199 protein-coding genes and 2 riboswitches (2 of these 201 running past the window's edge) are annotated in these 230,686 nt (G+C 38.9%); of the genes, 46 read left to right on the top strand and 153 right to left on the bottom strand.

Annotated elements, in window-relative coordinates; genetic code table 11:
- From QSJ81_RS09115 to QSJ81_RS09100, 4 genes are all read right to left on the bottom strand, one after another.
- Window positions 1-105, bottom strand: partial view of a nitroreductase family protein gene (locus tag QSJ81_RS09115; protein ID WP_285717103.1) — the 5' portion only. The gene continues 465 nt to the left of window position 1, outside the view; only the first 105 of its 570 coding nucleotides appear in the window; it begins with the start codon at window positions 103-105; its stop codon lies beyond the left edge, outside the window.
- 73 nt (window positions 106-178) lie between these two features.
- Complete coding sequence (locus tag QSJ81_RS09110) at window positions 179-1,453, bottom strand: Nramp family divalent metal transporter (RefSeq protein WP_285717102.1); 1,275 nt, start codon at window positions 1,451-1,453, stop codon at window positions 179-181.
- 2 nt (window positions 1,454-1,455) lie between these two features.
- Entirely contained in the window at window positions 1,456-2,745 is a 1,290-nt protein-coding gene (locus tag QSJ81_RS09105) for a magnesium transporter (protein WP_285717101.1), read from the bottom strand.
- A 209-nt stretch (window positions 2,746-2,954) separates the two neighbouring features.
- Window positions 2,955-3,126: riboswitch (M-box (ykoK) riboswitch) on the bottom strand.
- Window positions 3,127-3,257: 131 nt separating this feature from the next.
- Window positions 3,258-3,434: riboswitch (M-box (ykoK) riboswitch) on the bottom strand.
- A 290-nt stretch (window positions 3,435-3,724) separates the two neighbouring features.
- The gene (locus QSJ81_RS09100) at window positions 3,725-4,666 is read right to left on the bottom strand and encodes a DMT family transporter (protein WP_285717100.1); all 942 of its coding nucleotides are present in this window, start codon (window positions 4,664-4,666) and stop codon (window positions 3,725-3,727) included.
- A gap of 254 nt (window positions 4,667-4,920) precedes the next feature.
- Here QSJ81_RS09100 and QSJ81_RS09095 point away from each other — a divergent pair, with 254 nt between their 5' ends.
- Window positions 4,921-6,078 carry a glycerophosphodiester phosphodiesterase gene (locus tag QSJ81_RS09095; protein WP_285717099.1) on the top strand — a complete coding sequence of 386 codons (1,158 nt, stop codon included), beginning with the start codon at window positions 4,921-4,923 and terminating at the stop codon, window positions 6,076-6,078.
- A 118-nt stretch (window positions 6,079-6,196) separates the two neighbouring features.
- Here the strand turns inward: QSJ81_RS09095 and QSJ81_RS09090 are convergent, their stop codons facing one another.
- From QSJ81_RS09090 to QSJ81_RS09075, 4 genes are all read right to left on the bottom strand, one after another.
- Window positions 6,197-8,230: a methyl-accepting chemotaxis protein gene (locus tag QSJ81_RS09090; RefSeq protein WP_285717098.1), complete on the bottom strand. Its 2,034-nt coding sequence runs from the start codon at window positions 8,228-8,230 to the stop codon at window positions 6,197-6,199.
- Window positions 8,231-8,626: 396 nt separating this feature from the next.
- Window positions 8,627-9,814: an aminotransferase-like domain-containing protein gene (locus tag QSJ81_RS09085; protein WP_285717097.1), complete on the bottom strand. Its 1,188-nt coding sequence runs from the start codon at window positions 9,812-9,814 to the stop codon at window positions 8,627-8,629.
- An 85-nt stretch (window positions 9,815-9,899) separates the two neighbouring features.
- Window positions 9,900-10,217, bottom strand: coding sequence for an AzlD domain-containing protein (locus QSJ81_RS09080; protein ID WP_285717096.1), 318 nt, complete (start codon window positions 10,215-10,217; stop codon window positions 9,900-9,902).
- A complete protein-coding gene (locus QSJ81_RS09075; RefSeq protein WP_285717095.1) occupies window positions 10,207-10,893 on the bottom strand; it encodes an AzlC family ABC transporter permease in 687 nt (228 codons plus the stop codon). Before QSJ81_RS09075 ends, QSJ81_RS09080 begins: the two co-directional genes overlap by 11 nt.
- Before the next feature lie 120 nt (window positions 10,894-11,013).
- Here QSJ81_RS09075 and pdxR (QSJ81_RS09070) point away from each other — a divergent pair, with 120 nt between their 5' ends.
- Complete coding sequence (pdxR, locus tag QSJ81_RS09070) at window positions 11,014-12,525, top strand: MocR-like pyridoxine biosynthesis transcription factor PdxR (RefSeq protein WP_285717094.1); 1,512 nt, start codon at window positions 11,014-11,016, stop codon at window positions 12,523-12,525.
- 182 nt (window positions 12,526-12,707) lie between these two features.
- Here the strand turns inward: pdxR (QSJ81_RS09070) and QSJ81_RS09065 are convergent, their stop codons facing one another.
- From QSJ81_RS09065 to QSJ81_RS09035, 7 genes are all read right to left on the bottom strand, one after another.
- Entirely contained in the window at window positions 12,708-13,100 is a 393-nt protein-coding gene (locus tag QSJ81_RS09065) for a NusG domain II-containing protein (RefSeq protein ID WP_285717093.1), read from the bottom strand.
- 68 nt (window positions 13,101-13,168) lie between these two features.
- The gene (locus tag QSJ81_RS09060; protein WP_285717092.1) at window positions 13,169-14,047 is read right to left on the bottom strand and encodes a LysR family transcriptional regulator; all 879 of its coding nucleotides are present in this window, start codon (window positions 14,045-14,047) and stop codon (window positions 13,169-13,171) included.
- A 346-nt stretch (window positions 14,048-14,393) separates the two neighbouring features.
- Window positions 14,394-15,842 carry an aldehyde dehydrogenase gene (gene aldA, locus QSJ81_RS09055; RefSeq protein ID WP_285717091.1) on the bottom strand — a complete coding sequence of 483 codons (1,449 nt, stop codon included), beginning with the start codon at window positions 15,840-15,842 and terminating at the stop codon, window positions 14,394-14,396.
- A gap of 423 nt (window positions 15,843-16,265) precedes the next feature.
- Entirely contained in the window at window positions 16,266-18,641 is a 2,376-nt protein-coding gene (gene hypD / locus QSJ81_RS09050; RefSeq protein ID WP_285717090.1) for a trans-4-hydroxy-L-proline dehydratase, read from the bottom strand.
- Between the two features lie 3 nt (window positions 18,642-18,644).
- Complete coding sequence (locus QSJ81_RS09045; protein ID WP_285717089.1) at window positions 18,645-19,547, bottom strand: trans-4-hydroxy-L-proline dehydratase activase; 903 nt, start codon at window positions 19,545-19,547, stop codon at window positions 18,645-18,647.
- 29 nt (window positions 19,548-19,576) lie between these two features.
- On the bottom strand, window positions 19,577-20,137 hold the full coding sequence (locus QSJ81_RS09040; RefSeq protein ID WP_285717088.1) for a helix-turn-helix domain-containing protein: 561 nt from the start codon (window positions 20,135-20,137) through the stop codon (window positions 19,577-19,579).
- Window positions 20,138-20,356: 219 nt separating this feature from the next.
- Window positions 20,357-21,403 (bottom strand): two-component system sensor histidine kinase NtrB, encoded by a 1,047-nt coding sequence (locus tag QSJ81_RS09035; protein ID WP_285717087.1) that lies wholly within the window; start codon window positions 21,401-21,403, stop codon window positions 20,357-20,359.
- A gap of 309 nt (window positions 21,404-21,712) precedes the next feature.
- On the opposite strand from QSJ81_RS09035, the gene QSJ81_RS09030 reads away from it, so the two are divergent.
- Complete coding sequence (locus QSJ81_RS09030) at window positions 21,713-22,546, top strand: DMT family transporter (protein WP_285717086.1); 834 nt, start codon at window positions 21,713-21,715, stop codon at window positions 22,544-22,546.
- Window positions 22,547-22,867: 321 nt separating this feature from the next.
- Window positions 22,868-23,074: a hypothetical protein gene (locus QSJ81_RS09025; protein WP_285717085.1), complete on the top strand. Its 207-nt coding sequence runs from the start codon at window positions 22,868-22,870 to the stop codon at window positions 23,072-23,074.
- Between the two features lie 696 nt (window positions 23,075-23,770).
- On the opposite strand, the gene QSJ81_RS09020 is transcribed toward QSJ81_RS09025, so the two are convergent.
- The 3 genes from QSJ81_RS09020 to QSJ81_RS09010 form a co-directional block, all read right to left on the bottom strand.
- Window positions 23,771-24,142 (bottom strand): hypothetical protein, encoded by a 372-nt coding sequence (locus QSJ81_RS09020; RefSeq protein WP_285717084.1) that lies wholly within the window; start codon window positions 24,140-24,142, stop codon window positions 23,771-23,773.
- A 254-nt stretch (window positions 24,143-24,396) separates the two neighbouring features.
- A complete protein-coding gene (locus QSJ81_RS09015; RefSeq protein ID WP_285717083.1) occupies window positions 24,397-25,005 on the bottom strand; it encodes an HD-GYP domain-containing protein in 609 nt (202 codons plus the stop codon).
- A gap of 18 nt (window positions 25,006-25,023) precedes the next feature.
- Window positions 25,024-25,962, bottom strand: a complete 939-nt coding sequence (locus tag QSJ81_RS09010; protein WP_285717082.1) for a GGDEF domain-containing protein — start codon at window positions 25,960-25,962, stop codon at window positions 25,024-25,026.
- A 198-nt stretch (window positions 25,963-26,160) separates the two neighbouring features.
- Between QSJ81_RS09010 and QSJ81_RS09005 the strand changes: the two genes are divergently transcribed.
- The 7 genes from QSJ81_RS09005 to cobT (QSJ81_RS08975) all read left to right on the top strand — a co-directional run bounded on the left by QSJ81_RS09005 (window position 26,161) and on the right by cobT (QSJ81_RS08975) (window position 32,120).
- Window positions 26,161-26,646, top strand: coding sequence for a glutathione peroxidase (locus QSJ81_RS09005; protein WP_285717081.1), 486 nt, complete (start codon window positions 26,161-26,163; stop codon window positions 26,644-26,646).
- 1 nt (window position 26,647) lies between these two features.
- Complete coding sequence (locus QSJ81_RS09000; RefSeq protein ID WP_285717080.1) at window positions 26,648-27,100, top strand: MarR family winged helix-turn-helix transcriptional regulator; 453 nt, start codon at window positions 26,648-26,650, stop codon at window positions 27,098-27,100.
- Entirely contained in the window at window positions 27,097-27,504 is a 408-nt protein-coding gene (locus QSJ81_RS08995) for a ferritin family protein (RefSeq protein ID WP_285717079.1), read from the top strand. The genes QSJ81_RS09000 and QSJ81_RS08995 overlap by 4 nt, the downstream gene beginning before the upstream one ends.
- A 222-nt stretch (window positions 27,505-27,726) precedes the next feature.
- On the top strand, window positions 27,727-28,731 hold the full coding sequence (gene bioB, locus QSJ81_RS08990) for a biotin synthase BioB (RefSeq protein ID WP_285717078.1): 1,005 nt from the start codon (window positions 27,727-27,729) through the stop codon (window positions 28,729-28,731).
- Window positions 28,732-28,742: 11 nt separating this feature from the next.
- Window positions 28,743-29,735, top strand: coding sequence for a biotin synthase BioB (bioB, locus tag QSJ81_RS08985; protein WP_285717077.1), 993 nt, complete (start codon window positions 28,743-28,745; stop codon window positions 29,733-29,735).
- Between the two features lie 215 nt (window positions 29,736-29,950).
- Entirely contained in the window at window positions 29,951-31,015 is a 1,065-nt protein-coding gene (gene cobT / locus QSJ81_RS08980; protein WP_285717076.1) for a nicotinate-nucleotide--dimethylbenzimidazole phosphoribosyltransferase, read from the top strand.
- Window positions 31,016-31,028: 13 nt separating this feature from the next.
- Window positions 31,029-32,120, top strand: coding sequence for a nicotinate-nucleotide--dimethylbenzimidazole phosphoribosyltransferase (gene cobT, locus QSJ81_RS08975; RefSeq protein ID WP_285717075.1), 1,092 nt, complete (start codon window positions 31,029-31,031; stop codon window positions 32,118-32,120).
- A 56-nt stretch (window positions 32,121-32,176) separates the two neighbouring features.
- On the opposite strand, the gene QSJ81_RS08970 is transcribed toward cobT (QSJ81_RS08975), so the two are convergent.
- The 5 genes from QSJ81_RS08970 to pgm form a co-directional block, all read right to left on the bottom strand.
- Window positions 32,177-32,659, bottom strand: coding sequence for a chemotaxis protein CheW (locus QSJ81_RS08970; RefSeq protein ID WP_285717074.1), 483 nt, complete (start codon window positions 32,657-32,659; stop codon window positions 32,177-32,179).
- Between the two features lie 38 nt (window positions 32,660-32,697).
- Window positions 32,698-33,753 (bottom strand): PocR ligand-binding domain-containing protein, encoded by a 1,056-nt coding sequence (locus QSJ81_RS08965; protein ID WP_285717073.1) that lies wholly within the window; start codon window positions 33,751-33,753, stop codon window positions 32,698-32,700.
- Window positions 33,754-33,944: 191 nt separating this feature from the next.
- Window positions 33,945-34,760, bottom strand: coding sequence for an ethanolamine utilization protein EutJ (eutJ, locus tag QSJ81_RS08960; RefSeq protein ID WP_285717072.1), 816 nt, complete (start codon window positions 34,758-34,760; stop codon window positions 33,945-33,947).
- Window positions 34,761-35,374: 614 nt separating this feature from the next.
- A complete protein-coding gene (locus QSJ81_RS08955; protein WP_285717071.1) occupies window positions 35,375-36,661 on the bottom strand; it encodes a purple acid phosphatase family protein in 1,287 nt (428 codons plus the stop codon).
- Window positions 36,662-36,819: 158 nt separating this feature from the next.
- Window positions 36,820-38,472, bottom strand: a complete 1,653-nt coding sequence (gene pgm / locus QSJ81_RS08950) for a phosphoglucomutase (alpha-D-glucose-1,6-bisphosphate-dependent) (RefSeq protein ID WP_285717070.1) — start codon at window positions 38,470-38,472, stop codon at window positions 36,820-36,822.
- Window positions 38,473-38,821: 349 nt separating this feature from the next.
- On the opposite strand from pgm, the gene QSJ81_RS08945 reads away from it, so the two are divergent.
- The 4 genes from QSJ81_RS08945 to QSJ81_RS08930 are packed head-to-tail and all read left to right on the top strand — an operon-like array spanning window position 38,822 to window position 41,713.
- Window positions 38,822-39,547 (top strand): amino acid ABC transporter ATP-binding protein, encoded by a 726-nt coding sequence (locus QSJ81_RS08945; RefSeq protein WP_285717069.1) that lies wholly within the window; start codon window positions 38,822-38,824, stop codon window positions 39,545-39,547.
- Window positions 39,548-39,579: 32 nt separating this feature from the next.
- A complete protein-coding gene (locus QSJ81_RS08940; RefSeq protein ID WP_285717068.1) occupies window positions 39,580-40,395 on the top strand; it encodes a transporter substrate-binding domain-containing protein in 816 nt (271 codons plus the stop codon).
- Complete coding sequence (locus QSJ81_RS08935; protein WP_285717067.1) at window positions 40,395-41,063, top strand: amino acid ABC transporter permease; 669 nt, start codon at window positions 40,395-40,397, stop codon at window positions 41,061-41,063. Before QSJ81_RS08940 ends, QSJ81_RS08935 begins: the two co-directional genes overlap by 1 nt.
- Window positions 41,063-41,713 carry an amino acid ABC transporter permease gene (locus QSJ81_RS08930; protein ID WP_285717066.1) on the top strand — a complete coding sequence of 217 codons (651 nt, stop codon included), beginning with the start codon at window positions 41,063-41,065 and terminating at the stop codon, window positions 41,711-41,713. The genes QSJ81_RS08935 and QSJ81_RS08930 overlap by 1 nt, the downstream gene beginning before the upstream one ends.
- A gap of 121 nt (window positions 41,714-41,834) precedes the next feature.
- Here the strand turns inward: QSJ81_RS08930 and QSJ81_RS08925 are convergent, their stop codons facing one another.
- From QSJ81_RS08925 to QSJ81_RS08865, 13 genes are all read right to left on the bottom strand, one after another.
- Window positions 41,835-42,548, bottom strand: a complete 714-nt coding sequence (locus QSJ81_RS08925) for a 2-phosphosulfolactate phosphatase (protein WP_285717065.1) — start codon at window positions 42,546-42,548, stop codon at window positions 41,835-41,837.
- A 267-nt stretch (window positions 42,549-42,815) separates the two neighbouring features.
- Window positions 42,816-43,706 (bottom strand): LysR family transcriptional regulator, encoded by an 891-nt coding sequence (locus QSJ81_RS08920; RefSeq protein ID WP_285717064.1) that lies wholly within the window; start codon window positions 43,704-43,706, stop codon window positions 42,816-42,818.
- Between the two features lie 108 nt (window positions 43,707-43,814).
- Window positions 43,815-45,866, bottom strand: a complete 2,052-nt coding sequence (locus tag QSJ81_RS08915) for a SpoIIE family protein phosphatase (RefSeq protein ID WP_285717063.1) — start codon at window positions 45,864-45,866, stop codon at window positions 43,815-43,817.
- Between the two features lie 174 nt (window positions 45,867-46,040).
- A complete protein-coding gene (gene thiW / locus QSJ81_RS08910) occupies window positions 46,041-46,529 on the bottom strand; it encodes an energy coupling factor transporter S component ThiW (RefSeq protein WP_285717062.1) in 489 nt (162 codons plus the stop codon).
- Between the two features lie 27 nt (window positions 46,530-46,556).
- Entirely contained in the window at window positions 46,557-48,281 is a 1,725-nt protein-coding gene (locus tag QSJ81_RS08905) for an ABC transporter ATP-binding protein/permease (protein ID WP_285717061.1), read from the bottom strand.
- A gap of 153 nt (window positions 48,282-48,434) precedes the next feature.
- Window positions 48,435-49,409: a phosphoglycerate dehydrogenase gene (locus tag QSJ81_RS08900; RefSeq protein ID WP_285717060.1), complete on the bottom strand. Its 975-nt coding sequence runs from the start codon at window positions 49,407-49,409 to the stop codon at window positions 48,435-48,437.
- A gap of 112 nt (window positions 49,410-49,521) precedes the next feature.
- Window positions 49,522-50,169, bottom strand: coding sequence for a bifunctional 4-hydroxy-2-oxoglutarate aldolase/2-dehydro-3-deoxy-phosphogluconate aldolase (locus QSJ81_RS08895; RefSeq protein WP_285717059.1), 648 nt, complete (start codon window positions 50,167-50,169; stop codon window positions 49,522-49,524).
- Window positions 50,170-50,194: 25 nt separating this feature from the next.
- Window positions 50,195-51,589, bottom strand: coding sequence for a PTS galactitol transporter subunit IIC (locus QSJ81_RS08890; protein WP_285717058.1), 1,395 nt, complete (start codon window positions 51,587-51,589; stop codon window positions 50,195-50,197).
- A gap of 15 nt (window positions 51,590-51,604) precedes the next feature.
- The gene (locus QSJ81_RS08885; protein ID WP_285717057.1) at window positions 51,605-51,901 is read right to left on the bottom strand and encodes a PTS sugar transporter subunit IIB; all 297 of its coding nucleotides are present in this window, start codon (window positions 51,899-51,901) and stop codon (window positions 51,605-51,607) included.
- A gap of 32 nt (window positions 51,902-51,933) precedes the next feature.
- Complete coding sequence (gene ilvD, locus QSJ81_RS08880) at window positions 51,934-53,571, bottom strand: dihydroxy-acid dehydratase (protein ID WP_285717056.1); 1,638 nt, start codon at window positions 53,569-53,571, stop codon at window positions 51,934-51,936.
- Between the two features lie 2 nt (window positions 53,572-53,573).
- Complete coding sequence (locus tag QSJ81_RS08875; protein ID WP_038667166.1) at window positions 53,574-54,053, bottom strand: PTS sugar transporter subunit IIA; 480 nt, start codon at window positions 54,051-54,053, stop codon at window positions 53,574-53,576.
- 58 nt (window positions 54,054-54,111) lie between these two features.
- Window positions 54,112-56,223, bottom strand: coding sequence for a BglG family transcription antiterminator (locus tag QSJ81_RS08870; protein WP_285717055.1), 2,112 nt, complete (start codon window positions 56,221-56,223; stop codon window positions 54,112-54,114).
- Window positions 56,224-56,535: 312 nt separating this feature from the next.
- Window positions 56,536-57,903 carry an NAD(P)-dependent oxidoreductase gene (locus QSJ81_RS08865; protein ID WP_285717054.1) on the bottom strand — a complete coding sequence of 456 codons (1,368 nt, stop codon included), beginning with the start codon at window positions 57,901-57,903 and terminating at the stop codon, window positions 56,536-56,538.
- 290 nt (window positions 57,904-58,193) lie between these two features.
- On the opposite strand from QSJ81_RS08865, the gene QSJ81_RS08860 reads away from it, so the two are divergent.
- Window positions 58,194-58,892, top strand: coding sequence for a hypothetical protein (locus QSJ81_RS08860; RefSeq protein ID WP_285717053.1), 699 nt, complete (start codon window positions 58,194-58,196; stop codon window positions 58,890-58,892).
- 72 nt (window positions 58,893-58,964) lie between these two features.
- Here the strand turns inward: QSJ81_RS08860 and QSJ81_RS08855 are convergent, their stop codons facing one another.
- From QSJ81_RS08855 to QSJ81_RS08815, 9 genes are all read right to left on the bottom strand, one after another.
- The gene (locus tag QSJ81_RS08855; protein ID WP_285717052.1) at window positions 58,965-62,381 is read right to left on the bottom strand and encodes a PAS domain S-box protein; all 3,417 of its coding nucleotides are present in this window, start codon (window positions 62,379-62,381) and stop codon (window positions 58,965-58,967) included.
- A 43-nt stretch (window positions 62,382-62,424) separates the two neighbouring features.
- Window positions 62,425-62,730 carry an STAS domain-containing protein gene (locus tag QSJ81_RS08850; RefSeq protein ID WP_285717051.1) on the bottom strand — a complete coding sequence of 102 codons (306 nt, stop codon included), beginning with the start codon at window positions 62,728-62,730 and terminating at the stop codon, window positions 62,425-62,427.
- 36 nt (window positions 62,731-62,766) lie between these two features.
- Window positions 62,767-64,677 (bottom strand): putative bifunctional diguanylate cyclase/phosphodiesterase, encoded by a 1,911-nt coding sequence (locus tag QSJ81_RS08845; RefSeq protein ID WP_285717050.1) that lies wholly within the window; start codon window positions 64,675-64,677, stop codon window positions 62,767-62,769.
- A 190-nt stretch (window positions 64,678-64,867) separates the two neighbouring features.
- On the bottom strand, window positions 64,868-65,092 hold the full coding sequence (locus QSJ81_RS08840; protein ID WP_285717049.1) for a DUF2164 domain-containing protein: 225 nt from the start codon (window positions 65,090-65,092) through the stop codon (window positions 64,868-64,870).
- Between the two features lie 69 nt (window positions 65,093-65,161).
- Window positions 65,162-65,926: a serine hydrolase gene (locus QSJ81_RS08835; RefSeq protein WP_285717048.1), complete on the bottom strand. Its 765-nt coding sequence runs from the start codon at window positions 65,924-65,926 to the stop codon at window positions 65,162-65,164.
- Between the two features lie 101 nt (window positions 65,927-66,027).
- Window positions 66,028-66,549, bottom strand: a complete 522-nt coding sequence (locus QSJ81_RS08830) for a dihydrofolate reductase (RefSeq protein WP_285717047.1) — start codon at window positions 66,547-66,549, stop codon at window positions 66,028-66,030.
- 186 nt (window positions 66,550-66,735) lie between these two features.
- Window positions 66,736-67,692 (bottom strand): 2-hydroxyacid dehydrogenase, encoded by a 957-nt coding sequence (locus QSJ81_RS08825; RefSeq protein WP_285717046.1) that lies wholly within the window; start codon window positions 67,690-67,692, stop codon window positions 66,736-66,738.
- Window positions 67,693-67,777: 85 nt separating this feature from the next.
- Window positions 67,778-69,184 (bottom strand): MocR-like pyridoxine biosynthesis transcription factor PdxR, encoded by a 1,407-nt coding sequence (pdxR, locus tag QSJ81_RS08820; RefSeq protein WP_285717045.1) that lies wholly within the window; start codon window positions 69,182-69,184, stop codon window positions 67,778-67,780.
- Window positions 69,185-69,285: 101 nt separating this feature from the next.
- On the bottom strand, window positions 69,286-70,467 hold the full coding sequence (locus QSJ81_RS08815) for an MFS transporter (RefSeq protein ID WP_285717044.1): 1,182 nt from the start codon (window positions 70,465-70,467) through the stop codon (window positions 69,286-69,288).
- A 751-nt stretch (window positions 70,468-71,218) separates the two neighbouring features.
- On the opposite strand from QSJ81_RS08815, the gene QSJ81_RS08810 reads away from it, so the two are divergent.
- Window positions 71,219-71,971 (top strand): exodeoxyribonuclease III, encoded by a 753-nt coding sequence (locus QSJ81_RS08810; RefSeq protein ID WP_285717043.1) that lies wholly within the window; start codon window positions 71,219-71,221, stop codon window positions 71,969-71,971.
- Window positions 71,972-72,296: 325 nt separating this feature from the next.
- Here the strand turns inward: QSJ81_RS08810 and QSJ81_RS08805 are convergent, their stop codons facing one another.
- Window positions 72,297-73,496, bottom strand: a complete 1,200-nt coding sequence (locus QSJ81_RS08805) for an MFS transporter (protein WP_285717042.1) — start codon at window positions 73,494-73,496, stop codon at window positions 72,297-72,299.
- A gap of 675 nt (window positions 73,497-74,171) precedes the next feature.
- Between QSJ81_RS08805 and QSJ81_RS08800 the strand changes: the two genes are divergently transcribed.
- From QSJ81_RS08800 to QSJ81_RS08765, 8 genes are all read left to right on the top strand, one after another.
- Window positions 74,172-76,070, top strand: a complete 1,899-nt coding sequence (locus tag QSJ81_RS08800) for a TonB-dependent receptor plug domain-containing protein (protein ID WP_285717041.1) — start codon at window positions 74,172-74,174, stop codon at window positions 76,068-76,070.
- A gap of 131 nt (window positions 76,071-76,201) precedes the next feature.
- Complete coding sequence (locus tag QSJ81_RS08795; RefSeq protein ID WP_285717040.1) at window positions 76,202-76,849, top strand: MotA/TolQ/ExbB proton channel family protein; 648 nt, start codon at window positions 76,202-76,204, stop codon at window positions 76,847-76,849.
- Window positions 76,836-77,246 (top strand): ExbD/TolR family protein, encoded by a 411-nt coding sequence (locus QSJ81_RS08790; RefSeq protein WP_285717039.1) that lies wholly within the window; start codon window positions 76,836-76,838, stop codon window positions 77,244-77,246. Before QSJ81_RS08795 ends, QSJ81_RS08790 begins: the two co-directional genes overlap by 14 nt.
- 3 nt (window positions 77,247-77,249) lie before the next feature.
- Window positions 77,250-77,945 carry an energy transducer TonB gene (locus tag QSJ81_RS08785; protein ID WP_285717038.1) on the top strand — a complete coding sequence of 232 codons (696 nt, stop codon included), beginning with the start codon at window positions 77,250-77,252 and terminating at the stop codon, window positions 77,943-77,945.
- Between the two features lie 127 nt (window positions 77,946-78,072).
- Window positions 78,073-79,173: a FecCD family ABC transporter permease gene (locus QSJ81_RS08780; protein ID WP_285717037.1), complete on the top strand. Its 1,101-nt coding sequence runs from the start codon at window positions 78,073-78,075 to the stop codon at window positions 79,171-79,173.
- Between the two features lie 7 nt (window positions 79,174-79,180).
- A complete protein-coding gene (locus QSJ81_RS08775; RefSeq protein ID WP_502929643.1) occupies window positions 79,181-79,966 on the top strand; it encodes an ABC transporter ATP-binding protein in 786 nt (261 codons plus the stop codon).
- Between the two features lie 11 nt (window positions 79,967-79,977).
- Window positions 79,978-81,018: an ABC transporter substrate-binding protein gene (locus tag QSJ81_RS08770; protein WP_285717036.1), complete on the top strand. Its 1,041-nt coding sequence runs from the start codon at window positions 79,978-79,980 to the stop codon at window positions 81,016-81,018.
- 93 nt (window positions 81,019-81,111) lie between these two features.
- Window positions 81,112-81,762, top strand: a complete 651-nt coding sequence (locus QSJ81_RS08765; RefSeq protein WP_285717035.1) for a TetR/AcrR family transcriptional regulator — start codon at window positions 81,112-81,114, stop codon at window positions 81,760-81,762.
- A gap of 402 nt (window positions 81,763-82,164) precedes the next feature.
- Here QSJ81_RS08765 and QSJ81_RS08760 read toward each other — a convergent pair whose 3' ends face one another.
- A complete protein-coding gene (locus tag QSJ81_RS08760; protein ID WP_285717034.1) occupies window positions 82,165-83,271 on the bottom strand; it encodes a phosphotriesterase family protein in 1,107 nt (368 codons plus the stop codon).
- A 235-nt stretch (window positions 83,272-83,506) separates the two neighbouring features.
- On the opposite strand from QSJ81_RS08760, the gene QSJ81_RS08755 reads away from it, so the two are divergent.
- Window positions 83,507-84,148 (top strand): DUF421 domain-containing protein, encoded by a 642-nt coding sequence (locus tag QSJ81_RS08755; RefSeq protein WP_285717033.1) that lies wholly within the window; start codon window positions 83,507-83,509, stop codon window positions 84,146-84,148.
- A gap of 46 nt (window positions 84,149-84,194) precedes the next feature.
- On the opposite strand, the gene QSJ81_RS08750 is transcribed toward QSJ81_RS08755, so the two are convergent.
- From QSJ81_RS08750 to QSJ81_RS08740, 3 genes are all read right to left on the bottom strand, one after another.
- Window positions 84,195-84,404 (bottom strand): capping complex subunit for YIEGIA, encoded by a 210-nt coding sequence (locus QSJ81_RS08750; RefSeq protein ID WP_285717032.1) that lies wholly within the window; start codon window positions 84,402-84,404, stop codon window positions 84,195-84,197.
- A gap of 3 nt (window positions 84,405-84,407) precedes the next feature.
- Window positions 84,408-85,331 (bottom strand): YIEGIA domain-containing protein, encoded by a 924-nt coding sequence (locus QSJ81_RS08745; protein WP_285717031.1) that lies wholly within the window; start codon window positions 85,329-85,331, stop codon window positions 84,408-84,410.
- A 341-nt stretch (window positions 85,332-85,672) separates the two neighbouring features.
- Entirely contained in the window at window positions 85,673-85,942 is a 270-nt protein-coding gene (locus QSJ81_RS08740) for a hypothetical protein (RefSeq protein ID WP_285717030.1), read from the bottom strand.
- Between the two features lie 157 nt (window positions 85,943-86,099).
- On the opposite strand from QSJ81_RS08740, the gene QSJ81_RS08735 reads away from it, so the two are divergent.
- Window positions 86,100-86,603 carry a hypothetical protein gene (locus tag QSJ81_RS08735; protein WP_285717029.1) on the top strand — a complete coding sequence of 168 codons (504 nt, stop codon included), beginning with the start codon at window positions 86,100-86,102 and terminating at the stop codon, window positions 86,601-86,603.
- Between the two features lie 175 nt (window positions 86,604-86,778).
- Here the strand turns inward: QSJ81_RS08735 and QSJ81_RS08730 are convergent, their stop codons facing one another.
- The 4 genes from QSJ81_RS08730 to QSJ81_RS08715 all read right to left on the bottom strand — a co-directional run bounded on the left by QSJ81_RS08730 (window position 86,779) and on the right by QSJ81_RS08715 (window position 91,404).
- On the bottom strand, window positions 86,779-88,032 hold the full coding sequence (locus QSJ81_RS08730) for a saccharopine dehydrogenase family protein (RefSeq protein ID WP_285717028.1): 1,254 nt from the start codon (window positions 88,030-88,032) through the stop codon (window positions 86,779-86,781).
- Window positions 88,033-88,061: 29 nt separating this feature from the next.
- A complete protein-coding gene (gene nspC / locus QSJ81_RS08725; RefSeq protein ID WP_285717027.1) occupies window positions 88,062-89,165 on the bottom strand; it encodes a carboxynorspermidine decarboxylase in 1,104 nt (367 codons plus the stop codon).
- Between the two features lie 650 nt (window positions 89,166-89,815).
- Window positions 89,816-90,550 carry a sulfite exporter TauE/SafE family protein gene (locus tag QSJ81_RS08720; protein ID WP_285717026.1) on the bottom strand — a complete coding sequence of 245 codons (735 nt, stop codon included), beginning with the start codon at window positions 90,548-90,550 and terminating at the stop codon, window positions 89,816-89,818.
- A gap of 92 nt (window positions 90,551-90,642) precedes the next feature.
- Entirely contained in the window at window positions 90,643-91,404 is a 762-nt protein-coding gene (locus QSJ81_RS08715) for a transposase (RefSeq protein WP_285717025.1), read from the bottom strand.
- A gap of 138 nt (window positions 91,405-91,542) precedes the next feature.
- Between QSJ81_RS08715 and QSJ81_RS08710 the strand changes: the two genes are divergently transcribed.
- Window positions 91,543-91,920 (top strand): VOC family protein, encoded by a 378-nt coding sequence (locus tag QSJ81_RS08710; RefSeq protein ID WP_285717024.1) that lies wholly within the window; start codon window positions 91,543-91,545, stop codon window positions 91,918-91,920.
- A gap of 83 nt (window positions 91,921-92,003) precedes the next feature.
- On the opposite strand, the gene QSJ81_RS08705 is transcribed toward QSJ81_RS08710, so the two are convergent.
- The 11 genes from QSJ81_RS08705 to QSJ81_RS08655 form a co-directional block, all read right to left on the bottom strand.
- The gene (locus QSJ81_RS08705) at window positions 92,004-93,095 is read right to left on the bottom strand and encodes a mandelate racemase/muconate lactonizing enzyme family protein (RefSeq protein ID WP_285717023.1); all 1,092 of its coding nucleotides are present in this window, start codon (window positions 93,093-93,095) and stop codon (window positions 92,004-92,006) included.
- Between the two features lie 220 nt (window positions 93,096-93,315).
- Entirely contained in the window at window positions 93,316-93,693 is a 378-nt protein-coding gene (locus QSJ81_RS08700) for a response regulator (RefSeq protein WP_285717022.1), read from the bottom strand.
- Between the two features lie 238 nt (window positions 93,694-93,931).
- Window positions 93,932-95,965, bottom strand: a complete 2,034-nt coding sequence (locus QSJ81_RS08695) for a methyl-accepting chemotaxis protein (protein WP_285717021.1) — start codon at window positions 95,963-95,965, stop codon at window positions 93,932-93,934.
- A 256-nt stretch (window positions 95,966-96,221) separates the two neighbouring features.
- The gene (locus QSJ81_RS08690; protein WP_285717020.1) at window positions 96,222-97,331 is read right to left on the bottom strand and encodes an Acg family FMN-binding oxidoreductase; all 1,110 of its coding nucleotides are present in this window, start codon (window positions 97,329-97,331) and stop codon (window positions 96,222-96,224) included.
- A gap of 75 nt (window positions 97,332-97,406) precedes the next feature.
- Complete coding sequence (locus QSJ81_RS08685; protein WP_285717019.1) at window positions 97,407-98,000, bottom strand: hypothetical protein; 594 nt, start codon at window positions 97,998-98,000, stop codon at window positions 97,407-97,409.
- Between the two features lie 75 nt (window positions 98,001-98,075).
- Complete coding sequence (locus QSJ81_RS08680) at window positions 98,076-98,522, bottom strand: MarR family winged helix-turn-helix transcriptional regulator (protein WP_285717018.1); 447 nt, start codon at window positions 98,520-98,522, stop codon at window positions 98,076-98,078.
- Window positions 98,523-98,617: 95 nt separating this feature from the next.
- The gene (locus QSJ81_RS08675; protein ID WP_285717017.1) at window positions 98,618-99,697 is read right to left on the bottom strand and encodes a Gfo/Idh/MocA family protein; all 1,080 of its coding nucleotides are present in this window, start codon (window positions 99,695-99,697) and stop codon (window positions 98,618-98,620) included.
- Window positions 99,698-99,743: 46 nt separating this feature from the next.
- A complete protein-coding gene (locus QSJ81_RS08670; protein ID WP_285717016.1) occupies window positions 99,744-100,358 on the bottom strand; it encodes a TetR/AcrR family transcriptional regulator in 615 nt (204 codons plus the stop codon).
- A gap of 123 nt (window positions 100,359-100,481) precedes the next feature.
- Window positions 100,482-101,615 (bottom strand): NADH:flavin oxidoreductase, encoded by a 1,134-nt coding sequence (locus QSJ81_RS08665; protein WP_285717015.1) that lies wholly within the window; start codon window positions 101,613-101,615, stop codon window positions 100,482-100,484.
- 78 nt (window positions 101,616-101,693) lie between these two features.
- Window positions 101,694-102,854 carry an iron-containing alcohol dehydrogenase gene (locus tag QSJ81_RS08660; protein WP_285717014.1) on the bottom strand — a complete coding sequence of 387 codons (1,161 nt, stop codon included), beginning with the start codon at window positions 102,852-102,854 and terminating at the stop codon, window positions 101,694-101,696.
- A gap of 122 nt (window positions 102,855-102,976) precedes the next feature.
- The gene (locus QSJ81_RS08655; RefSeq protein WP_285717013.1) at window positions 102,977-104,098 is read right to left on the bottom strand and encodes a DUF362 domain-containing protein; all 1,122 of its coding nucleotides are present in this window, start codon (window positions 104,096-104,098) and stop codon (window positions 102,977-102,979) included.
- Between the two features lie 359 nt (window positions 104,099-104,457).
- On the opposite strand from QSJ81_RS08655, the gene QSJ81_RS08650 reads away from it, so the two are divergent.
- The 4 genes from QSJ81_RS08650 (at window position 104,458) to QSJ81_RS08635 (ending at window position 109,877) form a co-directional block, all read left to right on the top strand.
- Complete coding sequence (locus QSJ81_RS08650; RefSeq protein WP_285717012.1) at window positions 104,458-106,125, top strand: ATP-binding protein; 1,668 nt, start codon at window positions 104,458-104,460, stop codon at window positions 106,123-106,125.
- Window positions 106,126-106,376: 251 nt separating this feature from the next.
- On the top strand, window positions 106,377-107,537 hold the full coding sequence (locus tag QSJ81_RS08645) for a Crp/Fnr family transcriptional regulator (RefSeq protein ID WP_285717011.1): 1,161 nt from the start codon (window positions 106,377-106,379) through the stop codon (window positions 107,535-107,537).
- Window positions 107,538-107,944: 407 nt separating this feature from the next.
- Window positions 107,945-108,859 (top strand): lysophospholipid acyltransferase family protein, encoded by a 915-nt coding sequence (locus tag QSJ81_RS08640; protein ID WP_285717010.1) that lies wholly within the window; start codon window positions 107,945-107,947, stop codon window positions 108,857-108,859.
- A 49-nt stretch (window positions 108,860-108,908) separates the two neighbouring features.
- A complete protein-coding gene (locus QSJ81_RS08635; protein WP_285717009.1) occupies window positions 108,909-109,877 on the top strand; it encodes a VirK/YbjX family protein in 969 nt (322 codons plus the stop codon).
- Window positions 109,878-109,973: 96 nt separating this feature from the next.
- Here QSJ81_RS08635 and QSJ81_RS08630 read toward each other — a convergent pair whose 3' ends face one another.
- The 13 genes from QSJ81_RS08630 to QSJ81_RS08570 all read right to left on the bottom strand — a co-directional run bounded on the left by QSJ81_RS08630 (window position 109,974) and on the right by QSJ81_RS08570 (window position 123,410).
- The gene (locus QSJ81_RS08630; RefSeq protein ID WP_285717008.1) at window positions 109,974-110,591 is read right to left on the bottom strand and encodes a hypothetical protein; all 618 of its coding nucleotides are present in this window, start codon (window positions 110,589-110,591) and stop codon (window positions 109,974-109,976) included.
- A 250-nt stretch (window positions 110,592-110,841) separates the two neighbouring features.
- Entirely contained in the window at window positions 110,842-111,993 is a 1,152-nt protein-coding gene (locus QSJ81_RS08625; protein WP_285717007.1) for an alpha/beta hydrolase family protein, read from the bottom strand.
- Between the two features lie 465 nt (window positions 111,994-112,458).
- Entirely contained in the window at window positions 112,459-112,827 is a 369-nt protein-coding gene (locus QSJ81_RS08620; protein ID WP_285717006.1) for a hypothetical protein, read from the bottom strand.
- A gap of 40 nt (window positions 112,828-112,867) precedes the next feature.
- Entirely contained in the window at window positions 112,868-114,010 is a 1,143-nt protein-coding gene (locus QSJ81_RS08615; RefSeq protein ID WP_285717005.1) for an alpha/beta hydrolase family protein, read from the bottom strand.
- A gap of 164 nt (window positions 114,011-114,174) precedes the next feature.
- The gene (locus QSJ81_RS08610) at window positions 114,175-114,471 is read right to left on the bottom strand and encodes a hypothetical protein (RefSeq protein ID WP_285717004.1); all 297 of its coding nucleotides are present in this window, start codon (window positions 114,469-114,471) and stop codon (window positions 114,175-114,177) included.
- Window positions 114,472-114,620: 149 nt separating this feature from the next.
- On the bottom strand, window positions 114,621-116,975 hold the full coding sequence (locus QSJ81_RS08605) for an ABC transporter permease/M1 family aminopeptidase (protein ID WP_285717003.1): 2,355 nt from the start codon (window positions 116,973-116,975) through the stop codon (window positions 114,621-114,623).
- Window positions 116,976-116,982: 7 nt separating this feature from the next.
- Complete coding sequence (locus QSJ81_RS08600) at window positions 116,983-117,732, bottom strand: ABC transporter ATP-binding protein (protein WP_285717002.1); 750 nt, start codon at window positions 117,730-117,732, stop codon at window positions 116,983-116,985.
- A 16-nt stretch (window positions 117,733-117,748) separates the two neighbouring features.
- Window positions 117,749-118,621: an ATP-binding cassette domain-containing protein gene (locus tag QSJ81_RS08595; protein WP_285717001.1), complete on the bottom strand. Its 873-nt coding sequence runs from the start codon at window positions 118,619-118,621 to the stop codon at window positions 117,749-117,751.
- Window positions 118,622-118,636: 15 nt separating this feature from the next.
- Window positions 118,637-119,518, bottom strand: a complete 882-nt coding sequence (locus QSJ81_RS08590) for a hypothetical protein (protein ID WP_285717000.1) — start codon at window positions 119,516-119,518, stop codon at window positions 118,637-118,639.
- On the bottom strand, window positions 119,511-120,074 hold the full coding sequence (locus QSJ81_RS08585) for an RNA polymerase sigma factor (RefSeq protein ID WP_285716999.1): 564 nt from the start codon (window positions 120,072-120,074) through the stop codon (window positions 119,511-119,513). Before QSJ81_RS08585 ends, QSJ81_RS08590 begins: the two co-directional genes overlap by 8 nt.
- Before the next feature lie 507 nt (window positions 120,075-120,581).
- Entirely contained in the window at window positions 120,582-122,111 is a 1,530-nt protein-coding gene (gene mmdA, locus QSJ81_RS08580; RefSeq protein ID WP_285716998.1) for a methylmalonyl-CoA decarboxylase subunit alpha, read from the bottom strand.
- A 312-nt stretch (window positions 122,112-122,423) separates the two neighbouring features.
- Window positions 122,424-123,188, bottom strand: coding sequence for a TSUP family transporter (locus tag QSJ81_RS08575; RefSeq protein WP_285716997.1), 765 nt, complete (start codon window positions 123,186-123,188; stop codon window positions 122,424-122,426).
- 48 nt (window positions 123,189-123,236) lie between these two features.
- A complete protein-coding gene (locus tag QSJ81_RS08570; RefSeq protein WP_285716996.1) occupies window positions 123,237-123,410 on the bottom strand; it encodes a hypothetical protein in 174 nt (57 codons plus the stop codon).
- A 207-nt stretch (window positions 123,411-123,617) separates the two neighbouring features.
- On the opposite strand from QSJ81_RS08570, the gene QSJ81_RS08565 reads away from it, so the two are divergent.
- A complete protein-coding gene (locus QSJ81_RS08565) occupies window positions 123,618-124,520 on the top strand; it encodes a LysR family transcriptional regulator (RefSeq protein ID WP_285716995.1) in 903 nt (300 codons plus the stop codon).
- 133 nt (window positions 124,521-124,653) lie between these two features.
- Here QSJ81_RS08565 and QSJ81_RS08560 read toward each other — a convergent pair whose 3' ends face one another.
- From QSJ81_RS08560 to pdxR (QSJ81_RS08520), 9 genes are all read right to left on the bottom strand, one after another.
- Complete coding sequence (locus QSJ81_RS08560) at window positions 124,654-124,896, bottom strand: hypothetical protein (protein ID WP_285716994.1); 243 nt, start codon at window positions 124,894-124,896, stop codon at window positions 124,654-124,656.
- A gap of 14 nt (window positions 124,897-124,910) precedes the next feature.
- Window positions 124,911-127,028 carry an amino acid permease gene (locus QSJ81_RS08555; RefSeq protein ID WP_285716993.1) on the bottom strand — a complete coding sequence of 706 codons (2,118 nt, stop codon included), beginning with the start codon at window positions 127,026-127,028 and terminating at the stop codon, window positions 124,911-124,913.
- Between the two features lie 227 nt (window positions 127,029-127,255).
- Entirely contained in the window at window positions 127,256-128,377 is a 1,122-nt protein-coding gene (gene ald / locus QSJ81_RS08550) for an alanine dehydrogenase (RefSeq protein ID WP_285716992.1), read from the bottom strand.
- 345 nt (window positions 128,378-128,722) lie between these two features.
- Complete coding sequence (gene dcuC / locus QSJ81_RS08545; protein WP_285716991.1) at window positions 128,723-129,976, bottom strand: C4-dicarboxylate transporter DcuC; 1,254 nt, start codon at window positions 129,974-129,976, stop codon at window positions 128,723-128,725.
- A 410-nt stretch (window positions 129,977-130,386) separates the two neighbouring features.
- On the bottom strand, window positions 130,387-131,013 hold the full coding sequence (locus QSJ81_RS08540) for an HXXEE domain-containing protein (RefSeq protein ID WP_285716990.1): 627 nt from the start codon (window positions 131,011-131,013) through the stop codon (window positions 130,387-130,389).
- A 222-nt stretch (window positions 131,014-131,235) separates the two neighbouring features.
- On the bottom strand, window positions 131,236-131,670 hold the full coding sequence (locus tag QSJ81_RS08535) for a MarR family winged helix-turn-helix transcriptional regulator (protein WP_285716989.1): 435 nt from the start codon (window positions 131,668-131,670) through the stop codon (window positions 131,236-131,238).
- Window positions 131,671-131,803: 133 nt separating this feature from the next.
- The gene (locus QSJ81_RS08530; RefSeq protein WP_285716988.1) at window positions 131,804-132,892 is read right to left on the bottom strand and encodes a response regulator; all 1,089 of its coding nucleotides are present in this window, start codon (window positions 132,890-132,892) and stop codon (window positions 131,804-131,806) included.
- A gap of 150 nt (window positions 132,893-133,042) precedes the next feature.
- The gene (locus QSJ81_RS08525) at window positions 133,043-135,073 is read right to left on the bottom strand and encodes a PAS domain-containing sensor histidine kinase (RefSeq protein WP_285716987.1); all 2,031 of its coding nucleotides are present in this window, start codon (window positions 135,071-135,073) and stop codon (window positions 133,043-133,045) included.
- Window positions 135,074-135,332: 259 nt separating this feature from the next.
- Window positions 135,333-136,733, bottom strand: coding sequence for a MocR-like pyridoxine biosynthesis transcription factor PdxR (gene pdxR, locus QSJ81_RS08520; protein ID WP_285716986.1), 1,401 nt, complete (start codon window positions 136,731-136,733; stop codon window positions 135,333-135,335).
- 308 nt (window positions 136,734-137,041) lie between these two features.
- Between pdxR (QSJ81_RS08520) and QSJ81_RS08515 the strand changes: the two genes are divergently transcribed.
- Window positions 137,042-137,419, top strand: coding sequence for a pyridoxamine 5'-phosphate oxidase family protein (locus QSJ81_RS08515; RefSeq protein WP_285716985.1), 378 nt, complete (start codon window positions 137,042-137,044; stop codon window positions 137,417-137,419).
- Between the two features lie 116 nt (window positions 137,420-137,535).
- Here QSJ81_RS08515 and QSJ81_RS08510 read toward each other — a convergent pair whose 3' ends face one another.
- On the bottom strand, window positions 137,536-137,694 hold the full coding sequence (locus QSJ81_RS08510) for a hypothetical protein (RefSeq protein ID WP_285716984.1): 159 nt from the start codon (window positions 137,692-137,694) through the stop codon (window positions 137,536-137,538).
- A gap of 154 nt (window positions 137,695-137,848) precedes the next feature.
- Between QSJ81_RS08510 and QSJ81_RS08505 the strand changes: the two genes are divergently transcribed.
- A complete protein-coding gene (locus tag QSJ81_RS08505; RefSeq protein WP_285716983.1) occupies window positions 137,849-138,748 on the top strand; it encodes a LysR family transcriptional regulator in 900 nt (299 codons plus the stop codon).
- A gap of 298 nt (window positions 138,749-139,046) precedes the next feature.
- Here QSJ81_RS08505 and gltA read toward each other — a convergent pair whose 3' ends face one another.
- The 9 genes from gltA to QSJ81_RS08460 all read right to left on the bottom strand — a co-directional run bounded on the left by gltA (window position 139,047) and on the right by QSJ81_RS08460 (window position 150,954).
- Window positions 139,047-140,453, bottom strand: a complete 1,407-nt coding sequence (gltA, locus tag QSJ81_RS08500; RefSeq protein WP_285716982.1) for an NADPH-dependent glutamate synthase — start codon at window positions 140,451-140,453, stop codon at window positions 139,047-139,049.
- Window positions 140,438-141,286, bottom strand: a complete 849-nt coding sequence (locus QSJ81_RS08495) for a sulfide/dihydroorotate dehydrogenase-like FAD/NAD-binding protein (protein ID WP_038666966.1) — start codon at window positions 141,284-141,286, stop codon at window positions 140,438-140,440. The genes gltA and QSJ81_RS08495 overlap by 16 nt, the downstream gene beginning before the upstream one ends.
- A gap of 96 nt (window positions 141,287-141,382) precedes the next feature.
- A complete protein-coding gene (locus QSJ81_RS08490) occupies window positions 141,383-142,609 on the bottom strand; it encodes a pyridoxal-phosphate-dependent aminotransferase family protein (RefSeq protein WP_285716981.1) in 1,227 nt (408 codons plus the stop codon).
- 131 nt (window positions 142,610-142,740) lie between these two features.
- Window positions 142,741-143,679, bottom strand: a complete 939-nt coding sequence (gene arcC / locus QSJ81_RS08485) for a carbamate kinase (RefSeq protein WP_285716980.1) — start codon at window positions 143,677-143,679, stop codon at window positions 142,741-142,743.
- Between the two features lie 25 nt (window positions 143,680-143,704).
- Window positions 143,705-144,490 (bottom strand): (S)-ureidoglycine aminohydrolase, encoded by a 786-nt coding sequence (allE, locus tag QSJ81_RS08480; protein WP_285716979.1) that lies wholly within the window; start codon window positions 144,488-144,490, stop codon window positions 143,705-143,707.
- Window positions 144,477-145,757, bottom strand: coding sequence for an MFS transporter (locus QSJ81_RS08475; protein WP_285716978.1), 1,281 nt, complete (start codon window positions 145,755-145,757; stop codon window positions 144,477-144,479). Before QSJ81_RS08475 ends, allE begins: the two co-directional genes overlap by 14 nt.
- A gap of 24 nt (window positions 145,758-145,781) precedes the next feature.
- Window positions 145,782-147,005, bottom strand: coding sequence for an allantoate deiminase (gene allC, locus QSJ81_RS08470; protein WP_285716977.1), 1,224 nt, complete (start codon window positions 147,003-147,005; stop codon window positions 145,782-145,784).
- 72 nt (window positions 147,006-147,077) lie between these two features.
- Window positions 147,078-147,962, bottom strand: a complete 885-nt coding sequence (locus QSJ81_RS08465) for an oxamate carbamoyltransferase subunit AllH family protein (protein ID WP_285716976.1) — start codon at window positions 147,960-147,962, stop codon at window positions 147,078-147,080.
- Window positions 147,955-150,954, bottom strand: a complete 3,000-nt coding sequence (locus QSJ81_RS08460; protein WP_285716975.1) for a bifunctional FdrA/YlbE family protein — start codon at window positions 150,952-150,954, stop codon at window positions 147,955-147,957. The genes QSJ81_RS08465 and QSJ81_RS08460 overlap by 8 nt, the downstream gene beginning before the upstream one ends.
- Before the next feature lie 137 nt (window positions 150,955-151,091).
- On the opposite strand from QSJ81_RS08460, the gene QSJ81_RS08455 reads away from it, so the two are divergent.
- From QSJ81_RS08455 to QSJ81_RS08445, 3 genes are read left to right on the top strand one after another with little or no spacing between them, the layout of a single operon-like run.
- A complete protein-coding gene (locus QSJ81_RS08455; RefSeq protein ID WP_285716974.1) occupies window positions 151,092-152,720 on the top strand; it encodes a PucR family transcriptional regulator in 1,629 nt (542 codons plus the stop codon).
- Window positions 152,713-153,573 (top strand): alpha/beta hydrolase, encoded by an 861-nt coding sequence (locus QSJ81_RS08450; RefSeq protein WP_285716973.1) that lies wholly within the window; start codon window positions 152,713-152,715, stop codon window positions 153,571-153,573. Before QSJ81_RS08455 ends, QSJ81_RS08450 begins: the two co-directional genes overlap by 8 nt.
- The gene (locus QSJ81_RS08445) at window positions 153,570-155,186 is read left to right on the top strand and encodes a PucR family transcriptional regulator (RefSeq protein WP_285716972.1); all 1,617 of its coding nucleotides are present in this window, start codon (window positions 153,570-153,572) and stop codon (window positions 155,184-155,186) included. The genes QSJ81_RS08450 and QSJ81_RS08445 overlap by 4 nt, the downstream gene beginning before the upstream one ends.
- A 55-nt stretch (window positions 155,187-155,241) precedes the next feature.
- Here QSJ81_RS08445 and allD read toward each other — a convergent pair whose 3' ends face one another.
- Window positions 155,242-156,306 carry an ureidoglycolate dehydrogenase gene (gene allD, locus QSJ81_RS08440; protein ID WP_285717205.1) on the bottom strand — a complete coding sequence of 355 codons (1,065 nt, stop codon included), beginning with the start codon at window positions 156,304-156,306 and terminating at the stop codon, window positions 155,242-155,244.
- Between the two features lie 272 nt (window positions 156,307-156,578).
- Between allD and QSJ81_RS08435 the strand changes: the two genes are divergently transcribed.
- Complete coding sequence (locus QSJ81_RS08435; RefSeq protein WP_285716971.1) at window positions 156,579-158,207, top strand: PucR family transcriptional regulator; 1,629 nt, start codon at window positions 156,579-156,581, stop codon at window positions 158,205-158,207.
- 33 nt (window positions 158,208-158,240) lie between these two features.
- Here QSJ81_RS08435 and QSJ81_RS08430 read toward each other — a convergent pair whose 3' ends face one another.
- Both QSJ81_RS08430 and QSJ81_RS08425 read right to left on the bottom strand, forming a co-directional pair.
- The gene (locus QSJ81_RS08430; protein ID WP_285716970.1) at window positions 158,241-159,512 is read right to left on the bottom strand and encodes an MFS transporter; all 1,272 of its coding nucleotides are present in this window, start codon (window positions 159,510-159,512) and stop codon (window positions 158,241-158,243) included.
- A gap of 521 nt (window positions 159,513-160,033) precedes the next feature.
- Window positions 160,034-160,537, bottom strand: coding sequence for a CBO0543 family protein (locus tag QSJ81_RS08425; RefSeq protein ID WP_285716969.1), 504 nt, complete (start codon window positions 160,535-160,537; stop codon window positions 160,034-160,036).
- Window positions 160,538-160,768: 231 nt separating this feature from the next.
- Here QSJ81_RS08425 and nifJ point away from each other — a divergent pair, with 231 nt between their 5' ends.
- Window positions 160,769-164,293, top strand: coding sequence for a pyruvate:ferredoxin (flavodoxin) oxidoreductase (nifJ, locus tag QSJ81_RS08420; protein WP_285716968.1), 3,525 nt, complete (start codon window positions 160,769-160,771; stop codon window positions 164,291-164,293).
- A 147-nt stretch (window positions 164,294-164,440) separates the two neighbouring features.
- Here the strand turns inward: nifJ and QSJ81_RS08415 are convergent, their stop codons facing one another.
- From QSJ81_RS08415 to QSJ81_RS08330, 18 genes are all read right to left on the bottom strand, one after another.
- The gene (locus QSJ81_RS08415) at window positions 164,441-164,614 is read right to left on the bottom strand and encodes a CDIF630_02480 family spore surface protein (RefSeq protein WP_285716967.1); all 174 of its coding nucleotides are present in this window, start codon (window positions 164,612-164,614) and stop codon (window positions 164,441-164,443) included.
- A gap of 266 nt (window positions 164,615-164,880) precedes the next feature.
- Window positions 164,881-165,144 (bottom strand): hypothetical protein, encoded by a 264-nt coding sequence (locus QSJ81_RS08410; RefSeq protein ID WP_285716966.1) that lies wholly within the window; start codon window positions 165,142-165,144, stop codon window positions 164,881-164,883.
- A 334-nt stretch (window positions 165,145-165,478) separates the two neighbouring features.
- Window positions 165,479-165,946: an FMN-binding protein gene (locus QSJ81_RS08405; protein WP_285716965.1), complete on the bottom strand. Its 468-nt coding sequence runs from the start codon at window positions 165,944-165,946 to the stop codon at window positions 165,479-165,481.
- A gap of 18 nt (window positions 165,947-165,964) precedes the next feature.
- Complete coding sequence (locus tag QSJ81_RS08400) at window positions 165,965-166,627, bottom strand: ABC transporter ATP-binding protein (RefSeq protein ID WP_285716964.1); 663 nt, start codon at window positions 166,625-166,627, stop codon at window positions 165,965-165,967.
- Window positions 166,628-166,641: 14 nt separating this feature from the next.
- Entirely contained in the window at window positions 166,642-167,772 is a 1,131-nt protein-coding gene (locus QSJ81_RS08395; RefSeq protein WP_285716963.1) for an ABC transporter permease, read from the bottom strand.
- 7 nt (window positions 167,773-167,779) lie between these two features.
- Window positions 167,780-169,066: an ABC transporter permease gene (locus QSJ81_RS08390; protein WP_285716962.1), complete on the bottom strand. Its 1,287-nt coding sequence runs from the start codon at window positions 169,064-169,066 to the stop codon at window positions 167,780-167,782.
- 13 nt (window positions 169,067-169,079) lie between these two features.
- Window positions 169,080-170,339, bottom strand: a complete 1,260-nt coding sequence (locus QSJ81_RS08385) for a Fe-S-containing protein (protein ID WP_285716961.1) — start codon at window positions 170,337-170,339, stop codon at window positions 169,080-169,082.
- 299 nt (window positions 170,340-170,638) lie between these two features.
- Window positions 170,639-171,196 carry an iron transporter gene (locus QSJ81_RS08380; protein WP_285716960.1) on the bottom strand — a complete coding sequence of 186 codons (558 nt, stop codon included), beginning with the start codon at window positions 171,194-171,196 and terminating at the stop codon, window positions 170,639-170,641.
- Complete coding sequence (locus QSJ81_RS08375) at window positions 171,193-172,383, bottom strand: FTR1 family iron permease (RefSeq protein ID WP_285716959.1); 1,191 nt, start codon at window positions 172,381-172,383, stop codon at window positions 171,193-171,195. Before QSJ81_RS08375 ends, QSJ81_RS08380 begins: the two co-directional genes overlap by 4 nt.
- A 260-nt stretch (window positions 172,384-172,643) precedes the next feature.
- Window positions 172,644-173,279, bottom strand: a complete 636-nt coding sequence (locus QSJ81_RS08370) for a TonB family protein (RefSeq protein WP_285716958.1) — start codon at window positions 173,277-173,279, stop codon at window positions 172,644-172,646.
- A 6-nt stretch (window positions 173,280-173,285) separates the two neighbouring features.
- Window positions 173,286-173,696, bottom strand: a complete 411-nt coding sequence (locus tag QSJ81_RS08365) for an ExbD/TolR family protein (RefSeq protein ID WP_285716957.1) — start codon at window positions 173,694-173,696, stop codon at window positions 173,286-173,288.
- Window positions 173,683-174,324, bottom strand: coding sequence for a MotA/TolQ/ExbB proton channel family protein (locus QSJ81_RS08360; protein ID WP_502929645.1), 642 nt, complete (start codon window positions 174,322-174,324; stop codon window positions 173,683-173,685). The genes QSJ81_RS08365 and QSJ81_RS08360 overlap by 14 nt, the downstream gene beginning before the upstream one ends.
- A gap of 565 nt (window positions 174,325-174,889) precedes the next feature.
- Window positions 174,890-175,720, bottom strand: coding sequence for a carboxylating nicotinate-nucleotide diphosphorylase (gene nadC, locus QSJ81_RS08355; protein WP_285716955.1), 831 nt, complete (start codon window positions 175,718-175,720; stop codon window positions 174,890-174,892).
- On the bottom strand, window positions 175,698-177,308 hold the full coding sequence (gene nadB, locus QSJ81_RS08350) for an L-aspartate oxidase (protein ID WP_285716954.1): 1,611 nt from the start codon (window positions 177,306-177,308) through the stop codon (window positions 175,698-175,700). Before nadB ends, nadC begins: the two co-directional genes overlap by 23 nt.
- The gene (nadA, locus tag QSJ81_RS08345; protein WP_285716953.1) at window positions 177,308-178,213 is read right to left on the bottom strand and encodes a quinolinate synthase NadA; all 906 of its coding nucleotides are present in this window, start codon (window positions 178,211-178,213) and stop codon (window positions 177,308-177,310) included. Before nadA ends, nadB begins: the two co-directional genes overlap by 1 nt.
- A gap of 195 nt (window positions 178,214-178,408) precedes the next feature.
- Window positions 178,409-181,462: an efflux RND transporter permease subunit gene (locus QSJ81_RS08340; RefSeq protein ID WP_285716952.1), complete on the bottom strand. Its 3,054-nt coding sequence runs from the start codon at window positions 181,460-181,462 to the stop codon at window positions 178,409-178,411.
- Complete coding sequence (locus tag QSJ81_RS08335) at window positions 181,459-182,526, bottom strand: efflux RND transporter periplasmic adaptor subunit (protein ID WP_285716951.1); 1,068 nt, start codon at window positions 182,524-182,526, stop codon at window positions 181,459-181,461. The genes QSJ81_RS08340 and QSJ81_RS08335 overlap by 4 nt, the downstream gene beginning before the upstream one ends.
- 113 nt (window positions 182,527-182,639) lie before the next feature.
- Complete coding sequence (locus QSJ81_RS08330; protein WP_285716950.1) at window positions 182,640-183,221, bottom strand: TetR/AcrR family transcriptional regulator; 582 nt, start codon at window positions 183,219-183,221, stop codon at window positions 182,640-182,642.
- A gap of 319 nt (window positions 183,222-183,540) precedes the next feature.
- Here QSJ81_RS08330 and QSJ81_RS08325 point away from each other — a divergent pair, with 319 nt between their 5' ends.
- Together QSJ81_RS08325 and QSJ81_RS08320 are read left to right on the top strand one after the other, a co-directional pair.
- Window positions 183,541-184,383, top strand: a complete 843-nt coding sequence (locus QSJ81_RS08325; protein ID WP_285716949.1) for an aldo/keto reductase — start codon at window positions 183,541-183,543, stop codon at window positions 184,381-184,383.
- A 194-nt stretch (window positions 184,384-184,577) separates the two neighbouring features.
- Window positions 184,578-185,732, top strand: coding sequence for an acyltransferase family protein (locus QSJ81_RS08320; protein ID WP_285716948.1), 1,155 nt, complete (start codon window positions 184,578-184,580; stop codon window positions 185,730-185,732).
- A 4-nt stretch (window positions 185,733-185,736) separates the two neighbouring features.
- Here QSJ81_RS08320 and QSJ81_RS08315 read toward each other — a convergent pair whose 3' ends face one another.
- The 10 genes from QSJ81_RS08315 to QSJ81_RS08270 all read right to left on the bottom strand — a co-directional run bounded on the left by QSJ81_RS08315 (window position 185,737) and on the right by QSJ81_RS08270 (window position 198,943).
- Window positions 185,737-186,732: a potassium channel family protein gene (locus QSJ81_RS08315; protein ID WP_285716947.1), complete on the bottom strand. Its 996-nt coding sequence runs from the start codon at window positions 186,730-186,732 to the stop codon at window positions 185,737-185,739.
- 166 nt (window positions 186,733-186,898) lie between these two features.
- Window positions 186,899-188,098 (bottom strand): ROK family transcriptional regulator, encoded by a 1,200-nt coding sequence (locus QSJ81_RS08310; protein WP_285716946.1) that lies wholly within the window; start codon window positions 188,096-188,098, stop codon window positions 186,899-186,901.
- A gap of 134 nt (window positions 188,099-188,232) precedes the next feature.
- Entirely contained in the window at window positions 188,233-189,396 is a 1,164-nt protein-coding gene (gene mmsB / locus QSJ81_RS08305) for a multiple monosaccharide ABC transporter permease (protein ID WP_285716945.1), read from the bottom strand.
- A gap of 13 nt (window positions 189,397-189,409) precedes the next feature.
- On the bottom strand, window positions 189,410-190,933 hold the full coding sequence (gene mmsA, locus QSJ81_RS08300; protein WP_285716944.1) for a multiple monosaccharide ABC transporter ATP-binding protein: 1,524 nt from the start codon (window positions 190,931-190,933) through the stop codon (window positions 189,410-189,412).
- A 103-nt stretch (window positions 190,934-191,036) separates the two neighbouring features.
- Window positions 191,037-192,113: a multiple monosaccharide ABC transporter substrate-binding protein gene (chvE, locus tag QSJ81_RS08295; RefSeq protein WP_285716943.1), complete on the bottom strand. Its 1,077-nt coding sequence runs from the start codon at window positions 192,111-192,113 to the stop codon at window positions 191,037-191,039.
- 249 nt (window positions 192,114-192,362) lie between these two features.
- The gene (araA, locus tag QSJ81_RS08290) at window positions 192,363-193,865 is read right to left on the bottom strand and encodes an L-arabinose isomerase (protein WP_285716942.1); all 1,503 of its coding nucleotides are present in this window, start codon (window positions 193,863-193,865) and stop codon (window positions 192,363-192,365) included.
- Between the two features lie 133 nt (window positions 193,866-193,998).
- Window positions 193,999-194,691, bottom strand: coding sequence for an L-ribulose-5-phosphate 4-epimerase (gene araD / locus QSJ81_RS08285; protein ID WP_285716941.1), 693 nt, complete (start codon window positions 194,689-194,691; stop codon window positions 193,999-194,001).
- Window positions 194,692-194,729: 38 nt separating this feature from the next.
- Window positions 194,730-196,409 (bottom strand): ribulokinase, encoded by a 1,680-nt coding sequence (locus QSJ81_RS08280; protein ID WP_285716940.1) that lies wholly within the window; start codon window positions 196,407-196,409, stop codon window positions 194,730-194,732.
- Window positions 196,410-196,891: 482 nt separating this feature from the next.
- Entirely contained in the window at window positions 196,892-197,851 is a 960-nt protein-coding gene (gene pfkA, locus QSJ81_RS08275; protein WP_285716939.1) for a 6-phosphofructokinase, read from the bottom strand.
- Window positions 197,852-197,896: 45 nt separating this feature from the next.
- Window positions 197,897-198,943: an aldose epimerase family protein gene (locus QSJ81_RS08270; RefSeq protein ID WP_285716938.1), complete on the bottom strand. Its 1,047-nt coding sequence runs from the start codon at window positions 198,941-198,943 to the stop codon at window positions 197,897-197,899.
- 289 nt (window positions 198,944-199,232) lie between these two features.
- Between QSJ81_RS08270 and QSJ81_RS08265 the strand changes: the two genes are divergently transcribed.
- Together QSJ81_RS08265 and QSJ81_RS08260 are read left to right on the top strand one after the other, a co-directional pair.
- Window positions 199,233-200,981 (top strand): spore germination protein, encoded by a 1,749-nt coding sequence (locus tag QSJ81_RS08265; protein ID WP_285716937.1) that lies wholly within the window; start codon window positions 199,233-199,235, stop codon window positions 200,979-200,981.
- Window positions 200,978-202,168, top strand: coding sequence for a Ger(x)C family spore germination protein (locus QSJ81_RS08260; protein ID WP_285716936.1), 1,191 nt, complete (start codon window positions 200,978-200,980; stop codon window positions 202,166-202,168). The genes QSJ81_RS08265 and QSJ81_RS08260 overlap by 4 nt, the downstream gene beginning before the upstream one ends.
- Before the next feature lie 196 nt (window positions 202,169-202,364).
- Here the strand turns inward: QSJ81_RS08260 and QSJ81_RS08255 are convergent, their stop codons facing one another.
- The 5 genes from QSJ81_RS08255 to dcuS form a co-directional block, all read right to left on the bottom strand.
- Window positions 202,365-203,456, bottom strand: a complete 1,092-nt coding sequence (locus tag QSJ81_RS08255; RefSeq protein ID WP_285716935.1) for a GerAB/ArcD/ProY family transporter — start codon at window positions 203,454-203,456, stop codon at window positions 202,365-202,367.
- Between the two features lie 384 nt (window positions 203,457-203,840).
- On the bottom strand, window positions 203,841-204,146 hold the full coding sequence (locus QSJ81_RS08250; RefSeq protein WP_352230873.1) for a citrate lyase ACP: 306 nt from the start codon (window positions 204,144-204,146) through the stop codon (window positions 203,841-203,843).
- A 26-nt stretch (window positions 204,147-204,172) separates the two neighbouring features.
- Complete coding sequence (locus QSJ81_RS08245) at window positions 204,173-205,495, bottom strand: 2-hydroxycarboxylate transporter family protein (protein WP_285716933.1); 1,323 nt, start codon at window positions 205,493-205,495, stop codon at window positions 204,173-204,175.
- Between the two features lie 148 nt (window positions 205,496-205,643).
- A complete protein-coding gene (locus tag QSJ81_RS08240) occupies window positions 205,644-206,318 on the bottom strand; it encodes a response regulator (RefSeq protein ID WP_285716932.1) in 675 nt (224 codons plus the stop codon).
- Entirely contained in the window at window positions 206,315-207,916 is a 1,602-nt protein-coding gene (gene dcuS, locus QSJ81_RS08235; RefSeq protein ID WP_285716931.1) for a DcuS/MalK family sensor histidine kinase, read from the bottom strand. Before dcuS ends, QSJ81_RS08240 begins: the two co-directional genes overlap by 4 nt.
- A 687-nt stretch (window positions 207,917-208,603) precedes the next feature.
- On the opposite strand from dcuS, the gene QSJ81_RS08230 reads away from it, so the two are divergent.
- Window positions 208,604-208,939, top strand: a complete 336-nt coding sequence (locus QSJ81_RS08230; RefSeq protein ID WP_285716930.1) for a hypothetical protein — start codon at window positions 208,604-208,606, stop codon at window positions 208,937-208,939.
- Between the two features lie 564 nt (window positions 208,940-209,503).
- Here the strand turns inward: QSJ81_RS08230 and QSJ81_RS08225 are convergent.
- The 15 genes from QSJ81_RS08225 to QSJ81_RS08155 form a co-directional block, all read right to left on the bottom strand.
- Window positions 209,504-209,944, bottom strand: coding sequence for a hypothetical protein (locus QSJ81_RS08225; RefSeq protein WP_285716929.1), 441 nt, complete (start codon window positions 209,942-209,944; stop codon window positions 209,504-209,506).
- A gap of 15 nt (window positions 209,945-209,959) precedes the next feature.
- The gene (locus QSJ81_RS08220; protein WP_285716928.1) at window positions 209,960-211,459 is read right to left on the bottom strand and encodes a hypothetical protein; all 1,500 of its coding nucleotides are present in this window, start codon (window positions 211,457-211,459) and stop codon (window positions 209,960-209,962) included.
- A gap of 207 nt (window positions 211,460-211,666) precedes the next feature.
- On the bottom strand, window positions 211,667-212,272 hold the full coding sequence (locus QSJ81_RS08215) for a L,D-transpeptidase family protein (RefSeq protein WP_285716927.1): 606 nt from the start codon (window positions 212,270-212,272) through the stop codon (window positions 211,667-211,669).
- 257 nt (window positions 212,273-212,529) lie between these two features.
- Complete coding sequence (locus tag QSJ81_RS08210) at window positions 212,530-212,973, bottom strand: hypothetical protein (protein WP_285716926.1); 444 nt, start codon at window positions 212,971-212,973, stop codon at window positions 212,530-212,532.
- 588 nt (window positions 212,974-213,561) lie between these two features.
- Window positions 213,562-214,200, bottom strand: a complete 639-nt coding sequence (locus QSJ81_RS08205) for a hypothetical protein (RefSeq protein ID WP_285716925.1) — start codon at window positions 214,198-214,200, stop codon at window positions 213,562-213,564.
- A gap of 606 nt (window positions 214,201-214,806) precedes the next feature.
- Window positions 214,807-215,181, bottom strand: coding sequence for a hypothetical protein (locus QSJ81_RS08200; RefSeq protein ID WP_285716924.1), 375 nt, complete (start codon window positions 215,179-215,181; stop codon window positions 214,807-214,809).
- A gap of 460 nt (window positions 215,182-215,641) precedes the next feature.
- Complete coding sequence (locus tag QSJ81_RS08195) at window positions 215,642-217,090, bottom strand: hypothetical protein (protein ID WP_285716923.1); 1,449 nt, start codon at window positions 217,088-217,090, stop codon at window positions 215,642-215,644.
- Window positions 217,091-217,273: 183 nt separating this feature from the next.
- A complete protein-coding gene (locus tag QSJ81_RS08190) occupies window positions 217,274-217,633 on the bottom strand; it encodes a hypothetical protein (RefSeq protein WP_285716922.1) in 360 nt (119 codons plus the stop codon).
- 238 nt (window positions 217,634-217,871) lie between these two features.
- Window positions 217,872-218,549: a transaldolase family protein gene (locus tag QSJ81_RS08185; RefSeq protein ID WP_285716921.1), complete on the bottom strand. Its 678-nt coding sequence runs from the start codon at window positions 218,547-218,549 to the stop codon at window positions 217,872-217,874.
- Window positions 218,550-218,558: 9 nt separating this feature from the next.
- Window positions 218,559-218,921 (bottom strand): PTS glucitol/sorbitol transporter subunit IIA, encoded by a 363-nt coding sequence (locus QSJ81_RS08180; protein ID WP_285716920.1) that lies wholly within the window; start codon window positions 218,919-218,921, stop codon window positions 218,559-218,561.
- A 45-nt stretch (window positions 218,922-218,966) separates the two neighbouring features.
- Complete coding sequence (srlE, locus tag QSJ81_RS08175) at window positions 218,967-219,965, bottom strand: PTS glucitol/sorbitol transporter subunit IIB (RefSeq protein WP_285716919.1); 999 nt, start codon at window positions 219,963-219,965, stop codon at window positions 218,967-218,969.
- Window positions 219,966-219,980: 15 nt separating this feature from the next.
- Window positions 219,981-220,547 carry a PTS glucitol/sorbitol transporter subunit IIC gene (srlA, locus tag QSJ81_RS08170; protein ID WP_285716918.1) on the bottom strand — a complete coding sequence of 189 codons (567 nt, stop codon included), beginning with the start codon at window positions 220,545-220,547 and terminating at the stop codon, window positions 219,981-219,983.
- 17 nt (window positions 220,548-220,564) lie between these two features.
- A complete protein-coding gene (locus tag QSJ81_RS08165) occupies window positions 220,565-220,927 on the bottom strand; it encodes a transcriptional regulator GutM (protein WP_285716917.1) in 363 nt (120 codons plus the stop codon).
- Between the two features lie 24 nt (window positions 220,928-220,951).
- Window positions 220,952-221,725, bottom strand: coding sequence for a sorbitol-6-phosphate dehydrogenase (gene srlD, locus QSJ81_RS08160; RefSeq protein ID WP_285716916.1), 774 nt, complete (start codon window positions 221,723-221,725; stop codon window positions 220,952-220,954).
- Window positions 221,726-221,938: 213 nt separating this feature from the next.
- Entirely contained in the window at window positions 221,939-222,142 is a 204-nt protein-coding gene (locus QSJ81_RS08155; RefSeq protein ID WP_285716915.1) for a helix-turn-helix transcriptional regulator, read from the bottom strand.
- A 152-nt stretch (window positions 222,143-222,294) separates the two neighbouring features.
- Between QSJ81_RS08155 and QSJ81_RS08150 the strand changes: the two genes are divergently transcribed.
- A complete protein-coding gene (locus QSJ81_RS08150; RefSeq protein ID WP_285716914.1) occupies window positions 222,295-222,639 on the top strand; it encodes a helix-turn-helix domain-containing protein in 345 nt (114 codons plus the stop codon).
- Window positions 222,640-222,867: 228 nt separating this feature from the next.
- Here the strand turns inward: QSJ81_RS08150 and QSJ81_RS08145 are convergent, their stop codons facing one another.
- The 5 genes from QSJ81_RS08145 to QSJ81_RS08125 form a co-directional block, all read right to left on the bottom strand.
- Entirely contained in the window at window positions 222,868-223,527 is a 660-nt protein-coding gene (locus QSJ81_RS08145) for an MtnX-like HAD-IB family phosphatase (RefSeq protein ID WP_285716913.1), read from the bottom strand.
- Between the two features lie 306 nt (window positions 223,528-223,833).
- Window positions 223,834-225,135, bottom strand: a complete 1,302-nt coding sequence (locus tag QSJ81_RS08140) for a restriction endonuclease subunit S (protein WP_285716912.1) — start codon at window positions 225,133-225,135, stop codon at window positions 223,834-223,836.
- Window positions 225,132-226,697 (bottom strand): type I restriction-modification system subunit M, encoded by a 1,566-nt coding sequence (locus QSJ81_RS08135; protein WP_285716911.1) that lies wholly within the window; start codon window positions 226,695-226,697, stop codon window positions 225,132-225,134. The genes QSJ81_RS08140 and QSJ81_RS08135 overlap by 4 nt, the downstream gene beginning before the upstream one ends.
- 1 nt (window position 226,698) lies before the next feature.
- Entirely contained in the window at window positions 226,699-229,512 is a 2,814-nt protein-coding gene (locus tag QSJ81_RS08130) for a type I restriction endonuclease subunit R (protein ID WP_285716910.1), read from the bottom strand.
- A 327-nt stretch (window positions 229,513-229,839) separates the two neighbouring features.
- A protein-coding gene (locus tag QSJ81_RS08125) for an McrC family protein (RefSeq protein WP_285716909.1) crosses the window boundary here: on the bottom strand, window positions 229,840-230,686 show its 3' portion. 452 nt of this gene lie beyond the right edge of the window; 847 of the gene's 1,299 nt are visible here — the last part of the coding sequence; its start codon lies off the right edge, out of view; its stop codon occupies window positions 229,840-229,842.

The raw sequence follows: 230,686 nt of genomic DNA, 5'->3' as shown, positions 1-230,686 counted from the left end.
TAACCTACCATAATTGACAAGTTCAAGCAATCTGTCCTCGGATATGTTATGTTCTTCATAAAAGCGACGATAAGATCGATTGGAAACAACTAAATCATAAAACATTTTACATTCCTCCTACGTTTATATTTGCCATCCATTTGCATAGATAGATTAGCAGCTCCTAATATAATTTCTTTTATAACCCGAAATATCCCATCACTGCATCCATAAGTTCAGGCATCAGTGTAGTAGCTAATAAAAGTAAGGTTAATAGAATCAAGACAAGAGTAAACGCCCAAGAAACCATATTGTACCAAGGAGCATTTACATAGCTGCCCATAATATTTTTATTACTAGCAATAAGAACCATAAAAATAAGAATTGGAGGCAATAATACGCCATTTACCACTTGAGAAGTAATCATCACTTGATAGAGAGACAAATCTGGCCATAATACTAATCCTGCACCAATCACAATTAAAGCGGTATATAAACTAAAAAAAGCAGGAGCTTCTTTATAGGTTTTACTAACGCCACGTTCAAAACCTAAAGCCTCACAAACAGCATAAGCGGTACTCAGTGGTAAAATAAAGGCTGCCAGCATAGAAGCTCCTAATAGACCAAAGGAAAACAACATGCTTGCATACTCACCAGCTAATGGCTTCAATGCCATTGCCGCATCTTTCACTGTTTCAATAGAAATTTGATTGGTATATAAGGTAGCTGCTGTTGCTACGATAATAAAGAAGGCAATCAACCAAGTAAAAAAGGCTCCAAACATAACATCCCAGAAGGTATATTTATAGTCTTCAGCAGTAATTCCTTTATCGACAACAGATGCTTGAACATAAAACTGCCCCCAGGGTGTAATGGTAGTGCCAATTACACCAATGGCCATGATTAAATAATCCGCCTTAGGAGAAAATGTAGGAGTGACGGAAGCAATTAAAACCTCTCCCCATGGAGGATTTACGATAAAGCCCGAAACCACATAACTAAAGAAGGTGGCACACAATACAAGAAAAATCTTTTCTATCTTTCCATAATCCGCTTTAAGGACTAACCACCATACGAGTACCGCCATCGTGGGTACCGCTATATATTTACTAACACCAAAAATTTCAAAACTAGTAGCAATACCAGAAAACTCAGAAGCCGTGGTACCAATATTAGCGATCAAAAGTACGCTCATCGCAAAAAATGTCCACTTAACACCAAATAACTCCCGAATTAAATCGGATAAGCCACGTCCTGTAACGGCCCCTGTCCGCGCTGATATTTCTTGAGCAATCGCTAAACAAATACTGCTGACCAAGACAATAAATAATAGGCCATACCCATACTTTGCTCCCGCAGCAGCATAGGTAGCAATACCGCCTGCATCATTATCGGCAAAGGCTGTAACAATTCCAGGTCCCATTACTGCCATGAATAGTCCTAACCTTTTGCGCATATCTTTTATCATAATCATTTTTATCGCCCCCGTCCTGCCATCTTACTCAATGCAAACCAGGAGTATGTGTCCAGTTTGCCACGCTCTGGCATTAGAATATCAAGAATATCATCTACCGTTACAATTCCTAGCATAACATCATTTTCATCCACAACGGGTACTGCTAGTAAACTATATTTATTAATTACCTCCGCCACACGTTGGTAATTATCTTCATCTTTTACTACAGCAACTTTTGTATGCATTAAAGCTTCTAATGTAGTATGAGGTGCGGCTACAATTAACTCCCGCAAGGAAAGAACTCCTTGAAGATGTTCATCATCATTCATAACATATAGATAATAAATTGTTTCTGCCGTTGGCGACAATTCTCGTAATTGATTAATTGCTTCTTCTGCTGTAATTTGCGCAGAAAAAGAGATAAATTCATTTGTCATCAAGGCTCCAGCAGTACCTTGCTCATATTGCATGAGTTCTCTTACATCTTCGGCATCATCGGTTTCCATTAAGCTAAGTAATCCTTCAGATTTCTCCGTAGGTAGCTCTGCTAGAATATCAGCTGCTTCATCTGGCGGCATCTCTTCTAAAATATCAGAAGCTCGCTGGGCATCCATTTGTTCAATGATTTCCACCTGTGTATCCAGGTTCATTTCTGCTAACGTATCAATGGTCTGCTGCACATCTAAACTATCCATGAAGTTTGCCCGGCGTTTATAATCCATCTCTTCGATTAAATCAGCAATATCAGCAGGATGTAATTCTGTCAGTTGCTGTTTTACACGATTTAGCTGCAGATTGGAATTCCAACTTTCTAAGGGTTTGATATATTCTAAAACTAACCAATTTTGTTTAAACTTCTTGAATAAAAATTCTAACCCTAAACGCCTAAATAGGCCACGCACTCCAATGTCGACGGCTAGTAAGACCATGAGTTGCCGTTCTTCTTGTACCACCCATGATAAGATAATGTCATTTACCCTTACCATTTTTGAACCCTTTAAATCAATAATCTGTTTATCCAATAACCATTTACTGGCATAAATATCATTATCATGTAGAGGAATGGTTTGTTCTGGCGAAAACGTCCCCGCAAGCTTTACCCTATGACCCTCATAAAGTTCAATGAGATCAATGGGGATTAGATTGTGTATTTTTTTTGCATATTTAATACCAATTACCCGTGGATAAACCCCATCCCAACGTACTGCTATATCTTTAATCCGGCCAATATTATTGCCCGTTGCATCATCAATCGGCTGACCAATTAGTTGGCTGAAATAAAATTCGCCTAACATTTTCACTTCATTCATATTCTATTCCTCCTTCTTTTGTCGGAGTCCGTCCGCTTTACATAAGATGGACAGACAATTCTTATATACACTTTGGATTTTTATGCTGCCACTGGGACCGGAATCCATAAAACCACCTCCATTATTATTTCAATAAGCAAACAGGAATATAAAAAGACCTCTTATCGTCTATAAGAAGGTCTTTCATGTCACCATGATGCTATTACTACGACCTTCCCCAATCGTTGAGCTTTGGCACTGCATAACGTAGAGGTCAAAATAACCTCAGCCACCTTAAGTAAAACCTTAATTCGGTAGTACCTGTTCTACCCATTGGCGTCTTTCGACGTTTCCGGGCAATGGCCTATGTTCATACAGGAGCCTCACCTAACGAAGAAGTTCTATATTATATAATTCTAAGTACCTGTTGCCCTATTATTCTATGCAGTACCGTGGTCGTATTCTTTACTAAATAAAAAAATAGATAAAGCCTCCCTTGCCGGAAGGCTTAATAAGCGAACTAAATACATTCACACCTTCCTCACTCGTACGAGTTTTGGCACTGCATAACGTAGAGTACAAACCCAAATCACTCAGCCACCTTAAGTAAAACCTTAATCCGGTAGTACCTGTTCTACCCATTGGCGTCTCTCGACATTTCCGGGCAGTGGCCTATGTTTATGCAGGAGCCTCACCTAACGAAGAATTATTATTATACTATGAGATTACTACCTTTATAGAAATGTGTCAATACCTAATTGACTTTTCGTCAAATCTTTAAATTGGCTATTAAGATGATTATATAACTAGTAGATGTTCAACAAATGTAATTATCGCTATCAAGCTCCCTATATGTCTATATTTATCTATTTATCTATATAATATGCATTCAATTTCTAATCAGCGATAAAAAAAATGCTTGCTGTATATCCGCAAGCATTTTTTACTGTATAAATCTCTGTCAACTTGTTAAAATGTACATCTCTTTATTTTGAGAAACTTATAATAGTTCGTGTTGACTTTTTGAGCAAGAGTATGCAAGATTGCTTTCATTTTGCTTTTTTGATTGTCTAATATTTTGAAGTTGCGATAGGAGCATACCTACTAGCATAATAATACATCCCAGCAGTTCTCTCCTTCCTAGCATTTCATTTAAAATCATCCAGCCACCAATGGTTGCAAACACGGTTTCCATACTGAGGATAATTGCTGCATGGGATGGCTGTGCATTTTTTTGACCAACTACTTGCAAGGTATAAGCAATACCAACAGAACAAATACCACCATAAAGTATTGGCATTAATGCTTGACTGAGAGTATTGATACTTATCGTTTCTATGAAGAAAGCAGTAATTAAACTCATAATAGAACAGGTAACAAATTGAAAAAAGGATAATTTTAATACATCGACTTTTCGCGAAAAATGATCAATTACTAAAATATGAACAGCCCAGAATAAAGCCCCTACAAGTTCAAGAAATTCCCCATAAGAAATAGAAAAGCTATCTTTAACACACAAGAGATATAACCCGGCAACAGCAATAATAGACCCAAGCCAAGTACTCATGCTAACATATTGTTTTAAAAATACCCCTACCAAAGGCACAAGCACAATATATAGACAAGTAATAAAGGCTGCTTTTCCTGCTGTAGTATATACCAAGCCAATTTGTTGCAAAGATGCGCCCATAAAAAGAACTGCACCAGCAAGAAGACCAGCTCCTGCCACATGTTTTATACTTCGGTCTTTACTCCCTTCATCCTGGGGGTTTTTATTGTAAAATAGCATAAGAGGCACTAAGGAAAGACTCCCCAATGCAAATCTAACACCATTAAAAGTAAAAGGACCTACATATTCCATTCCTACTCTCTGGGCTACAAAAGCAAAGCCCCATATCGCTGCAGCTAACAAAAGTAACAAATTTGATTTAAGAACACTCATTAACAATACCTTCTTTACTTAAATTGTTTTTCCTTAAGATACAATTTAACACATTAAATGGAGTCCGTCAAAATTTCCCTATTTTTTAACTAAGTTATAAAATCATGATCTCAGTGGTACACTCAATTTTATAATCATATATGAATTTTAACAAAAACAAAACATGTTAATAACAATCTATGCGATTCTTTCGTTTATACTTAAACCAATATATTCCAATTTGAGGGATAAATAAAATTCAGGAGAGTGTTTTAATGAACTTCACAAACATTTCTTGGACACATTTTCTTGCAGCAGGCGTGACCCTTGCAGTACTAACATTTGCTATCAATCTAATTGACATCCCACAGGTAGAGGCTAAAGCCAATCCTCAAGTTTTTGATTTAGAAGCACATCGCGGTGGACGAGACGCTCGCCCAGAAAACACCCTTGTTTCTTTCGCTTATGCCTTAGAACTCGGTGTAACAACTCTAGAAATGGATATGCAACTAACGAAAGATGATCAAATCGTAATCAGTCATAATCCTATTATGAGCACAAATTTGACAAAAGGTTCTGATGGTAATTATGTAAAAGCAGGTCAATATGATATTCGCAAAATGACGTTAAAAGAAATAAAACAATTTGATGTTGGTACGATGAATCCTAACTCTGGTGATTATTATGAAAGCCATGGTAAAACCCAACTACCTGTGCCTGGAACAAAATTTCCTACCTTGGAAGAAGTTTTTGAATTAGCCAATTCTTATGGCAACGATAAAATTTATTTCAATTTAGAAACAAAATCTTATGCAGATCCTGCTGATCCAAATCATACAAACAATGCTGATCCAGAAAAATTTGTAAAGAAATTTTATGAAATCGTAAAAAAATATCATATGGAAGATCGGGTATTTCTGCAATCGTTTGATTGGCGAACATTAAAAATTATGCATAACATTGATCCTACTATTACCCTCGTTGCCTTAAGCTGCGAACAACCTTCTTGGGGCTTAGTAGATGGATGTTATCTCAAAATCGGTGATAAAAATGCGTCTCCTTGGTTGGCAGGCCTAAATATCAATGATTTTCATGGCGACTATGTAAAAGCAGCAAAAGCAATTGGGGCTGATATCATATCTCCCTACTGGGAAGAGCTCTCACCACAGTTAGTTAGTGAAGCTCACGAATTAGGTATGAAGGTTGTTCCCTGGACTGTAAATAGTCCTAAATCTATGAATATGTTAATTGATATGGACGTAGATGGTATTATTTCAGATAAACCTTGGATTCTCCGTGATCTACTTATCAAAAGGAATATCCCTGTCGCTGAGCCTAGCATTAATCGCAATAGCCCTTACCATACCGGCACTAACATTATCATCAATGTAGAAACCAAGAAATTATCTAAAGGTGGAGATTCTGCAGAGTAATAACATGTAAAATTACATTCTACAACATACATTATAGGAAAGAGCCATAAATACCCCACAGGGCAATTATGGCTCTTTCCTATTATGCTATTACACACATATACTATTTTGTCTTATCTTATACTTTAAATTTAACGACAATTTCTTGTAATTCACTAGCTATAGTCGCTAATACTTGGCTAGCGGAAGCAATCTCTTCCATAGAAGCCAATTGTTCTTCACTCACTGCCGAAACATTGAGAGTCTCGCTAGCATTCGTCTGACTTTCAGAATCAATGATTTGTACTGACTTAACTAATTCTTGACTTCCTACTGCGATTTGATTAATAGAGTCTGATATCCCAGAAATTTGATCTGATAACTGTGCAACTGAACCCGCAATCTCCTCGAAAATATTTCCCGCTATTTCAACTACATGCATACCCGCTTCTACTGCATCACTATTGTTACGAGTAGCAGCAATCGCTTCTTCCATATCAGTTTCATTTCTTTTAATTAATTCGGCGATTTTTTCCGTCGCTTGATTGGATTGTTCTGCTAACTTTCGTACCTCTTCCGCAACCACTGCAAAACCTCTTCCCTGTTCACCAGCTCTTGCAGCTTCAATCGCTGCATTCAGTGCAAGAAGATTGGTTTGCCCTGCAATAGAAGCAATTAGGCTTACTATTTCACTTATTTCCTGCGAACCCTTCGCAAGTTCACCAATGACCCTTTGAACAGACTCTGATCCATGATTAATTTGTTTCATTTGCGCCATCGCCTGCTCGATGGCTTCCTGCCCTCGTTCTGTATTCTTTGTAGAGCCGCTAGCAGTTTCCGAAATCTTTTTACCTGTATTTGCAATTTCCCCAATACTAGCCGATATCCTCTCAGCTCCAGCCGACATACTCGTTACCGATGCAGCTTGTCGTTCTGTCCCTTGGGCAATTTGAGTAATGGAAGAAGCTACTTGATTTCCTGCTTGAGCAGCTTGCTGTGCACTTGCAGTTAACTCTTCGCTAGATGAAGCAATTGTGGTTGCTTGCATTTGCACTTCGACAATCAGAGATCGTATTTTTTCCGACATTTCTATAAAGGCCCGAGCAAGTTGCCCAATTTCATCATTAGAATGAATGACAAGTTGTCTCTGCCCAAGATCACCATCTGCCAATAGCAAGGCTTCATCCCGCATAAGAATAATGGGTTTAACAAATTTTTTACTGATATATGTAATCATAAGAGCTGTTAATAATATGCAAAGTAAAACAACCCAAAACATACTTTTAGCTAAAGCCGATACCTCTTGCGTAACCTCTGCCTCTGGTGCAGAAACTACCATTACCCATAGTTGTCCTCCCGCGAGTTTGATTGGTGTAAAAACCCCAAAATTTTTAACACCATCTAAATCGATATAACGCCCAGAAGTTTTTTTCCCAGTTTTCGCTTCTTCGAATAATTTCTTGTATTGATTATCCACTTCCGTATTCTGCACTTGAAGTTCAGGGTCTAGTTTTTTTGTAGCGATATTCAATTTGCCATTTAATTCTGGTCTTTTTCCATGAGCAATTATCATTCCTGAATCGTCAATCAAAGTGGCAAACCCATTTTCTTTAAATTTAACCTCTTTAATCAAATCATTTACTTGCTGTAAGGAAACATTACCCGTTATTATTTTAACAAGTTTGCCATCTTCTAATACTGGAACGGCAATAATTAAACTCAGCTTTCCATTAGCTCTTGCAAGTAAAGGATCCGATATGTACACTTGTTTGGTATTCAATACTGCTTTATAGTAATCACGGTCACTTACATTCGTTGTAGTTCCATTAAATCTTACCCCAAAACCATCTAAAGCAAGTGCATTGATGTTTTCAAAATTACCTGTCCGTTTATGAAGCTCACTTAAAGCCTTAACAATTTGGGTAGTATCATTACCTCGCATTACTTGATTACTAGCCAAACCTTCTAATTCAAGGACTCTTTCAGCAATGTCCCCTTTAATTTGATTGGAATAATCAGCACCTATAGAAACCGCTGTTTCATCAATACTTCTTACTAAAAATTGATTAGCAAAATAGTAACTTAGGCCAGCCACCGTTCCCAATGAGATTATTATTAAAGGTAGTATCATAAGCAATAATCTCGTACGTATACTGGTAATTCTAAAGTGCATTTCATGTCCCCCTTAGTATTTAGTTAAGCTATGCTCCGGATTTTATTGTGGATGACGTCCTACTCAACACCTTCTTTATCTTTTTCAGATTCATGATCAAAATCCAATTTCCTTGATAGTTATGACCTGTTTTACCAAGCTATGTAACTATATCGTAACAAACAACTAAACAATTAACATTATGCTTTGATTATTATTTAGTTATTTAATTATTTTTTAATGACCATAATTAGTTATTAGAAATCTATTACTTCAACATCAATAATGCAAATAAGGGCAGGAATTACTCATCTGCAGTAATTCTTGCCCTTATTTGCGATACTCCATCTAATTTTATTATCTATTGAATATGTTCTCCATTTTTTAGTAATAGTGTTATCACTTTCTAACAAGCTTTCATCGTAAGCACTTATAAATTGCTTGTGACAATCGCTCTATTCCCGCTATGATTTTTTTCTCTGACATATTTGAATAATTTAAGCGCAGCGTGTTTTCAACACCACCATTAGGGAAAAAGGAATCACCAGGTACAAAGGCAACATTAATTTTTAGACATTCTGTTAATAATTCCATAGCCTTTACATTAGGCGGAAGCTCAACCCAAAGAAACAATCCTCCCTGTGGATGTGTAAATTTTACTCCTTGTGGTAGATTCTTATCCAAAGCTTCTACCATTAGATCCCTCCGTTTCCGATATAAAGCAATTAATTTCTGTATGTGTGCTTCAAAATCGTATACATCTATATATTTTGTTATTTCCATCTGGCTTCTCATCGACGTACACAAATCAGCCCCTTGCTTGATTAGTACGTATTTTTCGATGAATTTAGCATCAGCAGCAATCCAACCAATACGTAAACCTGGACAGAATGTTTTTGAAAAAGTACTAGTAAAGATTACAAACCCTTTTGTATCCATCGATTTTAATGAGGGAAGGATTTGATTTTCAAAACGCAATTCTCCATAAGGATTATCTTCAATAACTGGAATTTCATACTTTGTCACGATTTTCATAAAATCAAGCCTACGTTCCAACGACCAAGTCTTACCTGTAGGGTTTTGAAAATCTGGGATGACATATATTAATTTTATCCGTTTTCTTGTTTTTAGAATGTGTTCAAGTTCTTCGATGATCATCCCATGCTCATCAGTAGGTACTTCAACAAACTGAGGTTCATAGGCATTAAAGGCACTAATAGCAGCCAAATAAGTGGGACTTTCGCATAAGACAATGTCGTTCTTATCTAAGAAAAGCTTTCCCGAAAAATCAAGCGCTTGTTGTGAACCGCATGTAATTAAAATCTGCTTTGCATTTACACTAGTTTGAAACTTTCGATTCATTCTCTGGGCTATTTTATCTCTCAATGGTTGATATCCCTCAGTTATGGAATACTGGAGGGCTTCTCTCCCCATTTCCTCTAATACCATTCTAGATATCTCTTTCATTTCTTCTATAGGAAATAATTCTGGGGCTGGCAAACCGCCTGCAAAGGATATCATTTCTTCCCTTTGTGTCAGCTTTAATATTTCGCGTATTTCAGAGGCTTGCAAAGCCTCTATACGTTTTGCAAAAGAAATGGCCATAATTAAAACTCCTCTTACTTAATTCTCTATTTTTACATAAAAAAATCTTCATTGACGTTTATCTTCATTTGAATAAATAGTAATTCTACATAATGCGCAAAGCCAACATCACAGCTATCCCCGCGCCCATGGTAGCAATGGGAGGCTGACGTTTATAAGCTACAAAAATCGCTACTGTCCCTGCCATAAGATAGTGATTTGCAAAGGTCAGCTCTATGTAACCTCTTGGCGCAAAAATTGCTGGGGCAATTAAAGCTGTCAGCATAGCCGTCGGTACATGCTTCAAGAAGCGTCCAAACCATGCAGGTACACCAGAACTTCCCAAAAGTCCGATACTAATAAAACGAGTTGCAAAAGTGGCTATCGCCATTGCGAGGATATTCATAAAAAATTCAATCCGCATTCTGATCTCCTTCCATAAGCCCACCTACCGTAACTGCAGCTAAACAAGCTATAATAATATACCATTTACCAGGAATTAAAATAACAGCTCCCACGCTGACCAAAATCGCAACAAGACAAACAACAATACTTACTTTATCACGCAACCGTGGAATCAATAATGCTAAAAAAGTAGCTGGCATAGCAAAATCCAACCCCCAAGATAGTGGATCACTGATATGGCTTCCCAAAATAACACCGCCTACTGTGGAGATCACCCATAGTAAATAACATGTTGCATTGCTTCCTAATTGATAGGATCCACTATACCCGCCTTTTTGAGCCCGACTTATTGTCACAGCATACGTTTCATCCGTCATCCCAAATGCAAGAAATGCTTTAAACGGCATTGATAGTCCACTCATATAAGTAGCAAGAGATGCTCCCATTAAAAGATGACGAAGGTTAATTAATAAAGTCGTAAAAGCAATCATCAACAAACTAGCCCCTTCGGCAAACATGGGCAAGCATATAAATTGAGCAGCTCCGGCAAAAACCATAATAGACATTGCAATCGTCTCCCCTGAACTAAGACCAATGGATTTACCCAAAATACCATATGCCAGACCAAAAGGAATCATCCCTAACAACAAAGGCAATGTGTCGCTCACACCCTCACGAAAGTCCTTTTCTCGCATTCTTCCCCCTCCAATACTTTACAGTTTTTTTATTTATAATAGCCTGCAGGAGTTTTATTGTAAATATCCAATATAATATTTTTAGAATACCAATTTGTTTTCTCAAGGAGAATAATATAAATGGATATTACCAAAATATTAAGAGGCATTCGAATTGATCAGTCTGGATCAGCCCCCATGTACCTACAAATCGCCAATCATTTAGCAATAAAAATTCAAAGCTCCACCCTCTCTGCTGGTACCAAGCTGCCTCCAGAACGGGAACTCGCCAAATTACTCAATGTTAGCCGCACTACAATAATCAGCGCTTATAGGTTATTAGAAGAGCGTGGACTTGCACTAACCAAGGTGGGAAGCGGTACCTATGTTGCTGAATTATCTATCGCTACCCAACAGTCGACTAATATCTCCTGGGAACAATTATTTACTCCCCAATATAAGTCACCCCTCTCATCACTATTGCGCAATTTAATTTCTACTCCTACCGCAGATGAAGCTATCTCTCTGGCAGCCGGCATGCCAGATCCAGATTTATATCCTCTATGTATCATTGAAAAAGCTCTTGTATCAAGTAAATATCATCTTGAACTTTCCGATTTCGGTCATATGGCAACTGAAGGATACCTCCCTCTTAGGCACAGCTTAGCGACTTGGCAAGGTCGTCAGGGCATACAGGCCTCCCCTGATCATTTCCTAATTGCATCAGGTTCACAACAAAGTCTCTATCTCATTGTAAAAGCCTTCGTCGAGCCGCGAGACTATGTTATCGTTGAATCGCCTACTTATTTAGGAGCTATTCAGACCTTAGAAGCTTCCAATGCCCGTATTCTCTCCCTTCCTCAATCAGATCAACTTAATTTTGAGATTTTGGAAGACTATCTTATACGCTACCGGCCAAAACTAATGTATACTATCCCTACCTTTCAGAACCCCACTGGCCGGATCATGTCTCTAAAAGATCGCCAAGAACTTATTCGACTAGCAGCACGTTATCGACTCGTTATTGTAGAAGACGATCCTTATAGTCAATTATATTTCGATCAACAACCACCCCCCTCTCTAAAAAGTCTTGATAACTATGGTGGCGTAATTTATATGGGTACTTTCTCCAAAATTCTCTTTCCTGGACTACGCATAGGCTGGGTAACCGCTGCCCCACAGGTGATCAATCGTTTAGCCCAAGAAAAACAATATATGGATCTGCATAGCAATACTCTTTCTCAGCGAATCCTCCATATCTGCCTAGAAGAAGACTATTTACCAGCTCATCTAAACACTGTCCGTAGAGAATATAAAAAACGCCGGGACACTATGACTAGTGCGATCCGACGATACTGTGATAACTATATGGATTTTACCATACCTGAAGGCGGTTTCTATTTCTGGTGCACTCTAAATCCTACCGCGTCATCCTCTGAACTACTACGCCACGCCGCTGCTGTAGGTGTTTCCTTTGTACCTGGCGAAGCTTTCTATACCAATGGAACGAAGAGTAACGAAATGCGCCTTTCCTTTTCTACCCACAACGAATCTCTCTTAAAAGAAGGAATACGGAGACTAGGCCGTATCCTTGGTTCAGGCAATGCGAACACGATCCAATCATCGGATACAGCTGGTCGCCCCATAATTTAAAAATGTCCTTGCTAGCCCAATAAGATATGCCCTACAGCTTCTTCTAACTGTAGGGCATATCTACTTAACTTATAAAATTATATTCATAATTTAAAACTACCACTACAGCACAACAGCTTACAACTTAAATCTCCCAATTGCAATTTGTAGTTCTTCTGCCATACTCGCTAATTACTATCTTTTTATCGGACAATGTCATCAACATCCAGAGTTTCATTGGAAACAAGATGAATTACAATGTGGTAAGGTAAATTTACAACTTGTTGAGGTGGTTTACTAATCCAGCCTGTTTGCACGCCAATTTGTCTGGGAGAGTCATCTTGACGTATGCGAATTTTTCCGTCCTGAACTTGAATAATAGCATATTCAGTTTCTCCGCCAATACGCATTTCTTCCTGATAACCCGGTCTGAGGGTAATTGTTTTAATTAGTTTATTATCAACCCGAATTTCAGCTAAAGTGTTGGCCTGTCGCGGAAAAAGAAGAATACTAAGAGCTATACCCGACAATGATACAACTAAAAGAATTCCAATTAACCATTTATCCCCTATAGTTAGTTTTACTTTTTTCATCATTACATCCCCAAACAATGATTGTTTCCAACTGAGCAGCATATAAACAAGGTTATAACATTAACTTTTGTTCAAGTTACATAATCAATACATAAATGAATAAACTTGTTTAGAACAGGAGAGATATACTTATTTTTGTGATAAACAAGATTAAAGTGCCGTTTAAAATACATACTTTCAATTTCAATAATAGCTAATTCCTTGCGTTCAACTTCCTTTTGGATGGCCATTCTTGACATTACAGAAACCCCAAGACCAGCTTTCACAGCATTCTTAATGGTCTCAGCATTATTATAAACCCCACTTATTTGCCAATGAATCCCCTTGTCTAGCATCACCGACTCAAATAGTTCCCGTGTACCGCTTCCTGTTTCTCTTACAATAAACTCCATTGCTTCCAAATCTGCTGGATTAACCCTTGCTTTCTTAGCAAAGGGATGAAACGTAGAACTTACTAATACAAGTTCATCTGTCATGAAAGGAGTTTGCAGAATTCCTTGAGCTTGCACCCTTCCCTCCACTAGCCCTATATCTAACTGATCTATTTGCAGCATTCCTTCAATTACCGTTGTATTGTTAACTGTAGATATCACTTTTGCTTCAGGATTATCTTTCGCAAATTTCTTTATAACTTCATGTAAAACATAGGTTCCTACAGTAACACTAGCCCCTACCCTTAGCACACTATTTTCATTACTATTACGCATAACCTCTTCTACTTCATTGTTTAAATTTACGATGTGTCGTGCATAGGTTAATAACTTCTGTCCTGCCATGGTAATATATAGCTTACGCCCAAGTCTCTCGAACAATTTCACATTATAATGTTTTTCAAGTTCTGAGATGGCCTGGCTAACGGATGGCTGAGCAATGTAGAGCTTCTCAGCTGCAGCTGTCATATTCCCTTCATCACATACGCGTAAAAACACTAATAAATGACGTAGTGTCATAGTATCCCTCATTATCATAGGTAATTACCTATCAATTTTATTATATTATATCTCTTTTTCAAATACTTATAAAGTAAAATCCCTTACTACTAGATAGCAGTAAGGGATTTTACTTTATAACTTTATCCGATGACTAAACCGCTCTAAGACTCCCATCTCGTTAACAGCCTGTAGTATCCTGCCCTCTGGTTAGGATAACAGTCTGCAAAACTCGAAGTAAGTCGCTCTAAGGATTTTCTGAATCCAAGGCTCACTTATATAAGTGGGAGTTAAGAGCGGCTAAGTCCCTGGATAAGAAGGGCTAAGATTCAGATGGAGTTAAAACTCCATCTGAATCAAGTCTTCTTTATTTTACATTTTGATTATACTGCATGTATACAACATGGGTTTGGAGGTATTCTTCCAGCCCATGTTTTCCATCGGCACCACCAATACCTGATTTACGCCAACCTGCATGGAAACCTTGCATCGCTTCAAAATTTTCTCGATTGACATATGTTTCACCAAATTTAATTTCTTTACAAGCCCTCATGGCAACATCAAGACTCTGGGTATAAATAGAGGAGGTCAGACCAAACTCAGAGTCATTTGCCAATTCAATGGCTTCATCTAGATCTTTAAAAGTCGCAACTGGCAGTACAGGGCCAAAAGTTTCTTTTTGCATAATGTCCGTACTTTGTTTGCAATTCGTAAGTAACGTAGGCTCATAATAAAAACCGACTTCTTTATTCGCCCGCTTGCCGCCTACCACTAAGGTTGCTCCATCTTTAATGGCCTGCTGGACGGATGCCTCGACATTTTCTAACTGCTGTTTGCTCACTAAGGGCCCCATGTCAATATCATCATCCACTAGCGGGTTACCATATTTAACATTTTGCATAGCCACTGTCATCTTAGCAACAAATTGATCGGCTATGGATTCATGAACATAAACTCTTTCTGCACAATTGCAGACTTGACCACTATTTATAATACGTGAATCACATATGGATTTCACAGCCAAATCTAGATCAGCGTCTGCCATTACAATAGCGGGAGCCTTGCCACCTAATTCTAAGGAAACTTTAGTCACATTTTCAGCGGCGGCTTTCATAATAGCAACACCACCTTCTACACTCCCCGTAAAGCTAACCATACCCACTTTGGGATGACCAGCAAGAGCGTTTCCTACGACAGAACCTGCACCAGATACTAAGTTGAAGACCCCCTTTGGCAAAGAGGATTTGGCAACAATTTTAGCAAATTCAAAGGCATTATTTGGTGTTTCCCGACTTGGCTTAATAACAATAGTATTTCCAGTAACTAAAGCAGGTGCCATTTTGCGAGCAATTAAGAAAAATGGAAAATTCCAAGGCAAAACACCGCCAATAACACCGATTGGCATTTTGAAAAGGAATATATTTTCATTTGGACGGTCACTCTCAATAATTTCTCCTTCGTAACGACGAGCAAATTCAGCCATATAATCCATATAATCCGCTGTAAAGTTAGCTTCAACTCTGGCTAAAGGCATTATCTTCCCTTGTTCTTCCGCTATAACCTTTGCTATTTCCTCTGCATTTTCCCGTATGCCTTGGGCAATTTCCTTAAGATAGCCCGCCCGCACAATAGCAGGTAGCTTCGCCCAAGATTTTTGAGCCTGTTCAGCAGCTTCAACAGCAGCGTTAATATCTTCACGCGTTCCTTCAGGTACCTCAGAGATAACTTTTTCAGTGGCTGGATTTATGACGGTTATCATTTTTCCTGACCGAGTAGGAACAAATTCACCATTGATGAACATTTGATAACTTTTCATTGAAATTCCTCCCCTTTACTTATCCTGATTTTCGACAAAACTAACATTCATCTTACTATTTCAATAAATAGCAGATGTCTTTACTATCCATTTCTGTACCTATTTATAAACTCCTTTCTCCATTTTACGCTTAGCAATAAATCACCAATTATTGGATATAATCTGCTATAGTAAGACAACCTGCAGCTACTTTAAATTTTATTCGCAAGAAAAAAACGCTACGCGTCCTTTCAAAAGATAGACGTTTTGAAACGCAAAGACACAAAACCGCTTACGCGGACACGGAGAACACAAAGAGGTAGAATAAAAATGTCTCTGTGTTCTTTGTGCATCTTTGTGGTTCAATCTTGTTAACTAGAAACTTATAAATTCCGATACGACAAAAAAGAAGGCTGGTAATCAATTCTGATTACAGCCTTCTTTTTAATGAAACCCTTGCTCCGTTCGATCAATAATTTCATCTTGCAATTCTTTACTTAAGTTATGGAAATGGTCACTATAGCCTGCTACACGTACAATGAGATCCTTATACTCCTCAGGATGTTTTTGCGCTTCTAGTAATGTTTTTCGATCAATAACATTGAATTGAATATGATGACCATCGAGATTAAAATAGGTTCGAACTAAGGATACCATATTTTCTAACCCTTGATCCCCTGAAACGACAGAAGGCGTAAATTTCTGATTTAGCAAGGTTCCTCCTGTCTTAATATGATCCATCTTCGATGCTGATTTGATAACGGCAGTAGGACCTTTTCGATCTGCTCCTTTTTCGGGGGATATCCCCTCTGATAAAGGTTTGTAAGCCTTTCTACCGTTAGGACTTGCCCCCATCACTGATCCAAAGTATACATGGCAAGTCGTAGGTAGCATATCAATACCATAAACGCCACCTTTACGGTTCTTTCTGCCTGCGACTTCCTGATAAAATGTATTAAATGTCTCGACCATAATTTGATCCGCATACTCATCATCATTGCCATACTTTGGGGTGCGATTCCCTACAAGATTATCGATATAATCATGCCCCACAAAATCATCTTCTAGGGCCTTTAGTAACTCTTCCATGGAAAAACGTTTTTTATCATAGACATTATATTTTATTGCAGATAAGCAATCCGTCAAAGTCCCTATACCAACTCCTTGAATATAGTTAGTATTATAAAGGGCCCCTCCTCCGTTATAATCTTTGCCACTGTCAATGCAACCACTGGTAATGATAGATAAGAAAGGTACTGGCATATGTTTTGCATAAAGAAGTTCAATAATATGATTGCCTGTAATTTTCACATCCATGAAATAATGCAATTGCTTTTTAAATGCCGCAAAGAGTTCTTCGTATGTTTTAAAATCCTGGGCATAACCAATTTGAAGCCCTAACTGTTTATTTGCAATTTTATCAAAACCGTTGTATAGCGTCAACTCTAGTACCTTGGGCAGGTTAAAATATCCTGTTAGAATATAGGCTTCTTTACCAAATGCACCTGTTTCTACACAACCACTAGAGCCCCCCTGCCGGGCATCAATAATACTTTTACCCGCCCTTAGCAATTCTTCAACGATAGCCTCTGTATTATAAAAAGCAGGTTGCCCCCATCCCTTGCGGGAAATTTCGCAGGCCTTTTTGATAAACTGATGAGGTGATTTCTTGCTAATCTGTACATTAGAGCTAGGCTGCAACAGCTTCATTTCATCCATGGTTTCTAAAATTAAATAAGATACATCATTTACACCATCAGAGCCGTCATCTTTTACACCGCCTGTATTTAGATTAGCAAAATCCGTATAAGTGCTGCTTTCTTTTAAGGTAATTCCAACCTTAGGAGGAGCCGGCTGATTATTGAATTTCACCCATAAACATTGTAATAATTCTTTAGCCTTTTCCCTAGTTAAGGAACCCTCCTCCAGCCCTTTTTGATAGAAGGGTTGCAAATGTTGGTCAAGTCGGCCAGGACTTAAAGCATCCCAAGGATTGATTTCGGTGGTAACACCAATATGCACAAACCAATACATTTGAATGGCCTGAGCAAAAGTTTCCGGTTTATGGGCAGGTACAACTTCACAATTTGCGGCAATTGTTAGCAGGGCAGATTTTTTACTTTCATCCTGCTCTACCTTTGCCATTTCCCTAGCATACTCAGCGTACCTTTTTCCATAAATGATAATGGCATCACAGCAGATTTGCATGGCTTCCCATTGACTCTTCTTCTCATAAGCCTGCTGATCTGTTAAGAAATCAAGTGTTTCGATTTGTTGTTGAATCTCAGTTTTAAAATCCAAGAAGCCTTTTCCATACATTTTCCCATCTGCCACCGTATGACCTGGACCACGTTGCTCCATAAATTCCGTAAAAATGCCACTTTCATAACAATTTAACCACTCTGGAGACATCTGCTGTAAGATAACCTTACGCATAGATCGGTTTTCCCAAAAGGGTATAATCCGTTCCCTCTGAATTCTTTTGGCTTCCTCATCCACCTTAAAGAATATTTTATCCCGCTGGTTCATGACCTCTAAATCTTCTATTGTATGGCAACAAAGCTCCGGAAAACTAGGAGCATACTGAGGTTGTTCTCCTTTTTCCCCGACAATGAGCTCTCCGTCATTAATACACAGAGTTTTATTCTCCATAATATGTTTGAATGTAAGAGCCCTTAAAATAGGAGTTTCTACCGTGCCAAAATACTTTTCATATGCCTCGGTTACCAGTAAGGCCCTTTCAATGGACAAGTGAGGCTGAGCCTTGAGACTTTGGCTCCTGAGTTTTTGAATTCTTTCATTCATACCTCTTTCTTCCACGATTTACCCTCCAATCTTCACTTTATAATTTGCTTGCAGAAACATAGACTGAATTTCTATTAATCGATCCTCTGACGGCGGAGAAAAGTTCGCAAGAGGATACTCTAAATTCAATTTTTTATATTTGCTTTTTCCCATATGATGATAGGACAATAAACTAACCCGATCGATTGTAAGATCATGAATAAAATCAAGCACCTGTTGGATATGCTCATCCTTGGTATTAATCCCTTCTATAAGGGGTAATCGTAAATAGATAACGGCACCTTGATGGGATAACAACTTTAAATTATCTAGAATCAAGCCATTATCTATGCCTGTATATTGCTGATGCAAACTAGAATCCATCAACTTTACGTCGTAAAGAAATAAGTCTACATCCTTCAAAATTCGCAGGAAACTTTCTCTCGGTGCGTAACCGCAAGTATCAATAGCGACAGATATACCTTGCTTTTTGCACTCCTGTACGACCTCTTGGACAAAATCGATTTGTATCATACATTCTCCACCGGATAAGGTTACACCACCGTTAGATTGCTGATAAAAAGCTTTATCCTTGATAATTTCCCTCATTAACTCAGGTACGGTATATTCTTTTCCTGCCACTTCTCTCGCATTGTTAACACAGTGATCCATACATACTTCACAAGCATTACATTTATTTTCATCATAAAAAATCCCATCTTTATTTCGTTGTATTGCTCCTCTACTGCAATGAATTTGGCATTGACCACAAAGACTACATCTTTCTTGATTGATCAGTATTTCTTTATGATAACTTTGACTCTCTGGATTATGGCACCATTGGCAATTAAGAGGGCAACCTTTGAAAAATATAGTAGTACGAATTCCCGGTCCATCATGAATCGAAAATTTTTGAATACTAAAAATTAGTGCTGTTTTCATTTACTCACCTCACTTATACAACCTAGCCTTTATCCCTTAAAAGGGTTAGGGGAGCTAACGACTAACAGTCTTACCATCTTATTTGTATAATTAGCCCAATTATGTACAATGGAAGAATTGTAATGGGCAGAATCACCTGGAAATACCTCGATTTGCTCATTGTTGATAAAAAGTGTTAAAACTCCCTCCAAAACATAAATAAACTCTTCTCCTTCATGGGCATATTGACTGATATCCTCATTTGAATTAATCGGTAACAATTCCACGATTCTCGGCAATAATGTTTTATCTGAAGCCCCATCTGTTAAGTGATAATGTATAAACCGGGAATTCACAACTTGAAACACTTCTTTTTCATAGCTTCGGAGCACATACTTTCCACTCTTACTTGGATTTGCAAAAAAATAAGTTAAATCCACATCCAAAACTTGGGCAATTTTATGCAGAGAATCTGTTGCAATATTAGTCAAACCACGTTCCAATTGAGACAAAAATCCTGTGGAGAGATTGGTTAACCCGCTAAGCTCTTTTAATGTTAGCTTTTTTTGTGTTCGTAGCTCTTTTACTTTTTTACCAATGTCTTTATTCATATAGGACCTTCTCTTTCTAATTACTTGTTCTTATGTTTTTTCTTCTTGGTTATACTATATAATAGCAGCATCTAAAATTCAATCATTTTTTCATTATAATGAAAAAATCTTCATTATAATGAAATTTACCTGTATTCCATTAAACAATCACCTTTAAGGAATTGATTAATACACTTTGGTGAATATGAGTACATAAGAAAAGACATGAACCAAAATAGTTCATGCCTTTTTTTTAATGTACTCTTTACAGGGAAATGCTAAGGAAAAGATACTTCCTGCTGCACTAGTCTTAATTTCTAATGTTGCATTATGGCGATTGGCGATTTCATTGCATACAGAAAGCCCGAGCCCCGTCCCTTTCTCCTTCGTAGTATAAAAAGGCGTTCCTAGCTTATCTACTATTTCCTTGGGGATACCTTTTCCTTCATCTTCAACCTGCAATATAATGCAATCTTCTTTTTTATAGGTCCGTACAATAACTGTACCTTTACCATCCATAGCCTCAAAGCCATTTTTAACTAAATTAATAAGTGCTTTATGAATGTCTATTTTGTCTAATAAAAAATTCGGTACCTGCCCTAGATCAAATATAATATAATGTCCCATTTCAGAAGCCATAGCCTCCATTAGAGGGCTTATATCTTGTATAATATCATTTATATTCTGTATGGCAAAACCATTCACTCTATTTTTAGCTAGGGCTAGAAAGTCGGTGATAATTGCATTTGCTCGATCTAATTCCTGAATCATCATGGTGAACTGCTCATCATACCCAGTAAAATCTAATTTTTTTTGCATAAATCGCAAGTACCCTCGCACTGTAGTCATTGGATTGCGAATTTCATGCCCAATACTGGCAGCTAACTGCCCAACGAGATTTAAACAGCTTAGTCTGTCAATATGATCCCTAAGCTCTGCATTCTCTGTTACATCTACTATTGTAATAAGTACTGTAATTTTTTTTTGTATAGTAAGATATCTCACATTAATTAGTGCAGTACCTGTGCGCTTAGGCTGTATCGTAAAGCGACATTGATAGCCTTGTACACTTTGATTATGAATCAAGAGTTTTTTCAATCTTGTGAAATCTTTAATCGAAATCATCTCACCCAGGATATCTATCTTCTGACCCGTAACTACTTTTCGGTCGTACCCTGTCAATGCCATGAAGCTGTCATTTACATTTATTACTTCTTCCGTATCTGCAGCAACAAGAATCATGGCACATGGATTGGAAAGGAATAATTCTTGAAAGGCTTTTCTCATTTTACATACCACCCTCAGGAATAGTAAATAATTTACGGACTAGTTTTTTCAAATTGATGGCTTCATTAATCATAGCTTCGTTATTAGGAGCTTAATTCCTTTTTTTGGGGTAAAGCAAATATCGACATTTTTTACAAAAACTTAATATTACTTATATTTTTCATCTCAATTGGAACACAGTTTGATATCTTTATTATTTTAATATGCAAATGAAGGTTTCAATTGTCTTGAAGACGAATTACCTTAAGAAATAAGACCATCGTGTTTACCCTATATTTCTAAAATAAAAGATTGGATAAGGTATTTCATATGACTCAACACAAAAAAGCTATTTTTTACCTAGCGCTTACAGCACTTTTATGGAGTGCCGGTGGCGTGTTAATAAAGTGGATAAACTGGCACCCTATGTCCATTGCAGGTGGTCGCAGCATCATCGCCGCCCTCGTCATCTGGATTGCTTTTCGTAAGGAAAGCCTCTCTTTTTCAAAGCCTCAATGGGGAGGCGCCGTAGCCTATTGTGCCTGCGTTACTTTATTTGTAATTGCAACTAAACTTACTACTGCGGCCAATGCTATCTTATTACAGTATACCGCTCCTATCTATGTAGCCTTGCTCAGCGGCTGGTTACTTGGTGAAAAAGCAACACGCCGCGATTGGGTAACTATTTTTGTAGTATGTTTCGGAATGATCTTTTTCTTTTTAGATAAGGTCTCGGGTGGCGGCTTACTAGGAAACCTTTGTGCTGTTGCTTCCGGCGTCAGCTTTGCTTTATTTATTCTTTTTATGCGGATGCAAAAGGATGGCTCACCCTACGGCTCTGTGTTAATAGGCAACTTATTCACCTTCGGGATTAGCTTATTCTTCTGGTCAGGTAATTCCCTTGAGAGTACCAATCTAATTAGCATTTCTTTACTTGGGATTTTTCAGCTGGGATTGGCCTACGTCCTCTACTCTTACGCTATACGTCATGTTGAAGCGCTACAAGCAACTTTGATTACTTCTATTGAGCCCATTTTAAATCCAATTTGGGTTTTTTTATTAATCGGTGAACAACCTGGATTTTATTCTATGGCGGGTGGCTTAATTGTAATGACAGCAATTACCATGCGCTACTGGTTTAATTCTAAAATTCAATCTGAATAGTACTTAATCTTAGTAATGAAAGGGCATCTCATTCATGCATATTGGCATTTCTGGTTATTTTTTCAGCAGAAGCAGGAACAATAATAAGATAACAACATACATATCAGACTTGTATTTCAGAAAAAGTGATTTTGGATAATCTTTAATTTATGTATTACATTGATCTACATACTCAAAGGGGCAAAATCAGCAACAAAATATTATGATTTGTTGCCACGAATCATTTTCTTACAAAAGGAATTTCAGCAGAAAGAAAGAATAAATGAATATATTCTTTTTTGAGAACTATTCACCAAATAACGTGAAGAAGGAGGTTAGTCGATGCGTATTGTAGAACAAGCCGTTCGTGTTTCGACGCGTACTAGTATTATGAAAGCAGATCATCCCGCTGATTGTATATTTCAAGTTTTCGTAAAGGGACGTCTCCAAGATAGACAGAGTTACAAGGTTGATGGGGAAAACATTAATTTTGGTTTTGATTGTTTGGTACCAGGGGATTTTGTCCAAGTCTTTTATTTCATTCCCTAAAGAGTACCTCACTTACATAATAAAACAGAAAGTTTACCTTACAGGGTAAGCTTTCTGTTTTTACGGAATCAGAAAGTATAACACTTTCTTGATTCCAAGTAAGAACGACTAAGGCTTCTGCCTGCGTCCGAGGACTTGGCACAAGCCAAGTTTTTTCTTATATTATCTACTAAGCTACTTGCTTTTGAATTTTTTTGATACTAATCATTAATGTGATCATAATGAAAATAATTAGGACCATAATCTGGGGCCACAATTCACTAATCCCCCCCCCTTTTAAGAAGAATACCTTGCAAAATTTGAATAGAAAGTAAGGGACAAAAGATGACTTCTCCTGCTTTAATCTCTAGAGAAACATCTTTCACGGTTAATGTATTGCCATAATTTTTGCTGATATGCTCTAACGTAATCATCTAATAACCGCATCCGCCGGTATGCCTGGTTTTAAGATGCCTTCCGAGCTATTGATTTTCACTTTAGCATAAAACACTAAATTGGCTCGTTCTTGCTTGGTTATAACTTTGTCTAGGTGTAAATTCCGCATTTTGGCTAAATTCTTTTATGGTTCCAGCAACAGTTCATTCAGGATAAGCATCTATCTTGACGTCCATTGGCTGACCAAGCGTAATGAGTCCTTAATTTTTATATAAAAAAATTGGCATAGTTAATACTACGCCAATTTTTTTTCTAGTTGCATTACATTTTTCTATTTTTATAACTTAGGCCTTTATGGATAGCCCAATGTCCCTTCTTGAAAGATTCAACATCAACCCATAATTTTTGCGGTACTGCCTGGTCTGTAATATACCAATCCGCCGCACCTTCCACTAATTTTTGCGGTGTTGCATCCTTACCGAAGTGAGATATATTGAGGAGTGAAACACTAATTCTCACGGTAGAGTTCTTTCCTCCTGACCACCCTTGGGCTTCAAGTTCTTTATTTTTAGTTAGCCAGACAACCCCTCCACCCGATTGATCAAGGCAGCCTTTCTCTAAGATTCCCTCTAAATTGTCTTCTGTTGTAAAATGATATAATCTCATGTTAATCTCTTCCTTTATTTTTTCCATAAAAAAAACCTCCTACGTTAGGATATTTGACGCATGCCGTCTAAGGTGATTTTCACACCTATTTCCTCTCCCGTGGCGGTTAAATTTCAATATGGTATTGTCAATAACTTTATCTAGGCTTTAACAAATCATAAATCATTATACTATATATAATCAATTTCGTCAAATACTCGTTCCCTAAAGAAAGACAAACTTCCTCCCATAGTGAACTTAAAAATAGCATCTTTTTAAGCAGTTATAAACTGATTGGCAAACTAATTACCTGCACTTTTCAACTTATCTTTACAAGCCAAAGCCACTAAAACATCAACTACAGCTGGGTCAAATTGACTTCCCTTACAACGTTTCGCCTCTTCAATTGCTTCTTGAACACTAAAAACTTGCCGATAGGTCCTTAGTGTTGTCATAGCATCAAAAGAATCCGCCACAGCTACAATTCTAGCACCTAAAGAAATCTGCTCTCCGCCTAAACCATCAGGATAACCTTTACCATCAAAACGTTCATGATGATGCCTTACTATATCAGCCACTGAAGCAAAAACTTTAATCTTGCCTACAATGGTTCCCCCGATCACTGGATGTTGCCGAATCGTATCAAATTCAGCTTCTGTTAATCTTCCCGGTTTATTCAAAATAGCATCTGGAATACCAATTTTACCAATATCATGTAAATGAGCACCAATGTGAATCCGTTCCTGTTCAGCTAAGGATAACCCCATAGCTTGTGCAATTAAAAGGGAAAGCTCAGCGACTCTCTCTGAATGGCCACACGTGTAAGAACTTTTAGCCTCTAAGGCCGTTGATAAGGCATCTACCATCTCATGTAAATCATCTGTCGTAACTAAATTATACAAGTTATACATCCTTTCATGGCACTAAAATCATGCAAATTTACTAATCAAGCCTGTATCAGGATTATATACAGAAACACTGTTTCTCCCAATGTGCTTTGAGTAGTAAAGAGCCTGATCTGCAAAATTATATAGTTTTTCTTTATCAAAGCAACAAGGCCGCTGAAAAAGAGTACAAATACCAATAGAGACTGTTACAGAAATTTGCTGATTTCCGTCTAAAATAAAATCATGTCCTGCAATCAAGTTTTTGATTCTACTAGCAATTCCTGCAGCCTCTTGTGAATTGGTTTCTGGCAATAAAAGTGCATATTCTTCTCCGCCGATGCGAGCAGCCAAATCACTATCTCTTGTATTCTCTTGAATAATTTCGGCTAATTTTAGCAATACTTTATCACCTGCTTGGTGTCCATAAGTATCATTAATTTTTTTAAACAGATCTACATCAAATAATAGTAATGAAATAGGATGACAATCACAAAGTAGTGCAGTAAAATGCTTCTCTAGTGTATCAAAGAAACACCGTCGATTTGCAATGGAAGTTAAGGGATCTGTCATTGCCATAACTTGCATTTGGCTACGAGATTCTTGCAGTTCCTTTACGACTCTTCGTAAATCCCTTTCCCTAAATTCAATTTGTCGCGCCATCCAATTCATGTCCCGTTTGAGAATCATTATTGTATCTTCTTCATTCGTTGACTCATTGGGCAAAGAAAGTAACTCACTATAATCTCCTTGTTTTACCCGGCCACACAATTTACCCATATCACGTATATGCTTTCCCACCAACCATTCCACTGTCAATCCCGGCATTCCTAAAACTAATATTAAGGCACTTGCTAAGGATACTGCTTCTATTTCGCTAAAGAACTTATTTCCTTGTAATAGTGAATTAGACGCCATCCAGAACATAACTCCCTGAGGAATCATTAGCAGCACGAAAAAAACCAATCGAAGTTTGCTTACCAAAAATAGTTCCTCCTCCAAAGCACAATCTGAACAGCACTTATTGAAAATCATTATCATTTAAATAATAATGCACTCTCCCTTATCCTGTCAAGATATACCATGTTTTTTTTAGTTTTGTAAGGCATCTTGACAATTCCTCTAAGGTTGTGTAAGATTCAATTGTGTAAAATCAATTTAATTCATAAGGAGCTAATAGCCATGAATATTTATGATTTTTCTGTCCCTACCGCCGATGGTAAACAACAATCCATGGAAGAATATAAGGATAAAATAGTTTTAATTGTAAACACTGCTAGTAAATGTGGTTTCACATCCCAGTATGAAGAACTCCAGGAATTATATGAGACATACCGAGATAAAGGAGTCGTCGTACTTGCTTTCCCCTGCAATCAATTTATGAAACAAGAACCAGGAAGCAACCTAGAGATTCAGCAATTTTGTTCTCTGAATTACGGTGTATCCTTTCCGGTCTTTGGTAAAATTAATGTAAGGGGCAAAGCTGCTCATCCTCTATTTCAGTATTTAGTGGAACAAACTCCATCATTACTCGGTAGCGGAATCAAGTGGAACTTCACTAAGTTTTTGGTTGATAGAAAAGGTCTTATCCGTAAGCGATATGCTCCTATCACCTCACCCAGAAAAATAGTTGGAGATATTGAACTTTTGCTGAAAGAGAGTTACTGACATGTCAAAAGACGAATTATTACACTTAGACAATCAACTATGTTTTGCTGTGTACGCCTGTTCGAAAGAAATCATTCGTTTATACCGTCCACTGCTTGACGCTTTGGGAATTACTTATACCCAGTACCTTGTATTGTTAGTACTATGGGAGACAACGCCTATCACTTTTAAAGAACTAAGCCAACGCCTTTATTTGGATTCAGGCACCCTAACACCTGTGCTTAAAAAAATGGAAAAAAGCAATTTACTGCTTAGGCAGAGGATGTTAGAAGATGAACGACAAATCATTGTTACCTTAACAGACAAAGGGAAAGACTTGAAACAAGCTGCATATTCTATTCCCCAGCAAATGATGTGCAGTTCCCCGTTAAATCCTACAGAGGCTATTGCACTACGAGACACATTACACAATTTATTAAAACAATTGCCAAAAGGCGAAGGAGAAAATATATGAGTTTATTAGGAATTACAAAAGGAACAGAAATCGAAAAACAAATTGCACACTTTGCCGAACTAGAGAGACAAGGAGCCGGCATGTACCAGGCCTTAGCTCGTTTAGCGAATGAACAAGGCTTGGAGGAACTAGCCGAAGATCTAAAAGCACTGGCTGCTGATGAAGCACGCCATGCTGGCTTATACACAGTATTAAATGGTGATATTAAACCGGATATCTTTTCAATACTACGTTTTGCCGCAGAAGCAGAACTTAGTGGCGAAGAAAAAATAAAAGCCTTTGCCCAAAAAGCACGAGATATAGGTCTGGATAATGTAGCCGAAGAAATAGAGACCGCAGCGATTGAGGAAGGACGCCACGGAATGATATTGAAGGAACTCATTAAGAAATACGAAAACAAATAACTGAATCACTAAGTTGACAATCTAATAATAAGATTCCAAAATACTGGCACTCCTTTTAATAGGAACGCCAGTATTTTTTATAGAATTAACAAGTAATTCTTATATTTACAAAATGTCATTTACAGCTTCTAAAAATAATAGTAAAATAAATACGTTAACCGCAAACTTCATTTCAGTTAACGTATTTTTATGAGAAGTATATATCTAATAAGGGGGTTAGGAATGGATTACCGTGAAATCATTACCCTTGGAGAGTACATATTAGAAGGCCAAGAAATTACTTATGAACAAGCCAAACAACTTACTAAAGTGACTGAGGAAGATATCCCCCTGCTTTCCGCTTTTGCTAATAAAATTAGAAACCAGTTTGCTGGAAAGGGTGTGGACATGTGTGGAATTGTTAATGCTCGTTCTGGTATGTGTTCTGAAGACTGTAAGTTTTGTGCACAATCCGCCCATCACCGCACAGATGCCCCCATATACAAATTACTTAGCACAGATAAGCTTCTAGCAGCTGCACAAAAAGCAGAATCACAAGGAGCCAAGCGGATTAGTGTTGTTACTAGCGGCAAAGGCATGAACCATGATTCCGATTTTAACAAGATCGTTGAAGCTCTACAAGTTATCATGTCTAAGACCAACCTAAAAGTCTGTGCTAACCTTGGAACCTTATCTGCCACGCAAGCCTTTCTCTTATCAGAAATAGGAGTTAAACGCTATGCCCATAACTTGGAAACAAGTAAAAATTTTTACCCTTCTGTGTGTACAACTCACCCTTATGAAGAACGATTAGCAACTATTAAAGTTGCTAAAGCTGCTGGCATGGAACTTTGTACTGGGGGAATTATTGGCATGGGCGAAAGTTGGTTAGACCGTATCGATTTTGCTTTTGCGCTACGAGAAGTTGATGTGGCTTCCATTCCTATAAATATTCTAAATCCGATTAAGGGAACGGCTCTCGAAGATATCCTTCCCCCGTCTCCCCTGGATATTATTAAGACTTTTTCTATTTTCCGTTTTATTTTTCCTGATAAGATTATAAGGCCCGCCGGTGGTCGTGAAATAAATTTACGGGATATGCAAGGGCATTTGATGCTTTCTGGTGCAAATGGCCTCATTATTGGAAACTATTTAACTTTTACAGGACGTGATACTGTAGCAGATTTTCAAATGGTACAGGATGCTGGACTAACACCAGCTGATACTCTTCATTATTCATTTATATAGGAGGAATAAACATGACTAATTATGACTTAATTTTTTCTTTAGGTAAAAAAGTATTAGACGGTAGTCAAATTACTTTTGATGAAGCCGTTGCCTTAACAACTATTGAAGAAGCTGATATTCCTATACTTCTCGGTGTCGCTAATAAGGTCCGGGAAAAGTTTACTGGTTCTTATGTGGATACCTGCCAAATTCTCAATGCTCGTTCAGGTAATTGTTCAGAAGACTGTAAGTTTTGTGCCCAATCCGCCCATCATGACGTACAAGTTGAGGCCTATCCTCTTATGAAAGAAGACGACATTATAAAGGCAGCAAAAAAAGCCGAAGCCGACTGTGCTTATCGCTTTTGTGTCATAACCTCTGGCTGTGGCATGGAAGGAGATCGAGATTTCGAACAAATCACTGATGCAATTAAAAGAATTGGTCAGGAAACAAGCCTTCAACGCTGCTGTTCTCTCGGCACTTTACAGGAAGAGCACGTAGCATCTTTAAAAGAAGCTGGTATCACTCGTTATCACCACAACCTAGAAACAAGTGAAAGCTACTTTCATGAAATATGTACCACCCATACTTATCAAGATCGTGTTAACACCATTAAAAGGATTAAGGCAGCAGGTATTGAAGTTTGCTCTGGCGGAATTATTGGTATGGGAGAAACTTGGCGTCAACGTATTGAATTAGCCTTCACTCTTAAGGAGCTAGATGCAGACTCTATTCCTATTAATGTTTTAAATGCAATTAAGGGTACTGCACTTGAAAACCAGGAAAAATTAAATCCGATGGAAATTCTACAGACCTTTGCTATTTTCCGACTTATCCTACCGACAAAGATTATTCGTTATGCTGGTGGCCGAGAACACAATCTTGGCGAATTAGTCCCTCTAGGTTTCTTATCTGGTGTTAATGGGATGTTGATTGGCAACTACCTTACCACACAAGGTCGAGGCGCCTCAAAAGATTTACAAACAGTAACAGATCTGGGGCTAAAATTGTTGAAAAATGGCTAAACTGAATATGTATTCTCCTTTATAAGGATTGACGACTACGGATTTCACTTGATATAATGACACTAATTTGATAAATAAGATTTATATACTATCCTATGTGAAAATCGTATAAGTCTGAATTAGTCTTTTACGCAAAAGCAATCCTGACTTTTTTGGCATTTGCCAGAAAAGTCTTTTTTCTGTATTGACTCTGATAAAATACACTGGAGGTTACTATGAGCTTATTACTGGAAACCTTATCACAAATTACCCCTTTAGATAAAGAGATCATGGAAAAAGTTCAATCACGATTAGATAGCTTAATTAAACCCGAGGGTAGTCTTGGCCGTTTGGAAGAAATAGTAAAGCAATATGCAGGGATACGGAAAGAAGAAGCACCTGAATTACCTCGTACTTGTATGGTTGTAGCTTGCGCCGACCACGGAGTAGCAATCAATCAAATTAGTGCCTACCCTATCGAAACCACTGCGCAAATGACTAAAAACTATGTTGGAGCAAAGGGCGCCAGTGCAAATGCCTTAGCAAACTTTTCTGGAGCTGACATGGTCGTGGTTGACGTAGGGGTTGCCGCAGACTTATCTGATACTGCCGGTCTATGGCACCGCAAAATTGCATTCGGTACAAAAGATTTTACCAAAGGACCAGCTATGACCCGAGAAGAAGCCATCATGGCTATCGAAACAGGGATTGAGATCGCTACCAATCGAGTACGTGCGGGCTATCGATGTTTCAGTCTTGGCGAAATGGGCATCAGTAATACTACCTCTAGTGCAGCAATTGTTACAGCCTTTTCTAATCTCACTCCCGAGCAAGCTACAGGCCGAGGAACTGGAATATCGGATAGCCGGCTTGCTTTTAAAATTAATATTGTTCGCCAAGCACTAGAGGTCAATCAACCCAATCCGCAAGACGGGCTTGACGTCTTGGCAAAAATTGGCGGTTTTGAGACGGGCCTTTTGGCAGGTGTTATACTAGGCGCCGCAGCTAACCGTTGTATGGTTGTCATTGATGGTTTGAATACGACGGCGGCTGCACTTATTGCACACGCTCTACAGCCTATGAGTACAAACTTTCTTGTACCTTCTCATTTATCTGGCGAGCCTGCCCACATTATTGCATTAAAACTCTTAGGATTAGAGGCATGTATTGATATGGGGATACGTTTGGGCGAGGCCATTGGAGCATCCATCGTTGTTGATATCCTCGGTGTTTCTATAAAAATGTTAAATAATATGACCACATTTGAAACTACTACTATTTCAAATAAAGTGGTTGATTAGAGGAGGGCATACTATGATTCAGGAAGTTATTTCGTCTATCAAATCTTTGGATAGTGTAGCTATGGATAAATGCCAAGTGCGTCTTGATAATTTAACAAAACCTCTTGGATGTCTACATGCCCTTGAACATTTAGCACGTCAACTTGCAGGTATTACTCGTAACCCAAGGCCTCGTGATCTTAAAAAAAGTATTCTTGTTCTAGCGGCTGATCACGGTGTAGCAGCCGAAAATATCAGTGTTTATCCTCAAGAAGTTACTGTAAAAATGATCCATCAGATAGCAGGCGGTGGTGCTGCTATTAATACCTTTGCTGAGCATGTTGCTGCTGATTTGCTTCTTATTGATATGGGCATCGCTACTGATTTACCATCACTTCTTGCCCTACGAAATGAGAAGATTGCCTTTGGAACGAGCAATATAAACCAGGGCCCTGCTATGTCAAGAGACCAAGCTATTAAAGCCATTGAAGCTGGAATTAAGATAGCTGCTGAGGAAATAAAAAAAGGTGTAACCGCTATAGGATTAGGCGAAGTGGGTATTGCCAATACTACCTCAGGTACAGCAATCGTTGCCACTTATAGCCAAATTCCTGTGTCCACACTAACAGGCAGAGGTATCGGCATAACAGATACAATGTTCAACAAAAAGATAAAGGTAATAGAAAATGCGATCACTATGAATTGCCCTAACCCAAGTGATCCAATCGATGTGTTAAGTAAATTAGGTGGTTTTGAAATTGCTGGCTTAGTAGGCGTTATACTTGGCGGAGCAGCTGGCGGAGCAGCTCTGATCTTAGATGGTCTTGTTACCAGCGCTGCTGCTCTTATTGCTGTCAAATTAGCTCCTCAAGTAAAAGATTATTTAGTTGGCTCTCATATTTCACCGGAACCTGCACATAAAGTCGCCCTTGATCTAATTAACCTTCCTGCTCACCTGCATCTGAATATGTCCTTAGGAGAGGGAACTGGTGCGGCATTAGGCATGTCCGTACTGAAAGCTTCCCTCCACGTGTTAAATGATATGAAAACATTCGGTGATGCAGAGGTAGCCGTGGCTCAGGATGGTCCAGGTGCACTAAAACAAGATAAAAATATTAAAGAGTAAAGATAAAGCCATGATAGCTTACAGTTCGCTATCATGGCTTTGCTCTTTTAAAATCATTATTTCCCCTTAACATATTGCTGCAAATTTTCCATGGTTAATTCATCTATTTCTACACCCGTCAAGAGTCTATCTACATCTAATATGACAACTAAACGCTCCTCTACTTTACCAATCCCAGTTATGTAATTGCCCGTCCCTTCTTGCATAAAAGATGGCGCAGGTTCGATCTCCTCGGAATTAAACAATACAATGTCAGTAACCTCATCTACCAAACACCCTACCATTAGATCATTGGCATGAACCATGATAATTTTACTATCATCACATATTACCTTATGTTCTAATTTAAGTTTTCTACGCAAATTAAAAACATACCGTACTTTATCTCTCCAACTTATCATACCTTCTATATCACTTAACGTGCCTGGGACAACCTGGATGTTTACTCTGTTTGTTCTAATAATACCATTCACTGCTGCTGCTTCTATGCCGAATTCCGTACCATTAATTTCAAAAACAACCATTTGCACACGTGCCATTTTATCATCTCCCAGTCACTTAATCCGAACCACTCTTCTTACATATCATTTGCTAAGTTATATAAATCTTCTGCCATACTTGTTACTTCTTCAATACTTGCCGTTACCTCTTCTATCGCAGCAGCCTGTTGCTCTACGGTTAGGCTTGTAGCATTCCCCATCGTAACGGTCTTATCTACAGACTGTTGAATAATCGTCGTAAATTCTTTAATTTTTCCTACCGTCTGTTTTGAATCCCCTGACAACTTGCGGATTTCTTGGGCCACTACACCAAAACCCAGTCCAGCCTCTCCCGCCCTAGCAGCTTCAATTGCCGCATTTAACCCTAGCAAGCGAGTTTCATCAGCAATTTCTTTGATAAAATCCATAACCTCATTAATTTTGCCTGATACCACGTTAACATTATTAATTTCACTATTTAAGGTGCTTTGATTATGACTAACATCATTAGCAGAAGCTGCTAGTTCTTCCATTGTTGCCGATATTTGAATAACGCTATCATTAATAGAACCAGCCATATTCTTTAGCTTACTTTGCTGGTACCACATCTTAGACAAAGTATTCGCTACCAAATATAAAACATTTGCAGCTGCTTCAACACTCTTTTTTGGTACTTGCTTAATTTCCCTCAGAGAATCAATATATTCGTCAGGATTAACACCAAATTCCTCCGCTATCTGACGATATTTACCTTCCTCTGGAGTTGAAGTCAATACCTGGCCTCCTAATATAGAACCTATTTGCCTGCCTTCTAACATGATGGGAGCCGCAAAATCCACTAAGCCGGCATGACAATCATAAATAGCCGGTTTACCTGTCCGTGCAGATTCTTCCCCACCTTTGCTATCACAACCCATACAGCCCTTAAGACCTAATTCAGAGCCCCTTGTATGCTTCATGCAAAAAGTTGTAAAATTACTAGGATTCGTAACCGGCTTACCTGTAATATCTACCGTAATGCTTGCTACCCCTACAGATTCTGCAAAGTTATCCTGAAACTTTTGGAGAAAGGCTATATCAATTATGTCTTCTAATTTAACATTTCTCAGATCCTCTATAGATTTTTCCTGTTCACCATTTATCTTCTTTTCCATAGATAACCCCTCCACATTTTTTTAATATTCAATTTATTTAAAAATTCGACATAATAAACCCTTACTCCCTTGGATTTTTCTAACATTTTAGTGGTACTTTCTTGCCGAATTTTATGTAAATAAGTAAAGGGTCCTTACTATTTCAATTTCTAAGCGAAATAGTATAGGACCCTTCTACGCAGGACAATATATTAGCCAAACATGGCAATTCCAAGAGGCGTAACCAATAAAGGATGGGGAGGAACATGGACCTCTCGGCCAAAGGCTTTGCTAAATTCTTCACCAAAACCGCTCAAATAAGCCGTACCACCTACTACATACACTGGATAATTGTTGTATTCTTCATAGCCTACCAGCATCTTTTTTACAATCGTCGCCATTTTCTCGATGACAGGCAACACCACTGGCATAATGCGCCGATGTTGACTTGTGTCTTTTTTAAGTACTTCCGCCTCTTCAAAGCTTATTTTATACGCTCCTGCTATCACTAGAGCGATATGAGTTCCTCCTGTTGCTTCATCAGCGGTAAAAACTAAGTCTCCATTCTTTAATACAGCAATTCCTGTAGTACCTCCTCCAATATCTACTACGATACCATGGGTGATATTCAATGCTTTGGCTGCTGCTACTGGTTCATCAACCTGGCAGACTGGATCTAAGCCGGCTCCAGAAATTACGTGTCCGCAGGCTTGTGCATTCCTGCCTACAGTACCTGGTGGAATAGCAGTGGCTCCTTTATCAAGAGTAATACCCATCCGTTTTTCTACTTCCGCCTTTAATTCTTCGACAATCATGGTAGCTCCCCGAAAATCAACCACCAAACCATCTTTAACGACAGATGCCCAACGTAAACTTCCCGCCACCGGATTTCCTTGGCTATCCGTGACAACCAGCACTACGTCCGCCGTACCAAGATCCACTCCCACTTTATAAGGGCCTGGCAAATCAGCCACCGTCCCAGTTTCAATGAGATGGTGTAACTGATGAATTTTCTCGTATGCTTCCATGCTAAATCCTCCCTGTATAACGCCCCTAGGGACAACTTACTACTATTTATGATACCTTTACTATTATCCGATTCCTCCTGCATATCCTGCCAGAGATAAGCGAATTGCATGCCCTCTTCTTTTACTATATTGCTCAGATTCATAAGAAAAACGTTACGCGTCCTTTTTGAAACACAAAGACACAAAGATCACAAAGAAAACATTGGATACGGAGGGCGTAAAGGATTTGAACCACAGAGAAGCAGAGGACACAGAGAAAATAGATAGAGTTATAAAATCCCCTCAGCGTTCTCTGCGCCTCTGTGGTTCATCATTTTTCTCACCTTTTTAACAAAATCATTTACTTTCTAACATAATAAAAAACGTTAACACGCCTTGCGTATATTAATTAAAAACATTGTAAACACGAAGACATGAAGAATTTGAAGGAAACAAAATAAATATATATCTCCCATCGTGTGTTTTGTGTCTCTTCACGCTCTTCGTGCTTATTGTTTTTTCTACAAAGCGCCACATATTATTAATATCAAAAATGTATACTCTCTTATTCCGCAAAAAATAGAACCGCGATCCCCTGAAAGGTGAATCGTGGTTTATATATAGAATATTCTAGATTACTTAGATCCCGTTGCTTTTTTCTCAATCGTCCAGGCATCAATCTGTACACCGCTTTGTTTATATGCCTTTACTCCTAGTACATCACCTTGTACTTCTACCGTAATATAGTTTGGTTCATCTACTGGATTATAGAAAAATTCATTCCATTCCTTATGGATTGTATCGTTATATGTCTTACTACCACTTCGTCCTGTAGCCACATAAACCGTCCCTTTAGTTATCTTATCTACTAAGTCACCATTTTTCAAAGGATACGTACGGGCATATACATGATCGTGTCCAGTAAAGACCACATCTACCTGATATTTATCAAGTATGGGCACAAAGGCACGCCTAACGTTCTCCCCCTCTTCTCCTGGCTTATTATTGTACAGCGGTCGATGGGAAAAGACGACTTTCCATTTCTTTGTTGTATTTTGCAAATCTTTTTCTAACCAAGTTTTCTGCATGTCTAACATAGAAGGCACAAAACTGGCCTCTTCTCCTGCTTGGCTATCTAGCATAATAAAATGCACATCCCCATAGTCAAAAGAGTAAACTTGCCGTTTCAAATTTTCCGGACCATTCATTGGCACCTTAAACTGAGCAGTAAAGAATATAGGCATAGAAAATTTTCTTTCTGGCGTATAGTTCTCATGATTACCCGTTAAAGGCATAGCAGAAATGGTATCAATAACTCCCTTGGAGCCATCAAACCAAGCATTCCACTGGGCATAATCCTGACCAACATCGACTAGATCGCCCACGTTGGTGAAAAATGCTGCATCTTGATTAGCCTGATAGGCCTGCTGCACCGTTGCACGCCAAGTATTATAATTAATACTTTGGGAATCACCAAAGACCAAAAACTTAAACCCTGAAACCTTTGATGGAGCAGTAAGGAAGGTGCGAGGTTCACTCCACGAACTTCCATCACCTACCTGATACTTATAGCGAGTATTAGACTTAAGACCAGTCAGTGTCGCAGAATGAATACTCATACTTCCCATATTTGTAGACAATTGCTCTACTTCTGCAATTGCTATTTTAGTAGCATTGGGTAGTAGCTTACTATCAGTTACTTCAGCATACTGCACTTGCCCTGCTTCTGTCGTAACTTCTGTTCTCCAGGTAATTGTCTGTGTCGTCCTCGGATCACCTGCCCAGGTGAGAGTAATATGGTCAGCTCCTGAGGCAGTAGCCACAGGCTGATTTTGGAAAAGTACTGATGAAAACCCTGCTAATAATACAGCAACGAAACAAACTAGTAATAAACTCTGGTAAATTTTCTTTTTTTGTAACATATTATTCCCCTTTAGCTATCAGAATCCTTTTAAAGTATACCTTTCAAAAAACCACGGAGGACGTGGGACACAAAGAGTAATTTTTGATACGCTAATTCAACTCCTCTTCTGTGTCCTCTGCGCCTCTGTGGTTCAATTTTTCCACGCCTTACTTTTTTTTACACTCCACTGGTTTTAAAAGCTTTATCGACTATTTCCTTAGCCTCTTTTTGAATTTGTTTAAGATGATCAGCACCGTTAAAGCTCTCTGCATATATTTTGTAGACATCTTCCGTACCAGAAGGTCTAGCGGCGAACCAGCCATTGGCAGTACAAACCTTTAGTCCACCTATATCAGCCTGATTACTAGGTGCTTTGGTAAGCTTGGCAGTAATTTTTTCCCCTGCAAGAGTATCTGCTGTCACCTGTTCGGGGGAAAGTTTAGATAACACTGCTTTTTGTTTCCCATTGGCAATGGCATCGATACGTTCATAGACTGGTGCACCAAACTTATCAGTTAAATCCTGATAGTGTTCGCCAGGATCTCGTCCTGTTTTGGCTGTAATTTCGGCGGCTAATAAACAAAGAATAATCCCATCCTTATCCGTCGTCCAAACCCTTCCATCTTTTCTCAAAAAGGATGCGCCTGCGCTTTCCTCACCACCGAAGCCAAAGGAACCATCTACCAATCCATCAACAAACCACTTAAAACCCACTGGAACTTCAGCAAGTTTCTTTCCTAAGTCCATGGCAATACGATCAATCATGGAAGAGCTAACTAACGTTTTACCGATAGCTGCATCAGCGCGCCACCCTTTACGATCTTGAAATAGATAAGATATGGCTACGGAAAGATAATGATTAGGATTCATTAAGCCAACGCTAGGAGTTACAATGCCATGACGATCAAAATCTGGGTCATTGCCAAAGGCAAGATCATATTTGCCTCGTAGTTCAATAAGCCCTGCCATAGCGTAGGGTGAAGAACAATCCATACGAATTTTACCATCACCATCTACATTCATAAAACTAAAAGTAGGATCAGGATCACCATTGATTAGATCAATCCCAATACCATAAGTTTCTGCTATAGGCATCCAATAACCAAGACCTGCACCACCAAGTGCATCTGCTCCCAATTTTAGACCAGCAGCCCGAATTGCGTCCATATCAATAATATTCTTCAAATCATTCACATAGGGTGTGATGAAATCATACTCATGGATGTTATCAGCTTTCAGTGCTTTTTCATAAGGCATACGTTTAATCTCTTGATTGCCATTTTTTAAAAATTCATTGGCTTTATCAGCAATCCATTTGGTAATGTGTGTATCGGCGGGACCGCCATTCGGTGGATTATATTTAATGCCTCCATTATCCGGCGGATTATGAGATGGGGTAATAACAATCCCATCAGCCAAATTGGCTTTTCTTCCTCTATTGTATTGCAAGATAGCATGAGAAATACCTGGTGTCGGAGTGTAATTCATATCTTTAGCCAGCAAAGTTTCTATACCATTAGCAGCAAGTACTTCTACTGCTGACATGAAGGCAGGCTCAGACAAAGCATGGGTATCAAAACCAATAAATAAAGGCCCCGTTATTCCTTGTTCTGTACGATAGCAGCAAAGGGCTTGGGTAATAGCATAAATGTGATCTTCATTAAAGCTAGATTTTAACGAATTTCCTCTATGGCCAGATGTCCCGAAAGCAACCTTTTGCGAAGGCTCGTTAACATCGGGTTTATTAACATAGTAGGCGCTAACCAGACGTGGAATATTAACCAACATATTTTTAGGAGCCTTTTTACCTGCCAATGGATGAATCGACATAGATATACCTCCAGCTTATAAATTTAGGTATTACTTAAACACCATATTTGTATATAAAAATTCCTTACTGTTACATTCCGCGAACAAGATAAAATACCCTGCCACTCTCCCCTTCTAACTAGGATATTTTTACATTGTACCCGCTCACCCTTCACCTTGTATTTAAATTACACCCACCTCGAAATAGTTTCCATTCACCAAAAACATTTATTACATTTAACTAATGACAACTTTTATTTTTAGTGTTATACTGTAAACACAAATTACATAATATCATTGGCAATGACGCCGTGCAATCATAGTTAAGCTATGGTTGCACGGCTTTGTTTTTTTAAGAAGGGGGAATTTCATGATAAAAGTACAAGGACTCAATAAACACTTTGGCTCATTACATGTATTAAAAGATATTAACCTTACTGTAGGTAGCGGCGAAAAGGTTGTCGTCATCGGCCCCAGCGGATCAGGAAAAAGCACCTTAATTCGGTGCATGAATCTACTAGAAATACCAAGTGCAGGTCAAATATTGATTGATGGCGTTGACATTACGGCTCCTAAAGCACCTGTAACGAAGGTAAGAGAATCAGTAGCTATGGTTTTTCAGCAGTTCAACCTTTATCCACATAAGACTGTCCTGGAAAACTTGACATTGGCGCCAATCTTAATTAAGAAAGTCTCCCGTGACGAGGCCAGTGAATCAGGTTTAGCCTTTTTAGACAGAGTAGGGCTTAAAGAAAAAGCAGATGTTTATCCTGCTCAACTTTCTGGTGGTCAGCAGCAACGGGTAGCCATTGCTAGGGCTCTAAACATGAAGCCTAATATTATGCTTTTTGATGAACCAACCTCGGCACTCGATCCCGAAATGATTCAAGAGGTATTGGATGTTATGATTGATCTTGCTAAGGAAGGTATCACCATGGTAGTCGTAACCCATGAGATGGGTTTTGCTAGACAAGTTGCAGATCAAGTTATTTTTATGGATAGTGGTCAAATCCTAGAAAAAGGATCTCCAGAGCATTTTTTCACCAACCCAGACCATGACCGTACAAAATTATTTTTAAGCCGTATTATTCGATAGTTATATTTAAGATAAAATGGAGGGTATTTATAATGAAAAGGTTTACTGTCTTTTTGGTAAGTTTGATGATGCTTATCACTCTAGTACTAGCTGGCTGCGGCAGCAACGAAGCAAAACCTTCTACTGCGAGCACAGGTGTTTCTCCTGATATTAAAGCCATTAAAGATCGGGGTACGCTAAAAGTCGGCGTAAAAGTCGATGTACCAAAGTTCGGATTTAAAGATCCTAAGACTGGCCAAATCGAAGGTTTCGAAATTGACTTGACGAAAGTCTTAGCAAAAAAAATTCTTGGTGATGAAACTAAGTTTGAAGCCCAAGGTGTAACTGCAAAAACCCGGGGTCCACTCCTTGACAATGGCGAAGTAGACTTAGTCATTGCGACCTTTACCATTACAGAAGAACGTAAACAGAGTTATAATTTCTCCGACCCTTATTTCACTGACGGTGTTGCTTTAATGGTAAAAAAAGACGCAGGAATTACAGATCTAAAAGGCTTAGCTAATAAAACCATTGGTGTAGCCCAAAGTGCCACTAGTAAAAAAGCCATCCAAGAGGCTGCTGACAAAGCAGGAATCAAAGTTAACTTCTTAGAGTTTGGCACCTATCCAGAAATTAAAACCGCTCTTGATTCCGGTCGTATTCAATGCTTTAGTGTAGATGGAGCTATTTTATTTGGCTACCTAGATGATTCTACTGTTATCTTAGCTGACCGCTTCACTCCTCAAGAGTATGGAGTAGCAAGCAAAAAAACCAATGAGGGATTAGCAAAACTAGTGAACGATACCATCAACGACATGAAAAAATCCGGTGAATTGACTACAATGATGAACAAGTGGGGCCTTAAATAGTGCCTGGCCCCTTCGCTGGATTTAAATGGTTGGCACTATTCAGTGATTGGTCTGTTTTTGCTGAAGGCTTTATACAGACCATCCTTCTATCAGCATTAGGCTTGTCGTTGGCTTTAGGCTTAGGTATCTTTTTTGGCATTTTAGGAACATCTCATATAAAAATATTACGAACCATTAATCGGATTTATGTAGAGTTCACCCAAAATACTCCTTTGGTTATTCAAATTTTCTTTTTATATCATGGTTTACCTCATTTAGGAATCATGTTACCTGTGTTCGTTGTTGGCGTATTAGGAGTTGGCGTTTATCATGGAGCTTATATTGCAGAAGTAATTCGAGCAGGTGTAGAATCTGTACCAAGAGGACAGCTGGAAGCTGCCTATTCTCAAGGATTTAGCTATTGGGGAGCAATGATCCACATCATTTTACCTCAAGCTAAACGGATTTCTTATCCGCCGCTAACCAATCAAGCGGTCAATTTAATCAAAAACACGTCTGTACTTGCCATGGTCGCAGGTGGTGAACTCATGTACCACGCTGATTCCTGGTCAAGCAACAATCTTTATTATGGTCCTTCCTATGTGGTAACAGGTTTACTTTATATCTCTTTATGCTTTCCATTAGCAACCTATGCCAAACGTATGGAACGCAAACTGGAGGTGTCCTAATGATTCAAGAATTATTTCAATATGACTTACTTACCTTTCTCGGAGCAGGCTTATTGACGACTCTTTACATTGCAATTAGTTCCATTGTTTTGAGCATGATTTTGGGTACTATTCTTGGGATTGCTCGCCATTCTAATCTAGCTCCCTTTAGTACTGCCGCTTCTATTTATATTGAAACGGTGAGAAACACCCCTTTGCTGCTATTTATTTTAGCAGTCCGGTTCATGACGAACCTACCTCCCATTTATGCAGGCATTGTGGCTATGACTGTTTTTACAACAGCCATGATTGCTGAAATTGTCCGAGGTGGTCTAAATTCTATCGGAAAAGGGCAATGGGAAGCCGCAAAATCACAGGGATTTACCTACAGTCAAACCTTACTATATATTGTTTTGCCCCAGGCCTTTCGAAACACCATACCGCCATTAGTATCCCAGTTTACAACTGTAATCAAAGATACTTCCCTTGTATGGGCCGTAGGTATTGAGGACTTAACAGGCAAAGGTATGATTATTATGGGTAAGTACGGGACAACAGCGCAGGTTTTTGCGATATTCATAGCCATAGCGCTCACCTACTTTGTCTTCAATTATGCCCTTTCCATCCTTGCCCGATATCAGCAACGCAGACTACTGCTTAGAAGTTACTAATAAGAGACTTATGAAAAAAGAACTATTAAAGGTGCGTCCACCTTTAATAGTTCTTTTTTTGAATACAGGACAGTTCCTGTGATCACTGCTGCTATTGATTGTAATGGCTATACCCTACACTTTATTTTTCTAATATAATTTTACCCTGTCTATACTCTGGTACGATATGTTGTGCATCTATCTGAAAACAATATTCTACATCATCCATACGATTTAAATCTTCTAGCCGTTTACCATTTCTACTATGAACAGCAGTCTCAACTAGCTTATCCTTAGCCTGAGCATACATCAGCAAGGCAGCACGAGCAGAATCTGTTAGTAACGCATTTCCTTCTGCAGTTAATAACTGAACCAATAATCCTGCACAAAGTGAATCTTCTAGGGAGAAAAGCCCATCCGTTCCAGCACATACAATTAAAATATCTTTTCCATAAATTTTAGCCTGCTCGGAAACAGCCGTAACATTTAGACAAGAACCAATCAATGTACGATGTGCCCCTTCTGTTGCCTTAATGGCAATCGTTCCATTCGTGGTAGTCATGACAATACTTTGCCCCTCTACCTTATCTTTAGAAAATTCAAAGGGTGAATTTCCAAAATCATATCCTTCAATTTTGATAGACTGCCTCTCCCCAGCAAACAAGGCCGATTCTATTTTAATAGCTGCCAGGCTAGCATCCTCTACAGATAAAACGGGGATCATTTCTTTGCAGCCGTTTGCCATAGAAGTAACAATCGATGTAGTTGCGCGAAATATATCTAATACGATACAAACAGTCTCAGTAAGATTTACCTCACCAATATCTTTCGGTAAAAATGCAATATCAATCTTCATTATTAAGCCATCTCCTATTATATATTATGTATTATTACTGATGGGCACCCAATACATTCCTATCTTATCTAATTCAATCTGTTTATCGATAGTCCCTGCTAACTCACCCTAGGTACATCTCAAGTTTTAAACACATCTCACTAAAGCAATATTATATGATTATTTTAATACTCATAAGAGAATTAGTGAAATACTTATTATGGATCTAGTGTATTTAAATACTAAATGAACCAAGTTAGAAAGTTTGATTTTGCAGCTTCTCTATTTTTATTCGGACTTAGCCAGTTGGTTTTTAACAAAGGACAGAAATTCAATGGCTGCGTAAGAAAGATATCGCTCCTTTCTCCATACTAGGGCCAGGCGCAAATATAATTTTGGCTCTTCAAGAGGGCGATGTATAATAACCTTATTATCAAAGCTTTTACATATTTTGCTGGGCAGCATTGCAATACCAAGGTTTCCTGCTACCATCTGCGTCATCCAATCCCTTTGTGAAGTTTCTAAAACAATCTTAGGCTTAAAACCAGCATGTTTACATTCATCTATTATCATATCATGCAGCTTATAATCGTTACTATATAAAACAAACTCTTCATCAATAAGCATCTTGTAATCAATTATCTTATATTGAGCTAGCCTACTGGTGGGGTGCATAATTACTTCAAGGGGGTCTTGCTCAAACCAAATTTTTTCATAAAGATCATCGTCCTCAGAAGGCGTAAATATTCCAATATCTAATGATCCGTCTTGAATTGCTGCTTCTACTTTCTTAGGACCAACTTCATATAGATGAATAGAAATGTTAGGGTATTCATTTTTAAATGCACTAAGCAAACTTGAAAAACTTGTAATTGCAGTAATTTGAGGTATTCCAATATGTATTTTCCCAGTTTGCATTTTCTTCAAATCCCCTAATTGAGCAGTTATACTTTGAAATGATGATACAATTTGTTGTGCTTGTCTAAGAATAATTTCACCAGCATCCGTTAATCGAACGGACTTTGTGTCACGATAGCATAACATTACGCCAAATTGTGTTTCTAACTCTTTAATCATTCTACTGATGGATGGTTGTGAAATATACATCATTTCAGCAGCCTTACTAAAACTTTTGTAGCGTGCAACTTCGATAAAACACTCAAGATTTTTTATATCCAAAAAGCTTCCCCCTACTCTTACCATTTACTATTCTCTTATACCTCAAAAAAATTCCTGCAAAAACTTTCATTCTTACAGGACTTTTTGATGCAATAATACTTTGGGCGGCTACTCTTCTCGATCTTCTAATTTTCCCACTCGAAGACATAAGGCAGTAACATCGTCATGACGTACACCTTTTATCGCGATCTTACCTATATGATCAACTAAATCAGTAAACTCAGCACCCAGTGGCAGTTCACTTCCTTCATTGAGGCGGTCAGCAATCCCATCACTATAAAAGCAGAAACAATCCCCCTCCTCTATAGACAAAGAATATGTTTCATATTGGGGATTTTCGCTTATACCAAGAAATATGCCAGGCACCTTTACCCGCCCTTGTGCTTCTGCACAATCAGCAAAAAACTCCGTAATTCCCGCAGCCCCATAACGTAATTCACGTTGCCTTAAATCCAGTTCAAAACAGAAGGCGGCCACCATTACTTCATCACCAAAATAACCTGTCACTCGACGATTAATCTCAGACATACGTTCAGAAAGGGAACAAGGTGTATAAATAATTTCTTGAAACATCACACTCATCGCAGCGGTTTGCAGCGCTGTAGCAACACCGTGACCTGTAACATCAATAATATAACCAAATAAAGAATCATTGTCCATCCAGCGATAGCCGCAGGAATCGCCACTGACTAACATACATGGTTCATATAGTATCTGAAGGTTTACTCTTGCATCATTAATGTTTCCCGGTAGCATAGCCCGCTGTTGACTCCCCGCTTTTGCCAGCTCTCCATGAAAAGTTTCACGCATTTCTTGTTCTTCTCGCGTTTTTTCAGCCAAGTCTTTCGTTCGCTCTTTAACCCGTGCTTCTAAATTGCTTACCAAATCAAATATCTGCTGTGCCATTGTATTAAAGGAACGACTTAACTGCCCTAATTCATCCCTACGCTCTGTGTCAGGTACTAAGTTTAAACGTCCTTGAGCAAGCTGGTGAGCAGATTCATTGAGCCTCAAAATAGGGCGCGTAACCCAACCTGCCGTCCAGACAGCCAAAACAAAGACTGCAATCGTCAGAAGAAGTGTTACTATTGTCGTTTGCAGCAAAGCACCTCGAATTCCTCCCATAAAATCTTCATCTGCCAACACTACATAAATATTCCAGTCAATCCCATCTTCTTTAAAGGAACGTGTACTTACTGAGTAGGAATGGTCATCTAATTTAAAATTATAAAAGCCATTTATATTATTGGGTAACGATTTGACAGCCATACTTAATACTGGATCTTTACAATTCTCCGCCCGAATACGTACAAATTGACCGTTTCGTTCTTCAAAAGGCTCTTTCAATACAGAAGCAGCAACAATCATATCCTCGCTGTCAGTAATAAACACTTGTCCCGAAGGACCTACTGATAAATTACGCAGCATATCTCCTAACCAAGATAAAAGATAATCCACGCCAAAAACTCCAGCTAACTGTCCATTCTCATAGAATATAGGATATGTGGCCGTAATTGTTGGTTCGAGAAATACAAAATGGCGATACACTCCGCTAAAAATTGGTTTACCAATATCTTGAGCGATTTGATACCAAGGACGCGTGCGTGCATCAAAATTAGGATATACCTCTTGTCGTACCACACCGTCTCCCTGGGCCGATATTTTATAATACCAAGATTCACCGTCCGTACTTTTGTCATTTCTCACAACTTGTACTTCACCAGAAACTTTGCGACGTGCACCATAAAACTCACCATCAGCCAAGCCTACAAAGGTCATAGCTACATCAGGAAACGCTTGAATATGATTGACAAACTGACGTTCTCGTTCTGTTGTATCAGAAAGCCTAAGAAGTCCTACGCGCCAAGCATCTGCATTCATTTGATTGAGACGTAAAGGTTCACGCATATGCCGACTCAATTGCTCATGAACACGTTCTAATGCATCCTCCCTCACCCCAAGTAATACGGATCCAACAGCTTCTTGTCCACCACGAAATAATAAAAATCCGATTAAACAAGTCACCGTAAGAAACTGGAGCATAAACGGCAAAGAAAATACAAGACGTAGAGAAAACCGTCCTGCCACGTGTCCTAAAAAATACCATATTGAATTCCATATACTTTTATTATTGACTTGTCGACGGCCATTGTGAATCATTATCTCACCTCATATTCTAAGGAGTCCTATTAAGATCACTTCCATCGATAAAAGAAATAACTTCCTGGTCTTTTAAAACGCTTTCATTAAGTATACAGTCCTTTCTTTTCTTTAATCAAAAACTCCTGCAAAGCCAATTCACTTTGCAGGAGTTTTGTTATAAATCGTCGATATTTATCTTATCTTTTCATAAAAAAATGATTTTATCGGTGTATGATATAGAAAATAAGCAATCAAACTGCCACCAGTTGTGCTAACTATGAAGGGGAGGACGAAGAAAAATGCCCCTACTTGAGAGCCAAGTATATATTTTGCTACAGGATAAGCTGCAAGGCTTCCTAGAATCCCAGTACCAATAATCTCACCAACAACGGCTCCTAAAATATGATTCGTTTTCTTATACAAAATACCTGCAAGGGCTGCCCCCAGCATACTACCGGGAAAAGCCAACAAAGAGCCTGTACCAAGAATGTTGCGTAAGAGAGAAATACTAAAGGCGGCACTAACAGAATACCTTGTCCCCATCAACACTGCTAACAGCACATTAATAGCATGCTGTACAGGAAAACACTTTGCAATACCGATTGGTATATACACCAAATGAGCTGAGAAAACACCTATGGCTATAAATAAAGCTGTAAATGCTAATTTTCGTATTTGCATACAATTCCTCCAAAGTTTGGCTTCTTTCTATGAATCTAGCCGCCAGTTACCTATGTTGTCTATCACTAGTTTTTTCGCATGATAGTTTGTCAACGTACTTCGATGACCAACACTAATAATAGCTGCATCTTTGAGATGGGTTTGTAAGAGTTTGTATAATTCTCTTTCTGTAGATTCATCAATCGCGGATGTTGCCTCATCTAAAAACAACCAGTTGGGTTGATGGAGTATCGCTCTGACAAAAGCAATCTTTTGCTGCTCTCCTAAGGAAAGTATATGAGACCAATCCTCAACTTTATCTAATTTATCGGCAAGATCATTCAATTTACAAAGTGTCATGACCTTACGAATATTTTCATCAGTAGTAAATCCTGAATTGTTGTAAGGATATAATAAGGATTGCCGTAAGGTACCAAGAGGTAAATAGGACTTCTGGGATAAAAATAAAAGTTTCTTCTTTGTTGGAATGGTGATATTACCTTCTCCAAATGGCCAAATACCGGCTAATGTTCGCATTAGAGTACTTTTACCACATCCAGATGGTCCCATAATTAAAAGAGAATCACCTTTATTAATCGTCAAGTCTAATTTTTTGAGTAATCGTTCGCCATTAGGTAAATTAATATGTAATTGGGATACCTGAAAAGGTAAATGTTCACCATAGGTTACTCTAATCTTTTCTTTTTCAGAAATGGTATGCGCTTTGCTGATACTATTGCTAAAACCGTTCAAACGATTAATAACTGCTTGCCATTCAGCAAATAAAGAATAGCTGTCCACAAAAAAGGATAATGCATCCTGCACCCGGCCAAAGGCCGAAGAAATCTGCGTTAGCCCTCCCAATTGTATTTGATTACTAAAATAACGCGGAGCTGCGACAACAAGAGGAAAGATAATAGCAATTTGACCATAACCAGAAGTAAACCAAGTTAGTTTCTTTTGCCGCAGCATTAAATCTCTAAAGTTATTAACTACCATGTGAAAACGCTTTAATAAACTATCTTGCTCTTGCCTTTCACCACCATAAAGAGCAATACTTTCACTATTCTCTCTAAGACGCATTAGACTAAAACGAAAGTCAGCCTCATAACGTTGTTGGCTATAAGTAAGGCCTACTAACGGATTCCCAATCTTCGTTGTTAACCATGTGCCCACCGTAGCATAAATAATAGCAACCCAAACCATATATCCAGGGATCGATACATCATTTCCCCCTAAAGATATCGAAAAAGAACCCGATAGGTTCCACAATATTACAATAAAAGATAGTAAAGTAACTGTCGCTTTTAACAATCCTAGTGAAAGCCGTAATGTTAAATTAACAAATGACTTTACATCCTCACTAATTCGCTGGTCAGGATTGTCTGTACTGTTGTCCGTTAATTGTATACGATAATAAGACCTTTTTAGCAGCCATTTTTGCAAGTATTCTTGGGTCAGCCAACGACGCCATTTAATTTCCAGAAGCTGTTGCAGGTAGAGTTCATAAACAGCCAAAACAATATGACAAGTTGCTAGTATAGAAAATGTACCTAGAGCACTAACAAAGCCTGGTTTATCATGATTTTGTAATGTGTTATAAAATGTATTATTCCATTCATTTAACAATACGAATACATAAACATGTCCGAGATTGAGGCTAACAATGATACCGAGCAACAATCTAGCTCGCCATTTTTCCCCTGATATCCAATAGACTTTAGTGATCTGCCACATCCCTTGGATAAAATTCCAATTCACTGTTTTTATCATAAATCGTCCTTTCTCCTAAAATCTATTATGGGAGTTTTTACTTTAATTCTTCTCGATTCTCGAAATCTCTCGAAAGTCCTTCTCATTATACAAAAAAACTGACATCCAGAGTAAGATGCCAGTTTTTTACCGCAAAAACTAATAATCTATTATTCACCTTAGTAATAAATTAACCTCATTGATTCTATTAGGAGGGGTACGAGCTTCTAATACTGCTATTACATTATCTACAGCAGTATTGCCCATGCGAATATTTGATTCATAGCAAGTTCCACCTAAATGGGGAGACAATATAACATTGTCTAAACTAAACATAGGATGTAGTTGGGGAGGCTCAAAATCATATACATCTACACCATACCCACGGATACGACCATCAAGTAATGCTTTATGCAATATTCCGTACTCAACCAGCTGACTGCGTGCTGTATTAATAAGAATAGCTCCTGGTTTAACTAAATCTAGGCGACGATGATCAAGAATATTTCTTGTTTTTTTAGTTAGCGGCAGATGAAGACTGATAAAGTCGGATTGTTGTAACAATTCCTCAAGCCCAACATATTCAATTCCTATTTTCTTTGCTTCCAATCGCTCCACACAGTCGAAACCTAAAATCTTCATATTATATCCTGTTGCACGATAAGCCGTAGCTAAACCTATTTTCCCAACACCGATAATACCAATCGTTTTTTCCCAAAGACCTACTCCCATCGGCTTTAGCCAATTCCCCTCTTTCGTTGCTTTATTTGCGATATATAATCCACGTGATAACATGTGGAGTAATCCGAAAGCCAAATCAGCTACCTCATGGCTATTTACACCTGGAGCATTTGTCACTACTACACCACATTCGTTTGCCGTCTTACTGTCGATAGCATCTACACCCACACCATGTTTAGCAATTACCTTTAATTTCGGACAGGATCGAATAATTGCACTCGTAACTTTATCATTACCTACAATTAAAGCATCTACGTCCTGAGCAATATTTATCATTTCACCTTCCGTCAAAGGTCTACCGTGAGAGTTGGTGATAACTTCACAGCCTATAGCTTTTAAACGATTTAAAGGCTCAGGGTCAGCTTTTGCAAATGTAACTGCTGTAACAACAATCTTCCACTTGTACACGATCATTCCTCCTTTTATTTTTCTAGTTAATAACAAGAAGGACTTGGCATCTGCCAAGTCCCTAGACTTAGGCAAATGCCTAAGTCTTCTTTTCGAATAAAATAAATCTTACTTATAAATCTCTATTTTTTGCAGAATAAACAGCAGTAACAATCTCCTTGGCTTTACGCGTTACCGCGTCCCAATCTCCCCGCGCTGCAGCTGCAAAATCAACGAGTTGACCTCCAGCACCAACAGCCATCGCACCAGCTTTTATAAACTCTACAGCGTTATCTTTGTTCACACCGCCAACCGCCATAGTTGCTATTTGTGGCAATGGGCCACGAAGCTCCCGAAAATAGTTAGCACCTAGAGATGATGCTGGGAAAATTTTTACCATTTCACATCCTAAATCATAGGCTCGTACAATTTCTGATGGCGTCATAACACCAATTACTGCAGGAATTTTGGCTTGGCAGCAAACGGCTAATGTTTCCTCAGCCAGGTGTGGCGTTAGTACAAAAGTAGCACCAGCTTTAATAGCAGCGTGAGCATCTTCTCCTGTCATAACGGTCCCAGCTCCAATAGGTAGTTTTTCACCAATTGCTTCCTTGAGTGCCGCGATGCCCTTGAGAGCACCTTCACTGTTTAAGGTTATTTCAATTGCACCTACACCAGCCTCTTCCAATGCTTGTCCGAGAGGCACGAGTATGCTAGGATCAACACCGCGCAGAATGGCTACAACACCAATTTCAGCAACATGTTCCAATACTGCATGCATGAAATCACCCTCCCTTTTTCAGTTTTTAACCTTGAATATTTTTTATACCAGCATACGTGTTTTCTTCTTCCGTTTCCATTAATTGAACCGCTTTGCGAGCTTGTGATTTTGCTACTAGCAGGAAAAGTCCAAAAACAACAGCCGAAATGATTACACCACTCAAAACGAAGGACAACGTTTGCATAATTGCATAGGTGACAAATAAAGAGCCACCTGAGAATGAGGCAACACCGATAGCCCCTTCAGGAATTTTGCCGCCAACGGATAAAAATATTTTTGTCAAAACAGGTGAGGTTACAGTACCACACAACAATATTTGTACGAGTACAACCGCACCAATCAGTAAGGTACGAAATACGTTGCCATTAACCAGTGCCACAACGAAAGCAATCCGGAAAGGGATTACAGTAATATCAGCAAAGGGAAGCATTTGATTGCCTGGTAAAATAGCAGCCAGTACCAATACAAAAGGTGTCAAGAGTAGTGCCGCTGTTAAAACTGAAGGGTGTCCAATTGATATGGCAGAATCAAGTCCCAAGAAGATCTCTCGACCACCCATATGTTTGTGAAGAAACTCTTGGCTGGCTTCTTGTATCGGCATTAAGCCTTCCATTAAAATAGCAACTACCTTGGGTAAAATGATCATCACTGCAGCTAAGTTCATGGCTAAATTTAAAGAATCTTTCATAGAATATTTGGCCATAAATCCAATGCCCATACCGATAATTACAGCAAGTACTGCCGGCTCTCCAAACACACCAAGGTATTTTTTAACCGAACTAAAATTACCACGAATATCTCTCACAACTGGAATACGGTCTAGTAATTCGTTCATTGGCGCTGCAATAAGACACTCGGATATAGAAGACAATGTGGGCATGGTAATTCCTGGTAGGCCATAGAATTTTTGCAGGAATGGTGCTGCCCAATCCGCGAGTAACCAAGTAATTAAAGACGCTAGCAGCATGCCGATAAAACCAAGATACACATTATCTGTCGCGAAATAAGTGAGTACACCGACGGTTATCAAATGATGGTAGTTCCAAATATCAACCATTAACGTTTTTGTAACACGAAAATACAATAATACAAAATTGAATAGTAGTAATAGTGGAATGCCAATCGCTCCCATAGGAGTGGCCCAAATAGCCGCCGCGACAGCGCCCCAACCTACATCCATAATATCTAATTTAATTCCTGAATTTTTTGATAGTGCCTTCATTGCTGGCCCTAAATTATCACCCATAAAGCCAACAACCATCTTGATACCGATAAGGGCAATAGCAATAAAAATAGCTGCACGAATGGCTTTTCCTGGCTTAGTTCCTAAGGCCAAAGCAAACAAAAAGATGAAACACGGGAGTACAATATTAGGTCCAAAATCGAATATTGCCTTAAAGTAACTTCCAATTAACTCCATTTCACATTCCCCTTTTTAATTTTTTTGTATATGTTGTTTGATTTGTTCTAATGTCTCTGACAAACCCATGCCAGTGAGAAAAGGAAGCCCCTTAATTAGCAGCGGTTTGTTTGCTATTTCTGGAAGCGCTGCCCCCATAGCCATCAAGACAATTACATCCACTTTATCAGCATAAGAAGCTAATTCTCCGATTTTGGCCTGAATTACTTCACAGCGAACATGGGCACCTGCCATATAATCCTGAATTTTCTTGCAAGCCACCGTAGAGGTTGCTACACCATTGCCGCATAATACTAATACTCTCTTTGCCATTACAGAATCCCCCTAACTATATTTTTTACTATTTATAGTCCCCAGATTGCTCCTTTGACGGTTGGACCAACCTGCTTGCTATACCTAAGCAGTAAATTTGAACCTGTTTCCTTCACTGGCGATTGCCAATTCAAGCGCCGACGTTCCAATTCTGCTGAATCAACATTTAAATTAACGGTACCATCTTTAAGACTAATCCTTATTTCATCACCGTCTTCCACCAAAGCAATGGGTCCTCCTTCTGCTGCTTCAGGACACAAATAACCAATACTTAAGCCTGCACTGGCTCCGGAAAAACGACCATCTGTTATTAACGCCGTATTGGGAACTCCTTTTAATACCTCGGTGACTCTATGCAATTCTCGCATACCAGGACCACCTTTAGGTCCCTCATAACGGACAACCACTACTTGACCAGGTTTAATTTTATTTTCATGCAAGGCTCTGTGGCATGCTTCCTCACTTTCAAATACAATGGCTGGTCCGCTAAATATGTGTTGCTCTTCTGGTACGGCAGAAGCTTTGACCAATGCACCACATGGTGCCAGCGAACCATACAGTACTTGAACACCACCAGTTGGGGCAAGAGGTTTATCAAAAGCTTTAATCACATCCCGATCCCCCTCAGAAGCTCCCCGAGCAACATCACCAATGGTTATCCCACCTACGGTTTTTGCTTCCATTTTAAGCAGAGATTGAAGTTCCTTAAGTACAGAAGGCAAACCACCAGCACGATATAAATCGTATACCGTCTGATTACCATTTGGCACAAGCGCGGCCAACAATGGAGTCTTATCACTTACTTCAGCAAAACTATCCCATGATAAAGAGATCCCTGCCTCAGCAGCGATAGCCGGAAGATGAAGAAAGGCATTCAATGAGCCACCTAATGCATTTAGTACCACCAGAGCATTATAAAATGCATCAGTGGTTGCAATATCCCTTGGTCTGATACCTTGTTTAATCATCTCCATTACTGCCATACCAGATTTTTCAGCAGAAAATCGACGAAGGCTGGTTGGTGCGGGGAGTACGCTGCTACCTGGCAACATCAGTCCTATTGCCTCACAGAGAACCGCCATCGTGTTGGCAGTTCCAAAAAAGGGACATACTCCTGGTCCAGAATAATACTGGAGCGATCCTTCGATTAGTTGGCGTTCTGTTATTTCACCTGCTAGAAACCTAGTACGTAATTTTTTTGAATCGGATGGCTTACATTCTGGCACAGAAGTGCCAGCAGTGACGATCACAGATGGAAGGTTGATTCGTAGGGCTGCCTGCATCATTCCTGGAATAATCTTGTCGCAAGAGCCTAATAAGACCATCCCATCAAACACACCATGGCCGAGAACCATTACTTCTACAGAGTCGGCGATAATGTCACGATGTGGCAATGTATATCTCATACCAAGATGCCCTTGGCTGATACCATCACACATACCAATAGTGTTAAATTCAACAGGCTCCCCACCCGCTGCCCGTATACCGTTCTTAACAGCTTCAGCCAACTTCAGTAAAGGCTCATGACCAGGACATACTTCATTCCAGCTATTCGCAACAGCAATTAAAGGCTTTCCGTCCAGTGCATCTAAAGAGATTCCTGCAGACGCAAGATGAACTTTGGCTATGGCCCGTTGATAGGGTTCTAAACGATCAATTGCGCGTTCCATTCTTAATGAACCTCCTTTAGTTTTAAATACTGTTGTAAAATCTTTTCGATTTCTTTTGAGTCCGTAGCTCCCAGTAAATTTTCTAAAACTTCAGGGTTCTGAAAGGTCTCAACTAGATTTTGTAATAAATCGACTTGCGCATGAGGCTCCTTCATTGCTAATAAAAAAACGATACTAACCTCCAGCTTATTACCTGGATCACCCATATTGCCAAAAGTTACTGGATGAGCCAAGGTTGCTACAGCAATCGCTGGTCTATTGACATGCTCCACATCCGTGTGTGGAATGGCTACATTAATATTCCCAAGGGGAAGACCTGTCGGAAAAATTCCTTCTCGCTTTATAACCGCTGGTACATAAGAATTTTTCACATAACCAAAATCATGTAATTTATTACCAAGAGATTGGATTATTTCTTGAAAACTTGCAGCCACTAACTGTGATACTATTAAATCTGCTGACAAAACTTGGTTGCCACTCATATCTGTAAATCTCCTACCCTTCTTTTCCCAATCACAAATGAACCGGGAAATTTCATATTTAAATTGTCTTGGTATCAGACCAGGACAGAAGTACTTGAGTTATTTTTTCGATATCATTTTCACTACGAAGATATGCTACTTTCTCCGGACTACTGAGAATATTAGTTAATTCCAGCAGTGCAATAACATGAGCAGAATGATCTACTGCTGCCAGAGCAAATATTATATCTACTGGATCATTATCCTGTGATCCAAAAGAAACGGGTTCTCTTAGTCGAATAAAACTGAAGCCAGATTTTTTTACTCCGCAATCAATATCTGCGTGAGGCAGGGCAACGCCCTTCCAAAAAACAATATAGGGCCCCATCTTATCTACTACGTCAATCATTGCTTGCGTATATGCATGTTCAATATATCCCTCTTGATGCAATACATTTCCGGCCTGGTAAATAGCATCTCGCCAATTCTGAGCTGGCACATCCAATCTAATATTCGAAGCAGGTAATAACTGATTTAAAGACGGCGGATTGGAACTTATTTGTGCTTCTTCTAAAGAAGTATTCAACATATTGTCTAACTCACGGCGTAATTGAGGATAATCCTGAATGCTGCAGTATTTTTCAATAACTTTAACAATATCATCAACGGAAGATGTCTCTTTTGCTTTATCCATGTGATTTTCTAATAATGCAATATCATGGGGAGGCAGCAGAGGATTAACAATTAGTATAGGTACATGTACGGGAGTAATCGGTACCGTAGATACGATAATGTCTACATGGCGGCTTTCTAATAGCATTTGAACTTGACGGCAAGGTGCTACACCGACAATTTTTATATCAAATAAAGATTGTAGACGGGAAGAAAGTAAATTAGCGGTTCCCTTACCTGTCGCACAAATGACAAGAACTGATGGCCGATTTTTTTTACTATTCCTCATTTTTTCAAGAGCAGCACTAAAATGAACCGTTAGATAGCTGATTTCTTCATCTAATAGCTGGCCACCAATATAATTTTCCAAAGATTTTATATTTTTTTTCACTGATTCAAACAATATAGGGTAACTAGACCTGACTTCATCCAAATATGGGTTTTCCAAGCTTAGTCCATATTTTACTCTGTACAGTGTAGGGCGCACTTCTTCCAAAAGTCCTTCAAATAATTGATGATCTTCTGTCAAATCATAAGGTAAATCTTGGCTTACATGCGCAATTAGATTACAGACTAACATCTGCATTTCAGTTCCACTTTCTTGTTCTTCTACTGTTGAAGATGCAACATTACTTCCTAAAATATATTGAGTAAAAAGGCTGACTTCATCAATAGGAATCGATACGTCAAATCTTTCTTCCAAAAGAGAAATGGTGGTAAGTGCAATAGCAAATGTACGTGAATTCTGCAGAACTCCTAACTCTGACTGACCAACAATAATATCACGTCCGCCTTTGATTCTGTGAATGGAAACAATCAGGTAAATTACCAACCCACTAAATGCTACATCTGAAAATATAACCTGCAACTCTTTTTCTAATTGCCTAATATAAGTTTGCAGGAAGGATATATCAATATCTTCCAACCAATTTTTAAATAACTGCTTGTCGCCCCAATTGGTTTCTGCTGTTGGAATCCATTCCAACATAGACGGTAAAGACAAATTTTTACGCAGAAGTTCTACAACAGCCTGGCGGAATTCTCTTTCTGGTCCTACAATTTTGATCCCATACTTAGGAATTGATCGTAATTCTAAATGCCGTACTTCCAACCATTCACGTACCTTCTGCAAATCCTTTATTACCGTTCCTCGACTAACATATAAAATTGTAGCTAGGTCATTAATTCTTATATAATCTTTAACATATAATAGTTCCGCCAAAATTCTCTGCAGCCGTTCACTAGATGACATCACGTACTGATATAATCCCAAATGTTGAAACAATCTTAATAGTTTATGTTTCTCTTCTAATGATTCTACAAACTTCACGCCCCCGTTTTGTTTGCGAATTAGTAGCGATAGATTATTAAAGTGCAAGAAATCATCCACTACATCCAAGTCATAACGGATGGTACGGTCACTAACATGAAAACGTTGAGCCAAATCTCGAATCCGAACCCAACCTTCGTTTTCTAAAATATCAAGAAGCACACTACAACGGCGTTCATTTAGTAACATAACTTTCACCTACTTCCATATTTATTTTACTTTATTATTTGAATAATCAGAAGTTTAACATCTTTCACTAACATTATGGCAAAAATGAACTAATAGAGTTCCAATCAAGAATCGGCTACTCTAAATCACATTGGTTTTTCATTCATAAGATATAACAAAAATCCTTATAACTAAAAAGATATAAGGATTTTTCAACCTCTATATAGATTCAATGCTTATCTAGAAAGAAGGGACTGCGTTGAAATAACATTTCAATACGGTCCCTTCAGCTGTAGTACTTCTTAGGTTTTTATAAGAAATTTTTACTTATCTTTAGCAATTCTCTATTAGTTTTTTTGCTTCCACATATTGAGCGATCCCTGCTGCTAATTTTTTGGCTTCTTTCATTGCTAAAACCACAGTGGCTGGTTCATGCACAACATCTCCCCCGGCAAAAACACCTTTACGAGTTGTCATCCCATAAGGGCGATCACGGGTAACTACATATCCATTGGCATTAACATCAATTCCTTGAGTAGTTGATACGATTCTAGCCGCTGGACGCTGGCCGATTGCAGGAACAATTTTATCGGCCTCAATCACTTCTCTTTTTCCTGTTCCGTAGACCTTTCCCTCTCCATCAATTTCTTGAACTTCATATTCTAGCCCGATAACCTGATCGGTTCCTAGAATCGAAGTAGGACTCGATAGCCACTTAAATTCCACACCTTCTGCTTTTGCTGCTTCATACTCAGAATGTAAGGCAGTAATGTCATTTTCCGTGCGACGATAGACAACGGTAACCTTAGCAGCTCCCAAACGTACTGCGGTGCGGGCAGCATCCATGGCTACATTTCCTGCTCCAATGACTACCACCCGATCATGAGGGCTCACGGGAATTTCTTTTTTATCAATTTTTTCGGTGCGAATTAAGGTCACCATTCTAAGCAGATACGTTGCCTGTATCACTCCCACCAAATCTTTCCCTGGAATATCAATTATTTTGGGTAGTACAGTACCTGTCCCAATGAAGATCGCATCAAAACCTTCTGCAAACAATTCATCTACAGTAAGATCCTGTCCAACTAAAACATTCGTCTTGATGGTAACCCCTAGTTCTTCAATTCTTTTAATTTCTCGACGGACAATTTCCTTCCCTAAACGAAATTCGGGAATTCCATACATTAAGACTCCACCCGGTTCCTCTTGTGATTCAAAGATAATAACTTCAAAGCCCAGCTTGGCAAGATCTCCAGCCACAGTCAATCCAGCTGGACCAGAACCAATTACTGCAACCTTACCGTTTACCAAAGAAGCGCATTTAGGTCTATCTATACTCATTTCCGCATCAAAATCAGCAATAAAGCGTTCCAGTTTACCTATCTGAATTCCGCAATTCTTTTTAGTAAGAATGCAAGCACCTTCACATTGTTTTTCGTGTGGGCAAACCCGCCCGCAAACGGCAGGAAGATTACTGCGGCGCGCGATTATAGTACTGGCTTCCCCAATATTACCTTTTGCTAGCGCCAAAATAAAACTGGGAATTTCATTTTCAATAGGGCAGCCAGCACGGCACAGTGGCTTCGGGCAATTTAAACATCGCTTAGCCTCAGCAATTGCCTCTTTCGTTGTAAAACCCTCATCTATTTCATTAAAGGAGAGCCTTTCCTTTGCAAAATTTGTCTGCTTATCAATTAACATATATCTCGTCTCCCTTATTCACAATTAAAAACGTTCCCCTTATTATACTAGTAAATCGATTTTTTCTAAAGGTTTACTCAAGTAATCTATAAATATTTCCTTTACTAATTCTCTGCTATTTTAAAACAACAATTTCAGAGAACTACATGAGCCTGTAGGAGACTAGATAGTCTCTATTTGTCACAATATTTTTTTATGGTAAAATAAGCAATAGCCATTTTGAGCCCTGTAAAAGGAACTTTTGCAACTACAAATGTGGTATAAACAAGGAAACATACTAAGGAGGAAACATGCGCAAATTAATCGCTGCATTAACACTAACAACGGGACTCATTATGACAGCAGGTAATACCTTTGCCTCTCCTACAACGGAGTTTGAAAAAGGAGCCACTAGTCTAGAAATCGGTAGTACTCTCAATTCCAAAGTAAGTGGTAGAGGCACCGTTTCAGCTGACGTTACTGGCAAATCGGGATTTAAGGCTACGGTAACCACTGGTTTAAATGATCATCTAGCACTACAATACAAACAGGGAATGTTCATATCAGAAGATTCTACTCTTACAATGATGACACTTTCCAATACTCCTGTTACGATGACGACATACGCAAAAGCTACACCTCGTGATTTGAACCTACTTTATAAAATAAATCCAAATCTTACTTTTATCGCAGGCTATGAAGACACTAAAATATCCTATGGAAAGTATGTAAACGACGCTTCTAAGTCAGCCTTGCATTTTGGTTTAACTGGATCTCAAAAGCTCAATGATAAAATTACTATGTTCGCTACTTTGATAGGCGGTAAGGACGTATTGCTAAAAGAATTAGGGGTTAGCTATAAAATGTCAACTTCCACAACCTTCAACCTTTCTTACGCAGAACGAAAAGTGGCAAATTTAGATTTAATTACTCCTTCTCCTTACTTCTCCCCTGGCAAAGAAGATTACACTATGAAAGGTATCTCTTGCCTCTTTGCTTTTAAACTGTAAATAATTTACATTTTTCAACGATAAAACGACCTCCTACTTGTAGCCATTCTTCTACAAGTAGGAGGTCGTTGCTTATTCCAAAGACTTTATTAACATAACTTCATTGCCTTGCCGGTTATAAAGTAATTTATCTGTCCACGCTAACATGAGAGGAATACCTCGACCACTTTCGGCTGTTAACAGTCTATCAAAAATTTCATTACCAATTTGTGCAAATTGCTTGGCCACTGTATTGCCGGGGAAACCATTTCCATCATCTCGCACCCGCATAATAATATTTTTTCCAATTTTATTAATCTTTACAGAAATATTCCCTCCATGCTGAGCCCCATTCATAATTGCTTCACCAAGGGCCACTTCTATTTTAGGGTTCTTTTCGCCAACAAGTTGGTCTAGTATTTGATTAATACGGCATTGGGCAAGATGGCGTTCACTAGGATTAGATATCTCAAAAAATATTGGAAAAAGTTCCTCGCCTTTAATTTGGATACAAAGAGCCGAACAATCATCATGATTTTTGCCATCTTTAGCAATTCCCTCTAATGATTGAACAGTATCATTAAATCGGAATGCATTATCCACTATCTCCTTAGGCAACCTTTCAAAAATGCCATCTGTCATAAAATAGAAGGTATCGCCATACTGGATAGGCATAGCGATGGTCTCAAACTCAGCATCTTGTGTCACCCCTAGATAGATACCTGGAATTGTTATTACACCCATCTGCTTTCGTGTAGAAGACAATATGTAATTAATTCCTCCTGATATGCATCGCAGTTCTTTCTTGGCAAAGTCTAAAGTAAAGGCTATCAGAGCAACGAAGGTGAAATCTTGGAAATAGGAAAGTAAATTTTTGTTGAGACCTACCATTATATCCTCTGTCCATACCTCCTCATTTTCCATTAGCTGATTGAGCAAGCTGCTGATAGCAGAAGTATGTAAAGCAGTAGCCATACCATGGCCAGTTACATCAATTACATATCCGTGTAATTGAGTGCCATCTTTTGACCAACGATAGCCGTAAAAATCACCACTTACAAGAGTTAAAGGCTGAAATATTGTTTTAATCGTTAGTTTATCATCTTGATAGTCAGTTGGTAGCAATGATTTTTGAACAACACCAGCCAACTCTACCTGATCTTGAATCACCGACTGCAATTTTTGCTGTTCTGTAATATCACGATAAGACAATAAAATGAGTTGTTTACCACGGTGGCGGATTAATGACCCTATCCGTTCTACGTAGATAACTTCCCCATCTTTACGTTTATAATGGCGAATTTTTGCTGGCCAGGACCCGTTCTCTAATAGATCAAGATTCATGGTGCTGATTTCATCAAGATTCGCTATAACAAAATCAGATACACCTAACTCCTGTATTTCTTCCAAAGAGTAACCAAACATTCTTGAATAAGCCTCATTGATCTCAATGACAGATTTCGTATCGTAATCTACAACAGCAATGGCTTCAGAAGATTGTTTTAGCAGTGCTTCATACCTTTCTCGACTTTCCTTTAGCTCCTCTGCTGCCCGCTTTCTATCCGTATTATCAACAGTAATGGCTGCTACACAATCTGGCGCAGGACTATAGGCAAATATTTGATAATACTTTTCAGAAATATCGGAGTACCCTTCAATTGTAGTGGATTGACCGGTCAACGCCACATTACCAAGAACTTCTATCCAGTTAATTGAATCGTTCTCAATCCCAGGAACAACTTCCGTCCATCGTTTACCAACGATCTCAACAGCCTTTTTACCAATCATTTTTTCAAAGACATAATTGACTTCCGTAAAGATAAGATCAATAGGCCTGCCCGTGTCATCAACAACTACTTTACGGTAGGTGAATGCATTATGCATATGTTCAAATAACCCTCGATACCTTGCTTCACTGATAGCAAGTATATCGCGATTTTCAGTGAGTGATTCTTCAGCTGCTTGTCTTTCAGCAATCTCCTCTTCTAGCACAGCATTGAGATCTTGTAAGTTGGAAGTTCTCTCAAGAACTTTACTTTCTAATTCAGCATTTAAGGACCTCAGCTCTTCTTCATACCTTTTCTTTTCCGTGATATCACGGGCACTAATTGCTACTCCATCTCCTAGTTTAATCACCTGTCTCGCATAGATACCACTAAGATGTTGATGTTGATCATCCTGATAAAAGAACTGCTCGTCTATCAAAGACTTACCCGTCTCGCAAACCTGACAATATTCATCGAAGACCTTACCGATTACGCCGGGCCATATGACAAGCATTGATTTACCAATCAACTCTTCTCTTTCCGTACCATAGGCCTGGCATTCCGATCGGTTTACAAATTGGCAAATAAAATCCACAATTGTACCAGACTCATCCCTTACTGCCTCAAAAAAGGTGTAGCGATCATGAACATTATCAATACACTCTTTAAAACGAACTTCACTTTGCCGCAAACCTTCTTCGGCTGCCCTTTGTTCTGTTATATCGTAACTGACTTCAAAAATCGATACAGGATGACCCAAAGAATCACGTTCTAATGTCCAATGACACTTAACAATTTTTGTCTTACCATCTTTTCCTGTATCAATTACTTCCCCTTCCCAATATCCCTTTATCAGTAATTCTTCCATAATATCTTCGAAAGGTTTCGGGTAAACGGTTTGTAATAAATCATTTATTATTTGGCCTATAGCTTCCTCTTTTGATAAACCGTAACGCACTTCCGCCCCATGATTCCAATACTTTATATAGCCTTCCAAGGTAAAGATAATTATATTATTATGACTTAGATCCAGCATTTGAGACTGCTTACGAATCCGTTCTTGACTTTCTCTCTTGTCCTTTAATTCTCCAGTAATTAGTAAAGCAAATAAGCCTGCAAGTACCGCAGCTGTAATACTCCCCATTAAGATCGTCCGTCTTGTCAAACGTTCATTTTCACGAAGTACCTCAGCTCTTTGTTCAAGTAACATCTGCTCTTCAGCATTAAATTCTGATAGCAGCCTTCGCATCTTACTCATATGAACCTTTCCTTGCATAGTCTGCATGAAATGGATCACTTCACTCATCGGAATTTTACCCGTTTCAACTTCACGTCGTAAAGTAATAAGATTGGTTTCATAGGTTTGCCACTGCTCGGCGACTTCTTGCAGCTGTTCTAATCGCATTTGCTGTACAGGATTATCGCGGGTTAGGGATTTTGCAATGTCAAGATGTGCTTTAAACTCAGCATTGTCTTGTATAAAGGAGTCTAAAAATGGCTCAAAACCAGTAACAGCAAACCCCCTCATTCCGTTCTCCATATTAAGAAGGCTTAGAAGTAGCAAACCCGACTCATCTAATACCTTATAACTATGAATGTTCCATTCCAAAGCATCTGATTCCTTGAGGGTATTACGATAAGCATAAAGACTAACCATAACCATTAATAATATGACCATGAAAAATCCTAAATACGTTTTTTTCATGGTCGTAACATTTCTTTTGAAAGAAGTAAAGAAAGGCATACAATCCCTCCTCGTTTACATACAGTTTTTCTTTTATACCAACTTATTCTTGTATTTTGAAGACTTTTTTCAACCGAGTTACCTCAAATAATTCATTAACCGTACCCCGTAGGCCTGCTAATGTAATGCTCCCGCCAGTTTGCTGCGTCTGTTTGTTAATGGCGATTAAAATCCCCATCCCTGTACTATCAATGTATTGTAAACCAGCCATATCGATTATAAAAGTACTGTAGCCTTGATCTATGTATCTGAAAAGTTCCTTCCCCAAAAGTTCTGCATCCTCATCATGCATCCGTCCGTCTAAGGTCACCACAACATTCTCTTCTGAAATATCAATGTGCTTTTCCATATAGATCCCTCCCTAAAATAAGATGAAAATAGACACTTATTGATCTAAGAGCGCTATTGCCTCTGCTTCTGGTACTGGCCGGCTGTAGATATACCCTTGGATACAATCACAACAATTATTTGCTAAATACAGAAGTTGTTCTTCTGTTTCAACCCCTTCAGCAACAACTGTCATTTTCAAACTGTGGGCCATATTGATAATAGCTCCAATAATTTCTGATTGAACCGTATCTGTCGATATCATATCAATAAAAGATTTATCTATTTTCAGCGTTTCCACAGGTAAATTTCTTAGGTAGGTCAAAGAAGAATATCCTGTTCCAAAATCGTCTAACGATAAACATATCCCTATCTCACGTAATTCTTCTAGCTTTTGCGTTGCCTCTTCTATGGAAACCAATAAGACACTTTCGGTTATTTCCAGTTCTAATTGACAAGGATGAATGCCAGCTTCCTGGACAGCCTCTTGTACAATAGTGACGAAATTATCTACAGCTAATTGCTTCGAGGATATATTAACAGCAACACGAATATTATCTCGCCCTCGATTAGCTAGTCGTTTCGCAAAGTGACAAGCTTCTCTAAGCACCCACTGGCCAATTTCTTGTATTAATCCGCCCTGCTCAGCCAAGGGAATGAAACGATCTGGTGATACTTTTCCATAGATAGGGCTGTCCCAGCGCAGCAGTGCTTCAAATCCTACAAGATTTTTTTTACTTAACTCCATTTGAGGCTGATAATGAACAAACAGTTCTCCTCGTTCTATGGCACCTCTAAGACTATTTGTAAGTACTATTTTTTCATAGGCTGCCTTCTGCATGGAATCTTGGTAGAACCGCCAACATCCCTTGCCAGCTCCTTTGGCTGAATAAAGGGCATTATCTGCATTCTTAAAAACTTCTTCTGCTGTTTCTCCATCTTCGGGATAAATGACAATGCCAATACTAGCGCTCATACGATAACGTACTCCTTGAACATCGTACTCCTGTCGTAGAACATTAACAATCCCATCAGCGATTTTAGCAACCCTTTTACGATCACTTTCCCCTGGTAAAATAACCATAAACTCATCACCACCAAGGCGCGCCACAAAACCAATTTGACCAACTTCAGATAAGATATAGGCGCCAGCTGCAATAATTAACCCATCACCGGATGTATGTCCAAAAGTGTCATTTACCATCTTAAGATCATCTAAATCAATAAATAAGACAGCACCCGTTGATAGGTTTTGCCTGACACTCTCCATCTCCTTGTTAAGACGTTCGTTGAGATGTGTCCGGTTTGGTAAACCAGTTAATCCATCCGCATATGCCAGACGCCGAATCTCTTTTGTTTTTTGTTGCAACGCTTCTTCTGTTGCCTTACGTTCTTTAACTTCGCGGATTAAGGCTTCATTGATTCTGCTTAATTCCTCATATGCATTTTTCAGTTTGCCATACCCTTGCATTTCATTCTTCAAAAGGAGGGACGCATAATGGAAAAAAGTTGCTAGGTAAGATTGTATTTCATTGACTTCCGCTGGCATACCATCCATTTTGAAAACGCCAATTACTTCTTGTCCTAGCAAAAGGGGAAATACCCAAGTATGATGCTTTGCGTCTAATTTGTTAGTCTGATACGATTTAAATTCGGTAAAGCGACGAGTTTCAATCACCTGCAGTATACAAGCATCTTCTATCTTATTAAGCTTTAGTTTCATGCCCGAAATGCCTACATAGTAGATATTCTTATCCATAAAGTAGTAGATGCTAGGATTAAAACCACCTACATTTTCAAGAATAATCCTTAACATTGTTTCAACCGTATTATCAAGTCCTTGTACAGCACTTAGTTGACGCATAAGATTATTGATTAAATGGAGATGTTCCTTTTCAATTGATAATTTTTTAATCCGTTCTTGTAACGTTATGACTTCAAGGTTTGAATTGCTTATCGCTTTTGGCATTTACTATCCTCCTTTAAGTACAAATAACAATGTGTATATCCTTCAACACATTCCCATAAATACCTCCCATATTTTTCTGTTTTTATCTATAATTAGCGATATAATTACAATTTTCACTCAACTTCGACCTAATATAATCCCGATAGAAAAAAAAGCTGGACATTGTTATTAGCAACAATGTCCAGCTTTTTCATTTCTCAAGCCCATATAAATCTTCAATCTTTTCGCTCATAAAAGTATGCGCATCTCTAATACCTTGATTATAAATAGCAGCACCTACTTTTTCAATCATTACATCGAGTAATAGCTCAGCGGCTAGCTGTCCAATCTCTTCTTCTCGCTTTTCCAAGAAATATTTCTTAATTTCATCAAGGGCTTGCTTCCTTAATTCTTTTGACAAATTAAATGGTGTCATATTATATTAACTCCCTTATCTAAAAATATAAATTTCCGCGTGATACCTCTGCAAGGGTCCGATGTAAACTTATTTCCTTCGTAATGCATTATAGAGCTTTGCTGATTCGGCCGCAATGAAATTACTAGAATACTCATGATCTGCTGTAACAGTATAGAAACTAATTAATATGGGATCATGTCCATCTTCTATTACGCCAACGTCACAAAGAACATCGTCTAATTCTCCTACCTTGTGGAAGACTTTCGTCAGCATATAACGAGGAATCTCCTCATGGAAGATAGTGTTTGCTAGTTCACCCTTTAATACTTCACTCTTATCCCTTGGTAAATATTTGTTTCTATAGATGTTTTCAAAGACCTTTGCCATTTCATATGGGGTCGTCACACTATGATATTGATACTTAGTAAAGGCAGCTTCGCTATGTATTTGTGTCTGACGAAGACGAAGATCTTTTGTTACTTTACTTAAAGCATCTGCTTTATTTGTTTTAATCTCATCTAATAACTCATAGAAAGACCCATTATCACTAATCGTCATCATTAATTCAATATCTCGGTCGTATGTACTGGCCTTATCTGCATCTGCTTTAGGATAAAGATATTTATACGTTGCTAAAGCAACAACTAATTTGCTAGTCGAAGCCGTAGGAAAAATGTCATCTTGACTAAACTCAATCGTATTTCCAGTATTCAAATTCTTGGCAAAAACTCCAACTCTCCCACTGAACCCTTGGAAGTCTTTCTTAATTTCTTTTTCAAGAGCAGAAGCCGCGAAAACGTTTGTCGTGAACAGCGTTAGCACAACTACAAGTGTAACAATTTTTTTATTCATTTAGCACCTCATTAAAGTTAATTCCCTATTTATTGTAACATAGTATTTTGCTATTTTCTGTTATTACCAAAGAGGAAATTTAACCCATAGGGTGTACTTTTTTATGTTACGGCATAAGTAGGCCAATCCTTCTGTACCTTATTTTCATAAACCGTAAATCGATAGTTTATATCCTTATAATTTTGTAAACTACTTTCCTCAACTAACTTCCAATCTGGAAGAGCATCTAAATTGGGGAAATATTTATTTGCCACATAGCTTTTGTCAATTCTAGTAACATATGCCTCTGAACAATATGCTATAAGTTGCTCATATATAGATTCTCCTCCTATTACAAAAATCTCCTCAGAGCTATACTTCTTGGTTTCCTTAAACAGTGCGGTTAGAGAATTACATACTATCATTCCCTCGCAATTAGTAACGCGATTTTTTGTTAATACGATATTAATTCGATCCTGAAGGGGTCTACCACCAGGTAGAGATTCAAAAGTAGCTCTTCCCATTACGACTACTTTTCCAATTGTTTTTTCTTTAAAGTACTTCATATCTGCTGGGATGATCTCCAGTAATTTTCCCTCGTACCCAATAGCCCAATTTTGATCAACTGCTACAATTATTTTCATACAACCTCCAAAAAACATTCAATCTCATAAGAAAAGACTTGGCTTAGGCCAAGTCCTCAGACGCAGGCAGAAGCCTTAGTCGTTCTTACTTTGAATCAAGGAAGTGTTATACTTTCTGATTCCGTAAAATAAACAGTAATCCTTAGTTAGTATTACCCTTCTAAAGATTACTGTGGTGATAATTAGTTAATTTACAACGTTAATTGGTTTTTCCTGGAGAAATGCTGCCACATTATCCGCCATGAGTTCCAGCAATCTCTGTCTAGATTCTAAACGTCTCCACCCTATATGAGGTGTTAGAATCACGTTATCCATAGAAAATAAGGGATTATCTAATTCTGGTGGTTCTGGATCTTGTACATCAAGAGCCGCTCCGGCAATTTTCCTTTGTTCTAACGCTTCAATTAAATCCGTTTCTTTGATGATTGCCCCCCGGGATGTATTGATAATATAGGACGTAGGCTTCATTAGCTGTAATCGATCTTTATTAATAAGATGTTTGGTGTCAGGAGTAAGAGGACAATGAAGGCTAACGAAATCACTTTGTTTTAAAAGTTCCTCAAGAGAAACATTTTGTATCTTTGGATTGCCCCAAGGCTTCGGAGTGCGATTGTAAACAAGAATATTCATTCCTAAAGCTAACGCAATATTCATTACTTCCCTACCAATGGCGCCTGCACCAACAATTCCAAGGTTTTTTCCCTGTAGCTCGAAATGTGGATACTGCAAATGTTTTGTAAAATTATCAAAATTTTTCTTTTGGAGCATAATCTGCTGCTGAATCAAGGAAGAACTTAAGTTCAATATAAAGGTAATTACCAACTGAGCAACAGCTTCTGTACTGTAACTAGGAACGTTTAAGACAATGATCCCTTTTTCCTTGGCGGCTGCAATATCAATATTATTATAGCCAGTGCCTGCTTCACAGATGACTTTTACTGAAGAAGGAAACTTTGAAATCAAATCCCTTCCTACGGGCAACTCCTTCGTAATTACAATATTTTGATCCTTCACTCGTTCTAGAATTTCTTCATTACTACTTGCATCGTATTTTGTAACCGTAGTGAGTTTCGCTAATGAAGAAAAATCAAGTTTGTTATCAAAATCCAATTTTGCTACATTCAGAAAGACTGTGTTCTTCATGGTTACCCCCTGTTTTTGGAATATTATAACTATAAGTATATTTATGCTCTAGAAAACTGTCAACACTTATCAAGACCGTCAATACTTACTGCGCTGAAAACCATGCATCTCTTAATAAATTTATTCCATTTTTCATCTCTTCTGCCGGGATTTTAGAAAAGTATAATACTACTTGCGGTAATTTTTCTGGTGAGCGTTCCAAATAATAATCCTGGACAGGAGCTACACGACAGCCTTTTTCAAGTGCTTGTTCTGCTAATTTTTCCGCCGGCAATTCAGATTTCAAACTAAGTAGGATGTGAAGACCAGACTCGTTCTCATTTACCTCTACCTTATCACCTAAAATTGCTTTAATTTCAGCCAAAAACAATCTTCTTTTTTCATGATATAGTTTACGAAGGCGCCGTATTTGCCTTTCCAAATGACCATCTGCCATATAGTGAGCAAGGGCCAGCTGTTCAATTGTAGAAGCGGTCTGGTTGTATAAAGATGCTTTTTTTTGATAAATTCCTAAAAACTCTTCAGGTAATACCATATAACTAATGCGTATAGAAGGTGGAACTATCTTTGACAACGACCCTAAATACACAACCTTGCCTCTTTGATCAAGCCCCTTTAAGGCAGGTATTGGACGACCAAAATAGCGAAACTCACTATCATAGTCATCTTCAATAATTATACCCTTTTTTTCTTCCGCCCAATTTAACAACTGGCTTCTTTTCGCTATGGGCATAATATAGCCAGTAGGAAATTGGTGAGATGGACTTACATAAACAAGTTTTTCACCGCTACTAACTAGCTGTTCCATATCAATACCATCTTTTTGCATGGGTATTGGGGAAATTTGAAAGGAATGATCCGCAAAAATCCGTCTGCCATTTTTAAATCCTGGTTCTTCAAAAGCGATACTTGAATGTTCTAGTTGCAAAATGCTACAAAGCACACTCAAGAGACTTTGTACACCTGCGCCGATGATAATTTGTTCTTTGTGAGCCTGTACGCCCCGTGATTTTTGGATATATTTTGCTATTTCTCTGCGCAATTCGTCTTCGCCTTTTATATCCCCATAGCCAAAAAGACGCTCCTTCTGTAAAAAGGCTTTATTAATATATCCTTTCCATAAAGCAAAATTAAACCCCTCTTTATCCATATCGCCACTTGCAAAATCATAACAAATCTTATTGTGCTCTATATCTAGCTGATTATCCTGACTTAGGATGGAGGGAGTCGGTGTTTTCAAAACAATTCCTTCAAATTTCTTCACAGTATATCTAGAACGATCATAATTCTCAATATAACCTTCACTCATAAGCTGTTGGTATGCTTTTTCAACCGTTATTTTGCTAATCGAGAGATCTTTTGCTAGCCCTCGTATGGACGGCATTTTTTCCCCTTCCTTTAGACGATTGCTTTCAATTGCCGCCTTAAAATGTGTATAAAGTTGTAAATATAAAGGGGTTTTGCTATTTGCATTAAGTATAATTAAATTCATAATTCCTCCAAGTCATGCCTATTATCAAAATAACCCTCTCCATAGATAATAAAAATTCTGCAACGTTTCTAAACTAACGTTGCAGTTTTTTTACTGCAATACTAAGCCATCTTTTTTCTTGAGAGTTTGAATAGGACAAGTAAACCAAGTAAAATCAATACGCTACCCGTAAAAAGAAAAACAGGCTTAATTCCAAACCAAGAGCTAATAAATCCACCCAATATAGGTCCAACCATAGAACCCATTTGATTTGCCGTTGTGGTAAGTCCAAAAATACGTCCTTGAAAGGCCTTATCGGTAGAATTAACGGCAATGGTATTGATGGCAGGATACACACCAACTATAAATAGGCCAAAAACAAATTGTAAAATACTAAAACTATAAATACTGCCAGCAAAAAATTGCCCCATATTAAATACACCAGCACCAACAAAAGCAAACACCAATATATTCAAAAATCCCTTTCGCTGACCAACCTTTCCCCATGTTGGGGCGGCTATAGCACCGGCAATCCCTGCTAAACTATAAACAATACCTGCCGTTAGTGCGACTCCTTCCATATTCCCTTGAAGCTCTGCTACATAGAGAGATATCAAAGGCTGAAGCATCATACTAACCATCTGTACACTAAACAATAGTAGTAACATTTCTACTAATTTACGATTATGAAACGCCCGTTTTAGATCGTCAGTAATACTCCCCTCACTTGGCGGATTATTATTTTCTGGTTCTTTTACCAACATCCCTACACCAATTGTACCCAAAAAGATAATCCCTGCTGCTATAACAAAGGATAAACGCATACCAAAAAGATGGGATAACCCGCCACCTGCCAGCGGGCCCAAAATCCCGCCAATTAACAATGCAGTTTGCATAAAACCTAAACTAAAGCCCATTTTATCCTTTGGCGTTGATGAAGCAACAATCGCCATAGATGCGGGAACAAAACCATTAGCAAAACCTTGCAGAATTCTAACAATTAATAAATCGATTGGATTTCTAACGAATGCGCCTAAGAAATATACCACTGCCAGACTAAAACCTGCCCGCATGATCATACGCCTTTTGCCTGTCTTATCTGCACATCGCCCCCAATAAGGTGCCATTAATCCAGCAACTAAAAAAGAAACAGAAAATATAACCCCAGACCACATATTCACTTCATTTTGACTTACCCCAATATCCAAAAGATATAGAGGCAAAAACGGAATCACCATTGTATAACTTGACCCCGATAACATAACTGCTATTGATAAAACCCACAGATTTCTACGCCAATTCAATAATAACGTCTCCCAACCAATTTTATGCAAATTTTAATAATGAGCTGCCTATTTTTTAAACTATATCACAAAGAAGATTGCGATTCCAGTGACCCATGCCCTTTTTTCTATTACTATAATCATTTGGAATTAAAATTACATGTTAATTTATTCTGAATTTAATGAATTTTCTATCAAAAATACTTTATTGTTAGAATTTATTATGATATACTGAAATTTTATGAATTTTTTCAATTTTAAAGAAAATAACAGCAAATCTTATCTATTTGAACTAAATGCGCCTTAATGTTATCAGAGTGTTCTTGCAAGGATTTGATAAATTTTGTGGAAACAGCTAAACTAGGAATTGCCTTATATATATGTGAATTGTCTAACGCATCTTCCCCGTTATCTTTTTATATCTATATTTTACATTAATGAATCGACAAACAAATAAAACTGTAAAGGAAGGATTGATATTATGGTTCTGAAACTTGGAGCATTTGCTTTCGTTTTTATCGCAGCTAGCTTATTTGTGTTAAACTTAGTTCATATGACCCATCTTATTTAATCTGATAATACGGCAAGGAAAATAGCGTACGACTATGAGGCATATGAAAAACCCAAACCATCTATGGTTTGGGTTTTTCTGTCGCAATTTTTAGCAAAAAAGAGGTATTTTCTTATTTATAGTAAATAGTATCTACTAATGTCAATTAACTGAGAGGCATCATCTTAGTTGTATCACAGCATATAGAAATGAGGATTGTATATGAAATTAGTATCATGGAATGTAAATGGACTTAGAGCATGCCTTGGTAAGGGCTTTGAAGATTTCTTTAATAATATAAACGCTGATATTTTTTGTTTACAGGAAACAAAGATGCAGCCCGATCAAGCCCAATTGGATCTCCCTGGCTTTGAAAAGTACTGGAATAGTGCCATTAAAAAAGGTTACTCTGGTACAGCTGTGTTCACACGTATTAAACCTCTGTCAGTAACCTATGGCATGAATCTAGAAGAACATGACCAAGAAGGCCGTATCATCACAGTAGAATTTGAAGATTTTTTTCTCGTAAATGTTTATACACCAAATTCAAAACGTGAGCTTCTGCGTCTAGATTATCGTATGAGATGGGAAGATGACTTTCGAACCTATCTTAAAGAGCTAGACAAGAAGAAACCAGTGATTATCTGCGGTGACCTTAATGTTGCTCACGAAGAAATCGATATCAAAAACCCAAAATCCAATCGACGCAATGCGGGCTTTACCGATGAAGAAAGAGGCAAAATGACAACTCTTTTACAAGCTGGATTTACAGACAGCTTTAGATACTTACATCCAGATGAGAAGGATGCTTATACTTGGTGGTCCTACATGATGAAAGCAAGGGACCGTAATATTGGTTGGCGTATTGATTATTTCCTTCTTTCTGATCGGTTAAGGGATTCTATGAAGGCCGCTACAATTCATTGTGAAATCATGGGCAGTGATCATTGTCCTGTTGGGTTGGAAATATTTTAAAATTAGATTATAGAGAAATCATTATGATTTTCATCATAAGAAAAACGCTACGCGTCCTTTTAAAAGATAGACGTTTTGAAACACAAAGACACAAAGCCGCTTACGCGGACAAGGAGAACACAGAGGGGTAGAATAAAAATGTCTCTTGTGTTTAACGTACTCTTTTGTGTGCTGCGCCGCAGCATTGCGTCTTTGTGGTTCAATGGTTTTACCCCAAAAAACTTATACTTTCTGATTCCGTAAATAAACTCCAGAAAAGTACTGCAAACTTTTCTGGAGTTTATTCTATTCAGTAGGTGTACCCATCTTTTGAACCAAAGTTCCTTTATTCCGTTAAAGTAACGCCCTTTTCCCTGATGGCGATAATAGGTATAGCCAAGCTAATTAGTATCAACACTGCCCCGAACATATAAGGAAGATCGATATGTATATCAAATAAAATACCTGCCGTTGCTGGTCCGATAATAATGCCTAAACTCGTATAGGCATTACTCATACCAGCAACAAATCCTTGTTCTTGCCCCGCCATTTTTGATAATAACGTATTAATTGCTGGACGCAAGATAGAGGTAACAGAAATAAAAAGAGTTGTAACAAGCAATATGTAGTAAAAATTTCCTGTCAATAACATCAGTACTAGAAATAAAGCAGATAAGAGCAGACTTACATTAATGACCTGTCTTTCGCCAAATTGACGCAACAACCAATCAATTAATATACCTTGCATCAAAACGCCCATCAGCGCACCTACCGTAAGCAAAATTGCTATATCTTTAGGCGTAAATCCATATTTAGCATCTACATATAAGCCAAAGACTACCTCAACATTCACTAATCCAAAGGTCAAAATAAAAATGAGTACCAAAAGATACAAATAGGGAGCTTTAAAGGACAACGCAATTTGCGTGAAAATATTCTCCCGTTTTTTCTGCGATCTTCTAGCATCTATTTGTTTTTCTCTGGATAAGGTTTCTGGCAGTACAAAAATCGCTGCCCCCATAGAGAAGGCAGATGCAGCAGCTGCTACGTAAAAAGGAAGATGTATATCATAATCTGCTAGAAATCCGCCAATTCCAGGTCCGATAACAATGCCGAAGGACATGGCGGCCCCCATCCACCCAAGACCTTTACCACGATTCTCCTCCGTAGTAATATCGGCCACATAAGCCGTGATAGCTGGAGTTGTAAAGGCAATTCCTATGCCTCCTATTAATCGAGAAATATAGAGCATCCAGAGGTCATTTGCAAAACCGAAAATATATTGTGACACACTAAACATACCAATACCAAGAACAAGAATAATTTTTCGCCCATATCGATCACACCATTCACCTGCAATTGGCGAAAAACATAATTGGCTGAGCCCCATAGCGGATACTAAATAACCAAGGGTAGCACCACCCACCCCAAAATCTTGCATGAATTTTGGTAACACAGGAATAATCAGGCCAACACCAAGTTGAACAATAAACATGTTCACAATTAAAATCATCATAGGTGCATTTCGACTGCTTAATTTATTCATATAGTAAAAATCCCACTTTCGTATCGTTGAATATCATAGGGTCTATTAGTCTATTAATAGTTTATATAATAGAGATAATCATTATCGCTGTATAGTATACAATACTCCGTTTCATTATACAATTGTCTCTTATTCCAAACAATTTTAAAACATCCACATCCCTAAATAGATGAATAAATAGTAACCATGATCCTTAAATTATAAGCAATTACCTCTCACCAAGGAAAAAATAGAATAATAATTAATATAAATTAAATGTATTGACTTACAATTTTAAAAAGTCTATAATCTAATTGATTATGATTATCATCATCAATTAATGTTATAAGGTTCCAATTCTGACTGTTGTCAGTCATTATCATCAAGTACGTTGGAATCAAACTTGATGATTGCTTCTGAAATTATATTTTTTGTTTTTGTCTAAAAATCTTTTCATTGATCTAGCTACTAGATGATTCCAGGTAACTAGTGTGATTGAAATGCGAAAGGAGCTATGCTGTTAGGAATAACAAGATAAGAATGCCAATTGACTGACTGTTGTCAGTCAATTAATGGTTGTGCAAGTACTACCGCCCTACTTCCTACATAAGTTAAATTTTTTTCTCAATTATCTAGGCCAATTCATATCCCCTATAAATTTAGATTTTATTTACCGGAAAATGAGAGGAGACTATTATGAACAAAAAACAACGAAAATTATTATGCTCACTGATTGGTGGCACTTTATTATGCAGCATGTCAGGAATAGCCTCAGCCGAGGAAAATTTTAATTTTGATGAATATGTAGTAACTGCCAACCGCATGCCCGTAAAAATGTCAGAAGTTGCAGCCAATGTCACTGTCATCACCCAGGAAGAAATTGAAAAAGGCGGCTTTACTAGCGTACCTGATATACTAAGCAAAAGCAATGTTGACCTGCGAACAAATGGCAACAATACCGTCCCCGTGCTCAATGGAGATGATCGCGTATTAATCCTAGTAGATGGTCGCAGAATGAATTGGGATCATCTTGTTATCAGTGGAAACAGCCACGCTGGCGTAAATCTTGATGTCTTACCTGTAAAGAATATTGAGCGTATTGAAATCGTCCGTGGCCCTGCTTCTTCTTTATATGGTAGTGATGCCGTCGGAGGCATTATTAATATCATTACCCGCAAAGCAAAAACCGCCAGTACTTCAATTTCATCCGAATTTGGCAGTTGGGGCCTACGCCACTATAGCCTAACTACCGAAGGCAAAGAAAATGGAATTGGTTATCTGATTACAGCAGAAAAGAAAAAACGAAATAATTTTGAATATAAGAATGCTAAAACCGGTAAAACGGAGACTAGCCGAGATAGTCAGGTTGATCAAGAATATATGACGATGAAGTTAGATAAAGAACTGAGCAATGGAAATTCTCTTTCTCTAGATGTTGAGCATGGAGATGATGAATCCGGCTTTGGTAATCCAAATGGAAACCCTCTTTTCCAATACCCAGGCGGTTACCGCAAGATAGTAGATAATAACGTTGCACTAACTTACCATTATGGCCAGCAAAAGGGAGCTGAAAATTTCTTCCGTGTATATCGCAACACATCGGAACAAGAATATTTTAAGTCCTTAAACTCGGTCGCTAATCTTTATGCTAATGGCTTTAATTGGCAAGAAAACTGGCAACTTAGCAAAGGTCATACTTTAACTGGCGGTGTAGATTGGCGTGAAGAACATATCGATGACAAAGCATCCATTAATAAAGGCTATACAAATAAGGCACTCTTCCTAGAAAATCGTTGGTTGTTAGCGAATAACTGGTCGGTGACTGCCGGGACGCGTTATGACGATCATAGTATCGTTGGCGATAATTTTAGCTCACGTATTACGGTAAATCGAGAATTAAGCCCTACTACTAATGTCTATGCATCGTGGGGACAATATGTAAAAAATCCTACAATTGCGGAACTTTTTAGCAATACAGAGTACTGGATTGGCAATCCAAATCTTAAACCGGAAGAAGGAACTACAACGACTCTAGGCATCAATACCAAACTAGGGGATGGGACAAAACTACAGGCCAGCATTTACAGCAGCCGCCTCAAAAATGCTCTAGAGTGGAAGGGTTTTTGGCCACTACCTGATCCTGGCTATTACTATAATGTTAGTAATGAAAAAAGACAGGGCTTAGACTTAAACCTGACGCGCCAACTATCACCTCAATGGAACGTAGGAGTTGGTTACACTTACTCTAAGACTGAAATTAAGGACAGTACATCAACTGACTTTGTGAACTATGACCGTAATAGTCAACCAAATGGTTATCGTTTGAATGTACAGTACGATCAAGATAAGTGGGATGCCAGTCTTACACTACGGAGTGCAACGGGCCGCAGTCTGAAAGAGTATACATCTAAATCCTATGTAACTCTTGACCTGATAGCCAACTATAAAATCACTCCTGAAACCCGTGTTTATCTCAAAGGCTACAACTTAACGAATAAGGCTTATGAGTTAAGCTCTTCCAATGGCTTCGGTGATCCTGGAACCTACCCAATGCCAGGACGAAACTTCTATCTGGGTGTAGAACACCGCATGTAATCTAAGCAGATCTAAATGGGTGGCACTGAATAACCACCTTCCCTAATAAAAGATGTACTGCTAGCTTATTGCAAGTTGGCAGTACATCAACATTTTATCCGATTCAATAAAAACTAAAGGAGAGTTCAATCATGGAATTTTTATCACAATGTCTAAGCCTATTTCACAAGGGCGGCCCCGTTATGTACCTCCTTGTATTATGCTCATTTGCCGTAATCACCATTGCTATAGAGCGTTTTTTATATTATAAAGGTGTCTCTACGGATACCCAGGCCTTTCTTACCAAACTGCAACCTTTATTGGAACGGCAACGCACTACGGAAGCAATACAATTATGCGAAAAGATGCCAAAGGTAGTCAGTCACGTAGCACTAGAGGGATTAAAAGCGTATCAACGAGGCAGCAATGTAGAAAATGCGTTAGAAAGTGCGGCACAATTATCCTCGGCAAGATTGCGAGAATCACTGAACTTTCTTAGTGCCATCGTTACCCTCTCTCCTCTATTTGGACTGTTAGGAACGGTTATTGGTATGATCAATTCCTTTAGTGTGTTTAATGTGCAAGCAGGTCAACCAATGGCAATTACTGGCGGTGTAGGCGAAGCATTGATTGCAACAGCTACAGGTTTAACAGTCGCAGTTATGGCATTACTTTCCCATACTTACTTTTGTCATCGTTTAGATAAATTTGTTACTGACATGGAGCAGGTGTGTGCAACAACCATTAATTACTTATTAGCTAAAAAAACAGCGCGGAGAGAAAATCATGAAATTGCGTAGTTTACGGGTAGAAAATCAACCAGAATTGATGATCATCCCTATGATTGATATTATTTTCTTTCTACTAGTTTTCTTTATGATTAGTACCTTATCCATGGTAGAACAACACACCATTCCTGTGAATTTGCCCCAGGCTTCAACCGTAAAGCAAGAGATCCCTAGAACTGTCAACGTCACAGTTATGCAAAATGGGCAAATTTTATTTGATCAAGAAGAAATTCCTCTATCTCTGCTTGCAAAGCGGGTTGGTATAGAATTAATGAAGCAACCAGACAATGTCTTCATATTACGAGCCGATAAACAAGTAGAATACGGCAAGGTGATTACTGTATTAGATGAATTAAAGCAAGCAGGTGCCCATAAAGTATCTGTGGCTACAGAACAGAAAGGACGGTAGAAAATGGCATATCATCTACGCTGGCGAAAAGCCGTCATAGTCTCTTTTTTCTGCCATATTTTCTTTTTTGCAGGTGCCGGTTATTTATCAGCTCAATTGTTAGCTACACCATTACCTCTAGAGCAATATGTAGAATTGGAGTTAATGAATGAATCTCAAGAAACTGCTAGAGATTCTGTTATAACAAATATGCAAGCAACACCTACACCCCTGTCGCCTTCTAATCCATCTCTTGCTAAAACGGAACAGCCGGCCTCCACACCAATTCCTAGCGTATCTACGTCTGCTTTATCTATGGTGACAACGGATGCCTCCTCCCTCGGCAATACTAGCGGTAGTGAAGCAGCAACTGGTTCCTCTGAAGCCGCTACTCCTAGTAGCAGTAGTGGTCCTAGTTCAGGTAGTAGAGGAAAATCAGGAGGCATTATCCCGCCCAGCATTTTAAGTAAGGCAGATCCATCTTATCCTCAATCGGCAAGGCAAGCAGGCCTAGAAGGTACCGTTGTTCTTAAGGTACAAATTTTAGAAACTGGCCGTGCAGGCAATATCTCCATCTCTCGTTCCTCGGGACATGAAATTCTAGATGATGCGGCTATAGCAGCTTTAAGAGAATGGCGTTTTGCTCCCGCCAAAGAACGTGATAGCGGCCTGGCTATATCGTGTTATACGACGTTACCAATTTCTTTCCGTTTACATTGATGGCTAAATCGTACCTTTTTTATATAGGGGCACCCCTTAAAATGAGTATTGAGAACTTTTTTCCCAATAGTCATCTTAAGGGGTGCTAGATTTACAAACAAAAAATACGTAGGAGATTCACATTTACATGACGCAATTACAACTACGACAACCCCTTCAATATGAAACCATAGTTAAGAAAAGAAGAAATTTCATGCTATTGATAATAGCTCTAATCGTCGCCACCTTACTTTCCATCTTACTGGCAGTTTCGTTAGGAACGGTACAAATCGCCCCAGAAGAATCTTATCGCATCCTACTATATAAAATGTTTAACTATAATGTAGGCGATTTTATCAGTCAAGTATCGCCTTCTCATATGGATATCATATGGCAGATCCGCTTGCCCCGGGTTTTAATGTCTGTTATCCTTGGTGCTGGTTTGGCCATGTGCGGCACGGTAATGCAAGCTACTGTACAAAACCCTTTGGCCGAGCCTTCTATCTTAGGCATTTCTGCTGGTGCTGCCTTAGGTGCTACTTTTTCCATTTTAATTGGCGGCACCTCAGAAATATTCTTTGGTTTTGGTACGGCATTTTGGGCTTTTTTAGGCGCATTGGGTGCTTCCTTCTTTGTTTTGCTATTATCGGGTATCGGCAGTCAAATGTCCACGGTCAAAATGGTTTTATCTGGCGCTATTGCCAGTGCCTTATTTATAGCACTCTCCAACTTTATTATTTACATGTCGAGTAATGCAGAAGGTATGCGTACCGTCACTTTTTGGACGATGGGCTCACTTGCTGCTGCCAAATGGGATAATCTAGCTCTGCCAGCCATTGGAGTTGGTCTTTGCTGTTTATTTTTCCTTTTTCAATCCCGCATGCTCAATACCTTACTCCTTGGCGAGGAAGCTGCGATTACCTTAGGAGTTAATTTAGTAAAAATCCGCCGAATTTACTTACTGCTTACAGCCTTAACCACTGGACTCATCGTTTCTACTTGTGGTATCTTCGGTTTTGTTGGATTAGTCATTCCCCATATAGTAAGGGGCTTGGTAGGACCAGACCACAGACATTTAATGCCCGGTACCATCCTGGTTGGGGCCATTTTTCTCACTTGGGCTGATGTATTGGCCCGAATCCTCTTAAAAAGTGGCGAATTACCCATCGGTATTATCACGTCCCTAATTGGCGCGCCTTTTTTTATGTATATTCTTTTTAAACATTCTTTTGACTTTGGAAGTAAGTAGGAGGTACATGATGGATCTAGCACTGAACAATATCAATATAGAACTTGGTGATAAACAGATTATTCAAGATGTCTCTATGTCTGTAGAAAGAGGGGAGTTTGTCGGGATTATTGGGCCTAACGGCAGCGGCAAGTCAACCTTGCTCCGCACCATTTACCGAATCATAGAACCGACTAATGGAACTATTCTTTTTGACGGACAGAATCTAAAAAATGTAAAATTATCCGAATCAGCTAAAAAGATGGGCGTCGTAGGCCAATTTAATAGCATCAGTTTTGACTTTACCGTTTTTGAAATGGTTATGATGGGACGCACTCCCCACAAAAGCTTACTTGGCGCGGACAGACCGGAGGATTATGAAATTGCTCTAGAAGCCATTCAAAAAGTAGGTATGGAAAACCAAGTCAATCGCAGTTTTTCCACCTTGTCTGGTGGAGAAAAGCAACGTATCATACTTGCCCGCGCCTTAGCGCAGCAACCAAAACTACTAGTATTGGATGAGCCAACAAATCACCTCGATATTAAGTATCAATTACAGATTCTTTCTATTGTAAAGTCATTAGGCATTGGCATCTTAGCTGCTTTACATGACCTTAGTCTTGCTGCAATGTACTGTAGTAAGTTGTACGTAATGAAAGATGGACAACTAATAACTAGTGGAGTCCCTAACAAAATCCTTACACCACAGCTAGTTCGTGAAGTATATGAAATTGAGTGTGACATTAAGGAAAACCCTGATACTGGCTATTTAGCAATCACCTATTATCCCGACCAGTACGCCTCATCGATGTAAGGAGATTCATAATGGATAAAATTAAAGGGTACCTATTGCCTGTCTTTCTACTGTTGCTCCTAGTGTTGCCCCTTGCTGCTTGCAGTCCACTAAACACAACACCCCCTGCATCACAAGCAACAGCTACTCAATCAAATGACTCTTACTATCCCCTTACCATTACCAATTATGATACAAATGAAAAGGAAATTTCTTATACCTATAAAAAATCACCCAAAAGAGTCATAATTACCCATCCCGGTGCAACGGAGCTTATGCTAGAACTCGGTTTAGAGGATCATATACTATCAACTGTTGCCCCCTATGGGGCAACCTTAGATCGTTTGGCTGCAAAGTATGCTAAACTTAATATTCTCAAGGCCCAATACGACCCATCCCAAGAAGAACTAGTCGAAATGCAGCCTGACATGCTTATTGGTTGGGTTCATCAATTTACTTCTCACGGCTTAGGTGAGGTAAAAACTTGGCAAAACCGAGACGTTGCCACCTTTATCTTGCAAAGTACGTTAACTAAAACCAAGCCTACGCTAGAGAATACAGTTTATGCCACTATTTCCGATCTTGGCAACATCTTTAATATACAAACGAAAACAGATGAATATATAAGGCAAGCAAAAATACGTGTAACCAATGTGGAGAACGCCGTCAAAGATGTCAAGCAGAAGAAAACAGTCCTCATATTACAAGATCACCTGAATGGTACATTCTCTTTGTATGACAATCACTATCTGATTAACCATATGATTACTCTTGCTGGTGGTATAAACCTCTGTCAAGATCCGGCTTCCTTTGTCGGCGCAGAAAAGGTTTTGGGCTTTGATCCTGATTTTATTTTAGTGGTCTCAACCAGCAGAGAAGATAGCACTAAGGATATGACAGATAAAGAAGCTATAGAAAGTCTGCAAAAAATCAAAGAACTACAGAGTATGAGAGCCATTCGAACAGGAAGTATCATCAACTTACCTTTCTTCACTGTTAACAACGGTGGAGTACGTACTATTGATGCTATAGAAAAAATTGCAAAATCATTATATCCTGACCACTTCCACTAATTTTCCTTTACCATACTAAAGCATCCAACTATTGACAACAACGAAAATCTTATTTACAATACTACTGACTTGTGTCAGTTAGGTAAAAGTGAGGTGCTCTATATTTCTAGAATTACAAAAGATCCAGAGGTTCGCCAGGCTGAATTGCTAGATACAGCACAAGAACTATTTATTTTGACAGGATATCAACAAACCACAGTAAGTGCCATTGTGAAAAAAGTGGGTGTAGCCCAGGGAACTTTTTATTACTATTTTGCTTCCAAAGAAGCCATCTTAGAAGCAATCTTTGCTCGTCACGTAACCAATATGGTAGCCGAAGTCCAGTCCTTTTACTTAGAAGAAGATACAGTTTTAGCAAAGTTACAATTATTTTTCAATCTTTTTTACAAGCTATGCTACTATGATGAGCCTGGCTTGATTGGTAAAATACTGTATAAGGAAAAACAAGGGGAATTGATCAACAAACTATGGCGGCAAATGCTGCTCATTACGACTCCCCTATTACGGCGCATTCTAGAACAAGGCAATCAAGAAGGGCTAACCCATGTTGTACATATGGAAGAAACCTTTTCTTTTTTTGCTGGTATTATGGGCTCCTTATTAGAAGCCAGTTCTCCCTCAGAATTTGGGCATGAAGCGGATCCAATCGTCGTAAAAAACAAATTGGAAATCGCGGGAAAGCTGATAGAAACTTTATTGGGTGCACCTCTTAATAGTATCCACTTGGAATTCCCTCTTCCATAACATCTTTCTTTGAGCACTTCTATCATGATCTTCTTTAGTAAGAAAAACACTACGTGTCCTTTTTGAACCACAAAGACACAAAGGTCACAAAGAGGTTCTATTCATTCCATTTTCTTTGTGTGCCGCGATAGCGGCATTGTGTCTTTGTGGTTCAATCTCTTTAACTAGAAACTTATAAATTCTGATACCCACAAGAGACAAACTTTAACACATATTTAAAACACAGAGGTGCAGAGGACACAGAGAAAATAGGTAGTTATAAAAACCCCCTCAGCGCTCTCTGCACCTCTGTGGTTCGTCATTTTTCTCATCCCTTTTAACCAAATCATTTTCTTTTTATAATAACAAAAGAGACCTGACTCATACGAGTGCAGGTCTCTTTTTACTGAGTTTAATAATAGGTCAAAATGCGAGAATCCTAGCTGGATTTTCTATAGTTATTTTATAGATGTCATTGTCTGAAACACCGCATTTTTCTAATGCTGGTATTACAAAGTCAGTAAGACGTCGATACCCTTCTCCCCCCCCCCTACGGGTAGCTAGTTTCGTAAACACATCATTTCCGATGACTAATTGTCCTGCATAACCATCCTGAATCAAAGCTACCATTCCCGCTAGTGTATACCAATCCGGATAATGGGCAAAACCTAAAGGCTCATTATCCGCCTCAAACCCTAGAGGCGTAAAAGAAAGAACAAACCCACTAGCAAGTAATTCCCTAAGTAGGCTAATATCAAAGGGCACATGACCCGGGTTAGTTACCAACTCTTTAATGGACAAAGCGCCCATCAAGAACTGAACGTGGCACAGAATAGTCCTTTCTGGAATACAACCTCCTCGGTAAAGAGGTGGTAACACATGTTCCCGCACTTCATCGGGCATTACATCTGCCCCTAAATGAACCTGTAATGACAAGCCTGTTTCCTTGGAAACGAAGGCTGCTGCCGACAAATAAATATCGAGCTGTTTGGTAGGTTTTTCGTAGGCAGCTTTAATATGACCAGGCAAAATCCCTGTATCACCAATGCCTTGGGTTATTTCCTGTCGTAAAAATCCAACATACTGTTCAAAAGTCATATCTCGGTAAATGAATGGCCAAGTATCTTCTGCATATAAACCTGTAGAAGCCACAATGTGAACTCCGGTACGCTCTGCTATGCGCCTAATAGCAATCAGATCATCCGGTGAACTTCGTATGCCAGGGGCACTTACCTCAAGAATCGAGTCACCACCACTCTCTTTAAAATCGGCCACTTCCGCTGCCATTATCATCTCATCGTCTAGTAACATATTATCTAAGGATAGTACGATATCATGCCTTAGAGCCGAACGATTCTCTAATGTCAACTTATCTTCTGCTCTTATGCTGTGACGACTTGGAACAAAACAACTCTTCCTAGTCCGATGACGAAACATGGAACAGTCTGAAAGAACATGCTCATGCATAGAAGTGAGTCCAAGCTCCTCGGGTGTAATGGGTCCGCAAACCGTCATAATCTTAGGCAGCATATTATCTGTCCTTTCTTATAAAGATTTAGCCTGCCTTTAAGAATGTTTGCCTAATCGCCTTTTTATTTTCTATAGAGACAGCTATCTCGAATAATATATGCCTAAAGAAATCCGATAGGAACGCTTTGAACTTTTTAATGATTAAATGGGTATCCGAGTAGGAAAATGGTAATAGTAACGGATAGAGATCTATTACTTAAGAGGTCAAAATACTATATCGAAAATGCTTATCGGGGTGATTGAATTGGATTTTTCCCTTGGTTGGAAAACCATAGTTACTATAATTTATGGAACGCTAATTTTGCGTGTTGCTGGTCGTAAATCATTATCTCAAATGACAGTGGCCCAAACTGTTGTTATGTTGGCGGTTGGTACGGTTTTGATTGAGCCCCTTGTCGGAGGAGTTGAGCTCATTGACACTTTTACATTAGTTGCAATTTCCGTGGCAACCCTTATAGCGATTGAGTCTTCTGAGATTAAGTTTCCTATTGTAAGAAAACTTTTTACCGGAGAACCTGTGGTACTTATTGAAAATGGTGAAGTGAAAAGAGAAAACTTAAAACGAGTTCGCATGACAATTCAACAATTAGAGATGGAGCTTCGCCAAGCAAGTATTGCTAAAATTGCTGATATAAAGTGGGCGACAATTGAGCCGAATGGACGGTTTGGTTTTTTATTAAGAGATGAATTGCAAGCCATCGGAGGATGTGAGTATCAAGAATTACTCCATCGCCTCGAAGTGATAGAAAAACATTTCACAGATACTAAGGGAAAAGAATCAGACATTCATTGTCAGACATCTTTTGCAAAAGAAATTAAAGACCCACTTTCCTATGAGGATGTTTTTAAAAAGGTAGCACTTACAAATAAGAAATAGGCTCTGGATTAAATAATCTGAGCCTATTGAAAAATTTCTTCTAGTATTAACTTTTTAGTATTAAATAGATGCCATTACTCAGCTCTGCTACATCCCCCTTAACAGCCTTTGCAATGTCACTTGTCACCCTTTTCTGTTCTTCCTCATCCTTCGCCTCTACTAAAAATGCCTCGCCTGATCCTGGAACGTTATGATGGCTAAGGGTAACGGCTGCAATAATGGAAGCCGTCTGCCTCTGCGCACTTTCATTTGACATAATTCAATCCTCCGTTACCTTTGATCGTAATACAGCATGACTCTTTTTTACGGATTCCAATAATGGAGTGTTCTTAATCACTTTAAGTAATTTATCATTATCTTTGACGATTGGTACAAATAAAAGAATCACTTTTCCTGTGTCATAATCTTTTCTCGTGAAATTATATCTTTTAGCCCCCAATGTTCGCGTAGCCTCAAACAGAATTGCCTGCCTTTGCCCAAAATTGTGCAGTGCGATAGTTGCAAGTTTTTCCTTTGCTTCAATGACAACGGCCACACCTTCCTCAGATATCATCTTCTGAGCAATTTCTGTACCTGCAAGATTTGTGACAAAAATACCTTCTACTGAAATCACAGACCCTTCTATCTTTATTTCGGCGAAACGAACCGAAGCTACATCTCCTACACTGTTCCCTTTGGAAAACCTACTGATCAACTGATATACAATGCTCCCGACAACAATACCGACAACTACCTGCCATATGATAGGTACGTGATAAGTTGCAATGATTTCCATGGAAGCAGCTGAGACTAATGAAACAACTAACGCAAAGTAATTTCTTGCCTCAAAAGTCTTGGAGATTCCATCAATATAGGCATCCCCTCTAGGCGTATATTCTGTTTGCTCTAGGCTTTTCAAGCTTTCTCTTTCTGTCTTTCTCACATCACGAAAATGTTGAACTGCCAACGCGAGGAAGGTAACAGCAGTATAGTTATTCGATTTGATTGCAGGAATAGCAACTGCTCCAATTGCTGCCGCGATAAATGCCAAAACTATGTGAATGAGATATCCATTTGGGTAGGAAGGATATTGCTTATAATCAACCTTTAGTGCCAGTACTCTTGCCATTGTTCCCATAGCTGCCGCTATAATGATTAGCCATAAATCTTCTGTAGATATAATCGCTGGCCCGCGTCCATCCATCCGTTGGCTCACCTTCCTTGATACAAAAATATCTTAGTCCCTAACGGATTAAGGCTCTAGATGTCCATTAGCTAGTATCCCTTTAAAATCAAAAAAAAATCACCAAATTTGTTTTTCCATACTAAAAAACGAAAAGCTTTACCAATTGTTACTTGGTAGAGCTTTTCGTAAAGTTGATTTCATAAAGAACAGGTAGCAACTAATGACTCTTTGAATATATTATAATAAAGAAATTATAATCATAAAGGCTATAATATAGCTTTTATCGATTGAATTATATTTGCTCCTACTTCCCCTTAGCTACACAAAGATAGGCATACTGTAATTTTAAAAACTATGCCTTAACTTATATAAACATCCATTACTTTTGCCACATAATCATCTCTTCCAGATAAGGCCAAAACTACAATATCAGTTTCTCCTTCACCAGATATTTTCGCATTATAACCTCTTGCGCCCTTCTTATCGAGACTATGCTCCCTGGTAACCATAATCTCACTCTTACTAGCAACGTTGTAATCAGTAAGAATCTTTCTAACCCGATCCTTAACATCCCCCGTGGGACATTCAAGTGCCTTTATCCTTTCAATTGCTTGCTCAATTGTCGCCATGTTTCTCCCCCTAACATCTTACTGTTTATTATTATCTCCCTATAGAATCCTTTCATTCTCGTAATAAAGATTATTTGCATGTAATTTATGTGTATACTATTACTAAGAGCACGCAGGATCGCCATATAATGTATAGAAAGAAGATGAAAATATCATAATGAGAAAACTCTTACATTCGTGGAGTATCGAAGCACGTGCCTTCGAAATCCCCTTTACTCCCTTTGCACATAATTTTTGGGTATTAACTGACAATAACCATATTATTCTTGACCAACTTCACGGCCTGGCTGTTGACCCAGAAACAGGAGAAACCAGAGCAATCGGGAATTCCCATGACCTATTACTGGCAATCCAAGATGCGACTATTGTTTGGTCACTACAGCCAAACCAACCGACAGTAGTTTGCGCTACCGCTTCTGAAGCTGCAATCAGACAAAGATGGCAAGCAGCCCTAAATGCAATACCTGCTATCAATGCATTACAATTACATTATCCAAATTGGTGGCAGCATTTCCATAAAAAGAATAGTAATTCGATCTTTAATACCCTTGGTCAAATCTTAGGAATTCCCTTACCTGTTACCGTACTCCCCACATGGGCTCCAGGAATCAAACTCATTATTTCAGAGGATATCATCAATCAATTCCGTTATAAGGAGTAAATTGATGGAACACCAGGAATCACTTATAAGTGAAATTAAAGGAAATCACGAGGGACGGTTCTACTGAGTTTCTCTTGCTCCGCAGAACCGTCTCTCCTATTACCATATAAATAGAAAAACTTCTTGTGAATACCTAATTGGTATCCACAAGAAGTTTTTATTTTATCACTATAAACTACTCTAAGGATTCAATGACTGGTGCTATGAAGGCAACCGGACTTTCAATAACTTCTGTAGGTAAACCCATTTTATTTAACAGGTCAATAAAAGGTGTTGGATCCAATTCTTCAACATTCACCATATGGTTTACATCCCATTCACCACGTGCAACCAGAATTGCGGCTGCTACTGGTGGTACACCTGCGGTATAACTGATTGCTTGAGACTCGACTTCCTCGTAGCATTCAGCATGATCGCAAGTATTATAGATGAAGATTTCTCTTTTTTGACTATCCTTTGTACCTTTGATAAAATTACCGATACAAGTTTTACCAGTATAGCCAGGTGCTAGGGAGGATGGATCTGGTAACAAGGCCTTTAATACCTTAAGAGGTGCAATCTCTACACCTTCTGCTATTTCTACTGGTTTTTCAGAGGTAAGTCCAATATTAGTCAAAACAGAAAATACATTCAAATAATGTTCGCCAAATCCCATCCAAAAGCGAATCGAATTAGCATCGATATTTTTAGACAAAGAATGTAATTCATCATGTCCAGTCAGGTACACCGGACATTCTCCTACTACGGGGAAATCATAGTCTACTTTTATAGAGTGAACATCTTGCAACACCCATTTCCGGTCAATCCATGTCCATACTTTCTTAAACTCCCGAAAGTTAATCTCAGGATCAAAATTAGTAGCAAAATACTTACCATGACTGCCGGCATTTACATCTAATATATCAATGGTGTCGATGGTGTCAAAATACTCTTTTTGCGCCAAAGCACACCATGCATTTACTACGCCAGGGTCAAAACCAATACCTAAAATTGCAGTAATTCCTTTTTCAGCACAACGTTCTTTTCGTTTCCATTCATGGTTGGCATACCAAGGTGGATTTTCGCAAACTTTATCTGGATCTTCATGGATTGCTGTATCCATATACACTACGCCAGCTTCTATGCAAGCTTCCAAAACGGACATGTTGATATAGGATTGCCCTACATTGATGACAATCTCAGACTTAGTTTCTTTGATCAAAGTTACTAAAGATGGAATATCCATTGCATCCACTTCTCGTGAATATAGTTTTTTTGTCACATCTTTTAAGCTATTTTTGCGCAATATGCTTTCAATTATTGCCTCACATTTTTGCTGGGTCCGAGAAGCTATGCATATATCTCCCAAGACATCGTTGTTCATCGCGCATTTATGAGCAACTACATGAGCCACTCCCCCAGCACCTACAATTAAAACATTTTTTTTCATTTTGGCCTCCCTTACTTGTCAAAAAAATTTTATGATAAACTATTAATGAAATCTGTATAAGTAAATTTACGGATAACCTCTACTTTTCCATCTAATCTACGTACAGCAATGGATGGCATCTGAAGACCATTAAACCAATTCTTCTTGACCATCGTATATCCTGCCGTGTCAGCAAACCGAATTTCACTACCAACTTCTAATTTTTCCTTAAAGTGATAGGTGCCAAAAACGTCTCCTGCTAAACAAGATCGTCCAGCTATCATATATTTATGATTTCCCATATCACTCTCTTCTATTTTGGCTGATAATCGATATATCAATAAATCTAACATATGACCTTCGACTGAAGCATCAACAATGGCAATATCCATTTCATTATGCACCACATCGACCACACTAGTAACCAGTTCTGCGCAACCAGTAATGGCGCTTTCTCCTGGTTCTAAGTATACTTGAACATTAAACTTAGCAGCAAAGTCCGCCAACTTTTGGCTAAACTTTTCTACTGGATAACCTTCTTTGGTGAAATATAATCCACCTCCAAGGCTAACCCATTCTAGTTGATTGAGCATATCACCATAATTATCACCAATGGCATCAAGTTGCTGAGCAAAGGCATCAAAATCATCATTTTCGCAATTATAATGAAACATCAAACCACTAAGACGTGATATTTGTTTTTTGAGTTCATCCTTGTCTACTACTCCTAGACGCGAATGTTTACGTGCTGGGTCAGCTAGATCAAAATGTGAGTGACTAATGCCTGGATTGACACGTATACCAAGCTTTACTTTTTTGGCAGCATCATAATATGTCTCTAATTGTGAAACTGAATTAAAAATGATTTTATCAGCAAATTGGGTTACGGCCAAGATATCCTCTTCTGAATACCCTACACAATAAGCATGGGTTTCTTTGCCAAACTTTTCAAATCCAAGGCGTGCTTCAAAAAGAGAGCTAGAGGTGGTGCCATCCATATACTCTTTCATTAGGTCGAATACAGACCAAGTTGAAAAACACTTTAGTGCCAATACTGACTTAGCTCCGGAAAGCTGGCGCACCTTCTGAATGATCTCTAAGTTGCGCAACATTTTTTTCTCATCAATAAGATAATAGGGAGTGGCTATTTTCATTTTGTAAAGCTCCTCTTTGTGAATGTGATGTACCAGAAGTAGTACTTTGACCTAGATTATAATCTATATAAACTACCTCGCTCCAAATATTGTGACAAGAATAAATAAAATGAATGCAATAGATTATTGTAAGATTGAGGTAGATCAATGTCTGTTTATTATATTATTTACCCGTTATAAGGCTTGATTTCAGACTGCTTTTTTATGCTTTAAAAATTCTCCGAAACTAATAATAGCAAAATAGATTCCATTTGTCGATTATTCTTTACAAACAATAGAATTTTTTATTAAAAAGTCTTTCTAGCGAGAATCATGTCATTCTAACCACATAAGAAAAACGCTACGCGTCCTTTTCGTCTACGAATCAAGCGACGGGTCCATGTTATTATAAGCGTAAGTCAAGTAACACGGTGAAGCGTTAATAATATGGACTCGAAGCGACCTAGAAATAACAACAAAACTTATACTTTCTGGTATTATAAGAAAAGACTTGGCTTGTGCCAAGGCCTTGGACGCAGGCGGAAACCTTAGTCGTTCTTACTTGGAATCAAGGAAGTGTTATACTTTCTGATTCCGCGAAAAAGATCTACAAGCTGAATCATGCTCGCAGACCGTTCATCCACCTTCATGCTGCAAAAAATCCTAGTAATCTATCTTTTTATCAATTCACTAGTAACACTAATCGTACCGCAAAAAAATATAACTCCTAATGTAATCCATTTGAAAAGTTTTGGACTTACCTTTGCAAAAGCCTTTTCCCCTACCCATACACCTAATAAGACTCCCGGGATTGCGTACAAGCCTTGCCTTAGCACCCCTAACTCCATTGTCTCCATAAAATACATTACAAGCAAAGTAGCAATATTACCAAGGCAAAAGTAGCGAACTAGATTGGCACGAAAAGCTTCTTTGTCTTGTTGTTGATTCATCAAAAACAAGGCAACGGGTGGTCCGCTTAAGCTGGTTGCGCCCCCCATAAAACCACTTACTATACCAACTAAAACTGTCGCCAGCTTCTCTCGCTTAATTGTCATTACATAATTCGAGGCCATAAATAATGATACCAATAAAATCAGAATTCCAATGCAGAGTTTTAGATTCGAAGCATCTACTACTTTCAATATATATACTCCAGGTACAATACCAATTAAGCTGGCTATGAACATGGGCCATATGACTTTGGGGTCCGATTTTCCCCTCGTTTTATAGATAACCATAAGATTCAATATTAAAGCTCCAAAAACCATCAAACTAACAACCTGCTTTGGTTCCATAAAAAATAAAAGCAGTGGCGTACCTACAACCGCAAAACCGAATCCGGTAATTGATTGAATAAAGGATGAGAATAAGACAATAAGAAATATATTACTTGATATCAAATCCATAATATTACTCCGTTTTATGTTATTGCTGCTGAAGTCAGCTAACGATAATTCAATCTATAAGAAGAGAACGAGTCATCTCTTTGTTCTACAACTTAGGCTTTTGAGACTATACTTTGACTAATTCCTATAAGCCTTGCTATTTGGCGGGTGGATACCCCTTCGACTTCCTTTATTTTTCTTATTACTTGATTTCTTGCCATTATATCCATATTTCTTAACTCACTCGGTGAATTAACACTTGCATATTTTTTTATTAATTCTTTTATCTCTTGATCCGTCATTCTTTTCGTCTCAATGCTATCAATGCACGTATCATCATTTTGCTCATTCATAAAGTTTTTAAAATAGATCATTGCCTGTTCTTTTTTCGAGGCAAAAATCTTTAATATAAGATCTGTATCAACGGTCTTCGGTTGACCTAAATATTCCTCGTAGCTGCTCCATTTATATTTTTCTAACTGTTTTATATTACCCGACTTTAATGGATTCTGATGAATATAGCGTAAAACTGTCAGTAAATATTCATTATCTTCCACTACTTCACTTTTAAAACGATCTTGGAACAAATGACCACTTCGGCCATATTTGCGATTATACCAAGATACATAGCTAACACCAATTCTCTTCATGGTGTTACCAATGGATTCTTTGCCTTCCTTAATAAGTAAGTGGATATGATTGTCCATTAGGCAATACCCATATATTATGTAGTTGCTGCTCTCTTTATAAAATCGCAAACACTCAAGGAACTTTTCTCTGTCTTCCTCTTCTTCAAATAGTATTTGCTTGTTAATGCCGCGTAAAATAATGTGATATATACCGCTTTGACTCTTTTGACGCGCTTGCCTGGACATTCCCTAATCACCCCACGATATTCTATCACACTATCAAGATTAACTCAATAGAACCGTCCCCACGATTTATAATCTAGTTTGTTTAGAACTTGCGACACTTGGTATAATATCATAATAAAATCACTAGGAGGAAAGTCTATGTTTAAACGTATTGACCATATAGCTTTTATTGTTAAGGATCTTGCTAAATCAATCTATTTTTACGAAGAACACTTTGGTTTTAAGAAGTATTATGAACACAATGTACCAGTACCAGAAATCGAAAAAATAGCCTACCTAAAACTGGGTGATACCGTTTTAGAATTGATACATATGCCAAATGGCGTAACAAATCGAGGTTTTCACTTTTGTCTTGAGAGTGATAATTTTGATGCAGACTACAGCCGCCTAAAAAATGCAGGTATTCCAGTTGCTACCGAACCCCATCCTACGGGAGCAAGAGAACCAAGAGAAAAAGGCTGGCGCAGAGTGGTATTTGAAGGCTTAGATGGAGAGTCAATAGAATTCAGAGGTTAACAACTCCAAAAGTAAAAAGGTTTAACCCAACTTTGTTGGGTTAAACCTTTTTATTGTACTTAAATTGTATTGATAAAAATACATTAAAGTATCTCTTGCCAGCCATGTACATCTGTAATTCCTAGACCTGGAGCATCAGAGAGTCTAATCTGATTTTTAGTAAAGCTAACTCCACCAACTACCGGATCTGCAGCTAATAATACGGCTGCATCCAAATCAGTTTTCGTAATAATTTTCTTGCCACCGGCAATGCTAGCAGCTGCCGTTATGCCAACTTTACTTTCCAGCATACAGCCCATCATGCATTGTACTCCCATAGTTTCTGCGATGTTCGCAATTTTGGCCGCATTATGCAATCCGCCGGCCTTCATCAATTTTATATTGATAAGATCACAAGCACGCATACTCAAAAGAGTAAATACTTCATAAGGCCCAAAAGAGGATTCATCTGCCATAATATTCGTCTCTACATTATCGGTCACAAATTTTAATCCTGCAAAATCATGGGCCTTTACCGGCTGCTCAATGAGTTCAATACCTAGATCCATATCTTCAAACTTACGAATAATACGTACAGCTTCTTTCGGTAACCACCCCTGATTGGCGTCAAGGCGAATTTTAACCTCGGAACCAATTGCTTGGCGAATTGCTTTGACCCTTTTAATATCCATTTGGACATCTGTTCCTACTTTTAGTTTCAACTCGGTATATCCTTCTGCTATGGCTTCCAATGAATCCCTTACCATTTCCTCTGGTGCATTTACGCTAATAGTAAGGTCAGTCGTCATTGTACTCCTATAGCCACCAAATAACTTATAAAGCGGAATCCCATATAACTTTCCAAATAAATCATGTACGGCAATATCAAGAGCTGCCTTTGCCGAGTGATTATGTAACATGGCTCCCTCAATTGTCGTCAAGATTCTTTCAAGATTATCAACTTCCATACCAATTATCTTAGGACCTATTGTATCTCGTATCGCTGCAATAACAGAATCTTGACTATCACCAGTGATTACTGCTGTCGGTGGTGCATTACCATAACCAACTTCACCAGTATCTGCGATTACTTTAATAATAATATCTTCTGCTGAATGCACTTCGCGTAGTGCTGTCTTGAAGGCTTTTTTTAGTGGGATGCTCACTTTGCCAATCTTGATTTCTTTGATTTTCATATGAACTCTCCTCTTTTTATCTCTTTACTTCCAAATCAATTTTCCTTTAGAAAATACGTGCTGTCAAGATACTATTTGATATAGCCTATTATAGAATAGATTAGTTTACACATTATAGAAAAAGATCTACTATTTCTCCAATAAAATAGTAGATCTTTTCGTATTGCACCGTTTATTTAGAAAATAGCGGAATCTGGCCCCTTTGTTCCGTCTTGTTTAATCATCCATATCCATTTAATTTAAAATGCTTATTGATTATTTTTAATGCATTTTCCTTATCTATAGGTTTTTGAAGTATCGCAACAGCACCGTATTCCAAGCAATCTTTATAAATAAAGTTCTGACTTGCTAGAGAAGTAGTCATAATCACTTTTACTTTTTTATCAGTTTCAGACAGAGTCTTAAGAACAGCCAAACCATCAGGGGCAGGTATTATGTAATCTAAGAAAATAGCATCCGGTTTAAAAACACGATGTTTTTCTAATGCCTCCTTCCCATCAGCTGCCTCTTCAATTTCAATAGAAGCAATATTTGATGACAAAAAATCTTTTAACTGGGACCTCACTAGCCTTGAATCGTCTACAATAAGAATACGCATAATAAATCCTCCATTCTAGAATTAAATTTTTTAGCTATGAAGTGTAGTAGCCCATATAAAACCAAATAGCCGTTATTTCATTAATCCAACATGTACTTTTACATCAATAGAATCGTCAACAAAAAAAATCATTTAAGGTACTGGCAAAGTAACCTGCCACCACCCAGCACAAAATACCCACAGCATTCTACGCGATATACTATGGGTATTCAATGTCCACTAGATTGAAGGGTTAAAGTTATACTCTGAAACGATTAACGGCTTCTCTAAGATCCATAGCTAGATTTGCCAGGCTCTGGCTAGAAGAAGCAATTTCCTCCATAGAAGCGGATTGTTCCTCCGTAGCTGCAGAAACGGTCTGGGACTCTGCTGTAGCTTTTTTACTCAAGTTACCAATCCGATTTACGGATTCTACAATTTGTTGGCTACCATTTGCCATTTGGTCAATGGCAGAAGAAATCTCATTTACTTGATCCGATACTTGAGTCACCATTTCCACGATTTCCTGGAATGCGTGTCCAGCAGCATCGACTACTTCTGCGCCTAACTTAACTTCTCGCGTGCCATTATCCATTGCCATGACTGCTTTATCTGTTTCTCCTTGAATTCCATTAATCAATGAGGCGATCTGTTTTGTCGCCTCTTGAGACTGCTCAGCTAGCTTACGAACCTCTTCAGCTACTACAGCAAAACCACGTCCTTGTTCGCCAGCCCGTGCAGCTTCGATCGCTGCATTAAGAGCCAATAAATTAGTCTGCCCAGCAATCCCGGAGATCGTAGCAACAATCTGGCCGATTTCCTTAGATTGTTCACCTAATTCGGCTACTGCTTTCGCAGAGGTTTGTACAGTCTGCTCAATTTGCCTCATTTGGGTAACCGCTTTATTTACTGCCGTATTTCCCTCTTTTGCTTTATTAGCTGCTTGGTTAGATTGCTCAGCTACTTCGTTGGTAGTAGCTGATACCTGCTGGATACTTGCTGACATGCCTTCCACTACAATAGAGGCCTCGTCTGCTGCAGACAATTGCTCTTGTGAACCATTTGCCATATCGGTAATTGATATAGCAACTTGATTGGCAGCTTGTGCAGACTGATCGGCACTGGCTGTCAATTCTTCACTAGAAGCTGCCAATTGCTCGGACTGAGAGTGAACCTTTGTGACAAGCTCGCGTAGATTGGTCCTCATCTCGCGAAACCCCTTTGCTAATTGCCCAATCTCATCTTCGGAAGAAATTTTTGTCTCTCGTTCCCGCAAATCTCCTTCAGCTAATAGTACACATTCGTCACGTATCAGCAAAATTGGTTTTACAAACTGTTTCGCAATGAACAAAATAGCTGCTACTGCGATGAGTAAACAGATTATAGAAATCAATAACATCATTTTGCTTAGGCTATCGACTTGACGAGTAGCTTCCACTTCAGGCGCCGCTACGATTACAACCCACCGCTGGTCACCTGGCAAATTAATTGGGGTGGCTACTGCAACCCTTTCCACGCCATCAACAAAGCTATATATTCCTCTGGACTGTTCTCCAGTTTTGGCTGCCACCTTAAATATATTGGTCAACCGTTCGTCAAGATCACTTTGCGATAACTTAAGTTCTGGGTTAATTTTCTTATCAAGAAGATTTAATTTCCCTACCAGATCAGGTTGTTTGGGATGAGCAATAACCATACCCGAATCATCTGCAACTTGACCGTAACCTGTATCTAAGAATTTTAGATCTTTCATCATCTCACTTAATTTTTCCATGGAAAAAGTTCCAATTAATACTCCTGTTAGTTGGCCATTATTGATTACAGGTACTGCTAAAACAACTGCCAGTTTTCCTGTAACTTTTGAAACGAGAGGATCTGATACAACAGCCTTCTTTGTTGCTAGCACCTTCTTAAAATATTCTCGATCATTGTAGGAAGCCGTTTGTCCTGTATTAATAATCCCTGATCCATCAGGTGAAATGAAAGCAACAACATCAAAAATTCCAAGCCGTTTCTGCATCTCTGCCATGGCCTCTTTAATCTGAACTTTATCAGTGCCTGTACGAATACGCTGAATACTGGCTAAATCCTCTAATTGAACAATCATCTTTTCCATATCTGCTTGTACTCGATTGCTATAATCAGTACCTACCGCTCGCCCAGTATCATCTACACTTTTTAATAGAGATTGTTTGGCTAGATAGTAACTAACACCGGATAAAGCAATTAGCACCACTAAAATAAGAGGAATAAGGCTAAGCAGTAAACGAGTTTGGATATTTTTCACTTTCATTTTTATAGACTCCTTTAAATAAATTGTACTTGCATCTAAAGTAAACATGATAAACCGCTTCGTATCAATTACATTTAAAGATAATTTTCGACATTTTTCTTTAGTTTCCTTTGCCAATTGGAATTTTCTTAAAATTCCTCCGTTTTCAGCCAGAGCTCAACGAATTCACTCTTAATGCTAGTTTCATTAAATACATTTGCAATTTTCTAGGTTAATCATCCTTGAACAACAAGCGATTGAAATATATGTGCGCCGCTTATAAGATTATATTCGCTAATAACATTCTTGGACTCACGGGTTGGGGATAGTCACTACAATAGCCTATTCGTAATAAAAATTGGATTTTCTCACTAATTCCTAAAAAAGATGCCATTTCATTTCCGATTACTTCTTCTTCAATCATTTGGGTCATGGGATGGATTGCTATTCTTTTACTCCGTACCTCAAGCCATAACCTTTGAAGCTTTCGACCCGTATCAATTAATTCTGGAATTGAAGAATTCTTACTGGTAATTAACAACCACCCGCTGCCTGCAGCCACTTGTTCTCGTACTTTTTTAATCGTTTCCTCTCGAAAACGGTTCTCCAAAACAGATTGTCTAGAATAAAAATTTTTCACATACCATTTTGCTATACCATCTATCTCCATTGTTTCAGGAGTTAACCCATTTCGATACTGCCTACTATCATGGTTCGACCATCGAATCCACTTCGCCAATTCCTCTTGTGCAGTATCCCTATATGTTTGGCATTTGTTAGCCAAAAAAGTTCCTTCTGCAAGATAATTTCCTTCCTTTGAATCCCTTGTATAGTAAATAAAACGATCTGTATTTTCCCCTATTAGAAATCGAATATCTTCCCCTGATAACTGATCTCTAAGAATTTTATTTCTAACAGTCCTGCGCAATTTTATTTTCTTAACATCAAAATTACTTGACGAATTTACTTTATATAACTTTATATCTACTACATCTCTATCCTTTGGATGCTTAGCTACTACTTCAGCATCTACGTCATATCCCTTTACCCTCGCTGCAATAACTAAGTTTTCTAAAAAAGCACCTATAGAAAGAAGAGCTTCACGATTTTCTGGATCAACAACAGATAAACACCTAGTTAGATCTATACCGATAATCCAGTGATTACTATCAATAATCCTTACCGTCCATGGTTGGGTATTATGTCCGCTAGGTGCCAAAGAGGCTAGATAAATTATATCTAGCAAACCATCATCTAACCCCTTTATCTGGTTACCTACGTTTTCTCTATCAGGTGTTTTTAATTGCAACAGTGAATTGAATAAATAAGCTCCCCCTAGCAGGGCAAGACTCGCTCCACTGTAATTAATAAATTGCCGCCGATTCATAAAGCACCACTCCCTATAGATAAGCTGCTTGTTTTATATAACTTTTGTATGTAAGACGATATGACCATTCTATCTCTATTTATAATTCGCTAACTTCTGATTGACCCGTTCTGCTACGATGGTCGTTGCTTTATGAACGGCTTCTACCACAGTTACCTTTTTCCCAACAAACGTGTATGGAATTATTGTTTTATTGACACCTGTACTTCCTATTTCCTCTGTCAATACATATTGTTGTTTTACTGCATCATATAAACGAACTTTTATTGTTGCTTCCGATTTGATCGACTGGTAAAAAAGAATTTCACTAAAATCAGACTTAGTTGGCAATATCTCTACTACAAGTACCATGTTTACACCTGTCTTAGAAGCTAGTGTGAAAAGCTCTGGTTTCTCAGCCTTAGATATTTCGCCAACACTATAGTTTGTTATTTTGTCTTGCAACTCACTTTCCTTACATATTGCAATCTTTAATTGCTTTTCTAACTGTGTATAAACTTCATTCTTTAACTGTAAACCGTAAGTCTCTCTCGATTCGTCTGCAACAACCAAAAGAACAACTTCATCAGTAAGATCCTTTTTATCCATTGCTGAACAAACAAATACTGAACTAAAAGAAATGATAATCATAACAATTATACTAAAGATTTTTCCCTTCACCCTCACCATTCAACCCCCAATCTTTTTTATCTATCATTAAGTTAGTTTGATAAAACTAACTATAAATTTATTTAAAACCCGCGTTTAGTCGCGGGTAGTATTGTCTGTTACTTTACTTAGAAGGTACGCAAATGTTTGTCTTTCCTTCTCATCCAATGACTCCATAATGTGACTGGCAAAGTGATAATATCCCATATCTTCGATTTCAATTAATCTTCTTCCCTTTGCTGCTAAGCTGATATGTACTACCCTAAGATCACTTTCCGAGGAGATTTTTTCAATAAATCCCCGCTCTAAAAGCTTATTAATGGCAACCGTTACCGTAGACTTTTGCACCCCAAACTTTTCTGCAAGCTCGGTTATCGTAGGATTGCCCCTCTCTCTTATCGCATGAAGATAATGTAATTGGGTTATTGTTAAATTAAATAATTCTTTACTGTTAGGAGTCTCTTCTTTATATTTTCGCATACATTCGCGCATCGACTCAGATAGAACATTGATTGCTTTAACGATTATATCTTCTGTTGCCATACTAGTCTGTTCTCCTTACATATAATTAGTTTGATGAAACTAATTATATGTAAGGAGACACAAATTGTCAAGTCTCCAAAGAAGCTAACGCCCCACTACTTTCTCTTGAAACCACCAGCTTTCGCTAAATCTTTTAAAAATAAACTATCTGCTAATGGCAGCGATGCGATATTTCCTGTAAATGCAGATTTATAAATCGCTAATATTACTTCCAATGCTTTTCGGCCTTCTACTCCACTGATTGGTGGTTCCGTGTTATTTTTTAATGCTGTAGTTATCTCCTGAAATTGACGTTGGTGGCATTCAAACGAAATATCAGGACTGCTCACTCCAGCATTTTCAGTACTACTTCCTACTTTATATTCATAGCCCGATTTTAATTGAACCGAAGTAAGTACATCATTCTCAATCACCGCGCTTCCTTCTGTTCCATAGATGTCGACCCGCGAAACTAGACCTGGATATGCACAGGTAGTCCCTTCGATTACTCCCAACGCACCCGATTGAAATGCAACAGCAGCCGAGGCAGTATCCTCCACCTCTATACCTGTATGGCCGAAAGTTCCACACTGGCCTGTAACTTCTGCGACTGGTCCTGCCAAATACTGCAGCATATCAATATAGTGGATACCTTGGTTCATTAAAACGCCACCGCCATCAATATCCCATGTCCCACGCCAAGCAGCGCTGTCATAGTATTCCTGACTCCGATATAGCTTAATGTAGCAACCTCCAAAAATCACTTTACCCAATTTGCCTTGTTCCAGTAAATTCTTTAAAGCAACAACACCATCACTGTAACGCCTTTGGAATACGATTGACAATTCCACTCCTTGTCTTTGGCAGATTTTAATCAGGGTATCTGCTTTTTCTAATGTGATATCAATTGGCTTTTCGATTACAACATGTTTACCCGCTAATGCAGCCTGAATTCCAAGATCCGCATGCAGTCCATTAGGAGTACAGATCGAAACTACATCAATATCCGTTCTTTTTAACATTTCCTGATAGTCATTGTGCCAATCACAATTAAATTGGGTAGCAAGTTGTTGCGCCTTTGCAGCAGAGCGACCAAAAATCGCAATCAACTTAGCATCAGGTATTGCTGAAATTGCCTGGGCGTGAGTAGGGGTTATCGATCCGGTCCCTACGATTGCAAATCTTACTTTATTCATTTTGCACCTCGTTTAAATTTTTTTTGGCAAATGTAAGCCTTGTTCACTAGAGTACTGGCGGCAAAATATGATGGAATAATAATTCCAAATCATTATTGACTGGCTCCACTGATTTTTCAATTTTCATCCGTAATAAGCTTCCTTGCCAACAGTCCCAAACTAAATCAGCTAATTGCTGTGCTGGCAAATCACTTCTTACTTTCCCCATTTCCTGTCCTACGCGGAAACGTTCCGCTAAAATTGATTTGTATTCACTTACGGACTGCTGTAAAGCCATACGACATTCTTCACTGGCCTCACTGATCTCAGCAGCAAGATTGCCTAATAGGCAGCCCTTTTTTATCTGGGCACATCTATATTCTTCAGCAATCGCCGAAAATGCTGTATACAGCGCCTTATAATAATCTTCCTTTTGAGTTGCCGTATCTAAAATACTTTTCCATCTTGCCATACTTGTGTCCGCATAATAGCGAATCACCGCTACGCCAAACTCCTCTTTACTTGAAAAATAATTGTAGAATGACCCTTTGGGAATATCGGCTGATGTAGCTATCTCTTGGATACCAGTAGCATTAAAGCCTTTTTGTTCAAAGAGTGTTAAGCCAACCTCTAATAAATTTTGTTTTGTTTTTTCTAAATCTGCACTTTTTTTCCTCGCCATTTGTTACCACCTCTTGTAATCGTATCTTTCTGCTTTTTTGCCAATCCATTGTACAGATAGGAGAAAGAGGCAGAATTAGTCTGCCTCTTCTTCTGTCCAATGGCGCAATTAGTGTGACAATTGTTAAGACAATGTTTTTTCTGCACCAAGTTCAAAAGGAATTAGTTCATCCGTTCTATTTTGATGTGTTTTTGTTACCCATGCTGGATCTGCAAGTAAAGCTCTGCCCACTGCTACTAAATCAAACTCTTTCTTCTGTAATCTTTCAATGAGAGGCGATAAACTTGTAGTCTTTGCACCTTTCCCTTCCATGAAAAAATCGATAAAGTTATTGTCAAGACCAACAGATCCGACAGTAATCGTTGGTTTACCAGTTAATTGTTTCGTCCACCCAGCTAAGTTCAGAGGTGATCCTTCAAATTCCGGTTCCCAATAACGACGAGTTGAACAATGGAAAATGTCTACTCCTGCATCTACTAAGGGTGCTAAAAATTCAGCCAGCTGGTCTGGAGTCTCTGCTAGCTTTGCACTGTAATTTCCTAATTTCCATTGTGAATAGCGAAATACAATCGGGAATTCTGGACCTACAGCTTGGCGGCAGGCGCGTATGATTTCAACGGCAAACCGGGTACGTGCAACCAAATCCCCGCCGTATTCATCCTGACGCTGATTTGTTTTTCCCCAAAAGAATTGATCAATTAAGTATCCATGTGCACCATGAATTTCAAGTCCATCAAACCCCAGGCGTTTCGCATCACTCGCCGCTTGCCCAAAGGCCTTAACAATATGCTCAATTTCGGCCTTAGTCATTGGTTCAGTTACCTTTACCCCTGTAGTTACATCAATCCCTGATGGACCAATGGGTGGGGCAGTTGGATTCGGATTGTCACCATTAATTTGACGCGCCATTCCGACATGCCATAACTGAGGAATAATCTTGCCTCCTGCCTTATGAACGGACTCCACAACCTGTGACCAGCCACCCAGCGCTGCTTCTCCGTGAAAATTAGGTCGCCCTAGACCTTCCGCTGCCGCAGGGTGATTAATCAATGTACCTTCAGTAATAATCAACCCTACTTCATTTTCTGCCCGTCTTTTATAATATCCTGCCACATCTTTACCAGGTACACCATTGGGAGAAAATCCTCTTGTCATTGGCGCCATGGCAATTCGATTCGCTAATGATAAATTCCCAATCCTTACTGGTTGAAATAAAACTTCTAGATTATCGTTTCTAATTTTTTCATTGTTTTCCATATGTATCTCTCCTTGTAATAGCAACGTACTATTCGAATGTACGCCGCTAACCTTTTAACTGTTATCTCTTTACTAGACTTATAAACTTAACCCTAATACTTGTCGAACTACTTCCGTTGTTACTGTACCTTTTTCACCAAGCTTGACCATTCCATGTGCCTTTAAACCAGCAATGATCTTTTCGATTGTCTCTTCACCCAAGCCATAATTAGATAAGCGAGTTCTAACGCCCATAGTTTCGAAGAAGTTCCTAGTTTTCTCAATCGCTAACTCGATTTTTTCTGTTGGTGATAAATTGACATCTATATTCCAAATTCGCTCACTGTACTGAAGCAGTTTAGCCTCTTTTTCTTCTTTCATCACTTCTAACATAGATGGCAATACAATAGCCAATGTCTGAGCATGATCTAGTCCATATAAAGCAGTAATTTCATGTCCCACCATATGAGTAGACCAATCCTGAGGTACTCCACTACCGATCAGACCGTTTAGAGCAAGAGTCGCCGTCCACATTATATTAGCACGTACATCGTAGTTTTCTGGATCCTGTAAAGCAATTGGACCTTCTTCCACCAATGTCAAAAGCAGTCCTTCTGCAAAACGATCTTGCACTTTTCCTGCAACTGGGTAGGTCAGATATTGTTCCATTACATGAACGAAAGCATCTACAACCCCGTTAGCAATCTGCTTGTTTGGCAACGTATATGTATAAACGGGATCAAGTATTGAGAATCGCGGGAAAGTCACTGGACTAAAAAACGGTAATTTTGCCTGCAGAGCTTTCCTAGTTATCACAGCCCCATTATTCATTTCCGATCCAGTAGCTGGCAGCGTCAAAACCGTTGCAAAAGGTAATGCCGTACCGATAGGCAAATGTTTTTCAACCAATTCCCAAGGATCACCTTGTGTAAAAGGTACAGCTGCAGCGATAAACTTGGTTCCATCAATAACTGAACCACCTCCTACAGCCAATAGAAAATCATAGTTCTCTTTGCGTATTAATTCCACAGCCTTCATCAGAGTTTCATAAGTTGGATTAGGTTCAATACCGCCAAATTCTCCAAGTTGATAATCCTTCAATACCTCTTTAATTGCTTCCAGTAGACCCGTTTTTTTGACACTGCCGCCACCATAAAGCACTAGTACTTTGCTATCAGAGGGAATCTCCTTTGGCAATCCCTTAATTTCACCTTTACCAAAAATAATTTTTGTCGGATTTGCAAATTGAAAATTTTGCACATTAACAACTCCTCAAAATAATTTTATAATGGTATACTCTTTCTTTATTATACGACTGGTCATATTCATTGTCAATAACGTTTCCTATATACTATTTAATTTACTCTCCAAAAATTAATTTATTACTTCCATCTCCTTATTAACTTCAACAATAATCCATTTTGTAGCTTTACTGCATCAGCAGGACATAATTCTTGGCAGCAATAACAGCGGATACATTTTTGGTAGTCAATTACTGCTTTATTATCCATCATTCTAATTGCTTCCGGAGGGCAATGGGCGGCGCATCGCCCACAAGCTATGCAACAATCCACAATCACTGGCCTAGCTGTCAGCTGATTTTGAAAAAAGTCAACGACTGGAGCAGGTAGCTTATTATCTAAGGATTCTAAATTACGCGGCTTAGCAAATTCTAAACGAATATTCCTACCACTTCCTACAACCTCTATATCTTTCATTCTTGGGGACAAACCTAATGACAATGCCTTAGCTGCAACAGGCATTGTTTCCCCCTTATATCCCATCACCTCAGCCATGACCAAATCCACAGCAAAACCATTCGTTCCGCCTAGAAGTATATTAGCCTGCTTGGGCTTACCGTTTCGCGGTCCATGACCTTCCATACCAATAATACCATCTACTATATAAAGCACCGGCTTTACCACCTGTGCTAAATCCACTAACATTCCAGCAAAATCGCTACGTTTTTTCATACGTAAATGAAACTGAGCCTTATCAGTCCCAACCATCAACCCAAATAGATTTTTCACTCCCCCTGTAACCCCCATAAAGGAATGAGTCTTCATCTTTGCCAATGAAATTACTTTATCAACTTGGCTATAGGCTTTCGCTAAGACAAACTTTTTCACAGTAGTACCTTGAGCAAAAGGCACCTCTACTTTATCGTTAAAAGGGATAAGCTCTACGTCCTCTTGCTGGCATACCCTAAGAATACCGCATTTTTCAGCGACCTTTAACGTACTACTTACGCCAGGTGAATCCCCCACAAGAGGAATTCCACCCGCTCCTTTAACTTGGTTTATCATCGCGCGGACGATTTCAGGATGGGTCGTCACTGCTTTGTCTGGCGGTAACCCTTCCAACATATTGGGTTTGATTAAAACCTTATCTCCAGGCTTAATGAATTCAGATATACCTCCCAATTCATCAAGTAATGTTTGCATCGCTAACTCAACTACTTGCTCATCATAAGTCTCTGCTTTTATCGCTGCGACTTTTGCCATTTTGAATGTCCCCTCACTTAATGAACCCCTAAATATATACACTTTTATCTATGAGGTTATAGTTTATTTGTGTTATTTATGTAATATTTACCATTTTCTACTGCTAGTAAAAAATTCCTGCATTATTTATATAAGGAATACAAGATTTATGTTGTTTTTATCATGTTAATATAGACGAAAATGTTACTTTTACGGATGTGCCACCAGTGTCAAATGCTGGGAACTCTTGAGACTAATTTAACTCCGCAAAAGATAGATTGCAATCTTCCCTAAGCTTAATTACAAAATAAGGAGGGATATTTAGTACATATGGCGAAAATGTCCATTAATGTAGGAAAATGGGTTTTAAGGAGAGTCTAATGGATTATATAAATTTCCCGATAGTAGGAACACTTTCATTGATACTTGTTTATGGGTATCTTTACTTCATATACCGTGAACACTATATGGGGGTTTGGATAGTAACTTGGCTCGGCTTATCTTTGCGAATTGTTTTTTTTGACTCTGGTTTATTTGATTGGAAGGAATCCATATTTGGCTTTGTTATCTTTCAACTAATGTATAATAGCACGATTTTACTGTTTCTATGGGGAAATCAGCTTTTTATTGGTAAACCGTTTAAACGATGGTGGCTATATGGCGCTACTGGCTTTTTCATGTTAAGCACTGTACTTGCTTTATTAGATTTGCCTTTCCTTTATAAAGCGTCTCCTCCTTCATGGTTCGCTGGAGTGATACTGATATATATAGGCATATCTTTTATACAAAATTTGCAAATAAAGGGAGCGGGTAATCAAATCACCGGATATGCCTTCATTCTATGGGGCATTATTACTGCGTCTACTCCTTTTTTATTAAGTTTAAATATAGCCCAGGTAACTTCTCTTTGTTACTCCGTTGCTGGACTTTGTCGACTAATTATTGCTTCTGGCATATTAATGGTATATTTTGAGAAGACCAGAATGGATTTAGCTAATAAAGAGGTGCAATACCGATTGTTTGCAGAAAATGCAGTTGATGTAATTTACCGTTATGAACTATTACCTAAAACCAAATTTGAGTATGTTAGTCCGTCTATACTTGCGATCACAGGTTATACTCCTGAAGAACATTATGCTGATGCAAAACTATTTGCAAGTTTAATACACCACGAGGATTTACCGCGATTTGATAATTTTATTAATAATCCTCTATGTCTTAACAATTTATCGCTTAGATATCGCTTAATTCGCAAAGACCATATCACAATATGGATTGAGCAAAAGTTTGTTCCCATTTATGACAAAACAAATAAACTTGTAGCCCGAGAGGGCATCCTCCGTGATATCACGGTTCGTAAGAATCTTGAGAATAGTGCCGCTCGTGTTGATAGAATGAATATGGTCGGTCAAATGGCCGCTAATGTTGCTCATGAGATACGTAATCCGTTGACTACAGTACGCGGATACCTACAAATGATGGTAACCAAAGATGAGCTTTATAACTATAGAAAGCAGATTGGTTTAATGATGGAAGAACTGGATAGAACGAACACGATTATTAGCGAATATCTCTTATTGGCAAAAGATAAACGAGCTGAACTGAAAAGCTGCTGTTTAAATACGATTATCAAAGCACTGTTCCCCTTGATTCAGGCCGATGCCGCTGCTTCTAGTGTGCATGTAACTCTTGACCTTATCAATATACCGAAGCAATCTCTAGATGAAAATGAAATCCGTCAAATGCTGCTTAACTTAGTGCGAAACGGCGTGGAAGCTATGCCGTCGGGAGGCGAACTTACAATAGGTACAGGCTTAAAAGAGAGCAAAGTTCTTTTATCGGTAAAAGATCAAGGTACTGGTTTGCCAGATCATATATTAGAAAATTTAGGCACACCTTTCCTAACCACGAAAGAAGCTGGAACCGGATTGGGTCTGCCAATATGCTATAGAATTGCCAATAGACACAACGCTACCATTGATGTAATAACAGGTGACCAAGGAACTACCTTTTTTGTTTCATTTAGTCTGCCCCGCCTTACTTCATAAGGAAAAGCTTACTTATGCTGTTCATCAGCACAGGTAAAATCCTTAGTTTGCTTGGAACCATAAATGATAGGCTTTTTTGATTACGTAAGAACCCTTTTTCTCAATTATAACCTTGAGAAAAAGGGTTCTTTATCTAAAAATGGAATAATTATAAATTAGATATCGAAACGTGTCATTATTTGTATTGCTAAAACGAATTAGTGTTTCTATCAATATTTATGTTTACTCGCATGATAAGGAGAGATTACTTTATGAATAATACCCTCCCAAAACCATTTTACGCAAAAGATACCTTAGAAAAGCCAATAACAATCGGTATTGCCACAACCTCAGAGGAAAAAATGGAAATATATCGTTTACGCTATCACATTTATGCGGAAGAAATATCTCATCCTCTTATTTCTATTAATCATAGCAATAAACTCTTATGTGATGAGCTAGACGAATGGGGCTTGCTGTTCTATGCCAAAGCTGGAGCAGAGCTTATCGGAACTTTGAGAATAAATATAGGACAGTTTGCTGATTTTCCTTCAAAATTAGTTCAAGAGTTTTCTTTAGATAGGTTTCAAAAATTTTATGATATGGGTAATCCAATTTTTGCATATAACTCAAGAGGTATGGTCTCATCGCCCTACCGTCGTTCTGGAGCCCATAATTTGTTAGAAGAAAAAAGTTATGAACTATATTGTGATAAAAAAGTACAGTTCAGCTTTGGCGACTGTAATTTTCATTTAATCCCGTTTCACGAACATTATGGATACCGTCGTTATACACGAAATTGGACCAATACAGATTACGGCTTGCAGATCCCCTTTGTTTTGTTAGTAGATGACATTGATCATTTGCGAGCAGTAGATTCTCCTTTATTTCACATAGCTAGCCAAAGAAGAGAGTCAAACAATCAAGTTATCGACTGGTTCCGTTCTGAATTTCCCGAAGCTACAAACGTTATAAATAGTCGACTAGTTACCGAAGAGGAATTATGGGCTTGCTTGAACCAGCGTTTAGAACGATCGCCAAATAAAGTTATACCTGTACTACGCGGACTTTCCGAAAGAGAAGCAAAGAAGTTTTTGCACCTTTGTGGCGTTATTATTCGGTGTTATGCTGGAGATCCTATTGTGACTTGTGGTGATTCGTGTAATGAACTCAATATTCTGCTGTCAGGAAAATTACAGTCCTCTAGCATAAATAATATTTTGCAAGGTCAACATTTGGGCGAAATTGGTTTAATGAACCGTACTAAGCATATATTGAATATTACAGCAATCACTGATGCGGAGATATTGGTATTATCTCTTTATTCTTTTCAGAAACTCCGTCGTTCTTGTCCAGAGATTGCCAATAAGGTTTTGCACAACTTGATTGGTATAACTCATGATAAAAAAGATAAATATCATATTCGGGGTTAAAATTACATACATTACCACCATTTATATAAAAGAGGGTAATTATATATATTAATTACAGGTGATCCCACTTAGTAGGGAATCGGGGATTACATAAGAAAAGGAAGCTGCACCCCTTCTAAGTGCAACTTCCTTTTCTTATGTAAATAACTGATTGAGTCAACAGAAAGTCGTCGTATTAATTATTATCGGACGCTTAAAAAACTTTTTAAAAAGGAAGTAGCATCACTGCGCTACTTCCTTTTTTTCATTTACAATTGTCACACCGATTCAAGAAAACAATCGCCATGTGCATCCAATCACTAATTCCCCTGCAGTAAGATGAATTAGTGAACTCTATGTCTATAGGAATCGTAATATAATTATTGGCTATATCACCAGTATATTTATCAATTAGGGGGGATTATTTTATGGTAAGAATTATAACAGTTATTGCCTTTATCGTTATGTCATTGCCACGACAACTATTCATAGGTGTCGGGCTCCTGTTGGGAAAACTGTTTTGGACCATTTTACCAAAGTATCGCAAAAAAATGGCCGTAAAAAATATTATGGACGCTCTAGCACTAAATGAGAAAGAAGCCTTGCAAATTGCATATCTCAGTACAAAACGATTCGGTAAGATGTTCATGGAAATGTTATTGATACCAAGGCTAAATAAAGAAAATATCACTTCTTACGTAACTATTTGCGGTAAAGAAAATTTGATAGAAGCGCTTTCACATGACCGCGGGGTCATTTTGGCAACAGCGCATTTCGGTAATTGGGAAATAGCAGGTGCAGCATTGGCTATTAGTGGAATCCCGTTAGTGGCTGTGGTACAAAAACAAACCAATTCCTTTGGAGATCAAATACTTAATAAGTATCGAACATGTGCAGGAATTCACGTAACGTATAAAACTAACGTTCGCAAAGTCCTACGTCTTTTAAATCAAGGAAAAGCGATCTCCATATTTATGGATCAAGATGCTCACCGCGATGGTATTTTTGTCGATTTCCTGGGGCGCCCCTCGTCAACGGCAAAAGGGGCAGCAGTACTTTCCCGGATGAACAATGCACCTATCGTGCCTATAATGATATCGGAAACTGAAGCCGGAATACCTATGATAAGCCTTTATAAGCCTATCAGCCCGCTGAAGACGGCCGACCGTGAAAAAGACATTATTCAGATTACGCAACAACTTACTTCCATAATCGAACAACAAATTCGCAAATATCCTAGTGAGTGGTTCTGGCTTCATAACCGTTGGAAGACACAACCGATAAATAAGATAGACTCTGCTTCAGAAGTAGCCACTTCTCTAGAGAAGTCCAATTGCAATTAAGAGCACTTATATTTTGCTAGATTTTTTAATTTTATTAGAAGGAGAACCTATGTTACATAAATATATAGACTTTGGACATAAATTGAGTTTTTTTATTCAACATCGAAGAGGCTGGGGTACTTCATCAGCATTTGCATTCCATTTAAATTATTGTCGTAGATTGGTTTTTATCATCCAGTCATTGGCCAATCATAAACTGATAGCAGAACTATTAGATTTTTTTATGACAAATTCACTAAGGCGGGATATTGTAAATACGAATACATGTATCCTTGAGCAAGCGGTACGTCGATGGTTTTATTATGACTCTACCATGCAGGAAAGAATAGCCTTGTTAAAAGAATGTTTCCTGTTTTTTGAAAGCAAATTCTCCAAAGAGGCATTGCAGCACATCTATTTTGGGGAAGGCATTCCACTGTGGAGTCAGGAATATAAACACGATACTCTTTCACTAATACTGCATTTTAATCGCAGTCATCGAAAAGAAGGTTTAATGACGGTTACACTTACTATGGGAGGAAAGAAAATTTATTTGGTAACTTTCTGGATCGCCTCAGACATAAAGGGACAAAAGGCACTATGGATTGGTGCTTTTCAAGGCTCAAAAGGAGATTTACAAACCAACCGTGATTTGACAAAGCACTTTTTCGGTTATCGGCCGAAAAACCTTATGATTTATGTTTTGCGTACCATCGCTCAGCAGCTACAACTTGAACTAATTTATGCAGTATCTAATCATGGTTTTCAGGCCAGTCATCACATTTCTTCTAAGCGAAGGCTCAAGACATCGTTGGATAATTTTTGGAAAGAAACACAAGGAGAAGTATGTAGCGACTCACGTTTCTTCACTCTACCACTCATTGAGCTTCGGAAAAGTCTAGAAGAAGTAGTTTCACATAAACGCAATCTCTATAGAAAAAGATTTGCCATGCTTGATTCAATTGATGCAGATGTTAGAGAGGCATTAAAGCCATATCTTATAGAAGAAAGTCTGATGTCCATTAAAAATTTTATATAAAACGGCTAACTATGCTAAAAAAGCTGTTATTTTACGTAATGCACTCACGTAAAATAACAGCTTTTATTATGTATATCAAGATATAGAAACTAGCGGCTATATTTTATATCCAACTGACCAATTAATTCCTTTGGCTGTAAAATCTCTATTTACGGATGCTCCTGTATTTTTTGCCTTTATGTTCCGGTATCCTACATCAAAATAAATATTTTTAGTAATATCATAAGTTATACCTAGATTGTAATCAGAATACTTCGAGGCAAATACATAACTTGCATATGCACTCATATTGTCACTGAGTCTTTGACCGACAGAAGCTCCCGCATATAAACTGTTTTTCCTATCATCGACACCTTTAACAGCGACATTTCTGTTTAGATTCCCTACCAAAAAAGAGATATTATCAGTCATTTTATATTGAACTCCTATTTTATTAAACCGATAAGAAGTATCTCCCACACCCGTAATATTTTTTGTACCAGAATTCATAATATCTGCAGTAAATGCCAGATTATCACTTAATACATAAGATCCGTAAAATTCTTTTGCCTTATTTTTTTCTTTGCCTTTTCCAGCAAATTCGCCATTATAATTACATTGCGAAAAACCAATACTCCCACTACCATTGTTAAACTCGGTTACTGGCGGTTCCGCAAACACACTTGCAGTAAAAGATAAAGTAGCTACTAATGTCAATACAGATATTTTTTTCATTTTCATGCCCTCCATAAGCTCGTATATAGTATAGATAGATGGTAATGAATTCAAAACGGTTTCCTATCCTCCCTACCTTCTATTTTGCAGTAACTAGTGCTAACAATTCCACCAAAGCCATCCATCCTCTACTTATACGATCTACATAAGCTAATCGTTCACATATTTTATAGTTTTGTAATAGAACTATATATATCATCAAATAAGTCCAGTAACAGCAATCTTTTTTATTATTTTAGGATTGGCAGCATCACATCGCACTTTTTTCCAATATGCTTTTTTCAACCTTAACCTCCCCATATTTGCTAGCTATCCTATCCATCTCATTCGGATTAGCATGTTTAAGCTTAGCATCAAAGAAGGTTCGCACACAATCTCGAGTAATCTGAATCGCCCGAGTCGGATCAATGGGATCAGGAGTTCCCGATAATGAATATCCCAACATAGATTGCCCTATCAGCATGTAATCACTAAAGCTCATATGATCGGTTCCTTTCACCTCCATCTGATAACTACCTTGAAAACGGTTCCCCCAGATCGTTTCCATGGTGATATCCTCCTGGTGATGTAACTCAGACCAGACCATCAGCATCGGTTTAAAAACAACTTTTTTATAACCTTCTCCCCGAAGTGAACCGTCAAAGTTTGCAACCGCGTCCACCAGTAGGCTTTGGCTACCGGCCAGAACCGCCGCTACACCACCAAAAGAATGTCCAAAACAGCCAACACGCCCGAAGTCGATTCGTCCGCCCAACGGCAATTGTTTATTACTGTCAAGTAGCATCAACTGCTTGACTACAAACTTTAAATCATCTACTACTTCCTGATTATATTTCTCTTTAACGCTTTCATCTTGAATATCTGGCGTCACACGAAAATGTCCGTTTGGGAAAGACGTGATCAACGCGCTATTGGGGGAGTTCACCCCAATTACGATATATCCGTGAGAAGCAAGCTCCTCCAAAACACTTTGATATATAAAGTAACTCGTTCGCCATCCTGGCGAGAAGATTAGCACTGGAAACCGCTCACAGTCAGTCACCATTTTCGCGCCAACCACTGCATGAGTCTTAATTAGGAACCGGAATATTTCATCTAATTCCGGAATACTCGTCCCCTTTAGTATGTACTTGGCAGTAGGCTCATCTAGGTATATGCTTTTAGGTCCACCCACTCCCCGATTCGCCGGATACCATATCTGTGTCATAAATTCCCTATATTTAGAAGAACCCCCATCAGCATAAGCTCCAGAACGTCCCGAATCAACCATCGGTAAAACTACTGTACCTACTCCATAAGGTCCTGTCATAGCAGGCAAGGCACACCCACCCCACTGCGCCAGCCCAACACTGCGATTATCTAACGTCCCAAAAACAGAATCAAATATAAAACCCACATTCATCAAAAAATCTACCTTTCCTATATCTTTTGCTCTCTAAAATTAGTTACGTTTTTCTTCAAGCTTAACTTCCTGATATTCCCTGCCTATCCTATTCATCTGGTTCGAATCGGCATGTTTAAGATTCACGTCAAAGAAGCTTCGCACAGAGTCCCTACTAATTTGAATCGCACGAGTCGGATCAGTGGAATTAGGATTATCATCTACTTCCGATAGCCCTATTGATTTCACTACCAGCATATAATCCCAGTCACGGCAGGCAATTCAACCCCAGCCTACTGTGCCAGTCCAACTCTGGTATTTTCTAAAGTTAAGAAGAAAATAATAACTATAAACGCTTCAAAAAATTCACCCTTCCTGTAGTTTTACTCCCCAAACTAATTACGAAAGTCAGAAGGGTTACCCTTAGGTAACCCTTTTAAAAAAGTCTCACATCACAAATTTCTTTTAAATTTTTACTGAAATAAATTATTTTTTTACTTTTTCTAGCAATTTATCATAAAGAATCATGTTATCCTTATCAATATTTTCCCATTCTTGATTTATATTCTCTTCTTTAACCAGATTATTGTTACTATCATATGTTCTTTGCTTTACAGCTTTCATTTGCTTAGTCTTAGTGTTAAATAAATAATTAAATACATAGGACTTCTTATTCATATTTAATTTTAGCCAACTATCAATAATAGTGCCATCATATGTTACGCTTTCTTGATCAAGGTAAGCACTTACATCGCCTTTAGAATACAATAAAACAAAATTAGGGGCAGCCATGGCACTGCTTATCGATAAAATCATTAAAACCGCTATCAACATAATACTCTTCTTACATTTCATGTTTATTCCGCCTTTGTAAAATATTACAGATCAAATTTTACTATCTGCCTGCATGCTTTTCTTCAATCTTTACTTCCTGATATTCCCTGCTTATCTTATCCATCTGATTCGAATTGGCATGTTTAAGATTTGTATCAAAGAAAGTTCGCACCAAGTCGCGACTAATCTGAATCCCCCGTAATGGATCAATAGGATTCGGGTTAGTCGCCAACGATTGTCCCATTGCCTTGGTTATCAACATTAAATCACTAAAACTCATATGATCCATTCCTTTAACCCAAACTTGATAACTTCGCTTAGGCAGATTTGCCCATATTGTTTGCATTGTGACGTCTTCTCGGTCAGAACAGACCATCATCATCGGCTTAGAAATAGCTTTTTTATAATCTTCTCCCCAAAGAGAACCATCCAAATTGACAACTGCACCCAACCATAAGCTTTCAATGCCAGCCTCAACAGCCGCTGCACCACCATAAGAGTGACCAAGAGCCCCCACACGCCCGAAGTCGATTCTTCCAGCCAGTGGCAAGCTAGGATTACTATCAATCAATGGCAACCGCTTGACTACAAACCGTAGATCATCTGTTATTTCTTGAAAATGGTTGGATAGGTACTCCTCCTCTTCTTTTTCATTGATAGTCGGCATCACATGATAATGCCCATCTGGAAACACGGTGATGCCTGCACTATTAGGAGAGTTAACTCCCACCACAATGTATCCATGGGAAGCAAGATCTTCCAAAATACTTTGATATACAGAGTAGTTCATCCCCCACCCTGGTGAGAAAATTAACACTGGAAATCGTTCATTACCAGCAGCGGCTTGTGCACCAATTACCCCATAGGTCTTAATCTGAAAGCGGATGTTTTTATCCACTCCTGGAATACTGACTCCTTTTAGCATATACTCGGCAGTAGCCTCATCCATATATGTACTCTTGGGCCCATCTACACCTTTATTTGCTGGATACCAGATCTGGGTCATAAATTCCCGATGCTTAGAAGAAGTTCCATCGGCATACACGCCAGGTCGACCCGAATCAACCATAGGTAGAACCACTGTGCCTACTCCATAAGGTCCAGTCACAGCAGGTAACTCAACTCCGGCCCACTCTGCCAATCCAACACTGCTATTTCCTAACGCTAGAAATAAAACCATTACCATCAACCATAAACGCTTCAAAAAAATCACCTACTTCCTAAACTTTTGCTCTCCCATAATAATTACGAGAATAAATTTGCTTTGGTTCAATTAACCTATTTTTTTATAAACAAACAAGACATACTGCAACCAAAATTGTTTCACACCCTCATAATACTCTTTGCTTAATCTGAATCCGGATGTTTTTATCCACTCCTGGAATGCAGTAGCTTCATCCATATATGTACTCTTGGACTCACTACACCTCTGTTTGCTGGATACCATATCTGGGTCATAAATGCCCAGTGCTTAGAAAAACTTCCATCGGCATACACGCTAGGTAGCCCCGAATCAACCATAGGTAGAACCACTGTGCCTACTGCATAAGATCCAGTCACAGCAAGCAATTCTACTCCAGCCCACTGTGTAATTCCAATACTGCTATTTCCTAAAGCTAAAAGGAGAACAGTAATTATTAGCCATAAACGCTTCAAAAAAATCACCTACTCCCCCAATTTTTGCTTTCCCATAATAAGTACGAGAGTAAATTATCTTTGGTTCAAAGTAACGTTTATATAAAAAAACAAGGCACAAAAAGTGCCTTGTTTTTTTATATACATCTATTTATTATTTATCTCAATCAACACTTTCATCAACGAACCCTAAGCTTAAATGACCTTGCTTCTTCCACAGAAGATAATTTTAGGAACTTCATAGTTTCCGCCTTTTGCCTTGGCTCTGTCATAATCCTATTGACTTGCTGAGTGGAATAGCCTTTTTGTAAAAGTTCTTGTCCAAAATCATCCATAATGTGAAGCATATCAAGCCACTCAAGCTCTCTGTCGTATGTGCTAACAGATTCTGCATGGACCTTTTGCATAAAGGATTTTACACCTTCATCACCGATCTCTGATTGCCTAATATCATCAAGGATTAAAAAAACCTCTTTTACAACCAGGTTGTCACCCCCGGCATGGCTTCTATCCCTATCCGCGCCCGCGCCGGACACCAAGTTAGGCACTGGCTTATACTGCAACCAAAATTGTTTCACACCCTCATAATACTCTTTGCCTAGTATATTCTCTTTATATAAGGTATGCATATAGGAAAGCATCCCGGCACTTATATTGCCTGGGTCGCTTGTATCAAATGCTGGCCACCAAAGACTTAAAATAGCTTCTTCAAAATATAGCATTTGTAATTTCTTTTCACTCGTATCTTCGTTTGGCAATGATTTAAAAAAATATTCCGAGATCAAAATAGCATTTTTCAAGCCTAGTCTTTTGCGTTCAGCAGTTTCACCCATCCAGCTATTCAGTAAGAATTGAGGCACCTCAACTACATTCAAATATTGCTTGTTAGCCCGTGGTATCAGTTTTTCATAAAATGTTGTCCTATCGTTGACTAGTGTAATGATCGTATTTGCGTTCTCTTCATGCAGTTTTGCACAATAAGTTGTCATATCTCCACTCTGGGCAGCTATTTTTACATAAGGAGCAGCTATCAAGAAAACGTCCTGGGCAGACGAACTGAAAAAAGCAAACTTCCTACCAGTTCCCTCTGTAAGATATGTACCTTCTCTTAGGGGTAATCCTGTAACAACTTCCATGTCCCGATCTATTTCAACAGTTATCGAAAAGGCAGCAGGCAGGTGGGAGACATTGCGCGCCGACAATATCTGGGTGGCCTCATTACTCCATTTGCTCTGATAGTCAACAATGTTGTATACCGGGTTTTTACCTAAAACAGGATACCATGCATGACCAGACCGTAACAAGGTCATCGCCGGTGAAACAAAATTAATGAATCCCCGCGGCTCGGCATCATAGTCCGTAAACCACTCCCATACTTTGCCCGAATAATCCAGATCAATTTCCATAGTGTCGCTGGTAGCAAGGGGCGCACTTAGTTTCACCGCAATAAAGTCACCTTTTCTTTCCCAAACAAGTTCTTTGCCACTACCATCTGTTACATGCTGAACAGTATAATAATTTTTTAAGGTCAAAGGTATCTCTTGTATTTGGCTGTTACTTGTATTTCTAAAAACCAGCTTTACATCACAATCCACAGTGTTCAAGACTGTTTTTAATTTAATATCCATTACATAGCTAACAGGTTGTAGCATATTTGACCTATCTGCTGCTTGTTCGGCATCAGCCACCGCATTGTTAAAAGACTCTTGATAACTTTGATCGCGCCCTTTATACTCCAGGACGAATAGAATAGAGCCAGATAAAAATACAGCAAAGGCAGTTGTTACTAGCAGTATGTATGATAATCGCAATTTCCTCAAAGAACGCCGCTTACTGTAAAAATAATAACTGACTAAAAACAACATTGAGGAAAGCCCCAGTTGCTGACACAACATCATTGGTATAAATCCATTCTTAGGAAAGCGCTCTGTAAGCTGTGAAGGAAATTCTGTAGCTGCCAGATTATCAGCCAAATTTATCGGTGGTAACCAATATGGCAATAAGGTATTATGATCACCATCAAGAATGTTAATCAATATTAGATAAAAAGCGGTTATCAAGGTGGCTAAAAAAATACTCGAACGACAGATAGTCTCTATAAACAAAGTGATGCATATTGAATTGATACTGATCAAAAAATAGTTCAACCAATAGTTCCATAGCAGGTCAAAAAAGGGCATCGGCGTAGGAAAAACGAACAGTACCATAGTCGTTACGACTAAAAACATCTGCATACCCAGCAGACCTAAAAGCAAAAAACTGCCCACTGCTCTCCCTAGCAGCAACTCCCAATCCTTACAAGGAAGTGTATTAACAATCTCTGCCGCGCCACTGCGCCAATCCCTGGCAATCATACCGATATTCCAAAAGACAAAAAACATATAGAAAAATACTGTGGCTCTAAGCGCAAACGATTGATCCTCATATAAAGAATAAAGTAAAAGACAATTGACTAAAACTACAAGTACCCAATAGCCAACACCCTTTATGCCTAATCTCATTTCTTGCAAGGCAATCGCCATTATATTATTCATATTCCTCTTACCTCGCCGATTCCATCAATGCCATATAACCGTCTTTTGCACTGGCAGTATCTTTTATCTGCCAACTCATTCCTGTGGCCAACTTAACAAGTTCATCCGGCTTTCCTTGGAACACCAAACTTCCTTGACGTAATACAGCAAGCTCCGAACAACAAGCTTCAATGTCAGCAAGGATATGGGTAGAATAAACAATGGTTATCTTACGTCCCAGTTCACTGATTATATTGCGGATCTTGTTGCGCTCGACAGGGTCAAGTCCTGCTGTAGGTTCATCCATGATCAAAAGCTGAGGTTTGCCCAATAAAGCTTGCGCAAATCCCAGCCTCTGTTTCATGCCAAAGGAATATGTGGAAATCCTTTTATTCCTAACCTCTGCAAGATTAACTAGCTCAATAACCTCATTCACCTGTGTTTTTCTTGCTTGTTTATTTGTTATCCCTTTTAATACTGCAAAATACTCGAGCATCTCAAAACCGGTCAACCTAGAGTAAAAACCAAATTCTTGGGGTAAATACCCCAATTGATTACGAATTACGGCTTTCTCTGAACATAGATCTAAACCATTAACAGTTACCTTACCACCCGTAGGCTCAATCATCGTCGCCAGAATCTTTAACAAGGTACTTTTCCCCGCACCATTTTCCCCTAAGAGACCGAATACACCTGTGCCTATACTGCAAGTAATATCGTCCAGTGCCATACAATTGTTGTTATATCTTTTACTAAGATTATTAATCTCTATCATCATAAATACCATTTCTTTCTCATTCTGAATCACCCTGGGATACTAGATAGATATACGCATCCTCCAAGGTGGGCTCCACAGAACACACTCCCGTAATCTCCGGCCTAACATCGCTAATGATCCTTACTTCATACAAACCGTTCTCAGCCCGTAAATTACTGATTATAAATTGGTTTTTTTTATCATTCCACTCGCCCTCAGACAGAATAGCTCGCCAGACAAAACCCCTGGCAGTGTCCATCATTACAGGGATTGGACCTTTAAATCGTAGTTTTGCCTTATGTAACAGCATGATACTATCTGCCAAAGCAGTTAATTCTGAAATGATATGGGTGCTTAATAGGACAATACGTTTAGAGGATAATTGCGAAAATAATTTACAAAAATAATGCCGTTCTTCCGGATCAAGACCTGATAATGGCTCATCCATCAAGAGAAGATCCGGATCATTTAATAATGCCTGAGCGATCCCAATCTTCTGACGCATCCCTTTTGTCCAGTCACCCAAGGCTTTGTTATGAAAAGAAGTAATTTTTGCAATGTCCATTACCTCTTCAACCTTTTGTGTAGCAATAGAAGCGGGAATCCCCTTTAATTCTGCAAAATACCTTAAAAATTTTTGTGCGGTCATTTCAGGATAAACCCCAAATTTCTGAGGCAAGTATCCCATATGGGCTTTAAACCTGACACTAGCATTAGTGAGAAAAATTCCATTAAGGGATACTTGACCAGTTGTTGGCGCAATTATTCCCGCAAGGATGCGCAATAAAGTTGTTTTACCCGCCCCATTAGGTCCAGTCAACAGATGCAGTCCCTTAGGTAAAGAAAGGGAAATATCATTTATCACACAATTCTTTTTAAAACACTTTGCAATGGACGATAATTCTAACATATTCCTCTCTCTCTTTTATCCCTCTTGGGAATAATCCATATTTTCAATACGCAAATAACGTATATGCATTGCAATAAGCAGGAGACCTATCACTAAAAATATCATTGGCATCCGCTGTATCAAACCGTTTCCAACTAGACTGATTTGTATCAAACCTTTTCCAACATCACTTTGTGCTAAAATAATTTGCGTTACCCATATGACAAATGCCAAACCACAACCATACATAACACCCAAACGCAAAGAAACAGCCAACGCAACACCTAAGAAAAACACCATGGGTGCTAACCATGCAAGGATAGTCTGCCATAATAGTATTTTTTCATTTGTCAGCATATCAGAAACGGAAATCATACCCGTAGCAATCATACAAACAATGATGGTATATCCCAAGGTTACAATAATTCTTGCACTAGCCAATTGGGCTGGTGTATAAGGACAAGACGCTTCCAGTTCATTTGTGCCATGAAACTCTGCCCTATGTTCATAAAAAAGTGTCAACAAGCCTAAAATCGGCGCTCCATTTGTTAAAAAAATCAACGAATTTTTATCACCATTTGTTAAAAAAATGCCTGCAAATATGATCAAACTAGTCATCGCCATAAACCGCCAACTCAGAATATCTAACTGGGGTTTCACCAGACGTAGGACAGAAAGTAGACTGCCATCACTAGCAGGTCGTTCTACCGCTACTCTATTAACAGGTTTAAGAATTGGAACATCATCACTACTATCATTTTCCTGCAAAACTGCTTTGAGGTTATAGAGCAAGCTGCTGGTCATCGCAGCAGTAGGCTCAGGAACGGTATATTCGGATAGTTTATTTAAAACAACAACCATTTCTTCATCATTCCCATCCTTATCAATTTCGTTAAGAATTTCTTGATATTTATCCAAGTTCCTCGCCCCCCTCTTTAAGCAGTTTTTTAAGATTATGTAAGCCATTAGATAATCTTGATTTAACTGTGCCTACAGGAATATTCAATACTAAAGCTATTTCTTCCATCTTTAATTCTTCATAAAAACGAAGGACAACTACTTCACGGTGAATGTCTCCCAATTGATTGAGAACTTCCATAATCGCTTCCCGTTCATCCTGTTTCTGTAAAAATTCTTCCGGCGTATCCTCATAATCCCTAATATTATCACACATCTCAAAACCAGGAATCGTTTTTTGCACATATGCGCTTTTCAAATAGTCCTTACATGTGTTTGACGCAATTGTATAAATCCACGTTTTGAAAAGAAACTCTGGATTGTACTGTTTTATATTCCGGCATATTTTGATAAATACCTCTTGAGTAATATCGTTAGCACTATGATAATTTTTACTCATTCGATAGATATATGAAAATAGCTTAGAATGGTAGCGAGAAACAATAGTCTCCAAAGCGGCCTCGTTTCCCTGCTGCAATTGCCTTGCAAGTTCTTCATCAGAAATAATTACTGCCACCTCACTTGAAACCGTTAAATATAACTAAACATCCCCTCTAAGCCATCCCTGATATTGCCTTATGGATATTATTCCTTATTTAAATTCATGTTGAATATAAAACTCAAAGGAACAGTTCTTTTGAGTCACTCCTATCTCCTTATCTCATGTACGCAATACATAAATTAGAAGTTTTTCTTTGAAAAACAATACCATATTTCTATTCTATTTACCATTAAAATACAAAACTCCTGCAAGGCTGGGCTGCTTTGCAGAAGTTTGTCGTATATATTGGTTTGATCATCTCTTTTTATTCGGCAGAAAACGCTGATCTTATAGCTAATATTATCTTCTAGGCCATATATTAACTTGTCTGTCCCAATCCGTCTTTGCTAACACAGAAATACAATATATTCCTACTCAGATTTAGTTTGCAGATGACGATAAATTAATGGTGAATTATTATTTATCGTTAACGACTATCCTCTCCCACTTCACTACCAAATCCTTTATTTTTTCTTGTCTCTCTTATAAAGGCATATTACCATGTTTTTTGGCCGGTCTGGTTTCAGTTTTTGTTTCGAGCATTTTAAGGGCCTCAATAATACGTGCTCTCGTTTCTTTAGGTTCAATAATCATATCTACAAAACCTCGTTCTGCCGCCTTATAAGGAGTAGCGAACTCTTCTACATATTTCTGAGTTTTTTCCACTACTTCTGCATCACCGCGAAAAATAATATTCGCTGCTCCTGCGGGTCCCATAACAGCAATTTCTGCTGTTGGCCATGCAAAAACCATATCAGCACCTAAGTGCCTTGAGCACATACCAATATATGCCCCACCATAAGATTTACGAGTGATTACAGTGACTTTTGGTACTGTAGCTTCTGAATAAGCATACAATACTTTGGCGCCATGGCGAATAATACCACCATATTCTTGGCTAGTACCTGGCAAGAAACCAGGAACATCTACTAAATTAACTAGGGGAATATTAAAAGCATCGCAGAAACGGATAAATCGAGCGCATTTATCCGATGTGTTAATATCCATACATCCAGCCATTACCTTAGGCTGGCTCGCAATAATCCCTACACTTTTGCCATCTAGACGAGCAAAGCAAGTGATGATATTCTGGGCAAAAAAAGGTTGAGCTTCGTAAAATTCCCCATTATCCACAATCATTTTTATAATGTTTTTCATATCATAAGGGATACTAGGATCATCTGCAATAGACGAATTTAAGGCTTCTTCCATGCGATTTGCTTTATCCTCAGTCTCATATCTAGGCGGAGCTTCCAAATTATTGCTTGGTAAAAAGCTTAATAAATAACGAATCTGTTCCAGACACTCTTCATCATTGGCTGTTACAAAATGAGCAACCCCTGATATCTCATTATGAGTCATGGCTCCTCCTAAGGTTTCAGCCGACACCTCTTCACCTGTCACAGTTTTAATAACTTGTGGTCCTGTAATAAACATTTGACTCGTTTTATCTACCATATAAATAAAATCAGTTAATGCTGGAGAATAAACGGCACCGCCCGCACAAGGTCCCATAATAACAGAGATCTGTGGAATAACACCTGAGGCCATGGTGTTATTAAAAAAGATATCCCCATATCCTGCCAGCGCATCAATTCCTTCTTGGATCCGCGCTCCACCAGAATCATTAATGCCAATAATAGGTGCTCCCATCTTCAATGCCATTTCCTGCACTTTTACAATTTTAGCAGCATGCATTTCCCCTAAGGAACCTCCGACTACCGTAAAATCTTGGGCAAAAACATACACGAGCCGTCCATTGACCGTACCATAGCCAGTTACTACCCCTTCACCAGGGCTTTCTTGTTTTTCCATACCAAAATTGATACAACGGTGTTTTACAAACTGATCAAATTCAATAAAAGTATTCGGATCAAGAAGTCTTTCGATACGTTCACGGGCAGTCATCTTACCACTAGCATGCTGTTTTTCAATACGCTTTGCACCACCGCCCAATTTAATTGTCTCTTGCCGTCTCTTTAAATCCTCAATTTTCTCTGAAACTGTTTTCATCTATATTCCCTCCAAATTTACACTAGATTATATATCCAGATACTATTACCTGGTACTAATTTTAAAATCATGTTCATTATATCAAACCTTGCTTTCTTTATCAAGGTTGCGTACAGCAGAATACAAAATACTAGTGCCTCCGAAAAAGTAGACATACAAAAATGAATAAGTCCCTGTTGGATTTACGGCTGCCAAAACAGATAGTACAGACTGAGAGGTCAGCGAATTTTATCCGCTGACCTCTCAGTCTATAGAAGGAGCCGACGGTTCGCCTGCTTCCATGCCTAAACTATTAGATTTATAGCAACCATATCAATGTAAAATATCTAATAATTGCTTACCTATTAATAACGTTGTCACCAAGATAAATAGTGGTTTAACATAAGTAGCACCTTTGGCAATAGCAAACCTTGAACCTGCGATAGCACCAAAAATCATTGCAATGCCCATACTAAAACCATAAATATAATTGACTGAACTGCCTAGTATAAATATTGCAACCGCCCCCAGGTTGCTCGCTAAATTGAGCGCTTTGGCATTTCCCGCAGCTACCACAAAATCAAAACCAAGGGTCAAAAATACAAAAATTAAAAATGTTCCTTCTCCTGGGCCGAAAAAGCCGTCATAAAAGCCCAAAATAAAAGCAGCACAACCTGCTAAGACACCTGCTCTTTTATTAATACCTTCGTAAGTAGACTCATCTCCCCAATCCTTCTTTAAAAACGTATAAATCGCTACCAAAATTAGCATGACTACCACTAGTGGCTTTAAAAATTCGGAGGGAATCAGTTTCACCGTGTATGCTCCCAATATGGATCCAATTAGAGACAACGGAAAAAGATATTTAACTAATCCAAGATCCATCTTCCCTGAGCGTAAGAATGATATGCTACTCGTACTGGAACAACATATCGAAGCTAATTTGTTAGTCCCCAATACAACGCTAGGAGGTAATCCTGTCATCAACAATGCCGGCATAGAGATTAAACCTCCGCCGCCAACAACAGAGTCTATAAAAGCAGCAACAAAACCTACTCCCAATAAAAAACTAAGCATTTCTAAACTAATATGATCCACAACTATTGTCCTCCCATTTTACCAATCGCAAATACTTCCATTTTTTCATCAACCATGTCTTCTATGTCTTATCTTATAGCGTAACCAACATTCACAGTCTGTCCATATGGCAACAACCACAAAACCACCGATAAAAAGTCGTCCCCAATTAAGCCCACTGTAAAATTGATCAATGCATAGAAACAGTACAGCAACACTACATACAAAACTGCAAGCTCGCACCCTTCGTACCTCCTTTGTTTGTCAGTAGAATAATAAGCCATGCTGATTTAATCAGTGTCATTGCAAATCTTCTTTTATTCTCTGTCTATTATTTATTCTAATTGCTCTTGAGTTAATTATAGACAGTACTTATACTTAAAGTAAAACAAATGAAATACATTAATAATATGCATTTTTTTAATATTTAGGTATGAGGAGTAATCAATAATGAATATTGATGATATTCAAGCATTCTTAGCAGTTGTCTCTAATCAGAGTTTAACAAAGGCTGCTGAAATTCTTCATTTATCCCAATCTGCGGTGAGTCACCGCCTCAAAAATCTTGAACAAGAACTTGATCTAGTTCTTATTCAACGACGCAAAGGATTAAAAACCATTACACTTACTCCTGCAGGTGAAGATTTCATTCTAATTGCCGAAAAATGGGCTCATTTATTGTTAGAAACCCAATCATTAAAATCACGTACTAGTCTGTCTTTATCAATTGGAGCTGTTGATAGTGTAAACACTTATTTATTGCCGAATATTTATGAGCAAATAATCCACCAACATCCAACCATGCGACTAAACATTTATACTCAAAATTCCACTGATCTTTATGCCTTAGTTGAACAACGAGCAATTGATATTGCTTTTGTCTTACACGAGAGGATCATAAACAATATTGAAGTTTCTCCATTCTTTGCAGAGCCTATGGTCCTGATTCGCTTAGCCTCACCAGAGAACACTTCTATTCCAAGTATTCATCCACAGCAATTAAATCCACGTGATGAATTGTACCATAACTGGTTTCCATCCTATCAACTCTGGCATAACAAATGGTGGAATCCTCTTCAGTCGACGCATATTCAAGTCAGTAACGGCCCAATGGTTTTGCCCCTACTACGAACACCTGGACAGTGGGCAATTGTTCCCTTGTCAATCGCGCAAGCCACAACAGCAACCAACAAATATACCGTTCAAAAATTACTTGATCCTCCGCCTGATCGAATATGTTATAAGGTTACCCATAAATTTGTTAAATCCAGCACGGAAAAAGCACTGAACATTTTTGAGACCTTTGCTTCAGAGCTCCTCGCACAAATTAATTACTTAACAAAATATAAATAAAAATCCTGCTAGTCTTACGATTAAGCTAGCAGGATTTCGTGCTGTTTTGCTCTGATATCATTGTCACAAATAACGGAAGTCATACTTTCAGTATGGCTTCCCCAAAAACTCGCATCATCTTCTTAGATAATAATTAACTACCCCTCAGATTTTCAATTGCGTAGTCCATTTGTCTTCTAAATTCTTCATCCGTCAAATCTTCACTAAAAACCCTTAATACTTCATCTTTTATGTCATCATAAAGCTTCATAGTTTCCATTTCGCAATATAAAATATATTTAAATGCATCTGCAGCCCCTTCAAGGTCACTCGCCTTAATGTTACTAAGCTTTTTAGATACACGTTTCAACTGTTCACAAACATTTGTAGACTTCATGATAGTATCTCCTTTTAGTTAATACTTACACTGTCACTAAACCACTTCTGATATAGTACATCTAGTTCACCACTTTTCTTCATCTCAGCTAAGACCTTATTGAATTTTTCACCCATCACTTTATGCTTATTTGAAAATGCAATGGCATATTCTTCTTGGTTTATTCCTTGAATAATTACTGGCTGGGTAATCATTTTTTGCGCTAAAAAATGTTTTAAAATTAACTTATCAAAAACAATTACATCTACCCATCCTTGATTAAATGCTTTGATCATATCGACATTAGAATGAAAAATCTGCACTTTTGCATTACCTGTATTGCGAATAAATGTTTCACCCGTCGAACCACTTGGTACACCCACTACCTTACCAGTTAAATCTTTTGTATTTAAAGCTGCTTCCCCCTGTTTTACCAACAAGGCTAAACCACCTTTTTCAATATATGGATTCGTAAAATTGACATTTTTTTGTCGCTCCGGCGTTACTGATAAAGAACATACTGCTGCATCAACATATTCATTACTTACTGCATCAAAAATAGAATCCAATGAAATAGCACGATAACTAATTTTAAAACCGGATTTTTCCGCTACGATATTCATCAACTCAATATCAAAGCCGGTAAGTTTACCTGTCTGATCCTCATAAGCAAATGGTGCAAATGCGGGCACAATACCGATATGAACTTCTTCACGATGATCAAATACACGCACTGATAACATCAACAATCCGATTACAAACAAGGAAGATAAACCAACTACATATTTTGTTTTCAGCTTTGGCAGCAAACTCGTACCTTTTTCGCTTCTATTCAAATAATAGTATAACGGCAGCCCAGATAGAGTAAGACCAATAGAGATAATTCCATTGAGGAATTGGCTACTCAACATCCCATAAATTACATATACGGCACCGCTGATTGCGATAAGAGGCACAACTGGATATAAAGGCACTTTATATGTGCGTGGTACATGTTTATGAGTCTTTCGAGCAATAAAAACGCCAAAGAAAGCCAGTAAATAAAATAGCCAAATAGAAAACATGGCAATATCAGAAAGCTTATCTGCGTCCAATAAGCGACAATATATAAAAGAGCTTACTACTAACATCAACATAGCATTCACTGGTGCATTGCTGTCTTTATCAATCTTGCTCAAAATAGAAGCGCCGAAAATCTGGCCCCGTTTCCCCATAATATAGATATTACGGGATAATGTCATAATATATCCATTAAGACCACCCAAAATAGAAATCATAATTCCGACGGCAATTAGATTCCCCCCCACCAAACCGAACATCCTTTGCGCTGCTATGGAAGATGCATCATGGCCAAGAGCAACCATTTCACTTACAGGAAACATCTTGAACATTGCAATATTAATACTTATATAAACGATGATTAGAAACGATACCCCTCCGATAATGGCCTTGGGCAATATCTTACTAGGATTCTTGATTTCACCAGCTACAGATGCAACCTGAGCCCAACCATCATAGGCAAATAAAGTAGCAAGAACGGCAACTGAAAAAGGAGCGGTTGTCGTGATTGCTCCACCGCTGGCTCCGAATAAAGCTACCTGTCCATTCCCCTTGAAAATGCCAAAAAGGGTTAATAAAATAATCGGAATCAGTTTACAAAAAGTTGCCATTGTTTGTAAATATCCGGCCTCTTTTACACCAATAGAGTTCACGAAAGTAATAAAAGCTAAGGCTGTCGCTCCTGCGACGCCGCGATAAGAATCTGGAATATCAAACAACAAGCAAAATACAGAACTAAAATACCCAGTAAGGGCTCCAACTAACGCCGGTCCAAAAATTACGCTAAGCATCCAACCATATAGGAATGACACTCTAGGACCATATAGTTCTTCCAAATAAACAAAAATACCGCCTGTACGTGGAAACAAGACACCTAATTCACACAGGGTCAAGCCACCAGTAATGGAAAATAGACCACCGATAGCCCATGCAGCCAGTGCCAAATTAAAATCTCCTGCTGCAGCTAATACTGCTGGCGGTTTCATAAATGCACCAGCACCTAATACCATACCAACTACCAAGGATAATGCTGAAATCAGTCCAAGATCAGCTCGTAACTCTTTTTCTTGCGACTCATTGTTTGATTGATTCATAGAAGCTCCTTTTTTCACTAATATTTGTATATTTTAGATGTTTACTATACATACAAAGCAAATATCTAATTTACTATACCGAAAATAGGATGGAAGAGGATCACAAAACCTAAACGCTTTTACGATCGCCTTCCCAATACCACTACATGAATTTATCAGATAATATTTTTTTCAATTCTATCTTTTACACTTCCAACCTTAACTCTAGGTAATTGATCAACAATTCACTATTTACCGATTAAATCTTCCAAAGGGATATATGGCAAATTCAAGGAGTCAGCTACTGCTTTATAGGTAACATTACCGTCCAATACATTAACACCTTTGGCTAGTCCCTCATTATCCATCACAGCTTGTTTCCACCCTTTATTGGCAATCTGCAGTGCAAAGTTCAAAGTAGCATTTGTCAAAGCTAATGTAGAAGTGCGAGAAACTGCACCAGGCATATTAGCTACGGAATAATGCACTATACCATGTTTAGTATAGGTAGGTTCACTGTGAGTTGTAACACGATCAATAGTAGCTATAGATCCCCCCTGATCAATTGCTACATCCACAATAACTGAACCTGCTTCCATGGTTTTAACCATTTCCTCACTAACCAATTTTGGAGCCTTCGCACCTGGAATCAATACTGCCCCAACTAAAAGATCAGCTTTTTTAACCCAACTAGCAATATTATAACTATTGGACATTACAGTCGTCACTCTACCACCAAAAATATCATCCAGATAAGCGAGACGATCTGTCGATTTATCAAGTATAGTAACACGAGCACCCATACCAACAGCCATTTTAGCCGCATTAGTACCCACGATACCACCACCAATAATAACCACTTGGGCTGACTCTACACCAGGTACGCCACCTAAGAGTATACCTTTGCCTCCCCAAGGTTTTTCCAGAAGTTGTGCGCCGATTTGCACTGACATGCGACCTGCTACTTCACTCATAGGTGATAGTAATGGTAATGAATTATTACGTCCTACAATTGTTTCGTAGGCAATCCCAATGACTTTCTTCTCTAGTAATGCTTTCGTCAATTTAGGCTCTGGAGCTAAATGCAGATACGTATACAGAATTTGTCCTTCATGAAAGAGCCCATATTCTGCTTCTAGCGGCTCTTTTACCTTAATAATCATTTCAGCTTTATCAAATAATTCCTTTTTATCTGCAACAATGACACCTCCGGTTTCTTGATAACTTTCATCGGAGAAACCGCTGCCGATACCAGCACTCTTTTCAACCAGGACGGTGTGTCCTGCCCTATACAACGCCTCAGTACCAGCTGGTGTTAAACCTACGCGACTTTCATTGTTCTTAATCTCTTTAGCTACACCAATAATCATGATAAAACCCCTCCACCATAATAAATTATAGTACTTACACGATTATTGAATGCAAAAAGCGTGCCAATTAAACAATTCAGATTTTTCAGTCTTATTTGTATGTTTTGTAAACTTTCGTTTCCATTTCATATTCCAAAAGCAAGTATTTGGAAACTTTTGATTCCATTTCCAAATTTTCTTGAATACCAATTTCCTTCTTTATAAAAAGAATTACTATATTTAAAAAAAGAGCTTTTAATAACAAATAGTGTTTCTTCTATATCTGCCCTCTAAATAATATAAAGACCAGCACCAAAATGCTGGTCTTTATACTATCTATATTTTTTTATTTTTATACTATAAAATTTACGCTAACAAAAATAACATACCAACAATCATAGCACCCACCATTGGCAAGCCATTGCGTTTTGCGATTTCCATTGGATTTACACCAGCAATACCAGCTATGATAATTGTAGCACCAGCGATCGGTGACATTGTGCGTCCTAGTGTGCCGCCGAGTGTTGCCATGCTGCCCATTTGGACTACGGACATACCAAAATCTGCGGCATGTGGTGTAACCGCTTGATTAAATGCAAAGGTTGCCGCATCGCCGGAACCAACAACCAATCCCAAAATAAAAGGACCGACAGCTGCACAAATTTTAACAATTGCAGGATTATTTAACATTGAGTCTGTAAAAGCTTTTACAAGTCCCATTGCTGTCAAGCCGGAAACAAATACACCTGCAGCAATAATGATACCAATAATTTCACCATATGCTTTCCCCATACCATCGAAGAATGAATTGCTCAATTTTACGGGATTTTTTCTCGTAATGAGCAGTGCAACCAACGAACCAATGATCATGGCTTGCGGAACATCCATCTTAAATGCTGGGACGATTGCCGTTGCACCTAAAATTAAAATTACAATAGGAAAAATCGGCATCAACGCATATAGAAGTTTTACCTTAAAAGATTCCTCGACTTCGAAACCCTCAGCTTTATACCCTTTGTGCTCATTTCTATAATAAGCAATTAATGTAATCAAAATTGTTGCTGTAATCAAAGACGCAATATTGGCTTTAAAATGAAATCCGATAACTTCCATAACGTCCACACCAGCAATTTTGGCTACAAAGGGGTTATGTGCCAAGCCTGGATTCAGCATACTACCGTATGTACCGCATTTTACCGCCGCTCCCGCCATAGCAGGGTGTACGCCTGCCGACATCATCAACGGTACAAAAATCGCACCCGCTGCTGCCGCCGTTCCCGCAGCACTTGGTAGTGCTACATTGACTGCATAGGTAGCCAAAACAACACCTGGGATCAAAAGTGGACGAACTTTAGAAAGACCATTTGCCATAAAATTAATTAAATGTTTATCACATTCTGTATACTTCATTACCATTGCAAAACCCATAACGGAACAAACCGCCTGAATCAGCCCACTATTGGTCATTTCTTTAGCAAAAGCATCCAAGGGAGCCATCGGCGTACCCGCCAAACAAGCCATAATAATACCGGAAGCTAATAATACCAAACGCGCATCATAACGCTTGAGTAAAAAGTAAACTGTAATAAGAACCATAATAATGCCAATAGCAATAATCATAACAACATCTCCTTTTTATAAAAAATTACATAACATTCATATATCGTCTTATTTCTAAAAAAAGTAAACCTTTTCCCTCCCCTTTTTACTAAATTAAAACGAAAAAAACGCTGAATTTCCTCTAATAAGAAAACAGCGTCTTTGCCTTGAGTATAATTATATCATATCTTTAGACAAAATTATACAGTATTTATAATACATTGTTATAATTCTACTTATTACAACAAAATGTGTAATGTTCCACTATCTGTTCATTAGAAGTCTAGCATTTATTTTTGCTACTTTAGCTATCTTCAATACTCTCCTAGCACTATATAGTTAATTACAAAAATCCTGCAAAGTATTTCTACTCTACAGGACCTTTTGTAAAAAATCTAACTACTAAATAAAATGGATTAGTGAGCGTATAATTATTGGGGGCTATATGGTCCTAATTGTTTCTTATTGAAGCTAAATTTCGTTTTCTCATTTTTCATCCACATGTTACCCTTAACGATCAAAATATAGGTGGCAATAACAAAATAGATACTTCCTAAAACCCAATCCATCTGAGTTGCTAAGCCGTGGGAAACAATATAATTGATGTACCAGCATCCAATAGGAATATGGAGAAACAGAACTGCGAACAAGCCGGGATTATAAATAGACTTTGCTTTTATATTGGCGAAAATTCCGTGCCAGAAGAATTGAAAAAATCCCATGAAGATTGGTGCAAGCCCCAACCATATCTGATCTGTAAAAAAAACAGGAACAAGATAAAAAACATAAGCAATTAACACATTAATGACCATAGCCGATTGACTATTTAAAGGATATCTGTCTGGAAGCGAACTTTTCAATATTACGATGTTAAAAATCCCCGGAAAATATCCTGGCCAGCGATATTCTTCAAATTGATGAACTAGGATTGCAACAAAGCTCATCCATAAAATTAGTCTTATCTCTTGCATATTTTGCTGATTCATTAATAGACCAACACATACAACTATGGCTACGACTCCACCCATATCCTGCCAATACTTTCTTAAAAAATTCATTTTCTTTCACCTCGTCCTCTTAATTTATGTGAAACATAGTACCAATAACCTACTTCTTGATGCTCATTTATTTTTTAATACTAAAACTCATCCTTTCCAGTTCTTCATATTTCATCACCTCACTCAAAGCATCTCCATTTATTTGTCATTGACAACTAGTTTGGTAAAAAATAATTAGCCGAATAGGTTCAGCTAAAATTTGCTGTTTCATCAAAAGCTTTCCTAACTATGGGCTTGCATATTATCATACATTTTTTGCAACAAGATTTTTAATTGTTTAATCTCTGCTTCATCCATAGTTTCAACTAGCCATTCATTAATTTCATCCGCTATAGGAACGATTTCCTCTTTTATTTTTGCACCTTGCTTTGTCAGGTAAATTAGTGAAGAACGCTTATCATGCTGGCTTTCTTCCTTAATAATCAGCTTATTTTCCGCCAATTTATCAATAAGTCGCGTAGTGTAAGGTTTGTCTCTAAGTGATATTAGCGACAATTCTGTTGGTGAAATTCCTTCTTGCTCTGAAAGTTTTGCAAGTAAAACCCATTGTTCAGGGGTAATACCATATTCTTTTAATTTCTTTAGAAATATATTTTTCATTCTTGCTTGTATTCGGCTTAATAAAAAGCTAACTGCATCTGTTAATATATAACTCATAATTCCCTTTCAATTTAATTGTCATTGACAATTACTTTTTGTTTTTATTATATGTTGGATTGCTATAAAAGTCAACAGTAAGATTAGCACATCTTACCAAAAGAGACCGCTCCTCTAATTAATATTTTTCTTTTTAATTAACGTGGGAGAAATCAGAAGTAACTGTGATAATTGATAAATTTTGGTTTATATACGTATATGTTACAGAAATATTATAGTCTTTTCCAATTTGTGTTAAAAGCGTACAATAATTATCTAATTTGGTATGTGTTAATAACTGAGCTGCGTCAATTAATACACTCCCTCCATCTACATATCCTATTTCAAAGATATTCTTTACTCGTATAAAACCTTCATAACTTTCGGATGAGGTTATACAACTAAAGTTTCGATCTGTACCTGAATGATGAATTAATTTAAATATGGATAGTAAGATCATTGCTAGTAATTTATAATTACCACAACACTTTAGATTTGGAGAAGTCACTTCCAATTTGCACTGTACCCTTCCACTTTTATCTGCTAGATACTTACGTAAGTATTCTATGATCTCTTCTAGCGAAAACACTTCTAATGTCACTGGAATTGTATTCAAGTAATCTACGACTATTTCTTTGATCACCTGAATTTGTAGTAGAAAATTGGAAGAGCATTCTCCCTTTATCTTATTATCTGCGTTAACAATTTCATTTTCTAAATAATTCATTACCGTAAATAATATGTTTTTTATATTCATGGTATCGCCTTTTTGGCTAGAAAATTGCTTTTCCATCGTTCGTAGCATTTTTTGATAAGCAGAGTTTCTTTCTTGAAGCGATAATTTCAGCCTTTTCTTGTCCTGACGCAAGTTATAGTACTCAATGGCTTGCCAAAGTACAGGTAATAAATCCTTTTCCTTGTCCCATGGTTTCGCTATAAACCTAAATATATCACCCTGATTAACAGTAGTAAGCACTTTGGATAATTGGGTATAACCAGATATAACCATTCTAATGACATCTGGATAATTCAGCTTTGTTTCTTTTAGTAAGGCCAATCCATCCATTCCTGGCATTTGCATGTCGGTAACAAGAACGCTTACGTCATTTTTCTCCATCATTTCCAAAGCTTCTTGTGCATTATTGGCAAATAACGATATAAAATTCTCATTAATGAGTGCTCTTCGAATCGAGTTTAGACTATTTACTTCATCATCTACAAATAAAATAGTACTTTTTCTCATATATATATTCCTTTCATAAATACCTAAAATAGTTCTTTAATTTCAGGTATTTTTCATTGTTACAGTCATCTCAAATTCGCATCCTCATCAAGTGGCGTAGTAGTCAACTACTTTTACTATAACCTTGCTATTTTTTATTCATTGTCATTTTTATTGCCAGCAATGTAAAGGTAGCTTAATCGTAAATGTCGTTCCAACTCCTTTTTCACTGATAACAGAAATACCACCATGGTGTTTATTAACAATAATATCATAGGAAATACTAAGCCCAAGCCCTGTTCCTTCACCAATAGGCTTCGTAGTATAAAATGCATTAAAAATATTTTTTGAAATTTCTTCTGACATTCCAATACCATTATCCTGAATCGAGCAGTAGGCAAATTGATTATCATGATAACTAGTAATCTTAACCATTCCCAGCTTGTCCATTTTCTTTTCCTTAATCGCATAAGCTGCATTGATGATCATATTCAATAGAACTTGATTAATTTGTCCCGATGAAGCTTGTAGTTCAGGTAATTCTCCTAAATCAATTTGAATCTCCGCAACATATTTAATCTCATTTCTTGCAATAATTAACGTGTTCTTTATCCCTGTATTTAAATCATAATTTTCAAATTCACTACCTCTATCTACCCTTGAGAATAATTTTAAAGCCTTTACTATATCGCTTAACCTTTTCAGCCCTTCGTCTGATTCTTGAATAACTGGTTCAAGGTCTCTAAAAATATAATCGATTTTGTTCTTTTTTTCAAGGACAATAAGCTGTTCAGCGATCTCCCTTAAACTATTAATTTCGGATTCCAATGCCCCATTTTTCAATTCCCTATATTTTTTGAATACCTCAGTAATTTTAATTAAGTATTGTTTTAAACAATCAAAATTACTTAGGACAAATCCTAATGGGTTATTAATTTCATGAGCTACACCTGCTGCCAATTGCCCAATTCCAGCCAATTTTTCATGTTCAACCAACTGTAGCTGGGTTTGCTCCAAACTATCCAACGCTTCCTTAATTTCCGTATTTCGCCGTTGAAGGACTTCGTCCATTAATTTCTTCTCGGTTATATCTTGAGCAATCGCCAAATAATAAGTAGCCTTTCCATCTAATTTCTTTACTGGTGATAACGATACTAAAGACCAATAAAGTTCTCCACTTTTTCGCTTACTGCAAATCTCACCACGCCATTCATTACCTGATGATATTGCCTTTCGTATGTCATTGTAGAATTCCTCTGTATGTATTCCGGACATTAGAAAACTAATATCACGGCCTATTACTTCATCAAGTGTATATCCAGAATTTTGACTAAACTTAGAATTAACATACACAATCCTATCATTTATATCTGTAATTATAATTTCTCCAGGACTTTGTTCAACAACACGAGATAGTTTATGAATCTCTTCTTCCGCGATTTTCTTTTCTGTAATATCACGAATCATAATCAGTGCATTTTCATCAGAAATTACAATACCACGTGCTTCCCTATACCTTACCTCTTGCTTATGTACTATCTGATATTCAAATACAGTAACTTTCTTCGTTTGAAAAGATAATGAAATATTCCCCATAAAAATTGTAGCAGCCTCCTCAGGTAGCACCTCACTTACCGTCTTTCCTATAAAGGTTTTGACGTCTCCAGTATGATCGAATTCCCTCGCTTTTTTAAATTCTACTATTTTATATTCTGGTGTTACAACCGCCATAATATCGGGTATCGCTTCAATGACTGCTTTATTTTTTTCCTCGCTTATTCGCAATGATTTTTCTGCCTTTTTCTGCTCAGTGATGTCAATAATTGCTCCAACTAAGCCATTAACTTGACCTGCTACATTTCGGTAAATAGATTTATGAAATATTACATAACGATTCCCATTTTTCGCTGTAACCGTATTCTCATATATTTGCACATTGCCTTGTGCAAATAGCTCCTGATCTTTTGCATGGTAAATATCTGCTAGACTCTTTGGTGCTAATTCGTATACTGATTTGCCTATGATCTTATCTCTTTTAAGGCCGATAAACTTTTCATAGGCCTTGTTACAATTAGTAAATACACCAGTCTTATCTTTAATAAATATTGGAACCGGTACGGAGTCTAGAACTTTAAAAAATTCATATTCTTTATGGCCTGAATTCATGTGTGGAAAGACCGTAGAAATTTTTTTAAGTTGCATTAGTGTCTCCTCCTACTCCTTTAAATCATAAACAATCTTCTACACATTTCGAGCTATATCCTCTTCGATCCGAGTAAAATAATTACATTATTAATAAAATTCTGTTTTTTGATAGTACATCAATCTACTCACCCGTTTAGTGCTAATTCAAACTAAGACCCATTTTGAACAAAAACCCAATGAGGCATTCTCAAAAGGAAATTCCACATCGGGTTACATCAATAAAAATACTTACCTCACTAGTGTCTTTATTCATTTATTATTCGAGGTACCAAGCCTTATACAACAACTCAATTCCTTGATCAATTTCATTACTACTCATGCTACCAAACCCAAGTATTATCTGAGGGTTGTTACTACTCTTATGTAAATAGGTACTAGAAATCGGGTGTATTCTGACCCCTCTTTCCTTAGCGCGATGAATCAGCTCCTCTTCAGTAAGAGAATTATCAACTAGTTCTAAGACAACATGGAGCCCAGCTCCCTGCCCAATTATATTGGCTTGAGATCCAAAGTGCTGATGAATCGATTGAATGATTGCATCATGCTTTTTTTTATAAACGGTCCGCATCTTACGCAAATGCCGTTCCCAGTATCCCTGCTCCATAAGCTTACTTAGTGTTCGTTGATCTAATAAAGAAACCGTCGTAGAATAATCATCACCAAATAACTTATTATATATCGTAAGCAATTGATAGGGTAATACCATGTAACTTACGCGAAGCGTCGGAGATAGCACTTTAGAAAAAGTACCTACATATACTATGTTCTCTTCTGGATGCAGGCCTTGCAACGCAGGAATTGGTTTGCCGTAATATCGTAGTTCACTATCATAATCATCTTCAATAATGACTCCCCCAACGTTTTTCGCCCAATCAATTAACTTTAGCCTATTTGCTACTGGCATAATGTATCCTAATGGAAACTGGTGAGAAGGAGTTACATATATAACAGTGCTCTTGGTCTTATATAAAGAATCTATAGCAAGACCATCCGAATTTAATGGGACGGGAGATATAGAAAAGGAATGATTTCGAAAAACCGTCTTTGGAATGAAATGACCAGGATCTTCAATGGCAAATTGGGAATGATTTTCCTTCAAAATTGGTGCTAGAATCGAAAGACTATCATGTAACCCAGAGCAAAGGACAATTTGCTCTAGGCTACATGATACACCGCGAGAACGGGCCAGATATTTTTGGAGCTCATAGCGCAATGCGGTATCCCCTTGCCGATTGCTATAGGACGCAAGTTGTTTAGGATTTTCTTTTAAACTATCTATATACAGTTTCCGCCATAAGTTAACTGGAAAACTTTCTGGTGAAATATTAGCAGGATGAAAATCAAAGGAGTATGATTTCCCATCTTTCAAAATTTGTCCTGGGGGTGCACCTGTTTGACAGTGAGATGGAAGGAATTCTGGGTCAATGAATGAGACATAATATCCGCTTCTAGGCTTGCTATGTATATACCCTTCAGCAAATAACTGTTGATAGGCATAGTCTACTGTATTACGGCTTACAGATAATTCAATCGCTAAATTTTTAATCGATAAAAGCTTCGTAGTTGGAGGTAATTCTCCTGATAATATTTTATTTTTAATTTGATTATAGATTTTATCGTGAAGCGTTTGGCGACCTTTACTATTTAATATAATCATTACTCTCACCTAACCCATTTATTAAAATCCATCTTAATTACCGCCATTATATAGACGCTAAGACCTAGTGTCAAGGTTATAGAAAGCAGTACAAATTGAAAACTGACCCCATATTTTATTTTAAAATTACACCTATCAGCAGGGGTAGTTTTATTTTATAATATGGACTATCCGATATATTTCACAGTGATTGTCTGCTTTAGATTCAACTTGTGCATTGTACTCTGTCATGAGGGCACAATAATTGTGCTAAACAATGGCAAAGTAAAGCTGGTAACTAATTCAAATGGAAAGGATGTATTATAATTATGCTTAACGAAAAATTATTGGACATACTTGCTCATCCCTCCGATGGAGCTGTCAGTATTGTAACTAACGGTGAGGATGGTCCTCATTTGGTTAATACTTGGAATAGTTATATAATGGTTACTCCTGCTGACAAATTCTTAATCCCAGCTTCTGGTTTTAACAAAACAGAAAAAAATCTTAGCAACCAAAACAATGTTATTCTTTCGATTGCCAGTAGGGAGATCGAAGGTTACAGAGGAAAAGGAACCGGTTTTATTGTGACAGGCACTACGCGTTTCGTTAAATCTGGCGAGGATTTTGATCGTATGAAAGAAAAATTTTCATGGATCCGCGCAGTATTAGAAATTACTGTAACAGATGCAAAACAAATGCTCTAGTAGAAAAAGCAAAAAGCTCTACATTCCATTTTTATAGAATGTAGAGCTTTTCCTTATAAAAAAGCTTCTTACGGGTGTTTATCAAGCTTTTTCACAAGTATTAATTTTTTTCATTATTAGCTGATTACTGCTAGTTTAGACCAAAATTCCTTAGTTTGTGTAATATCTACATATGTGGATTTCTTAACGTTTGAACTTTCTACTTTTGTTTTATTATTTTCCATAATATTCATTCCTCCTAAAAAACTGTTCTGATATGCCTGTTGGTTAATCATAAAAAACATCCCCTTTAATCTATATTTAAAGCGTCTTACTCTCTCTTTTTTCTCTGTCTTCATTTTAAATCGAATCTCTTTATAAGTAAAATATATAATCGTAATCTTTACTATGACTAAAATAGATAGTAAACTGTATTTGGGGGTGTTTACTATGGATATTCGACATTTAGAATATTTTGTTGAAGTGGCTCGTCAAAAAAGTTTTAGTAAAGCTGCTAGTATTACTCATGTGTCCCAATCAGCAATTAGCAAGATGATAAAAGATTTGGAAACTGAACTGGGAACTTCCTTATTTAATCGGACCTCCAAATATGTGCAGTTAACAGATGCGGGCATGATCTTTTTAGATCAAGCACAACAAGTGGTGGTCATGTTCCAAAATCTCACTACTGAATTTGAAAATAAAATTAAAATGGAAAAAGGCAAGATCTTCATCGGTCTCCCTCCAATTACTAGCTCTACCATATTTGCTGAATTGTTGGGAGAATTTAAAAAGAAGTACCCGCAAATCGAAATTAGTCTATCTGAATATGGATCAAAAAAGGTCGCACTCGCGATTCAGGATGGTACGTTAGATATTGGCGTAATCTGCATTGAGCCAGATAATCAGTATGTTGATTCCCTTTCCTTTACCAAGGATCCCCTTTTTGTTATTGTCTCCTCTCAGAATCCCATAAGCCAGTTACCCTCTATCGAGCTGGCATCATTATCTAACGAATCCTTTGTATTATACAGTGAAGATTTTAGCCTACATGATGAAATCATCAATCAGTGCAAAAATGTAGGTTTCTCCCCTAATGTTATTTTTGAAACCTCTCAACGTGAGCTTATGACACAAATCGTGGCCGCTAATTTGGGAATTGCCTTCTTACCCAGTGAGGTGTGCAAGGAATTAGACTCGACTCGCATTGTCTCCGTACCATTAATACAGCCTCAGATTATACACAACATGTCAATTATCTGGAAAAAAGGACGCTTCATGTCCCACGCGGCGCGTTTATGGTTACAGTTTGCCGAAAATTATTTTACATCGAATGAGCGTACCAAATAAGAAAAGACTTGGCTTGTGCCAAGTCCCCGGACGCAGGCAGAAGCCTTAGTCGTTCTTACTTGGAATCAAGAAAGTGTGATATTTTCTGATTCCGTAAAAAACCTTCTCCTTATTTTTATAATAAGGAGAAGGTTTTTTTATATCCGAACAAGGTAGGTAGACGGCAAACCGTGTGAAAATCAATCACTTAAAATGCAGGTTAAATAAGTTAATAAAAGGGACTGTGGATAATATGCTTTGAAATTTCCACAGCCCCTTTTATATAGCTATTCAGATTGTAATGTATGCGTTGGTAATGCTATTTATTCTTTTTCTCTTGTAAATACTTATCAATCGCCACCGCCGCCTTTTTCCCCGCCCCCATGGCTAGGATAACAGTCGCTGCACCTGTCACAATATCACCACCAGCAAATACACCTGGTTTACTAGTAGCCCCAGTTTCTGCATCAGCATTAATATTACCTTTTCGATTGGTTTCTAGTCCCTTCGTCGTAGATTGCACCAATGGATTTGGACCTTGACCAATCGCGATAATTATAGTATCTACATCCAGTACAAACTCAGAATTTGGTACTTCGATGGGACGACGGCGTCCAGAGGCATCTGGTTCACCAAGTTCCATACGAACACATTGTAGACCAGTTACCCAGCCTTCTTTATTACCCAGTACAGCTGTGGGAGCCGTCAACAATTGAAAATCAATGCCTTCTTCTTTGGCATGGTGAATTTCTTCCAGTCTAGCTGGTAGCTCTTTTTCCGAACGACGATATACAATAGAAACATGCTCCGCACCCAAGCGCAGGGCTGTTCTAGCACCATCCATTGCTACATTACCGCCACCGACTACCGCTACGCGCTTCCCAACATGAATAGGTGTACCGCTTTGAGGAAAACGATAGGCTTTCATCAAGTTACAACGAGTCAAGAATTCATTGGCGGAATATACCCCATTCAGGTTTTCACCAGGTACATCCATGAAGTAGGGAAGACCAGCTCCGGTGCCAATAAATACGGCATCAAATCCTTCTTCTTCCAGCAGTTCATCTACGGTAAAAGTACTGCCAATCACAGCATTTACAACCACTTCCACGCCAAGTTTGCGTAAATTATTGATTTCTGCCTGAACCACTTCATCTTTCGGCAGACGAAATTCTGGAATACCATACATTAATACGCCCCCAGGTAAGTGCAGAGCTTCAAACACAGTGACTTTATAGCCCATTTTTGCCAAATCACCCGCAGCACTCAGTCCAGCTGGCCCAGAACCGATAATCGCTACTTTTTGAGCATCAGTGGCATACTCCAATGACGTAATAGCTTCTCCTTTGCCTCGTACATAGTCTGCAACATAGCGTTCTAGCCGACCAATGGCAACGGATTCACCTTTTTTTGCCAATACGCAATATTTTTCACACTGTTCTTCTTGAGGGCATACTCTGCCGCATACTGCGGGCAGACCGTTGGCTTCTTTTATTTTAGCAATGGAGGCATCCATATTCCCTTCTTTTATGTGCTTAATAAAAGCAGGAATATCAATTTCTACCGGACAGCCCTTACGACAAGGTGCTGTTTTACACTGTAAGCAACGCTCTGCTTCAGACTGGGCCAACTCCTCTGTATAACCAAGGGTTACTTCTGCGAAATTTTTAGCCCGTACCTTGGGGTCCTGCTCAGGCATTGGATGTCTTTTTAGTGAGAGTGACATTTGCATCCTCCCTTACCAGCTACATGCTCGCTATGTTGTTTTTCATGTGGTTTATACATCCGCTGGCGAGCCATTAATATGTCAAAATCTACTTTGTGCCCATCAAATTCTGGACCATCCACACAAGCAAATTTATTTTCATTACCAACAGATACACGGCAACCTCCGCACATGCCTGTTCCATCTACCATGATCGGGTTAAGACTTACCACTGTAGGAACGCCGTAGGGACGTGTGGTTTCGGCAACAAATTTCATCATAATAACAGGTCCAATTGCCACAACGAGGCTTATGGTTTTATCAGAATCTAAGAGTTCCTTTAGAGGCTGGGTGACTAAGGCTTTTAACCCTTTTGAACCATCATCTGTGGTGATAATGAGTTCATCACTGATTGCCGCCATCTCTTGCTCATAAATCAGTATATCTTCTGAGCGAGCGCCAATAATCGAAATCACTTCATTGCCTGCTTCCTTCATGCCACGAGCAATGGGATATACAGGTGCAATGCCGATACCGCCACCTACACATACAACAGTACCTATTTTTTCGATATGTGTTGCTTTACCAAGAGGGCCCACTAAATCTAATAGAAAATCACCTTCATTTAGAAGGCCCAATTCTACCGTAGATGCGCCTACTTCTTGGAAAATCAGTGTAATGGTGCCTTTTTCTCGATTAAAGTCAGCAATTGTTAGCGGAATACGCTCTCCATCTTCATTGATACGCAAAATAACAAATTGTCCTGGTTTAGCCTTTTTAGCAATGAGTGGTGCCTCTACTTCATAAAGTTGGACACTAGGCGCTATTTGCTGCTTAACAATAATTTTATACACAAGAAACCTCCTCATAAAATGATTTTAAATAACGATTGTTATTTAAGGCATTGATTCATCCTAATAATTACATCCTGTGGCAATGCTATTGTATGATTATTCTTCTTTTTGATAGATATCTAAGGCGGCTTGAACCGCGTCTCCAGCACATACCTTTACTTTGTGACGAATTAGTACAGCCTCTAATGCTCCTAATACATGAAGAATATTTTTCTTTCTGCAACTGTAGCCCATAGAACCAATTCTCCAAATTTTACCTTTCAAAGGACCAAAGGAGCTAGCAATTTCAATTTGAAAATCTTGCAGTAACATACGACGAACTGATTCACCATCGATTCCATCTGGTATAGTGATTGATGTCACTACAGGAAGCTTGCAATTTGGATCACCATAAATCTTCAGTCCCATAGCCTGAATACCTTGAACCAGTGCCTTTTCATGTAATTTATGCCTAACGAATCTCGCTTCAAGCCCTTCCTCTAATACAATTCGCAATCCTTCACGCAGAGCATACAACATGGAAGTCGCTTCCGTGTGATGATTTAGACGAACCGGACTCCAGTAATCCATAAGTTGACTAAGGTCAAAATAGTTGCTACGGATTAACCTTGCTTGCTGGTTTTGCGGTTCACTCGCATCTGTTAAACCTCTTTCAATTTTCTTACGCTGTAATAATACAGCCTCCACCCGCGAATTAAAAGTAATTGGTGCCATGCCAGATGGAACAGATAAGCACTTTTGGGTACCACCAATGGCAGCATCAATTTTCCATTCATCAACCTTTACGGCTGTTCCGCCAATTGTGGCAACTGCATCAACTACGAATAAAATATCTAATTCACGGCACGCTTCACCAATTTCTTTTAATGGTTGCATGCACCCCGTTGAAGTTTCTCCATGGACCATGGCCACAATTTTCGGTTTAACTTTCCGTATTTCTTGAATCACCACTTGAGGATCAAAGACCTGTCCCCAATCTGTTTCAATATTGGCAACATCAGCGCCATACCTCTCGGCGATTTCCGTAAGCAAATGACCGAAGCGGCCATAAATCGGAATTAACACCCGGTCTCCAGGTTCAATAATGCTACAGAGAACGGCTTCGATACCAGCCCTTGAAGTACCATCAATAGGAAAAGCCCAATGGTTCTTAGTCTGAAAAACAGTTCTAAGCATTTCCATTGTTTGATTCATAAGCTCGGTAAACTCAGGGTCAAACTGCCCCAATATGGAAGTACACATGGCTCTGAGCACTCTTGGTTCAACTTCAACGGGACCTGGCGTCATTAGTGTACACACTGAAGTATTCAATTCTTTATACATCTCATTCAATCTCCTTTGATAACACAACTGCTAAAGCGATTGACTTTCACAATCACTTTAGCAGTTGATTACATATTTACATGATTGTATCGTTAGGTGATTCTACATTTGAATCACCTTTCCTGCTCGATTCATTCAGAACAGATTATCGTACCATTATCTTCGGTGACCGCTTTATACGCATTCTCCAAAGATGTAATGATGGCTTCCCGGCCTAGTCCGGATTTAACGAACTTGATAGCCGCCTCGACTTTTGGCAGCATAGACCCTGGGGCAAAGTGTCCTTCTCCAATATATCGATTGGCTTCGTCAACGGTGATACGCTCCAACCATTTTTGGTCGGGTGTGCCAAAATTGATGGCAACACGGGGCACCGCCGTCAGGACAACGAATGTGTCCGCATTGATAACATCTGCCAGCTTGGCTGCTGCTTTATCTTTGTCGATCACTGCGTCAACACTGTGAAGCATACCTTCTTCGCGACATACGGGAATCCCCCCTCCTCCACAGGCAATAACGACGTCTCCGTTTTCCATAAGGCAGCGGATCGTCCCTTTTTCCTTGATATCAACTGGCTCGGGTGAAGGAACCACGCGCCTAAAGCCTCTTCCTGAGTCCTCGACAAAGGTGTAACCTCTCTCCTGTCCGATCTCATTAGCTTCCTCTTCCGAGTAAAATAGGCCAACAGGTTTGGTTGGGTGCTGGAAAGCCGGATCATGCTGATCAACAATGACCTGGGTGATGGCTGTTGATACATGTGTCGTCATTCCTTGCTCCATGAACGTATTTTGCAGGGCATTTTGCAAATGAAATCCGATATATCCCTGGCTCATGGCTGAGCATTCGGCAAATGGCATGGCGGAGACATTTGAATTTTGCTTGTATGCGAGTTCAAAGGCCAGATTAATCATTCCAACTTGCGGTCCGTTACCATGGACAATAACGATTTTATAGCCATCTTTGACAAGGTTCACAATGTGACTAGCAGCAGTCAGGACGGCTTGTTTCTGTTCATCAGGAGTATTGCCCAGCGCATTCCCTCCTAAAGCGATAACTAACTGTTTGTTCATTTCATTTCTCCTCTTTACTTCCTAATTAGAGAGTCACATCACGGTTACAATCTTTGGAATAGACATAGGCGAAGTCTTCGCCGCGACCCACAGCGTAGCAGGCCTGCAGAGAATATGCGCTCATAAAAATGTAGTCGCCCTTTTGAACAGGAATCCATTCATTATCCAGATTATACATACCCTGTCCACTCAGGCAGTAAGCACCGTGTTCCTGAACATGTGTCTCAATATAACCATGGGAAGCACCGGGTTTGAAGCTGAGGATATGAAAATTACAATCAAAGGCTAGATCTTTTGGCAAAAAATCTTTAATCAGAACATCTTCCATGCCTTCGTAAATTGTCCATTCCATAGATTCCGTATTGCCTGTAACAACATACGGTTCAAAGCCTTCCAAACGCATGTAAACACGCTTATACATGAACGCCTTGGCCACTTCGCCGCTTTCGTTGTGAAAATAAAGCTTTGTTCCAGGGGGGCAGTACACAAATCCACCCTTCTGCAAGGGATAAGATTGCTCCCCAGCTTTGACGACCAGGCTGCCATCCAGCAAGTAAAACAGCGTTTCAACACCCTCTGCACCGAAGCCAAGTTCGTTCTTGCCATCCGCGTATATGGTAACGATATAATCGACAAAACTAGCACCTAGTTTGGGGGAACCGAGAATTGTGATATCACAATTCTCAAAACCAGGAATGACATTTTTGACCAAACCATCGGGGTCAAACAGTGCATAGTTGTTTTTCTTGACTACGGATCGATTACTTAAAAGATCTTTTCTGTATCCGACAACATTATTAAGATAGCTCATGACTAATCTCCTTATCTAAACCCTTTTTGTTTATCTTATTTGCTACATAGAAGAAAATTGCACCAATAATCAAGAGGATGGCTCCCAGGTAGAAGCCCCAAACACCTGAACCTGTCTTATCCATGACATAGCCTGTAAGGGCCGGAGCCACGACAGAAGAAGACATACCGAAGAAATTGAAGGTACCAAGTGTTGTAGCCATGGTTTTCTTGTCAGCTTGGTCGGACACATAGGAAATCAAAACAGGGTCAACGGCCATTTTACCCAAGAATCCATAAAGGAGCAAGACGATGACAAGACTGGTGGTGTCTGGTACGAACATGGAAATTGCAATCAGGATAAATGAAGCAATTGAAAGAAAAACGACGATATCGGCTTTCTTGTCACGCTTTTTGTCAGACATTCTGGCGAAATACAAGGCCCCAGGGACAGCCGTAACAGCTATCATGGATACCATAAGTCCAATCATGCCGCCTTTAATGCCGCGCTCAGCTTCAAGGAATTTTGGCAGCCAGGTGACGATCAAATAATACGCATAGCAGGTTGTGAAATACATGAAGTAACAACTTACTAATGAAAGACGGAATATGGAATCTTTGGATTTCGCAACAACTTCAGTTGTTGCCTCACCTTTTCTGTTAGCAGAAACCTCGGGAACTGGAGCAACTTTGCTTGGCTCAACAATTACAAAGATAAACCAGAGAACCAGGAAGACCAGCAGACAGCCCGAAACGACAACCATTGTCTGCCATGGCAAACCCATTGTTTTAACAAAGTAGCTTGAGCCGGTCATACCGAGAATCATACCCAGTGCAGAGCCACTGTTAACGATAGCAGTTTGCAAACCTTTCTTTTCTGCGGGTACATGTTGTGATGTCAGAGAGTAAGCTGAACCATAATAGGTGCCGCAACCAACACCGGCCAGCACAGCGCCTATATAAATCGCGGTAATCGACGTCGCAGAGGCGATACTGAAAACACCGGCGGCAAAGATGATAAATCCAGGAATCAGAACTTTCTTCTGACCAAATTTATCGACTAAGAAACCTGATGGAATTTGGAGCGCCGTATAGCCAAAGAAATAACATGACGCAATAAGGCCCATGGCAGCATTCGTTTGAGGTCCGATTGTGCTTTGAATCTCAGGGTAAATTGGAGACAGCATCGCTCTGTAAATCCAGATGATGGTCCACCCCATACAGAACGTGAATACGAGGCGTTTCCAATAGTTCTCTGGATACGATTTTGTTAATGCCTGTGTGTTCATAATAAACATCCTTTCTTATTTGTATTAATAAGCAAGTTCGTAGAGCGTATATGCCAGCGCTTTGATTCCCTCACGAAGATCCTCGACTTTCGTATCTTCCGCCGGATTATGACTAATCCCCTTGATACTCGGGACAAAAATCATTCCTGTGGGAACCCGGGGCGCAAAAATCTGAGAGTCATGACCAGCACCGCTGTGCATAACTTTGTAATTCATCTTGTTATCTTTGCAGACACGCTCAATAATATCAACGACGTTTTTATCCATCAATACGGGCGTCTCGTTCATCCAGTTGTCAAATTCAATCACAATACCCTTACTGCCAGCAATCTCCTTCATATCAGCCTCAAGACCGGTTGTAAATTCCTGCAGGAATTTTGCATCAGTATGACGGCAATCCATTGTAAACAAGGTTTCTCCTGGAACAACGTTGACCGTATTGGGCTTTGGCACGACTTTACCAAAAGTGATAACCAGCGGATCGCCTGCCGCCTTCGCTTTATCAATGGCATGGATCACGATACGGGCCATACATTCAACCGTATCTTTGCGGAAACGCATGAGGGTGGTGCCAGCATGGTTTGCTTCGCCTTTGAGTGTAATATTATAGCGCTTCTGCCCCACTATCGAATTCACCACACCAACCGTGAAATTCTCTTCTTCAAGGAAATTACCTTGTTCGATGTGTAGTTCAATAAAAGCCTCAATATCCTTTCTGTCCTTGCTGGCCGTGGCAAAGTCGAAACCGCAATTGTGCATGGCCTGGGCAAAACCGATTCCGTTGGCATCTTTAATTGTCTCAACGTCCTCTTTTTTTGCCAGACCGAAAATGTTCTTGCTGCCCCAGAAAACATAAGGGAACCTAGAGCCTTCTTCCTCAGCCATCGAAATAATCTGGATGCTCTTCTTAGGTCTCCCGAATGTTTCAAGCAAATTCTTTACGGCAAGGTATCCTCCGAAAATCCCCAGTTGTCCATCCAGTTTTCCTCCTCTTGCGACCGTGTCAACGTGAGACCCGGTAGCAATTGTCTTCTCCGGCATCTCGGTTCCTTCCAAGGTGCCGTACAAGTTGCCTACAGCATCGAAGTGACACTTCATCCCCAGTGCTTCAAAGCGCGCTTCGAGCTCTTTCTGGGCCTGTAGCCAGCTTGCCGAGTATAGAAGCCGTGTTGTCCCCGGTCCTTTATCATCACTGATCGAAGATAACCACTCCATCGTCTCTTGAATTTCACTCAGCGTAATGTCCATATATTATCCCTCCCATTGATTTGTTAAGAAAAGACTTGGTTTCGACCAAGTCCGCAGACGAAGGTAGAAGCCTTAGTCGTTCTTACTTGGAATCGAGAAAGTGTATACTTTCTGATTACGTAAAAATTTTAACCCTAATAACAATCCAAACAATGTATCATTTCCTGAAGTATGACCAAATGACTGTACTTCTTTTATGGTTTTTTCTATTTTCTCCATCTCTACATCGTCTATCAGCTTTACAAGCCGTATAAAAGACTCGCTTGCATACCCTACTAATAAAGCACTAAGATATGCCACACTGATCATGGTCGTTCTATCTCTGGTGACCTCCGCTTCAAGAGCGTTCCGCCAACTATTGAATTTGCCAAACATCATAAGCGCCAGCGTAAATCCTATGAGAATGTCATCGCCGCTAGGTGTCAATCCTTTACCTCTGCCCACGAAAAATCTTATAATCATAACATTGATATTCCAATCTGCTTTATCGGAATTCAATAATAAATCTACATGTTTACTTGTTTCTTCATCTAAATTGATTCCTATACATTTTTCAAATTCAATGTTTTTTAAATAGTTATATAGTCCAGTATTAGGTATCTCATTAATGTTGCATTTGATTTTTGGAAGCGTTAAATCTACCTTTTCTATCTCTTTATAATAAATATTTATTGTTCCATCCACACTATAAAAAATTAACTTATCATCTTTGTTTACAACCATATCATCGATTCTTACAGAAGTAAGTATCGCGTTTAGCTTCTCTTCTTCTATATTCAGTCCGAACGCAGAAAGGGGACTCCCGCCACCACCAACATAAATTAAAGCATCATCAAATTGTACATTGAGCCCGTTATTAAATTTGCTGTGCACTTTACCGACGCGATGGTTTTTAAGATAGAGAGGCAATAAATTGCTCTTTACCTCTCTATTATGTTTGAGTTCATTACTACTCAACGTCTATCCCCAATTTTTTCGCATATGCAATAATTGCTTTTTCAAAGCAAGCCAGCGGTGCACGCACTGTTCCAGCTCCGATCTGACCTACTCCCATGTTTTTATGCGCTATGCCCGTATTGATCAGAGGCGTAATGCCAGTTGCCACTACTTTTCTAGCGTCGATCCCGAGGCACGCTCCCTTGAAATCCCAAGTTGGAATACTCCAGTTTGAATTATTGGAAATACAGATTTTATCCATTTCATTTGAGATTTTTAATGCGTCATGGAATCCACCCGCACCGATAAATCTTGTAACTCCGGGAGCTGCTACCATTGCCATGCCTCCGACTCCCACCGTCTCTGTGATGGCACTGTCGCCGATATCCGGATTTGCGTCACCTTCTGAATATCCTGTGAAATAGAGCCCATTTGGAGTATTAACTGGTGCTGTAAACCATTCATCGCCCATTCCGCTGATTCGTACGCCAAAATTCTCTCCATTCCTAGCCATTGTTGTAACTACCGTACCCCTTGTAACTTTTCTTGCACAATCCACGATGGATTTACTGGCTGCCATCATGATGTTTAAGAAAAATTGATCGGTATCTGCTAGGAATTTTATTACGTCATACTTTTCTTTTTGGTCAATGTCAAGTTCCGTGATCAGTGGTGTAATTTCTTTCAAAAAGTTCAGTGTAGCAGCTATATTTCTTTGGTGGAATTCATCCCCCATGGTAATGGCCTTCGCAATGAGTACATTTAGGTTCAAACCGCCTTCTTTTCTCTGTAGCGCTTTTGATAATACCGGTCCTAAAGAATCTCTCATCCATCTTAATCTATTTACAACTTCTTCCGAAAAAGCTCCGAATCGAAGCACTTTTCCGATGCCTTCATTCATGATGCAATATCCAATGGATCCATCCAACTTATTTTCTACAACTAGCACTGGCATGTTGCCTGACGTAATTCCTCCCATAGGACCTACTGCATTTACATGATGGCAGGGTATGAATTTCACCCCTCCACTTTCCAGTAATTCCTTTGCGCTCTTTTCATCCTCTGCCCAACCTTCGAATAATATCGCCCCAATACAGGCACCTTTCATTGGTCCCGTCATATTAGGGTATTGAATGGGTGGGCCTGCGTGTAGTAATACTCTATCATTTAAGATTTCTATTACTGATTTTGCCGGTACTACGTCAATCAAGAAAGGCTGGGAGCTTTTCATTTTGTCAATGACTTCACTGTTGCCTTTTTCTATCTCTTCCATTTTTGAAAGTTGATTTAATATCTTTATCAGTTTTTTATTGCCGCCTGCTGCTGGTTGCCAATCACATTGTACTGTACTTCCGCCATACGCCAGAATTGATTCTGTAAAGCTTGTAAGGCCAATATTTACAATACGCGGTTTGGAGTTTAACAGGTCCATCACACTATCGCTGATTGTTGGCAGTGCTTTCTTTTCAGCCTTTCTTTCTACTACGTATTTATCAGCTTCTTTAAAGTCTATTCCTTTTAATTTAAGCGCAAGTCTTATTGCTTTTGCGTTACTTTCTTCTACCAAGACACCGCATTCTTTCAGAGTTTTTATTGATGCCTGGTAGCTTTGCGGATCGTACTCTGTTCCACAAACCGTTGCTACGAAATACAGTTCCCGTCCATTTTCCTTTGCTGTTTGTATTGCATCCTTGATGGCACCAGATAATGCTTTTGCCATATCTGAATGTGAGCCATATCCAAGTACGCAGTCAAGAAGTATTACTCCTGTGTTCTTGTCCTGCGCATATTCGTTTATCTTGTTGATTCTAATTTCTGGATCGATCATTGGATGTGGTTTTCCTTGTGTGTAAATATCATCGCCCAGATCCATAACTTCGTATCCATTGGCATTAAGAATATAACCTTCTTTTTTGGTCAGTTTTCCAAGCCCTAGGGCCTCAGTGATCAGCATTCCGGCTTCAGCAGCGAGTGTACCGCCTGAGTATAGTCCCTTTACTGTCATATCTGATGCCAGTGGAGCCTTTACCTCATATTTAATTTCTTCCATATAATTAGGTTTAACAGGTCTGTTGTTTGCAAGGTCTAGGGCAATCATTGCCGTTTCTTCGAGAGTATGTGCCAAATATACATTACCCTCATGATGATCCGGCTTTTCACCCAGGAATATGGCAACTACAGGTTTTGTAACACTATGCAGCAGCTCTACAATTTCATCCCTGACTTTTTTGGCCGGTGGTTTGGAAATGACTACAATTACATCAGTAGGGTCGTGATATTCAAGTCCCAATATCGCATCACGAACGGTTACCGCATTGACTTCTTCGCTCAAATCACGTCCGCCTGTTCCGATTGCATGTACAACGCCACCACCTAGCCTGTCGATAATGGTCGTAACTTCTTGTATGCCCGTTCCAGAAGCTCCAACGATACCGATGTTGCCAGGTCTTACAACGTTTGTAAACGCTATGGGGATGCTGGAAATAATTCCCGTTCCACAGTCAGGCCCCATCAATAATAGTCCCTTTTCATGCGCTTTCTGCTTAAGTCTCACTTCATCTTCTAATGAGATATTATCGGTGAAGGAAAATACATGCAGTCCTTGATCAAGAGCTTTTTCTATCTCGTCGGCTGCGTATTCTCCCGGTATTGAAAACAATGCTAAATTCGCATCAGGCATCTCTTCTAATGCAGCCTCTATACTGGTTACGCTTAGGGCGTTATTATTCTTTCTTTTAACAGCCAGGTCATTTAAGAACTTATCCGTTTCACTAAGAACATTTTCAACAATCTTTTCATCCGCTGTCTCGACTACAATAATCATATCACTTGGAGCTGCACTTTCAGCTTCTGCTGTAAGAAGTCCACTATTTTTAAGGATGTCCTTATTTGCATCAGTACCCATCATTATTGAGCACTTTGTTATACCAGCAAGAGTATTAATTGAATTAGTGAGCAACATAAGATTGATCGAATCTTGATAACTATTTTTCTTAATTACCGTATATAGCATTTCCAAATCTCCTTTATTGTGTTAATATTTCGTTAAATCAATTATCGCCATTATATCACTATTTTTTTGCATTATCATTGGCATAAAATCATAAAAATCATGTTTTTTTTATACTTAAAGGATAAAGGAGTAGTAATTTGAACATCAAAGACATACTAAAAATGCCATCCCTTTATGGGACAAAATTAATAGCCGGCAAAAATGGAATCTTAAATGAAATACATGGTGTCAACGTACTTGAGGCAACTGACATAGCAAATTGGGGGCGTTCTGGAGAGGTTATCCTTACCAGTTTTTTTGCTCTGCAAAATTTGAGCGATAGTGAATTGGACGTATTTTTTGAAAAACTCCATAACATAGGCATTAGTGCGGTTATAATTAAGATCGATAGACTGGTTACCCAGATACCAACTAAAATAATCGAGCTTTGCGACAACTATTTAATCCCGTTAATCCAGATTAGTAAGGATGTAAAATATGAATCTATCATTCTCGAGATATTAGGGCCAATAATAAATAAAAATATGAACCTCTTGAATAAGTATTACGAAGTACATAGCGAGCTAACCAGCCTTGCGATGAAAATGCCGTCAATGAACAAGATACTATGTGAATTTAAAAAAATGATACTGCGTGATGTAAGCCTTATTAATTCTGCAAAGGGAACTGAAATCAGCACAAACCCTGAACTTTGCGACGTGACAGTAATAGATACAAGTGAAGTTTCAACTGAGAAGTACGTGCATTTCAAGTATGAGCGTAAAAAAGTAGTCTATAATGGCACTAATCCAAAGATAGCCGGCGAACAGATTAGAGTCCGTATACCCCATCTCGTATATGATGACTACGAACTAGTTATCCACGAACTGCCGGATAAAATTAGTTCAGAAGATTTTATGGTAATAGAAAACGCAGTAAAATTTTTACAGATGGAACTATTAAAAAACTATATAATCTCGCAAAATCTATTTCAACAAAAAAATAACATCATAGGCGACCTATTAAATGATAGACTCTACGCGGAAAAAGACATAGATGAGGTATTGGAATCCCTTAATATAAATAGACATAAGCACTACCAAGTGATTCTCATAAAGCTGTATCAACGAGACGAAAAAAGAAATGTGGGCAAAAATCTCATGCCCCAAACTCTAAGGCAGATTAGAATCAAATTTAAATCCAGTTTCAAAGATATAATTTTCCTGGAAAAATTGGATATAGTGGTGTTTATACTTAATTTTAGCGATAATCAAAATAGCCTTAATGCAGACTCTATTGAAAAAATAATGAATTCTCTGGTTGAAAATGGCCTGTTTAAAGAGTTCTATTACTATGTAAGTATCAGCTCAAAAGTAGAAAAATTGGACATTCCAAAAGCAAACAGAGAAGTTTTGGACACGCTAAAAGTACTAATGTTATTCTACAATTCGAATAAAATATTGCCCTATGAGGAGCTAGGAATTTACAAACTATTCTTAGATTCAAACAGTCTGGACGATCTTAGAAAGTTCATATCTCCCAGAATAGCTAATTTCAGACACAAGTATCCCCTACTATTCGAGACTCTAAAAACCTTTCTAGACACAAATCAAAACTATATCCTCACCTCTGAAAAGCTGTTTCTTCACCCAAAGACTGTGAGGTATAGAATTGACAAGATAAAAAATCTGCTGGACATAGATTTTATGAACCCGGAGGAACTACTTCAAATTCAAATAGCCTCAAGGCTGTTTAAACTGATTGACGGGGGGAAAATTAATGAATAAACCGGAAATTTTCAGCTTTGTGACAGAAGAAAATATCAAATTGAATGTGAATTTGCATAGGGCAAAAAATAATAGAAAAAACATAACGATACTATATTTTCATGGCGGCGGACTGCTTTATGGAGTGAGAGACGACCTGCCGGAAATTTATATAAATAATTTTTTAAACGCAGGGTATGATTTTTTGGCGCTAGATTATCCATTAGCACCGGAATCAAAACTGGACATGATTTTAAAATCAGCCTTCGAAATGCTTTTCTTCTATTTGAAAAATCTGGACAAGGTATTTAAATTAAAAAATAATAAATATGTGCTATTTGGGAGGTCGGCAGGAGCCTATCTCTCTTTTATGATGTGTGATATGTTAATTAAAAATCAAGCCTTAATGCCAATGGCAATCATAAGCCTGTATGGATATGCGAGGCTTGACGAAGTTCAATTTAACACACCAAATAAATATTATAACAAGTTAGCCAGCGTACCGGATGAAAGCATAGAAAAAATTATCTCGGATAGCCCGGTGACATATGGCCCAATGAATTTGAGATTTTCCCTCTATATAAAGGCAAGACAGGAAGGAACGTGGATAAAGCACCTCTGTGGAAAAGAAGATCCAACAAAATACTCATTAGATGACGAAAAACTTAAAGCTTTCCCGCCGACAATATTGGTAGCGGCAACCCTAGACCCAGATGTGCCATATAGAATGACAAAGACACTACGTAAGCTAATACCAAACTCACACCTTATAACAATCTACAGAGAAGCCCACGACTTCGATAGAGATGTAAACGATGAGTCAGGAAGATTGACATATGAAGAAATAATAAAATGGCTGGAAGATAAAATATGATTTCTATTGCAGAACTTTTAAAAAACCCGCCCTTCTCTCAAATGACCGTTTTGAACCAAGCCGCCGATTTGTCCCGCAAGGTGGACAGCGCCGATATATCAGAAACGCCGGACATTACATCCTTTATCAAACCCCATACCCTGCTGATTACAACCGGCATGGCCTTTAAAAAGGATTCGGCCGGCTTCTGCCGGATGATTGAGGAATTAAACTGTCTCCCCATTGCTGGAATCTGCGTGAAGCTGGGCCGGTTTATCGACAAACTGGATCCCTCTATTCTCGAAACCGCCGAAAAGCTTCATTTTCCCCTGCTTCAGATTCCTGCTTCCTGGACGCTGGGAATAACCTGCCATCAACTCCTCTCCTACCTCTGGAATGTAGAAAATCAACAGCTTCTAAATGCTCTGAAAATTCAGCGGGAGTATTCCCAGATGCTGATAAAAGACACTCCTATTTCTGCTCTCCTTGCCCATCTGAGCCGTACAGTCCGGCAGGTGGTGTTTTTGACCGACCCTTTTGGGGAAATAATAGAAACCTCTCTTCCTAGAGCCGCGAAAACGATGGAGATGAAGCTGACAATGGCCGCCATAAAAGGAAATGGTAAACTTAGAAGCTCTCCTGCCGAGTCTACTCCCTCCTCCCTGTATATTCAGGCTTCCCGCCCGTTTACCGCATGGATGTTTCCCGTTTGGGCCGCTTCTGTCCATCCCCATCTGCTTATTGTGCTGGAAGAGGAAAAAATTCCTTATCCCTTCTCTTATCTTGTAATTGAACAGACTGCCGCTGCCATCGCTTTTTCCCTTTACAAAAATCAAAAACTCAAAGAATTACACAGGAGAATACGGGAGGATTTTTTACGGCGGCTGACCCACAACACCAGCAATACCGACACCACAGTTTTTCTGGAACAGGGGGCCGACCTTGGTTTGGTTTCCTCCGATTATTACAGGTTCCTGATTGTGGGGATCGATGACTTACTGGAGGAGAACAATCCTGTACGGTCAGATCTCTATTCCCTTGTATATGACTGGCTAGAGCGGCATGTAACAATTTTCGAGGAAAATGCCATTTTATTTTCCTGCCAGAAAAGCGAAACAATAATGATACTCTTGCAAAATCCTGTGGAAAATCTGAAAAGTGCCCTTGCTTTCATCAGAGAGCAAATGACTGCATTTCTCTCTGTTTCCATTTCCTGTGCTGCAGGGAATCCGGTTACTTCTCTCCATTCTCTGCCATTCTCGCGCATTGAGGCAGAAGAAATTTACTACCAATGCAGAGCGGAGGGCAGGAAAGCTTTTTTCCGTACCTATTATTCTCAAGGCGTTTCGGAACTTTTGCGCTTTGTTCCCCAGGAACATGCTCGCCATTTCTGCACCTGCATTTTAAAATCTCTGGCTTACCCAGAGCAGGAAGCTCAGGTAATTCTCCGCCAGACGCTTCAGACCTACTTGGATTGTCAGGGCGATATTGCCGAAACGGCCCGAGTGCTCTATATCCACCGCAACACTGTAAAATACCGGATAGCGAGACTAAATGATTTATTGGATACGCCTCTCTCCAATCCAGATTTTTCTTTACAGCTGCGTCTTGCACTACTGCTTTCCAAATTATAGTAATAAGAAAAAGGATCTCAACATCAGTTGAGACCCTTTGCTTATTACTTTTCTTTTAATCTAATGTATCCGATGCAAAAGCACTTTTCCCCTCATAGCGGTTGTAATGGATGTCATCACTGACAAGATAATCATAGATTTCCTTTACAATGGGAATTCCACTCTTTTCATATTCTTTTGCCTTCTTTTCTGAAGATTCACCTGGAACCAGTACCTTATCAAAACCCAAAGCCGGGCGGAGCTCATGAATCTCATCCACCATTTTACTCACGTTGTTTTTAAATGTATCAATAGATGTAAAATAATCGGGGTTTATTACCAGATGAATCTGTCCCAGTTCACGTCCGGCAGAAAGATCGGCGTACATGGAGCTTACATGCTTTCCGAATGGAATGCCGAGCAATGAGCCGCACAAAATATCGACCATCATCATGAGGCCATAGCCTTTGGAACCTGCAATAGCCAGAAGACCGCCAACAGCAAATGGATCAGTGGTAGGATGTCCATTTTTATCTACCGCCCATGTTTCAGGGATTGACTTGTTTTTGGCTCTGGCGTCCAAAACCTTTCCCCAAGCTCCTACTGTAGTAGCCATATCAAATACAATTGGAGAACGGCCTGCACAAGGAGCGGCAAAGCCGATAGGGTTTGTTCCAAAGTATGGATCTGCTGATCCATAAGGCACCACCATAGGGTCGGACTGGCACATGGACATGACGATCATATTTTCGTCGGTAGCCATTCTGAGAAAATAAGAAAGGGTGCCGCAATGCCCGAGCTCACGCATGCCGACAAAACCGATTCCAGTTTCCTTAGCAAGCTTTATTGCTTCAATCATACCGTTTTTTGCTACAACCATTCCTACTGCGTTGTCCCCTTCGTAAATACCTGTGCTGGGTCCTGTTTTCCTAAAGGAGAAATTAGGCTTTGCATTGCTGCCTCCCTTGGATATCCGTTCCGAATAGTATTCCACACGCACAGCTCCATGGGAATGCACACCTCTGCTATCTGCATAGCTCAAGTGGTTGGCAACTTCCTGTGCATGATCCTCGGGCAAACCAGCCTTCATCACTTTATTCTTAATCAACTGATGCAATTCTTCCTTGTTTACCAACACCATTTCCTGGCTACTCATAATAAATAACACCCCTTTTATTCTATTTCCATCTGAATTTTTCTAGATGCTTTACGTTTATTGTACTTTTCTTTTCCCTTATTTTCATCATCCATACAGGATAATTTGTCCGACTTGATTTGTCTGTTTTGAACAAATCAATTAAACTTCTCTAACACCTTACGTGGATGGCTTGAAAATTGCTCAATCCGTAAAGGAACTTAGCATAATTAGTCGAATAGTGACTAAAACTCTAAATACAGAAAGTCGAGGTGCCTATGAAAATCCAAGATGTTTTACAACTGTTTCAAGAACAATCGATATCGCTAGTTGCAGGTGCCAATGGGCTGGACAACATAGTTGAGTCTGTAAATATAATGGATTCTCCCGACATTGAAAACTGGGCTAAGGCTGGGGATTTGATTTTAACAACCGCTTATACCATTAAAGATAATCCCCTTTTGCAAGAACAGCTACTTAAGCAACTCAAGGCATGTGGTTGTGCTGGCCTTGGTATTAAAACTAAACGATTTTTACCAGAAATCCCTCAGAAAATGCTTGATATAGCAAATTACTTAGACTTTCCAATATTAGAACTTCCCTTACATTTATCTTTATCTGAAATCATGAATCCGATCATCAGTAATATCGTAAATCGCCAATCCGTACTATTGCAACGCTCTAATGAAATTTATAAATCAATGACAACTGTAGCTATGAGTGGTGACGGATTGCCTGCAATTATTAACTGTTTAGGTAAAATCACGCAATGCCCTGTTGCTTGCTATGACGTAAATGGCATGTTAATTAATCACTGGCTACCAGCTAATATCCCTGGACAGGATACAAATATCCTTGTATCTCTAAAAAAACTCTTGCTTTGCCCTCAACCCACTAGCAGCTTTTCAGACAAAAATTCCTACGTCCAATCCATTACAGTTGGAAGTCACTCCTATCTGAAAATGTCGGGTAAGATTTTATCCAGCAATGAAATTTTTGGATATATAACGATACTTCAAAGATCCAGCGCTTTCTCTGATATTAATTTAGTAGCGATAGAACATGCCTGTACAGTTGCTACCTTGGAATTTTTGAAACAAAAGGCCGTAACCGAAAGTCACAAGTTATACTCCCGAGACATCCTGGAATATCTACTATTCAGCGATCTTAGCCAACCCAATTCTAGCGAAATTATTGATACTTCCAAGCTAACCCAAGCCAAAGTTTATAAATGCTTAATTATTGAACCCGATACTGCAGAAAATGAATACACCCTACCTACTCTCTCTGTCAGACTATATGAAATCACTCAACAAATCATTGCTGCAAGATATTCATTGTCCTTAGTATCCGAGCGGGCAGGGAAAATTATTGTTTTATTAGCATCTATCAATAATTTTAATCAAGAAAATGAAATGTATGAAAAACTACAACAATCCTTTGCCAACATTAATCCACTTAGAAAGGTATCCATTGGTATCGGTACTCCAGAGCTAGACATTCGCGCTGTGCGCCAAAGTTTCCATAATGCATTAGCTTGCCTGAAACTTGGTCGCCTACTTAAAGGCCCTGGAAACACAACACATCCTTATGACATTGCAGGCTATTCCATTCTCCTTGCTGACAAGGAGACAACACATATTCTCACTCAACTTTATAATCCGATTATTGATAAACTAGAAAAATCTGACCAAAACCAAGGCACAGAATTTCTTAAAACACTAGAAAAATATCTAGAATTTGATAAAAGCCTTGCTGCCACAGCTAAAGAACTCTATGTTCACCGAAATACCTTAGCAAATCGACTCGAGCGAATTGCTGACATAAGTGGACTGGACCTAGAAAATAGAGAACAGCTTTTTTGCTTGAGACTAGCTCTTAGAAGAAGAAAAGTTTTAAAAGAGTAATTATTTTTTCTTCCTATAACTAGAAAGACCACACTATTTCAGTGCCTCTATTTTCACAGTAAAAGCGACGACAGCGGATCCGATGGCCGCAATAGCCAAAAAAGCAAATGCCATGTCAAAAGATCCTTTATTCAAGTCAATCAGATGTCCCATAGCAAAAGGAGAGACAAGCCCTGCTATTTGCCCACCTAGATTAACCATTCCCGAACCCGCTCCCATAATATCCGCTGGAATTGAATCAACAACAAGCCCCCAAAATGCAGCATAAGCCAAAAACATAAACAACGCGGCAACACTTTGATAAACAATCACCATATTCGATGCGGCGACACTGAAAGTCATATATATAAAAAAGGCTGCCATTAACGAACTTGGTATAAATAACCATTTTCTATTTCCCTTAAAACAGTCTGATAAGTAACCACCGACCAGCATTCCTATTGTTCCAATGAAAAAAGGAAGCGACCCATAAAAGCCTGTCTTAAGTAATGAAAACCCCCGTACTTCCATCAAATAAGAAGGTAGCCATGATATAAATCCCCAAAATGTAATATCAAATAAAAACCAAATTAATAGCATTTGCCACAAAACCGGTTTTTGCAAAAACTCTTTAAATGTTATTTTCTGATAGCTAATATTCGAGTTAGAAACATCTGGAGATACTAAATTTAGCTCAGATAATTCTTCCGGTGTAATATGAGGGTGCTCAGCAGGGTTGTCCTTAATGTAAAACCAAATCGCCAATCCAATTACTAAACCAGGTATACCCAAAGTAATAAAAACCATATTCCAGCCAAAGGCAGCAATGATTCCAGCCGCAACTAACGAAGCAACTGCCGGTCCTAATGCATTGACAGAACCTTGAATGGCCGTTGCGGTTGCTCTTTCCTTCGGCGGAAAATACATTGCTATTGTTTTGAAAGACGATCCTGGAAAACAACCTTCACCTATACCAAAAACAAATCGGCATATCAACATCAACGGATAAGAAAGAACCATACCCGTGAGACTTGTAAAAACGGACCACCATACTATAGCAAAAGCCATTACCCTTCTCGGACCAAATTTATCAGCTAACATCCCGCCAGGTATTTGAAATATTGCATAGCCTGCAAAAAAAGTGCTGAGGATCATCCCTTGTGATGCAGCATTCAACTGGAATTCTCTCCCAATGAATGGTAAAGCAATACTAACTACCATTCTATCTAAAAAAGAAAATAGCCATCCCACCCAAAGTATACTTAAAACGGTATAACGTGCCTTCCAATGAAATCCCAGGCTGCCCCTAGCCGAATTTTTAAACATAGTACTCCCCCTAATTTTCAGTATAAAATTATTCCATACTAAAATTCATAATATTTCGACTAAATCACTTAAAATAAAAAAGCATCCCACCATCCATCGATTTTTCTAACTACGATGCCATCATCATCACATAATGTTACGTCCCCTACCCTCAACCCTTGCATTTTGGTGACGTCACTGTTAACCTTCCATTATTTTATTTAAAGTATATCTTGATGAGCATTTCTTCGTCTAGAGCATATTCTTTTAAATATCAAGTTACAAATGTGCATATTGCCCAATCATTTTTCTCTTGTTTATAGAACTTATACAGTTGATGTTAGATAATACCAATACATAGCTCTGATGGACTTTTTAGCAAAATAGCAATACAGCCAGTTTCTCTCCATAAATCATTTGCCTTCATCAAAATATAATAAAGCAGACTACTCCTCCTTACACTACAAGGATATAGTCTACTTTTAGCCATTAAAGATGATATAGTTCTTTGCATCACATAAACGGTGCAGAATTAAGTTTTACTATTTAACAAGCTCAATGGGTACGCGAAATAAGTAAAGGAGTAATGCAAGACCGCCAAACAAAATACATAAGGCCAGCAATGGCCTTTTTTGATGTAATTGGAATGTGGGAAACATAATCATGTAAAATAGGAAAGACCAAGTTAACGACCACCCGTTTAGATGGATAAAATTACCCGTTTTAATGGCAAACCATTCCAAGAAAGTGTATAGACTCGCCCAAAACAATATGTACAGGCACTGGGCAACTAGCGCTTTAGGATAATTAGATAAATAAAGGATGACCCCACAAGAATACATGACAATAACGACAAATAACTCATGGAACAAGTGCGGCAGGCCTGGCGTGAAATATAGCCATAAAGGTTGCTGATAAAAAAGAGAAAAAGCTAAGATATCGCCAAACCCATAGAACAGTATCGTTGGATAGTAGCGTTGCCAATTTCGCCAATCACCCCATTTATAGGTGGCGACTATATATAGGATTGCAAAAATTAAATTCATTAGCATTTCTTTCACCCATAGTTATTATTACTTTTTGAGTGTATACTATCCACCGCAAACATTCTTAGTTAATAATAATGAGAGACGACCTGCTGACCTGCTATCACATCAATTCCTCATCTATACAAAGATTTCACAAAATCCGTCCCCTAAGTGCAAATCACATGTATGAAGATCGGTAAACTTCAAATACTAAACAGCAGATATTCTTTTAACAAAGGTGGCTCTATTATGGCAAAAAAAATGAAAACAATGGATGGCAATCAGGCGGCTGCTGAGGCCTCTTACGCCCTTACCGAGGTTGCAATCATTTTCCCGATTACACCCTCATCGCCGATGGCTGAAGGAGTTGATGAAGCATCAGCTCACGGTAAAAAGAACTTGTTTGACCAACCTGTAAAAGTTGTAGAGATGCAATCTGAGGCGGGTGCCTCCGGAGCAGTTCACGGTTCACTTCAGGCAGGAGCTCTTACAACAACCTATACTGCTTCCCAAGGGTTACTCTTAATGATTCCTGAAATGTATAAAATGGCAGGTAATCTGGTACCAGCAGTTTTTCATGTAACCGCCCGTGCCCTAGCATCTCATGCCTTGTCAATTTTCGGTGATCACCAAGATATTAATGCCTGCCGTCAAACTGGTTTTACCTTACTTTGTTCTAACGATGTCCAAGAAGCGATGGATCTTGGCTACATTGCCCATCTTTCCGCAATCAAGTCTAGGGTACCATTCTTACATTTCTTTGACGGATTTAGAACATCTCATGAAATCCAGAAAATTGAAGTAACACCCGCTGATGCGATTGCGAAACTTGTCGATCATAAAGCAATTGAAGAATTTAGAAACCGGGCCTTAAATCCCGAACACCCTGTATTAAGGGGCACTGCGGAAAACCCAGATATTTATTTCCAAAATCGGGAGGCATCTAATCCTTTTATTGAAGCCATTCCTGATATTGTGGAAAACTACTTCCAAGAATTTAAGAAAATTACGGGGCGTGAATACCATCCCTTCGAGTATTATGGGGATGCTGAAGCCGAGAATATAATCGTGGCCATGGGCTCAGTTTGCAACACAACGGAAGAAACGATTGATTACCTGCAGGCAAAAGGCGAAAAGGTTGGACTTCTCAAAGTTCACTTATACCGCCCGTTTTCCAAGAAATATTTCTTTTCAGTTTTACCAAAGTCTGTAAAGAAGATTGCTGTCCTGGACCGCACCAAAGAACCTGGAGCAACTGGTGAACCGCTCTATCTTGATGTGCTTCAGATGTTTAATAATGAGACCGTTAAACCAGTGGTAGTTGGCGGGAGATACGGCCTTGGATCTAAAGATACCACACCCAGCCACATCCTTGCTGTTTATGAGAATCTGAAACAAAGCCAACCTAAAGATGGCTTCACAGTTGGAATCGTTGACGATGTCACCCATACCTCACTGCCGATAAAAGAGTCGGTAGATACTACTCCGGAAGGCACGATAAGTTGTAAATTCTGGGGTCTTGGATCTGATGGTACTGTTGGCGCCAATAAAACAGCGATCAAAATTATCGGTGACAATACCGACCTTTATGCACAGGGATACTTTGAATACGACAGTAAGAAATCCGGCGGTACAACAATATCTCATTTACGCTTTGGCAAAAAACCAATTAAATCTTCCTATTTAGTATCCGATGCTGACTATATTGCCTGCCACAACCGGTCATTCATTTATCATTACCACCTGCTCAAAGGGCTTAAGAAGAATGGTAGCTTTGTACTTAACTGCCCCTGGACGCCAGAAGAACTGGAAGAACATCTACCAGCCCTCTTGAAACGCTATATCGCGAAAAATAATATCAACTTCTATACCATAGATGCCATATCCATTGCCGAAGAAATTGGTCTCGGTGGCCGCATTAATATGGTCATGCAGGCAGCTTTCTTTAAACTAGCGAACGTCATACCCGTCGAAGAAGCCATTAGGTACCTAAAGGATTCCATCGAAAAAATGTATGGAAAAAAAGGCGCTAATATTGTTGAGATGAACCAAAGGGCTGTTGACCGCGGCGTCGATGGATTGCACCAGGTTAAAGTTCCTGCCTCCTGGGCTGATGCAAAAGATGAAGATTTGCCCGTAAAAGATGAACCTGATTTCGTTAAAAACATTCAACGTCCCATGGCCAGCCACGATGGAGACGACCTTCCGGTCAGCGCCTTTGTCGGCATGGAGGATGGAACACATCCTCTTGGCACAACAAAATACGAAAAAAGAGGAATTGCCGTTTATCTTCCTGAATGGCAAATTGATAAATGTATTCAATGTAATCAATGTGCCTATGTATGTCCCCATGCGACTGTTCGAACTTTCCTATTGGATGATGAAGAACGGGCAAAAGCTCCTGATACTTTTAAGACTACGGAACCAAGAAACAAGAAACTCCAAGGATATCATTACCGTATTCAAGTTGCTCCCCTTGATTGTACCGGATGCGGTAACTGCGCCGATATCTGTCCGGCACCGGGAAAAGCGCTTGTTATGAAGCCGGCCGACCATGAAATTGAGATGGAATCAGAAAACTGGGAATTTGCTATGAAGGTAACGGAAAAATCCGGTTTAATGGAGAAAAATACACTCTTTGGCAGCCAGCTTGCCAAACCTCTCCTTGAATTTAACGGCGCTTGCCCCGGCTGCGGAGAAACTCCCTATATCAGACTTCTCACACAATTATATGGCGAGCGTATGCTGATCGCCAACGCTACAGGCTGTTCTTCGATCTGGGGCGGCAGTTCTCCCTCCATTCCTTATACAACAAATGCTGACGGAAAAGGACCAGCCTGGATGAATCCGCTCTTCGAAGATAATGCCGAATTCGGCTACGGTATGTACCTCGGCTCAAAACAAATTCGCGAAAAACTTGCCGATCTCATGCACCAAGGGTTAAAAAGTTCGATCAGCGAAAACGTAAAGCAGTCCTTCCAGGAATGGCTTGACAATATGGACAATGGTGCGGGGTCTAGAAAAGCTGCAGACCGCGTAATTGAAGAGTTGAAAAAGGAAACCGTATCCGGCAACCCAATTCTATCAGAGATTATGGCCCGAAAAGATTATCTCGTGAAACCTTCCGTTTGGATTCTCGGCGGAGATGGCTTTGCTTACGACATTGGTTATAACGGATTGGACCATGTCATCGCCAGTGGAGACGATGTAAACATTTTTATTATGGACACAGAGGTTTATTCTAACACAGGCGGTCAAGCTTCAAAGGCTACGCCGACAGCAGCTATTGCCAAGTTCGCGGCAGCCGGGAAGAAAGTTCGCAAAAAGGATCTCGGGCTTATGGCTACAACATACGGCTATGTCTATGTCGCCCAAATTGCCATGGGGGCCAATATGAATCAAACCCTCAAAGCCATTACTGAGGCAGAAAGTTACAAAGGCCCCTCTCTCATTATTGCCTATGCTTCTTGCGTAAACCATGGGATTAAAACCGGTATGGGCACGAGTATGTTTCAGATGAAAAAAGCCGTTGAAGCAGGATATTGGCATCTATGGCGTCATGATCCCCGTCTTAAAGAGCAAGGCAAAAATCCTTTCATGCTGGATTCTAAAGAACCGACAGCCTCCTTCCAAGATTTCTTAAAGGGCGAAATTCGCTACTCATCACTTAAGACGACCTTCCCAGAAATTGCGGATGGGATGTTTGCAGCTGCAGAAAAACATGCCCAGGAAAAATATCGTACCCTAAAGCGTATCGCAGAAATGCAGTATTAAGAAAAGACTTGGCTTACGCCAAGTTCTCGGACGCAGGCAGAAGCCTTAGTCGTTCTTACTTGGAATCAAGAAAGTGTTATACTTTCTGGTTCCGTAAAAAATCAGGGTGTCTCAATATTTGAGACACCCTGATTTTACTTTAAAAAGTTACGACAAGGAGTTTGTATTTACCCATTCCCTAGCCTCAATCACGGACTCTTCACTGGGAATCGGAACATTTGACTCAGGCTTCGTACTTTCGATATGCCCACGCCAAGCCGCGGTTTCATGCCGCTCGATGGAATTTGCTAAGAACTTTTCTTTTGAACGATTTTCAGTCATAATAAATACCTCCTTTTAATCCTTCTATTAGTATTTTCTAAGTTTGAAATTTTATTAGGAAGGTATCAATTTATCTAGTTTTCTTAACGTATTTCTTGTACTTGTAGTCATCTTAAAACGTATAAAACACAAAGGTCGCGAAGAAGCACGAAGAACACAGAGGGATATATATTTATTTCAATGTCCTTCAAATTCTTCATGTCTGCGTATTTAAAATGATTTTCTCAATAGGCACAAGGAGTGTGTTTAACGTTTCTTATACTTGTTCACGGTAAAACTTTCGGCTTGTCAAAAAACGTTTGCAAACTATTTGTATCTGTATTAGTTGGCCTCATTAACTCCGCCTCAATAAACATTCTCTTCATTTCCAGTTGTATTAATTGTGCATTCCCAGAAATGTTTGCCGTGATTAGTCTTTGCAAACTATCCCCGCACACATAAGGCAACACTTCAGCAATAAAATATTTCTTAGCTGCTTCCGTGTTTATCATACCTTGCTTATTCGGTGTAAACTTAGAAAAATCAATCAAGTTACTATCTATTACATATCACTCTCCATTTTATTGTTCCTTGGAACAAAAATAGGGGGATTGTCTACAATCCTTTGTTACTAATATACACATTTATTATTATAAAATTATTTAGTATTTAAGAATTTCATAAAAAAACCTAATATAAATTAAACTTTATATAAGAAAAGACTTGGCTTGTGCCAAGTCCTCGGACGCAGGCAGAAGCCTTAGTCGTTCTTACTTGGAATCAAGAAAGTGCTATACTTTCTGATTCCGTAACAAAAGACTCAACAAGCAGTACTGTTCTGCTCGTTGAGTCTTTTTTTCAATTAAGCCTAATAGGAAACCAACCTCAATGGGCCTGATCCAAAGCTTTGTGCCCTGCTTCAGTAAACTGTTTATAGGAAAGAGTTGCCCCAGATACAGAGTCTACCTTATCAAGATTTTGTGTTTCTATCAGCCTAGGTCCATAGCTCATGGCCCCCTTTAATCCTTGCTGGGCCTTCTTGTAGAATTCAGGGTTTTCTATTTTACCATTTGTTTTTCCATAATCGGCATCCTTGACTTTACCGTCTTTCTGAATCCCCTTATAATCAGCCTGAGTGATCTTACCCTCTTTGATCGTTAGCGTAATCTCACCTATTGCTCCCCGTTCATCAGGACTACTTTTTGCCGTATATGTTCCGTCCTTATAGGCTCCAGTATGAGCACTGGCATGATTGGTATGACCCGAATGATCTTCGGCAGTTTTTTGACCACAGCCAGTAAGTAAACTTACTGTTAGGGCACCGATCATCAGCAATATATATTTTCTTTTCATGGCCTTCTCCTCCTGTCCTTAGCGATTCTGTTTGAAACTAGCAATTTTCCCATGTTCCAAGACGATGCAGCGCTGAGCCTGATCCGCAACTTCCGGATCGTGGGTGACCATAATAATCGTATGCCCTTCTTCATGCAGCTCTCGGAAAAGACTCATGACAATATTGGCATTCACCTCATCCAAATTACCAGTTGGCTCATCTGCTAAGATCAGCATAGGATAATTAATTAAGGCACGAGCGATACACACACGCTGCTGCTCTCCACCAGAAAGCTGACTTGGCAAATGGCTAGCCCTCTCTTTGAGTCCCACCCGTTCTAATGCCGCCAACGCTTCCGTCTCATCAGGCATACTGTGATAATATTGTGCTACCATAATATTTTCTAGCGCCGTTAAATAAGGAACCAGATGAAACTGCTGAAAAACTAGACCGATTTTGTCGCGACGTACCATAGTAAGATTGCGTGCACTAACATCAGAAAAATCAACCCCATCTAACACAATAGAACCGCTAGATGCTTTATCCATACATCCAATAATATTCATTAAGGTTGTCTTACCGGAACCAGAAGGTCCCATGAGTGCCAGCCACTCACCTTTCTGTACCGTTAAATCAATCTTTTGCAGGGCCTTCACACTTCCATAGATCATCGAAACATCCTGTAACTCTAGTAAACTCACTATAATTAACCTCCTTATTCGCCCCTGAGCACAATTGCTGGTTCAACATCTGTCGCAATCTTTACTGGCACAAGACAAGCCAAGCCAGTGACTGTAATCGATACAACTAAGGCAAGTAGTGCAATCAAAGGCTGGAATGAAATTCCTCTGCCAAATACATTAACACTCACCGCCTGGGCAAAAAAGAAACCTAAAACTGTTCCCATTAAGCCACCTAACGCCCCCAGTGCCAAGCCTTCCCCTAAAAATTCTAATATTATACTGCGATTTTCTGCACCTAACGCTTTTTTCAAACCAATCTCTTTACGACGTTCCGTCACTACAGCCATCATCGTCGTTGCCACACAAATCAGTGTTAACAATAAAACTACGATAGTAACTAGGTAAACCAAAGCTTGTAACTTACCTAGCACAGTCTGTTCCGACTGTGTTACCTGCTTCACCAAACGTGGCAGCACACTAGGAACTTGCTCCCCTATGGCTTGCGTCAAATCGTTCAATTCTGTTTCATTGGCCGTTACGCTAGTTTGTGCAACACTGATTCTGCCTTCTTTATGAAGCATCTGTTGTAATAAGGAAAGATCAAGAAATACAAAATTTTCTTCCGAGCCACCAGTTCGAACAATACCAGCAACCTTTACCTTCTTTTCCGCTTCATTGCCAGCCGCCGACAGGGTCACCATCTGCCCTGGTTCTACCTGTAACCGCTCGGCTACCTCAGAACCAAGAACAATCTCCTCTGACTTTTCCTCCGGCCAAGCACCCCGGATCTGCCAATAAGGACTTACCTTCTTTACCGCTTGAAAACGAGTACCTGCAGCCAATAAAGGCTGCTCATTCACCTTAATGCGATCATAAAGATAAGGGGCAATACCAATCAGTTTTTCTGCTGGCACCAAATTAGTGGCTTTATCGATTTCAGCCTCTGTCAGTATCTGTTGATCACCAGCTGGTAATAATAGCAGATTGGCACCATAGGAACGAAACTCCCTGCCCATTTGGCGAGGGACATCATAATAAATTGTAACAAGTCCTGATACAACTGTTGCACCAATCGCTACCGCCAATAATGCGATCAACATCCGAGAGCGACGGCGAAGCAAGGCATGCCAAATCATTTTGAAGTACATAGACTGTTTTGTCATTTTTTTATCACCTGCCATGAAGTACTGCTGCCGGACGCAGCGATAAGAGCATTCGTATAGCTGGAAGACTACCGACCAAAGTAATTAAGATAACAGATACCACTACCCACGGAATGACCATGAGATTAATGGCAACAGCGGAACCAAAAACATTTTGGCCAATAATCTGTGCAAATCCTAGGCCAATAAAGTAACCTGCTACGCCGCCAGCAAGGCCCGTCATCATGATTTCAGCAAGGGTCAGTAATAATACATCCCTATCCGTCGCGCCTAGGGCCTTTAGCAAACCGAATTCACGACTGCGTTCCATAACATTGGCTGTCAGCAAATTAGAAATGCCTAAGGCAGATCCAGCTAAACTAAGTATTGTAATTAATAACATTAATAACTGTGTTTTTTGCAAAATCGCTCCTTCGGATTCAGCTACTTGGCGAACAGGTTTAGCCCTAGAGCCATCTACAGCTTCTTCAATCTGATAAGAAATCGAACTTACATAAGCGGTACAATACCAAGTTTCCCATTCTTTTAGGGAAAGACTTTTGGGATCATGAGCTGCTTTACGAGCCAGTTCATTTTCTGGCGTGGTAATGGCACTGACTTCTATTTTTCCGACTTTTCCCTGTAGCTTCAATGCCTGTTGAATATAAGGCAAGGTGACAAAGATTTGTTCGTCCTCTGGACCGCCACTATTAAAAATCCCCTGCACTATCAGTTTTTCTCGTGAACCACCAGGTACTGCCATTTCAATTGTATCCCCTAAGTGAATACCTAACTTACCTGCTAATACAGAGCCAACCATAGCACCATTGACGTCATTATCGTCAATCCAGTTGCCTTCAACAGTCCACCAGGATTTTAACTGTTTAATGCCAGTTTCCACTATCTCACCTGTAGGCAGATCTAAACGTCGATTAAACCATGTTCCTACCATAGTTACATTCGTGTTACTTGATCCAACGCCCACCTGCGCTTCCAACGATGGCGCAAAGCCCACAATATTATTAGACCAAAAGATAGTCTTTAACTTACCAACGTCATTTTCTTGCAAATACTGTCCGGCTCCCCCGGAACCACTTTCTAGTCCATAAATCTCTCGTAATACGGAAGCTGCCCTAGGAGTCACTACAATATTTGCCCCATATGCTTTTAATTCTCGATTGACTTTATCACCGACATCTAGCATCACATTAAGCATGGCTGTAGTCAGCGAAACGCCTAATGCAATGGTAACAGCTACCATTAACATTTTTCGGCCCTGCCTGACAAGAGCGCCTTTCAGCATCTGCCAAAACATAATTCATCCTCCCTTACTTAAACCGGTCCTTCTCTTTTTCCAAACCAGCCGCTTCTACCATGATTTTTCCCTCAGCTACTTTGTACTCAACTGGAATTGGATTACAACCCCCTTTGAAACCAATGGTCGCTGTATTCATCACCACATCACAAAGAGCGCAGACAACCTGATTATCCCGTTCAAAATAGCCTGTTGCCCCGCAAATTTCGCAAGCATCAAACCCTACGCCATAAGCAGAACCGCTCTTTTTAATGACAATAAACCGTACAATTTCACCAGTCGAGGACTGATAGGAAAAGCGATGTAGATGCCCATCTGAAACTTGTTCCAAGGGAATTAGCACTTGTCCTTGTTCTGCTACTACAGGTACAGCCGGAACAATTTCGGCCTTTTCGTCAGCGTAACTTTTGCCAGCTGTCGAGAAAAGAAATACAACCAGTAAACTTAAAGTTACAACTGCACCCCATCGCAATTTTTTGCGCAACCCAATCAAAATCTTTCGGTACTGGGCCGGGTTGAGCCCTTCCTCTCTCTCAGGCTTACGCTGTAAAAACAAAGCGACAGGTAACAATAGAGTGGCAGCAAGCAAGACATATAAAAACCAGGCTTGATGATTGATAATAGGCCCCATAATTGACATGATCCCTTTAATGACTAACAGTTTCCTCGCCATCATAATCTGAATAAGTATAACTAGTTGTTTTGTCATGATAACTGCGAGTTGCAGGGCAAGAATACTTGTAATCTTCTTAGGCATTAAAACCTTTGCTGCCTGAAAGACAGCTAGACCAGTCAACCATGTCAAGAACAATCCCAGTAAAAACCCGCTGATTTGCAGGAGAAAGTCCATGCTGGCCGGATCCGTTGCCGAGACAAATAAATTAATGGGGAAAAGAATAACTTCAAGACCGTGATACAAAAGTAAGGTGGCAACAACAAGACAGGCTGCCCCGCCTAGCAATTTATCCTTCCCAAGAGAAAGTCCTCGTCTTATATTCCAGAAAAAAAGACCCAACAGCAAGGTTTCGCCAAAAAGTCCGGCAACAAGAACCATACCTTCAAATACTTCCCGCTTCACAGCTTTTGAGCCTAATTTGGCAGTTGCAATGAAGGCAGCGCCCAGCAATCCCCAGACGATTCCTCGCCATATCCACTTCTTTATTTTTCCCTGCTGCTCCTTACTGGCTAAGGCGAGTAGCATTGCCAGAGGAATAACAGCCATGACCGCATTTTGCATTGCTGGTATGAGATTTTGTAGTACAATTTGCAGCATATTGCTCTCCTTTTTTCAATTTACCTAAAACATTAGGCACAAGCCCAGATTATCCTGGCTTCCACAATTCCGTGATGGGATATCCTACAAAAATAAAAAAACCGCTAGGGCGTCCTTTTTGAACCACAGAGACACAGAGGACACAGAGAAAAGAATATATAGGTTTATAAAATCCCCCTCATCGTACTCTGCGCCTCTGCGGTTCAATCATTATTCTTTCCCATGCTACCACCAAAGAACTTATACTTTCCTATATAGTGAAAAAGCCCGGGAAAATCATCCCGGGCCGCCATTTTTACTTACCAACTTCTTGGAACATAGTCAAAGTTCCAATGAAGAGTAATGGGTTTATCCCAGAAACGACCTTCAACACCTGTTTCTTTATCAACATGTAACATGTAGTTTTGACGAGTTGGGGATTCAATAGTAAACGCTACATCATATGTACCGGCGCCTTTCATCTTCACATTTGCCCCGTAGTGAGGGCCGTCACTAGCATTCATCGGCATAAGGTTGCCTTCAATGACTTTGCCAGTGCCTTTTTGTGTTAATTTATAATGCACCGTTAAGAAAGGAATCCATTCACCAACGCCAAATCCTGTCGTGTTGCCTTCGATAGCAGCAATATCCGTCTCAAGATGAATGTCAGATTGCGCAGGTGTCAAACCCATTCCCGCTGGTTCCATAGGCACGGGTTGAAAATAAACAACCGCCACTTTAATTCCTGCTTCAGGTACTTCGATATCATCACCTATAGGGTACTCCTGAAAACCAGCCGCGAAGCATTGACCTGCAGATACAGCCACCGTTAAAAATGCAGCAAAAACCATAGATAAGAATTTTCTTTTATTATTCATGATACGACCTCCCTATTATTTTTCTTTTTTTGATAAATAAAATTGCTAAGAACTATTATTATGAGAACGAGTTGTGGCAACATCGATTCTACGGTCGGATAAACTCCAAGTAGTGCAATGGTTGGACTTCCTTCTAGCCTTGTCATCCCGATTACTCCAGCTTCCTGCAACTCTTTTATACCACCGCCAGCAAAGCTAATTGCTAGTATACACATCAAGATACTAGTCCCCTGAAAAAATGGCTTTGTTGGAATCCTCAAACTACCATAACGAACTAAGGCAAACACTACTGCCAAAGCGATACTTCCCGCAGCAAACCCTAACCAAATCATATGCATATTGTCACCCGCATTATTAAATAGCGCTTGGTAGAACAATACAACCTCGGCTCCTTCTCGGTACACAGCTAGAAATGCCGCCGCTCCCAGTGACAACGTATTACCACTGCTCAAAGAATTTTGTACCTTACCTTCGATGTAGTTATTCCATGATTTTGCATCCGCTTTACTTCCCATCCAATAACTTACGGAGAAAAGAACCGCCACTGCCACCAGCATTGTTGCGCCTTCCATGATTTCTTGGTTTGCGCCGCTCAAACTGACAACGGAGCGAAAGAGAACGGCTGTAATAAAGCTAGCCACCACAGCTGCCCCAGAATAGTAGTAAACCGTCTGTGTTTTATGACCATTCCCTGACTTAATCAGATACGCTATGATAGCGCCAATCACTAAGATGGCTTCTGCACCTTCGCGCAGGAGAATCAGAAAAGCAGGCCAGAAACTTTCCCAAGAATCTTGTTGTTTACTGCCGCCACCCATCTTTACAACGTCTTCACGCATCATGGCGATCATCTCGTCAATTTCTTTTTTGACTTGAGTATCAGGCGCTTGGTTGGTCATCAGCTTTTTGACCACGCTAAACTTGTACTCTGTCAGATTTGCTCTTTTACTAGATACAGTTGTATTGACCGTCTTTTCAAAGCCGTCTTTTTCATAAATCCCGTAATAAGCATCATTGACTAGTTTCTTGGCTGCCGCTGTGTCTCCACTTTTGTACACAGCAAGAGACTGGTTCATTGTTTTTTCAATGCGGTCGACTACACCACTCCATTGTGATGCTGCCGAAGCCATGCTTTGACCAATTAGTAACATGAATACCGCCAGAAAAACCAAAACCGATTTACGCACATACTCACCTCCTTTCATCTATTTCCTTCGCTTCACTAATTGATAATAAAAATTATTCTCAATTAGTGAAGCGAAAAATCCTACTGTAAATAGAATCTAACAATCTTTAACCACAAAATTGCGAAATTACCAATTAGCACAAATATCAAAATGAGTCCTAAATATTTTTAGTTATTGGGAATCATTATCACTATCAAAGAATAATACAAGTTACTCTCATTGTCAACATGTGGAAACCATATTTTTTTTTCAGATTCAAACTACTTTGGCGTAAAAGGGATGGACAATATAGTAGAGCAAACGATTGGACGCCCTTCTCGATCTTTCGCCGGTTCAAATCGCCATTTCTTCGCGGCAGCTATAGCTGCGTCATTTATACTTTTTTGTCCTGAGGAAACAGCTACATCCACCTTACCGGGCATACCATTTTCCATGATTCTCATTCTGAGCACCACAACAATTTTTCGACCAATTTGATCTATCTCAGGTGGATTCACAGCATCGGCCCGCACTAATACAATGGGTGGTGTCCCCATCGCACTGTGTTTGCTGCTCACAATAGCTGTCGTTTCCTTTTCTAAGGCGATTTCCTTAATAGGCACTGGCTCTTTATTCGCTATATCATCAATGACAACAGGCGGCGGTTCTGTTATTATCGGCTCTTCAGTCGTTGGTAGTGCTTCCGGCTCAGGTTTACTTGGTAATACACTTTCTGGCTCAGACTCTGACGAATCATCATCAGGTAAGGCAGCCATCATATCTAGCTCAATAACTTGTTCATCAGGGGGCGGTGGAAGAGTTTGCACAACCGTCATGTAACCAACTGCCACACCTAAAAAAATGTGCAAAAAAACCGACAGTGCAATCGCTTTGCGCCAACGGACCGTATAAGACATGATTTCCTACCTCACTTTCCGTTCCGTCGCTATCGATATTCGACGAGCGCCCGCGGCCTTTAGTTCATCTAATGCAGCGACTACTTTTTCATACTCCGTCTGCTTATCAGCCCTTAGCACAAATACATTCTCGGGCTGCTGCAACAAGGCGGTTTTAGCCCTCTTTCCAAGCAAGGTTAAAGGAATTGTTTCCTGATCAAACATAACATTACCATCCTGCATAACGGTAATGGCTGTGTTATGCTGCATATCCTGCAAGGACGCGGCGGCTTGGGGTAAATTTACGGGAATTGTCCGTTGTTCCACCATAGATAAAGTACTCATCATAAAAAATACTAACAAAAAGAAAATGATATCAATCATCGGGATAATCATTAATTGCGGTTGATTGTCTAGCCGTAAATTACGCAATTTCATGTGTTTCCCTCTTCATCTTCCCATTTACTGGGGTCCGTAAATAAGTAAGGACCATAGCAATCCCTTGTTCCACATCGGTGATCAATCCATCCAATCGCTGAGAAAAATAAGTATGAGAAACTAAGGCCATCACTGCGACAGTCAGCCCTGTGGCCGTTGCCACCAGTGCCTCTCCGACACCACCAGTAATTGCCATTGGCTGCCCAGCTTGAATATTAAATACACTGAAAGAATTAATCATGCCAACCACTGTTCCTAATAGTCCAAGTAGCGGCGCCAATGTAACAATCGCGCTCAAATAATTGAGATTTTCACGTAAACGGGCAGCAGCCAACATGGCGGCACTTTCCATAGCAGTATCCATACTGCTTCCCCGTTTATACGCATATAACCCTTGAGCTGTTACGTTTCCTACAACTGCCTTTGTATTTTCACACAGCAGCACAGCATCCTCAACACACTGGCTCTCTAGTAGTGGCTGTAGATTAACCTGGAACTTCTGCATATTTAAAGCAGCATGTCGGTAATATAAAAAACGTTCCACTGTAATAGCTACTACACCCAAGGAGCACATTACGAGAAAATACATAACTGGTCCGCCTTTATAGAACAAATTGATACTTTGCATTAACAATTCCGTCACTCTCTCTGCACCTCCAAGCTATTTTTTCTACCGATTGTCTGTAGGGTCATCACTTCCTTATGTAATGATTATAATAATCATTATCAACGTAATCATTATAATTATCCACCCATTTTTTGTCAAGCTTACTTTTACTTATATTAAGTTTTCTAAATCACCCATTTTAAATCTAGTATTTTTCATTAATGTAATTGATATTAATTATCAATTATCACCAACAACTACACAAGTCGGGCCATAACCTTTGTCGTAAACATAAAGAAGACTTGATTCAGATGGAGTTTTAACTCCATCTGAATCTTAGTCGCACTTATCCAGGGACTTAGCCGCTCTTAACTCCCACTTATAAGATGGGAGTCTTAGAGCGGTTTAGTCATCGGATAAAGCCAAATTTGCTTGGGCCAAAAAGATAATTAATGTAATCTAGCACATTTTCGAAAGACTTTCATATTATGTAATATAGTCCTCCTTATTATTGCCTCATATAGCATTCCCCCTTCAAGAAACAGCCCTTTCCATTATGGGGATGGAAGGGCTGTCTCTTATTTTTTCATACCAATCTCATGCTTATATCAGCTGTCTTTACAGAATGAGTCAATTCACCACTTGAGATAATATCAACACCAGCAGCAGCCAATTGGGCTACTCTTTCTAATACCACATTTCCTGAGACTTCAATTAAGGCTTTCCCATCAATCATCTTTGCAGCTTGCTCTATCATAGTGATATGCATATTATCTAGCATAATAATATCTACCCCTAGTGACAATGCTTCTTGCACCTGCAGCAAATTTTCAACCTCAACTTCGATTTTTCTAAAACACGCGCCCTGGCTGCGTACAAGCTCTACTGCTGCAGTGACACCACCTGCTGCCTGAATATGATTATCTTTTATTAATACCATAGAATCTAACCCATAACGGTGATTCTTCCCACCACCAACCGTTACAGCATATTTTTCTAACATGCGTAAACCAGGCGTAGTCTTCCGTGTATCTACGATAATTGTAGAAAAACCCTTCAAGGCTTCCACATAACGTCTAGTATGAGTTGCTATTCCCGACATTCGCTGCAACAAATTAAGAGCAACTCTTTCCCCTGCCAATAAGGAGCGAGTATTCCCTGTCATACTTGCTATTTTTTCTCCTGCTGGCACCAAAGTACCATCTGTATAATAAGGACTTATCTGAATTTGATCATCCAACAAAGCAAAAACCCGTGAAAACACTTGGATTCCCGCTAAAACAAGATTTTGCTTTGCCAGAAGAAATCCTTGCGATGTATGACTTTCAGTAAAAATAGCCTCACTGGTAATATCGCCAAAACCGATATCTTCTAGTAAGGATCTGTGCAGTAGATCATCTAAGGCTAATTTGTTCATTGAAAACAGCTCTCCTTCCCCATTGCTGGGTTATATGTTTAGAAAAGTCCCTATCCTTTCTTTCAGGAAAATCTTCGCGATAATGTGTGCCTCTACTCTCAGACCTAAGCAAGGCTGCTTTTAACACTAATTCTGCCAACTGACAGGCATTATTTTCTTGATATCCCTGGATATGAGTAAGGCAAGAACTAGGATCTTCTACTTTTTCCTGTAACTCCATAAGCAGTAAACGCATGGCATCTCCCTTACGCACCACTCCTGCTACTCGGTCTAAAATAATTCCTAATTTCTTAGTATCACAACTATGACATACGTTGTCTCCCTCTAGAGCAACTTCCCTATCAATGAGATGACTGACTGGAAAGTCCTGATTAATGACCTGAGCAACTCGTCTCCCAAAAACAACGCCCTCTAGTAAGGAATTGCTAGCAAGACGATTGGCACCGTGGACACCTGTAGCGGCTACCTCTCCGCAGGCAAATAAATGTGATAATGTCGTCTGGCCCCAAAGATTCGTAGTTATACCGCCAATCGTATAGTGAGCAGCCGGGGCGATAGGAATGATATCTTTTTCCATACAATAGCCATTTTCCAATAATTCGGCATAGATTTGTCTAAACCGATCGGTTAAATAGTCTTTTCCAAGATGCCTTGTATCTAGATATACAGCATCCTTATTGTTAGATTGCAGTTCCGTGACAATGGCCCTAGAAACCTCATCCCGGGGAGCCAGTTCGCCATCGGCATGATAAGAAAACATAAATCGTTCCCCTGCCGCATTACGCAACATAGCCCCCTCCCCCCGGAGTGCTTCTGTTAATAAAAATATTTCTCCAGAACATGTCTTAAAGGACGTAGGATGAAACTGAACAAATTCCATATCCGAAATAGCAGCCCCCGCTCGATACGCTGCAGCAAGGCCATCCCCATTTGCCGAAATGCTATTGGTAGAACGGGCAAATATGCCGCTATACCCTCCTGTAGCTATTACAATGGCCTTAGCACGAAGTGTGACTAACCGCCCAGAATTGAGAACAATGCAACCATAACATTGATTTTGTTTTGTCAACAGATCAACTAAATAACATTGATCAAGCTGCATTATATTGCCCTGTATTTCAATTCTCTTTATCATAGTTTCTGCAATATGACGCCCTGTTGAATCATAATAATGCACAATTCGATGGTGAGAATGACCTGCTTCCCTGCCTAAATACAGCCCGTCTGCTCCTTGATTGAAATCAGCACCAAGAGACTGTAAGAAGTCTAATGCAGCGGGTGCTTCTCTTACTGTAGCCTCTACTGCTGGCTCATGGCATAACCCTCTGCCCACTCTAAGCGTATCAGCAATGTGTTCTTCTAAGCTGTCATCAACCCCTAGAGAAATCGCCATCCCTCCTTGGGCTTTATAAGTACTGCTCTCCTGAATTGATTCCTTACTGATAAGTGCCACTTTAAGTTTAGGATCCAAAGACAAGGCAACTGTCATTCCGGCAATCCCTGCACCAATGACGATAACGTCATAACTCTGATCATCTAATGCAGCAAGATTTGTTTTGGGTGATATAACGTAGCCCCGCTCTGACATCACACTACCTCCAACATTCTTTCCAAGGTGCGCTGTGCTGATAAAATATGTTCTTGCTCCACATCAATTTCATATTGATGATTATGTAATGCTTGATATACACTTTCCAACCTAGTTTTTTTCATATTGGGACACACTAGCCCTGGATGCAACAAGAAAAACTGTTTATTAGGCAGCGTCTCTCGTAAAGTACACACAACTCCCATTTCTGTTCCGATGACAAATGTGCTTTCCTCGGACTCTTCAGCATAACGAATAATTTCAGATGTACTGCCAACAAAGTCGGCTAACTTCACTACTGCTGGATTACACTCTGGATGAATTAAGATTTTTGCTGCTGGATATAACTCGCGAACCTGCTTCACATCTTCTGCTTTTACTTTGGCATGAGTCACACAATGACCTTTCCAAAGTATTAACTCCTTTTCTGGTATTTGTTTGGCAACATAATCACCCAAATTCTCATCAGGAACAAAAATAACCTTACGATCGGATAAAGAGGCGACGATCTTAACTGCATTCGCCGAAGTACAGCATATATCACTCTCTGCTTTCACTTCAGCGGAGGAATTTATATAACAAACAACTGGAACCCCAGGATGCTTAGACTTTAAGGTACGCAGACCTTCCGCTGTAATCATTTCTGCCAAAGGACAACCAGCATCTTTCTCTGGTAACAATACAGTTTTCGTTGGGGATAGTATCTTGGCTGTTTCCGCCATAAAGCGAACACCACAAAAAACAATGACATCTTGTTTGCTGTTGGCTGCTACTTTACTTAAATACAAAGAATCCCCTACATAGTCTGCAACCCTTTGTACTTCATCTAATTGATAATTATGCGCTAAAATCACTGCATTACGGTCCTGCTTCAAACGCTGAATCTCCGTTGTTAAATCTATCATGCTTTCACTCCTTATCTACAAATTGCAAAATCCCCTTTTGCATCTTTCAACCAAAGTTATTTATCTCATTGTAATCCTATATCTCAGTTTATGTCAATACAGATGTAAAGACAGTAGGGATGTAAAAAAAATAACCTTAGTCAACAAAGTGACTAAGGTTAGCATAAATAGGCGTATTACGTAGTAATGAATAAGTTATTCATCACCATTCTGTTTTACCTTAAACCAGGCTGCATACATGGTAGGCAGTACTAATAATGTCAAAATAGTGGCACCTAGCAATCCGCCAGCAATGGCTACTGCCATTGGACCCCAAAAAGTACTAGGAATGAGAGGAACCATTCCCAATATGGCAGCAGCCGCCGTGAGCATAATGGGGCGGAAGCGTAGAACAGCAGAATCAATGATGGCATCCCAAGGTGTCTCGCCAGCTTTAATATGCTGCTCAATCTGGTCAATTAGAATGACTGAATTTCGGATAATCATGCCGCTTAAGGCTAGAATCCCAAGCTCCGCCACAAAGCCCATTGGCCGCATGGTAAGGAGCATAGAAATACTAACACCGATAATTCCTAGAGGTGCTGTTAGCATGGCAAGAATCATAAGGGGAATTCTTTGCAATTGGATCATTAGCAATGTGATGATGATTACAATCATGATCGGAACAGGTTTTAGCAGAAATTCCATTGATTGCTGACTGCGTTCTAGTGATCCACCTATATCAATGCTATAACCAGGTGGCAAGCTCTGACGCAGTGCAGCAAGGTCTGCGTACACTTTTTTGGTGGCATCATTCCCCGTTACCCCAGGTTTTACATCGGCCTGAACGGTTATGGTTGGTTTTAGATCACGCCGCCAAATCAATCCTTCTTCTGCATCATAGCTAATTTTTGCAATTTGATCTAGAGGAACAAATTTACCACTGCCAATATGAATGGGAAGATCTTTAATCGTAGAAAGATCTTTGCGGTTTTGATCATCCATACGGAAAACAATACCGACGGTTTTATCCTGCTCATAAAACTCAGCAATGGATGCACCTGATAATTGTGTCTGTAAATCAGTGGCTAGGCTTTGACTGTCAATGCCTAACATTCTAGCTTTATCCTGATCGACGGCCAAGTGCATGACTTTACTTTTTTCATTCCAATCAAAATTAACATTATTCAGATTGGGATTGGCTATCATGGTATCACTTACTTCTTTGGCTATGGTACGAACCTTCTCATGATCATACCCGGTAACCCGCAGCATGACAGGATAAGGAGAAGGTGGTCCCGTCTGGATCAACTTTATATGACCACGCACATTGGGAAAATCCTCTGTGAAGATGGTATCGATTTTGTTATTCAACGCTTCACGTGCTTCTACATTTTTTGCCACAATAATAAACTGGGCATAATTGGCTGTAGCCAGCTTAGGATCCGAAGTTAATACAAAACGAGGTGCTCCTTGGCCAACATAATAACTATAATTGTCAATATTCGGATCATCGGTAAGCTTTTCAGCAAACTTTTGGGCTTCCTGTTCTGTTGCTTTTAATGAAGAACCTTCTGGCAGCGTCATCTCAACAATGAGCTCAGGACGAACGGATGGCGGGAAAAACTCTTGTTTTACAAGTTTTAAGAGGAAAAGAGAACTAATAAAACATGCTACGGTGATACCAAGTACCAATTTGCGATGTTGCAAGCACCAGGTAAGGATTTTACGGAAAAGTTGATAAAATTTAGAATCATATTGGTCGTGAGTTTCCTTTTCTTTTGGTTTCAAATTGATCAGCCTATACCCTAATAAAGGAGTTACTAAAACAGAGACAAACCAAGAGATTAAAAGAGCAATGGTTACTACTGTGAAAATACTGCTCGTGAACTCGGAGGCAGATCCTTTGGAAAAACCAATGGGGATAAAACCTGCGCAAGTAATCAAAGTTCCTGTCAGCATGGGAAAGGCAGTCGCTGTATATGCATAACAAGCAGCTTCAAATCTTCCCCAGCCCTGTTCTAATTTTACCGTCATCATCTCGACGGCGATAATCGCATCATCGACTAATAAACCGAGAGCAATAATGAGAGCACCTAAGGAAACTTTATGCAGGTCAATTCCAAAGATTTGCATGCATACAAAGATGCCGGCAATTACCAAAGGGATACATAGGGCAACAACAATCCCAGACCGAATACCAAGGCTTAAGAAACATACAATCAATACAATGATAATAGCTTCCTTCAATGATTTAATAAATTCCCCAATGGATTCTTTGACCACTTCAGGCTGATTAGAGACCTGATTGATTTCTAAGCCAAGGGGCAAATCCTGCTTAATCTGGTTAATGGTTTTCTCTAAGTCTGTGCCCAGCGTAAGAACATTTCCGCCTTTATCCATGGAAACGGCAATACCGATTGCCGGCTGTCCATTATAATACATTTTTGGTTGTATCGGTTCAGAATAACTGCGATGAATCTTAGCTACATCTTCCAAACGAAAGGTACGATCATTTGCACGAATGGGCAGACTCTTAAGATTGTCTATATTCTCAAATATGCCAGTAACTCTTAAATACACATTATCTGATGAGGTTTCAACCATACCTGATGCTGCCATTGAACTTTGTGCTTTTACCGTATTGATAATCAGATTAGGGTCGATTCCAAGTTGTGCTAATTTACTATTTTCCATCTCAATATAAATTTTTTCCGTTTGAACGCCAATCAAGTCTGCCTTCTTTACATTTTTGACCCCTAGTAAGGTTCTGCGTATATGTTCCGCTTCTTCCCGCATTTCTTCATAGCTATATCCCTCAGAGGTAAGGGTATAAATATTGCCGAATACATCGTCAAATCGATCATTAAAAGAAGGGCCAACGATGCCTTGGGGCAATGTTCCTTTGATATCATTGACCATATTACGCACTTCTAGCCAAGTTGGGCGAACGTCCTTTTCATTTACCGTATCCTTTAAAGTAACATAGATAATGGCTTTTCCCGGCTGAGAATAACTCTTTAAATAATCAATACCGGGTGTATCTTGCAGCTTCTTTTCAATTTTGTCAGTTACCTGTTCTTCTACCTGACGAGCACTAGCTCCTGGCCAGGATACGGATACAATCATTTGGCGGATTACAAAATCCGGATCTTCCATTCTTCCTAGCTGCTGATAAGAAAAGATTCCCATAATAAAAATCAGGACAACAAAAAAATAAACTAATTGTTTGTGTTTTAGTGCCCATTCTGTCAAATTCAAACGGCTCATATACGCACCTTCTGTCCATCATGTAGTTTTTGCACCCCTGCGGTAACAATGACATCCCCATCTTGAAGGCCTTCTAATACTTGAACCTTGTTATCACCAAAAGCCCCTACTTTGATAGGGCGCAATGTTACTGTCTCATTGGTAATGACCCAAACATTAGGCGTATCCCCTGTCTGAATAACAGCAGAAAGAGGAATATAAGTGCCTTGCTGACCAATGCTGCCAGCAATGTTAACATTGGCAGTCATACCTAAATTGATGCCAGGAGGCGGATTGAGTAAGCTAATACGTACTTTATAAGTCCGAGATACTTTATCAGCGATTGGGGAAATTTCTCTAACTTGCCCTTGCGCTGCTACATTCTGTAATGCCCAAAAAGTAACCTGAATTTCTTTCGCTTTACGAATTTCATCAACACGATTTTCAGGAACACTAATTTCAATTTCTCGTTCTCCCTCTTTTACAAGGGTAATTACCGCCTGCCCAGCGCTCACTACCTGTCCGGCTTCCGCATTAATGCTGGAGATAATACCGCCGCTATCGGCAACTAATGTGCTGTAGCCAAGTTGATTAGTGCCTTGGGTATATTGGGCGGAGGATTGGCGCACAGCTGCCTGGGCGACTTCATAGGTGCTTTGATATTGATCCAATTGGGCCCGACTAATCGCCCCTTGTTCAAATAAAGTACGATATCGTTCCAAATTAGCCCCTGCTAACTGCAATTGAGACGCATCTGAAGAAACTTTGGCTGAAGAAATATTGACTGTTTGTGCAATATCCTTTGCGTCGATTTCCATCAGTACATCTCCTGCATTGACACGACTGCCAAGATCAACATTCCTTTTTATAATTTTGCCACTAACTTGAAACGCCAACTGAGTCTCATAGCGTCCACGTACTTCACCAGGATAGTTTGCATTTTGCGCAGAACTATTTATCTTTACACTTTCAGAGCGCACAAGAGGTACGTCTTCCTTTGTTGTGGCTGTCCTTGAACAACCGGATAATACTAAGGATACAAGTAGGCCCAAAATAACGCTAAGGCGAATAATACCTTTCTTCACATGGATTCCTCCCTATCATAATATATACCTAATAAACTATTTTGGTATTACAGTTTATTAGGAGCAAAGAAAAACAATTTGATCTAACAGTCACATATTTTATAGGACAGCAGCTATTTCTTCACCAGGGCATGAGCGAGAAAATCAACCAATACATCCGTATAGTATTCTTGTTTATCTGGATCACTCAGAAATTGACCGGTTCGCATAATACTAAAGGACTGAAATAACTTAAATCCGGCATATGCTACTACATTTTCATCTACATCCCGAAAAATTCCCTGCTGTTTTCCCTCGTTAATAATGGCCGCAATACTAGAGATAATCTCTTGATCAATAAGGGCATGATATTTTCTGCTCAAAAAAGCCGAGAATAGCTCCTCATCATCCTTTAATAGTCTGGTTACAAAGTTATCTTCATTGAAATAAGCTATTGCGATCCTGACTAATTGAATTAGCCGCTCTAATGGGTCAGCAATTTCAGCTACCTGGGATAACATCATATCTATTGTCTTATGACATTCTCTGGTTAATAAGCAAGTAAACATATCCTCCTTATCTTTAAAATGTTCATAGATTGTTTTTTTCGAAATTCTACAATCTTTACTGATTTCATCCATCGTTGTTTTCTTAAAACCAAAACGGTCCAATCGTTCCTTGGCCTTATCAAGAATATTGTTTTTGATATCGTCCATGTTGTTCACCTACTATATATTTATATCTAACGTAGCATGGGGAATTTCCATCAATTGCCCTACTCATAAACTATTATAGTATTTTAGTTTCCAAAAAGCAATCCTAGTATAAAAAAACAATAATCTTCCTCCTGGTATTTGATAGGTAATATAAAATCCTTCTTACTTAAAAGTGCCTACTTGTGGCATTTAGAAATAAACTATATACTCAATATATGGAAATACCAATGAAAGAAATCGGTAGTGCGCTCCTAGGCCAATCTAAAATATGGTCTAGAAGAATAAACGGTTCATTAATAAAAATGGGAGGTCATCTATTATGGCAAAAAACCTGCAAGATACAGTAACCTTGACGAATGGAGTAAAAATCCCTTGGCTTGGTTTAGGGGTATTTAAAGTGAAAGAAGGCATGGAAGTCGTAGATGCTGTAAGAAATGCTATTACTTCTGGTTATCGCAGTATTGATACAGCCGCCATCTATGGCAATGAAGAAGGCGTAGGGCAAGGTATCAAAGAAGGCCTAAAGCAAGCTGGTATTTCTAGAGAAGATTTGTTCGTAACCTCAAAAGTTTGGAATGCAGATCAAGGATATGAGTCTACATTAGAAGCCTATACAGCAAGTTTAAAAAGGCTCGATCTAGATTATCTCGACTTATATCTGATTCACTGGCCTGTAAAAGGAAAATATAAAGAAACATGGAGAGCTTTGGAGACCATTTATAACGAGGCAAAGGTTCGTGCCATTGGGGTAAGTAATTTCCACGTTCATCATCTTGAAGATTTGTTTCAAGACGCTAAGATCAAACCAATGATCAATCAAGTGGAATTCCATCCACGTCTAATACAAAAAGAGCTGCGGACCTTTTGTAAAGAGCAAGGTATTCAGTTTGAAGCCTGGTCCCCCTTAATGCAAGGTAAGTTACTGGATAACCCTACGTTGCAAGAGATTGCTAATAAATATAGTAAATCAATCGCTCAAGTTATTATACGGTGGGATTTACAAAATGGTGTCGTAACCATTCCAAAATCAATAAAAGAGCATCGTATTATTGAAAACTCCAATGTGTTTGATTTCGAGCTTACGAAAGAAGATATGGAGCAAATTGATTCTTTAAACCAGAATCAGCGTGTTGGTTCCGATCCAGATAATTTTAACTTTTAATATGAGAATAGGATATAAACGAAAACGTTTCGTTTATATCCTATTTTTTTTAGTTCAAAAATACTTCAAAGAAACAGTTCTCTTAGCGAAAATTGTATTGAATTTGATTAATTTTTAATATGGAAAAAAAAGGGTTATGCCGCTACATGCTGAATAATAAAGGTAAAATCATGATTAGAGGAGGATAAATCAACATGCAAACCGTGAACAAAGAACGAGTGTATTTTTTTGATAATCTAAAAGCTTTTATAATTCTTTTAATGGTTGTGTTTCATATTGCTATGGGGTATACCACTTGGGATCTTAAATGGTGGACTGTCAATGACATACAAAAACATAAATTCTTTGATCTTTTCGTATTAGAAACAGATGTATATATTATGCCCATCATGTTTATGATCGCTGGTTATTTTGCTCCTATGGTGTTAGTCAAGAAAGGGCTAACTACGTTTTTTCAAGATAAATTTAAATACATTGTTCTGCCGTGGATTGGAGGCGTACTATTCATTGCCCCCTTTATCTCATATAGTTCCTTTCTCAGTCGCACGGATACACCACCCAATTTTTTCTCCTTCTGGAGAAATGATTTTTGGGGGCCGTTTTACCAACAGGCTCATTATTGGTTCCTAGGAATCTTGGCCCTATTCTTTTTATTACTTACAATTGCCTATTCATTCAATCCCGGCTACTTTAAAAAGTCGACCAACATAAGCGTTCCTTCGATATGGTTTTTCCCGGCTTTTGCATTGCTTACTACAGCAGCCTTTTTTATTGGTAATTTATTTTTCTGGAATGACGCTTGGGTGAATGTGAAATTTATATTTATGGTTCAGCCAGTACGATTTATTTTACACCTTTGTTATTTTGGACTAGGAGTTTATGCTTGGAAGCACTCATGGTTTACCCACCAGGGTTATAACCCGGGATTATTTACATGGGGCAGTTCGGCAATCATTATGTTATTTGTTTTTCTAGCTTACCGGGTACTATTCACCCTTATGCCTGATGTACCTACAGTATTTAAAGCGGGTCATGCAATTACCCATGCCACCTTTACTCTAACCGCTACCTTTGCATTAATTGCCTTATTCCAACGTTTCTTTGATAGTAATGCCTACTTATGGCGTAGGCTCTCTGCTAATTCTTATATTATTTATTTCATTCACCAATGCGTAGTGATTCCGATTGGATGCATTGTACAAAAATTAGAAATTAATATATGGATAAAATATATCGGCGTGTCGATTACTACTCTTATTTTATGCTTCTTAATCGCTGAATATATAATTCGACCTATTTTACCTTTTAAAAAGCAAGGCGAAAGAACCAATCCCCACATCCCCCTATAGCCCTCTATTCCGCTGATGCCAACTCATTCAATTTACTTAAAGTTGTCCTCTGACCAAGAACAATCATGATATCACCTGCACTTATGACTTGCGTGCCCGGAGGATTGGTAATCAACTTATTGCCACGTTTGATGGCCACTACAATCGAATCAAATCGCCCTTTAATATCATTTTCAATGAAGTTTTTTCCCACTAATTGAGATGCTGGATGTACCGTAACCTCGGCAATATCCATATGTAAATCTTGATTGTAAAACAAATTTTCCACAAAATCCATAATGACCGGCTTAATCATAGCCGATACCATCTGCCGCCCGCCCATTACCGATGGGAAAATAACTGTAGTAGCCCCAGCCCGGCGCAGCTTTTCCTCCGCTTCTGCCCGATCGGCTCTTGCCACAATCGTCATCTCGGGATTGAGGCTTTTTCCAGTGAGGGTAACATATACGTTATCCGCATCATGAGACAAAGCGGTAATCAAACCCTTGGCTCTTTTGACGCCAGCTGCTAGTAATACTTCATCAAGAGTTGAATCTCCATGGATGGTTAACACCTTTTGATCACACAACTTTTCATAGAGTGGTAAATCCTTTTCAATGACTACAAAAGCTTCACCTTCATCTTGCAAACGCTGAATTACATTTCCCCCTACCTTACCAGCACCACAGACAATAATGTGGTTATTCAAATTTGCAATACGCCTATCCATACCCTTCCTCCCAAAAAAATCTTTTAACCGTCCTTCTATCGACATACTGATCACCAACGTAAACGTATAATAAGCCATCCCTACCCCAATAACAACAAACAGACAAGTAAACAGGCGGCCAGCTGGTGTTTTCGGCACAATATCGCCATACCCCACCGTCGTAATCGTGACCACAGCAAAATAAGTCGCATCATAAATCGATAGATCTTCCAATACCATAAAACCAATAATACCGGTTATTAAAATACCAATAAAAAAAATAAGTGATAATTTTAAGCGATTGAGATACATAATGCTCACCTCCTGATGTTACAATGCTTATCCCTCCCCTTAGTTTACCAATACATCCACTATACGTCAAAAAATCCTTCTAGCAACACGCTAGAAGGATTTTAATTATCTATTACCTTAAGCAAATGATTAGCACTGCGTCCTAGTATCTTCTACTTTCGTCATATTATCGTAGAAAGATTCCTTCCATTACCACATCAACAATTCCCTTCAGAGCATCTTGCCTGCCTTCAGAAGAAAACTCAATACGGGTTAGGGAATAACAACTTGCCAAAGCCCGTTCTTTTATGACTTGCATCATTGTCTCTTCCATAAATCCTCGTCCTTTAACAATGCCTCCACCAATGAGTACCAACTGTGGATTAAAAATATTAATAATATTGGCCACGCCCATACCAATATATTGAGCAATATGCTGAAGCGTCTTTATCGCAAGGAGATCACCCTCCTCAGCAGCGGCGTAAATATGCTTAGTCCTAATGACATCCATATCGCCTTTTACCATCTCTGATACTAAAGACTTTTCACCTTCCCTAATTGACTTAGCCATAATATTTACTAAAGCCGACTCTGAGGCCATGGCTTCCAAGCAGCCCCGGTTGCCACAACTACATAAGGGACCGTTAGCATCTATAACCGTATGACCAATTTCGCCTGCACTATCCCCTAAGCCTCGATATAACTCACCATTTAAAATAATTCCAGAGCCAATTCCACCCCCGACCCCTAAAAATACCGCATTTTTAATATCTCGGTAGGGACCGTAATGATAGGCTCCCAGAGCCATAGCTCGCATATCATTCTCGACAAAAACGGGAAGCTGAAACTTCTTTTCCACAAGATATTTTAGTGGTACATTGTGCCAACCAGCACTAGGGGAAAACAAGGAAAGCCCCTCGCTGGATATAACAGGTCCTCGCACAATAATACCAATAGCTAAAGCCAATTTACCATTTTCAGAAGAATAACATTGTTCTATCGTATTCTCTAGTAAGGCTAATATCTTTTCTTCTTTCAAATGTTGAATGTCATGGCACGTCTGTTCTTTAATCTCTAATCCGCCATTAATCAAATAGCCAATCATTTCCTTAGATCGAATATCCACAATAATCATGTTCGCTATTTCAGAATTAACCTTAAGAAGCACTGGGCGCCTGCCGCCGCTATATTCCCCAACCTTATACTCATGAATGAGCCCATGTTCAATGAGTTTACCTGATATATTTGTTACAGTTGGAGCTGTTAAACCCGTCAATTTCGCAATATCGACACGAGATATTGGTCCACGCCTGCGAATCGTATTAACGATTAGCGACTCATTTAATCCTCCGACTGCTTTTGAATTAATCGTATTTACACCTTCCATAAAACACCTACATTCTTGCTTTCAATATTTCGGATAAAGAAGAACCATTGAACAAATTCTCTGCTAAATTTATAGACTGCATAAAAGAATTTTTTTAACCTTATATAATATTAAAAGCCAATGCATGATAATCCTTATGACTGTTTGGATTTTGTATAAATATCAAAGGCCACAGCTAATAGCAGTACTAAGCCTTTAATGGTTTGCTGCATATCAATGGTAACACCAATTAAGGACATACCATTGTTCATAACCCCCATAACGAGTCCGCCAATAATGGCCCCCATAACAACACCAATACCGCCAGCAGTAGAGGCCCCGCCAATAAAGCATGCAGCAATTGCATCTAGTTCAAAACCCGTACCTGCTTTCGGCGTTGCCGCATTAAGGCGAGCCGCGAAAACAAGGCCTGAAAGAGCTGCTAATACACCCATATTTACAAAAACCCAAAACACAATCCGTTTCGTTTTTACACCAGATAATTTTGCCGCCTTTTCATTACCGCCTAAAGCATAAATGTGACGCCCTACAACTGTTTTTGTCGTGATAAACGTGTAAAAAACAATTAGAATAAATAATAATATCAAAACATTAGGGATGCCTTTATATGAGGCAAGCAAATACATAAACCAGTTGATTGCCACGCCAACAAACACCAATTTAGCAACTAAAAACTGCATAGGGATTACATCAAAATTGTACTCCCGTTTGGCTTTTCTATGATCTAATTCAATATATATATATATCAAAGTTAAAATAACCCCAACCACAAGAGTTGTAATATGGATAGTTGTTCCACCCAATATATCTGGTACAAACCCGTTGCTCATTTTTTGAAAAACTTCGGGATAAGGACCTTTAGATTGCCCCTCTAAAGCAGTCATTGTCAAACCTCTAAAAATCAACATACCCGCTAATGTAACAATAAATCCTGGAATTTTAAAATAGGCAACCCAATACCCCTGAAAAGCTCCCGCAAGGCCCCCTATCAGTAAGGAAATGAGTATTCCAGGTACAACACCAAAATGATTATCTACCATTAAAATTGCAGAAATGGCACCAACAAAAGCAGCGACAGAACCTACTGATAAATCAATCTGAAAAGCAACGATAACCAGTAACATACCGATCGCCAATACGAGTATATAACTATTCTGCTGAATTAGGTTCGTTACATTTAATGGTTGTAAAAGTACACCATTGCTGACAATTTCAAAAAACAAAACGATGGATATTAGTGCAATAACCATGCCATATTCCCTGATATTACTTTTAAACATCTGTTTCAGAGTTTCCATGACGATCCCTCCTCTATTTACTCATTACATATCTCATAATTTTTTCCTGTGATGCTTCTCTTCCTGTAAGCTCTCCTGTAATGCTTCCTTCACTCATAACATAAATTCGATCACACATTCCCAGAATCTCAGGAAGTTCTGAAGAAATCAATACAATGCCTTTTCCATCTTTAGCTAGATTATTAATGATATTATAAATTTCAAATTTTGCCCCTACATCGATTCCTCGAGTAGGTTCATCTAGAATTAAAATATCTGGTTCTGTAAAGATCCATTTGCTTAAAATGACCTTTTGCTGATTTCCGCCACTCAGGTTTACAGTATTTTGCAAAATACTTGAGCATTTAATATTCATCTGCTGACGATTTTTTTCCGCCACTACGATTTCTTTATTTTCATCAATTATAGAATTCTTCGATATTCTTTTCAAATTAGCCAACGTGATATTTTTTTTAATATCATCATTTAATATTAAACCATATTGCTTGCGATCTTCCGTTACATACGCAACACCTTGGTCAATAGCCTGACTTACATCTTTCAAATGTACCTCTTTACCATCCTTATAGATCTGTCCGCTAATTTTTTGTCCATATGATCTGCCAAAAATACTCATTGCAAGCTCTGTTCTCCCGGATCCCATAAGCCCTGCAATTCCTACAACCTCACCTTGCTTAACATTAAAGTTAACATTTTTAATAACTTTACGTTCACTATGGAGGTGGTGGTATACATTCCAATTCTTAACCTCAAATATAATATCACCAATGGCTACATCTCTTTTGGGGTACCGATCTGTTAATTCTCGTCCTACCATACCCTTAATAATTCTATCTTCCGTAATATGATCTTCTTTTACATTCAATGTTTCAATGGTGGCTCCATCACGCAGCACGGTAATGGAATCAGCAATTCTTGAAATTTCATTCAATTTATGTGAAATAATAATCGAAGATATTCCCTGCTTTTTAAATTCCAATAATAAATTTAATAGATTATTACTATCATCTTCATTTAATGCTGCCGTAGGTTCATCGAGGATTAACAATTCAACTTCCTTTGATAGGGCTTTTGCAATCTCAACCAATTGTTGCTTGCCAACCCCTATGTTAGTAATTAATGTAGCTGGTAAATCTTTGAGCCCCACTGTTGCCAGCAGTTTTTTCGTACGCATTGTAGTAGCATGCCAGTCAATAAGACCACGTTTTCCCTGTTCATTGCCCAAAAATATATTTTCTTCAATGGATAGATAAGGGATTAAAGCTAATTCCTGATGAATAATAACGATACCTAATTTTTCACTTTCTTTAATATCCTTAAACTCACACAGTTTCCCCTTATAATGAATTTCACCTGTATAAGATCCGTGAGGATATACTCCACTTAAGACTTTCATTAAGGTTGATTTTCCTGCACCATTTTCACCAACCAATGCATGAATTTCGCCTTTTTTTACTTGCAGATTCACGTTATTAAGAGCTTTAACACCTGGAAAGGTTTTTGTAATATTTATCATTTCCAAAATAACATCTTCCATATATCCTCAACTCCTTACAATATCGTTCTTTTAAATAGGCCATATAATAATTTAGCAATGACCTTGCAGTCATCACTAAATTATTATCATTATGACCGACTATTTATTTAAGTTTATCTGCAGTATAATATCCGCTTTCAACCAATACTTTCTCGTAGTTTGATTTATCAACAGAAACAGGTACTAATAGATAGGAAGGTACTACTTTAACACCATTGTTATAAGTCTTATCATCATTCGTTGGTGCTTTGTTACCAGTGAGTACTGCATCCACCATATCAACGGTTACTTTCGCAAGATCTCTAGTATCTTTAAATACAGTCTGCGCTTGTTCGCCCTTAATAATAGATTTAATGGAAGGAATTTCAGCATCTTGTCCAGTAACGATAGGCATTGGCTGAGATGGTGTTCCATAACCAACAGCCTTTAGAGAAGAAAGAATACCAATACTGATACCGTCATATGGAGATAAAACGGCGTCTATTCTGGAACCAGTATAGTTCTTACTTAACAGATTATCCATTCTTGCTTGAGCAGTAGCGCCATCCCATCTTAATGTAGCACATACACTCATATCCATTTGTCCACTTTTTACAACTAGTTTCTTAGAATCAATATAAGGTTTTAAAATCGACATAGCACCATCAAAGAACATGTATGCGTTATTGTCATCAGGTGAACCACCAAAGATCTCAATGTTAAACGGACCTTTACCTTCTTTTAAGCCTAAGCTTTTTTCAATATACTGTGCCTGAAGAACTCCGACTTGAAAATTATCAAAAGTTGCATAGTAATCTACATTTGGAGTCTTTTTAATTAAACGATCATAAGCGATAACGGGAATGTTTTTATCTTTAGCTTTTTGCAATACCGTTGTCAAAGATTCACCATCAATATTTGCAATGACTAATACATTAGCACCTTTTGTAATCATATTTTCAATTTGTGCAATCTGATTTTCTACATTGTCTTCACCATACTGTAAATCAGTATCATATCCTTTAGCTTGAAGTTGTTTAACTATATTGTCACCATCTGCGATCCATCTAGATGATGATTTCGTAGGCATTGCAATACCTACTTTTTTCTTAGTACTAGGAGCTGTATTAGAATTTGAACCACATGCGGTCAACATCATTGCCATGGCAAGCATCAAGAACAAAGCTACTATCTTTTTCATTAGAATCTCTCCTTCTTTTCTTTTTAAATCTAGTCCACTAATTTTTGCTATACCGCCATCACCTACTTTTCTATTAACTACACAAAATATTTTGTTATCATTTCCGCATTACTAGTTTGAATATTTAAATTATAACAAACAATTCGCAATAATTCAATTATTAATTTAAAACTTAATTAATAATTGAATTATTTTCATAATCTCCTCTATCACTTTGCTTTTTTCTAACTTATTGGGGTTATCGATAAGTTATTTGGCCAAATGATAATATAAATCATTCCATCGAAGTTCTTTCTTTAAATCACTAATCTTAGTTTCATTATCAATCAACACGAATTCAATTCCAGCCATTTCGCTAAAATCTTCTAAATACTCTTTTGTCACAGCTTGGCTAAAGCCGCTATGGTGAGCGCCACCCGCTAGAATCCATGCTTGCGCCCCCACTTTAAGATTAGGTTGTGGCACCCAAAGAGCTCTGGCAACTGGCAGCTTCGGTAAATCATAGTCTGGAGCCACCACATCAAGCTCATTTACGATCAATCTAAAACGACTACCCATATCTATTATGGTGGCATTGAGTCCTCTGCCAGCCGCTACATTGAATACCAAGCGCACAGGATCATCCTTACCACCGATAGAGAGGGGATGAATCTCCAGTGAAGGCTTTTGCTTAGCAATAGACGGGCATACTTCCAGCATATGAGAACCGAGCACCTTCATATTGCCGTCTTCCAAATGATAAGTGTAATCCTCCATGAAAGAGGTTCCACCTGCAAGACCATAAGACATTACTTTCATGGCTCTGACGAGCACTGCTGTCTTCCAATCGCCTTCGCCACCAAAACCATAACCAGCTGCCATTAAACGCTGACATGCCAGTCCTGGTAGCTGTGACAAACCATACAGATTTTCAAAATTGGAGGTAAATCCTTTAAAACGACCCGCCTCCAAGAATTTTTTCATGCCTAATTCAAGCTTAGCAGCATCTTCTAATGAGGCCCGCTTAGCCCCACCTTGGGTAAGTTCGTCGTGCATCACATATGTTTGTTCATATTCAGTAATCAACGCTCGAATCTCGGCATCACTAACACCATCCACATACTTAACAAGATCACCCAAGGCATATCCATTAACAGAGTATCCGAATTTCATCTGGGCCTCAACCTTGTCACCTTCTGTCACGGCCACTTCTCGCATATTATCACCAAAGCGAGCAAATTTAGCACCTTGCAAATCGTTCCAAGCCAGAGCTGCTCCACACCAAACAGCCAGTTTCTGGATGATATCTTCATCCTGCCAAAATCCAACAATAACCTTACGCGCTCTCTTCATCCTCGTACAAATAAACCCAAATTCTCGATCACCATGGGCAGACTGATTGGTATTCATAAAGTCCATATCAATCTCGGACCAAGGAATATCACGATTGAACTGCGTATCAAGATGGGCTAATGGTTTATTTAATATCGTTAGACCACCAATCCACATTTTCGCTGGTGAGAAGGTATGCATCCAGGCAATCAGTCCGATGCAATTTTCCGCGCTATTGGCCTCCACACAAAGATTATATATAGCATCAGGATTGGTCAATACAGGCTTAAAAACGATTTTTACAGGTATCTTATCATTTTCTCCCAGTGATTTAGCAATCGTTTGAGAGTGCTCGGCCACCTCTTTTAGCGTTTCCTCACCATAGAGATGCTGGCTGCCAGTTATAAACCATACTTCTTTGTTTTTTAGATTCGTAAACATGATTCTCGTCCTCCTTCTTTTTTGCTAATTAAACTTTCAATAATTCTTTTACTTTCTAACTACATTTTCTACACTGAAATCTTCAATAGCATCAAACTTCATTATTATGAAATCTCTTCCGCTCTATCTACTATCACTTATTTTGTCCATAATAGGCATTTTTACCATGCTTTCTCAAGAAATGTTTATCCAGTAGCGTCTGATCCATAGCCTTGCTCTCTGGATTCATTGAACAAGTATAGAGAGCCATTTTTGCTACCTCTTCCAAGACTACGGCATGATAGACTGCATCATTAGCATCTTTTCCCCAGGAAAAAGGACCATGATTAGCGACTAGAACTCCAGGAACATGAATAGGATTTAGCTTCTCAAATTTTTCTACAATCACGTTACCTGTTTCTTCTTCATATTCCCCTTGAATTTCTTCCTTACTGAGACTACGTGTACAAGGTACTTCGCCATAAAAATAATCTGCATGGGTCGTACCAAGGGCAGGAATGGATTTTCTCGCCTGAGCCCACGCAGTAGCACAAGTAGAATGGGTATGAACAACACCGCCTATAGCAAGGAATTTACGATATAAGACTAAATGAGTAGGTGTATCAGAAGAAGGTCTAAGCTTTCCCTCCACTTGGTTTCCCTCCAAGTCCAGCACCACCATATCCTCAGGCTGCATTTGATCATAATCCACGCCACTAGGCTTAATAACAATCAAGCCTTTCTCCCTGTCAATGCCACTGGCATTACCCCATGTAAATACAACCAATCCATGTTTTTGTAAATTCATATTTGCTTGCCATACTTGTTGTTTAAGTTCCTCTAACAAAATTATCTCCCCCTTAAGTTACTTCACTATCCTTTTTCTTACTCTTTACTTTTTGTATTTTTCTTAATTTCTTTAAGCCGTTTCATCACATCATTAGCACCACGACCAAAATAGTCGTGCAGGATTTTATATTCTGCATACAGTTTCGCATAAAGGGCAACATTTTCTGGAATCGGTTTATAGACCTGTTTTATACTAGTCATCTTAGCCGCGGCATCGAAAATAGTATCATAGCCCCCAAGTTCTTTGCCAGCGGCAACTGCACCAAACATAGCAGCCCCCAATGCGGGTGTCTGCAAAGAGGTAGCAACACGAATCTCTAATCCAGTTGCATCCGCATAAATTTGCATTAGCAGATTATTTTTTTGGGACAGGCCACCGCAAGCATACAGTTGATCAATTTTCACCCCTGCATTGATAAAGGTTTCGACAATCATATTCGTACCGAAGGCAGTAGCTTCAATAAGTGCCCGATAGATTTCCTCAGCTTTGGTAAGCAAGGTAGCTCCTAGCAGCATACCAGTTAAGTCTGTATCAACAAGTACAGAACGATTGCCATTCCACCAATCAAGAGCCAATAAACCGCTTTCCCCTGGCACAAGTTTAGCAGCCTTCTCTTCCAGTAATTGATGAATACTTATATTTCTCGCACTTGCTTGGTCAAAATAGCTTTCAGGAACGCAGTTTTCCACAAACCACTCAAAAATGTCTCCTACAGCAGACTGACCAGCCTCATATCCGAAATAACCGCCAACAATACCATCCTCAACCACGCCACACATACCATCTACTGTTTTTTCTTCTTCACCTAATACTAAATGACAAATCGATGTCCCCATACTCATGACCATTTTACCTGGCGTAACAACCCCTGCCGCTGGAACTGCAGCATGAGCGTCCACATTGCCCACTGCCACAGCTGTGCCTGCTTTTAGCCCCATCTGCTTGGCCATATCAGGAGTTAATCCTCCAGCCTTACTGCCAATCGCTACGATGGGACTGTTCAATTTTTCTGCTACCAAATTTTCTAATCTGGGATCTAATGCTTTAAAAAAATCTTTTCCCGGATACCCATCTTGCTTATGCCATATTGCTTTATAACCAGCAGTACAACTATTACGTACATCTATCCCAGTCATCTGCATAGTTACCCAATCAGTGGCCTCCATAAATCGGTCAGCAACTTCATAGATTTCAGGAGCTTCATTGAGAATTTGCCAAATTTTCGGAATTATCCATTCAGAAGATATTTTGCCACCATAACGGGCTAGAAAGGCTTCGCCACGTGCAGCTGCAATTGCATTTAAAGAATTGGCTTCATCTTGAGCAGCATGATGTTTCCACAGTTTGACCCAAGCGTGAGGGTTATTTTGGTATTCTGGAAGCTGACATAATGCCCTACCATCTTTAGCTACAGGCAACATGGTACAAGCAGTAAAGTCAATCCCGAGTCCGATTACATCTTCGGGGTTTATCTGAGAATCTTTCAAAACTTGTGGTACTGCTTGACGCAAGACCTCTAAATAATCTTCTGGATTTTGCAATGCCCAATCATACTCTAACTTAATATCAGTACCTGGTAATTGTTCATCAATGACACCATCAGCATAAGGTACTACTGCAGTAGCAATTTCTGTACCAGTTGCCACCTCAACAAGCATTGCCCGACCAGATTGCGTCCCATAATCAATTCCAATACTATACTTTTTACTTCCCATATTACTGGCCTCCTTATTATTGAATAGCTATATTAAAATCAAAAATATATTTTTAAAATTCAACTTTCACTAGAGCCAAATTCAACTCACACTTTGGAAACGATTAACATTAAGGAATAAAATATACCAGGCGAACTCAATCTTAATCGCTTATATTATTATCCTTATATGGTATTAAACTCTATCAATTTTCTTCCATTTATCACCCTCCTTAAGTAATTAATTTAATATTTAATTAATTACTTAATAATATACGCTATTATTTTTAGATCTCCTCCTTTTAACAGAAAAAAAACATAAACTTTTTTATCCCATCTAAAGAAAACACTCCCTCTATAGACAAGTTTTAGGTTCTTAATAACCCCGTCTACAAAGAGAGCATCATTTATATTTTATAGCATATTTATAAATTCCTTTTATCGCAGAATTCCATGCAGCGCACCTTATCTCTTTAGAAAAATCTCATAGGAGTAGAAGACTTCTTACATTGATAATATTTGCGATAAATTATACATTTCTCGATCGAATACTTTCTTTTGCGCCAGTGCATCCATAATATCTACGTCAATCAAATGATTGTCTTTGATCCCAATTGCTCGATTATTTTTTCCAGCAAGCAAGAGGTCAACTGCTCTGGCCCCCATCTTACTTGCTAAAATTCTATCAACTGCCGTCGGCGTCCCGCCTCTTTGCAGATATCCAAGTACCGTAATCCTAGATTCAATGCCCGCATGTTCCAATATTTCTTTTTGTAAATCATTGGCCGATTCTCTGCCCTCAGCTAAAATAATAATATTATGGGTTTTTCCCCTTCTTTTGCCTTGCATCAATTTTTCACAAATCTTAGCTACTTCATATTTTTCTTCGGGGACTAGAATACTTTCCGCACCACCTGCCAGACCAGCATAAAGAGCGATATCTCCACAGCACCTTCCCATGACTTCAATAATTGTTACTTTCTCATGGGACATGGATGTATCTCTGATGTTACTTATCGAATTTAGCACGGTGTTGACTGCTGTATCAAAGCCAATGGTGTAGTCGGTATATGCTAAATCATTATCGATGGTTCCTGGAATTCCCATAACATTTATACCTGCAAGACCTAGTTTATAGGCTCCCTGATAAGAACCATCTCCACCGATTACAACCAATCCGTCAATGCTATGTTTTTTTAATATGTTGACTGCATCCTGTATGCCCTCATCAGTTCGAAACCTTTCACATCTTGATGTTTTGAGCAACGTTCCGCCACGATGGATAATGTCGCCAACCGATGATATTGCCATTTCATTTATTTCTTCACTAAGCAGGCCAGTATAGCCCCTGCCGATCCCGACTATTTTCACCTTGTTATAAATCCCGTTTCTTACTATAGCGCGAATCGCTGCATTCATACCGGGAGCATCGCCACCGCTTGTTAAGACTCCTATCTTGTGCACTAATACATCTCCCTTTCTCTCGATCATAGTATTATCATCAAAGTGCTATACACTAAAAGTATATTTAGTCGCTGTAGTAAAAGTCTGTTCTTTCTGTAGAATGCAGGAAGGAAAATTTGCATGATGAATCGAGTCAGGGAGTCCTTGGGTTTCAAGGCATAGCCCTAAATAGCGTCGAGATTTTCTCCCATAGATATCAAAACTATCTGGTATATGATTACCTGTATATAGCACTACCCCCACTGCATCTGTTTCAACTGTCAAAATACGTCCACTTTCCTCATCCTGTAAGATAATTTCCTTATCATGATTACTATCCAAAACGAAAGTATGATCATAGCCTCGTCCTGCTAGTATATTTTGATTATCAACTGAGTTGATTCCCTCACTTATTTTTCGGGCAGATCTAAAATCAAAAACAGTATCCTTCACATCCAGCAAATTACCCGTTGGCAATAACTGTTCTGTTACTTCCAAAAACCGACTACTTTTCATTTTTAAACTATGCTGAGAGATATCTTGCTTGAAATTGCCACTTAAATTAAAGTATGTGTGATTGGTAGGATTGAACAAGGTAGTTTTATCTGACTGTCCATAGTAACGGATTGTGAGCTCATTCTTGTTGTTTAACGTATAGGTTACTGTTGTTGTCAATGTCCCTGGATATCCCTCTACCCCATCCAAACTGGTATAAGAAAACTCCACAACAGCTTCTTCCTCTTTATCGATAATTGCTGCGTCCCACACTACAGTATGAAAGCCGTTTGGTCCGCTATGAAGATTATTGGGACCATCATTACTGGGCAAAGTATATGTTTTCCCCTCTAGCTCAAACTGTGCATCTTGTATTCTACCAGCTACTCTCCCCACAACTACACCAGCAAAGATAGAATTTTTTTGGTAATCCGCTACCTCTTGAAATCCTATCACAATATTTTCGAAGTTTCCCTTGCGGTCAGGCACGATAATCTTAGTTATGGCACACCCATAATTCAAGCAAGAAATCTCTACGCCATTACCATTTTTCAACGTATATTCGTATACGTTTTTTTCATTTACCTTACCAAATAGTCGCTGACTGATTAACATCATTTTCACTCCTTGTATCGTAATATTATTAATTTAATTATTAATTAAATTTTGAATTATTAGTTTAATTACGTCATCCTTGTGTCAACTTCCTTCTTTAGCAGGAGATATTGTATGAAAATTATCTTGGTTTTAATATCCATGCTTTTTTCGGTATAGTTCAAGCAGTACCAGTCTCGGCTGCTACACCATTGACGGTCAATTGTGAAAGTGCTATTTTTTTTTACATAGTAAAGCAACAAATCAGAGAATACTATACAAAAACAATTCTATGTTATGATGAAGGAGCACAATGAAACGGGGAAAAAATCTACATAACACTGCACCTTCAACTAGTATATCAAAAACTTCTCAAGACGAAACTGCCAATCAGTTAGCTGCCCTCAAACAACTAAGTGAAGAAAGTAATAAAATTGCCCAAGACATATCACAGATTATTACCCAACTCAAACAGACACCCACATCTGCTGATCAGGGACATCCGGACTCCAATAAAAAAGAGAAGTATTTTGAAGGTCAGTACTATCTTCATAAAGAAATAGAAGCTAATTTGACAACGCTGAAGACTATTTTGGGCAAAAGCGATGATATTATCTTCCGGGATTTTATTATTGGTGTTAACAAACAAATAAAAGTATTTCTCTGTTTTATTGATGGGTTGGGTGACAAAAAACTAATTGATGAATATATTGTTAAGCCTTTGCTTGTTAACATCCATATTATAGATCCTAATGAAACATTATTATCTCATGACATCCCTACCAATCTAAAAGACCATCTATTTAATGCAGTTGAATTGAAAAAAGAGAACGAATTTGATGAAGTTCTCGATGCAGTATTAGGAGGTAATACTGCTTTATTTATAGACGGTTATGATACCGTACTTATTTTGAGTGCCAAAGGTGGAGAAACAAGGAGTATTAAGGAACCGGAAACCGAAACAATTGTCCGGGGATCCCGTGAAGGGTTCGTCGAGACCCTTCGCGTCAATACTTCACTGATACGAAGAATCATCAAAAATCCTAATCTAATTATTGAATCATTTAGACTAGGAACACAAACCCATACAGATATCAATATTGTTTATATTGATGGGATAGCCAATCCAAAAACGGTTGAGGAGGTTAAAAGCCGTTTAAATGAAATTGACACGAATGCCTTTATTTCACCAGGATATCTTGAGCAAAATATTGAGGATGCTCCCCTTTCCTTTTTCTCTACAATGGCAAGCAGCGAACGACCGGAGAGAGTTACAGCAAAAATATTAGAAGGAAAAGTAGCCATTCTTGTAAATGGTACACCTTTTGTACTTACAGTACCTCATTTATTTATTGAAAATTTTCAGGTTACTGAAGATTACACTAGCAAATTTTATTTTGCATCTTTCGTAAGGTTGCTTCGGTTATTGGCATTTTTTATCACACTGTTCTCTCCTGCGTTATATGTGGCAGTGGAAACATTCCATCAAGAAATGCTCCCTACCGTCCTTCTAATTACAGCAGCAGCAACCCGCGAAGGAATACCGTTCCCTTGCTTTCTTGAAATATTAATTATGTCAGCCATATTCGAATTACTCCGGGAATCTGGTGTCAGGTTGCCTCGGCAAATAGGTCAGGCTGTCAGTATTGTAGGAGCCTTAGTTGTTGGCGATGCCATTGTTAGGGCAGGAATTATCAGCGCTCCCATGGTTATCATCGGGGCCATAACAACCATTACAAGTTTCATCATTCCAACCTTATTGGAAGCTTTATTGTTCTTTAGACTTTTTCTTCTCCTTTTAAGTGCGTCACTTGGATTCTATGGATTCATTGTAGGGCTAATTATTATAATTGCCCATATGTGTTCTATACGATCTTTCGGTACGCCCTATTTATCGCCCCTTGCACCTGTTATCTGGAAGGATTTGAAAGATTCCTTTATCCTCTTTCCACTATGGCTTATAAAAGCACTGTCTAAATTAATACCATGGAAAAATTCAAAAAAGGAGTGCTTTTCATCAAGCATCAACAAATCCAATAAGAAGAGCGGTGAGAATAATTGAAAAGGATACTCGTTGCCGTTATACTTTGTACTTTATTGCTAACAGGTTGCTGGGACAGACGAGAACTAAATGATATCGGCATAGTAGTTGCCATGGGACTCGATAAAGATAATATGACAGGGGACATCATTGTGACTTGTCAGATGGTGCGACCAGGAGCATTAAAAAAAGAAGGCGGTGGTGAATCCACCTCCCCTGTTGAAATTATTACTACACAAGGAACTACAGTGGCTGAAGCAGTAAATAACATTTCTAAACAATTTGATCGAGTTGCGTTTTTCGCCCATGTTAAAGTACTTGTTATTAGCGAGCAGCTTGCTAAGGAAGGGCTTCTACCTATACTTGATTTTTTTATCCGAAATAGTACCATGCGAAATTTGGTTTGGCTGATCATTGCGAAAGACGGAAACGCCAAAGAAATATTAACCATAAATCACGGTATCGAGAATGTACAAGCAACCTATTTAGACAACATTATCAAAAATAAAGGGGAGAACTCTGAAGTAAGTACTGCTGATTTATTAACGTATTTAAAAGGAATAACAAGCGAAAGCAATCCGATTAGCGGAGTCATGGAAATGGTAGAGCATCCTACCATGCCTACTAAAGAGAAAAAAGATGTAACCACCCAAGGAATCAAGCTTTCAGGTACGGCGGTATTCAAAAAAGATAAACTAGTAGGATACCTCGATAATATGGAAACAAGAGGTCTTAATTGGGTAACAGGAAAGGTAAAAAACACTATTATTAATATCCCTTCTCCTAATGAAAAGGGCAAATTGATTGCTATTGCGATAACGAAAGCAAGCAGCAAGATCATACCCGAAATGAGAGAGGGGAAAATTTCATTTATTATTGACGTGAACGTAGAAGGAAACATCGCAGAGCAACAAGATAGTGGCAATTATTTTAAATATCTAGACTCATTTGCAACATTGGAAGAAATACAGAAGGACATGATTGAAAAGGATATACAAACAACGATCGATAAAGTACAAACAAAACTCGGTTCGGATATTCTTGGCTTTGGCAGTATTTACTCTAAAAAATATCCCCAAGAGTGGAAAGGCATTAAAGATGATTGGGACACCATCTTTCCCACTGTATCCTATGAAGTGAAAGTAGATGCCAGACTTAGAAATTTAGGATTGATATTGAGGCCGATTCAATCCGATGATGTTAAATAAATCATCATTTTCTCGCTCCAAACAATACTCTTTTTACAAAGCAAAGAAAATAATACAAAAGTACAATGAGTAAAATAGTAACGTAAAGCCATCCACCCAGAATTAAAACATCCGGGATCAATCCCATTTTCGCTAATACATACTTAAGATATTGTATATCAAGCATCTTACATCACCATCCATGGAAATACATTCTTCAACGAATTGATTGTTTGTCTTTTAACCAGTAGATAAGTAACAGCAATGGAGGAATAATCGTCTGAAAGACATTATGTATATATGGTAGGGCAACTTTGAGTCCGCTCCAGACATGAAATGGAAAACTCGGTTCAAAATCAATGGACATCCATAGGACGAAAATAGCCGAAAGGATCATGATCCAGCGGGAATCTACGCCTTTAAATACTGTAGCAAATGCCTGTACCCCCCCGTAAAAGAATAGTATCATTTTATAAAAGCCTCCAATAAACATCAGGACTATCCCGAAGGCGTCTAAATTAGTTATAATATTACCTATATTAATTAGTTTAATAACTTCTAAAAGAGATATAGTCGCAGCAGCTGCAATATTAACCCCTAATACACAAATATCGATAGCAACGATAAAAGCGATAGTCAATCCTGATATACCGATCGCTAACAATGAGATCCTGCGGACAGGCTGCCCAGCATCTAAGTAGCGCCAATACATCATAAAAACAACTGCTTCACCAAAAGGGAAAACCACCACCCCAGGGTAAGCCTCCTTAAGAACAGGTTGCCATCCGTTTGCCAAGACAGGTTCCAGCTCCCCTAATTGGATTTTTCCTGATATACCAATCATGATAACTACACTGATAAGGAAGAACACAACAGTAGGAAATAAAATTTCGCTTGTGCGCGCCAATACCTCTATACCTAGAAAAAGGACATAAAGGACAGTCAGCATAAAAACGATGAGTATCACGAATATTGGCGTTTTGGTAAGAAAAGTAATAACAAGGACTAAACCAAATTCATGGAAATTTTTAGTTGAACAATACAGAAAAAATAATCCATAAAAGAGCACCAGTGGTATACCAAGATTTTTTCCCAATATTTTAGTAATTATCTCCGACAAATTTTCTTGTGGGATTTTTTTTTGTAGCTCCGTATAAATCCACATTAAACCGAGCCCGAAAGGCGTACCCACTAGAACAGCAATCCAAGCGTCCTGCTTGGCCTCAATTCCCCGTACAAAAAGAATACTACTGCCAATTTCAAATAATACTATCAGACAAAAAAGTTGATAATTGCTAATTCGTATCATTTCCAAAACCCCATCCTTTTGCTCTGCATGTCACTATTTTATCCGAATCAGTCTTTAATAACCCCTACAACTGGTCTAACCATTAACAAAGCTCTTACAAGGAACTAATACCATTGCACGTAGGGAAGTTACTATGATTCTGACTATATACACCGGCTCATTCAGCATCTTGATGGTTTTAATCACCCCAGGCATCCAAATATTAACTACAGCTATTGCTATATCCGTTCTTACTTTTCGCTTTATTGATCTATAAAAAAAAGGATTTCGTATACCAATTATGGCTCGAAATCCCTTTCTGTTTTGGGACACTGTTTCTGATGTCCCTTCTAGCATGGTTTGGCCCCTGAATGAATCGTATCGTCCTGCGTAACTTCATTCAAACTACCTCTTTTTTCCTACAGCTCCTGCTTGGGTTAAAGCGGTGAGCAACCGAGCCCGGATGGTACAATCGAATGCTCCCCTATCAATGACCGTGATATAGATATCAGATGCCTTCTGCTCCGTAACCACAGCTAATAAACTACGGCGAATGGCCTCTCCATACTGAGCCTTCACACTACTGGTTAGATCAATGAAGACACCACTGCCCGCTTCTCTTGATTCTACTCGAATCAACACATCATTGGGTTCTAAGGTACCCGCTTGTCCGACTTTGCGTGTGTTCTCTTCCTTGTCTATAACACTCATCATCATCACTCCCTAATTTCTTTAGGTTACAAAGACAATCGCATTAAAATAGCTGCCATTACCACCATGCAGGCTCCACCTAGCCGTGTGGAAATCTGGGCAAAAGGCATGAGTTCTATTCGGCTGGCTGCTGACAAAATTGCCACATCACCAGTACCTCCCAAGCCGCTATGACAAGCCGTCACAAGTGCTGCTTCCACCGGATACATATTCATCACTCTGCCGACATAAAATCCTGACGCAACCATAGCAACCACAGAAGCAGCGACGGTAGCAATATAGGCAGGACTAATAGCGGCAAGAACATCCTTCCAGGGAGTATATAAAGCTCCCACACCAATTAGGAGTGCCCAGGTCAAATTTGCAGACACAAATTTATACATATGGTACGCTCCTTGTTCCATTTTTTCTGGCATAATACCCAGCGCTTTCACTAGGGCAGCGGAAAAGATCATAATAATAGGTGCAGGGATCGGAATAAACTTACTGGCTAACTGCCCCCAGATATAGAAACAACATGCGAGTAACAATCCTGCCCCCATAAGAGAAAAGTTTACAGGTTTATCAATATTCTGTGGGGCATGCATTCTTTCATCATCCCCGGTCTTGACTAATACCCCGTTACCCGTTAAATGTGGTTTCTTTTCTCCTAATGTGCGAAGTCCACCAGCCATCATAATGGCGATCACATTACCCAGCATGGCTGCTGGCACCAAATGAGGAATAAAGCTTTCATAGGGCTGATTTAGAATTTCCGAATAAGCCATCGATAGGGGGAGAATTCCTTCCCCTAGTCCACCGGAAATAATAGGAATGACGACATAGAAGAAAGAATGATGCGCTCCAAGGCCTGTCAACATTCCAACCCCTGTCCCTACTACAATACTCCCGATAGAACCGACCAGAATGGGAATAAACATTCGAATGAAACCTTGAATGAGCACCACTCGCAGCATCCCCAAGATGCTGCCTGTAATCAGACAGGCAATATAGAAATATAAAAAATTGGAAGTTTTCATAAAAGCCGTAATGGCTTTCATCGAATCCACATTCAGCAGTTGATAAAAAACTAAAATAGACGGCACAAAAATCGATAGAATGGCAGGCCCACCAATATCTTTCAGAACTGGCACGTTGAGACCAACTTCCCCCAGTACCATGCCCATAATCATCATGATAGCAATGCCGCCAATCATATCCGCTGGTAGTTTCCCATGTAGAGATGCAATATAGATGAGTGCTGCAAGAATTAAGTACAAGGGAAGAGGCACAGAACCAATGGTAATCGATTGTAAATACCCAAAACCCTTCTGCAGTAAGTTGGGGGTTGATGTTGTTTCCATATTCATAATACATTCCTCCTTATTGCTTTGCTTTGAGTATAGCATTCTGCTTCTTGATCGCTAACGGTATCGGAATATATGGAACCATTATGTAACTAATGTAAGGCAAAAAAAAATTCCGGGAACGGACGAAGCCGACCCCGGAATGATAAAACTAGCGATTTATATAAGAATACATGGTAACAGGACGCCCAACAGAGTGGTAAGTAAGTTTCGCCTGTAGAACACCCGTCTCCTTGAGGAATTTTAGATATTTTCGAATCGATACCCGTGATCTCCCTACAGATTTCGCCATTGCTTCTGTAGTAAAAGGCGTAGAATATAGTTTTGCTTGGGCAAGCACAATGTCCAGCATTTCCTGTTCCAGCCCTTTGGGCAGCTCTCTAGCTGACAAATCACCTTTTGATAAAATGCGGCTATCAATTTCATTTTGATTGAGGACAGCAGACTCTTCAATCAGTTGAATTCGTTCCCGATAAGCAATAAGCGCTGCATGTAAGCGTTCGAATTGAAAGGGTTTAACAATATAATCAACAACACCTTGTCTAAGAGAGTTCTGTATACTTACACTATTGCGTGCCGCGGTGATCATAATAATATCAATATTATGGCCTATTAAGCGAATACGGTTTAATAATTCCATACCATCTACAATCGGCATAAAAATATCAAGCAAAATAAGACGTACTTCATGATTTTTTAAAAACTCAAGGGCTTCTGCGCCATTGTATACGATTCCCGCTAAAGAGAAACCTTCCACTTGCTCTAGAAAGTGCTTATTCAGCTCGGCAACCATTGGATCATCTTCCACAATCAAAACTTTGATCAAGAGTCTACCTCCTTGCCTTGATACCCGATTGAGACTTTAAATAATGCACCATTACCAGGAGTCGTTATAACCTGAATACTCCCGTCTAACCTTTCAATGGCCCGTGCGACTAGAAATAATCCAAAACCACGACTCTGGGCTTTTGTCGAATATCCTTTTAGAAAGATCTGCTCCACAATCCCCAGATTTATCCCTGGACCAGAATCCATCACTTCAATGTTCAATTGGTTATCCTCATATTTCATCAATACCCTTACCTGACGCTGGGGAGTGTCTTTCACAGCATCAAGGGCATTATCAATTAAATTGCCCACTATCGTAACTAATTCCTGTGTAACTTGGGCATCGACTGGTTCTGGCAGAAAACTGTCCTCAGCCAATACCATATCAATCGCCATTTCCCTGGCTCTGCTAAACTTGCTGAGGAGTAACCCGCCAAGCACAGGATCATGGATACATCCACCCACAAATTCAGACTCCGCGATGTCTTTGTTGGCAATTCGCGTGATATAGAGTTCAAGCTTGTCATAAAATTTTAAGCGAACCAGTCCCAAAACCACATGCATCTTATTCAAAAACTCATGCGCTTGGGAGCGCAGAGCCTCTACATAGCTATTGACACCAGTAAGTTCTTCTGCCAATTGACGCATGTCTGTCATATCGCGAAATGAGGCTATGGCGCCAACAATTTCACCATTTACAACAACAGGGACTCGATTTGTTAAAATGGTCACCCCGTTGATCTTTTGCTCTTGATCCAATTCTGCTTGTCCCGTATTCATTACATCCTTTAGACGGGTATGGGGAACATACTCAGCGACTTGACGTCCAATAGGATCACCGGGTATTCCAGCTAGCTTTAGTACACGTATCGCCTCACTATTCGCTATGGTTATGACACTATCCTTATCGACTGCCAAAATCCCTTCCCGCACACACTGCAGCATAGCACTCCGTTCTTGAACCAACTGTGCAATGGCAAAGGGTTCTAAGCCAAACAAGGTTTTCTTAATATTTCTCGCCAGTAAAATAGCAAAACCGATACCAATAACGAATCCAAAAAGGGTAGCAATATATATAATCTTGTGACTTTCCTGTAATGCCTTTTCTACATCGCCAAGCAATATTCCCACAACGACTGCCCCGACTTGCCTCCCATCTTGGGCAAAGACCGGGGAAAATGCCCGCAAGGAAGGTCCATACGTACCTTCTGCATAGGAAATATACTCACGCCCTTGCAAAGCTAAGGTTTCATCCCCGCCCTTAATATGTTTACCAACAAGTGTCTCATCGGGATGGGATTTACGAATTCCCTGCATATCAAACACAACCACAAATTCCACATTAACAGCATTACGAATGGTATTGGCATATTCCTGAATCAATGCCTCATCTTGACCTTCTAAGCCTGCAATCACGATAGAGGAATGAGTCACCATCCGACTGACATCGATCGCTTTCTGCCCGAGTGTCTCTCGTACGTTCGACTCAACACGATTAGTAATCAGCGCATTCGCAGCCAATAGCGCTAATGCAACTACACCACAAACCAAAAGAATAATCTTCGTCTGCAGGTTAAACATTGGATTCGCTTTCATTCTTACCACTCCGTAATACAGCATTACTCTTTACCGCTCTATGACTAGGCTAATTCGTCCACCCGTCTAATACATTTTAAGCTTTTCTCCTTCTTTATTTCCCTTTATGTATGAAAATCCTGCAAAATCTTACAAAATGTTGCGAATCTTTTGTTATCACGAATCGTTCTATCATTAATTTCCATTTCTGCTTCGTCTATTTTTCAATATCCCCTGAACAAAATCATACAAGTTGCCATCTGCAAATAGATATCCAGGTATGCCAGCTCCTTTCGCTGCATCAAGACCCTGCTGCATACCCGACAACTATAGTAGCAACTTGTAATAATAACGAAATGGACAAATTACCAGAACACATTAAAAAAGAAATAGATATGGCAAAAGAATTTGTTCTTTACAAACATGGCATCAAAAAACCTGCTACAGAAAAGTAGCAGGTTTTTACGTTACTTTTAATAGTATACCTGTAATATACAAGGCAACTACACCTACTATCGCCATTCTTAAGGTTCTCTACCTTTCTGCAGATGCCACCTTAATTCATAGATGTTATAATTTAATTCAAAATGATTACAAGTTAAACAGATTATTGACCTGAATTAGCTTACATATTGTAATTAGCCAGCCTGCAATACTGATTATATAATAAAAGGCGAGAAATCTTTACAACGTGCTATTTAATTTAATATGAAAGAGGTTTTTTATATAAAAAAGAAAATATCTTTTTTTAATAAAATTTCATTATATGAACTTGTAGTATTAATCCTTGTATTATCGGTAGTAGATCCGTTACTGTTTAGCTTTCTACAAACTATCGGGTTAGATGACGAGTTGGCAAAACCATTATCTGGCGGTATAGCAATAGGAAGCATACTTTTGATTCTTGGAATTATGAAAGACAGAATCAAACAAGGAATCCTGGGATTAATCCTTTGTATTTTTGCTGCATTTATCTGGGGTATGTCCTTATCAATATGTGTTTTATGTATCTTTATGGATAAGATTAATAAAGATTCATTTTGAGATAGGGGCAGATACTATGGTTCCGTACATTGTCTTTCTAGTAAAAAGATAAGAAAAAATACCCTTGATCCTGGATTCAGAGGATCAAGGGTATTTTCCGTATTTGAGAATCAACATTAATCAATACTTTTATCAAATCTCCGTATTAATCTGTATTTTAATAAATTGTGAGTTCCTATCATACATACAACTGCAAAGAACATTAAACAAGATGCTATTAAAATAACCGCTCCATTTTGTCCAATATTACCTATCATTGATTTACCGATACCTAAACCAAATATGGCAAACGGGAAAATTAAGACCGTTGATCCACTATTTGAATTCTTGTGATAATAACCCTTCTTTATTAATCGTAAAACGTTCAAATTATTTATTATTAAACCTATGTACGGGACAAGGGGACAGGTTCCTTGTCCCAAATAAAGCACTAGCTTTAAGTTATCTTTATTAGAATGCTTATTTGGGACTCTTAGTTTTAATTACATCTTCCGTCTCTCGGGGCAAAAACCTGTCCCTCTGTCCCATTCCTCGAACTTATCCACCAGACCACTTCAACAGCAACTAAAATTTTCCATCCCTAGTCTCAACTAATTTTATAAGTATGTAAAAGGCAAATAATAATAGGTATGACATTGTAGAAGCAATTATTAATGCCTTTTTCGACACCCTTGCAGGATCACTTAGGTGATTGCCTATTCCTATTAGAAACATTCCTGTAAAACTCACCACAAAAGCTGCTAAAATTTGAGTTGCTACAGAAAGCCCTCCTATTATATATCCCATAATCGTTGAAGCAATTAACAATCCACCAATTACAATAACAGCCATCCCGGCAATATTAAATTTGTCATACTTATCTCTGTTTTTAACTACATGAACTACAAGCACTACGAGGGCAATAGCCAAAATAATTAAATTGAATGGATACTGTAAATGTAGACATATAGATGATATCGCCGAACCAATTAGTAACCACTGCCACATGGTTAATTTTTTGTTCATATTGTGTAACTCCTTTTACTTGCTTGACAAGAAATTATTTTTAACATAGCTAGAGGCAAATCCTGCGCCCACGGCTACTGCTGAACAAAATACCACTCCCGCAACAACAGGAGCGCTTACTGTTACGCATACTGCGGCAGCGCCAAGTCCGACAGTGTATGCACCTAAATCAGTTCCAACAGCTATTGCTAAATCTGTACCTTCATATTTCTGGCAATCATTATATATATCATAACCTGTAGAAGCTATATTTAACGCCCCTGTAAATTTTGAAATTCCTTTTAGAGCGGAAACTCCAAAAGACTTTTCTGCTACTTCCAATTCCGCAGCTAGGCCTAAAGATGGAACACTGACTTTTCCAACAGTAACTTCCTTTAAAGAATCAATTCCTTGTGCAATACCCGTATCCCCAGAATTTAACATAAGGTTCTTCACAGGATTTGCGTGTTCATTATCCCAATTAATTGCTTGATTCAACAGATCACCTACCCCAGCTGTCTCTGTTGGTGTTACCGTTGTTGGCTGAATACCATTAGCCGTTGCCCAATTACTAATAGCGTCTGGATCATCTCCAATCATATTCGTTGTCGAATTTATATCTTTAGTCGTAAGCCCCATATTACTAAGACCATTTTCAACTTCATTTTTCGTCATGCCAGGAACATTATCCGCCAGAAGATCCGCTACCGGAGTGCTTTCTTGAGCCTGCATCGGTGTGTTCAACGCCTCCTGGATAGGCTGGACAACATTTTGATCAGCCCATTGAGTTAGTGAATTCCAAGCACTACCTAACAAAGATGGTTCCGTTACCTCTGTATTCTGGAAACCACTCATATCCATTGTACTTTGATAGGAACTTGCAACTGTACTATCAGAGTTATCACTAATGTAACCACTAAAACTATATGCTGTAGCTGGTTCCGATGAGTCCAACGTAGCCCCTGCTGTTCCATCTAAACTAATACCACTATATGTACTACTACTATAATTGCTACCTATGTCATCTGAACAAGGTGTTCCTCCAACAATACCTTCGCTGGGATTTAAACTATTACCTGCAAAACCGTCCAATTGAACACCCGTTAAGCTGCTGCTAGAATCGATGCTGGAAGCATTCTCTGCTGCAATGCTACTATTAGAATTGACATTCGGGCTATCAATACTAGAGCCACTATCCGAATTATCGTTATTACTATCATTTGTGCTATCAACACCACTGCTAGAGCTACTATTGGAATCATCATTAGGACTACTACTGGAACTATCACTCCCGAAATTACCACTGGAGCTATTACTGGAACTATCATCTCCACAACCACCAGAGCTGTTACTGGAACTATCTCCTCCGTAACCACCACCGGAGCTGCTACTGGAACTATCTCCTCCGTAACCACCACCGGAGCTGCTACTGGAACTATCTCCTCCATAACCACCACCGGAGCTGCTACTGGAACTGTCACTTCCGTAGCCACCGCTAGAGCTGCCATCCGAACCATCACTATTGCCATAGCTCATGTATTATCTCCTCCTTCTGTTAGGTCTATATAATACAGGAAAAATATGACATATTAGTGACAATTAAAGAGATGTATAACCCATGTTTTGACGTTATCTTACCTGTTTCAATGACTCTATCTTTACTATTAAATTACAAAAGTCCTGCAAGAGTATTTCTACCCTTCAGGACTGCTTACGAATATTGCTTATATTTTATTACTACAATTAAGGGAAAATCTCAACAGATGTTCCTATCTTTAAATAATCCTTCAATGTAAGTATATCCGTGTCACTGACCGCTACGCAGCCCTTCGTCCAGTCCATCCAATTACCGCCTCCATGAATGCCCACTTCACCTCCCAAAGAAGTACTCCATAAAGGGATACTACCTAATTGAGAAGCAGCCACAATCTGCTGATATTCCTTTTGCGAAATTAAACCTTGCTTCAACCCTCGTTCGGCATCTTTGATATTGGGATAGCTAAGGCCGTAAAAATATACATACGGCGTATTATTGTTGATATAGCAGATAACAAATCTTCCTTCCGGAGTTTTTCCATCTCCCTCTCTTTCCTTATCCCCCAGGGGGACAAATCCCAAAGCCATTTTGAAAATACCAATGGGTTCTCCATCGCCATATAGGACAAGCTTTCGCTCAGATTTATATATTTTCACCTCAATTTTCTGTGGCTGTACCTCTATTGTATGCAATAACCCAGGAAAATCAGAGGTATGCATTTTAAATGGTGGAAATCCTCGCCATACTGCAATACCAAATACCATAATGACTACTAAAATAATAATTATTGTTAACCAACTATATCTGCGCAAACCGGCTCCCCCTTATAATAAGTGCTTTTGGGGACTAGATATTAGGTCTAAAATAAGAATATGCTTTTTTAATATTTTGCACCAGACCCCTAAATTTAGTTAGACTAGCTGTATTTGTGTCATGGCCGTTTCCTATTTACCTGTCCCAATTAAATCTATCGGTTACAGAATATAATATACCATTCTGTAAATTATTACCTCTAACAAAAGATATATATTTCAAAATTACCTTATTGAAGTGAAATATACCCACAAACTCAATGCGCATTTCTACTTATGTATTTCCCAAATTCAAATAAAAGCAAAAAACATCCCAATAAAAAACTACTAACTGCTATCACAAAATATATTTTTTTCTTCGATACCCTTTCTGGATTAGCAATATGATTGCCTACGCCTATTAAGGTAATTCCTAGAAAAATCATTCCCAAGCTAGTAAAAATTTGCATTTCAAAAGAAGTTACACTTATAACCATTCCCGTGGTTGAAAAGGCGACACCTATCCCACCAATAATTATACTAAGCATACCTGCAATACTAAATTTATTGTATTTTTTTCTGTCTTTAATGACGCTTATTACAAGCAATAAGATTGCCAAAACTACAGCGATAAAATTAGATGGGTACTTCAAATGTAAGCAAATAGGCGTTATGATTGCACCAATTAGCACCCCTTGCCATACTGAACGCTTTTTATCCATAAAACATGTTTCTCCCTTTATGGGAACCATCACTATTGCCATAGCTCATGTATTATCTCCTACTTATGTCAGAACTATATAATACAGGAAAAATATGACATATTAATGACAATCGTTGGGGGTTTACTACATCTTTTGAGTTTCCTCACTCCTTACATGTCTTTCTAGTAAAAGATGCATAGAAAAGGCCCTTGATCCTGAACTTTTCACAGGATCAAGGGCCTTTTACGTAGGACCGTACATTAATTGTTTCTTCGAAACCTTTTCAGGAGTTCTGATATGATTACCTATTCCTATAAGAATTATCCCCATAAAAAGCAATCCCAGGCTAACCAGAATTTGAATTCCAAAAGAAACACCCTGCATTGTCTGTCCTGTAGTCGAGATGGCGATCACTATTGAACCAATGATTGCACTGGTGATACCGGCAAAATTAAATTTATTATATTCTTTTCTGTCTTTAATAACATAAACTAGGAATTGACCAAGAGATAAGATAGATATACCAATGAAATCTATATTTTGTTTTCATTTTGAATTCCTTTACTTCTATTAGTTTTTTATTCCTAGGGTTTTGTATTCAAATCACTATTTAGCAGTAATTTTACCATATCTCTGTATTAACGCGTATTTTAATATATTTTGAGTGCCCATCATACCACCAAATGCGAAAATCATTAAACACGATGCTAGTAAAATAACTGCCCCATTGTTTCCAACTTTACCTACCATCGCTTTACCAATACCTAAACCTAATAATGAGAAAGGGAGAATTAAAGCTACAGATCCTTTTTTAGAATTCTTACTATAGTACCCTTTTCTTATTAATCGTAATACATTTAACACATTTAATAGTAGACCTATAATATACAGGGCAACTACACTCACTACCGCCAAAGTATTTACTTCAATAATCGTAGTCAATAACATATAGCTAGCAAGCATACAACTACTTGAGGCGACCAAAGCATTACATCCCATATATAAAATAAAACTTTCCCGCTTTTTTTCAATCTCAAAACTTAAGTAAACCACCCATACAGCTGATATTATAATGATTAGAGGTATGACTATTCCTGTTATATTCGAATACTCTCCAAAAAATATCGTAGGTATAGTAATTAACAAAAGAAATAAAAAATTTGACCAAATTTGTATTTTCTTTGATAAATCTATTATTTCAAAATCTGCATACGCTTTAACATCTTCGCTATTTAAGTCTTTCATAAAACTTCCTTTCCTAGAACCTCAAATGTACAGACCACCCGCCCAACCGAAAGCCAAGAGACTAATTATACAAATTTTAATATGAGAAGATATGATTTATATTTTTAAAGAGTGCAAATAAAATTGTTACTATTATAGCGGACTTCAACGCTTTTTTCTTTTTTTCTTTTTTTCTTTTACGCTCTCTTCCTTACAAATATTTTTGTAAAAAGAAGTTTTATACAAAAAATTATACTATGCAATAAACCAAACTACTCCAAATAGAAAATATTCAAGGATAACATTGAATATATAAAAGTAATACATTCTTTACCACCTTGCCGGTCTTGTGAATTCGCATTCTTAATTCATACAGACGTCTTCTACTGATTGCCGTGCTGTTTGAATCACGCTACCTATAGCTTAGAGCTCTCCTTCTGTCAGAACTATATAATACAGGAAAAATATGACAGTACGATGACAACCAGGAACCGTACTGCGAACCATCCCCTTTTACTTTCAATCTATTTAGCATAAAAATATTACCCCTATGCCTTTAACCACCCCTCTGTAAAAATGAAAAGAGAGTGAATTCTTTTAAGAAACTTCACTCTCTTTTTATTTTAGTCACTCTGTTTTATACTTATCAGTATTTTCTTCTATACCTTTTACTAGATGATTGTAAGAGTACTTATATAGACCAATCATGAAGATCCAATTTATAATTATAAAACCGAAACCAAAAATTATACCTGGTGCTATTATAGCAAGCCCTGCGGCTGCCGATGCTAATCCAGACGCCCTTTTGCATCTTCTTTTATTATATTTCTTTGTTTTTGCAATGTGTAGTATTATACATTCTAAAATCAATAAAGCTGCAACAATAACCATCCATAGTATTATTGCATTTACCCCTTCTGATTGGATGATTCCCTTCTTAATTGACGAACTGCACATAATTACATATAATACCGAGCCGACTGGTATATACCATTCTATCATTGTTAGTTCATCTCCCTACAATCATTTTACATGTTATTATTCACTATTTTTTATCTTTGTTTCTATAGGTTTTTTAAATATCCATAGAAAATATATTAGCGAGAATGGATCAAAGATAAATATATTCTCATCAAGTTTAAAATAGCTCTTTATAATGATGATTATACTTACCAAGCTTGTATATCGCAATAGATCCCAATTCTTATTAGTAACTGCAGGTATAAGTGTATATAAGAACAGCAAAATAATCCATATTATTGCGCAAAGCAATGGAGTGGATACCGTAGGTAAATCTAATATAAAACTATTTTTTTGATACGATAAGACCATTCTGTATACTCCAACACAAGATATAAGCCAATATAATATACCTTTGTTATTAATTGTTATGTTAGTATCATTCATTTAAAGTCTACCCGCCTCATTTTTTTCTGTGGAATTAAACAGAGTAAGAATCCTATTATTTTTTTTGTACTTTAGATTCCTCATTCAAAGTTTGCAAATCACCTACCGTTCCATATAACCCGTTACCAAGACCAATTTGCTTGCTGATTACATTAGCACCTAACTTTACTTCATCTGTCCACCCCTGTGCAATTTTCATTCCGGGAACAAGTGATAATATATTACCAACTGTTCCTACCAGATAAGATGTTGTTACTCTTGATGTAGCGGATAAATCACTACAAACCTGAGAAAAAAACACTATACCTGCACCGACATAAGGTACTGCTTCCGGAGAAATTGCGGCTGTCAGTGCTAAACCAGCTGGGGCTAAGATATTAGATACACTATTACCTACAATATCAAATTCTGCTCTAGCTTTCGGTGATAAGTCCAACATATTGCCCATTGTACTTGAGTCAACACCTTGAACAATAACATCCCCAGGATTTCTCAAATTTTCTACACTATTATTTAGTAAAGCGTTATCAGCATCTAACAATGTTACCGTGGCGGGATTAATACCATTAGCCGTTGCCCAATTACTAATAGCGTCTGGATCATCTCCAATCATATTCGTTGTCGAATTTATATCTTTAGTCGTAAGCCCCATATTACTAAGACCATTTTCAACTTCATCTTTCGTCATACCAGGAACATTATCCGCAAGAAGATTCGCCACCGAAGTGCTTTCTTGAGACTGTATCGGTGTGTTCAATGCCTCCTGGATAGGCTGGACAACATTTTGGTCAGCCCACTGAGTTAGTGAATTCCAAGCACTCCCTAATAAAGATGGTTCCGCTACCTCTGTATTCTGGAAACCACTCATATCCATCGTACTTTGATAGGAACTTGCAACGGTACTGCCATAGTTATCACTAATGTAACCACTAAAACTATATGTTGCTGGTTCCGATGAGTCCAACGTAGCCCCTGCTGTTCCATCTAAACTAATACCATTATATGTATTATTATAGCTACCTAGGTCCTCTGAACAGGGAGTTCCTCCGACAATACCTTGGCTAGGATTTAAACTATTACCTGCAGAACCGTCCAATTGAGCTCCTGTTAAGTTGCTATTAGAATCGATGCTGGAAGCATTCTCTGCTGCAATGCTACTATTAGAATTGACATTCGGGCTATCAATACTAGAGCCACTATCCGAATTATCGTTATTACTATCATTTGTGCTATCAACACTACTGCTAGAGCTACTATTGGAATTATCATTAGAACTACTACTGGAACTATCACTTCCGAAATTACCACTCGAGCTGCTACTGGAACTATCGTCTCCGCAACTACTACTAGAGCTACTACTAGAACTATCACCTCCGTAACCACCAGCGGAGTTACTACTGGAACTATCTCCTCCATAACCACCGCTAGAGCTGCTACTGGAACTATCTCCTCCATAACCACCGCTAGAGCTGCCGTCCGAACCGTCACTATTGCCATAGCTCATGTACTATCTCCTCCTTCTGTTAGGATTATATAATACAGGAAAAATATGACATATTAATGACAACAAGAAACGTATTGAATCTCTTGCGTTTCCTCAGTCATTGCATTCTTTTTAGTAAAAAAAATGCCGATAAATAATAGGCCGTCACCTAGCAGTTTTGCTAGATAACGGCTTATTCTAATTTTATTTATTAATCTGCGAACCAATCCATATCCCAATCAAACCAGCTGTTATTTCTCTCATCGTATTATCATGACGTTCTCTTTCTCTCTCTTGTCGACGGTGCCATTCTCGCTCGCTCTCATGATGCCTACGCCGCATCTCCCGTTCATGGCGTTCATTTTCAGCACGCTCCCTACGCTCCCGTTCATGTCTTTCATATCGCTCGCGTTCATGCCGATCTTGGTCATCTCGATCATCATGGTGCCGCATGGGAACTGGTTCACTGTGTAACGATGAAGCTTCTATTACTGATGCTCCAAAACCGATCTGCATCACGCCTATCATTGAGAAAATAACTATCTTTTTAACTATGCTTTTCACAAACGATCACTCCCTTAATTTTCTATCTTAAGTATATTATAGAAATGTGACAGATTTGTGACTGCTTAGTCAGTTTATGTTAATCTCTAGTATTAACCTACATAGAAAACTGCCCTTACTCCTGAATTTCATAGGCGCAAGGGCAGTTTCGTATTTGGATTAATTATTTTTTTGGTTAGCTACTCGTGATATGGTGTAATCCCTAATGTGTACAGTAACAGTGTCCTTTTTCTTTAGACTATTTCCCCCTCATTCCCGTTCCTTGACCGTAGACCTTTTCCCAATCTGCAATAAACTGATCCACGCTCCAATCGGTTAGAGGATGGCAAGTGAGACTCTGAAATACCTCCTCACCAATGGTTGCAGCATGCGCCCCGGCTAGACAAACATGCTGCACTTGTCCGTGATTCTTGAAGCTGGCTGCTAGCACCTGGGTTTTTAGCTGGTAGATGCTAAAGATATGAACAATATCAGCTACTAATTTCACGCCATCCCCTGCAATGGTATCCACCCGATTTACATAGGGAGCCACAAAATCAGCACCGGCCTTCGCCGCCATTAAGGCCTGCTGGGCAGTGAAAACAGCTGTAGCGGTCACTTTTATTCCTCTCTCATGCAACTTGCTTATGGCAATAAACCCCTCCCCAATCACTGGAATTTTAATATAGACATTGCCATCTAACTTATTCACTAGATATTCTGCTTCCCCGATCATTTCCTGAGCGCCAGTGCCTAACACCTGCACATGCAGCATTTTTTTCGTCCCGATGACCGCCAAGATTTCTTGTAATACCTCTACCCCCTGTCGCTTGGTTCTCGCTAAGAGAGTAGGATTCGTTGTAACCCCATCAATGGGATACAACCCATTCATTTTTTTGATATAGCTGACTTGTGCTGTATCCAGTAATATTTTCATTTTTCCCACCTATTTTCGATAGATTGCGATTCTGTCGCCTATGTGAATCTGGGGAACCGCCTTATCCTCCAGATATATACTACCGCCCAAACCCTCGGTACTGCCATCAAATCGCAACGTGATATGTCCCAAATTTTCCAAATTTCGTTGCACTTCCTCGCCGACATAACGAATCTTGTATTCGGTATCGCCAATCACCAGTACATCCTGTTCCTGAATGATATCGGAAAGCTGATTTTCATTATGCAAGATGCAATAATCCGCTAGCTCCTCCGGCGCGTTGTCCTTAAACAGAATGATCATTCTCTCCACCAACAAAACAGCCACCATTTTACCTGAATTCATAACCCGGGTCTGATAAATACACTGCATCGAATCCCCCCCCAAACCTAAGTACTTTCTTTGCCTTTTCTCACACTATTTGCCGTATAATCCAAAGCTGGCCAGCCAAGCAATAGCCACTGTCGTCGGCCCGGTTATAAAGCGAGAATACAGGATAGAGGGAACACCAACTTCCACCGTTTCTGCTTCTGCCTCCGCCAAACCCAACCCAACGGGAATAAAATCGCAAGCTGCCTGGGAATTGATGGCGAAAAGAGCCGGTAGTGCCAGATGAGGCGGAATGCTGCCTTTGCCGATTTCCACCCCGACTAACACCCCAATGACCTGGGCAATCACAGCACCTGGCCCTAAGAAGGGTGACAAAAAAGGAAAAGAACATAGAGCAGATAATAACAATAGTCCTTGAATGTTTCCAGCTAAAGGCGTTAATAATTGGGCAAAGGCATCGCCAATACCAGTACTTAATACAATGCCAATGAGCATACAGACAAAGGCCATAAAAGGTAGTATGGTTTTGATAATCGTAGTGATGGTATCACGACCAGCTTGATATAAGGTCCCCGTTATCGAGCCCATGGCTTTCCCCACTGTAGCCATCACACCTGCTGTCGTCTGTTCACTGATTTTTTTCTTGGTATCATACTTGGGCTGCCTCGCCCGATTATCTTCATACACATTATCGCTACTCACTTCCATTGCCCCCTGGTATATCTGTACATTGGCTTCCTTCACATCCGATACATAAATATCGGCTGTAATATATTGGGCTAAAGGACCACTCGGACCAGAAGGCATTAGATTAATCGTCGGTATCCTTTTCTGCGGATAGACCCCGCAGCGCAAAGTGCCGCCGCAATCAATTACCACACAGAGAATCTCATGATCGGGTACTCCGGTTTTAAAACCATCAATTAGAATGCAACCTGTTAACTCCGCAATCTTTTGGGCAACGGATGACATGACGCCGCCAGTAATATTGACAACCTTATTTTTTGTCTCATTTGGTACCAGTACCAAGGGATCGCCAAACCCACCTTTTCCTGCTGAAACCCTAACACATTGATAATGATTCATTGCTTCTATTCCCTCCTAACCATTTATACCAGATTGTACCGTATTCACTATCCTTCTCAATGTAATGCCCTGCTGTTTTTCCACGTAAGCGGTGGTATAGTCCGTGATCCAGCCGCGAAAGAAGTTGGTCACAACACCCACCAGAAAATAGCGTACTGCCAAATCAACGGTAGATAAACCCAGCTGGGTGATGCCCGCCGCAATGCCGAGAAAGACAAATAGCTCACCAGGATTTACATGGGGAAACAGACCATTTAAGGTATGACAAGAAAAAGAACTAGCTGCATAATAGCTGGGTTTGTATTTTTCCGGCATAAATTTCCCCAAGGACAACGTCATCGGATTACAAAAGAAAAAGGTTCCGACGACGGGTAAAATCAAATACCGCGCAATGGGATTGCCAGCGCACATATGTGCTAACTTTTCAATACGCTCTTGACCGACAAAACGGATCAATGCATTCATCGCCACCAGCAAGGTAATGAGCGTCGGTACAATCCCCGTCAACATACTGACAAACACTTTGCCGCCCTCATTAAACATACCAATAAAACCTTTTGCCAAAAAAATCAACACATCCATAAAATATCCTCACTCTCCTATTTTCTGAACTCCTGGTAATTTTTCACCGCCTGTAAGACGGCTTTTCTTGTTGCGTTATCTAATCCACCACAAGCACTAGGGGTAAGCTCTAGAAGATCCCAATGATTAAAAACAGAGAAAGGTTTTAGACGAGCAAAACTGGTAACCCCCGCCATCTTTTCCCCCCTGATGATCTTGCCATCTGTAGCCAAACAAAACATCACTACCACCCCAGCACTCATTCGCCCTTTGGACTTACCGACGACTACCCGCCCCTCTTTCCTTAGCTGTTTGAAGCCTTGGTTAAAATGCCTAGTTTGCCAAACCCCCAAAACCCCTTGCAATAACCAGACTCCTGCTGCGGTCCACATATACTCCATCGTAAGACCTCCCACCCCAAGCCCTTAATGCATAACTTGTCCACCAGTAATATTGACCGATTGCCCCGTTAAATAACTGGCTTTCTCCGAAGCATAGAAGGTAACCACATTGGCTACATCTTCAAAGGTACAACCTCTCTTCAAAGGTACTTTATCAATATACACCTGCTTGACTGCCGCCTCTGGCACACCTAGCTTCAATGCATATTGGGGAATCAAGCTTTCAAACATATCAGAATCTAGAAGATTGCCAAGCATCATCGAATTCACCCGAATGTTATGTTCCGCTAAATCCAAGGCTAGGCTTTGCGTTAAACCAACGGCAGCAAACTTGGACGCCGAATAGCCACTGTTGTGTTTGCTGCCCACCTTACCTGATTTCGAATTAATGACGATGATGGAGCCTTCCCTGTTCTTGGCGATCATCACCTTCGCTACTTCCCTGGCGCAAAGGAAAAATCCCTTAAGATTGACATCCACCATAGAAGTAAAAGCATCTAATTGGAATTCTGTAATCTTATTACTCTTAGCAAGTCCCGCATTATAGATCAATAGGTCGATGCTACCTAATTCATCGACGACTTTTTGTATCATGTCTTGCACCTCGGCCTCTATGCAAGCATTCACCTCCACGGCCATTCCTTTGCCTCCATTACCTTGTATCTCCGTTACCACCCTCTGGGCATTTTCATACACTACATCGGCAACTGCTACTTCATAGCCTTCCTTAGCCATATGCTTACTCAGATATTCTCCCAGACTTCTCCCTCCACCAACAATCAGAACAACTTTTGACACTTTACATACCTCCATTCATTTCGGGATAAAATGCAGAATTTTACAAATATTACTGGTATAATCTAGGTAATAGGATTTAGAAAAGTTTCTGGCTGATAACTTATAAAAGGAAGGACTTCTGATTGTTACTTTCTTTTTTTGGCAGGTTTGATTTATAGGAAACAATTCATCACCTCCTTAGTTAGCTTAATTTTTACTCCGCAATTATATCTTTTAGTCATAAAATTCTTCAAAAAAAAGCCACTCAACAGTTACTCTATAAAATTTAGCAAGCTTGATTTTATTAGCATCATCCAAAGTCCTATCTCCAGACTCTGCCAACGAGAGCATAGATTGCGATATCTCAATTGCGAGTGCTACTTGTTTTTGAGTAAGCTTCAATTCTCTTCTTTTCTGAATAAGCCGTTTATTTTTCAAATTTTATCACCTACTTTTATAACTAAAAGTCATTTATATTTTTATTATAATATCTCTTTTAGTCATATGTCAATATTTTTATGACGTTTAGTTATAAATTATAAAGTATTACTTTTAGTCATATTATAATAGTATTGAGGAAGGTGATTGTAATGAAGCAGTTTGGACAAAACCTCCAAAAACTAAGAACAAATAATAATATGACCCAAGAAGATCTAGGAAAGCTATTAAGCGTTTCTCAAAGTACAATTGCTTATTACGAATCAGGTAAAAAGCAACCCTCATTAGAGACAATTGTCGTCATCGCTGACTATTTTCGTGTTAGCGCAGACTATCTTCTAGATAGAGTAAACTCCTTAGATACTAGCCCTGTATTACAAACAACAGAAATATCACATGAAAATCTAAATTTATTGCAAAGACTTAATAGCCTTACAGATGCAGACCGTAAGGAAATCGAATCCTATATTCAATTTAAGGAACGCAGTAAAAAATAAATTAACACTACTAAACAATATACTCTTTCCATCTTATCTGTAGAAAAATCTAAGATAATGGTTCACTATCTTATTGTTTAGACTTCTCGCCCCTACATTGTTTTTCGAGTAAAAAGATTATGCGGAAAATGCCCTTGATCCTGAATTCACAGTATCAAGGGCATTTTCCGTGTTTAGATTACTTAGTTCTTTCTTTGCTCTGATGACAGAGTAAAGCCAACGCACCCATTATGCAAGCCATCCTCTATCTTCCAGATACTTTTCAACCTCTTTGAACTTTTCAAAAGGGACAAATTCTTGTTGTTCCTTACTGAGCAGTTCTTTTAGATCCTTTTTAGCAAAAGCAACGTCGGCTTCTTTAGCTGCTCCTAAATCTGGCTCGCTATCTCCAGCGAAAAAAACTGTCTCAAATTCCTTTTTCAAATCTTCTACTACTTTGGCTTTATTAATGCCAAAAATCTCAGAAAAATAAGGACTTCTTTCATCTGGAGTGATCTCGATACCCCCATCTTTGTATACTCCGTCCATGGAGATAACCTTCACACCTTCAATCTGCCGGTGCGCAAGTAACCGGTCAATATAATAGCTTGTCCCAGCGCTTAAGATATAAAATTCTCCGCCTGCCTTTTGTACTCTATGAATAAAATCAACCGCATACTCATCCAACGGTATACGATGAATTTCAGTCAGAATCTCTTCCTCAGTTCTTCCTATCGCCCCTAGGATTTTATTTAGAAACTCTACATTAATCTTTTTCGTCTTTTTCCAATCCTCATAAAACTGCATGCCCCATTCCTGCAGATAGGTATCAATAACTATATGATAAAAATCTCGATCCGTTAATGTCCCATCAAAATCCGATACAAAAGCAAACTTTTTCAAAATCATTCCCCCATATTGGCTTCATCTATTGCTATATCTTTGCTACTCTTTCACTTTTAGTGATTGAAGTATACCATGTAAAACGTAACAGCAGTATCTCATATTTTGACGTTTTTTTCAAACTTTTCTTCATGGTAGATGTCATCAATTTCTCGTTGTATACTTTTGCTTAACTCGATCATTTTGTTGACGTCAACAAAAATGAACCGCACACTATAACTTACTAATGATTAGATATAGCAAAAGACACAGCACCATTCCACTGATGGATATAAGCTGTGTCTTCCTTATCATCTCTAACTCGGCTTCTGATTATTTTTTTAATGCGGATAATTCATTAGTCATAGTTGCTGCAGCCATTCCTTCATCGGAAAGTTCTATTACTTGGTTTGCTTTTTCCAGCGAAACCTTGCTCAAATCCAATTCTCCCTTAAATGCCCTTTGACTGAGGGAACCGTAGAGGTTTTTCAGTTCGGTGAGGCTTTGGTTGTATTTTATTTTGAGAGATTCAATTTTTTTGACGATAGCGGCGAATTGGTTCTGGAGAGTAAGAGGTGGAACCGGAATTATAAACTTGAAACAATCAGGCACAGTCAAATGCTTAACTGTTGACCCCTTGCCGAGGCGTTCTATTTGCTTACTAAAAAATCCTGTTTGCATAATATATAATAAAAAAATTGGTTTTATTTTTGCATTATTACAACGATATTGCATAACTCTTTGACCCAAAAAAACTTTTTCATTAGAATTAAGCAGTCCAACTTCTCCCATTGGTGCTTCTCTTGTAAAAAGTATGTCTCCACTTCGGGGAACAGAACGCCTTGTCCAAATTGCATAAGTTGCTTCATCTACATACTTCACAACGTCCAAAGATATCTTACCATTTCTAATATTTGATGTTCGTATCATGATATACGGCGTTACAATTGCTGACTGTGGCGCAGTTTTATTAACACAATCAACGATTTCATCACAGACATCTGATATTACTTTTTCTTCCCACCCCTTCTCATTACGCACTGGATCCCCAAACATCTCCAGAAAAGTGCTTTTCAATAGTTCATCCAACGCTTTGATGCTTTCCTTGCGTTTGGCAATCAGCTTTTCCGCCCGGGTGAGAACGGTGGCAATGCGGATTTGATCGTCCAGGGGAGGAAGTGGTATTTCACTTTTTAGATAATTTTCTAGCTTTAAATTAATTATTCCAGTAGTTTTGTTTTGAAATCGAAGTGTTTTTCTTGTCAAATGATTATAAAAAAGTATATAGAAAAGATACTTAGGAAAAACAATGGATTTGTTTGCTCTTAATACTGTCGTGAAATTATTACATAAATATATTGAATTATCCGGATTCTCAAAATAAACTACCCTACCTACCGGTTGTGTTGGACTACCTCCAGATTTTTCAACAATAACATCACCTGAAATAAGTTTTTTTTGTTCAATCTTTTTCGATTCAATCTTTCTAAAGACAATTTTCGAAAAATCAATAACACCTAAATTCGTAAAATTAGCAGTTCGGATAATCTTTACACCACAATCATCTTCTGGCTCTACACCCCATTCTCCAGATATTTTATCAGTTAAAACTTTATTAATAGAAGTATATTTCATCCCAACATCCCCTCAAACTCAGCCAATTCCTGATTAATCTCGTTCTCCATCGCCTTGAGCTTGGCAAGAATCATATTTGGTTTCTCATATACAACCTCTTCAAAAACATCCTCTTTATACTTACTCATCGAGAGATCATAGTTTTCTGCAACAATCTCATCTTTAGGTACAAAGAAAAACTTCTCTTTACGGTCACTTTCTTTCCGCTGATCCCGCTTTTTATACTGGGTTACAATATCCTGTAAATCTCCATACCCCTCAAGTTTTGCCCGCTTGTCATCCAGGCTATAACCGTCACTTTGCATATCATAAAACCAGACACTCTCCGTTTCCCCGCCCTTAGTAAAAATTAAAATAGCGGTGCTGACTCCAGCATAGGGTTTAAATACCCCGCTGGGCATGGCGATAACGGCTTTAAGCTCACACTTCTCAACAAGTATTTTTCTTGCTTCAACAAAGGCTTTACCACTGCCAAATAAAACACCCTGAGGCACAATTACGCCGGCAGTGCCACCCATTTTAAGTAAGTTATAAATATTTTCCACAAATAAAAGTTCAGTTTTGGTAGTTCCTAATTTAAGAGATTCATTAATGTCGCCTTTGTCGATACTGCCGGTAAATGGAGGATTGGCCATAATAATTTGATATTGGTTGGACTCGGTAAAACCTTTACTCAAAGTGTCTTTGTAATCAATGTGGGGAGTGTCCACGCCGTGCATCATCAAGTTCATCAGACCAAGCCGCACCATGGTTACATCGATATCGTAACCATACAAGCTGTCATTGAGAATATCACTCACCTTTTTAGTCAAGAGACCGCTCACCGAATTACGAATAAAACCATCTTCGTCAGGCTGAAGATTCTTCTTGTTCTTATCAAGCTGGGTCACCATATACTGATAAGCACCAAGTAAAAAACCGCCCGTTCCGCAGGCGGGATCAGCGATCTGGTTGCCCAGTTGTGGTTCTACTAGCTCGGCAATGAGCTTAATGATATGCCTAGGCGTTCTAAATTGTCCATTTTTGCCTGCTGAGGCAATTTCAGAGAGAAGCATTTCATAGACATCCCCCTGAATATCCTGAAATGCCTGTCCGCCTGCGTTAGCATCTTTTTCAATCTCCGCAAATATCTCTTCGATGGTGGATATGGCTTCTACCAGCAAGGCAGGCTTAGGGATAATAAACACCGCATTCTGCATGTGATGGGTAAAGGGTGATTCATCTCCATTGAGCATTTTCAAGAAGGGGAATACCTTCATCTGCACATGAGAAAGCATCTCTTCGGCTGGCATTTGTTTAAAATCACTCCAACGAAGAGTCTGTTTATCAACCTTTTGATCGGTGCCGGGCAGGGTAAACTCTCCATCAAATTTAGAGGTATACTTTTCACCTGTAAATTCAGCATCCGATATCCGTTTCAGATCAAGATCATCCAGTTGCTTCATAAATAGCAGATAGGTAATCTGTTCAATAGCTGTGAGAGGGTTGGAAATACCACCGCTCCAAAATTTATCCCATAGTTGATTAATTTTACTTTTAAGTGCTGCGTTATTTTGTAACAAGTTATGCTGCCACCTTTTTTGTTAGTTCTAAGATTTCGTTAATTTCTGCAGGGGTAAACAAGCCACGGATTCCCTGTGGGTGTAATACGGTAAAAGGTGATTCTATTAGGTCTCGCTTTTGCACAATCTCTTTTTCCAGTATAAATTCTTTCAATAGATTTAAAAAATCCAGTTGCCGGGAACTTAGATTGGTATGGCTAAGGATAAATTGTTCAAATGCTCTAGTGACTGCTTCCGGGAAGCTTTCCAATACTTCCAGGCCCAAGATATGCCTAATGAACTGAATGAACTTTGCTTTGCGATTTTTATACACATTTTTAAGTAAATCCTCCGTAATATGAGGATGCTCATCGTGTAACATGGTGGCAAGTTCTTGTGCCTCATCTTCGGTAATCGCTCTGCCCTCTTTGATCTTCTGCAAAATCGGGTTACGTTCTGTAAGCTCCATAATGAGCTTTTCTACCATTTCACGATACTTAGAAACACTCACCGCTGAATGTTCCGGCCCAAACTCCACCATTTCTTTTGTTTTCAGTAAATCGGCAAAGTCAAACTTAGCGGGTCCTAAAGATTGAATATCACCATCACGATATTTCATTAATGTAGATAACTTTTCGGCAAGTTCATCAAACGTTTCATCCGTTGCCTTTACCCAATAGTGATTAGTTTGAGCAAGCTTAATAATAGACTCTTCTCTTGCAACAATATTGACTGAAAGGGGAAGTTCACCAATCAGCTCGACAATATTATCCTTTAAGGTTTCAAATTTTTCTTTTTCATCTGCCAGCTTCGCCAAGGATGCTTCAAGCAAATCTTTCTGAAATCGCATGGCCTTAAAATCGGTTTGGGAAACCGTTCTAAAAAGCGGTTTTATAGTAGTGCGTAAAAACTCAATTTTTTCATGAGTCAATTTTGTCCAGAAATTTTCATCTTCAAGTTTTTGCAATTCTGTGGCAGACTCTTGAATCAGCACCGAATTTTGCGGGAGTTCCTGAATCTGTAGTCTGAGCTTACTAATCTCTTTTACGGCAATAGCGTCATTTTGCGTGTCGATTGCCTTTTCAATTTTATCAAGTCGGATGCCGACAAAGCGCACTGGGAGCGGAATTTGAACTGTTGCTTCCTTGCCTTTAGGATTGAGCTTAAAATATGCAAAGTTATCCCAGCAATCCAAAATAAGGAACCTATCTTTTATCGTACACCATGGTTTTATTTTATGTGGTTCTAAAAGTCTCGTACCACGGCCAATCATTTGCCAGAACTTAGTATAAGAATAGACAGGTTTCGCGAAAACAAGATTCACCAGTTCTCTAATATCAATGCCGGTATCCAACATATCAACACTAAGAGCAATGCGCGGCATATCGTTGTTCTTAAACTGATCTAGAAGACCGCCCTTGCCATAGACCCTTGAATCCTCTGAAACAAGCACCTTAGCTAGTTCACCGTTGTATTCAGGGTACAGAGAATCCAATATTTCTTCAATCCGCCGGGCATGAGACTTGGAAGAACAAAAGAATATCGTCTTCCCAGGCAATACACCGTTTGCATCTTTAATCGACTCTTCCATGAACTCTTTAACAATGAGCGCATTTGTTCCCTTGTTGATAACAGTTTTCTCCAGATCGGAGCCTTCAAAATTAATCTCTTCTATCTCTTTGCCTTCAAGAATTAATCGTTTTTGATCTTCCAGAGAGATTGTTCGCTTGCTAATGCCCTCATCCTGAAACTTGGTATGTATTTTCATCACCTGAAAGTTGCACAAGTAGGGCGGTATATTATTCACCGCTTCTTCATATGTGTAAGCAAACGTTGGAAGGCCATTATCGCAATTAAAAAGCTTGAAAGTGTTGTGATCTATGATATCTGTCGGAGTTGCGGTTAGTCCGAGGTTAATCGCTTTAAAATAGTCAAGTACTTCTCCATAGGTATTATATATGGAACGATGGCTTTCATCAATTACAATTAGATCAAAGAAGTGAGGTGAAAGGGTGTTTTCCTCTTCCCTGATAATATTGAGCATCGTGGGGTAGGTTGAAATATAGATACGACGATCTTTTGCAATGAGTTTTTCGCCGTCTTTCGGCCACCGAGGTTCATTGGGTAAATGTTCTTTGAAAGCTTCTAGCCCCTGCTGCCGTAAAGCAATCCTATCCACCAGAAATAACACCCTTTGTGCATGGCCTGCACGCATGAGTGCATCCACAAGGGCAATACATGTTCTTGTTTTACCTGTACCTGTGGCCATCACTAGAAGGAAGTTTCGTTGTTTCTTTTCAATTCCCTCCATTACAGAACGGATCGCTCGAATCTGATAATCTCTTCCAGCAATTTCTGTATTGATTAGTTCATCAGCAAGTTGCTTTCTATGTTCGCGAATATATTGAAACCGCTCTAAATCATCTCGTGTTGGATAACCTAATATCTTTCGAGGAGGGTAATTCCCTAAGTCCCAGAAGTAAATTTCAAGACCATTCGTATAAAAGCAGAAAGGAAGTTTTCCACCGTTTTTTTTAATTTCATTTTGTTTTTGAATGTTGTAACAATACTGTTTCGCCTGTTCCCGACCGACCTCAGCATCTTTGGAACTCTTTTTTGCTTCCACAACAGCCAGCGGTTTTCCATCTCTCCCCAATAGAACATAATCACTGAATTGATGACCTTCGTAAGGTGTTCGCGCTTCTCGCACTCCATCTGGTAAGGGCACTGAAATATCAAATTCTTTTGAAACTTGGGTAAGGTTGTTTACATCCCAACCTGCTGTATATAGTTTTGCATCAATTAGTTCTTTTCGTGTTTCTGCTTCAGTCTTCATCGTTTCTCCTATCTTAAAATAAAATATGAGGACAGGTCCATATCTTATCCCAACTCAATTTATGATAGTCATTATTTACGATATGATCAACCAAGGAACAAGCATTCTACATTAAACGTCGCTAATAAGTTGTATTAATGGGAAATTCGGCCAAAATTTATCTTTGTAATACTCACATTTCCCTTTTCTTGTACATAAGAACTAGATATCTTATATTTCACCTTCGATCATTGATATTCCTTGTTTTTTACTTTCTTACAAAAAAATACAACGCCCATTTTTAGATCGTTGTATTTTGAAAAAACCAAGATTAATCTCGGGTTTATTTCAAAGATATATATTTGCCATATTTTCCGATACAATTTTCTTTAGGTCTTCTACAGTTTTTTCTATACATTCATAATCAACAGTGTATACCCGTAGTCGCTTATATGGTTGATCTTCTAAATAGTAAGACTCAAGCATCTGTGCTGACCCTCTAGTAATATTACTGTTATGAGGATAGAGTAATATTACTGTATCAACCGTAGAGTATCGTGTCAGATATGCGTACATTTGAAAGTAATCTTCTCGCTTAACCCCATGACGAAAAGAACTATCACTAATAGCCTTCCATTTTGTATCCACAATGAGCTTTTCACATTCATTGTCACATAATACAAGATCCGGCTGCAAAGAATATGTTCCACGTTCCGTTCTTTCATTTACTAACAACTTGTATTTGGCATGTTGCGCATATACCTGATAATCAATATAGCGCTTCATTACTACCGATATATACTTCTCAAAGAGATCGCTCATGCTAAATAGCAATGCGAAGTTCTGATTTGTTCCAGTTGAGCTAATTGGCGAACGATCCAGCAAAAACATTTTAGCCAATGTAAACGCGTTTAAAAATCGTTGATTCGTTCTATCAAATTTTACCCGATCCAGATGTACGGAACTTACTTCTCGTCCATCCACTTCATCAAAATGAAGCAAACAAAACTTTAGCAATGCCACTGTTCGCTCATTCCGAACTTTATGAATTAAATACAACGCAGCCCATTTTAAGATTCGATTTAAAGCGTTATCAATTGTAAATTCATCATATTGGCAATAAGCTTTCCCAGTACCACGACAAAGATTACTAATTTGTTTACTTACCTGTAAGCGCCCTTTTAGTACAGTCAAA

This window comes from Pelosinus sp. IPA-1 (assembly GCF_030269905.1).
GTDB lineage: Bacteria > Bacillota > Negativicutes > DSM-13327 > DSM-13327 > Pelosinus.
Note: the sequence above shows the minus strand (reverse complement) of the source record. Positions and strands in the feature narration are given on the sequence as shown.

What these genes read in the sequence shown, in the direction of transcription:
- QSJ81_RS08510 (WP_285716984.1), bottom strand. Translation starts at nt 137,694, where the DNA reads ATGATTAACCAACAGGCATATCAGAACAGTTTTTTAGGAGGAATGAAT.
- dcuC (WP_285716991.1), bottom strand. Translation starts at nt 129,976, where the DNA reads ATGATTATTGCTATTGGCATTATTATGGTTCTTATTACAGTTTACTTT.
- QSJ81_RS08945 (WP_285717069.1), top strand. Translation starts at nt 38,822, where the DNA reads ATGATAAAAGTACAAGGACTCAATAAACACTTTGGCTCATTACATGTA.
- QSJ81_RS08750 (WP_285717032.1), bottom strand. Translation starts at nt 84,404, where the DNA reads ATGTCAAATGAAAGTGCGCAGAGGCAGACGGCTTCCATTATTGCAGCC.
- bioB (WP_285717078.1), top strand. Translation starts at nt 27,727, where the DNA reads ATGGATTACCGTGAAATCATTACCCTTGGAGAGTACATATTAGAAGGC.
- eutJ (WP_285717072.1), bottom strand. Translation starts at nt 34,760, where the DNA reads ATGGAAGCATACGAGAAAATTCATCAGTTACACCATCTCATTGAAACT.
- QSJ81_RS08195 (WP_285716923.1), bottom strand. Translation starts at nt 217,090, where the DNA reads ATGAGCTATGGCAATAGTGACGGTTCGGACGGCAGCTCTAGCGGTGGT.
- QSJ81_RS09030 (WP_285717086.1), top strand. Translation starts at nt 21,713, where the DNA reads ATGACTCAACACAAAAAAGCTATTTTTTACCTAGCGCTTACAGCACTT.
- QSJ81_RS08490 (WP_285716981.1), bottom strand. Translation starts at nt 142,609, where the DNA reads ATGTATAAAGAATTGAATACTTCAGTGTGTACACTAATGACGCCAGGT.
- srlA (WP_285716918.1), bottom strand. Translation starts at nt 220,547, where the DNA reads ATGGATGTGTTGATTTTTTTGGCAAAAGGTTTTATTGGTATGTTTAAT.
- pdxR (WP_285717045.1), bottom strand. Translation starts at nt 69,184, where the DNA reads ATGAATTTAATTATACTTAATGCAAATAGCAAAACCCCTTTATATTTA.
- allD (WP_285717205.1), bottom strand. Translation starts at nt 156,306, where the DNA reads ATGGTGTTGGTAAACAAGGAAGAATTGCATCAGTTGATTAAGAATAAA.
- QSJ81_RS08705 (WP_285717023.1), bottom strand. Translation starts at nt 93,095, where the DNA reads ATGAAAATCAAAGAAATCAAGATTGGCAAAGTGAGCATCCCACTAAAA.
- QSJ81_RS08140 (WP_285716912.1), bottom strand. Translation starts at nt 225,135, where the DNA reads ATGAAATATACTTCTATTAATAAAGTTTTAACTGATAAAATATCTGGA.
- QSJ81_RS08210 (WP_285716926.1), bottom strand. Translation starts at nt 212,973, where the DNA reads ATGGATAAAAAGCGTTCAGTATGGCAAGGGGTGCTAATTGGTGCAATC.
- QSJ81_RS08430 (WP_285716970.1), bottom strand. Translation starts at nt 159,512, where the DNA reads ATGTTTAAAAATTCGGCTAGGGGCAGCCTGGGATTTCATTGGAAGGCA.
- QSJ81_RS08690 (WP_285717020.1), bottom strand. Translation starts at nt 97,331, where the DNA reads ATGAATCGGCGGCAATTTATTAATTACAGTGGAGCGAGTCTTGCCCTG.
- QSJ81_RS08735 (WP_285717029.1), top strand. Translation starts at nt 86,100, where the DNA reads ATGAGAAAACTCTTACATTCGTGGAGTATCGAAGCACGTGCCTTCGAA.
- gltA (WP_285716982.1), bottom strand. Translation starts at nt 140,453, where the DNA reads ATGTCACTCTCACTAAAAAGACATCCAATGCCTGAGCAGGACCCCAAG.
- QSJ81_RS08865 (WP_285717054.1), bottom strand. Translation starts at nt 57,903, where the DNA reads ATGTTAATTGATAAGCAGACAAATTTTGCAAAGGAAAGGCTCTCCTTT.
- QSJ81_RS08435 (WP_285716971.1), top strand. Translation starts at nt 156,579, where the DNA reads ATGAAAATCCAAGATGTTTTACAACTGTTTCAAGAACAATCGATATCG.
- QSJ81_RS09025 (WP_285717085.1), top strand. Translation starts at nt 22,868, where the DNA reads ATGCGTATTGTAGAACAAGCCGTTCGTGTTTCGACGCGTACTAGTATT.
- bioB (WP_285717077.1), top strand. Translation starts at nt 28,743, where the DNA reads ATGACTAATTATGACTTAATTTTTTCTTTAGGTAAAAAAGTATTAGAC.
- QSJ81_RS08225 (WP_285716929.1), bottom strand. Translation starts at nt 209,944, where the DNA reads ATGAACAAAAAATTAACCATGTGGCAGTGGTTACTAATTGGTTCGGCG.
- QSJ81_RS08740 (WP_285717030.1), bottom strand. Translation starts at nt 85,942, where the DNA reads ATGGCGACAATTGAGCAAGCAATTGAAAGGATAAAGGCACTTGAATGT.
- QSJ81_RS08860 (WP_285717053.1), top strand. Translation starts at nt 58,194, where the DNA reads ATGCGCAAATTAATCGCTGCATTAACACTAACAACGGGACTCATTATG.
- QSJ81_RS08270 (WP_285716938.1), bottom strand. Translation starts at nt 198,943, where the DNA reads ATGATGTTAATCAGTCAGCGACTATTTGGTAAGGTAAATGAAAAAAAC.
- QSJ81_RS08780 (WP_285717037.1), top strand. Translation starts at nt 78,073, where the DNA reads ATGACGCAATTACAACTACGACAACCCCTTCAATATGAAACCATAGTT.
- QSJ81_RS08640 (WP_285717010.1), top strand. Translation starts at nt 107,945, where the DNA reads ATGGTAAGAATTATAACAGTTATTGCCTTTATCGTTATGTCATTGCCA.
- QSJ81_RS08730 (WP_285717028.1), bottom strand. Translation starts at nt 88,032, where the DNA reads ATGAAAAAAAATGTTTTAATTGTAGGTGCTGGGGGAGTGGCTCATGTA.
- QSJ81_RS08130 (WP_285716910.1), bottom strand. Translation starts at nt 229,512, where the DNA reads ATGAAGACTGAAGCAGAAACACGAAAAGAACTAATTGATGCAAAACTA.
- ald (WP_285716992.1), bottom strand. Translation starts at nt 128,377, where the DNA reads ATGATTATTGGTGTAGCTAAAGAGATTAAGAACAATGAAAGTCGCGTA.
- QSJ81_RS08685 (WP_285717019.1), bottom strand. Translation starts at nt 98,000, where the DNA reads ATGGTGAGGGTGAAGGGAAAAATCTTTAGTATAATTGTTATGATTATC.
- QSJ81_RS08790 (WP_285717039.1), top strand. Translation starts at nt 76,836, where the DNA reads ATGAAATTGCGTAGTTTACGGGTAGAAAATCAACCAGAATTGATGATC.
- mmsA (WP_285716944.1), bottom strand. Translation starts at nt 190,933, where the DNA reads ATGGAAGATGTTATTTTGGAAATGATAAATATTACAAAAACCTTTCCA.
- pdxR (WP_285716986.1), bottom strand. Translation starts at nt 136,733, where the DNA reads ATGATTATATTAAATAGTAAAGGTCGCCAAACGCTTCACGATAAAATC.
- QSJ81_RS08265 (WP_285716937.1), top strand. Translation starts at nt 199,233, where the DNA reads ATGAAACGGGGAAAAAATCTACATAACACTGCACCTTCAACTAGTATA.
- QSJ81_RS08315 (WP_285716947.1), bottom strand. Translation starts at nt 186,732, where the DNA reads ATGTATCTCAATCGCTTAAAATTATCACTTATTTTTTTTATTGGTATT.
- QSJ81_RS08785 (WP_285717038.1), top strand. Translation starts at nt 77,250, where the DNA reads ATGGCATATCATCTACGCTGGCGAAAAGCCGTCATAGTCTCTTTTTTC.
- QSJ81_RS08310 (WP_285716946.1), bottom strand. Translation starts at nt 188,098, where the DNA reads ATGGAAGGTGTAAATACGATTAATTCAAAAGCAGTCGGAGGATTAAAT.
- QSJ81_RS08540 (WP_285716990.1), bottom strand. Translation starts at nt 131,013, where the DNA reads ATGAATTTTTTAAGAAAGTATTGGCAGGATATGGGTGGAGTCGTAGCC.
- QSJ81_RS08695 (WP_285717021.1), bottom strand. Translation starts at nt 95,965, where the DNA reads ATGAAAGTGAAAAATATCCAAACTCGTTTACTGCTTAGCCTTATTCCT.
- QSJ81_RS09015 (WP_285717083.1), bottom strand. Translation starts at nt 25,005, where the DNA reads ATGTATAACTTGTATAATTTAGTTACGACAGATGATTTACATGAGATG.
- QSJ81_RS08280 (WP_285716940.1), bottom strand. Translation starts at nt 196,409, where the DNA reads ATGGGAAGTAAAAAGTATAGTATTGGAATTGATTATGGGACGCAATCT.
- QSJ81_RS08535 (WP_285716989.1), bottom strand. Translation starts at nt 131,670, where the DNA reads ATGAGTTATATATTAACAGATGCAGTTAGCTTTTTATTAAGCCGAATA.
- QSJ81_RS08165 (WP_285716917.1), bottom strand. Translation starts at nt 220,927, where the DNA reads ATGGAGTATATGTGGACCGCAGCAGGAGTCTGGTTATTGCAAGGGGTT.
- dcuS (WP_285716931.1), bottom strand. Translation starts at nt 207,916, where the DNA reads ATGAAAGCGAATCCAATGTTTAACCTGCAGACGAAGATTATTCTTTTG.
- QSJ81_RS08505 (WP_285716983.1), top strand. Translation starts at nt 137,849, where the DNA reads ATGGATATTCGACATTTAGAATATTTTGTTGAAGTGGCTCGTCAAAAA.
- thiW (WP_285717062.1), bottom strand. Translation starts at nt 46,529, where the DNA reads ATGCAAATACGAAAATTAGCATTTACAGCTTTATTTATAGCCATAGGT.
- QSJ81_RS08665 (WP_285717015.1), bottom strand. Translation starts at nt 101,615, where the DNA reads ATGGAAAACAATGAAAAAATTAGAAACGATAATCTAGAAGTTTTATTT.
- QSJ81_RS08760 (WP_285717034.1), bottom strand. Translation starts at nt 83,271, where the DNA reads ATGCTGCCTAAGATTATGACGGTTTGCGGACCCATTACACCCGAGGAG.
- QSJ81_RS08450 (WP_285716973.1), top strand. Translation starts at nt 152,713, where the DNA reads ATGAATAAACCGGAAATTTTCAGCTTTGTGACAGAAGAAAATATCAAA.
- QSJ81_RS08445 (WP_285716972.1), top strand. Translation starts at nt 153,570, where the DNA reads ATGATTTCTATTGCAGAACTTTTAAAAAACCCGCCCTTCTCTCAAATG.
- QSJ81_RS08680 (WP_285717018.1), bottom strand. Translation starts at nt 98,522, where the DNA reads ATGGCAACAGAAGATATAATCGTTAAAGCAATCAATGTTCTATCTGAG.
- QSJ81_RS08255 (WP_285716935.1), bottom strand. Translation starts at nt 203,456, where the DNA reads ATGATACGAATTAGCAATTATCAACTTTTTTGTCTGATAGTATTATTT.
- QSJ81_RS08600 (WP_285717002.1), bottom strand. Translation starts at nt 117,732, where the DNA reads ATGATGATAGAGATTAATAATCTTAGTAAAAGATATAACAACAATTGT.
- QSJ81_RS08995 (WP_285717079.1), top strand. Translation starts at nt 27,097, where the DNA reads ATGAGTTTATTAGGAATTACAAAAGGAACAGAAATCGAAAAACAAATT.
- QSJ81_RS09060 (WP_285717092.1), bottom strand. Translation starts at nt 14,047, where the DNA reads ATGACACTACGTCATTTATTAGTGTTTTTACGCGTATGTGATGAAGGG.
- QSJ81_RS08340 (WP_285716952.1), bottom strand. Translation starts at nt 181,462, where the DNA reads ATGAGCCGTTTGAATTTGACAGAATGGGCACTAAAACACAAACAATTA.
- mmdA (WP_285716998.1), bottom strand. Translation starts at nt 122,111, where the DNA reads ATGAAAACAGTTTCAGAGAAAATTGAGGATTTAAAGAGACGGCAAGAG.
- QSJ81_RS08530 (WP_285716988.1), bottom strand. Translation starts at nt 132,892, where the DNA reads ATGAGAAAAAGTACTATTTTATTTGTAGATGATGAAGTAAATAGTCTA.
- QSJ81_RS08415 (WP_285716967.1), bottom strand. Translation starts at nt 164,614, where the DNA reads ATGACTGAAAATCGTTCAAAAGAAAAGTTCTTAGCAAATTCCATCGAG.
- QSJ81_RS09075 (WP_285717095.1), bottom strand. Translation starts at nt 10,893, where the DNA reads ATGCGAGAAAAGGACTTTCGTGAGGGTGTGAGCGACACATTGCCTTTG.
- QSJ81_RS08745 (WP_285717031.1), bottom strand. Translation starts at nt 85,331, where the DNA reads ATGGATGGACGCGGGCCAGCGATTATATCTACAGAAGATTTATGGCTA.
- QSJ81_RS08675 (WP_285717017.1), bottom strand. Translation starts at nt 99,697, where the DNA reads ATGAATAAAGTAAGATTTGCAATCGTAGGGACCGGATCGATAACCCCT.
- QSJ81_RS08650 (WP_285717012.1), top strand. Translation starts at nt 104,458, where the DNA reads ATGGATTATATAAATTTCCCGATAGTAGGAACACTTTCATTGATACTT.
- QSJ81_RS08890 (WP_285717058.1), bottom strand. Translation starts at nt 51,589, where the DNA reads ATGGAGTTAATTGGAAGTTACTTTAAGGCAATATTCGATTTTGGACCT.
- QSJ81_RS08940 (WP_285717068.1), top strand. Translation starts at nt 39,580, where the DNA reads ATGAAAAGGTTTACTGTCTTTTTGGTAAGTTTGATGATGCTTATCACT.
- QSJ81_RS08775 (WP_502929643.1), top strand. Translation starts at nt 79,181, where the DNA reads ATGATGGATCTAGCACTGAACAATATCAATATAGAACTTGGTGATAAA.
- QSJ81_RS08320 (WP_285716948.1), top strand. Translation starts at nt 184,578, where the DNA reads ATGCAAACCGTGAACAAAGAACGAGTGTATTTTTTTGATAATCTAAAA.
- QSJ81_RS09110 (WP_285717102.1), bottom strand. Translation starts at nt 1,453, where the DNA reads ATGATTATGATAAAAGATATGCGCAAAAGGTTAGGACTATTCATGGCA.
- QSJ81_RS08700 (WP_285717022.1), bottom strand. Translation starts at nt 93,693, where the DNA reads ATGCGTATTCTTATTGTAGACGATTCAAGGCTAGTGAGGTCCCAGTTA.
- QSJ81_RS08560 (WP_285716994.1), bottom strand. Translation starts at nt 124,896, where the DNA reads ATGAAGTCTACAAATGTTTGTGAACAGTTGAAACGTGTATCTAAAAAG.
- QSJ81_RS08620 (WP_285717006.1), bottom strand. Translation starts at nt 112,827, where the DNA reads ATGAAATGTAAGAAGAGTATTATGTTGATAGCGGTTTTAATGATTTTA.
- nifJ (WP_285716968.1), top strand. Translation starts at nt 160,769, where the DNA reads ATGGCAAAAAAAATGAAAACAATGGATGGCAATCAGGCGGCTGCTGAG.
- QSJ81_RS08825 (WP_285717046.1), bottom strand. Translation starts at nt 67,692, where the DNA reads ATGAAGAACACAGTCTTTCTGAATGTAGCAAAATTGGATTTTGATAAC.
- QSJ81_RS08630 (WP_285717008.1), bottom strand. Translation starts at nt 110,591, where the DNA reads ATGAAAAAAATATCTGTATTGACATTAGTAGCTACTTTATCTTTTACT.
- mmsB (WP_285716945.1), bottom strand. Translation starts at nt 189,396, where the DNA reads ATGGAAACTCTGAAACAGATGTTTAAAAGTAATATCAGGGAATATGGC.
- cobT (WP_285717076.1), top strand. Translation starts at nt 29,951, where the DNA reads ATGAGCTTATTACTGGAAACCTTATCACAAATTACCCCTTTAGATAAA.
- QSJ81_RS08330 (WP_285716950.1), bottom strand. Translation starts at nt 183,221, where the DNA reads ATGGACGATATCAAAAACAATATTCTTGATAAGGCCAAGGAACGATTG.
- QSJ81_RS09085 (WP_285717097.1), bottom strand. Translation starts at nt 9,814, where the DNA reads ATGGCCATTTCTTTTGCAAAACGTATAGAGGCTTTGCAAGCCTCTGAA.
- QSJ81_RS08200 (WP_285716924.1), bottom strand. Translation starts at nt 215,181, where the DNA reads ATGATAGAATGGTATATACCAGTCGGCTCGGTATTATATGTAATTATG.
- QSJ81_RS08915 (WP_285717063.1), bottom strand. Translation starts at nt 45,866, where the DNA reads ATGATTCACAATGGCCGTCGACAAGTCAATAATAAAAGTATATGGAAT.
- QSJ81_RS08845 (WP_285717050.1), bottom strand. Translation starts at nt 64,677, where the DNA reads ATGCCAAAAGCGATAAGCAATTCAAACCTTGAAGTCATAACGTTACAA.
- QSJ81_RS08230 (WP_285716930.1), top strand. Translation starts at nt 208,604, where the DNA reads ATGAAAGAGGTTTTTTATATAAAAAAGAAAATATCTTTTTTTAATAAA.
- QSJ81_RS08870 (WP_285717055.1), bottom strand. Translation starts at nt 56,223, where the DNA reads ATGTTACTAAATGAACGCCGTTGTAGTGTGCTTCTTGATATTTTAGAA.
- QSJ81_RS08645 (WP_285717011.1), top strand. Translation starts at nt 106,377, where the DNA reads ATGAATAATACCCTCCCAAAACCATTTTACGCAAAAGATACCTTAGAA.
- nadB (WP_285716954.1), bottom strand. Translation starts at nt 177,308, where the DNA reads ATGTCAGAGCGGGGCTACGTTATATCACCCAAAACAAATCTTGCTGCA.
- QSJ81_RS08850 (WP_285717051.1), bottom strand. Translation starts at nt 62,730, where the DNA reads ATGGAAAAGCACATTGATATTTCAGAAGAGAATGTTGTGGTGACCTTA.
- QSJ81_RS08875 (WP_038667166.1), bottom strand. Translation starts at nt 54,053, where the DNA reads ATGAGTGGCAACCAAGTTTTGTCAGCAGATTTAATAGTATCACAGTTA.
- QSJ81_RS08855 (WP_285717052.1), bottom strand. Translation starts at nt 62,381, where the DNA reads ATGCCTTTCTTTACTTCTTTCAAAAGAAATGTTACGACCATGAAAAAA.
- QSJ81_RS09020 (WP_285717084.1), bottom strand. Translation starts at nt 24,142, where the DNA reads ATGGAAAAAATAAAGGAAGAGATTAACATGAGATTATATCATTTTACA.
- QSJ81_RS08380 (WP_285716960.1), bottom strand. Translation starts at nt 171,196, where the DNA reads ATGAATAATAAAAGAAAATTCTTATCTATGGTTTTTGCTGCATTTTTA.
- QSJ81_RS08185 (WP_285716921.1), bottom strand. Translation starts at nt 218,549, where the DNA reads ATGAAAATATTACTGGATACAGCACAAGTCAGCTATATCAAAAAAATG.
- QSJ81_RS08800 (WP_285717041.1), top strand. Translation starts at nt 74,172, where the DNA reads ATGAACAAAAAACAACGAAAATTATTATGCTCACTGATTGGTGGCACT.
- QSJ81_RS08145 (WP_285716913.1), bottom strand. Translation starts at nt 223,527, where the DNA reads ATGATTTTGAAAAAGTTTGCTTTTGTATCGGATTTTGATGGGACATTA.
- QSJ81_RS08930 (WP_285717066.1), top strand. Translation starts at nt 41,063, where the DNA reads ATGATTCAAGAATTATTTCAATATGACTTACTTACCTTTCTCGGAGCA.
- QSJ81_RS09045 (WP_285717089.1), bottom strand. Translation starts at nt 19,547, where the DNA reads ATGAAAACAGCACTAATTTTTAGTATTCAAAAATTTTCGATTCATGAT.
- QSJ81_RS09080 (WP_285717096.1), bottom strand. Translation starts at nt 10,217, where the DNA reads ATGCGGATTGAATTTTTTATGAATATCCTCGCAATGGCGATAGCCACT.
- QSJ81_RS08595 (WP_285717001.1), bottom strand. Translation starts at nt 118,621, where the DNA reads ATGTTAGAATTATCGTCCATTGCAAAGTGTTTTAAAAAGAATTGTGTG.
- QSJ81_RS09000 (WP_285717080.1), top strand. Translation starts at nt 26,648, where the DNA reads ATGTCAAAAGACGAATTATTACACTTAGACAATCAACTATGTTTTGCT.
- QSJ81_RS08895 (WP_285717059.1), bottom strand. Translation starts at nt 50,169, where the DNA reads ATGCATGCAGTATTGGAACATGTTGCTGAAATTGGTGTTGTAGCCATT.
- nspC (WP_285717027.1), bottom strand. Translation starts at nt 89,165, where the DNA reads ATGAAAATAGCCACTCCCTATTATCTTATTGATGAGAAAAAAATGTTG.
- QSJ81_RS08475 (WP_285716978.1), bottom strand. Translation starts at nt 145,757, where the DNA reads ATGAACACACAGGCATTAACAAAATCGTATCCAGAGAACTATTGGAAA.
- QSJ81_RS08360 (WP_502929645.1), bottom strand. Translation starts at nt 174,324, where the DNA reads ATGCAAAGTATCAATTTGTTCTATAAAGGCGGACCAGTTATGTATTTT.
- QSJ81_RS08715 (WP_285717025.1), bottom strand. Translation starts at nt 91,404, where the DNA reads ATGTCCAGGCAAGCGCGTCAAAAGAGTCAAAGCGGTATATATCACATT.
- QSJ81_RS08840 (WP_285717049.1), bottom strand. Translation starts at nt 65,092, where the DNA reads ATGACACCATTTAATTTGTCAAAAGAATTAAGGAAGCAAGCCCTTGAT.
- QSJ81_RS08670 (WP_285717016.1), bottom strand. Translation starts at nt 100,358, where the DNA reads ATGGCGAGGAAAAAAAGTGCAGATTTAGAAAAAACAAAACAAAATTTA.
- pdxR (WP_285717094.1), top strand. Translation starts at nt 11,014, where the DNA reads ATGGATATTACCAAAATATTAAGAGGCATTCGAATTGATCAGTCTGGA.
- QSJ81_RS08525 (WP_285716987.1), bottom strand. Translation starts at nt 135,073, where the DNA reads ATGCAACTTAAAAAAATTTCTACGGTCTTTCCACACATGAATTCAGGC.
- QSJ81_RS08965 (WP_285717073.1), bottom strand. Translation starts at nt 33,753, where the DNA reads ATGGAAAAGAAGATAAATGGTGAACAGGAAAAATCTATAGAGGATCTG.
- QSJ81_RS08205 (WP_285716925.1), bottom strand. Translation starts at nt 214,200, where the DNA reads ATGAAAGACTTAAATAGCGAAGATGTTAAAGCGTATGCAGATTTTGAA.
- QSJ81_RS09100 (WP_285717100.1), bottom strand. Translation starts at nt 4,666, where the DNA reads ATGAGTGTTCTTAAATCAAATTTGTTACTTTTGTTAGCTGCAGCGATA.
- QSJ81_RS08385 (WP_285716961.1), bottom strand. Translation starts at nt 170,339, where the DNA reads ATGCTGCAAATTGTACTACAAAATCTCATACCAGCAATGCAAAATGCG.
- QSJ81_RS08885 (WP_285717057.1), bottom strand. Translation starts at nt 51,901, where the DNA reads ATGGCAAAGAGAGTATTAGTATTATGCGGCAATGGTGTAGCAACCTCT.
- allC (WP_285716977.1), bottom strand. Translation starts at nt 147,005, where the DNA reads ATGGACATTACGCTGAGTGAAATTCAAGAGACGATGGAGTGGTTATCT.
- QSJ81_RS08955 (WP_285717071.1), bottom strand. Translation starts at nt 36,661, where the DNA reads ATGTTACAAAAAAAGAAAATTTACCAGAGTTTATTACTAGTTTGTTTC.
- QSJ81_RS08635 (WP_285717009.1), top strand. Translation starts at nt 108,909, where the DNA reads ATGTTACATAAATATATAGACTTTGGACATAAATTGAGTTTTTTTATT.
- QSJ81_RS08250 (WP_352230873.1), bottom strand. Translation starts at nt 204,146, where the DNA reads ATGAGTGTTATAGACAAGGAAGAGAACACACGCAAAGTCGGACAAGCG.
- QSJ81_RS08720 (WP_285717026.1), bottom strand. Translation starts at nt 90,550, where the DNA reads ATGGATTTGATATCAAGTAATATATTTCTTATTGTCTTATTCTCATCC.
- QSJ81_RS08425 (WP_285716969.1), bottom strand. Translation starts at nt 160,537, where the DNA reads ATGAATTTAATTTTTGCAATCCTATATATAGTCGCCACCTATAAATGG.
- QSJ81_RS08830 (WP_285717047.1), bottom strand. Translation starts at nt 66,549, where the DNA reads ATGAAAATAATTGTAGCAGTTGATCAAAATTGGGCTATTGGGTACGAG.
- araA (WP_285716942.1), bottom strand. Translation starts at nt 193,865, where the DNA reads ATGTTTACGAATCTAAAAAACAAAGAAGTATGGTTTATAACTGGCAGC.
- QSJ81_RS08220 (WP_285716928.1), bottom strand. Translation starts at nt 211,459, where the DNA reads ATGAGCTATGGCAATAGTGATGGTTCGGATGGCAGCTCTAGCGGTGGC.
- QSJ81_RS08625 (WP_285717007.1), bottom strand. Translation starts at nt 111,993, where the DNA reads ATGAATGTGGGTTTTATATTTGATTCTGTTTTTGGGACGTTAGATAAT.
- nadA (WP_285716953.1), bottom strand. Translation starts at nt 178,213, where the DNA reads ATGATAGATTTAACAACGGAGATTCAGCGTTTGAAGCAGGACCGTAAT.
- QSJ81_RS09005 (WP_285717081.1), top strand. Translation starts at nt 26,161, where the DNA reads ATGAATATTTATGATTTTTCTGTCCCTACCGCCGATGGTAAACAACAA.
- QSJ81_RS08325 (WP_285716949.1), top strand. Translation starts at nt 183,541, where the DNA reads ATGGCAAAAAACCTGCAAGATACAGTAACCTTGACGAATGGAGTAAAA.
- QSJ81_RS08565 (WP_285716995.1), top strand. Translation starts at nt 123,618, where the DNA reads ATGAATATTGATGATATTCAAGCATTCTTAGCAGTTGTCTCTAATCAG.
- QSJ81_RS08810 (WP_285717043.1), top strand. Translation starts at nt 71,219, where the DNA reads ATGAAATTAGTATCATGGAATGTAAATGGACTTAGAGCATGCCTTGGT.
- arcC (WP_285716980.1), bottom strand. Translation starts at nt 143,679, where the DNA reads ATGAACAAACAGTTAGTTATCGCTTTAGGAGGGAATGCGCTGGGCAAT.
- QSJ81_RS08555 (WP_285716993.1), bottom strand. Translation starts at nt 127,028, where the DNA reads ATGAATCAATCAAACAATGAGTCGCAAGAAAAAGAGTTACGAGCTGAT.
- QSJ81_RS08365 (WP_285716957.1), bottom strand. Translation starts at nt 173,696, where the DNA reads ATGAAATTGCGTAATTTACGGCTAGACAATCAACCGCAATTAATGATT.
- QSJ81_RS09105 (WP_285717101.1), bottom strand. Translation starts at nt 2,745, where the DNA reads ATGAATGAAGTGAAAATGTTAGGCGAATTTTATTTCAGCCAACTAATT.
- QSJ81_RS08150 (WP_285716914.1), top strand. Translation starts at nt 222,295, where the DNA reads ATGAAGCAGTTTGGACAAAACCTCCAAAAACTAAGAACAAATAATAAT.
- QSJ81_RS08655 (WP_285717013.1), bottom strand. Translation starts at nt 104,098, where the DNA reads ATGGCAAAAGTCGCAGCGATAAAAGCAGAGACTTATGATGAGCAAGTA.
- QSJ81_RS08770 (WP_285717036.1), top strand. Translation starts at nt 79,978, where the DNA reads ATGGATAAAATTAAAGGGTACCTATTGCCTGTCTTTCTACTGTTGCTC.
- QSJ81_RS09065 (WP_285717093.1), bottom strand. Translation starts at nt 13,100, where the DNA reads ATGATGAAAAAAGTAAAACTAACTATAGGGGATAAATGGTTAATTGGA.
- allE (WP_285716979.1), bottom strand. Translation starts at nt 144,490, where the DNA reads ATGAGCTATCTTAATAATGTTGTCGGATACAGAAAAGATCTTTTAAGT.
- QSJ81_RS08370 (WP_285716958.1), bottom strand. Translation starts at nt 173,279, where the DNA reads ATGTCTTATACGGTCCGTTGGCGCAAAGCGATTGCACTGTCGGTTTTT.
- QSJ81_RS08925 (WP_285717065.1), bottom strand. Translation starts at nt 42,548, where the DNA reads ATGAAGATTGATATTGCATTTTTACCGAAAGATATTGGTGAGGTAAAT.
- QSJ81_RS08710 (WP_285717024.1), top strand. Translation starts at nt 91,543, where the DNA reads ATGTTTAAACGTATTGACCATATAGCTTTTATTGTTAAGGATCTTGCT.
- QSJ81_RS08390 (WP_285716962.1), bottom strand. Translation starts at nt 169,066, where the DNA reads ATGTTTTGGCAGATGCTGAAAGGCGCTCTTGTCAGGCAGGGCCGAAAA.
- ilvD (WP_285717056.1), bottom strand. Translation starts at nt 53,571, where the DNA reads ATGGAACGCGCAATTGATCGTTTAGAACCCTATCAACGGGCCATAGCC.
- nadC (WP_285716955.1), bottom strand. Translation starts at nt 175,720, where the DNA reads ATGAACAAATTAGCCTTAGATGATCTACTGCACAGATCCTTACTAGAA.
- QSJ81_RS08805 (WP_285717042.1), bottom strand. Translation starts at nt 73,496, where the DNA reads ATGAATAAATTAAGCAGTCGAAATGCACCTATGATGATTTTAATTGTG.
- QSJ81_RS08245 (WP_285716933.1), bottom strand. Translation starts at nt 205,495, where the DNA reads ATGAATATGGAAACAACATCAACCCCCAACTTACTGCAGAAGGGTTTT.
- QSJ81_RS08605 (WP_285717003.1), bottom strand. Translation starts at nt 116,975, where the DNA reads ATGAATAATATAATGGCGATTGCCTTGCAAGAAATGAGATTAGGCATA.
- QSJ81_RS08395 (WP_285716963.1), bottom strand. Translation starts at nt 167,772, where the DNA reads ATGACAAAACAGTCTATGTACTTCAAAATGATTTGGCATGCCTTGCTT.
- QSJ81_RS09090 (WP_285717098.1), bottom strand. Translation starts at nt 8,230, where the DNA reads ATGCACTTTAGAATTACCAGTATACGTACGAGATTATTGCTTATGATA.
- chvE (WP_285716943.1), bottom strand. Translation starts at nt 192,113, where the DNA reads ATGAAAAAGATAGTAGCTTTGTTCTTGATGCTTGCCATGGCAATGATG.
- QSJ81_RS09040 (WP_285717088.1), bottom strand. Translation starts at nt 20,137, where the DNA reads ATGAATAAAGACATTGGTAAAAAAGTAAAAGAGCTACGAACACAAAAA.
- QSJ81_RS08905 (WP_285717061.1), bottom strand. Translation starts at nt 48,281, where the DNA reads ATGATAAAAACAGTGAATTGGAATTTTATCCAAGGGATGTGGCAGATC.
- QSJ81_RS08515 (WP_285716985.1), top strand. Translation starts at nt 137,042, where the DNA reads ATGCTTAACGAAAAATTATTGGACATACTTGCTCATCCCTCCGATGGA.
- srlE (WP_285716919.1), bottom strand. Translation starts at nt 219,965, where the DNA reads ATGAATCATTATCAATGTGTTAGGGTTTCAGCAGGAAAAGGTGGGTTT.
- QSJ81_RS08405 (WP_285716965.1), bottom strand. Translation starts at nt 165,946, where the DNA reads ATGAAAAGAAAATATATATTGCTGATGATCGGTGCCCTAACAGTAAGT.
- aldA (WP_285717091.1), bottom strand. Translation starts at nt 15,842, where the DNA reads ATGAAAAGTTATCAAATGTTCATCAATGGTGAATTTGTTCCTACTCGG.
- QSJ81_RS09095 (WP_285717099.1), top strand. Translation starts at nt 4,921, where the DNA reads ATGAACTTCACAAACATTTCTTGGACACATTTTCTTGCAGCAGGCGTG.
- cobT (WP_285717075.1), top strand. Translation starts at nt 31,029, where the DNA reads ATGATTCAGGAAGTTATTTCGTCTATCAAATCTTTGGATAGTGTAGCT.
- QSJ81_RS08970 (WP_285717074.1), bottom strand. Translation starts at nt 32,659, where the DNA reads ATGGCACGTGTGCAAATGGTTGTTTTTGAAATTAATGGTACGGAATTC.
- QSJ81_RS09035 (WP_285717087.1), bottom strand. Translation starts at nt 21,403, where the DNA reads ATGAGAAAAGCCTTTCAAGAATTATTCCTTTCCAATCCATGTGCCATG.
- QSJ81_RS08835 (WP_285717048.1), bottom strand. Translation starts at nt 65,926, where the DNA reads ATGAATAAAAAAATTGTTACACTTGTAGTTGTGCTAACGCTGTTCACG.
- pgm (WP_285717070.1), bottom strand. Translation starts at nt 38,472, where the DNA reads ATGTCGATTCATCCATTGGCAGGTAAAAAGGCTCCTAAAAATATGTTG.
- QSJ81_RS08180 (WP_285716920.1), bottom strand. Translation starts at nt 218,921, where the DNA reads ATGCAGTGTATTTATCAGACCCGGGTTATGAATTCAGGTAAAATGGTG.
- QSJ81_RS08795 (WP_285717040.1), top strand. Translation starts at nt 76,202, where the DNA reads ATGGAATTTTTATCACAATGTCTAAGCCTATTTCACAAGGGCGGCCCC.
- QSJ81_RS08460 (WP_285716975.1), bottom strand. Translation starts at nt 150,954, where the DNA reads ATGCTATATACGGTAATTAAGAAAAATAGTTATCAAGATTCGATCAAT.